184 protein-coding genes, 1 other RNA gene and 14 pseudogenes (2 of these 199 cut by a window edge) are annotated in these 230686 nt (G+C 66.6%); 97 read left to right on the top strand and 102 right to left on the bottom strand.

Translation table 11 applies throughout. The features are described from left to right. Both SY91_RS06135 and cysC read left to right on the top strand, forming a co-directional pair. Positions 1–68 carry the end of a class II glutamine amidotransferase gene (locus tag SY91_RS06135; protein ID WP_011544669.1) on the top strand. The gene continues 766 nt to the left of window position 1, outside the view, so only the last 68 of its 834 coding nucleotides appear in the window; its start codon lies beyond the left edge, outside the window; the stop codon is at positions 66–68. 717 nt (positions 69–785) lie between these two features. Beyond that, positions 786–1349: an adenylyl-sulfate kinase gene (cysC, locus tag SY91_RS06130; RefSeq protein WP_023476306.1), complete on the top strand. Its 564-nt coding sequence runs from the start codon at positions 786–788 to the stop codon at positions 1347–1349. A 104-nt stretch (positions 1350–1453) separates the two neighbouring features. On the opposite strand, the gene SY91_RS06125 is transcribed toward cysC, so the two are convergent. From SY91_RS06125 to SY91_RS06095, 7 genes and pseudogenes are all read right to left on the bottom strand, one after another. Further along, positions 1454–2128: a GNAT family N-acetyltransferase gene (locus SY91_RS06125; RefSeq protein WP_023476307.1), complete on the bottom strand. Its 675-nt coding sequence runs from the start codon at positions 2126–2128 to the stop codon at positions 1454–1456. Continuing rightward, positions 2125–3453, bottom strand: a complete 1329-nt coding sequence (locus SY91_RS06120; RefSeq protein WP_023476308.1) for an aminotransferase class I/II-fold pyridoxal phosphate-dependent enzyme — start codon at positions 3451–3453, stop codon at positions 2125–2127. The genes SY91_RS06125 and SY91_RS06120 overlap by 4 nt, the downstream gene beginning before the upstream one ends. Before the next feature lie 64 nt (positions 3454–3517). Continuing rightward, the gene (locus tag SY91_RS06115; RefSeq protein WP_023476310.1) at positions 3518–4435 is read right to left on the bottom strand and encodes a UDP-3-O-acyl N-acetylglycosamine deacetylase; all 918 of its coding nucleotides are present in this window, start codon (positions 4433–4435) and stop codon (positions 3518–3520) included. Next, positions 4432–12068 (bottom strand): annotated as a pseudogene (locus tag SY91_RS06110) (SDR family NAD(P)-dependent oxidoreductase). The gene SY91_RS06115 and the pseudogene SY91_RS06110 overlap by 4 nt, the downstream one beginning before the upstream one ends. Before the next feature lie 3 nt (positions 12069–12071). Continuing rightward, positions 12072–13603: pseudogene (locus SY91_RS06105) on the bottom strand (LTA synthase family protein). Continuing rightward, the gene (locus SY91_RS06100; protein ID WP_023476313.1) at positions 13600–14391 is read right to left on the bottom strand and encodes an SDR family NAD(P)-dependent oxidoreductase; all 792 of its coding nucleotides are present in this window, start codon (positions 14389–14391) and stop codon (positions 13600–13602) included. Before SY91_RS06100 ends, SY91_RS06105 begins: the two are co-directional and overlap by 4 nt. Continuing rightward, entirely contained in the window at positions 14384–15589 is a 1206-nt protein-coding gene (locus tag SY91_RS06095; protein WP_043887582.1) for a capsule biosynthesis protein, read from the bottom strand. Before SY91_RS06095 ends, SY91_RS06100 begins: the two co-directional genes overlap by 8 nt. Positions 15590–16022: 433 nt before the next feature. Between SY91_RS06095 and SY91_RS06090 the strand changes: the two genes are divergently transcribed. Beyond that, positions 16023–17099: a hypothetical protein gene (locus SY91_RS06090; RefSeq protein WP_249209365.1), complete on the top strand. Its 1077-nt coding sequence runs from the start codon at positions 16023–16025 to the stop codon at positions 17097–17099. Positions 17100–17106: 7 nt separating this feature from the next. After that, a pseudogene (locus SY91_RS06085) lies at positions 17107–17427 on the top strand (capsule polysaccharide export ABC transporter permease); the annotation flags it as partial. A gap of 37 nt (positions 17428–17464) precedes the next feature. Here the strand turns inward: SY91_RS06085 and SY91_RS06080 are convergent. After that, positions 17465–18663 (bottom strand): IS3 family transposase gene (locus SY91_RS06080; protein ID WP_166488176.1). Its coding sequence is split into 2 segments (ribosomal slippage): positions 17465–18348 and positions 18348–18663, totalling 1200 coding nucleotides; the frame shifts between segments, so codons are not numbered across the junction. 87 nt (positions 18664–18750) lie between these two features. Between SY91_RS06080 and SY91_RS06075 the strand changes: the two are divergent. From SY91_RS06075 to SY91_RS06030, 10 genes and pseudogenes are all read left to right on the top strand, one after another. Further along, positions 18751–19236 (top strand): annotated as a pseudogene (locus tag SY91_RS06075) (ABC transporter permease); the annotation flags it as partial. Then, positions 19233–19886 (top strand): ABC transporter ATP-binding protein, encoded by a 654-nt coding sequence (locus tag SY91_RS06070; protein WP_023476318.1) that lies wholly within the window; start codon positions 19233–19235, stop codon positions 19884–19886. The pseudogene SY91_RS06075 and the gene SY91_RS06070, both read left to right, overlap by 4 nt. A gap of 6 nt (positions 19887–19892) precedes the next feature. Continuing rightward, on the top strand, positions 19893–21173 hold the full coding sequence (locus SY91_RS06065) for a glycosyltransferase family 4 protein (protein ID WP_052334988.1): 1281 nt from the start codon (positions 19893–19895) through the stop codon (positions 21171–21173). A gap of 260 nt (positions 21174–21433) precedes the next feature. Continuing rightward, a complete protein-coding gene (locus SY91_RS06060) occupies positions 21434–24478 on the top strand; it encodes an FkbM family methyltransferase (protein WP_124476141.1) in 3045 nt (1014 codons plus the stop codon). Then, on the top strand, positions 24478–27384 hold the full coding sequence (locus SY91_RS06055; protein ID WP_023476321.1) for a glycosyltransferase: 2907 nt from the start codon (positions 24478–24480) through the stop codon (positions 27382–27384). The genes SY91_RS06060 and SY91_RS06055 overlap by 1 nt, the downstream gene beginning before the upstream one ends. A 108-nt stretch (positions 27385–27492) precedes the next feature. Further along, the gene (gene gmd, locus SY91_RS06050) at positions 27493–28527 is read left to right on the top strand and encodes a GDP-mannose 4,6-dehydratase (RefSeq protein WP_043887588.1); all 1035 of its coding nucleotides are present in this window, start codon (positions 27493–27495) and stop codon (positions 28525–28527) included. A 19-nt stretch (positions 28528–28546) separates the two neighbouring features. Further along, positions 28547–30154 (top strand): sulfotransferase family 2 domain-containing protein, encoded by a 1608-nt coding sequence (locus tag SY91_RS06045; RefSeq protein ID WP_023476323.1) that lies wholly within the window; start codon positions 28547–28549, stop codon positions 30152–30154. Between the two features lies 1 nt (position 30155). Further along, positions 30156–31052 (top strand): NAD-dependent epimerase/dehydratase family protein, encoded by an 897-nt coding sequence (locus SY91_RS06040; protein WP_043887589.1) that lies wholly within the window; start codon positions 30156–30158, stop codon positions 31050–31052. A 298-nt stretch (positions 31053–31350) separates the two neighbouring features. Further along, positions 31351–32163 carry a glycosyltransferase family 4 protein gene (locus tag SY91_RS06035; protein WP_023476325.1) on the top strand — a complete coding sequence of 271 codons (813 nt, stop codon included), beginning with the start codon at positions 31351–31353 and terminating at the stop codon, positions 32161–32163. 288 nt (positions 32164–32451) lie between these two features. After that, a complete protein-coding gene (locus tag SY91_RS06030) occupies positions 32452–33057 on the top strand; it encodes a methyltransferase domain-containing protein (RefSeq protein WP_124476139.1) in 606 nt (201 codons plus the stop codon). A gap of 114 nt (positions 33058–33171) precedes the next feature. On the opposite strand, the gene rfaE1 is transcribed toward SY91_RS06030, so the two are convergent. The 3 genes and pseudogenes from rfaE1 to SY91_RS06015 form a co-directional block, all read right to left on the bottom strand. Next, positions 33172–34095, bottom strand: a complete 924-nt coding sequence (gene rfaE1 / locus SY91_RS06025) for a D-glycero-beta-D-manno-heptose-7-phosphate kinase (RefSeq protein WP_023476327.1) — start codon at positions 34093–34095, stop codon at positions 33172–33174. 56 nt (positions 34096–34151) lie between these two features. Further along, positions 34152–35258, bottom strand: a complete 1107-nt coding sequence (locus SY91_RS06020; RefSeq protein ID WP_043887601.1) for an AGE family epimerase/isomerase — start codon at positions 35256–35258, stop codon at positions 34152–34154. Between the two features lie 115 nt (positions 35259–35373). Then, positions 35374–36545, bottom strand: a pseudogene (locus SY91_RS06015) (polysaccharide biosynthesis/export family protein). A gap of 136 nt (positions 36546–36681) precedes the next feature. Between SY91_RS06015 and SY91_RS06010 the strand changes: the two are divergent. The 4 genes from SY91_RS06010 (at position 36682) to SY91_RS05995 (ending at position 42334) form a co-directional block, all read left to right on the top strand. Then, the gene (locus SY91_RS06010; RefSeq protein WP_124476253.1) at positions 36682–37839 is read left to right on the top strand and encodes a glycosyltransferase family 4 protein; all 1158 of its coding nucleotides are present in this window, start codon (positions 36682–36684) and stop codon (positions 37837–37839) included. A 389-nt stretch (positions 37840–38228) separates the two neighbouring features. After that, positions 38229–39884, top strand: a complete 1656-nt coding sequence (locus SY91_RS06005) for a capsular biosynthesis protein (RefSeq protein ID WP_260632420.1) — start codon at positions 38229–38231, stop codon at positions 39882–39884. A 10-nt stretch (positions 39885–39894) separates the two neighbouring features. After that, a complete protein-coding gene (locus SY91_RS06000) occupies positions 39895–41322 on the top strand; it encodes a mannose-1-phosphate guanylyltransferase/mannose-6-phosphate isomerase (RefSeq protein WP_043887592.1) in 1428 nt (475 codons plus the stop codon). A gap of 199 nt (positions 41323–41521) precedes the next feature. Beyond that, a complete protein-coding gene (locus tag SY91_RS05995) occupies positions 41522–42334 on the top strand; it encodes a mechanosensitive ion channel family protein (protein ID WP_023476335.1) in 813 nt (270 codons plus the stop codon). A gap of 83 nt (positions 42335–42417) precedes the next feature. Here SY91_RS05995 and SY91_RS05990 read toward each other — a convergent pair whose 3' ends face one another. After that, the gene (locus tag SY91_RS05990) at positions 42418–43101 is read right to left on the bottom strand and encodes a DedA family protein (RefSeq protein ID WP_023476336.1); all 684 of its coding nucleotides are present in this window, start codon (positions 43099–43101) and stop codon (positions 42418–42420) included. A gap of 183 nt (positions 43102–43284) precedes the next feature. Between SY91_RS05990 and mutL the strand changes: the two genes are divergently transcribed. Then, positions 43285–45294: a DNA mismatch repair endonuclease MutL gene (mutL, locus tag SY91_RS05985; protein ID WP_023476338.1), complete on the top strand. Its 2010-nt coding sequence runs from the start codon at positions 43285–43287 to the stop codon at positions 45292–45294. Continuing rightward, positions 45291–46265 carry a tRNA (adenosine(37)-N6)-dimethylallyltransferase MiaA gene (gene miaA, locus SY91_RS05980; RefSeq protein ID WP_023476339.1) on the top strand — a complete coding sequence of 325 codons (975 nt, stop codon included), beginning with the start codon at positions 45291–45293 and terminating at the stop codon, positions 46263–46265. Before mutL ends, miaA begins: the two co-directional genes overlap by 4 nt. Before the next feature lie 4 nt (positions 46266–46269). Here the strand turns inward: miaA and tetR are convergent, their stop codons facing one another. Next, positions 46270–46902 carry a tetracycline resistance transcriptional repressor TetR gene (gene tetR, locus SY91_RS05975; RefSeq protein WP_023476340.1) on the bottom strand — a complete coding sequence of 211 codons (633 nt, stop codon included), beginning with the start codon at positions 46900–46902 and terminating at the stop codon, positions 46270–46272. A 62-nt stretch (positions 46903–46964) separates the two neighbouring features. Here tetR and tet point away from each other — a divergent pair, with 62 nt between their 5' ends. After that, positions 46965–48158, top strand: coding sequence for a Tet(A)/Tet(B)/Tet(C) family tetracycline efflux MFS transporter (tet, locus tag SY91_RS05970; protein ID WP_404990063.1), 1194 nt, complete (start codon positions 46965–46967; stop codon positions 48156–48158). 99 nt (positions 48159–48257) lie between these two features. On the opposite strand, the gene purM is transcribed toward tet, so the two are convergent. Continuing rightward, a complete protein-coding gene (gene purM / locus SY91_RS05965; protein ID WP_023477674.1) occupies positions 48258–49313 on the bottom strand; it encodes a phosphoribosylformylglycinamidine cyclo-ligase in 1056 nt (351 codons plus the stop codon). A gap of 253 nt (positions 49314–49566) precedes the next feature. On the opposite strand from purM, the gene hda reads away from it, so the two are divergent. From hda to panB, 6 genes and pseudogenes are all read left to right on the top strand, one after another. Further along, positions 49567–50301 (top strand): DnaA regulatory inactivator Hda, encoded by a 735-nt coding sequence (gene hda / locus SY91_RS05960; RefSeq protein ID WP_012327945.1) that lies wholly within the window; start codon positions 49567–49569, stop codon positions 50299–50301. 11 nt (positions 50302–50312) lie between these two features. After that, positions 50313–50990: an HAD family hydrolase gene (locus SY91_RS05955; RefSeq protein WP_043888533.1), complete on the top strand. Its 678-nt coding sequence runs from the start codon at positions 50313–50315 to the stop codon at positions 50988–50990. A gap of 5 nt (positions 50991–50995) precedes the next feature. Further along, complete coding sequence (gene pcnB / locus SY91_RS05950; RefSeq protein ID WP_023477676.1) at positions 50996–52546, top strand: polynucleotide adenylyltransferase PcnB; 1551 nt, start codon at positions 50996–50998, stop codon at positions 52544–52546. A gap of 35 nt (positions 52547–52581) precedes the next feature. Then, positions 52582–53123 (top strand): annotated as a pseudogene (folK, locus tag SY91_RS05945) (2-amino-4-hydroxy-6-hydroxymethyldihydropteridine diphosphokinase). Then, positions 53120–53805, top strand: a pseudogene (locus tag SY91_RS05940) (deoxynucleoside kinase). Before folK ends, SY91_RS05940 begins: the two co-directional pseudogenes overlap by 4 nt. Before the next feature lie 43 nt (positions 53806–53848). Continuing rightward, complete coding sequence (panB, locus tag SY91_RS05935; protein WP_006476834.1) at positions 53849–54664, top strand: 3-methyl-2-oxobutanoate hydroxymethyltransferase; 816 nt, start codon at positions 53849–53851, stop codon at positions 54662–54664. 129 nt (positions 54665–54793) lie between these two features. Here the strand turns inward: panB and SY91_RS05930 are convergent, their stop codons facing one another. The 5 genes and pseudogenes from SY91_RS05930 to grpE form a co-directional block, all read right to left on the bottom strand. Then, a complete protein-coding gene (locus SY91_RS05930) occupies positions 54794–56734 on the bottom strand; it encodes a chorismate-binding protein (protein WP_023477679.1) in 1941 nt (646 codons plus the stop codon). A 4-nt stretch (positions 56735–56738) separates the two neighbouring features. Continuing rightward, the gene (gene dnaJ, locus SY91_RS05925; RefSeq protein WP_006476837.1) at positions 56739–57875 is read right to left on the bottom strand and encodes a molecular chaperone DnaJ; all 1137 of its coding nucleotides are present in this window, start codon (positions 57873–57875) and stop codon (positions 56739–56741) included. Between the two features lie 256 nt (positions 57876–58131). Then, positions 58132–60084 carry a molecular chaperone DnaK gene (gene dnaK, locus SY91_RS05920; RefSeq protein WP_023477680.1) on the bottom strand — a complete coding sequence of 651 codons (1953 nt, stop codon included), beginning with the start codon at positions 60082–60084 and terminating at the stop codon, positions 58132–58134. Positions 60085–60232: 148 nt separating this feature from the next. Next, positions 60233–60690: pseudogene (locus tag SY91_RS05915) on the bottom strand (thioredoxin family protein). 10 nt (positions 60691–60700) lie between these two features. After that, complete coding sequence (gene grpE / locus SY91_RS05910) at positions 60701–61246, bottom strand: nucleotide exchange factor GrpE (RefSeq protein WP_023477682.1); 546 nt, start codon at positions 61244–61246, stop codon at positions 60701–60703. Positions 61247–61598: 352 nt separating this feature from the next. On the opposite strand from grpE, the gene SY91_RS05905 reads away from it, so the two are divergent. Next, complete coding sequence (locus SY91_RS05905) at positions 61599–61760, top strand: hypothetical protein (RefSeq protein WP_006476841.1); 162 nt, start codon at positions 61599–61601, stop codon at positions 61758–61760. On the opposite strand, the gene SY91_RS05900 is transcribed toward SY91_RS05905, so the two are convergent. The 3 genes from SY91_RS05900 to hrcA form a co-directional block, all read right to left on the bottom strand. Then, positions 61732–62139 (bottom strand): RNA-binding S4 domain-containing protein, encoded by a 408-nt coding sequence (locus SY91_RS05900; protein ID WP_023477683.1) that lies wholly within the window; start codon positions 62137–62139, stop codon positions 61732–61734. The genes SY91_RS05905 and SY91_RS05900 overlap by 29 nt on opposite strands. A gap of 84 nt (positions 62140–62223) precedes the next feature. Continuing rightward, positions 62224–63288: a ferrochelatase gene (hemH, locus tag SY91_RS05895; RefSeq protein ID WP_023477684.1), complete on the bottom strand. Its 1065-nt coding sequence runs from the start codon at positions 63286–63288 to the stop codon at positions 62224–62226. Between the two features lie 156 nt (positions 63289–63444). After that, positions 63445–64467 carry a heat-inducible transcriptional repressor HrcA gene (gene hrcA, locus SY91_RS05890; protein ID WP_027783618.1) on the bottom strand — a complete coding sequence of 341 codons (1023 nt, stop codon included), beginning with the start codon at positions 64465–64467 and terminating at the stop codon, positions 63445–63447. Positions 64468–64598: 131 nt separating this feature from the next. On the opposite strand from hrcA, the gene SY91_RS05885 reads away from it, so the two are divergent. Both SY91_RS05885 and recN read left to right on the top strand, forming a co-directional pair. Beyond that, positions 64599–65501, top strand: coding sequence for an NAD kinase (locus SY91_RS05885; RefSeq protein ID WP_011544636.1), 903 nt, complete (start codon positions 64599–64601; stop codon positions 65499–65501). 19 nt (positions 65502–65520) lie between these two features. Beyond that, a complete protein-coding gene (gene recN / locus SY91_RS05880) occupies positions 65521–67170 on the top strand; it encodes a DNA repair protein RecN (RefSeq protein ID WP_023477686.1) in 1650 nt (549 codons plus the stop codon). A 144-nt stretch (positions 67171–67314) separates the two neighbouring features. On the opposite strand, the gene glnE is transcribed toward recN, so the two are convergent. Continuing rightward, positions 67315–70122: a bifunctional [glutamate--ammonia ligase]-adenylyl-L-tyrosine phosphorylase/[glutamate--ammonia-ligase] adenylyltransferase gene (glnE, locus tag SY91_RS05875; protein WP_054927381.1), complete on the bottom strand. Its 2808-nt coding sequence runs from the start codon at positions 70120–70122 to the stop codon at positions 67315–67317. Positions 70123–70355: 233 nt separating this feature from the next. Here glnE and SY91_RS05870 point away from each other — a divergent pair, with 233 nt between their 5' ends. The 6 genes from SY91_RS05870 (at position 70356) to SY91_RS05845 (ending at position 79247) form a co-directional block, all read left to right on the top strand. Then, positions 70356–74555, top strand: a complete 4200-nt coding sequence (locus tag SY91_RS05870; protein ID WP_185921108.1) for a YhdP family protein — start codon at positions 70356–70358, stop codon at positions 74553–74555. 62 nt (positions 74556–74617) lie between these two features. Then, entirely contained in the window at positions 74618–75445 is an 828-nt protein-coding gene (locus SY91_RS05865) for a carbon-nitrogen hydrolase family protein (RefSeq protein WP_124476124.1), read from the top strand. Positions 75446–75529: 84 nt separating this feature from the next. After that, entirely contained in the window at positions 75530–76996 is a 1467-nt protein-coding gene (gene tldD, locus SY91_RS05860) for a metalloprotease TldD (protein WP_059791796.1), read from the top strand. 398 nt (positions 76997–77394) lie between these two features. Further along, a complete protein-coding gene (gene aroG / locus SY91_RS05855) occupies positions 77395–78468 on the top strand; it encodes a 3-deoxy-7-phosphoheptulonate synthase AroG (protein ID WP_006476851.1) in 1074 nt (357 codons plus the stop codon). Between the two features lie 123 nt (positions 78469–78591). Beyond that, positions 78592–78861 carry a type II toxin-antitoxin system Phd/YefM family antitoxin gene (locus SY91_RS05850; RefSeq protein WP_023477004.1) on the top strand — a complete coding sequence of 90 codons (270 nt, stop codon included), beginning with the start codon at positions 78592–78594 and terminating at the stop codon, positions 78859–78861. Continuing rightward, entirely contained in the window at positions 78858–79247 is a 390-nt protein-coding gene (locus SY91_RS05845) for a type II toxin-antitoxin system VapC family toxin (protein ID WP_023477003.1), read from the top strand. Before SY91_RS05850 ends, SY91_RS05845 begins: the two co-directional genes overlap by 4 nt. 92 nt (positions 79248–79339) lie before the next feature. On the opposite strand, the pseudogene hmpA reads toward SY91_RS05845, so the two are convergent. Both hmpA and SY91_RS05835 read right to left on the bottom strand, forming a co-directional pair. Continuing rightward, a pseudogene (gene hmpA, locus SY91_RS05840) lies at positions 79340–80547 on the bottom strand (NO-inducible flavohemoprotein). 94 nt (positions 80548–80641) lie between these two features. Continuing rightward, positions 80642–81193 carry a cob(I)yrinic acid a,c-diamide adenosyltransferase gene (locus SY91_RS05835; protein ID WP_011544630.1) on the bottom strand — a complete coding sequence of 184 codons (552 nt, stop codon included), beginning with the start codon at positions 81191–81193 and terminating at the stop codon, positions 80642–80644. A 136-nt stretch (positions 81194–81329) separates the two neighbouring features. Here SY91_RS05835 and SY91_RS05830 point away from each other — a divergent pair, with 136 nt between their 5' ends. From SY91_RS05830 to proC, 6 genes are all read left to right on the top strand, one after another. After that, on the top strand, positions 81330–82739 hold the full coding sequence (locus SY91_RS05830; RefSeq protein ID WP_011694156.1) for an FAD-binding oxidoreductase: 1410 nt from the start codon (positions 81330–81332) through the stop codon (positions 82737–82739). 38 nt (positions 82740–82777) lie between these two features. Beyond that, positions 82778–84271 (top strand): FAD-linked oxidase C-terminal domain-containing protein, encoded by a 1494-nt coding sequence (locus SY91_RS05825; protein WP_023477001.1) that lies wholly within the window; start codon positions 82778–82780, stop codon positions 84269–84271. A 185-nt stretch (positions 84272–84456) separates the two neighbouring features. Continuing rightward, positions 84457–85545, top strand: a complete 1089-nt coding sequence (gene glcE / locus SY91_RS05820; RefSeq protein ID WP_023477000.1) for a glycolate oxidase subunit GlcE — start codon at positions 84457–84459, stop codon at positions 85543–85545. Between the two features lie 7 nt (positions 85546–85552). Continuing rightward, positions 85553–86779 carry a glycolate oxidase subunit GlcF gene (gene glcF / locus SY91_RS05815; protein ID WP_006476859.1) on the top strand — a complete coding sequence of 409 codons (1227 nt, stop codon included), beginning with the start codon at positions 85553–85555 and terminating at the stop codon, positions 86777–86779. Positions 86780–86906: 127 nt separating this feature from the next. Further along, the gene (locus tag SY91_RS05810) at positions 86907–87605 is read left to right on the top strand and encodes a YggS family pyridoxal phosphate-dependent enzyme (protein ID WP_012327932.1); all 699 of its coding nucleotides are present in this window, start codon (positions 86907–86909) and stop codon (positions 87603–87605) included. A gap of 53 nt (positions 87606–87658) precedes the next feature. After that, the gene (proC, locus tag SY91_RS05805) at positions 87659–88471 is read left to right on the top strand and encodes a pyrroline-5-carboxylate reductase (RefSeq protein ID WP_023476999.1); all 813 of its coding nucleotides are present in this window, start codon (positions 87659–87661) and stop codon (positions 88469–88471) included. A gap of 100 nt (positions 88472–88571) precedes the next feature. Here the strand turns inward: proC and ubiA are convergent, their stop codons facing one another. The 6 genes from ubiA to recG form a co-directional block, all read right to left on the bottom strand. Further along, on the bottom strand, positions 88572–89435 hold the full coding sequence (ubiA, locus tag SY91_RS05800) for a 4-hydroxybenzoate octaprenyltransferase (RefSeq protein ID WP_011544625.1): 864 nt from the start codon (positions 89433–89435) through the stop codon (positions 88572–88574). Positions 89436–89641: 206 nt separating this feature from the next. Then, positions 89642–90130 carry a non-specific DNA-binding protein DpsA gene (dpsA, locus tag SY91_RS05795; protein ID WP_006476862.1) on the bottom strand — a complete coding sequence of 163 codons (489 nt, stop codon included), beginning with the start codon at positions 90128–90130 and terminating at the stop codon, positions 89642–89644. Positions 90131–90249: 119 nt separating this feature from the next. After that, the gene (locus SY91_RS05790) at positions 90250–90396 is read right to left on the bottom strand and encodes a hypothetical protein (RefSeq protein ID WP_023476998.1); all 147 of its coding nucleotides are present in this window, start codon (positions 90394–90396) and stop codon (positions 90250–90252) included. 102 nt (positions 90397–90498) lie between these two features. After that, a complete protein-coding gene (gene katG, locus SY91_RS05785) occupies positions 90499–92685 on the bottom strand; it encodes a catalase/peroxidase HPI (RefSeq protein ID WP_023476997.1) in 2187 nt (728 codons plus the stop codon). Between the two features lie 631 nt (positions 92686–93316). Next, complete coding sequence (locus SY91_RS05780) at positions 93317–94276, bottom strand: LysR substrate-binding domain-containing protein (RefSeq protein ID WP_023476994.1); 960 nt, start codon at positions 94274–94276, stop codon at positions 93317–93319. Between the two features lie 126 nt (positions 94277–94402). After that, on the bottom strand, positions 94403–96724 hold the full coding sequence (gene recG / locus SY91_RS05775; protein ID WP_185921107.1) for an ATP-dependent DNA helicase RecG: 2322 nt from the start codon (positions 96722–96724) through the stop codon (positions 94403–94405). Positions 96725–96891: 167 nt separating this feature from the next. Between recG and queA the strand changes: the two genes are divergently transcribed. The 6 genes from queA to SY91_RS05745 all read left to right on the top strand — a co-directional run bounded on the left by queA (position 96892) and on the right by SY91_RS05745 (position 104709). Next, a complete protein-coding gene (gene queA, locus SY91_RS05770; protein WP_124476117.1) occupies positions 96892–97959 on the top strand; it encodes a tRNA preQ1(34) S-adenosylmethionine ribosyltransferase-isomerase QueA in 1068 nt (355 codons plus the stop codon). Positions 97960–98140: 181 nt separating this feature from the next. Continuing rightward, a complete protein-coding gene (gene tgt / locus SY91_RS05765) occupies positions 98141–99328 on the top strand; it encodes a tRNA guanosine(34) transglycosylase Tgt (RefSeq protein WP_027807172.1) in 1188 nt (395 codons plus the stop codon). A gap of 237 nt (positions 99329–99565) precedes the next feature. Beyond that, positions 99566–99889 (top strand): preprotein translocase subunit YajC, encoded by a 324-nt coding sequence (gene yajC / locus SY91_RS05760; RefSeq protein WP_006476868.1) that lies wholly within the window; start codon positions 99566–99568, stop codon positions 99887–99889. Positions 99890–99995: 106 nt separating this feature from the next. Next, a complete protein-coding gene (gene secD / locus SY91_RS05755; RefSeq protein WP_185921106.1) occupies positions 99996–102005 on the top strand; it encodes a protein translocase subunit SecD in 2010 nt (669 codons plus the stop codon). Positions 102006–102023: 18 nt separating this feature from the next. Continuing rightward, on the top strand, positions 102024–102974 hold the full coding sequence (gene secF / locus SY91_RS05750) for a protein translocase subunit SecF (RefSeq protein ID WP_006476870.1): 951 nt from the start codon (positions 102024–102026) through the stop codon (positions 102972–102974). Between the two features lie 205 nt (positions 102975–103179). After that, a complete protein-coding gene (locus SY91_RS05745) occupies positions 103180–104709 on the top strand; it encodes a S41 family peptidase (protein WP_260632418.1) in 1530 nt (509 codons plus the stop codon). 21 nt (positions 104710–104730) lie between these two features. On the opposite strand, the gene SY91_RS05740 is transcribed toward SY91_RS05745, so the two are convergent. The 4 genes from SY91_RS05740 to SY91_RS05725 form a co-directional block, all read right to left on the bottom strand. Beyond that, complete coding sequence (locus SY91_RS05740; RefSeq protein ID WP_011544618.1) at positions 104731–106008, bottom strand: MFS transporter; 1278 nt, start codon at positions 106006–106008, stop codon at positions 104731–104733. Between the two features lie 191 nt (positions 106009–106199). Beyond that, positions 106200–106781 (bottom strand): YceI family protein, encoded by a 582-nt coding sequence (locus tag SY91_RS05735; protein WP_034187441.1) that lies wholly within the window; start codon positions 106779–106781, stop codon positions 106200–106202. A gap of 65 nt (positions 106782–106846) precedes the next feature. Then, the gene (locus SY91_RS05730) at positions 106847–107407 is read right to left on the bottom strand and encodes a YceI family protein (RefSeq protein ID WP_006476874.1); all 561 of its coding nucleotides are present in this window, start codon (positions 107405–107407) and stop codon (positions 106847–106849) included. 8 nt (positions 107408–107415) lie between these two features. Then, positions 107416–107976 (bottom strand): cytochrome b, encoded by a 561-nt coding sequence (locus SY91_RS05725; protein WP_124476115.1) that lies wholly within the window; start codon positions 107974–107976, stop codon positions 107416–107418. A 259-nt stretch (positions 107977–108235) separates the two neighbouring features. On the opposite strand from SY91_RS05725, the gene SY91_RS05720 reads away from it, so the two are divergent. The 6 genes from SY91_RS05720 (at position 108236) to SY91_RS05695 (ending at position 115902) form a co-directional block, all read left to right on the top strand. After that, the gene (locus SY91_RS05720; protein WP_011544616.1) at positions 108236–108901 is read left to right on the top strand and encodes a paraquat-inducible protein A; all 666 of its coding nucleotides are present in this window, start codon (positions 108236–108238) and stop codon (positions 108899–108901) included. Then, positions 108898–109533 (top strand): paraquat-inducible protein A, encoded by a 636-nt coding sequence (locus SY91_RS05715; RefSeq protein ID WP_006476876.1) that lies wholly within the window; start codon positions 108898–108900, stop codon positions 109531–109533. The genes SY91_RS05720 and SY91_RS05715 overlap by 4 nt, the downstream gene beginning before the upstream one ends. Further along, a complete protein-coding gene (locus tag SY91_RS05710) occupies positions 109526–111145 on the top strand; it encodes an intermembrane transport protein PqiB (RefSeq protein WP_185921105.1) in 1620 nt (539 codons plus the stop codon). Before SY91_RS05715 ends, SY91_RS05710 begins: the two co-directional genes overlap by 8 nt. Continuing rightward, entirely contained in the window at positions 111142–111861 is a 720-nt protein-coding gene (locus SY91_RS05705; protein WP_124476112.1) for a membrane integrity-associated transporter subunit PqiC, read from the top strand. Before SY91_RS05710 ends, SY91_RS05705 begins: the two co-directional genes overlap by 4 nt. Before the next feature lie 465 nt (positions 111862–112326). Further along, positions 112327–114441 (top strand): site-specific recombinase, encoded by a 2115-nt coding sequence (locus SY91_RS05700; protein WP_124476111.1) that lies wholly within the window; start codon positions 112327–112329, stop codon positions 114439–114441. 156 nt (positions 114442–114597) lie between these two features. Further along, complete coding sequence (locus SY91_RS05695; RefSeq protein WP_023477436.1) at positions 114598–115902, top strand: class I SAM-dependent RNA methyltransferase; 1305 nt, start codon at positions 114598–114600, stop codon at positions 115900–115902. Between the two features lie 73 nt (positions 115903–115975). Here the strand turns inward: SY91_RS05695 and SY91_RS05690 are convergent. Then, positions 115976–116170 (bottom strand): annotated as a pseudogene (locus SY91_RS05690) (SRPBCC domain-containing protein); the annotation flags it as partial. A 137-nt stretch (positions 116171–116307) separates the two neighbouring features. On the opposite strand from SY91_RS05690, the gene SY91_RS05685 reads away from it, so the two are divergent. Together SY91_RS05685 and SY91_RS05680 are read left to right on the top strand one after the other, a co-directional pair. Next, positions 116308–116712, top strand: a complete 405-nt coding sequence (locus SY91_RS05685; protein WP_006476880.1) for a VOC family protein — start codon at positions 116308–116310, stop codon at positions 116710–116712. A gap of 73 nt (positions 116713–116785) precedes the next feature. Continuing rightward, positions 116786–117472, top strand: coding sequence for a helix-turn-helix transcriptional regulator (locus SY91_RS05680; protein ID WP_011544611.1), 687 nt, complete (start codon positions 116786–116788; stop codon positions 117470–117472). A gap of 80 nt (positions 117473–117552) precedes the next feature. On the opposite strand, the gene SY91_RS05675 is transcribed toward SY91_RS05680, so the two are convergent. After that, on the bottom strand, positions 117553–118476 hold the full coding sequence (locus tag SY91_RS05675; protein ID WP_043888447.1) for a carbon-nitrogen hydrolase family protein: 924 nt from the start codon (positions 118474–118476) through the stop codon (positions 117553–117555). A gap of 89 nt (positions 118477–118565) precedes the next feature. On the opposite strand from SY91_RS05675, the gene SY91_RS05670 reads away from it, so the two are divergent. Then, positions 118566–119486 (top strand): LysR family transcriptional regulator, encoded by a 921-nt coding sequence (locus SY91_RS05670; protein WP_023477438.1) that lies wholly within the window; start codon positions 118566–118568, stop codon positions 119484–119486. 93 nt (positions 119487–119579) lie between these two features. Here SY91_RS05670 and SY91_RS05665 read toward each other — a convergent pair whose 3' ends face one another. The 3 genes from SY91_RS05665 to SY91_RS05655 are packed head-to-tail and all read right to left on the bottom strand — an operon-like array spanning position 119580 to position 122508. Then, positions 119580–121034 carry an NAD(P)(+) transhydrogenase (Re/Si-specific) subunit beta gene (locus tag SY91_RS05665; protein ID WP_012327915.1) on the bottom strand — a complete coding sequence of 485 codons (1455 nt, stop codon included), beginning with the start codon at positions 121032–121034 and terminating at the stop codon, positions 119580–119582. Continuing rightward, positions 121031–121357 (bottom strand): NAD(P) transhydrogenase subunit alpha, encoded by a 327-nt coding sequence (locus SY91_RS05660; protein WP_023477439.1) that lies wholly within the window; start codon positions 121355–121357, stop codon positions 121031–121033. The genes SY91_RS05665 and SY91_RS05660 overlap by 4 nt, the downstream gene beginning before the upstream one ends. Before the next feature lie 11 nt (positions 121358–121368). Further along, a complete protein-coding gene (locus SY91_RS05655) occupies positions 121369–122508 on the bottom strand; it encodes a Re/Si-specific NAD(P)(+) transhydrogenase subunit alpha (RefSeq protein WP_012327913.1) in 1140 nt (379 codons plus the stop codon). A 278-nt stretch (positions 122509–122786) separates the two neighbouring features. Between SY91_RS05655 and SY91_RS05650 the strand changes: the two genes are divergently transcribed. The 3 genes from SY91_RS05650 (at position 122787) to SY91_RS05640 (ending at position 126184) form a co-directional block, all read left to right on the top strand. Then, positions 122787–123296: an NUDIX hydrolase gene (locus tag SY91_RS05650; RefSeq protein ID WP_043888453.1), complete on the top strand. Its 510-nt coding sequence runs from the start codon at positions 122787–122789 to the stop codon at positions 123294–123296. After that, entirely contained in the window at positions 123293–124447 is a 1155-nt protein-coding gene (gene mnmA / locus SY91_RS05645; RefSeq protein ID WP_023477440.1) for a tRNA 2-thiouridine(34) synthase MnmA, read from the top strand. Before SY91_RS05650 ends, mnmA begins: the two co-directional genes overlap by 4 nt. Positions 124448–124564: 117 nt before the next feature. Then, complete coding sequence (locus SY91_RS05640) at positions 124565–126184, top strand: FMN-binding glutamate synthase family protein (protein WP_023477441.1); 1620 nt, start codon at positions 124565–124567, stop codon at positions 126182–126184. A gap of 110 nt (positions 126185–126294) precedes the next feature. Here SY91_RS05640 and SY91_RS05635 read toward each other — a convergent pair whose 3' ends face one another. Continuing rightward, complete coding sequence (locus tag SY91_RS05635; RefSeq protein WP_023477442.1) at positions 126295–126906, bottom strand: glutathione S-transferase family protein; 612 nt, start codon at positions 126904–126906, stop codon at positions 126295–126297. A 187-nt stretch (positions 126907–127093) separates the two neighbouring features. Here SY91_RS05635 and SY91_RS05630 point away from each other — a divergent pair, with 187 nt between their 5' ends. The 10 genes from SY91_RS05630 (at position 127094) to SY91_RS05585 (ending at position 137664) form a co-directional block, all read left to right on the top strand. After that, positions 127094–128479: an aminopeptidase P N-terminal domain-containing protein gene (locus tag SY91_RS05630; RefSeq protein WP_011544601.1), complete on the top strand. Its 1386-nt coding sequence runs from the start codon at positions 127094–127096 to the stop codon at positions 128477–128479. Positions 128480–128516: 37 nt separating this feature from the next. Further along, positions 128517–129704, top strand: a complete 1188-nt coding sequence (locus tag SY91_RS05625) for a UbiH/UbiF/VisC/COQ6 family ubiquinone biosynthesis hydroxylase (protein WP_023477444.1) — start codon at positions 128517–128519, stop codon at positions 129702–129704. Positions 129705–129841: 137 nt separating this feature from the next. After that, positions 129842–130909, top strand: a complete 1068-nt coding sequence (gene dusB / locus SY91_RS05620) for a tRNA dihydrouridine synthase DusB (protein WP_006476891.1) — start codon at positions 129842–129844, stop codon at positions 130907–130909. Beyond that, positions 130906–131139 carry a Fis family transcriptional regulator gene (locus SY91_RS05615; protein ID WP_006476892.1) on the top strand — a complete coding sequence of 78 codons (234 nt, stop codon included), beginning with the start codon at positions 130906–130908 and terminating at the stop codon, positions 131137–131139. The genes dusB and SY91_RS05615 overlap by 4 nt, the downstream gene beginning before the upstream one ends. A 44-nt stretch (positions 131140–131183) precedes the next feature. Continuing rightward, positions 131184–132749, top strand: coding sequence for a bifunctional phosphoribosylaminoimidazolecarboxamide formyltransferase/IMP cyclohydrolase (gene purH, locus SY91_RS05610; RefSeq protein WP_011694149.1), 1566 nt, complete (start codon positions 131184–131186; stop codon positions 132747–132749). Between the two features lie 154 nt (positions 132750–132903). Next, the gene (gene ruvC, locus SY91_RS05605) at positions 132904–133446 is read left to right on the top strand and encodes a crossover junction endodeoxyribonuclease RuvC (protein WP_006476894.1); all 543 of its coding nucleotides are present in this window, start codon (positions 132904–132906) and stop codon (positions 133444–133446) included. A gap of 197 nt (positions 133447–133643) precedes the next feature. Next, on the top strand, positions 133644–134225 hold the full coding sequence (gene ruvA, locus SY91_RS05600) for a Holliday junction branch migration protein RuvA (RefSeq protein WP_021162490.1): 582 nt from the start codon (positions 133644–133646) through the stop codon (positions 134223–134225). Positions 134226–134333: 108 nt separating this feature from the next. Then, positions 134334–135404, top strand: a complete 1071-nt coding sequence (gene ruvB, locus SY91_RS05595; RefSeq protein WP_006476896.1) for a Holliday junction branch migration DNA helicase RuvB — start codon at positions 134334–134336, stop codon at positions 135402–135404. 24 nt (positions 135405–135428) lie between these two features. Continuing rightward, positions 135429–136382 carry an oxygenase MpaB family protein gene (locus tag SY91_RS05590; RefSeq protein WP_023477446.1) on the top strand — a complete coding sequence of 318 codons (954 nt, stop codon included), beginning with the start codon at positions 135429–135431 and terminating at the stop codon, positions 136380–136382. 154 nt (positions 136383–136536) lie between these two features. Next, complete coding sequence (locus SY91_RS05585; RefSeq protein WP_043888456.1) at positions 136537–137664, top strand: ParB/Srx family N-terminal domain-containing protein; 1128 nt, start codon at positions 136537–136539, stop codon at positions 137662–137664. Between the two features lie 58 nt (positions 137665–137722). Here the strand turns inward: SY91_RS05585 and SY91_RS05580 are convergent, their stop codons facing one another. The 3 genes from SY91_RS05580 to tyrS are packed head-to-tail and all read right to left on the bottom strand — an operon-like array spanning position 137723 to position 140107. Continuing rightward, positions 137723–138388: a histidine phosphatase family protein gene (locus SY91_RS05580; RefSeq protein WP_006476899.1), complete on the bottom strand. Its 666-nt coding sequence runs from the start codon at positions 138386–138388 to the stop codon at positions 137723–137725. A gap of 22 nt (positions 138389–138410) precedes the next feature. Beyond that, entirely contained in the window at positions 138411–138869 is a 459-nt protein-coding gene (gene dtd, locus SY91_RS05575) for a D-aminoacyl-tRNA deacylase (protein WP_011544595.1), read from the bottom strand. Next, complete coding sequence (gene tyrS, locus SY91_RS05570) at positions 138866–140107, bottom strand: tyrosine--tRNA ligase (RefSeq protein WP_023477448.1); 1242 nt, start codon at positions 140105–140107, stop codon at positions 138866–138868. Before tyrS ends, dtd begins: the two co-directional genes overlap by 4 nt. A gap of 142 nt (positions 140108–140249) precedes the next feature. Between tyrS and SY91_RS05565 the strand changes: the two genes are divergently transcribed. After that, positions 140250–141398 carry an anhydro-N-acetylmuramic acid kinase gene (locus SY91_RS05565; RefSeq protein WP_023477449.1) on the top strand — a complete coding sequence of 383 codons (1149 nt, stop codon included), beginning with the start codon at positions 140250–140252 and terminating at the stop codon, positions 141396–141398. Between the two features lie 107 nt (positions 141399–141505). Here the strand turns inward: SY91_RS05565 and erpA are convergent, their stop codons facing one another. From erpA to rplM, 3 genes are all read right to left on the bottom strand, one after another. Then, a complete protein-coding gene (gene erpA, locus SY91_RS05560) occupies positions 141506–141877 on the bottom strand; it encodes an iron-sulfur cluster insertion protein ErpA (protein WP_006476903.1) in 372 nt (123 codons plus the stop codon). A 227-nt stretch (positions 141878–142104) separates the two neighbouring features. Then, entirely contained in the window at positions 142105–142497 is a 393-nt protein-coding gene (gene rpsI / locus SY91_RS05555) for a 30S ribosomal protein S9 (RefSeq protein WP_006476904.1), read from the bottom strand. Positions 142498–142507: 10 nt separating this feature from the next. Beyond that, complete coding sequence (gene rplM, locus SY91_RS05550) at positions 142508–142936, bottom strand: 50S ribosomal protein L13 (protein ID WP_009687896.1); 429 nt, start codon at positions 142934–142936, stop codon at positions 142508–142510. A 311-nt stretch (positions 142937–143247) separates the two neighbouring features. On the opposite strand from rplM, the gene SY91_RS05545 reads away from it, so the two are divergent. Together SY91_RS05545 and SY91_RS05540 are read left to right on the top strand one after the other, a co-directional pair. Further along, the gene (locus SY91_RS05545) at positions 143248–143553 is read left to right on the top strand and encodes a DUF1090 family protein (RefSeq protein ID WP_023477450.1); all 306 of its coding nucleotides are present in this window, start codon (positions 143248–143250) and stop codon (positions 143551–143553) included. A gap of 408 nt (positions 143554–143961) precedes the next feature. Then, complete coding sequence (locus SY91_RS05540) at positions 143962–144426, top strand: OsmC family protein (protein ID WP_074801272.1); 465 nt, start codon at positions 143962–143964, stop codon at positions 144424–144426. Positions 144427–144493: 67 nt separating this feature from the next. Here the strand turns inward: SY91_RS05540 and rnpB are convergent. From rnpB to pyrC, 3 genes are all read right to left on the bottom strand, one after another. Further along, positions 144494–144904, bottom strand: an RNA gene (gene rnpB / locus SY91_RS05535) — RNase P RNA component class A. A gap of 12 nt (positions 144905–144916) precedes the next feature. Beyond that, positions 144917–145807, bottom strand: a complete 891-nt coding sequence (locus tag SY91_RS05530; RefSeq protein ID WP_185921104.1) for a DUF3025 domain-containing protein — start codon at positions 145805–145807, stop codon at positions 144917–144919. Then, positions 145804–146868: a dihydroorotase gene (gene pyrC, locus SY91_RS05525; RefSeq protein WP_012327899.1), complete on the bottom strand. Its 1065-nt coding sequence runs from the start codon at positions 146866–146868 to the stop codon at positions 145804–145806. Before pyrC ends, SY91_RS05530 begins: the two co-directional genes overlap by 4 nt. A gap of 206 nt (positions 146869–147074) precedes the next feature. On the opposite strand from pyrC, the gene SY91_RS05520 reads away from it, so the two are divergent. Further along, the gene (locus SY91_RS05520; protein ID WP_069232188.1) at positions 147075–147989 is read left to right on the top strand and encodes a class II glutamine amidotransferase; all 915 of its coding nucleotides are present in this window, start codon (positions 147075–147077) and stop codon (positions 147987–147989) included. A 586-nt stretch (positions 147990–148575) separates the two neighbouring features. Next, entirely contained in the window at positions 148576–153858 is a 5283-nt protein-coding gene (locus SY91_RS05515) for an autotransporter outer membrane beta-barrel domain-containing protein (protein WP_185921103.1), read from the top strand. 82 nt (positions 153859–153940) lie between these two features. Here SY91_RS05515 and SY91_RS05510 read toward each other — a convergent pair whose 3' ends face one another. From SY91_RS05510 to SY91_RS05485, 6 genes are all read right to left on the bottom strand, one after another. Continuing rightward, positions 153941–154666, bottom strand: coding sequence for an amino acid ABC transporter ATP-binding protein (locus SY91_RS05510; protein WP_011544587.1), 726 nt, complete (start codon positions 154664–154666; stop codon positions 153941–153943). Continuing rightward, complete coding sequence (gene gltK, locus SY91_RS05505; RefSeq protein WP_011544586.1) at positions 154663–155340, bottom strand: glutamate/aspartate ABC transporter permease GltK; 678 nt, start codon at positions 155338–155340, stop codon at positions 154663–154665. The genes SY91_RS05510 and gltK overlap by 4 nt, the downstream gene beginning before the upstream one ends. After that, positions 155340–156080 (bottom strand): amino acid ABC transporter permease, encoded by a 741-nt coding sequence (locus tag SY91_RS05500; protein WP_006476908.1) that lies wholly within the window; start codon positions 156078–156080, stop codon positions 155340–155342. Before SY91_RS05500 ends, gltK begins: the two co-directional genes overlap by 1 nt. Before the next feature lie 84 nt (positions 156081–156164). Further along, positions 156165–157058 carry a glutamate/aspartate ABC transporter substrate-binding protein gene (locus SY91_RS05495; protein WP_011544585.1) on the bottom strand — a complete coding sequence of 298 codons (894 nt, stop codon included), beginning with the start codon at positions 157056–157058 and terminating at the stop codon, positions 156165–156167. Between the two features lie 302 nt (positions 157059–157360). Next, positions 157361–158647 (bottom strand): Glu/Leu/Phe/Val family dehydrogenase, encoded by a 1287-nt coding sequence (locus SY91_RS05490; protein WP_011544584.1) that lies wholly within the window; start codon positions 158645–158647, stop codon positions 157361–157363. Between the two features lie 287 nt (positions 158648–158934). Beyond that, entirely contained in the window at positions 158935–159900 is a 966-nt protein-coding gene (locus tag SY91_RS05485; RefSeq protein WP_175767886.1) for a LysR substrate-binding domain-containing protein, read from the bottom strand. Between the two features lie 266 nt (positions 159901–160166). Between SY91_RS05485 and purB the strand changes: the two genes are divergently transcribed. Continuing rightward, complete coding sequence (purB, locus tag SY91_RS05480; RefSeq protein WP_023477700.1) at positions 160167–161555, top strand: adenylosuccinate lyase; 1389 nt, start codon at positions 160167–160169, stop codon at positions 161553–161555. Between the two features lie 77 nt (positions 161556–161632). On the opposite strand, the pseudogene SY91_RS05475 reads toward purB, so the two are convergent. Further along, positions 161633–163053, bottom strand: a pseudogene (locus tag SY91_RS05475) (NAD(P)/FAD-dependent oxidoreductase). Between the two features lie 284 nt (positions 163054–163337). On the opposite strand from SY91_RS05475, the gene SY91_RS05470 reads away from it, so the two are divergent. Further along, positions 163338–163985: a TetR/AcrR family transcriptional regulator gene (locus tag SY91_RS05470; protein WP_043888540.1), complete on the top strand. Its 648-nt coding sequence runs from the start codon at positions 163338–163340 to the stop codon at positions 163983–163985. A 71-nt stretch (positions 163986–164056) separates the two neighbouring features. On the opposite strand, the gene SY91_RS05465 is transcribed toward SY91_RS05470, so the two are convergent. The 4 genes from SY91_RS05465 to edd all read right to left on the bottom strand — a co-directional run bounded on the left by SY91_RS05465 (position 164057) and on the right by edd (position 168655). Continuing rightward, complete coding sequence (locus tag SY91_RS05465) at positions 164057–164560, bottom strand: gluconokinase (protein ID WP_011544579.1); 504 nt, start codon at positions 164558–164560, stop codon at positions 164057–164059. Between the two features lie 13 nt (positions 164561–164573). After that, positions 164574–165935, bottom strand: a complete 1362-nt coding sequence (locus SY91_RS05460) for a GntP family permease (RefSeq protein WP_011544578.1) — start codon at positions 165933–165935, stop codon at positions 164574–164576. Positions 165936–166152: 217 nt separating this feature from the next. Beyond that, positions 166153–166779: a bifunctional 4-hydroxy-2-oxoglutarate aldolase/2-dehydro-3-deoxy-phosphogluconate aldolase gene (eda, locus tag SY91_RS05455; RefSeq protein ID WP_023477707.1), complete on the bottom strand. Its 627-nt coding sequence runs from the start codon at positions 166777–166779 to the stop codon at positions 166153–166155. Positions 166780–166798: 19 nt separating this feature from the next. Continuing rightward, positions 166799–168655: a phosphogluconate dehydratase gene (gene edd, locus SY91_RS05450; protein ID WP_023477708.1), complete on the bottom strand. Its 1857-nt coding sequence runs from the start codon at positions 168653–168655 to the stop codon at positions 166799–166801. A gap of 294 nt (positions 168656–168949) precedes the next feature. On the opposite strand from edd, the gene SY91_RS05445 reads away from it, so the two are divergent. Further along, positions 168950–169798 carry a MurR/RpiR family transcriptional regulator gene (locus SY91_RS05445; RefSeq protein WP_006476919.1) on the top strand — a complete coding sequence of 283 codons (849 nt, stop codon included), beginning with the start codon at positions 168950–168952 and terminating at the stop codon, positions 169796–169798. Between the two features lie 94 nt (positions 169799–169892). Here the strand turns inward: SY91_RS05445 and SY91_RS05440 are convergent, their stop codons facing one another. The 11 genes and pseudogenes from SY91_RS05440 to SY91_RS05390 all read right to left on the bottom strand — a co-directional run bounded on the left by SY91_RS05440 (position 169893) and on the right by SY91_RS05390 (position 181257). Beyond that, the gene (locus SY91_RS05440) at positions 169893–170315 is read right to left on the bottom strand and encodes a CopD family protein (RefSeq protein ID WP_023477709.1); all 423 of its coding nucleotides are present in this window, start codon (positions 170313–170315) and stop codon (positions 169893–169895) included. A gap of 3 nt (positions 170316–170318) precedes the next feature. After that, complete coding sequence (locus tag SY91_RS05435; protein WP_185921102.1) at positions 170319–170933, bottom strand: hypothetical protein; 615 nt, start codon at positions 170931–170933, stop codon at positions 170319–170321. A gap of 11 nt (positions 170934–170944) precedes the next feature. Further along, positions 170945–172348, bottom strand: coding sequence for an AAA family ATPase (locus SY91_RS05430; protein ID WP_023477710.1), 1404 nt, complete (start codon positions 172346–172348; stop codon positions 170945–170947). A gap of 21 nt (positions 172349–172369) precedes the next feature. Further along, positions 172370–173641, bottom strand: coding sequence for a glutamate-5-semialdehyde dehydrogenase (locus SY91_RS05425; protein WP_023477711.1), 1272 nt, complete (start codon positions 173639–173641; stop codon positions 172370–172372). Between the two features lie 209 nt (positions 173642–173850). Further along, positions 173851–174944: pseudogene (gene holA / locus SY91_RS05420) on the bottom strand (DNA polymerase III subunit delta). Between the two features lie 18 nt (positions 174945–174962). Continuing rightward, entirely contained in the window at positions 174963–175514 is a 552-nt protein-coding gene (lptE, locus tag SY91_RS05415; RefSeq protein WP_006483412.1) for an LPS assembly lipoprotein LptE, read from the bottom strand. A gap of 38 nt (positions 175515–175552) precedes the next feature. After that, positions 175553–178147, bottom strand: coding sequence for a leucine--tRNA ligase (leuS, locus tag SY91_RS05410; protein ID WP_006476924.1), 2595 nt, complete (start codon positions 178145–178147; stop codon positions 175553–175555). A 294-nt stretch (positions 178148–178441) separates the two neighbouring features. Beyond that, positions 178442–178885, bottom strand: coding sequence for an ExbD/TolR family protein (locus SY91_RS05405; RefSeq protein WP_185921101.1), 444 nt, complete (start codon positions 178883–178885; stop codon positions 178442–178444). A gap of 24 nt (positions 178886–178909) precedes the next feature. Then, entirely contained in the window at positions 178910–179578 is a 669-nt protein-coding gene (locus SY91_RS05400; RefSeq protein WP_023478171.1) for a MotA/TolQ/ExbB proton channel family protein, read from the bottom strand. A gap of 18 nt (positions 179579–179596) precedes the next feature. Further along, positions 179597–180394 carry a 4-hydroxy-tetrahydrodipicolinate reductase gene (dapB, locus tag SY91_RS05395; RefSeq protein ID WP_011544568.1) on the bottom strand — a complete coding sequence of 266 codons (798 nt, stop codon included), beginning with the start codon at positions 180392–180394 and terminating at the stop codon, positions 179597–179599. 65 nt (positions 180395–180459) lie between these two features. After that, complete coding sequence (locus SY91_RS05390; RefSeq protein WP_062884119.1) at positions 180460–181257, bottom strand: outer membrane protein assembly factor BamE; 798 nt, start codon at positions 181255–181257, stop codon at positions 180460–180462. A 141-nt stretch (positions 181258–181398) separates the two neighbouring features. Here SY91_RS05390 and fur point away from each other — a divergent pair, with 141 nt between their 5' ends. Then, the gene (gene fur / locus SY91_RS05385; RefSeq protein WP_006400349.1) at positions 181399–181827 is read left to right on the top strand and encodes a ferric iron uptake transcriptional regulator; all 429 of its coding nucleotides are present in this window, start codon (positions 181399–181401) and stop codon (positions 181825–181827) included. A gap of 93 nt (positions 181828–181920) precedes the next feature. Here fur and SY91_RS05380 read toward each other — a convergent pair whose 3' ends face one another. The 3 genes from SY91_RS05380 to SY91_RS05370 all read right to left on the bottom strand — a co-directional run bounded on the left by SY91_RS05380 (position 181921) and on the right by SY91_RS05370 (position 184900). Further along, positions 181921–182454 carry an ureidoglycolate lyase gene (locus tag SY91_RS05380; RefSeq protein ID WP_185921100.1) on the bottom strand — a complete coding sequence of 178 codons (534 nt, stop codon included), beginning with the start codon at positions 182452–182454 and terminating at the stop codon, positions 181921–181923. Positions 182455–182468: 14 nt separating this feature from the next. Continuing rightward, positions 182469–183476 carry an allantoicase gene (alc, locus tag SY91_RS05375; protein ID WP_104012445.1) on the bottom strand — a complete coding sequence of 336 codons (1008 nt, stop codon included), beginning with the start codon at positions 183474–183476 and terminating at the stop codon, positions 182469–182471. Positions 183477–183580: 104 nt separating this feature from the next. Beyond that, on the bottom strand, positions 183581–184900 hold the full coding sequence (locus SY91_RS05370; RefSeq protein ID WP_023475575.1) for a C4-dicarboxylate transporter DctA: 1320 nt from the start codon (positions 184898–184900) through the stop codon (positions 183581–183583). Positions 184901–185110: 210 nt separating this feature from the next. On the opposite strand from SY91_RS05370, the gene SY91_RS05365 reads away from it, so the two are divergent. Further along, a complete protein-coding gene (locus tag SY91_RS05365) occupies positions 185111–185833 on the top strand; it encodes a FadR/GntR family transcriptional regulator (RefSeq protein WP_012327888.1) in 723 nt (240 codons plus the stop codon). A gap of 42 nt (positions 185834–185875) precedes the next feature. Here SY91_RS05365 and cynR read toward each other — a convergent pair whose 3' ends face one another. Further along, positions 185876–186766 (bottom strand): transcriptional regulator CynR, encoded by an 891-nt coding sequence (gene cynR, locus SY91_RS05360; RefSeq protein WP_043887120.1) that lies wholly within the window; start codon positions 186764–186766, stop codon positions 185876–185878. A gap of 291 nt (positions 186767–187057) precedes the next feature. Here cynR and SY91_RS05355 point away from each other — a divergent pair, with 291 nt between their 5' ends. Beyond that, positions 187058–188257 carry an MFS transporter gene (locus tag SY91_RS05355; protein WP_043887109.1) on the top strand — a complete coding sequence of 400 codons (1200 nt, stop codon included), beginning with the start codon at positions 187058–187060 and terminating at the stop codon, positions 188255–188257. A 132-nt stretch (positions 188258–188389) separates the two neighbouring features. Here the strand turns inward: SY91_RS05355 and SY91_RS05350 are convergent, their stop codons facing one another. After that, on the bottom strand, positions 188390–189448 hold the full coding sequence (locus SY91_RS05350; protein ID WP_023475572.1) for an L-idonate 5-dehydrogenase: 1059 nt from the start codon (positions 189446–189448) through the stop codon (positions 188390–188392). A gap of 13 nt (positions 189449–189461) precedes the next feature. Next, entirely contained in the window at positions 189462–190235 is a 774-nt protein-coding gene (locus SY91_RS05345; protein WP_023475571.1) for an SDR family NAD(P)-dependent oxidoreductase, read from the bottom strand. A gap of 149 nt (positions 190236–190384) precedes the next feature. On the opposite strand from SY91_RS05345, the gene SY91_RS05340 reads away from it, so the two are divergent. Further along, complete coding sequence (locus SY91_RS05340; protein ID WP_043887107.1) at positions 190385–191275, top strand: LysR family transcriptional regulator; 891 nt, start codon at positions 190385–190387, stop codon at positions 191273–191275. Positions 191276–191338: 63 nt separating this feature from the next. Here the strand turns inward: SY91_RS05340 and gap are convergent, their stop codons facing one another. Beyond that, positions 191339–192349 (bottom strand): type I glyceraldehyde-3-phosphate dehydrogenase, encoded by a 1011-nt coding sequence (gene gap, locus SY91_RS05335; RefSeq protein WP_006476940.1) that lies wholly within the window; start codon positions 192347–192349, stop codon positions 191339–191341. Between the two features lie 87 nt (positions 192350–192436). Beyond that, complete coding sequence (gene tkt, locus SY91_RS05330) at positions 192437–194464, bottom strand: transketolase (RefSeq protein WP_043887112.1); 2028 nt, start codon at positions 194462–194464, stop codon at positions 192437–192439. A gap of 260 nt (positions 194465–194724) precedes the next feature. Here tkt and speE point away from each other — a divergent pair, with 260 nt between their 5' ends. The 3 genes from speE (at position 194725) to SY91_RS05315 (ending at position 196872) form a co-directional block, all read left to right on the top strand. Next, positions 194725–195582 carry a polyamine aminopropyltransferase gene (gene speE / locus SY91_RS05325; protein ID WP_023475569.1) on the top strand — a complete coding sequence of 286 codons (858 nt, stop codon included), beginning with the start codon at positions 194725–194727 and terminating at the stop codon, positions 195580–195582. A gap of 88 nt (positions 195583–195670) precedes the next feature. Beyond that, positions 195671–196087: a VOC family protein gene (locus SY91_RS05320; protein ID WP_023475568.1), complete on the top strand. Its 417-nt coding sequence runs from the start codon at positions 195671–195673 to the stop codon at positions 196085–196087. 17 nt (positions 196088–196104) lie between these two features. After that, complete coding sequence (locus SY91_RS05315; RefSeq protein ID WP_043887110.1) at positions 196105–196872, top strand: 16S rRNA (uracil(1498)-N(3))-methyltransferase; 768 nt, start codon at positions 196105–196107, stop codon at positions 196870–196872. A 153-nt stretch (positions 196873–197025) separates the two neighbouring features. Here SY91_RS05315 and SY91_RS05310 read toward each other — a convergent pair whose 3' ends face one another. The 3 genes from SY91_RS05310 to SY91_RS05300 all read right to left on the bottom strand — a co-directional run bounded on the left by SY91_RS05310 (position 197026) and on the right by SY91_RS05300 (position 200753). After that, entirely contained in the window at positions 197026–197589 is a 564-nt protein-coding gene (locus SY91_RS05310; protein WP_006476945.1) for a barstar family protein, read from the bottom strand. A gap of 16 nt (positions 197590–197605) precedes the next feature. Further along, a complete protein-coding gene (locus SY91_RS05305; RefSeq protein WP_006476946.1) occupies positions 197606–198037 on the bottom strand; it encodes a ribonuclease domain-containing protein in 432 nt (143 codons plus the stop codon). Positions 198038–198410: 373 nt separating this feature from the next. After that, positions 198411–200753, bottom strand: coding sequence for an NADP-dependent malic enzyme (locus SY91_RS05300; protein ID WP_012327882.1), 2343 nt, complete (start codon positions 200751–200753; stop codon positions 198411–198413). A 134-nt stretch (positions 200754–200887) separates the two neighbouring features. Here SY91_RS05300 and thiL point away from each other — a divergent pair, with 134 nt between their 5' ends. Genes thiL through SY91_RS05285 form a run of 3 tightly spaced genes read left to right on the top strand, consistent with a single transcriptional unit; the run spans position 200888 to position 202953 of the window. Next, on the top strand, positions 200888–201886 hold the full coding sequence (gene thiL, locus SY91_RS05295; RefSeq protein WP_124476079.1) for a thiamine-phosphate kinase: 999 nt from the start codon (positions 200888–200890) through the stop codon (positions 201884–201886). Then, positions 201876–202421 carry a phosphatidylglycerophosphatase A gene (locus SY91_RS05290; protein ID WP_124476078.1) on the top strand — a complete coding sequence of 182 codons (546 nt, stop codon included), beginning with the start codon at positions 201876–201878 and terminating at the stop codon, positions 202419–202421. Before thiL ends, SY91_RS05290 begins: the two co-directional genes overlap by 11 nt. 31 nt (positions 202422–202452) lie before the next feature. Continuing rightward, entirely contained in the window at positions 202453–202953 is a 501-nt protein-coding gene (locus SY91_RS05285; RefSeq protein WP_011544551.1) for a CinA family protein, read from the top strand. Between the two features lie 38 nt (positions 202954–202991). Here SY91_RS05285 and SY91_RS05280 read toward each other — a convergent pair whose 3' ends face one another. The 18 genes and pseudogenes from SY91_RS05280 to mpl form a co-directional block, all read right to left on the bottom strand. After that, complete coding sequence (locus SY91_RS05280; RefSeq protein ID WP_023478176.1) at positions 202992–204050, bottom strand: hypothetical protein; 1059 nt, start codon at positions 204048–204050, stop codon at positions 202992–202994. A gap of 226 nt (positions 204051–204276) precedes the next feature. After that, a complete protein-coding gene (pyrF, locus tag SY91_RS05275; protein ID WP_011544549.1) occupies positions 204277–205104 on the bottom strand; it encodes an orotidine-5'-phosphate decarboxylase in 828 nt (275 codons plus the stop codon). Positions 205105–205143: 39 nt separating this feature from the next. Beyond that, positions 205144–206205 carry an aldose 1-epimerase gene (locus SY91_RS05270; RefSeq protein ID WP_124476076.1) on the bottom strand — a complete coding sequence of 354 codons (1062 nt, stop codon included), beginning with the start codon at positions 206203–206205 and terminating at the stop codon, positions 205144–205146. Between the two features lie 49 nt (positions 206206–206254). Continuing rightward, positions 206255–207070 carry an SDR family NAD(P)-dependent oxidoreductase gene (locus SY91_RS05265; protein WP_006476954.1) on the bottom strand — a complete coding sequence of 272 codons (816 nt, stop codon included), beginning with the start codon at positions 207068–207070 and terminating at the stop codon, positions 206255–206257. A 27-nt stretch (positions 207071–207097) separates the two neighbouring features. Continuing rightward, complete coding sequence (gene araH / locus SY91_RS05260; protein WP_011544547.1) at positions 207098–208114, bottom strand: L-arabinose ABC transporter permease AraH; 1017 nt, start codon at positions 208112–208114, stop codon at positions 207098–207100. 77 nt (positions 208115–208191) lie between these two features. Next, entirely contained in the window at positions 208192–209703 is a 1512-nt protein-coding gene (gene araG, locus SY91_RS05255) for an L-arabinose ABC transporter ATP-binding protein AraG (RefSeq protein ID WP_006476956.1), read from the bottom strand. A gap of 67 nt (positions 209704–209770) precedes the next feature. Next, a complete protein-coding gene (locus SY91_RS05250) occupies positions 209771–210766 on the bottom strand; it encodes an arabinose ABC transporter substrate-binding protein (RefSeq protein WP_006476957.1) in 996 nt (331 codons plus the stop codon). A gap of 111 nt (positions 210767–210877) precedes the next feature. Further along, positions 210878–211657 (bottom strand): SDR family oxidoreductase, encoded by a 780-nt coding sequence (locus SY91_RS05245; RefSeq protein ID WP_185921140.1) that lies wholly within the window; start codon positions 211655–211657, stop codon positions 210878–210880. Further along, positions 211657–212334, bottom strand: a complete 678-nt coding sequence (locus SY91_RS05240) for a 2-dehydro-3-deoxy-6-phosphogalactonate aldolase (RefSeq protein ID WP_023478181.1) — start codon at positions 212332–212334, stop codon at positions 211657–211659. The genes SY91_RS05245 and SY91_RS05240 overlap by 1 nt, the downstream gene beginning before the upstream one ends. 22 nt (positions 212335–212356) lie before the next feature. Then, positions 212357–213382: a 2-dehydro-3-deoxygalactonokinase gene (locus tag SY91_RS05235; RefSeq protein ID WP_185921099.1), complete on the bottom strand. Its 1026-nt coding sequence runs from the start codon at positions 213380–213382 to the stop codon at positions 212357–212359. Next, positions 213379–214278, bottom strand: a complete 900-nt coding sequence (locus SY91_RS05230; protein WP_011694140.1) for an IclR family transcriptional regulator — start codon at positions 214276–214278, stop codon at positions 213379–213381. Before SY91_RS05230 ends, SY91_RS05235 begins: the two co-directional genes overlap by 4 nt. Before the next feature lie 350 nt (positions 214279–214628). Further along, positions 214629–215030 carry an EF-hand domain-containing protein gene (locus SY91_RS05225; RefSeq protein WP_124476073.1) on the bottom strand — a complete coding sequence of 134 codons (402 nt, stop codon included), beginning with the start codon at positions 215028–215030 and terminating at the stop codon, positions 214629–214631. A 79-nt stretch (positions 215031–215109) separates the two neighbouring features. After that, the gene (locus SY91_RS05220) at positions 215110–216720 is read right to left on the bottom strand and encodes a S10 family peptidase (protein WP_043888742.1); all 1611 of its coding nucleotides are present in this window, start codon (positions 216718–216720) and stop codon (positions 215110–215112) included. Positions 216721–217143: 423 nt separating this feature from the next. Continuing rightward, the gene (gene mtgA / locus SY91_RS05215) at positions 217144–217881 is read right to left on the bottom strand and encodes a monofunctional biosynthetic peptidoglycan transglycosylase (RefSeq protein WP_006484660.1); all 738 of its coding nucleotides are present in this window, start codon (positions 217879–217881) and stop codon (positions 217144–217146) included. Positions 217882–217895: 14 nt separating this feature from the next. Further along, positions 217896–218762, bottom strand: coding sequence for a shikimate dehydrogenase (aroE, locus tag SY91_RS05210; protein WP_011544538.1), 867 nt, complete (start codon positions 218760–218762; stop codon positions 217896–217898). Beyond that, a pseudogene (locus SY91_RS05205) lies at positions 218759–220841 on the bottom strand (ribonuclease catalytic domain-containing protein). Before SY91_RS05205 ends, aroE begins: the two are co-directional and overlap by 4 nt. 80 nt (positions 220842–220921) lie before the next feature. Then, positions 220922–221491 carry a YqiA/YcfP family alpha/beta fold hydrolase gene (locus tag SY91_RS05200; RefSeq protein ID WP_006476966.1) on the bottom strand — a complete coding sequence of 190 codons (570 nt, stop codon included), beginning with the start codon at positions 221489–221491 and terminating at the stop codon, positions 220922–220924. Continuing rightward, positions 221488–222966: a UDP-N-acetylmuramate:L-alanyl-gamma-D-glutamyl-meso-diaminopimelate ligase gene (gene mpl / locus SY91_RS05195; RefSeq protein WP_260432828.1), complete on the bottom strand. Its 1479-nt coding sequence runs from the start codon at positions 222964–222966 to the stop codon at positions 221488–221490. Before mpl ends, SY91_RS05200 begins: the two co-directional genes overlap by 4 nt. Positions 222967–223119: 153 nt before the next feature. Between mpl and SY91_RS05190 the strand changes: the two genes are divergently transcribed. Then, a complete protein-coding gene (locus SY91_RS05190) occupies positions 223120–223764 on the top strand; it encodes a hypothetical protein (RefSeq protein ID WP_006476968.1) in 645 nt (214 codons plus the stop codon). Position 223765: 1 nt separating this feature from the next. Here SY91_RS05190 and SY91_RS05185 read toward each other — a convergent pair. Beyond that, a pseudogene (locus tag SY91_RS05185) lies at positions 223766–224368 on the bottom strand (RNA-guided endonuclease InsQ/TnpB family protein); the annotation flags it as partial. 38 nt (positions 224369–224406) lie between these two features. Between SY91_RS05185 and SY91_RS05180 the strand changes: the two are divergent. From SY91_RS05180 to SY91_RS05145, 8 genes are all read left to right on the top strand, one after another. Continuing rightward, complete coding sequence (locus tag SY91_RS05180; RefSeq protein ID WP_185642993.1) at positions 224407–224958, top strand: TlpA family protein disulfide reductase; 552 nt, start codon at positions 224407–224409, stop codon at positions 224956–224958. A gap of 194 nt (positions 224959–225152) precedes the next feature. Beyond that, positions 225153–225605 carry a type II 3-dehydroquinate dehydratase gene (aroQ, locus tag SY91_RS05175; protein ID WP_006476970.1) on the top strand — a complete coding sequence of 151 codons (453 nt, stop codon included), beginning with the start codon at positions 225153–225155 and terminating at the stop codon, positions 225603–225605. Positions 225606–225671: 66 nt separating this feature from the next. Next, entirely contained in the window at positions 225672–226145 is a 474-nt protein-coding gene (gene accB / locus SY91_RS05170) for an acetyl-CoA carboxylase biotin carboxyl carrier protein (protein ID WP_006476971.1), read from the top strand. Between the two features lie 87 nt (positions 226146–226232). Next, positions 226233–227600: an acetyl-CoA carboxylase biotin carboxylase subunit gene (accC, locus tag SY91_RS05165; RefSeq protein WP_011544530.1), complete on the top strand. Its 1368-nt coding sequence runs from the start codon at positions 226233–226235 to the stop codon at positions 227598–227600. A gap of 2 nt (positions 227601–227602) precedes the next feature. Continuing rightward, on the top strand, positions 227603–228505 hold the full coding sequence (prmA, locus tag SY91_RS05160; protein ID WP_012327874.1) for a 50S ribosomal protein L11 methyltransferase: 903 nt from the start codon (positions 227603–227605) through the stop codon (positions 228503–228505). A gap of 45 nt (positions 228506–228550) precedes the next feature. Continuing rightward, positions 228551–229927, top strand: coding sequence for a zinc-ribbon and DUF3426 domain-containing protein (locus tag SY91_RS05155; protein ID WP_023477513.1), 1377 nt, complete (start codon positions 228551–228553; stop codon positions 229925–229927). Positions 229928–229998: 71 nt separating this feature from the next. Next, positions 229999–230502, top strand: coding sequence for a thiol peroxidase (tpx, locus tag SY91_RS05150; protein WP_006476975.1), 504 nt, complete (start codon positions 229999–230001; stop codon positions 230500–230502). An 85-nt stretch (positions 230503–230587) separates the two neighbouring features. After that, positions 230588–230686, top strand: partial view of a carbohydrate kinase family protein gene (locus SY91_RS05145; RefSeq protein WP_006476976.1) — the beginning only. The gene runs 840 nt beyond the window's last position; only the first 99 of its 939 coding nucleotides appear in the window; it begins with the start codon at positions 230588–230590; the stop codon falls past the right edge of the window.

Raw genomic sequence — 230686 nt, 5'->3', positions numbered from 1 at the left:
AGGGCATGGCGATCGTCGCGCATGGCGCCGATGTACAGCAGCGGCCGTTCGGGCCGCGGCACAAGTGACATCCGGCAGTCCTGACGAAAGCGAGCGTGATAAGACGATTGTGACGATCCGGCTTTTAAGGGCCGGCGCGTGGTGCTGCCGAAGCAATCGGAAGGGATGCCAATCGTCACCCGGCAAAGATAATCGACCCACACGCGTCGAATAATCCCCAATTCGATAATGAGCGACAGAATCGCATCACGAAGGCGGACGCCGCGCACACTCCTCTGCGGTTTTCGCCGAATAAAAAATTAATACTCTTGCGATTTCATACCCACCAGGAGCGGGGGCGATAATCGAAACACGGTCGAAGACATATGTGTCGAGGTATTCTGCAACACGTCGACGGGCACCGTCGCCCTGCCTCCGACGATTCCGCCGCAAGCTCTACTCGCTCCCGCCTCCCTCATGGCACCGGGCCGGTCGGGACGTACCGCAAACTCAGTGGGGCAATGAAATGGGGCGGTGATTCTACCTGCCTTTTACCGTACCGGCGACACGTGTTCATTTCCAATTATTACGACGAATCGGCAATCGTTACCGAGCAGAGGGTGCCCGAACAACGTCGTGCCGCACGAAGGCCATCGCTTATTCCTGATTAAAATATTCAAGTTACAAATTTAGAAAAGGCACGTTACAATTCGCCGACGGATGAATCCGCATCATAAAAAAGTACGACGCAGTTCCGGCACATCGACTCCGAGATGACTCAAGATCTCCAAAATTCCCTCCCTGTCATGCTGACGGGTAATCAATCCGTGCTTTCCAGCATGAAGCAGGACCATGCCTTCGTGGTATGGCTCACCGGTGTCTCCGGTGCCGGTAAATCGACGCTGTCGAATCTGCTGAAGGAACACCTCGAGGCACGCGGCCTTCGGACTTTTCTGCTGGACGGCGACCTGCTTCGCGAAGGATTGAATCAGGACCTGGGATTCAGCGACGCAGACCGCCACGAGAATATTCGCCGGACTGCCGAGGTCGCGCGCCTGATGGTGGAGGCCGGGCTCGTCGTCATCGTTGCGCTGATCTCGCCGTTTCAGGAGGCTCGCGCCAAAGCGCGCGCGCGTTTTCCACAGGGCATGTTTTTCGAAGTCTTTGTCGACGTTGCGCTGGATGTGGCGGAAGCGCGCGACCCCAAGGGGCTGTATGCGCTGGCAAGGCAAGGGGCCATTCGGCAGTTCACTGGCATCGAATCCACGTACGAGAAGCCGGTATTTCCCGACGTGCACGTGCGCACGGGCGAAGCCAGTCCGCTGGAATGCGTGCGCGCGATCATGCAGAAATTGCCATTGAACGACTGATACCGGCCCTCTCCCGGCTCGTCCGCGCCTCGACTACCCTCGCGCTATTGTGGCAAGCGACGGTTGAACCGTCTGCCTTGCGCCGCACCGGCCCACTGTCATGGTTAGCCGCGGCCCCCGAACCTCATCCGGATCGAATCAAGCTCACCCGGCAACCTGCGCGAACGCACGCGCCGCCGCGGCAGCGCGACGAACCCCAAGCGTTCGTACAGCGCCCGGGCGCGCACGTTGCGCGTCAGCACGTCGAGCACGACATCGCGGCTGCCATCGGCCGGCAACGCCGCCGTATCCAGCGCATCGCGAAACAGCGCGCTGAAAACGCCGGTGCCGCGCTGACGTTCGTCCGTCGCGCAATGCGCGACGAGGATCTGCGAACGCTTCGGCGCCGGGAGCTCCGTTTCGAGGATCAGTCCGCGCAGCAACTGGCCAACCGTGCGGCGCACGCCAAAAAAGCGCACGAGCGCCCACACGACGTGCACGTCGTCGAACGTCGTCCGCTGTCCGTCGTGAATCGCCATCACCGCGAGCACCGCGCCATCGTCCCCAACTGCGACCCGATGCCGGCGCCACGAGAAGCGTCCGTGGCGCGACCGGAACGCCTGCTGCAGGAAAGCGATGCAGCGCGCGTCGCTTTCGCCGAGAAAGAAGCCGAATTCGGCCACGCCGGACGCAAACACGAGCGGCGCGCATGCTGCCGCATCATCCGCACTGGCCGCGCGAAACCGCACCGGCTCGCCGACGCGTGGAGCCGCTTGCGCGACCGCGGCGGCCTGCGTCACGCGCCGCGCCCCGCGAGGCGCGACAACACGCCCACCGTCCGGCTGATCTGCTCCGGCTCATGCGTAGAACAGATGAAGAAGCGCAGGCGCGCGGCCTTTTCCTCGACGGCCGGATAGAAGATCGGCTGCACGTTGATCCCTTCGTCGAACATCGCATTCGCCCACTGCGCGGCCTTCAGCGAACTGCCCGTGATCACCGGCACGACCGCATACCCGGCGCTCGTGCCCGTATTCAGCCCGGCCGCACGCGCCTCGGTCAGGAACTGTCGCCCGCGCGCCTGCAACTGCGCGACGCGCTCCGGCTCGGCCTGCAGGCGTTCGAGTGCCGCCAGCGACGCTTCGGCGAGCGTCGGCGCGAGCCCGACGCTGTACAGGAAGCCCGGCGCCAGATGGCGCAGCATGTCGACGAGCGGCTGGCAGCCGGCGATGAAACCGCCGCAGCCGGCCAGCGTCTTGCTCATCGTGCCCATCCACATGTCGACCTGGTCGGGCGCGACGCCGGCATGCTCGCGGATGCCCTTGCCGGTCGCGCCGAGCACGCCGAGCGAATGGGCCTCGTCGACCAGCAGGAATGCCCCGTGACGCGTCTTCACGTCGACGAAGCGCTGCAGGTCGGGGAAATCGCCGTCCATGCTGTACAGCCCTTCGATCGCGATCATCACGTGCCGGTATTCGCGGTGCACGCGCGACAGCAGCTCGTCGAGCGCCTGCCAGTCGTTGTGCGGAAAGCTCAGCCGCTTCGCGCCGCTCAACTGCGCGCCCTGGACGATGCTGTTGTGCGCGAGCGCGTCGTGGACCACCAGATCGCCGGGGCCGAACAACGCGCCGATCACGGTCACGTTGGTCGCATGGCCGCTCACGAACGCGACGCAGTCGTCGGTCTCGTAGAACGCGGCCAGCGCGCGCTCGAGCGCGCGCTGCACCGGACGCTCGCCCGCGACCATCCGGCTCGCCGAAGCCGACGTGCCGTAGCGGTCGATCGCGGCTTTCGCGCGCGCGGACACCGCCGGATCGCCGGCCAGACCCAGATAGTTGTAGTTGGCGAAGTTCAGGTATTCGCGGCCGCCGATCTGCGTGGTCGCGCCGGCGACGCCGTCGTGCACGCGGAAAAACGGCGACTCGACCCGCAGCTTCTCGCCCATCTCGCGCATGATGCGGACCTGCTGATACTGCGGCATCGACTCGAAGCGGCTGCGCGCCGACGCGGTCTGCGCAGCCGGCGTGCCGGGCACGCCGGGCGCCGCCGCGGCGTCGGTCGCGCGCTCCAGTTGCCGTTTCAGCGCTTTCGCCGCCAGTTGCTGGCGAAGATGCTCTCCCAGTGCCATTGCTTCCTTCGCTGTATCTCGAAAAGACGCTATGTTACGCCGCGTATTTTTAAAAGGCGTGGTGTCATGCGTCGGAAAAGTCGGCCCACTGCCACGCATCGGGCGTAGCCAGCAACGCATCGACCAGCCGGAAATTCATCTCGTGGCTCGGCCGCAGCGCGCTCACGCGCGCGAGCAGCGGCGCGCCGGCCAGTGCGAGATCGCCGACGAGATCGAGCACGCGGTGCCTGACGAATTCCTCCGGCAACCGCATCCCGCCCAGCACGCGATTGCCGACGATCGACGCGGTGCACGACGGCCGCGCGCCGCGCAGGATCGGCACGCCGCGCAAATAGCCGGCGACGATCGCCGGCACGGCCCACTTCACGCGCCCGTACGAGCGCGACGGCGCGATGTCGGTCGCGAATGCGGCCGGCGTCAGCGCGCCGTCCCAGTGCATGTCGCCGAAGCCGCGCAGGTCGTTGCGCACGCTCAGTTCGTAACGCGGCGCCGGCTCGATCCGCATCTCGCGCCGCTGGTCGCCGTCGCCGTCCGTGACGACGATCGGTCGCAGCACGCGAATGAAGCGTTTCGGCGCATCGAGCGCGACGCGGCCGCATGCGCGGATCGCGTCGACCCACGGCGTGGCGCTGCCGTCGAGGATCGGCACCTCTTCCGCGTCGAGCTCGACGATCGCGTGATCGATCTCGCACGCGAGCAGCGACGCGAGCAGGTGCTCGATCGTGCGCACGCCGATGCCGTCGGCATTGCGCAGCATCGTGCAGAGCGGCTGCGCGCGGCGCAGCGCTGGGTCGACGGGCAGCGTCGCGAGCGTGCGCCCGTGCTCGACCCGACGGAACACGATGCCCGTCACGCCGTCCTTCGGACACGCGGGCAGAATCCGGACGCCGACCCGGCGCCCCGTATGCAAGCCATGCCCGTCGATCGTCAGCGGACGCGCCAGCGTGCCCTGTCGCGTCGCCCAGCCGGTCGGCGCGTTCACCGCGCCACCTCCAGCGACGGCGATACCTGCTCGGCAACCGGCGCCGGCTGCGCATCGAGCATCGCGCGCGCTTCGCCGTCGATCGCATGCTTCGCGGCGAGTGCCGCGACGGCCTCCTGCGCGGCATCGGCCGCCGACGCGGCATCGCAGCCGGCATCCGCCGACGCGCCGATCGAATCGACGATGCGACCGGCCAGCGTCGTCACCGACGCGCCTTCCGCGATCGCCATCACCGACAGCTTGACCTCGAACGCTTCCTCGACCGCAAGGCCGAGCTCCATCCCCATCAGCGAATCCATGCCCATGTCGAGCACCGACTTGTCGAGCGCGATGCGATCGGGCGTCATGTGCAGAATCCGCGCGATCTGCGCCTGCAGCGTCCGCGCCACCAGCGCGATGGCTTCGTCGCGCGGCAGGGCCAGCACTTCTTCACGCAGTTGCGTACCGCCGTCGCGCGCATCGCCACCCTTCGCCTGCGATTGCAGCAGCGCATACCGGCGCGCCTTCGCGGCCGGCATCCCGCGTGCCACCGCATGCCAGTCGAGCCGCACCACCGCTTCGCCGGCCGCACCCGCCACCAGCACGCGCTCGAGCGCGGCCATCGCTTCGTCGGACGTGATCGACGCACCGCCGATCCGCGACTGCAACGCTTCGCGCGTATCGGCGTTGCGTGCGAGGAAGCCGACATCCTCGAGCGGCCCCCAGGCCATGAACGTGCCGGGCAAGCCTGCCGCGCGGCGATGTTCGACCAGTGCCTCGAGGAAGGCGTTGGCCGCGACGTAGTTCGATTGCCCCGGATTGCCGAGATAGGTGGTCGCCGACGAATAGACGACGAACAGGTCGAGCGGCAGCCCGCGCGTCGCGCGATGCAGGTTCCATGCGCCAGCGACCTTCGGCGCGAGCACCGCGGTCATCCGCGCATCGTCGAGATTGCGCACGAGACCGTCGTCGATCGACATCGCGGAATGCAGCACGCCCTTCAGCGGATGGGCACGCCGGACGATCGCGGCAACCATCGCATCGACTGCCACCGCATCGGTCACATCGCACGACACGACGTCGACGATGACGCCGAGCGTGTCGCGCCAGCGCACCACTTCCTCGCGCGCCGCGGCGGCGAGTTCGCCGGAACGGCTCGCCAGCGTCAGCCGACGTGCGCCGTGCTCGACCATCCAGCGCGCGCTCGCGAAGCCCAGGCCGCCCGTGCCGCCGACCACCAGGTAAGCGCCGTGCGGATCGAGCCCGAGCGACGCCGCGCGCGCGACGCCGCGCGTCGGCGCGGGCGTGCCGGACGGATAGGTCACGAGCACCTTGCCGATCTGGCGCGCCTGCTGCATGTAGCGGAACGCATCCTCGGCCCGCTCGGCCGGGAACGCGCGGTACGGCAGCGGATGCAGCACGCCTGCCGCGAACAGCGCCATCACGTCGCCGAACAGCCGTGCGGTCAGTTCCGGCAGCGCACCCATCAACTGGTCGGCGTCGATGCCGAAATAACTGATGTTGTTGCGGAACGGCCGCAGCCCGATGTGACTGTTTTCGTAGAAATCGCGCTTGCCGAGTTCGAGGAAACGGCCGAACGGACGCAGTGTATCGATGCTGCGCACCATCGCCTCGCCTGCGAGCGAATTCAGCACGATGTCGATGCCCTCGCCGCCCGTCATCGCGCGAATCTCGTCCGCGAACGCCAGACTGCGCGAGTCGAGCACGTGATCGGCGCCGAGCAAGCGCACGAACTCGCGCTTCTCGTCGCTGCCGGCGGTCGCGAACACTTCCGCGCCGAAGTGGCGCGCGAGCTGGATCGCGGCGATCCCGACCCCGCCCGCGCCGCCATGCACCAGCACGCGCTCGCCGCGGCGCAGCCGCGCGAGTTCGACGAGCGCGTAGTACGCGGTGAAGAACGTGGTCGGCACGGTCGCCGCTTCCTCGAACGACAGGCGCTGGGGTTTCTGCGCGATGGCCTGCGCGCGTGTCCTGACACGCGTCGCGAACGACGCCGGCGCGAAACCGAGCACCGCATCGCCCGGTGCGAATGCCGTCACCGCGCGGCCTACGCGGACGACGCGGCCGGACAGCTCCATGCCGATCGTCGCGCCCGCGAAGCCGGTCTCCACCGCTTCATCGGACAGGAGCCCCATCGCGTACATCACGTCGCGGAAATTCAGGCCGGTGGCAACCGGCTCGATTTCCACCTCGTCGTCGCCCAGCGCGCTTTCCGGCAGCGCGAACCATTCGAGATTGCGCAACGAGCCCGGTGCGTCGAACGCCAGCACCGACGCGCGTGCAAGCGCGCCGTCGCTGCGCGCCGCGGCCTGTGCGGCCGTCAGCATGCGCGGCACCAGCCGCCCGTGCGCGCTCAACACGACTTCTTCCTCGACCGCCGCGCCGGTCAGCTCGCGAATCAGCGCATCGGGAATCCCGTCCGCCGTGCGATCGACGTCGATCAAACGGCATGCGAGTTCGGGATGCTCGTTCGCCAGCACGCGACCGAGGCCCCACAGCGTCGCCTGTTCCGGATGCGCATGCGCGGCTCCGGCGAACGGCGCGCCGCCGCGCGTGACGACGGTCAGCCGCGTGCGTGCGTTCGGTTGCGCGCCGAGCGCGCGCACGAGCGCCGCCAGCGCGATCACGCCGTGACGCAGCGCGGCCATCAGGTCGTCTCCCGTCGTCGTGTCGGCAAGCGGCGTTTCCGGCGCGCAGAACACGACATGCGCCGGCTGCCCCGCCGGCAACGACGCAATGGCATCGCCCGCATGCGCGAGGTCGACGATATCGGCCGGGTAGCCCGCGTGCGCGAGCGCGTCGGCCAGTTGCCCGCCGAAACCGCCGGCCGCGTCTGGTGCGTGCATCACGAGCCATTGTTCGCTGCGGGCGAGCGTATCGAGATCGCTCGCGTCGCTGCCGCGTTGCGCGGCCGCGGCGCTTGCCGGGTTGCGTGCGATGACGAACGTCGGCGTGCCGTCCAGATCGAGCGACTGCTCGACATGCCGCACGACGTCGACGTAGCCCGCGCGCGCCAGCGTCGCCTCGAGATCCGCCGGCGCCAGCGGCGCGGGCAGGTCGACGCCCGTCGACGCAGGCTGCGCGCCGAACACGATGTCGGAGAAGCGGCCGCGACGCGGCTCGGCCAGCAGCAGCAAGCCGCCCGGCGCCAACCACGAGCGCATCGCGTTCAGTGCATCGGCCGCATCGGGACGGCCGCTCAGCGCGCGGTTCGCGACGATCAGGTCGTACGGCCCGGCTTCGTCGGCGGACAGCGACAACCGTTCGCCCGGCTGCAATGCCACCGTGCGCACTGCGGCTTCCGCATCCGTATCGAACCCGGCCAGCTGGCCGGCCGTCGCGGCGATCGTGTGATCGCAGCGCGCGGCGGCGAGATGCATGCCGAGCGTTTGCAGCACGTCACCGTCCGTCGCGCCCAGTTCGAGCACGCGCAGCCGGCGCGCCGGCTGCCACGCATCGACCGCCTGCTCGACGCCGGCCGCCAGCAGCGCATGCACGTGCTGCCAGGTCGGCGATGCGGCAAGCAACTGCTCGACCAGGCTGTGCCCGGTCGGCGACAGCCAGCGTGCGCCGTCCTTCGCGCCGCTCAGCACGTCGGGCAGCGCCGCGCCGCAATGCGCGAGCAGCGTCAGTTCGGCCACGTGCCCCGGCGATTCGGCCAGCAGCCCGCGCCACAGATCGTCGAGCGGCGGCAGCGCCGCGCACGCCGCGTCGTCGCGGACGAGACGCGCGCCGTCACGCGCGGCCAGCCCGTCCTCGACGAGCATGTCGGCCAGGCGTGTAGCGAGCGCCGCGCGCTCCGGTGCGGGCTGCCACGTGCCGGCGAATACGCCGAGCGCATCGAACGCGCGCAGCACGTACAGGCTGGCCAGCACGTCGAGCAGCGGCAGGATCTCGGTCAAATGCTGCGTCCGACGGCCGTCGAGCTCCGCGGCGTCGACGCGCGCGACCGCTTGCGCGAGCAGCGCGTCGGGTGCCGGCAACGCGGCCGCGTCGACGTCGTTCGGCAACGGCATCTCTTCGAGGCGGTAGACGAAACGCGAAGGCAGATTCTGCCGGCGGCCGACGAGGTCCACGCGCCGGAACCGGCAGCCGCCGAGCCGCGCGACGATCGCGCCCTGCGCGTCGAGGAATTCGAACTGCGCGACGATCGAATGCGGGCTGCGCCGGTCGACCCGGGCGAGCACGCGGGCGACCGCGTCGCCGCGCAAATAGTCGACCCGGCCGATCTGCACCGGCACGTAGGCCGGATGCTCGCCATCACGCGCCTGCGCCGCCAGCAGCGCGAACAGCGGATGAAACCCGCTGTCCATCAACGCCGGATGCAGCAGATACGCGGATAGCGCCCGCGCATCGCCGCACGCGGCCGGCGCGGCGACGTCGGCCAGCGCGGCGTCCTCGGCCGCGGCGACCCGCACGGTGCGAACCCAGCGGAACGCCGGCCCGTAGTGGAGGCCGATGGCTGCCGTGTTCGCATACAGCGTGTCGCCGTCGGCGGCCGGCAGCGCGAGCAGGCGTTCAAGCGTCGCGGCCGGCACGATGCTCGCGGCGCCGAGCGCGTTGCCGCTTTCGAGCATCCGTCCCGTCACGTTCAGCGTCCATGCGCCGTCAGACATCCGGTCGCGCGTCTCGATCGTAAACGTCGCGGTGCGCGGCTCGATCACGAGCCGGAACAGCTTCGCCTGCTGCGGCTGGAACACGACCGGCGTGCGGATCTCGACGTTTTCGAGCGCCGCATCCGGCGTATCGAAGAAGGTGCGCGCCGCGGCGAGCGCCATTTCCACGTAGCCGGCCCCGGGAACGCCACGCCGCCGTCGACGACGTGATCGGCCAGCATCGGCAGCTTCGCCGGATCGAGCTGGTTTTCCCAGCCGAATGCATGTTCGTGCAGCCGATAGCCGAGCAGCGGATGCTCGCGGCGCCGATTGACGAGACCGTAGCCTTCGACGGTCGGCGTGAGCCAGAAACGGTCGCGCTGCCACGGATACGACGGCAATGCCGCACGCGATTCGCCCGGCGCAAAGCGGTCGGGATCGACGCTCGCGCCGTGCGCGATCGCCGCGAGAATCGCTTGCCGCAGCGTCGCCGCGCTGCCGTGATCGCGCTTGAGCGTCGGCAGCACCGCGCCGGTCACGCCGGCGGCCGTCAACGCCTGCTTCACGTACGTGCGCAGGATCGAATGCGGCGAGACTTCGATGAACAGCCTGACGCCCTGCTCGATCAGATACGCGATGCCGTCGCCGAAGCGCACCGGTTCGCGGATATTGCGCCACCAGTAGCGCGCATCGAGTGCGTTGCCCGCGAGCGCGCCGCCGGTCACCGTCGACACGAACCTGCCGTTGCCCGGCTGGGGCCGCAGGCTGGCCAGCTCGGCCAGCACGACCGGCTCGATGCGGTCCATGTGGCTGCTGTGGAACGCATAGTCGAGATCGAGCATCTGGAAGAACTTGCCGCTGCCGCGCAGCGCTGCCTCCAGCGCCTGCAAGCCCTGCAGCTCGCCGGCGAGCGTCACCGCATCGGGACTGTTGATGCCGGCCACCTCGACCCGGCGCGCAAGCCCATGGCGCGCGATCAGCTCGCGCGCGGCTGCCTCGCCGATGCCGACGGCCGCCATCCGGCCGCTGCCGCGCGTCATCGCCTGCGCGCGGCTGCGGATCTTGATCACGCGCACCGCGTCGGCGAGCGACAGCGCGCCCGTCACCCACGCCGCGGCGATTTCACCGACGCTGTGGCCGATCGCCGCGTCGTAACGCATGCCTCGCGCGTCGATCACGCGAATCATGCCGACCTGGATCGCGAACAGCAGCGGCTGCGCGTTCTCGGTCGCGGCGAGCCATTCGGCACCCGCGCCGGCCAGCCATGTCGTGCCCGGGCCGCCGCGCATCACGTCGACGAGCGGCGGGCTGCCGTCCGCGCGCCATAGTGCGTCGACTTCGTCGAGCGCCGCCCGGAAAACCGCGTTCTCCGCATAGAGTTCGTTGCCCATTCCGACCCACTGGCAACCGTTGCCCGAGAACACGAGCGCGGTACGCAATGCGTCGGCGGGCGCCTGGCCGGCCGCCACGCAGGCCGGCAGCCCGTCCTGTGCCGGCTGGGCCAGTGCCGCAAGCGCCGCACGGCCTTCGGCCACGTCGGCCGGCGCGACGATCGCGCGATGCTCGAGCCACTGGCGCCGACGCGCGGCGGCCGCGGCAAGCGCCTGCCAGTCGCCGCCGTCGTCGAGCATGGCCAGATAGCGGCCCGCGAGTGCCGCGAGCGCATTCGCACTGCGCGCGGTCAGCGCGAGCGGGGACGGTTGCGCTCGAGTCGGCTCGGGCGCTGCTGGCGACACGTCGTTTGCGACCGGCGCCTCGGTCAGCACGACGTGGGCGTTCGTTCCGCCGAAGCCGAACGAGTTGACGCCGACCGTCAGCGGCGCGTCGCCCGCGTCGAGCGGCATGTAGCGATCGACGACGCGCAAACGCCCGCCGTCGAAATCGATCCCGGGATTGGGCGTGACGAAGTGCAGCGAGCGCGGCACCGCGCGATGCTTGAGGCACAGCACGGCCTTCAGCAGGCCGGCCATGCCGGATGCCGTTTCGAGGTGGCCGATGTTGGTCTTCACCGAACCGATCAGCAGCGGACGATCGGCCGGGCGCTCGCCCGACACGACGTCGATCAGCGCACGCGCCTCGATCGGATCGCCGACCGCCGTGCCGGTGCCGTGCGCCTCGAGATAGGCGAGCGACCGCGGATCGATGCCGGCGCGCGCGTACACGCTGCGCAGCAGCGAAGCCTGCGCGGCCGCGCCCGGCACGCTGATCCCGCCCGGCGAGTGGCCGACCGAGTTCACGCCGGAACCGGCGATCACCGCATGGATCGTATCGCCGTCGGCCAGCGCGCGATCGAGCGGCTTGAGCAGCACGAACGCGCCGCCTTCCGAGCGCACGTAGCCGTCGCCGGTCGCGTCGAATGCGCGGCAACGACCGCGCGGCGACAGCATCGACGCCTTCGAGAAGCTGACGAAGCCGAACGGGTGCAGCAGCAGGTTGACGCCGCCCGCGAGCGCCACGTCGGCCTCGCCGGACTGCAGTGCCTTGACGGCCTGATGGAGAGCGACGAGCGACGACGAACAGGCGGTATCGACCGTCATGCTCGGGCCGTGCAGGTCGAACAGGTAGGACACGCGGTTCGACGCGATGCTCAGCGTATTGCCGGTCGCCGAATACGGATCGATCACGTTCAGATCGTCCATGTTGCGGTTGCCGTAATCCATGCTGGCCGCGCCGACGAAGACGCCGCAGTTGCTGCCGCGCATGTCGGCCGGGCGCACGCCGGCGTCTTCGAATGCTTCCCACGCGAGCTCGAGCAGCAGGCGCTGCTGAGGGTCCATCTGGGCCGCTTCGCGCGGCGAAATGCCGAAGAACGCGGCGTCGAAGCCGGCGACGTTGTCGAGCACGCCGGCCGCGAACGTATAGCTCTTGCCCGGTTCGCGTTTGGACGGGTGCTGGTAGAAATCGGTACCGAAGCGGTCAGCGGGGATTTCGGTCACTGCGTCGCGTTCGTCGCGCAGCAGTTGCCAGAAGTCGCCAAGATTGTTCGCGCTCCCGGGAAACCGACAAGCCACCCCAATTATTGCAATCTTACTATTCATCTTTTATGTCGCTTTCTCGGATGCGTGCGGTTGTTCCGCGCGATGTCCGTCATCTTGTACCACATGCAAAAGTACCGAACCGAGCTCTTCGGCCGCCAGATTCCGGCATTCGGGCGTGTCCGTGCCGTAATTTCGCCAAATGAAGTAGTCGCTGGTTTGCGGAGAAACGCCCAGCTTATCGAATACGTGAGGCAGAGCGGGAACGTGATCGCCGTAAAAACAAACGACTGTTTCACGATCGCTGGTGCGCAAATGGTCGAGCAGGCGCCCAATCATTGCGTCTGCATTTTCAATGTGTCGCAGGTAGGCTGTCAGGTCGCGCCAGGACGGGTCTTCGCCAAGAGTATGCCGCGAAGACGATTCTCCAGGCAAAACCTGTTCGAGGTGCAGCGGGCCGTGGTTTTCCATTGTCATCGCGAAAATGAAGCGCGGATGGTCGTCGCCCGCCGCTTCGAGTTCGGCGATGATCGATTCGGATACCGCGGCGTCCGCCACGTACGGGCCGGCACGGGACGCCGATGCAAAATCGCGGATATCAAGAAAGCGCGTAAAACCCAGCAGCGGAAATACCCGGTCCCGCCCGAAGAAATCGGCGTAATACGGATGAATCGCGACTGTATCGTAGCCGCAACGGTTAAACCAAGAGGCAAGCGACGCGATTTTATTTCTTACAAATACGTAAGGATAAAAGCGCGCATATCCAAGCGAAAAAGATTCCATGCCGGTCAGCACCGCGAATTCCGTTCGCATGGTGTTGGCGCCCCATGCCGGCACCGTCATCTCGCCATGCCAGATGGCCTCGCGGCGCGCTTCGTCGAAGCGCGCGAAAAGCCTCGGCTCGACCGCGCGACCGAGCCGGCGCGCATCGAAAAACGATTCGCTCTGGATCAGGATCACGTCCGGGCGCCGATGCGACTTGCCGGTTGCGAACGGCCCCGCCGCCACGACCTCGCGAAATTTCCGGAACGTCGCGGGGCGCAGCCCGTTGAGCAGATAAGCCACGAACACGGCAAAAAAGCCGTGGCGACGCTGGTCGGCATCGGGATCGAGCGTCAACGGCAAACGCGCCGCGATGGGCACCGCGAGCACGAGCGGCAACGCTACCGCGAACCACGCGATCACGACGCCCCCCGATGCACCGGTCGCTCGACGACGAAACCCGCGATCACGAGCAGAATGCCGACGCCGATCGCGACGACCTTGCCGACGCTGAGGAATGGCAAATAAAGACGGGGATGCGAAAACAACTGGCTGAACAGGCTCAGATCGGTAAATACGAACGGCTCGCGCAACGACTCGTACTTCGCGTTGCTGACTGCGGCGACGAGACCGACGAGCGCAAGCGACGCGCAGGCCGAAAACAGCGGCCGGCAGGTGGCGGCGAACACGAGGTCGAATACGAAGAGTACGGCAACAATATGAAGCACTGACGACAGCAGCGGGCGCCGCAGCGGCGCGCGCGGGACGGCGATCGCATCGACCGCAAACGACACCGCAATGGTGGCCGTCAGCGTCACGGCAAGACGCGCGCTCAATTGACCCGGTCCTTCGACGGAAGATAGGACAGGCGGTCGAGGATCGCGTCGGCCAGCGTCGCGGGCAGCAGCGGCAGGAGGCGCATGCCGAATGCGAGCAACCCGGGGAACGCGATCTCGCTTCGGCCTGCGTCGAGCCGCCGGCGGATGTACTCGGCCGAACGCTCGGCACTCCAGAGGAACGGCTTGTCGCCGGGGAACACGTCGCTCATCGCCGTCTTCACGAAGCCGGGCAGGATGATCGTGACGCCCACGCCGTCGCGCGCCAGCAACGGGCGCACGGAATCGCCGTAGGCCTTGATCGCGGCCTTGCTCGCGCAATAGGCTGGCGAGATCGCCATGCCGCGCAGTGCGGCGATCGAACTGACCATCGCGATACGGCCGCGCCTGCGCTCCCGCATCCGGCCGATAACCGGCAAGACCGTATGCAATGCGCCGTAGAGATTCGTGTCGATGACGCGAGCCGTGCGTTCCAGGTCTTCCCAGTCGCTCGCATCGGCGATCGTACTGGCCACACCGGCGTTCGCGATCAGCAGGTCGATCGGGTGGAGGGTGTCGAAGTCGGTTAGCCAGGCGGCAGTCGACGCGGCATCGCGCACGTCTATGACACCCGTTTCGACCATGGCGCCGTGCGCGCGGCAAGTCGCCGCCGTTTTCTCGACCTCCGAGAAATTGCGGCCGACGATCCCCAGCGTCGTGCCGGGCTGTGCATAGGCAAGCGCAAGCGCGCGGCCGAGACCGGCACTCGCGCCGGTGATAACGATGTTTCGCGGCAGTTGATCAGGCATCCGCGCGGTCCAGGCGCTCGACCGCCCCCGCGACCGCCATCTCGATGCCGGTTCGGGTGTAGAAATCGCCGTTGATTTGCGTGTGATGCATCACGTAGTCCAGGAAGGCGTGATAGAGATACATGTCCGGCAGTTCGCCGCCATACCAGAAATCGTCGAGTTTCCCCTGCCAAGTCAAGCCCGGCATATTATAAATAGCGGTCCCGAGCGCCACTAGCGGGCGCTCGTGGTGCAAAGCCGAAAGCCCGACCGTGCTGTTCACCACGACCACGCCGCGCGCATGCTCGAGCAGTGTCGGCAAGTGACCCGAGTTGATGAAACGGACCCGATCTCCGATACCAGCCTCGCGCGCAATCGACATCGCGAAGCGGTGATATTCGATCATGCCAGTGTCGAGCGGGTGATTCTTGATCAGCAGGGTCGCGTCGTGCGGCGCGTGCCGAGCGAACGAGCGCAGGACGTAGTCAATCGCATCGCGTACCCCTTCGAATGGCGAATGCACGACGATCTGCGCATCGGAGTTCAGCTGAAGCGGGAACAGGTAATACGGCCGGCCGGAGTCGAGCAATTCGCGCACGATGGCTTCGGCCTGGCGGCGATGCTTGCCTTGCAGCAGCGCCCGAACCGCGAGCCCCGTGTACTCGAACACGCCGTTCTTTGGCCGATGGCTGCGATAAAGCGGAAACCGCCACATTAGCAACGCATTGGCGACCCGATACGTGATGTCATGAAACACCCGCTCATACAGGTTGTAGCCGGTCGGCACGCCGGGTTCCGCCGCTGGGATGACATCGCGCAGCCTCGTGTATTCCCTCGGATCCACCGGCATTCGCGAGCGACCGTTCACGCCGTGGCTTTCAAGCGTGATCCAGTGCGGGCGCACGTAGCCCTCTTCAAAGACGTGCACGCGCAGACCGAATTGCTCGGCGACAGGGTGCATGTGCCGATGAACCTCGCGGCAATCACCGAACATCAGGACATCAGTGATGCCTTCCCGGCGAATGACGTCGGAATACCACGTGGAAAGCCCAGAAACCCACCCGGCATAGTTGAGCGTGTTGCGAGTCCGACCGTAGAACCAATCACCGCCACAGAAATTAACGCGATGTGTCGCATGACCCCGCTCGACCAACACATCCGCGAGCCGACTAAAAAATAGCGAAGCCGTGCCTTGCAGCACAAGAAATGAGCGAGGCATGGAAAAGTCAACCGGCGATGTAGCGTGGCCCTCACCGGCCCAATTGTTCTAAATACCGGCGAGATCTGGTATCCCGTCCTCGCCGTTCCCGGGAAGTGCCGAATATAGCACTGCGACTGTGACAAATATAGCCAATTCCAAAAACACTGACCGCGTTGTTGTAGAGATGACATACGATGTCCGAAGATGGCGGGGTCAGCGCCCAGTCGTTATAATCTCGGGCCCCGATGCAAGTTGCGGCCCGAGCCGCTCGTCGCTTCGATAACGGCAGCAGGAGGTCGTGCTCATCGATGCCCCTCTGTCGATCTGCCTCGTACTGCAGATCTACCACACGACAATCAGTCTGGATGGAAATAAGTTGGAAAACGCAACTGGCATCACGACATCATCGTCGGCACGCGTGAAGAAAAGCCTGCTCGAGCGACTACGCGGAATGAATAGGCTCTTCGCGCTCACCGTGGTATTGCCCACCGCCATCGCCACTCTCTATTACGGACTCGTTGCGTCCGATATATACGTATCGGAGTCCCGATTCGTGGTACGCAGCCCGCAACGACAAAGCCAAACTAGTCTTGTCGGCATGCTGCTCCAGGGCACCGGTTTTTCCAAGGCACAGGACGACACCTACCCTGTCATCGACTACATTCAGTCTCGCGATGCGTTGGTCGAGCTAAACCAAGGCAACTACATCGCTGACGCGTATGGCAATCGCGGTGATTTTGTCAGTCGCTTCCACCGGCTTTTCGACGACAGCTTTGAAGCCCTCTGGAAATATTATGGAAGGCACGTTGTCAGCGTTGAATTCGACCCTGCATCGTCAATCACGACGCTCCAGGTACGCGCATACACGGCCAAGGATGCCGCCCAGATCAACGAGAGCTTGCTGGCGCTGAGCGAGCGCCTGATCAACCGCATGAACCAGCGGGCAGCGAACGATACTGTAAGCTTTGCCCAGCAGCAAGTCGACATCGCAGCGGCCAAATCGAAGGACACGGCAGCTTCGCTCGCAGCGTACCGCAACAGCTACGCTGTCTTCGATCCCGAAAGACAATCCGCACTGCAACTTCAGCAGGTCGCCGGGCTGCAAAGCCAGTTGTACGCGGCACAAGCACAATTGCTGCAACTGGAAGCCATTGCACCCAAAAATCCGCAGATTCCGGTTCTCCGTACGAACATCGCAGCCCTGCAGAAGCAGATCGAAGGCACAACAGGCGGCGTGGTGGGAAGCAAAAACTCGCTTTCGGACAAAGCGGCACGCTACGCACGACTTCAGCTCGATGCTCAATTTGCGGAGAAGCAACTTGCATCCGCGCTCACCAATCTCGAGAATGCAAAGGCCGAGGCCGAGAAAAAGCAACTTTACCTGGAACGCCTGGTGCAGCCGAATACGCCAGACGTAGCTATCGAACCCAAGCGCCTGAAGTCGATTTTCGAAATATTTGCACTCGGGATGATTACTTGGGGCGTGTTAAGCCTGTTGCTCGCGGGCGTGCGCGAGCATCACGACTAAGCCGCAGATCGTGCATCACGACACTCCTCTCATCCGATCGTTCCAGATTCAGTTGCGCGTCGTAGGCGCGCTGCTGATGCGTGAAATTCTTACTCGCTACGGACGACACAATATCGGCTTCCTGTGGGTTTTCTTCGAGCCGATGATGTTCACGCTGGGCGTTCTCGGTCTCTGGACGGCAATGAAGGCCACGCACGGCTCCACCTTGCCGATCACGTCATTCGCGATTACCGGATACTCGTCCGTGCTGATCTGGCGCAATTGCGCCAATCGCTGCGCGCTTGCGATCCTGCCCAATCAGGCGCTGCTCTATCATCGCAACGTCCGGTGGAGTTGCCCCTGTAACTCAGGACACGCGGACACCGTTAGGTTGATGACACCGCATTACGCCTGAACTCGCGAGGCGAGCGGTATTTCAGGGCTTTGTGCGGGTGGCGCTCATTGTAGTGTTCAAACGCGATAGCCAGACGCGAGAGCGCTGTTGGTGCGTCAGACTTGTCCATATAGGCGACGTAATTGTCCTTCATGGTCTTCACGAACGATTCCGCCATGCCATTGCTCTGCGGCGAACGGACCGGTGTGGTCAGCGGCTCAAGACCCAGTTCGCGAGCGAAGCTGCGCGTGCGGTGGTCGATGTAGGCCGAGCCGTTGTCCGTCAGCCATTCAATGGGCTGCGCGGCCTGCGTGGTGCCGAAGCGCTGTTCGACGGCGGCCAGCATCACGTCGCGCACCACATCACCGCTATGCCCGCCGGTCGTTGCTGCCCAGCTAATCGCCTCGCGGTCGCAGCAGTCCAGCGCAAACGTCACGCGCAGCGGCGTACCATCGTCGCACCGAAACTCGAAGCCATCGGAGCACCAGCGGGTGTTGCTGCGGTCCACCGCAACGCGACCGTCATGTCGCCGCTTATCTCGCCGCACGCCAGGGCGGCGCAGCAGCAACTGATGCTCCCGCATGACCCGATACACGCGCTTGACGTTGATGCACGGCGCACCGCTCTGCTCCCGACTGCGGCGCAGCAGCGCCCAGACACGGCGGTAGCCGTAGGTGGGAAGGTGCGCCACATGGGCCTGAATCTCCTCGACCAGCCCGGCATCGTTGGTCACGCGGGCACGGCGACCATCGCGCCAGTCGGACGAGCGAGCTCGCTTCACCGCCACGGCAGAGCGCGCCACGCCGAGAACTTCGCAGACCGTCTTCATCGGTCGTCCCCCGGCAGCAAGGGCGAGCGCGCAATCAGGTTTTTTGAACGGCCCCATTCCACGGCTTCTTTCAGGATTTCGACCTCCAGCGTCTTCTTCCCAAGTAGCCGTTGCAGTTCCTTGATTTCCTTGATGGCGGCGGCCAGCTCAGATGCCGGCACAACGGTTTCGCCTGCCTTCACCGCCGCCAGACTGCCTTCCTGGTATTGCTTGCGCCAGCCGAACACTTGGTTGGCGTTGACGCCGTGCCGACGTGCAACGGCCGACACCGACGCTCCCGGCTCCAATGTTTCCTGCACGATGGCGATTTTTTCTTGCGCCGTGCGCCGACGACGGCGCTCCGGCTCGGTCAGAATTTCGATGCTTTCCACGTAATGACTAGGCTTACTGATAGGCACAAGACTATCCCTTATTTTAAGAGAGTCCTCGTGTCCTCAGATACGTGGGGCCGCTCCATCCGGGTAATCGACCTGTTTTTTGCGCGCATCCTTCTTGAAATCGCCGGAGCGACGATGTCGTTTGTCTTTCTCACGACACTCTTCATCATTATCGGTCTAATGCAACCCCCGCAAGATATCTTGCTCGTGCTCGGTGGCTGGATCCATCTCGCACTGTTCGGTGCGGGTCTCGGGTTGGTCGTCGGAGCGCTCAGCGAACGAAGCGAGACCATCGAACGAGTCTGGCACACAATCGCGTACTTGCTGTTCCCGTTGTCTGGAGCCGTATTCATGGTCGATTGGCTGCCGTCCCAGTTCCAAAAGATCGTCCTGCTTTTGCCCACCGTGCACGGAACCGAAATGCTTCGTGGCGGCTATTTCGGTTCACTTGTCAAACCCCACTACGACATCAGCTATATGGTCTGGTTTGATATGAGCCTGCTTCTGGTCGGACTGCTTCTCGTTCGAGATGCCGGTACACGCGTGGAGCCGGAATGATTGATCTCAAAGACATCTGCAAGGACTACCACACCCGGCAAGGCAGACGTCGCGTGCTTGACAAGATTAATCTGCGCGTCCATGCCGGAGAAAAGATTGGCATCCTCGGCAGGAATGGTGCGGGTAAATCCACAATGATCCGCCTGATCAGTGGTGCGGAACTACCCACCGAAGGAAAGATCCGCCGCAACATGAGCGTTTCGTGGCCACTCGCTTTCGGCGGTGCGTTCCAGGGCAGCCTGACCGGCATGGACAATCTGCGCTTCATTTGCCGCGTATATGGTGCCGACGCAAAAGCCGCCGAACCGTTCGTGCAGGAATTCTCGGAACTCGGCTACTACCTGCGTGAACCTGTCAAAAGCTACTCCGCGGGGATGCGGGCCAGGCTTGCATTCGCCATCTCGATGGCAATCGAATTCGAATGCTTTCTGATCGACGAGATCATCGCCGTAGGTGACAGCCGCTTCCATGCGAAATGCCATCATGAGTTGTTCGAACGCCGCCGCGATCGAGCACTCATTATCGTCAGCCACGATGCCGGGTACATCCGGGAACACTGTGACCGGGCTGCCGTGCTGGCACAGGGCAAGTTGCACTCGTTCGACCAGATCGACGATGCGTATGCGTTCTACCAGAACAGTGCAAACTGAACCTCGATGGTAGATCGCGGCCCCGCTCACGCCAGGTACCATACGTTCAGCGCATCAGTCTGGCAGGCCGTCGCGATCTTCGGCATACCTCGCTGGACATTGGCGGCACGTCGCGCCGTCGCTGCAGTTAGACCGACGCACTCCGAAACGGTGAAGCGGCGTCGCCTGCTGGTCGATGTATCGATTCTCGCGAACCACGACGCGGGGACTGGCATACAGCGCGTCGTCCGGTCGCTACTACGGGAACTTGCTATCTCGCCACCGTCCGACCTCGAAGTCGTCCCGGTCAAGGCAACCCGTAAGGACGTCTATCGATATGCAATCGAATGCGCCGCGCGATTCGGCATCGAGCTTCCTCATGCGGCAGAGGCAGAAGTAACGGTTGATGAAGGCGACATGTTCCTGGGCCTCGACCTCTGCAGCAGAATCGCCCCACGTCGACGCAGTCAGTATCTCGACTGGCAAGCTCGCGGCGTCCAGTTTGCGTTCATCGTATACGACCTTCTACCCGCCCTTCATCCAGACTGGTTCACACCGAAGGGACGCAAGTCGTTTCGGCATTGGCTCACGACGATTGCCATACATGCAGACATGCTCGTGTGCATTTCGCAAGCCGTCGCCAGCGATCTCGAGCGCTGGCTGACAGACAAACTGGCGTTAGCCGACGCGGGTCCCACGATCCGCTGGTTCCATCTCGGCGCCGATCTTGCCCCCGAAGAGCACTCCGTCGGCTCCTCCGTGCCAATTAGTATCGCTTGCAGCCGTCCGCCCGATCGCTGGGCACTCATGGTCGGCACAGTAGAGCCTCGCAAAGGGTACGGGGCCGTGCTGGATGCATATGAGATGCTCTGGGCCCAAGATTGCAGCTTTGGATTAGTGGTCGTCGGGCAACAGGGTTGGCATGTCGATGCGCTTGCTGAGCGCTTACGTACCCATCCTGAAGCCGGCAAGCGGCTCTTATGGTTGCCGAACCTCGACGACGCACAGCTGGCGAGCTTGTATCGCACACTCGATGGACTGATCATGGCCTCTGAAGGCGAGGGGTTTGGGCTCCCACTGATCGAGGCGGCGCGCAACCAAATGCCGATCCTCGCTCGCGACTTACCGGTATTCCGTGAGGTCGCCGGCGAACGCGCCACCTACTTCTCGGCGAAAAATCGTCTCGAACTCGCGAACGTGCTCACGCACTGGTTCGAAAGAATGCAAACCGGAGCATTACCTGCCCCTGCGACACCTCTGACCTGGCAAGAAAGCGCCAACCTTCTGAAGAATATAGTCGCGAAGTAGGTCGGATCGGCAAACTGCTCGCCAGATCGCCACGGCAAAATCATTCGCGCCAGGAATGAATGACGGTCCAATGAAAATCAATGGATCAGATTCCAAGCCGGCCGTCGATACCAGAGCAATCGCCAGGAATTAAGAAACATAATAGGATAGCGGCTTGCGACAGAGTTATCCACCACGCGCCTTCTAGGCTGACTCAGAAACTGATACTGATTTCGCATCACGATGAAGAATGTTTGCCTCACTACAGCGGCAGTTGCAGCATGAGCATTACGTCATACGCCCAGAATTTCGAGGACGTCATGCTCTGGCGAGCGCTGGGCTTCGTCGAGAACGGCTTTTATATCGATGTCGGTGCTCAGCATCCGACCATCGATTCGGTAAGCAACGCGTTCTATGAGCACGGATGGAGAGGCGTCCACATCGAGCCTACCGTCGCATACGCAACGCTACTACGACGAGAGCGCCGCGACGAAACGATCCTGCAGGCTGCACTCGCCGCCAAGGCCGGCGTACTGACGCTTTATGAAATTCCGGAAACCGGTCTGTCCACTGCAGACACGGCAATCGCAGAGCGTCATCGCAGCCAGGGCTTCACGGTCGAGCAGATCGACGTCCCATGCCTCACGTTGTCCGATCTTTTCGACCAAATTGGCCAACGCGATATTCACTGGATGAAGATCGACGTTGAAGGGTTCGAACGCCAGGTTCTCGAAGGGTGGACAAATCATCCGGCCCGCCCCTGGATTGTGCTGCTTGAAAGCACGCTCCCACTAACGACCGACGAAGCCCACGGCAGTTGGGAACCCTTAATGCTCCAGCGGGGCTATGAGCCCGTTTACTTCGATGGACTCAACCGCTACTACGTCAGTGCAGCACATCCCGAATTGCGGCAGGCGTTTCGTGCACCTCCTAACGTGTTCGACTCGTTCAATCTTGCGGAAGACACGCCGTTTTGCCGAGCAAGCGGACATCGGCGTGCGATGGAGCACCAGCAAACAATCGCGCGGCTCAAGGACACCGAAGCTCGAAGAGCCTCCGAACTTGCAAGCGCTGCGAGAGAGATCGCAGATCAAGGCATTCGCGCCGCAGAACGTGAAGGGGCGCTATCGCAAGCACTCGACGCAGCCAATGCATCACTCGGAGAACTCAAGACGGCCGAGCGGCATATTCGCGCCGAACTGGAAGACTTGTCACAAACCAAAGAGAGCCAGGCAGCCGTCTTCGCGGCACGTGAACAGGAATTCAATCGTGCACTGAACGATGCACATACTTCGCTTGAGCGACTTCGCCTTGAACGTGATGCCATTGAAGCGCACGCGAAAGCGAATCTGCAGAGGCAAGCTGAAGCTGCGGCCGACCGCGAAACGCGATTCGCCGAGCGCGAGCGCATCCTCGGTCAAACGCTAATTGAACTTCAGCAAACCATCCGGGATCTTGTCGCCGATCAATCGACGTTCAGGCAAAACGCCGCAGACGAACTCCGGCAGGCTATCCAGCACGCCCGCAAGGAACATAATGCGCAACATGAGCAGATTGTTGCTGCCCATGCGACCGAAGTAAAGATGCTCTCTGAAGCGGTCGAGAGAATGACTGCCGATCGCGACGTCCTTACGATGCGCGAACAGGCGCTCCAGGCGCGGTTGACAGCCGCCCAGCAGTCGCTGGATCAGCTCACGGTAGAAATCGACAATACACGGCTCGCCGCGAGAAATGAGCTTGAGCAGTCTTCGCGCGCGGCACGGATCAAAGAACGCGTAGCATCCCGGCGAGAACATGCGCTGCTGCAACGGATTGAGCAATTGCAAACCGAGATCGCGGCACTTGAGGAGCGTCGAATCGCCGATGCCGAAACCAGGAGAGCAGTCGATCTGACCGTTCAGAAAATGAGCGGCGAACTGCTATCCCAACAGCGGCTTGCCGACGAGCTTCGCAAGCAGGCCGCGGTGCTACGCGACGACACGCTGGCGCTTCTCACTCAGTCGAATCAGCGTGAGCGCGAATTCGCTCAGACGCTCAAGGAGGCGCGGCAACACTCGGACGCGCGCATGGCTGCGCTCGTCCAGCGACACGACACAGCTCTCGCCAATATGTCTCACGAATCGCGCTTGCGCAGTGAGCAAACCGAAGGCTTCATCAAACAACTGCTCGACAATCTCCGCCTTGCAGCCGAACGGGAACAACGTCTCCACGACAAACTGACCGAACAGGCAAGCGAGCACAAGGAGATGGAGCATCGCTTGGCCGAGCTCGCCCAGCATTTCGAACGTGAACGCGCTCTCCGAGCGACATTGCATTCGCATCTTCAGATGCAGGTTTCCCAAGCTGGCATCATCGCTGCCGAGATCAACCGTATGCAGCGCAGTCTGATCTGGCGACTCTCAACGCCACTGCGCATCTTGCTGGGGTGGCGCGATCAGTGGTCCCCTTCATCGTACGTGCCGCCGCCCCCTGACCTGGATATCCGGCAGCCTGACGACACAGTGCCTTCTGTCGCCCCCACGGCTACACTGAAGCAACCGGCAAATTCTTTCGGCATGTCGGATTCAAATTCAAATCGAGGGCAAGACCAGCCCGCCCAATTTCGCACAACAACGGCTATGGACACAATCGAGCACGTGGATCAGCTCCTTGACATGCACGATGGCGCTTTTGTACAAGCGGCCTATCGCGCCCTGTTAGGCCGGGAGCCCGACATCGAGGGCTTGCGCTACTACCTCGGAAGACTTCGGCAAGGGTACGAGAAGAGCGATCTGATCGCACAAATTGCGACATCGCCCGAAGCCCGATCCAATGGAAAGCCCGAGTTGCCCGGTGTATCTCTGATACTGGCACGCAAACGCAGCGCCAATCGATGGTACAAGCGCCTTTTTACTGGCGATCGTCGTGCTGCACGTCAAATCAATCGTCTTGAATCAGAACTCGACCGACTCGGACGACAGATCACGCGCCTCGAATCTGAATGCCATTTGCGATTCGATCGCCTTGACCGTGTCAGTGAAACCTTGCAGGCCACGCTTAACGAATACGGTCGCCAGTCAATGCACGCCTTTGACGCTATTCGGCAAATCACTCAAGTGCACGTTTCGGATCGGCACACGTCGTCATCGTCGGCCGCAGTCGCGAGTTCGGACCTTCGACACGTACTCGACGCATCAATCGTCAGTGACCGACAGACATCCGGCGCGCCGATGCCCGAACATCCGGACGACTCCCGGCAGTTGGCGAATATGAGCCTCCCGGCCAAACGAATCTACGCAAATCTCGCACGCGCGATTGATCAATCAAAACAAGACGGGGCAAACTAATGCGCATCGTTATCGATATGCAGGGCGCGCAGACCGGAAGCCGCTTCCGCGGCATCGGTCGCTACACGCTTGCACTCGCAAAGGCCATGGTTCGAAACAAGGGCGAGCATGAAATCGTGCTTGCCCTGAGTGCTTTGTTTCCGGAAACCATCGAACCGATCCGGCACGAATTCTCCGGCTTGCTGCCCGATAGCAACATCAGGGTCTGGAATTCCGCCGGCCCTGTTCGCGAACTCGAATCGGAGAATCGCCTGCGTCGCGAAATTGCAGAACGAGTCCGCGAGGCGTTTCTCGCAGATCTGAAACCTGACGTCGTGTTGATCACCAGTTTGTTCGAAGGGCTCGGCGATGACGCAGTCGGCAGCGTGGGGGTGCTCAACGACAGCATCCCGACGGCGGTTATCCTCTACGACCTCATTCCGCTGACCAATCCTGATGAGCATTTCCGTAACAGCAAGTTGCACCAGACATGGTACAACCGCAAGATTGCTTCGCTGAATCGCAGTCGAAAACTGCTCGCCATTTCCGAAAGTGCGCGTCGCGAAGCACTCGACGCACTCGATTTCGCCGAGCGCGACGTCGTCAACATTTCGGGAGCGTGCGACGAATCATTCCGCATCCTGCCGTTGTCGGACGCCGAACGACGGGAATTCCTTACCTCCATGGGAATTCGCAACTCGTTCGTCATGTACACCGGTGGAGCGGACGAACGGAAAAATCTGCATCGCCTCATTACGGCATATGCAAAGCTCCCGGGACGTATCCGCCAGACACATCAGCTCGTATTCGCGGGCAAGATGCCTGAAGGCAACGTGCAAGAGTACAGACGCACGGCACTCAGCAATGGGCTGAGCGAGAATGAACTGCTGTTCACTGGCTATATAGCGGACGACGATTTGCTGAAGCTGTACAACATGTGCTCGCTATTCGTGTTCCCGTCTCTGCACGAAGGCTTCGGCCTACCTCCTCTTGAGGCAATGGCGTGCGGCGCGCCCGCTATCGCGGCAAATGCCACAAGCCTGCCAGAAGTGATCGGCATGAAGGACGCCTTATTCGATCCGGAATCGGTCGATTCGATCAGCGCCAAGATCAAGCTTGCCTTGAGCGACAAGAAATTCAGGAATCGCCTGATCACCCACGGTAAGGCCCAGTATCGCAAGTTTTCATGGGACGACAGTGCTCGCCGGGCCCTATCCGCCTTGCGGGACTTCTCCCGGAACCATGATGTATCGATTTCGCCGAACCTCAGCGTCGAGAAGACCTCGATCTTCGAAAATCGTCAGCTCAAAATCCTTGCTATCAAGCTTGACCATCTCGGTGATTTCATTCTCGCCATTCCGGCATTTGCCAAGTTGCGTGCGCGATACCCGAACGCGCACATCGAGGTCATTACCGGCGGGTGGAATGCTCCCATTGCGGCCCAGACCGGCCTGTTCGACAAGATTCACACGTATGACTATTTTAAGCGGAAATCGTCGGAGCTTCCGTCCATCACGGAAGAGAAGCTCGATACCCTGCTAAAGTCCCTGCCACGCTATGACATCGCGATCGACCTGCGCCGCCAACGCGACGCCCGCTTCCTACTGGCACGGGTAAAGGCCGGCGTCAAGGTGGGGTATGAAACGACCGATACGGATATTGACGGGAGACTCGATGTCGCCATTCGCACGTTCCCGGACATTCCTTCGCGGGCATCGGTACTGAACAAGACATCGATCTCAAAGCAGATGATCACCGTTGTGGACTCAATCCCCGACGATATCAACGACTACATTTCGCTCCCCGATCTGCGTCGGGGCATTCGTCCCAATTCAGGCCATATCGCCATTTTCCCGAAGGCCGGCAACGACGCGCGTGAATGGGGTGCCCCGAACTATGAATCGCTCGTTCGGCAACTTCTCACGCATTCGCTGCTCAAGCGCATCAACCTGTACTTTGCCAATGCTGCCGAAGCAGATGAATTCGTCTTTCCTGCCGATGACCGGGTCGCAATCCATCTTGGGTTGAATTTCGACGATCTCACTACCTCTCTGTCAGCAAATGCAGTATGCATTGCCAATAATTCCGGTGGGGCGCACCTCGCATCCTACCTCGGCCTTATCGTAATCGGTATCTATTCCGGGCATGAGTTAAGCGCCGAATGGGCACCACAATTTCATCAAAGCTTCGTGATACATCGCGAGGCCCAATGCGCGCCCTGCCACGGTGCCAAACGATCCGACTGCGAATATTCGCTGTTCTGCCTTAACGACATTCAGGTCAGCGACGTCAGCAATCAGGTTGCCGAAGCACTTGAAAATTTCGACACATTCACCGCCGCGCCCAACGAATTGTGCATCTCGCCAGTCGCGATTCAGCGCAGCAGTGTGGCAATCGTCGATGAATTGGTCGCATCTCTTGCTACGCTCATTCCTCCAGGCCAGGACATCGATCTCGCGAATATCGCTACATACATCGCGCACAACCATCCCGACTATGCGCCACCGCCAAGCATCGATTTCATCTATCCGAACAAGCCGGTCGATCACCATTCGATTCTAGTGGATTGGCATGGATTCAGCGACGCGGAGGCGCTGTTCCGCTGGACCAACGGGAGACACTCCGACCTGACCTTCGAATGTGCCGAAACGATGCCGGAATCCGGCGTTCTCACGCTCCTGTTCGATACGCTCGGGGCACAGCGCGTCAAGCTTGCCTTGAACGGCGTATCGGTATTCGAAGGGGTTCAGGAAGGGGTGCATCTCGAGCTACGCCTGCCGGTCAGCAATCTGCGCGTCGGAAAAAATCAGCTTTCAATCGCACTTCCGGACGCCAAGCAACCCGGGAACGGCGACGAACGCTACCTGGCTCTGGCCGTCCGTGGCCTTTGCATCGAAACGACGCATGACGTGATGGCAGCAGCGTAAATTCCGTGCGCCGCCAACTGCTGCTGGCGCCCGCGGCATGATATCGACGTGCGCCCGTAGGTCGACGACCCGGCAAGTCATCAAACGAAATCTCAAATGAAAACAACCATGAAAAGCGCAATCATCACAGGAATTACCGGGCAAGACGGAGCATATCTTGCCGAGTTCCTGCTCGAACAGGGGTATCAGGTTTATGGCACCTATCGGCGTACGAGCTCGGTCAATTTCTGGCGAATCGACGAGTTGGGCATCACGAACCATCCCAATCTGCACCTGGTCGAATACGATCTTACCGATTTGAGCGCGTCGATCCGCCTGCTCCAGTCTTCGCAGGCAACCGAGGTGTACAACCTCGCCGCTCAAAGCTTCGTCGGCGTGTCGTTCGATCAGCCCGTCACAACTGCAGAGATTACGGGTATCGGGCCACTAAATTTGCTGGAAGCAATTCGTATCGTGAACCCCGCGATTCGTTTCTATCAGGCGAGTACCTCCGAAATGTTCGGCAAGGTACAGGCCATTCCACAAGTGGAGTCGACACCGTTCTATCCACGCAGCCCGTACGGCGTAGCCAAGCTTTACGCGCATTGGATCACGGTAAACTACCGCGAAAGCTACGGCATCTTCGGTTGCAGCGGCATTCTCTTCAATCACGAGTCACCGTTACGCGGTCGTGAATTCGTCACGCGAAAGATCACCGATACAATCGCGAAGATCAGGCTCGACAAGCAAGACGTGCTCGAACTCGGCAACCTCGATGCGAAACGTGACTGGGGATACGCAAAGGAATACGTGCGTGGCATGTGGAAGATGCTGCAGGTCGACGAACCCGACACCTATGTATTGGCCACGAATCGTACCGAAACCGTTCGCGACTTCGTCACGATGGCCGGTAAAGCTGCCGGTTTCGACCTCGAATGGGAAGGTGCCGATGAAAGGGAAATCGGCATTGATCGGGCGAGCGGCGCAACCGTCGTGCGGATCAACCCCAAGTTCTACCGGCCGGCCGAAGTCGACCTGCTGATCGGTGATCCGCAAAAGGCAAATGATCTGCTCGGTTGGAAACCGGAGACTTCGCTGGAGCAGCTGTGCCAGATGATGGTCGAGGCCGACATTCGTCGTAACGAGTCCGGGTTTTCGTTCTGACACGATGACGGAGCGCACGTTGCAAGAGACCAAAGCATTCCCGGGGCGAGTCATTTTCGACCATCTGCCCAAAACCGCAGGCCAGGCGATCAACAACTGGCTCGCCAAATCGCTCGGCAGTGGGTGCGTGACGACCAATCTCGTCGGCGAGCATGCTGCCCTCGTCCGACAATACGGCGGTCGATATTCCATCATCTCTGCGCACGTGATTTTCCGTCACGGAGAGCAACTCGATCCGCGCTACCAGTACATCACGCTGCTTCGTGAACCACTTGATCGTGCGATCTCGTGGATCTATTTTCTGATCAACAACGTTCCTGAAGACTCCGAGACGCGCCCGCTTATCGAAGGTGCGCGCAAGTTCCTCGAATCAGAAGGCGAAGAAGCGACGCCGGAATTCTTCGATTCCGTACGCTCTCCGTACGTAGAACATTTCTCCAGGGTGGCCGGCCACCCATCGGATAACGACCAGACCAAACTTGCCTGTGCGCTCGCCGCCATCAGCCGCTACGAAGTGGTTGGCATGTATGAGCACATGTCGGAATTCATGCGCGATGTCGCACGTCTGGTAGGTATCGAGCCGCTTGAGCGACTTGGAAAAGTCAACGTCACGAGCAGGCGCCCCAAGGCAACCGAAATCAGCCAAACGCTACGCGAGCGTCTGGTCGAACTCAATCGACTGGATCTGGAGTTCTACGACCACCTCTCCGAATTTCGTCAACAGCGGTCGGTGCATGAACCGGCCACGCCTGCGCAGCCGCTTCCAGGATGGCGAAAGTTCGACGAACCCATGCCTCGAGTGCTCAATACCCCAGACGTCAGCGTAGCGTTCATTTCACTACAAAACGGAACTCGGGTTCGTCATGGCGTAGCGATGACCTTCGATATCGAGTTCCTGCTTACGCGCCCGATCGAGGATCTGGAGATTACCCTCTCGCTGATGGACGAGCATGACAGCTGCGCGTTCAGCATCAACAGCACGCAGATCGGTACACCTCTGCTAAACGCCGAAACTGGCTCATATCGATTGAGCTTCAAAGTCGCCGCCATTTTGCCGGAAGGAAACTATTTCGCAGGGTTCTCGTTTACCGAACGATTGCCTGGACACTTGAACGAACTGTTCTGGCAAGACCATGCGTGCGAATTTAGGGTCTATCGGGACGTACCGATTCCGCACATGGGCTACATGTACCTGCCCTCCGAGCTGTCTATCAGCCGGGTCGGGTCTGTTCAGGACGATATTGTCGTCCAGCATCCTCAGGGCTCGATCAGTACCGATATCGCAACGCTCGAAATCGCCAGCGGAAAGCGTACATGTGTTCCCGTGCACATCTGGAATGAAAGCGACTCGGTATGGATCGGCGACAAATTCCGTCCAGTCAAGATTGCATATCACTGGCGGCGCGATAGCGGCGAGATAGCCGTCTTCGACGGCTCGCGTTCCTCACTGCCCGATGGCGGCATTCCTCCTCGAACCCAGATATCAGCGGACGCCTGGATCGAAGCTCCGGAATTGCCTGGCCGATACATTCTGGAACTCACGATGCTCCAAGAAGGTATTTACTGGTTCGAAGAGCGGGGGTTCCGAACCGGATATGTCGAAGTCACGGTCACTTCTGCGGAATAACATGACACGCAAAGCACTCGTCACCGGTATCGCCGGCTTTACTGGCCGATATGTGGCAGCCGAGCTGGAGAAGGCCGGTTATATCGTATGTGGCACGGCTCACGGGGCTCAAGAAGCAAGCTCATGGCCAACGTTTGCTTGCGATCTGCTGGACCGCAAACAAACAATTGACGTGATCGCGCGCGAACGCCCGGATATCGTCATCCATCTCGCCGCGATCGCATTCGTTGCGCACGGCGACGTCGATGGTATGTATCGAACCAACGTCATTGGCACGCGCAATCTTCTTGACGCATTGGCCAGATCTTCGCACAAGCCTGCGTCCGTCCTTCTCGCGAGCAGCGCGAACATCTACGGTAACGCAGCACGCGAGCCGGTGGATGAAACGGTTCCGCCGAGCCCCGCCAACGACTATGCTGTGAGCAAGCTGGCGATGGAGTACATGGCCGCGCTCTGGATGGACAAACTTCCTATCACGATTGTGCGTCCATTCAACTACACTGGTGTCGGTCAGTCCGTGGCATTCCTGCTTCCCAAGATCGTCGATCATTTCAGGCGGCGCGCGCCGGTCCTTGAGTTGGGCAACATCAACGTTGTGAGAGACTTTTCCGACGTACGCATGGTCGCCGGCGCTTACCGAAGGCTCGTGGAACACGAGATATGCGGTCAGGTCGTCAACGTGTGCTCTGGAACCGGACATTCTCTTGAAGATATCCTCGATACTATGCGGACGCTTACCGGATATGCCCCGGAGATTCGGATTAATCCGGCGTTTGTTCGATCCAACGAAGTTCGTCGTCTGGTCGGCAGCAAGGCGCGCCTTGAGACACTCGTCGGTTCATTGAATACGATTCCGCTGAAAGATACACTGAACTGGATGCTGGAGCACGGCGAATGAACGTCGTCCTGGCAGTCGACGCCATCCGTCCGCCGCTGACGGGGATTGGCCGCTATGCATGGGAGTTGGCGACCCACTATCACCGCTCCCCGAGTTGGAAAGCGTCCGCTTTCTGTATGGCGATCGCTGGGTTGCAAATCCCACGAACCTTCTTGCAGGAACGGCCGGGGAGCCGCGTCGCAGAGGCCTCTTCAGGCCTCTGACTAAGGCATGGCAAACGTGGTCTGTCAAGCAACGCACATCACGCAGCCTATTTCATTCTCCAAACTATTTTCTACCGTCATTTATCGAGCAAGGCGTGGTGACCGTGCATGACCTGTCCGTTTTCAAGTATCCGGAAACTCACCCGGCCGCACGCATCCGGCAATTCGAATCGCAATTCTCCTCGACGCTCGCTCGAGCGCACCACTTGATCTCGGATTCTTGGGCAACCAGAAATGAGATCGTTGAATATTTCGGATGGCCGGAACAGTCGATCTCGACTGTCGAGCTTGGCGTAGCGCCTGAATTTCATCCACGTACCACTGAAGAACTTCTCATTGCGCTGCAACCACTGAACTTGGGTCCAGGCACTTATACGCTTTGCGTCTCGACACTGGAACCGCGCAAGCGGATCGATCGCCTGCTGAGCGCTTATCGCGATATTCCCGCCGATCTTCGCACCCGATATCCGCTGGTACTCGCAGGCAGCGACGGGTGGCTCAACGAATCACTGAAAGCGGCAATCGCCACGGGAGAACAAGAAGGATGGTTGCGCTACCTAGGATTCGTGCCCGAAGCGATACTACCGGTGTTATACGCCGGCGCACGCGCATTTGTCTTTCCATCGATATATGAAGGCTACGGCCTGCCGTTGCTGGAAGCGCTTGCCAGCGGCATCCCTTCCCTTTGCTCGAATCGGTCATCCCTTCCTGAGGTCGCCGACGGCGCAGCCCATCTTGTCGAACCGGATCATCACGAAGCCCTGCGCGACGGGATCGAGCATATCCTGACTGACGACACGTGGCGCACCAACGCTCGGACACGGGGCTTGGAGATTTCATCTCGACGCAGTTGGTCCCAATGCGCGAAGCACACTATCGACGTCTATCGTCGTGTCGCGTCTTGCTGAATGACCACACTGGAAGACTTCCAGCAAATGCCTGAGTGTTCGTTCAAGCCGACCGTTTCTGAATTTCCGATGCCTTTGCTGCATAGCGACTGAACGGTGGCCGGCGATGAAATACGTGCGTTGCCACCGCATGTTAAATTTCCGATCATCAGACTGGTGCCTTACTCCACTCAACATTCTTGTTAATTCAGTCGTTGCCGGCTGCGAGCGTGACAGCTCCCCAGTAACGTAGCCGTTCAATGGAAAAGTTTGACGAGCCCCTTAATACAACGATGGATACTCGGACAAATGGACAACTTTGCACGTCGCATCAAGCTAGTGAAATCGAGCCGATTGCAGGGCGAACCAACTAGACTGTTCGATCAACGAATGGCCGAAGGTTTCTGGGAGCGATTCGTTCGCCCCGGCATCGTGGTCGACGTCGGCTACAAAGGGGCCGCCGACTCAACACCGATCTTCGAGGAAGCGCATGGACTCGATATAGACACGCCAGGTTACGACGGTCGAAATCTTCCGTACGAGAATGACTCGCTGGGCACAATTCATGCCTCACATCTGCTAGAGCATATCGCGGACTATGGTTATTTTCTTCGCGAATGCATGAGAGCGCTCGAATACGACGGCACGCTTATTCTGTTTGTTCCACTGATGGACACGTATGAGCGTCGGCGTACGCCGCCCTCAGCGTTCAACGGAGATCATCGCCGCTTCTATACAGCAGCGCGCCTGCTCCACGAAATCGAGTCCTCCATTCCGCGCAGTACGTACCGAATCGCCCACTTGCGCGAGCGGTTCCGGACCGCGGACTTTCATCTACCGTCGGAGCAGCACGCGGAAGGGCCTTACGAGATCGAATGCGTAGTCGAAAAAATCAGACCGGACGGCGTTTACTGATCCGGCCTCGTCACATCACGAAGCTCACTCCATGCGCTCAGTGCCTTGTGCATTGTTCGGATGGCACACGTGACAAGCACCTGATACATCCGAATCCGAGCATCTCTACGATCATCAGGCACGAATCAGTTCGTCGAGTGTGATAGGCGCGGTGCCGACCTTGCCTACAACAACGCCTGCGGCCCGATTTGCAAGACGCGCAGCATCCTCGAGCGTATACCCGTTCGCAAGTGCTACCGCCAGCGTGGCGATCACCGTGTCGCCTGCACCTGACACGTCGTACACCTCGCGTGCCTGCGCGCTGATCCTTGTGTGATGCCCGTTGACGAAGAGACTCATTCCTTCTTCTGAACGGGTAACGAGCAGCGCGCGCAAGTCGAGGTTTGCGCACAGCGCAAATGCCTTCTGCTCGAAATCCGCCTCGGAAGACCAACTGCCGGCCACCTGTGCAAATTCATCCCGATTAGGCGTCAGAAGCGTCGCTCCGTGATAGGCGGAATAATCCGTCCCCTTGGGATCAACGAGAATGATCTTGTCGCGCTCGCGTGCAATTCGCATCATGTCGAGCAAATGAGACAGTCCGCCTTTGCCGTAATCCGAAAACACCACCGCTTGATGCGCGTCAAGTTGTGTATCAAAGAGATCAACGATCGGAAGCAGCAGCTCGTGATCCGGTTTCTGTTCGAAATCAGCCCGTACGACCTGCTGGCCACGTGCCAGCACACGCAGTTTGACCGTGGTCTGAAAGTTCGCGTCGCGCAGGAACTCGCACCGGACCCGGGTTGCCTGAAGAACCTCAAGCAAATCCTGCCCCGCCGTATCGGTGCCGATCACCGAGATCAGGCTGCTCGTCGCACCCAGATTCGCAATATTGACCGCGACATTCGCAGCACCGCCAGCGGTAGTGTGAACCTTCGACACATGTACCACCGGCACCGGCGCTTCAGGAGAAATGCGCGTGGTATCACCGAACCAGTAGCGGTCGAGCATCACGTCGCCAGCAACGAGGACTGCCGCATTCGAAAGATTCAGGCTCATATTTTTGTTTGCAATACGTTCGGGAACACAGTCAACCACGGGCGACCCGGGCTGCGTTACGGGAGTGCAGTGAAAGCCGTTGCCAGATGATATGGCGTTGTTGACGGCATTTCCGCTCGCACGACCACGCCTTGCGGCGATAGACACTCGTGCCAGCCTTGCAAATGCAGGAAGCGGCTGCGAAAGCGTGCTATCTCGTGCTGCAACAACGCCTCGCCGCCGATCGACTCGTGAGTCGCAAGCGCGCGCAAGTACTCGGTTTGTGCCCAGATACGTTGGGTCGCATCGAGTATCCCGCCCTGCTCATCGACCGCGGCGGCAACGCCGCCGGTCTCGGGATCAACACCATACCGGCACGCAAACTCGAACGCGGATGAGAGCGACGCACGTAATCCGGACGCGACGAACGCCGGATGTGCACTGCCGAACGCCAAGAAATACCACTCGAACTGATGCCCCGGTTCGAACCGGTTACCCGTACTACCGATCGGCAACTCTGCAATGCAGCCGGTCGTCGGCTCGACGAAAGCGTGTGCAATTGCAGTGGCGAGTGTGTGCAAGCGCCTATCAAACATGTCGGAACCGGTTGCCGAGCCTGCGGCAAGCCACGCTTCCGTCAAATGCATCAGCGGGTTCTGCAATGGTGCGCTGACCACGACCGAGAAATCCTCGGACATTGCGGCATTTAGCAAGCCGGGGGCGTGCTCACCTACCGCAAAGCGCGTGTCGACCAGATCGACAGTCCGCTCCAGTACGGCAAGGGCCTCTGGCGATCCTGATCGACGCACATATTCAGCGGTAGCGAAGATCACGAACGCGTGCGTATACAAATCCTTTTCGCACTCCTTCGGCTTGCCGTTGACGCCTACGCTATAAAACCAGCCACCGTGTCGCCGGTCCTCGAAATAGCGTCGCAGCGAATTGAACAGTTGCTCCGCATGCGCCAAGTCGCCGGCCTGCGAAAAAACAAAAAGCTGCCTCGCACATGCCATCGCCCGATAACGGGTGGGCGGCAGTGGGCCGTGATCACGTGGAGAGACGGCTTCGAACGGTAGCTGCAATTCCGGGTTAAAACCCGGTCCGCGCCAAATCGGCAGGACTCGCTCGGAATAGTGAGCCCTAAGTGATGCGCCCGCGTCGCGCAACGCGGCGCTCGACTCCAGATCGTGCATTCGGCCTAGTCAGTTTGAGTAATGAAAACACACGAGGGCCGAGAGCGTGTGGTACCGGCCCCAAAACCGTGCACGCGCCCTTCCAAACTACCGGCCAGCATCGTGCTTACTTGAACGATTGCACCCCGTTGACGATCGGGTAAGCCACCGAGAACACGACATTCAGAAACTTCTGCAACTCGGCAACCGGCGCATTCGACACATAGAGCAAATCCTTGTTGTCGATCATGAAACTCTGCGCAACGAAGAACGAGTTAGGATCTCGTAGATTGACCCGATACACGACCGGCACCTTACCGCCAATCGTCGTACGAACGGGCTGATCAGGCCACGGCAGTGCATTCGCATCCTCAAGCCGGAAAATGAAAACGCCCTGCGCATCCGAGCGCGTGTCCTGCAGACCGCCAGCACGCGCCAAAGCCTGAGCAAGCGTGATGCCTTGGGCCTCGAAATTGACCTCTTCATTCTTGCCGGTGGCACCCAGTGCGGTAAAGCTGAATGGTTGATACAACGCCGTTACCACATCGCCAGCTCGTAGCGAAACGTTCTGACGCGGGTCCTTGATGATCGTTTCCAGTGGCTGCGACGCAACCTTGTCGCCTCGCGTAATCTGGATCGTGATCTTGTCGACCGGTTGCCGGACCCCGCCAGCAGATGCCAATGCATCGAGTACCCGCTCGCCGCGCGCACTGAGCTGCATGCGATTACTGCTCGCGACATCCCCGACAACCGTCACATACGAAGTTACGTTACGCGACAGTCTGACGAGCACCTGCGGGTCATGCGCGATGTTCTTCAACCTGGTTGCAATGTCACGCTGGAGCTGCGCGGGTGTGCGCCCGACCGCCCTCATCTGCCCCGCGAAAGGGATGTTGATCGTGCCATCGCCATCGATTACCTGCTCAGGCAATACCGTTACCCGTGCATTCGTCGCAGCCGTTACGGTGCCCCCCCTTGCTGGGCGGCCCCGAAAAGCGTTGCCGGTGGCGCCTCCCAGATCGAGACTTCAATCGTGTCGCCGACACCCAATTGCTCGCTGAACCGCGCACCTCCACCGAGCACATTGGCAAAATCCGCCGTTCGTCGCTCACTGAACAGCTGACGCGCAACGGCATCCGTCACATCTACGATCTGGATACCGTTTGGATTCGCTGACTGCGGCACCTGCTGAATCTGGGAGCGGCTGGGCCCGGATGTCGGGATGCTGGAGCAACCCGTAAGGAATGCCGCCGTCAACATGAAAGCGGACAGAGTGAAGCCGAGATACGGACGGGACATTTATTACGCTGATGGTCTGAAAAAATCAGCGCAGATTGTCGCATGTTGTCGAGTAAAATGGCACACATCCAATAAAGATCCGGCCGAACTTACCTGTTCAGGCTGTTGTTTTCTTCTTCTATTTGTCACTACTTCAGTGCCGACGATTCTCCTGGACGTCACGCGCCTCGTCGACCGGCTTTACTCCGGTCTCGTCCCCACCGGGATCGACCGGGTTGGTCTCGCCTATATCGAACGATACGGAGCAAGCGCTCGAGCCGTTCTGAGCGAGCGAGGATTCGTCACCATCCTAAATGAAAGGGATTCGCAACGCGTATTTTCGTGGCTGATGATTACGAATCGCAATCGGAGTGCTATCCGCAAGCTGATCGCTCGCGCAGTGCTACAACGCCCATGGGAAAAGCCTGTGACCGATGGCGTCCTGTTGCACACCAGCCACAGCGGCCTAGAATACCGGCGTTATTACGAATCGATGAAAAGACGTCAAATTCGTACGGTGTTTATGGTGCACGATCTCATTCCGCTTACGCACCCCGAATACTGCCGGCCAGGTGTCGATGCCATTCATCGGCGACGCATGCACACTGCCTTCGCCCATGCTGACGGACTCATCGCCAACTCCCAGGCCACATTGACGTCTATGGCCATCGAAGCGGATCATACGGGAATCCTTCTTCCTGCCAGTGTCGTTGCACCTCTCGCGACGGGATTCGCGCGCAGCACCACGCCGACCGCACCGCCTCTGGGCAGCCCGTATTTCGTCATGCTCGGCACCATCGAGCCGCGCAAGAACCATTGGTTCATGCTGCATCTGTGGCGCCAACTTACGGAAAAATTCGGAACCGCCACACCAAAGCTCGTTGTGATCGGACGGAGGGGCTGGGAATGCGAAAACGTAGTCGACATGCTTGATCGTTGCAATTCGCTTCGTCACACAGTCGTGGAAGAAAATAACTGTTCCGACGAGAAACTCGATCAATGGCTGCAACACGCACGGGCACTCCTATTCCCGTCGTTCGTCGAAGGGTACGGAATGCCGTTGGCTGAAGCGCTGGCTGCGCGCGTGCCGGTCATCGCCAGCGATCTTCCGGTATTTCGTGAAATCGCCGAGGATATCCCGGACTATCTCGACCCGCTCGACGGCCCCGGGTGGATCTCTCGCATCGAATCATATAGCCGCGACGACAGCGCCGACCGGAACGCCCAGCTCGATCGAATCCAGCGATTCCGTGAACCGACTTGGGCCGACCATTTCTGCAGCGTCGACAGCTTGATCAAGGCACTGCGTCAATGACCCCCCTCTCGCAGCCAGGCAGGTCGCCTGACAGCAACAGTCTCGACAGGAACACGGTCCGGTCAGCAGGAGACGTGCTGCCCCGAACGAATTGCGAGCCGGAAGCAAGCATCCGAAGCGAAGTACAACATGTCGATGGACGCGTGAACGTCACGTGGCCAGGACCATTCCAATCGCAATTGAGCCGCGGAACTCCACGACTGTCCTGGTTCAGTGCTCAGTTCCGGAAGTCCGGTCGACACCTGTTCGCCGACGCCCTGAACGAAACGCTGCAGGTCCCCTACGAGTACAGCACCAGTTCAGACTCACTGCTAGCACGTGTCGCCGCACTCTGTACGTGCCCCCTTCCGTCGCTGCCAAATGCAGCAACATCTCAATCATCGGGGCGAGTGCTGATCATCGACGAGCGCATTGTTTCGGCGCAAGGTGAGAAATCGCCACGTCGAAACGATCCGGCGGTTTTCAGGCGCATGGTCGCGACGGCTCGCGCGAATCATCGTGATGCAGACATCCGCTTTCTTCGGTCCAAGGACCTCGCGCACGGTGACTGGTTGTCGGCAATAACCGATGCCACGCTTCCGGTCATGGGCGCGAGTACGCTGCCCTTCCCCATGCTTCCCAAGGTCGATCACATTTATACATTGGGGGCGATCGAAGGCTTGTTTGGCTTGCTGACAGGCGCGTCTGTGCATGTTTACGGCGAGCCGTTCTACGCAGGATGGGGACTGACGCAAGACGAAAGCACCTTTCCCGGGCATCGTGCACGACCCACACTCGTCGAATTTTTCGATGCCGTCTTTCTCCGTCATTGCAGCTACCTCGATCCTGTGACACATGAGCAGGGACGTTTCGACCAGTTGCTGACGCATCTGGAGCTACAGCGCGCTGTTCGCTCGCGCTTCGCGGATCTCACGTGTCTCGCAGGTTTCCGATTTCAATGGTGGAAACGCCCATTTGCGACACCGTTCCTTGTCGCGGGTGGTGGCGTGTTGCGGTGGACGGCCAGACCAGACATCCACGATGCGACGGAATACGCAGTTCTATGGGGGGCGAGAAATGCCAAGGAACTTTCACCCAAGACACGCCACGTCAGAATCGAGGACGGCTTCATACATTCCGACGGCCTCGGTTCGGACATGTCACCTCCGGCAAGCCAGGTGATTGACAAACGCGGCATCTACTTCGACGCGAGCCAGCCCAGTGACCTCAGCGAGTTGCTGAACACAGCCGAATTCTCAGCGGCGGAGTTGGTGCGAGCGAAAAGCTTGCGCGCAAGCATCGTCTCCGCCGGTATCAGTAAATACAATCTCGGACGACGACTGCCGTCGTGGCGTCCCCCTCCCGGCACAACCGTCGTGCTCGTGCCCGGACAGGTAGCAGATGACGCCTCAATCAAACTAGGTACCGTCCATATACGCGATGTCGAAACGCTGCTTCAAGCAGTACGCCACGCTCGGCCATCAGCGTTCATCGTCTACAAACCGCACCCTGATGTCCTATCCGGCAACAGAAAGGGACTCGTTCACGCAGCGCAGCTTGCTGACATCGTCGACACTGACTCTGACCTGCTGTCGCTCATCGATATCGCTGACGAAGTGCATACGATGTCGTCGCTGGCGGGTTTTGACGCGCTCCTGCGGGATAAAAGTGTTTTTACCTATGGAATGCCGTTTTACGCGGGTTGGGGACTGACTCAAGACCATCTGCCAATTCCGTGGCGCCGCCGGACACTCACGCTCGACATGCTGGTTGCCGGAACGTTCATCCGCTATCCGATCTACTGGGACTGGAAACTTCGCCTATATACTACGCCGGAAGCTGCGATTCATCGGCTGGCGGCGCCAGCGGCCCGCCCCCTGACCGATATCGGGCGCAATCGATCGCGTCCGATACGCAAGATTTTCCGCTGGATCCGCAATGCGTCCAGCCATTTTGCCTGGCGTCTCCGAATGAATCGACACCCCGATTTCCGACATTCGATCGACGCCGCACTGTCTGTTGCGACCATCGACTCCATCGGACAGCATGAACAACGACATTCGTGACTGAGAAAAAATGACAATCTACCCGGTAATTCTTTGCGGCGGCAGCGGCACCCGCCTTTGGCCCATGTCGCGCGGCGGCTATCCGAAGCAATACTTGAAACTGACAGGCGACCAGACCCTCGTCCAGCAGACGGCTGTCCGCCTTCAGCACATCCCGAGCGCCGCAGCCCCCATCATCGTCACCAACAACGATCAGCGCTTCCTGGTCGCGGAACAACTCCGCCAAGTCAACATCACGCCGTCATCGATCGTGCTCGAGCCGGTAGGCCGCAACACCGCGCCCGCGATCGCGATCGCCGCGCTGCTCGCCCTGCACGAATCGCCTGACGCACTGCTGCTGGTGCTGCCGTCGGATCACGTCATCCTCAACGAGCCCGCATTCATCGCCGCAGCCACAGAGGCAGCGGCGATCGCAGCAGACCAGCACCTCGTCACGTTCGGCATCACGCCAACGGAAGCGCACACCGGCTTCGGCTATATTCGCCGTGGCCCGGCCATCGCAGACGGCAAGCAGGTCTACAAGGTCGACGCATTCGTCGAAAAGCCCGACGCGCCGACGGCCGAACGCTTCCTCAGCGACGGCAACTACTACTGGAACAGCGGCATGTTCATGCTGAAGGCGTCCACGTACATGGAAGAGCTGCATCGCCATGCACCGGAAATCGCCCGTCAGGCAGAACTCGCGTTCGAATCCGCCAAGCGCGACAACGACTTTCTCCGTCTCGACACCGAAGCATTCGCAGCGTGCCCGAACGTCTCGATCGACTACGCGGTGATGGAAAAGACCGAGCGCGCAGCCGTCGTCGCGGCGGCCGATCTCGGCTGGAACGACATCGGGTCGTGGAGCGCGCTTGCGGACATCGCGGCCGCCGACGAACAGGGCAACGCACTCATCGGCGACATCTTCACCGACGCGGTGAAGAACTCGTATATCCGCGCGGAACACCGGATGGTTGCCGCGATCGGCCTCGACAACATCGTGATCGTGGAAACCGCCGACGCCGTGCTGGTCGCGCATCGCGACAAGGCCCAGGACGTCAAGAAAATCGTCGAATGGCTGAACGCGTCCGGCCGCCACGAATCGGTCACGCACCGCCGTGTCATCCGCCCGTGGGGTTCGTACGAAGGCATCGACCAGGGCGACCGCTTCCAGGTCAAGCGCATCATCGTGAACCCGGGCGCACAGTTGAGCCTGCAGATGCACCACCACCGCGCCGAGCACTGGATCGTCGTGAAAGGCACGGCACTGGTCACGAACGGCGACAAGGAAATCATGCTGACCGAGAACCAGTCGACCTACATCCCGCTCGGCGCGACCCATCGGCTGACGAACCCCGGCAAGATCCCGCTCGAACTGATCGAAGTCCAGTCGGGCGCGTATCTCGGCGAAGACGACATCGTCCGCTTCGAAGACACCTACGGACGCGCAGCGAAGTAAACACGACAACGCCCGGGTCGCACGCCGCAACCGGCGTCGATCCGATGCACCAGACGGGTAGCACACACACGCGTCCTGCCCGTTTTTCACTACGTCAACCAATGTCAGCCCGGTTGCCCGCCCCTCCCAGGTCAGGTTATAAAAGCGCCTCCCATTCCGGTGCATGCGCCGCCCTTTTACCCTTGACCTCGGAGAACGCATGATCGATCTCGCCACCGCCCAGCAATTCCTGATGACCCGCGGCCTCGACTTCGGCCTCAACCTCCTCGCCGCGATCGTCTTGTGGTTCGTCGGCCGCTGGGCGATCCGCATCGGTACCCGCCTGCTCGGCAAGGTCGTTCGCCGCAGCGGCAAGGTCGACCCGACGCTCACCGACTACCTGACTTCCGTCGTCGGCGTGCTGCTGACGATCCTGCTGATCCTCGCGATCCTGCAGATCTTCGGCGTGCAGACCACCTCGTTCGCCGCGTTGCTCGCCGGCCTCGGCCTAGCGATCGGCACGGCCTGGGGCGGCCTGCTCGCGCATTTCGCCGCCGGCGTGTTCATGCAGGTGCTGCGCCCGTTCAAGATCGGCGACGTGATCAGCGCGGGCGGCGTCACGGGCACGGTGAAGGAGCTCGGCCTGTTCGGCACGACGATCATCACCGCCGACAACATCGTGACGATCGTCGGCAACAACAAGATCTTCTCGGACAACATCGCGAACTACAGCGCGACGCCGCATCGCCGCGTCGACCTGACCGCGAAGATCGCGCACAGCGTCGACGCGGCCGATGCGATCAACCGCCTGAAGACGCAGATCCAGCAGATCCCGAACGTACTGACCACCCCGGCACCGGACGTCGGCGTGCTGCAGTTCACGCCGGAAGGCCCGCTGCTGTTCGTGCGCCCGTCCACGGCGCCCGAGCACTACTGGCAGGTGTACTGCGACACCAACCGCGTGATCCTCGAGACGTTCCGCGACGCGCAATACCCGACGCCCGAAACTCCGGTCTCGCATCGCACTGCGTAACAGCATCGACGAACGAAAAAAAGCGTGGCAGTTCAGAACTGCCACGCTTTTTTACTGCCGCGAAGAAACGGAACCGCGCGTGCTCAGCGCCCACCCGCCTTCGGCACATTATCCGACTGCTTCCGGCGCACCAGCTTCCACACCGCGCCGAGCGCGACCGGCACGATCGCCGCGCCGATCCCGACCAGCACGATGACATTCAGGTACTGGCGAATGAACGGAATGTTGCCGAAGAAATAGCCGAGCAGCACGAGCAGCAGCACCCACACCAGCGCGCCAATCACGTTGAACAACTGGAAGCGCGCGACGCTCATCGACGACGCGCCCGCGACGAACGGCGCGAACGTGCGCACGACCGGGATGAAGCGCGCGAGCACGATCGTCTTGCCGCCGTGCTTGTCGTAGAACGAGTGGGTCTTCTGCAATGCGGCGCGATCGAGGAACCGCTCGAGCACCGGGATATGCGTATTGAACACCTTCGGGCCGACCCAGCGGCCGATCAGGTAGTTCACGGTGTTGCCGGAAATCGCCGCGACGAGCAGCAGCACGATCAGCAGGCCGACGTTCATTTCGCCCGTGGCCGCGAACGCGCCGCCGATGAACAGCAGCGAATCGCCGGGCAGGAACGGGAACACGACGAGCCCCGTCTCGCAGAACACGATCAGGAACAGGACGAGATAGACCCACGCGCCGTACTGCCGGATGAAATCGCCGAGGAAAGCGTCGATATGCAGGACAAGGTTGACGAAATGAAGCAGCGTATCCAAATGCGATTCCTCGAAGGCGATGGGGCCGGAACGGCCGGGACAGGCCAGACATGGCCGAGGCGCCCGCCAGCCAAGGCGGCGCGTGCAACGGGGTGATGATACCGAAACTACCTTAAGGCTCCGTGAAAAAACGTAACGGCCCGCCACCCGGGCACGCGTTCGTCGCCTCGCTATAATTCGGCCATGTCCGATATCACCGAAACGGCCGCGGGCGCCGCGCCCGCCCCCGCCGCGCGCCCGCTGCGCGCGATTCAGCCCCTGCCCGACCAGCTGATCAGCCAGATCGCCGCCGGCGAGGTCGTCGAACGCCCGGCGTCGGTCGTCAAGGAGCTGCTCGAGAACGCGATGGACGCCGGCGCGACGACGCTGCGCATCGTGCTGGAAGAAGGCGGCGTCAAGCGCATCTCGATCACCGACGACGGCTGCGGGATTCCGCCCGACGAACTGGCGCTCGCGCTGATGCGCCACGCGACCAGCAAGATCCGCTCGCTCGAGGAGCTGGAGGCGGTCGCGACGCTGGGTTTTCGCGGTGAAGCGCTCGCGTCGATCGCGTCGGTCGCCGAGATGTCGATCACGAGCCGGACGGCCGATGCCGCGCATGCGATGAAGATCGATGCGCAGACGGGCGTGCTGTCGCCCGCTGCCGGCTCGATCGGCACGACGATCGAGGTGCGCGAGCTGTACTTCAACACGCCCGCGCGGCGCAAGTTCCTGAAGAGCGAGCAGACCGAATTCGGCCACTGCCTGGAAATGATCCGTCGCGCGGCGCTCGCACGGCCGGACGTCGCGATCTCGGTGCTGCACAACGGCAAGGCCGTCGAGCACTGGAATGCGACCGAGCCCGCGCAGCGCGTCGCGAAGATCCTCGGCGACAGCTTCGCGACCGCGCACCTGCCGCTCGACGAGCAGGCCGGCCCACTCGCCGTCTACGGCTGCGCCGGCCTGCCGACCGCGAGCCGCGGGCGCGCCGACCAGCAGTATTTCTTCGTGAACGGGCGCTTCGTGCGCGACAAGCTGCTGACGCACGCTGTGCGCGCGGCCTATGAGGACGTGCTGCACGGCGACCGTTACCCGTCATACGTGCTGTTCCTCGACCTGCCGCCCGAAGCCGTCGACGTGAACGTGCATCCGTCGAAGATCGAAGTGCGGTTCCGCGATTCGCGCTCGATCCACCAGTACGTGTTCCACGCGGTCCAGCGCGCGCTCGCGCGCCACGCGGGCGCGTCGCCGGAAACCACCGCGGGCGGCCATGCCGCGCATCTCGAACCGGCCCCGCGCGGGCCGGCGTCGTTCCTCGACACGCCGCTCGGTCAGAGTCCGGGCGGCGCCGGCGGCATTGGCGGTAGCGGCGGCAGCGGCTTCTCGTCGCCATCGTCTTCATCGTCGGCGGGCAACACGTGGATGCGCCAGGCGCGGATGACGCAGGGCACGCTGCCCGTCGCGCAGCCGCTCGCGCTCTACGACGCGCTGTTCGGCCGCAAGGACAGCGGCGCGGGCACGCCGGACGGCACGACGCTCATCGCGCGCGATGCGGCCGATTCCACCGACGCCCCGGTCGCGCCGCTGCCGGGCTTCGCCGCGACGCCGCTCGCCGCCGGCGCGCACGACGAGCAGCCGCTCGGCTTCGCGCTCGGCCAGATCCACGGCATCTACGTGCTCGCGCAGAATGCGTACGGGCTCGTGATCGTCGACATGCACGCGGCCCACGAGCGAATCCTGTACGAGCAGTTCAAGAACGCGCTCGCCGACCGCACGGTCGCCGTGCAGTCGCTGCTGCTGCCGATCTCGATGACGGCCACGCCGGTCGAGATCGGCACGGTCGAGGAAGAGCGCGACACGCTCGAATCGCTCGGCTTCGACCTCGCGGTGCTGTCGCCGACGACGCTCGCGATCCGCGCGGTGCCGGCGCTGCTGAAGGATGCCGACCTGCAGTCGCTCGCGCGCGCGGTGCTCGCCGACCTGCACGCGTTCGGCGGCTCGCGGGTGCTCACCGAGCGCCAGCACGAACTGCTCGGCACGCTCGCGTGCCATCACGCGGTGCGCGCGAACCGGCGCCTGACGCTCGACGAGATGAACGCGCTGCTGCGCCAGATGGAGGCAACCGAGCGCGCGGACCAGTGCAATCACGGCCGGCCGACCTGGTATCAGCTCACGCTGAACGATCTCGACCGTCTCTTCATGCGCGGGCAATGAGCGCTTCCTCGCAGTCCCGCCCGACGACGATCGCCTGCCTGCTCGGCCCCACCGCTTCCGGCAAGACCGCGGCGGCGCTGGCGCTCGCCGCGCGCCGCCCGATCGAGATCGTCAGCGTCGATTCGGCGCTCGTCTACCGCGACATGGATATCGGCACCGCGAAACCGTCGCGCGAGGAACGCGCGAGCGTGCCGCATCACCTGATCGACATCATCGACCCGGCGGACGCGTATTCGGCCGCGGAATTCCGCGCCGACACGCTCCGGCTGATCGGCGAGATCGTCGCGCGCGGCTGCACGCCGTTGCTCGCGGGCGGCACGATGCTGTACTACAAGGCGCTGACGCAAGGGCTCAACGACTTGCCGGGCGCCGACCCGGAGGTCCGCGCGGCACTCGACGCCGACGCCGCGCGCGACGGCTGGCCCGCGCTGCACGCGCGGCTCGCGCAGGTCGATCCCGACACGGCCGCGCGGCTCGCGCCGAACGATTCGCAGCGAATCCAGCGTGCACTGGAAATCTTCATGCTGAGCGGACAACCGATGTCGGCGCTGCTCGCCGCGCCGCGCCGCACCGACGATGCGGCCGCAGCGTATCGCTTCGTGCCGGTCGCGCTCGAGCCGTCGGACCGCGCGGTACTGCACGCGCGGATCGCGCAGCGCTTCGACGCGATGCTCGACGCGGGCTTCATCGACGAAGTCGAACGGCTGCGGCGCCGCGACGATCTCCATCCCGACCTGCCGTCGATGCGTTGCGTCGGCTACCGCCAGGCATGGGAATTCCTCGACGGCGATAGCGACTACCGGACGATGCGCGACAAGGGCATCTTCGCGACACGCCAGCTGTGCAAGCGCCAGATCACGTGGCTGCGGGCGATGCCGGAGCGGATCGTGGTCGACTGCATCGCGCCGGATTCGACGGCCCGCGCGCTCGACGCGCTCGAACGCGTGCTCGACGGCCGCACGCCGGACTAACCGCTCAGCCCGCCCGACGCGCCGCCAGGCGCGCGCGCGCGCCGTCGACGATCCATGCGATACCGCGCTCGAACGCTTCGTCGCCGCTGCGCTCGCGCAGCGCGGCCCAGCCTTGCGCGAACAACGGGTATTCGGCCGCATCCGGCAGCAGCGCATCGGTGTCGCCGTCCGGCCGCGCCTGCTCTTCCAGCACCCATCCGACCACGAAGCGCCCGATCGCGACCATCACGTCGACCGCCTCGTCCGGCTTGAAACCCGCTTCACCGAGCAGCGCGACCTTGCGTTCGATCGAACTGAAATGCAGCGCGCGCGGTCGCGTGCCGGCGTGCAGGCGCGCGCCGTCGCGATAGGCGAGCAGCGCGCGGCGAAAACTGCGCGCGTTCTCGGCGAGCCACACATCCCACACGTCGCCCGGTCGGGGCAGCGACTCACCGTGGCGCTCCAGCATGATCGCCTCGGCCATCGCGTCGAGCAGCTCGGCCTTGTTCCTGAAATGCCAGTACAGCGTCGGCGACTGCACGCCGAGCCGCTCGGCGAGCCGCCGCGTGGACAGCCCGTCGATCCCCACCTCGTCCAGCAATTCGAGCGCCGCGCGCAATACCGTGTCGCGCGTCAGTCGCGCGCCTGTGTCTTTCATCTCTATCACCGATAGGGAAACTGTGGAATACTGTGCACTCTATCATCGATAGAGTGATGCTCTTGAATCCGTCCCTGATTGCCATCCTGGCCACGGTCCTGCTCGACGCGATCGGCGTCGGGATCGTGATGCCGATCCTGCCCGGGCTGCTGCGCTCGCTCGCCGCCGCGGGCAGCACCGACACCCACTACGGCGTCCTGCTCGCGCTGTACGCGTTCGCGCAGTTCCTGTGTGCGCCGCTGCTCGGCGCGTTGAGCGACCGTTTCGGCCGCCGCCCGGTGCTGCTCGCGTCGCTGGCCGGCGCCGCGCTCGACTATCTGCTGATGGCGCTCGCGCCGACACTCGCGTGGCTTTACGTCGGCCGGCTGATCGCGGGCATCACCGGCGCGAACGTCGCGGTCGCGACCGCGTACGTGACCGACGTGACGGCCGAACCCGACCGCGCACGGCGCTTCGGCCAGCTCGGCGCGATGATGGGCATCGGCTTCATCGCCGGCCCGTTGATCGGCGGGCTGCTCGGCGTGCTGCATCTGCGTGCGCCGTTCGTCGCGGCCGCGTTGCTCAACGCGCTGAATCTCCTGCTCGTATGGCGCGTGCTGCCGGAATCGCGGCCGCGTTCGGCCCGCGAAGGCCGGGCGGTCGGCGCGCTCAACCCGTTCGCGAGCCTGCGCCGGCTGAGCGGCGCGCCCGCGCTCGCGCCGCTGGTCGGCATCTACGTGATCGTGGCGCTCGTGTCGCAGGCGCCCGCGACGCTGTGGATTCTCTACGGCCAGGAACATTTCGGCTGGTCGACGCCGGTCGCGGGGCTGTCGCTCGCCGGCTACGGCGCGTGCCACGCGCTCGCGCAGGCGTTCGCGATCGGGCCGCTGATCGCGCGGCTCGGCGAGCGGCGCGCGCTCGCGCTGGGCCTCGCGGGCGATGCGCTCGGGCTGGCGATCATCGCGTTCGCGACCGCCGCTTGGGTGCCGTTCGCGCTGCTGCCGCTGTTCGCGGCCGGCGGCATGACGCTGCCGGCATTGCAGGCGATGCTCGCGCGGCAGGTCGACGATGCGCGCCAGGGCGAACTGCAAGGCACGCTGGCGAGCGTGGCGAGCCTGATCGGCGTCGCGGGGCCGCTCGTCGTCACCGCGACCTACGCGGCGACGCGCGCGACGTGGCCGGGGCTCGTGTGGGCCGCCGCCGCACTGCTGTACCTGCTCGTGCCGCCGTTGCTGGCCGGCGCGCGCCCAGCGAACGCGCCGCGAGCGTCCGCATAAGCGTCGGCGTGCGCCGTCGCGCTGAGCCCGCGACCGTCCGAAAAAAAGCCGCCCGGATCGCTCCGGGCGGCTTTTCCTGCTGCATCTGCTTGCCCTGCGTCAGACCACGACCGTCTGCGCCTCGCCTTCGCGGGTCGCACGCACGGTGCCGATCTTCCACACCTGTTCGCCGGCGGCGGTCAGGTCGGCGATCGCCGCGTCGGCATCGGCCGCCGACACGATCACGGCCATGCCGATCCCGCAGTTGAACACGCGGTGCATTTCCGCGTCGGCGACGCCGCCGTGCTCCTGCAGCCACTTGAACAGCGGCGGCAGCGGCCATGCTTTCTGGTCGAGCTCGGCGGTGAGACCTTCGCGCAGCACGCGCGGGATGTTCTCGACGAGGCCGCCGCCCGTGATGTGCGCCATGCCCTTCACCGACAGCTTCTGCATCAGCGCGAGCAGCGGCTTCACGTAGATGCGCGTCGGCGCCATCAGCGCGTCGGCCAGCGAGCGGCCATGGAAATCGGCGGACAGATCCGGGTTCGCGCGCTCGATGATCTTGCGCACGAGCGAGAAGCCGTTCGAATGGATACCGCTCGACGCGAGGCCCAGCACCACGTCGCCTTCGGCGATCGTGCTGCCGTCGATGATCTTGCTCTTCTCGACCGCGCCGACCGCGAAACCGGCCAGGTCGTATTCGCCGTCCGGGTACATGCCCGGCATTTCGGCCGTTTCACCGCCGATCAGCGCGCAGCCCGACAGTTCGCAGCCCTGCGCGATGCCCTTGACGACCGTTACGGCCGTGTCGACGTCGAGCTTGCCGCACGCGAAGTAGTCGAGGAAGAACAGCGGCTCGGCGCCCTGCACGAGGATGTCGTTCACGCTCATCGCGACCAGATCCTGGCCGACCGTGTCGTGTTTGTTCAGATGAAACGCGAGCTTGAGCTTGGTGCCGACGCCGTCGGTGCCCGACACGAGCACGGGCTCCTTGTACTTCTTCGGCACTTCGAACAGCGCGCCGAACCCGCCGATGCCGCCGAGCACGCCGTCGCGCAGGGTTTTCTTCGCAAAAGGCTTGATCTTGTCGATGAGCGCGTCGCCTGCGTCGATGTCGACACCTGCGTCGCGATAGGACAGACCCTGAGCGTCGGGAGCGGATTTCGGAGGATTCATGGGGGAATGCGAGAAGGTCGGTAAAATGCGATTTTACCCGAAGCCGGCCCGTTGGCCGGAATTCCCAGCACCGAATCGTCAGGGATTGCATCTTGGTCAACACGTCCCCGTTTTCATCGCCGGGCGAAGCGCGCCGAAACCCGCGCCGCGCCGCCGTGCGTACGGTCGCGCGTGAAGCCAGCCGAGGCGCCTTCCCCCGCGCGTGCCCGGCGTACGGCGCGCGTTTTTTCAACCGATCCGCATTGTGACTGCTGTGTCCCGTCAACTGACGCTCGATCTCGGCACGCCGCCGCCCGCCACGTTCGACAACTTCATCATGAGCGACGAGAACGACGAGCTCGTCACGCGCCTGCAGAAGCTCGATCTCGCGCTCGCGGCCGGCCCCGTGCCGGACCGGTCGTTCTACATCTGGGGCGAGCCGGGCAGCGGCCGCACCCACCTGCTGCAGGCGCTCGTGAGCGACGCGTCGTACGGCTATGCGCGCTACCTGACGCCGCAGAGCCCGCTCGGCGCGTTCACGTTCGACCCGCGCATCGGCATCTACGCGATCGACGACTGCGACCGGATGAGCGACACGCAGCAGGTCGCGCTGTTCAACCTGTTCAACGAAGTGCGCGCGCACCCGTCGAGCGCGTTCGTCGCGGCGGGCCCGGCGGCGCCGCTCGCGCTCGACGTGCGCGAGGATCTGCGCACGCGCCTCGGCTGGGGGCTCGTGTTCCACCTGTCGCCGCCGTCCGACGCCGGCAAGATCGCCGTGCTCAAGCTCGCGGCGAAGGAGCGCGGGATCGCGCTCACCGACGACATCGCCGCGTACCTGCTGACCCATTTCCGCCGCGACATGCCGAGCCTGATGGCCCTGCTCGACGCGCTCGACCGCTTCTCGCTCGAGCAAAAGCGAGCGGTCACGCTGCCGCTGCTGCGCCGGATGCTCGCGCGTCCCGGCGACGACATCACACCACCGGGCACGGGCCCGAACCGCTTCGAGTAAAATGCGCTTCCATGACTAATCTGGCACTCTTTGACCTCGATCACACGCTGATCCCGACCGATAGCGACCACGAATGGGGTCGCTTCATGGTGAAGCTCGGCATCGTCGACGCGGAAAGCTTCTCGCGTCAGAACGACCAGTTCTTCGCCGACTACAAGGCCGGCCGGCTCGACATCCACGCGTACCTCACGGCGATGCTCACGCCGCTCGCGAAGTATTCGCGCGCGCAGCTGGCCGAATGGCACGAGCAGTACATGCACGAGGTGATCCGGCCGGCGATGACGCCCGCCGCGCTCGAACTGGTACGCAAGCACCTCGATGCGGGCGACCTGTGCTGCGTCGTGACGGCGACCAACGAATTCATCACGCGCCCGATCGCGACCGCGTTCGGCGTCGACACGCTGATCGCGTGCGAGGTCGAAACGACCGACGGGCATCCCGATTCGCCGTACACGGGCCGGCCGACCGGCACGCCGAGCTATCGCGAAGGCAAGATCGTGCGCACCGAAGCGTGGCTCGCATCGCTCGGCAAGCATTGGGACGACTTCGAACACAGCTATTTCTACAGCGACTCGCACAACGACATCCCGCTGCTCGAGAAAGTCACCGACCCGATCGCGACCAACCCTGACGACACGCTGCGCGCGCATGCAAGCAACCGCGGCTGGCGTATCCTCGATCTCTTCTGAACGTCGTGATCAAAAAATTCATTCGCAAGCTCCTCGGCCAGGACGAAACCGAGCAAACGCATCCCGCAGCGGCCCCGGCCGACAAAGCGGCCCCTGCTGCCCCGCGCACCCCGAAGGGCGCCCGCGGCGGCGGCGCGAAGAAACCGCGCAGCAACCATGAGCCAACCGTCGTGCCGGCCAGCGTGCACGGCATCAACCCGGCGCTGATCTCGAAGAACGCGGTGCGCGTGACCGACACGCTGCAGCAGGCGGGTTTCCGCGCGTTCATCGTCGGCGGCGCCGTGCGCGACCTGCTGCTCGGCATCGCGCCGAAGGATTTCGACGTCGCGACCGACGCGACGCCGACCGAGGTGCAGCGCCTGTTCCGCCGCGCGCGCCTGATCGGCCGCCGCTTCCAGATCGTCCACGTGCAGTTCGGACAGGACCTGATCGAAGTGTCGACGTTCCGCGCGCTGGTCGACGCGCCGCCCGAGGCGGCCACAGCCGAGCCGCCGCGGCGCCTGAAGCGCGACGAACTCGATCGCCGCACGCATGCGGTCGACGCGAGCGGCCGCGTGCTGCGCGACAACGTGTGGGGCGAGCAGCACGAGGACGCCGCACGCCGCGACTTCACGATCAACGCGATGTACTACGACCCGTCGACGCAGACGGTGCTCGACTACCACGACGGGATGGCCGACGTCCGCGCCCGCCTGTTGCGGATGATCGGCGATCCGGCCACGCGCTTTCGCGAGGATCCGGTGCGGATGCTGCGCGTTGTGCGCTTCGCGGCGAAGCTCGGCTTCGAGATCGAACCGCATACGCGCGAGCCGATCCACGCGCTCGCCGACCTGATCAACAACGTGCCCGCCGCACGCCTGTTCGACGAAATGCTGAAGCTGCTGCTGTCGGGCCACGCGCTCGCCTGCCTGCAGCGGCTGCGCAAGGAAGGCCTGCATCACGGGCTGCTGCCGCTCCTCGACGTCGTGCTCGAACAGCCGCAGGGCGAGAAATTCATCACGCTTGCGCTGAACAACACCGACGCGCGCGTGCGCGCCGGCAAGCCGGTGTCGCCGGGCTTCCTGTTCGCGACGCTGCTGTGGCACGACATGCGCCAGCGCTTCGAGCAATACACGGCCGCGGGCGAAATCCCGGTGCCGGCGCTCCATCGCGCGATGGACGACGTGCTCGACATGCAGACCGAGAAACTCGCGATCCACAAGCGTTATTCGGCCGACATGCGCGAGATCTGGGGCCTGCAGCTGCGCCTCGAGAAGCGCTCGGGCCGCAGCGCGATGCGGCTGCTGGAACACCAAAGGTTTAGAGCGGGGTATGATTTCCTCCTGTTACGCTGCGAATCCGGCGAGCTCGATGCGGAAGTCGGACAGTGGTGGACGGATTTCATCGAAGGCGACGCGGCCGCTCGCGAGGCATTGCTCACGCAGGGCGGCTCGAAGGAAAAATCGCCCCGCAAGCGGCGCCGCCGCGGCGGTGCACGAAACCGCAAGCCGGGTGAAGGTGCCGCCGAGCAGGCACCGGATGCCGCGGGCGATACCGCGAGCGGTTCCGACGACTGACGCGCGCGCCGGCGAACGACGTAGGAAGTGATGCCATGACGGTTGCATATATCGGACTGGGGGCGAATCTCGGCGATGCGCGCCAGACCCTGAAGGACGCGGTGGTGTGCCTCGCGCAGCAGCGCACCATCTCGATCCTCGGCAAGTCGAGCCTGTATCGCACGGCGCCTTTCGAAGCGGGCGGCGACGACTACTACAACTGCGTCGTCAAGCTCGACACGACGCTGTCGGCCCGCGAGCTGCTCGCGCTCTGCCAGAAGATCGAACATCACTTCGGCCGCGAGCGCCCGTATCGCAATGCGCCGCGCACGCTCGACCTCGACATCCTGCTGTACGGCGCCGATTCGATCGACGAACCCGACCTGATCGTCCCGCACCCGCGCCTCACCGACCGCGCATTCGCGCTCGTGCCGCTCGTCGAGATCGAGCCGGCGCTCGACATCCCGCGCGCGGCCGTGCCGACGCCTTTCTCGCCGCCGTCGCGGATCAGCGCGTCGAAAAGGTGCAAACCTGCCAGTGCCTGATGCAGAAGGCGCTCGCTGCCGGCGAAGACGCCGACAAGACCCGCTGCCGATGAACTCGACTCCGCTGACCGTCACCGCGCCCGACCTTCGCGCCCCGCACCGCTATCTCGTGATCGAAGGGCCGATCGGCGTCGGCAAGACGTCGCTCGCGCGCCTGCTCGGCGAGCGCTGGTCGATGCAGACGCTGCTCGAGCGCCCGCAGGACAATCCGTTCCTCGAACGCTTCTACCGCGACACCGCGCGCTACGCGCTGCCGGTCCAGCTGTCGTTCGCGCTGCAGCGGGCGCAGCAGGCGCGCGAGCTGATCGGCGCGCTCGAAACCGGCCGCCCCGTCATCGCCGATTTCATGCCGCAGAAGAACGACATCTTCGCGCGGCTGAACCTGCCGGAAGACGAGTGGCAGCTGTATCGCTCGATCGCCACGCACGTCGACGTGCCGCAGGCGCCGTCGCCCGATCTCGTCGTCTATCTGCAGGCCAGCCCCGAAGTGCTGTTCTCGCGCATCCAGAAGCGCGGGCTGCCGATGGAACTGCAGATCAGCGACGCGTACCTGCGCTCGCTGGTCGACGCGTACAACGAATTCTTCTACCACTACGACCGCACGCCGGTGCTGACGGTCGCAGCCGAACACCTGAACCCGCTGGATTCCCCGAAGATCTCGCCCTGCTGGTCGAGCGCATCGAGACGATGCGCGGCCGCAAGGAATTCTTCGTCAAGGGCGAGACGACGCGCTGACGCGTCCCGCCTGTCGTTCTACCCCCATCGACCCGGATTTCCCATGACCTATCTCCAGGAATCGAGCCGGCCTGCCGTGACGGTACCCAAGCTGCAGGCAATGCGCGACGCCGGCGAGAAGATCGCGATGCTCACGTGCTACGACGCGAGCTTTTCCGCGCTGCTCGATCGCGCCGGCACCGACGTGCTGCTGATCGGCGATTCGCTCGGCAACGTGCTGCAGGGCCACACGACCACGCTGCCCGTGTCGATCGACGACATCGCGTACCACACCGCCTGTGTCGCACGGGCGCAGCCGCGCGCGCTCGTCGTCGCCGATCTGCCGTTCGGCACGTACGGCACGCCGGTCGACGCGTTCGCGAACGCGGTCAAGCTGATGCGCGCGGGCGCGCAGATGGTCAAGCTCGAAGGCGGCGAATGGCTCGCCGACACGATCCGCTTCCTCGTCGAACGCTCGGTGCCCGTCTGTGCGCACCTCGGCCTCACGCCGCAGTCGGTGCATGCGTTCGGCGGCTTCAAGGTTCAGGGCAAGACCGAAGCCGGCGCCGCGCAACTGCTGCGCGATGCGCGCGCGATCGAGGATGCCGGCGCGCAGCTCGTCGTGCTCGAAGCCGTGCCGACGCTCGTCGCGGCCGAAGTCACGCACATGCTGAAGATCCCGACGATCGGCATCGGCGCCGGCGTCGACTGCTCGGGGCAGGTACTCGTGCTGCACGACATGCTCGGCGTATTCCCCGGCAAGCGGCCGCGTTTCGTGAAGGATTTCATGCAGGGGCAGCCGAACATTCAGGCGGCCGTCGAAGCCTACGTGAGCGCGGTGAAGGATCGGTCGTTCCCCGGCCCCGAACACTCGTTCTGACGTGGAAGACCGGATGTAAAAAAGCGCGGCGCCCTTTGCGGGGCGCCGCGCTTTTTCGTTTGTGCGCCGCGTGGATGAACGGGTTCGTCGCGCCGGAGCAAGCATACGGTGCCCCGCTCCGTCACCTCGTCACTTCAGCACCGCGTCGAGCGCACCGCGCAGCGCATTGGTCAGCAGCAGCCCTTGCGCGCGTGCGAGATCGTCGCGCGTCACCACGCGCTCCGCCGCTCCGAATGCGCGATCGTCGAGCAGCACCCCGCGCATCACGCCCGGCAGCACGCCGGACACCAGCGGCGGCGTCACCCACTGGCCGTCGAGCTTCACGAACAGGTTCGAGCGCCCACCTTCCGTCACCTCGCCGCGCTCGTTGACGAACAGCATGTCGAACCCGCCGAGCGCCTCCGCCACCTGCCACGCGCGGTCGTATTCGGCCCGGCGCGTGGTCTTGTGCAGCAGCAGTGCATCGCTCGCGCGGGTCGGCGCGAAGCCGTGCGCGGCTGCCAGCAGCACGCCGACCGGCCCTGCCGGCAGCGGTTTGAGCGGCGCCGCAACGATCTCGATCGTGCCGTCCTTCGCCAGCGTGAGCTTCATCCGGTACGCGCCGTCGCCGCCGAGCGCCGCGCAGCGTGCATCGATCTCGCGACGCAGCGCGTCGGCGTCGAAGCGGAAGCCGAATGCATCGGCGCTGCGCTGCAGCCGCGCGAGATGGCGATCGAGATGGCGGATGCCGTCCGCCCGCGTGGCGGCCGTCGTTTCGAACAACTGGAAGCCGGGGTCGGCGTCCGTCAGGAATCGCGCTTTCAATTCGCACTCCGCATATTCGTCGGCCGCGACGCTGTCGAGCACGATGCCCGCGCCAACGCCCATCGTGCCGCGCCGCCGGCCGACGGTGGCGGTGCCCGTGCCGTCCGCGCCGTCCGCGCCGTCCGCGCCGTCCGTGTCGTTGTTGTCGACGTCGACCGCATCGAGCGTCAGCGTCCGGATCGCCACCGACAGGCAGAAATCGCCGCAACCGGCCACGCCGCCGGACGCTGCAGCGCCTGCCTGCCCTGCCTCGTCCTTCGGCGCATCGAGCCAGCCGATTGCACCCGTATAGAGTCCGCGCGGCGTCGACTCGATCGCGTCGATCAGTTCCATCGTCTTGTACTTCGGCGCACCGGTGATCGATCCGCACGGAAACAGCGCGCGCAACATCTGCGCGAACGTCGTGCCGTCGCGCCAGCCGGCTTCGACCGTCGACGTCATCTGCCACACCGACGCATACGGCTCGACGGAGAAGAGCGCCGGCACCTTGACGGTGCCCGTGCGCGCGATCCGCGACACGTCGTTGCGCAGCAGATCGACGATCATCACGTTCTCCGCGCGATTCTTCGGATCGCTCGCGAGGAACGCGGCGGCCGCCGCGTCTTCGCGCGGATCGGCCGAACGCGACGCGGTGCCCTTCATCGGCCGCGCGCGCAGCACGTCGCCCTGCTTCTCGACGAACAGCTCGGGCGAGCACGATACGACCCACGCGCCGCCGGGCAGCGCGATCAGCGCGCCGTACCGGACGGGCTGGCGCGCGCGCAGCCGCCGGTACAGCGCGAGCGGCGTGCCGAACACGTCGAAATTCAGCCGGTACGTGTAGTTGACCTGATACGAATCGCCCGCGCGCAGCGCGTCGTGCACCGCGCCGATCGCCGCATCGAACGCATCGCGCGACACGCTCTTCGCGACATGCGCGACACCCGCGATCGACGGCGTGCCGCCGCCGTCCTGCTGCGCGAGCCACGCGTCGACTTCGTCGCGCGACAGCCGCTCGCAGCACGCATACAGCAAAAAGCGCAGCGGGGCATGGCCCGGCTGCGCCCGTTGCAGGTTGCGTCCGAATGCGTAATCGCCGACGACGACCGCATGCAGCCCGTCGCGCAAATCCTGCGCGAGCGCCGCATCGATGGCGTCGAGCTGCGCCGGGTCCGTGCACACGCGTTCGCGCACGAAGCCCGAATACAAACGACTCGACCGCGCGGACGCGGTCGAGTCGCAATCGTCCAAGAGCGCGAACGACGCGCTCTCGTTGCCTTCAGTCATGCCGTTACTCGAAGAAGCTCTTCACACGGTCGAACCAGCTCTTGCTCTGCGGGCTGTGACGCGCACCGCCTTCGGCCAGCGACTTCTCGAACTGCTTGAGCAGGTCGCGCTGCTGGTCGGTCAGCTTCACGGGCGTCTCGACCTGCACGTGCACGTACAGATCGCCCGCGATGCTCGAGCGCAACCCCTTGATGCCCTTGCCGCGCAGGCGGAACGTCTTGCCCGACTGCGTGCCTTCCGGCACCGGGAACGACGCACGGCCGGCCAGCGTCGGCACCTCGATCTCGCCGCCGAGTGCGGCGGTCGTGAACGGGATCGGCATCTGGCAGTGGAGATCGTCGCCGTCGCGCTCGAACACCGAGTGCGGCTTGATGTGGATCTCGACGTACAGGTCGCCCGGCGGCCCGCCGTTGATGCCAGGCTCGCCGTTGCCGGCCGAGCGGATCCGCATCCCGTCGTCGATCCCGGCCGGGATCTTCACTTCGAGCGTCTTGGTTTCCTTCACCTTGCCCGACCCGTGGCAATGCGCGCACGGCTCGGGGATATAGGTGCCCGTGCCGTGACACTTCGGGCAGGTCTGCTGGATGCTGAAGAAGCCCTGCGACATGCGCACCGTGCCCTGGCCATGACAGGTCGGGCAGGTTTCCGGCTTCGTGCCGGGCTTCGCGCCCGACCCGTGGCAAACCTCGCACGACACCCAGCTCGGCACGCGGATCTGCGTGTCGTAGCCATGCGCGGCCTGCTCGAGCGTGATTTCCATGCTGTAGCGCAGGTCGGCGCCGCGGTACACCTGCGGGCCACCGCGGCCGCCGCGCGCGGCGCCGCCCGCAGCCTGGCCGAAGATGTCGCCGAAGATGTCGCCGAATGCATCCGCGAAGCCGCCGAAACCCTGTGCGCCCGCACCACCCATGTTCGGATCGACGCCCGCGTGGCCGTACTGGTCGTACGCGGCCCGCTTCTGACCATCCGAGAGCATTTCATAGGCTTCCTTCGCCTCCTTGAAATGCTCTTCCGCATCCTTGCTGTCCGGATTGCGGTCAGGGTGATACTTCATCGCAAGCTTGCGATATGCCTTCTTGATTTCGTCGTCGCTCGCATTCTTCGCGACGCCCAGAACCTCGTAGTAATCCCGTTTCGCCATATCGATTCACTGTGCCGCCACGCATCGCGCACGCGGCGGCTCCTTTCGCCCGCAGTAAAGTCTCTCGACTCGTCTGGCGCTGCACCGTCCGCGAACGGCTCGCGCAGCACCCGCCAAAAAACAAATGTGCCCGGAGGGCCGCAAGGCCCGCCAGGCGTGGAGTCGATCCGGCCATCCGGAAGGAAAGACAGACCGCTTGTCAGCCGCGCCGCGCGCGTTTTCGCGCGCGCGGCGTACGGTGTCATTGCAACCCGGCTTAGTCCTTCTTCACTTCCTTGAACTCGGCGTCGACGACGTCGTCGGCAGCCTGTTGCGCACCGCCCGCGTGGGCCGCACCTTCCGCCGCACCGGCCGCGCCGGCCGCACCCGCCTGCTGGGCCTGCATGTCGGCGTACATCTTCTCGCCGAGCTTCTGCGAAACCTTGCCGAGTTCCTCGACCTTCGCGTCGATCGCCGCCTTGTCGGCCGACGTGTCCTTCAGCACTTCTTCAAGCGACTTCAGCGACGCTTCGATGGCTTCCTTCTCGCCCGCATCCAGCTTGTCGCCGTACTCGGTCAGCGCCTTCTTCGTGCTGTGCACCAGCGCGTCGCCCTGGTTGCGGGAATCGGCCAGCTCGCGCAGCTTGTGGTCTTCCGCTGCGTTCGCTTCCGCGTCCTTGATCATCTGGTCGATTTCTGCCTCGGACAGCCCCGAGTTCGCCTTGATCGTGATCTTGTTTTCCTTGCCGGTCGCCTTGTCCTTCGCGCCGACGTGCAGGATGCCGTTCGCGTCGATATCGAAGGTCACTTCGATCTGCGGCACGCCGCGCGGTGCCGGCGGGATGCCTTCGAGGTTGAACTCGCCGAGCAGCTTGTTGCCCGCTGCCATTTCGCGTTCGCCCTGGAACACCTTGATCGTCACGGCGCTCTGGTTGTCGTCGGCCGTCGAGTACACCTGGGCGTGCTTCGTCGGGATCGTCGTGTTCTTGTTGATCATCTTCGTCATCACGCCGCCGAGCGTCTCGATACCGAGCGACAGCGGGGTCACGTCGAGCAGCAGCACGTCCTTGCGGTCGCCCGACAGCACCTGGCCCTGGATCGCCGCGCCGACCGCGACGGCTTCGTCCGGGTTCACGTCACGGCGCGGATCCTTGCCGAAGAACTCCTTCACCTTCTCCATGACCTTCGGCATGCGGGTCTGGCCGCCGACCAGGATCACGTCGTCGATGTCCGACACCTTGACGCCTGCGTCCTTGATCGCGATGCGGCACGGTTCGATCGTGCGCTCGACGAGGTCTTCCACCAGCGCTTCCAGCTTCGCGCGGGTGATCTTCAGGTTCAAGTGCTTCGGGCCCGACGCGTCCGCCGTGATGTACGGCAGGTTGATTTCGGTCTGCTGGCCCGACGACAGCTCGATCTTCGCCTTTTCAGCGGCTTCCTTCAGGCGCTGCAGCGCGAGCACGTCCTTCGACAGGTCGACGCCCTGCTCCTTCTTGAACTCGCCGATGATGTAATCGATGATGCGCTGGTCGAAGTCTTCGCCGCCGAGGAACGTGTCGCCGTTGGTCGACAGCACTTCGAACTGCATTTCGCCGTCGACGTCCGCGATCTCGATGATCGACACGTCGAACGTACCGCCGCCGAGGTCATACACGGCGATCTTGCGGTCGCCCTTCTCGGCCTTGTCGAGGCCGAACGCGAGCGCGGCCGCGGTCGGCTCGTTGATGATCCGCTTGACTTCGAGGCCCGCGATGCGGCCGGCGTCCTTGGTCGCCTGGCGCTGACTGTCGTTGAAGTACGCCGGCACCGTGATCACAGCTTCCGTGACCGGCTCGCCGAGGTAGTCTTCGGCCGTCTTCTTCATCTTGCGCAGCACTTCAGCCGAGACCTGCGGCGGCGCGAGCTTTTCGCCGTGCGCTTCGACCCATGCGTCGCCGTTGTCGGCCTTGATGATCGAGTACGGCATCAGGCCGATGTCCTTCTGGACTTCCTTCTCTTCGAAGCGGCGGCCGATCAGGCGCTTCACCGCGAACAGCGTGTTCTTCGGGTTGGTCACCGACTGGCGCTTGGCCGGCGCGCCGACGAGCACTTCGTTGTCGTCCATGTACGCGATGATCGACGGCGTGGTGCGCGCACCTTCCGAGTTCTCGATGACCTTGACCTGGTTGCCTTCCATGATGGCGACGCACGAGTTCGTGGTGCCGAGGTCAATACCGATGATCTTTCCCATTTTTTCCTAATCTCCAGAAATGCTTGTTTGCTGCACGAAACGCCGCGTTTTTGGGCGGTTTCGCACGCCAGAATTCAACTCTGTTCCCGAAATGCGTCCGTCCGATCCGTTTTCAAGACCGGACGAGCGATGCGGATATTAAATTTTTTCAATCGCCGCCGGCTAGCGGATCGTGCGGGCCGGCGGCGCGCTCGCCGGCCGGTGCAGCGGCCGCCGCGGCATCGGCCGCCGTGGCGATCTTCCCCGTGCCGCCGCGACGGCTGCCTGGAACTGCGCGAGGCCATGCCAGCCCGTCGCGCGGCCGAGCCGCTTGCCGCGGTGGAAGAAGAACCACGTCGGCACGCCGTGCAGCCCGAAGCGGCGCCCCAGTTCATGGTGTTCGTACACGTTGCAATGGAACCACTTCAGGCCGAGCGCACGGATCGCGTCGGGCTGGGCGAGCATCGCCTTCTTCGCGATCTCGCAGTTGAAGCAGTCGACGCCCCAGAAGAACACCACGGCCAGCGCATCGCCCGCGCCGCCGACGGCCGCGTCGAAGGTGCCGGCGTCGAGCGCCTGCATGTCGAACGCGTCGAACGCGGCCGGATCGATGCCGGCGGGCACCATTTCCGCTGCCTTACTTCGACTGCGCGACGGTGACGAGCGCCGGGCGCAGCACGCGGTCGGCAATCATGTAACCCTTTTGCAGCACGGTGACGACGGTGTTCGGCTCCTGCTCGGCCGGCACCATCGAAATGGCCTGGTGCTGGTGCGGATCGAACTTCTCGCCGACCGGGTTGATCGCGACGACGCGGCCCTTCTCGAGCGCGCTCGTCAACTGGCGCAGCGTCAGCTCGACGCCTTCGCGCACCTTCGCGATGTCGCCGGAGGTATCGTTGACGGCCGCTTCCAGGCTGTCCAGCACGGGCAGCAGGTGCTCCGCGAAGCTCTCGATCGCGAACTTGTGCGCCTTCGACACGTCGTCCTGCGCGCGGCGGCGCACGTTCTCGGTCTCGGCCTTCGCCCGCAGGAAGCTTTCCTGGAGCTCGGCGACCTTGGCTTGAGCCTCCGCGAGCGCCGCGTCGGCAGCTTCGGCAGCGGGTGCGGCGCCTTGCGCCGCCTGCTTCTCGCTGCCGATGTCTTCGGCCGATGGGGTAGTCGGGTTCTCTTGCGTGTTTTCCATGTCGCTGAAAGTCGATTAGAGGTTGAAGCCAAATCGGCAACCGTCGGACGTATACCCGGCGGCACCGCACATTACTGGTGCAAATAAGGGCGAAAACTGCGATTTCAAGAGGGTCTTTCGCCGGCATTCGCCAATGCCGCGAAACAACCGCGCACTTTCCGGTGCAGGCGTCGCATAGTCCGCCGGATCGGGCGAAACGGCCTGTAACAACGCTTACCGGGCAAGGACTAGCTCCGCACAGGCCCGCTGCACTACACTCCATTCAAGCGTCGGAAAGCGTGTTTACCCTGAGCTGACCGTCGCCTGACATCCACCTGGCGCCGTTTTCACCCTTGTTGTCGAGGGGAGTACCGTGAAACTGACCTTTGCGATATCGGTGGTCGCGCTGGTACTCATTGCCGGCACCACCACCATCTGCCTGTCGGGAGCCGTCACCGACCGCACGACCGAATACGGAAGCGCGCGGGCGACGTTCGACCAGATGTTCAGCTCCCACCAGAAAATCTGTCGATGATGCGCCGGTCGCGCTTCGTCGGCCGGCCGTGCAGTTCGGCCGCCGGCTCGCGATACGTGCGGCGCCGCTCCAGTTCGGCGAGCCGCGCGGCCCGCCCCGCTTCCGTTTCCTCGTAAAGCGTCTGCGCGACGCTCGCGGGCCCGCGCACGTCGCACACGCCCAGCACGGCAATGTGCCAGACGATGCCGTCGATCGCAATCTCCACGTCGTCGCCGACCCGCACGTCCTTCGACGGCTTGACCGCCGCGCCGCCGATCTTCACGTGCCCCTTGTCGACCGCATCGGTCGCGAGCGAGCGCGTCTTGAAGAACCGGGCCGCCCACAGCCATTTGTCGATCCGCAGCTTCGCGCCCGGCTCCGTGGAAATCTTGTAGTTCATGTCAGTCTCCGCCGGGCCGCCCTGCAAAGGCCGGCCGCGCCTTCGGGCGGCAGCGGGTGCAGTGGACGCGGCAGTCGTTTCATCTCAGTTAACCGGTTCGGGCTGCGCAGCCTTGACGGGCCAGCCCTGCAGATTCTCCGCGACGATCTCGCCGAGCGCGCCGATCCACGCGGACGCGCCGTTCAGGCACGGAATCCGGTGGAAAGTCTTGCCGCCGCCGGCGAGGAACTCGTCGCGCACCTCCATGCCGATTTCCTCGATCGTCTCCAGGCAATCGGCCGTGAAGCCGGGACAGAACACGTCGGCGCGCCGCACGCCGGCCTCGCCGAATTCGCGCAGCGTCGGCGCGGTGTACGGCTGCAGCCATTCGGCCTTGCCGAAGCGCGACTGGAACGTGACGCGGCATTCGGTGGTCGACAACCCCAGCGCGGCCATCAGCAAGGCGCCCGTCTGCTGACACTGGTCGTGATACGGGTCGCCGAGATCGAGCGTGCGCTTGGGCACGCCATGGAAACTCAGCACCAGCTTGTCGCCGCCCGCGAAATCGGGCCGGCCGTGCTGCAACCAGTACTGGCGCACCTGCTCGGCCAGCGCATGGATATAGGCCGGATGGTCGGCGTAGTGCCGCACCGAGCGCACTTCCGGCTGATTGCGCATGCGCGCCAGCGCGTCGAACGCGGCATCGAAGGCGGTGGCCGTGGTCGACGCCGAGTATTGCGGATACATCGGCATCAGCAGCACGCGCTCGACGCCGGCGCGCTTGAACTGCGTGAGCGCATGCGAAATGCTCGGGCTGCCGTAGCGCATCGCGTAGTCCACCATCACGTGATAGCCGTTCGACGTGAGCAGATGCCGCACGCTGTCGGTCTGGCGCTCGGTGTATACGCGCAGCGGCGAACCCTCGGGCATCCAGACGGCCGCGTATTTCTTCGCGGACGAGCGGCCGCGCAGCGGCAGGATCAGCGTGCGCAGCAGCACCTGCCAGACGGCCTGCGGGATTTCGACGACCCGCGGGTCCGACAGGAATTCGGCCAGGTAGCGCCGTACGGCGCGCGGCGTGGGCGCGTCGGGTGTGCCGAGATTGATCAGCAGCACACCGATGCGATGGGCGGCCGCGACGCTCGAAGGCGGCTCAAGATCGAAACGCATGGGCAAGAACGTGCTCGAGGCACGGGACCGGACGGTCCTCGATTATAGCGGGCCGCCCCGTGCCGTTCGGCCGACTGTCGCCGCGAGCGACGGCGCGGCACGATAGCGGGGCGGGATCTGGCCGGCGATTGCCCGCCACCGCCGGCGGGTCACCGGTTATTGCTGGCTCAGCGTGAGCGACAGCAGGCGCGCGGTGATGTCGACGATCGGGATCACGCGGTTGTACGCCATGCGGGTCGGGCCGATCACGCCGAGCGTGCCGACGATCTGCCCGTTCACCTCGTACGGCGCGGTGACGACGCTCATTTCCTCGATCGGCACGAGCGTCGATTCGCCGCCGATGAAGATCTGCACGCCCTGGGCGTGGCTCGACACGTCGAGCAGTTGCAGGAGGCCCGTCTTTTGGTCGAATACGTCGAACAGCTTGCGCAGCCGCGCCATGTCGGAAGAAAGATCCGCCACCTCGAGCAGGTTGCGCTCGCCGGAAATCAGCACGGTGTCCTCGGTGTCGGGCACCTCGGTGCTGGCCGTCACGGCCGCGTGCATCAGCGTCGTCATGTCGCCGCGCAACTGGTCGATCTCGTCGCGCAGGCGGCGGCGCACCTCGTCGAACGACAGGCCGGCGAAATGCGCATTGATGTAGTTGGACGCCTCGGTCAGCTGCGACGGCGAATAGTCGCGCGGCGTCGCGAGCATGCGGTTCTGCACGTCGCCCTCGGGCGTGACGATGATCAGCAGGATGCGCTTGTCGGACAGGCGCATGAACTCGATCTGCTTGAACACGTGGCTGCGGCGCGGCGTCAGCACGACGCCCGCGAACTGCGACAGGTTCGACAGCACGCTCGCGGCAGCCGCGACCACCCGCTGCTGCGGCTCGCCGGCCTGCAGCGTGTTCTGCACCTGGCGCGCGACGGCCTCGGCGTCGATCGGCGCCTCGACCGTCAGCATCGTATCGACGAACAGCCGGTACCCGCGCGGCGTCGGAATGCGGCCGGCCGACGTGTGCGGGCTCGACACGAGGCCGAGTTCCTCCAGGTCGGACATCACGTTGCGGATCGTCGCCGGGCTCAGCTCGAGCCCGGAGTAACGGGACAACGTGCGCGAGCCGACCGGCTGACCGTCGGCGATATACCGTTCGATCAGGGTTTTCAGGAGGGTTCGTGCGCGAGGATCTAGCATGGTGGAAAATTTTAGCGCAACCGCGCGACTGCGGCGAGTACCGTCGGCCACCGTTGCGCGGGGCGGCCCGATCCGGCCCCGTCGGCGCACAGCCGGTTCTTTTCGTCAACGAGCTATGGTGTAATGCCGGCATGAAAACCGGTAATCAGTTCAAGACTGTCGCGCTCGTCGGCCGGAGCAACACGCCCGGCATCGCCGAACCGCTCGCCACGCTGGCGGACAGCATCGCCACGCTCGGCTTCGAGGTCGTCTTCGAAGGCGATACCGCGCGGGAAATCGGCATCGCCGGCTATCCGGCGCTCACCCCGGCCGAAATCGGGGCACGAGCGGACGTGGCGATCGTGCTCGGCGGCGACGGTACGATGCTCGGCATCGGCCGCCAGCTCGCGCCGTACCGGACCCCGCTGATCGGCATCAACCACGGGCGGCTCGGCTTCATCACCGACATCGCGGCATCCGACATGCAGGCGCTCGTGCCCGTGATGCTGGCCGGCAAGTTCGAGCGCGAGGAGCGTTCGCTGCTCGAGGCGCGGATCGTGCGCGACGGCGAACCGATCTACCACGCGCTCGCGTTCAACGACGTCGTCGTGAACCGCAGCGGCTTCTCCGGGATGGTCGAGCTGCGCGCGTCGGTCGACGGCCGCTACATGTACAACCAGCGCTCGGACGGCCTGATCGTCGCGACGCCCACCGGCTCGACCGCGTACGCGCTGTCGTCGGCCGGCCCGATCCTCCATCCGCAGCTGGCGGGCGTCGTGCTCGTGCCGATCGCGCCGCACGCGCTGTCGAACCGGCCGATCGTGCTGCCCGACGATTCGAAGATCGCGATCCAGATCGTCGGCGGCCGCGACGTCAACGTGAACTTCGACATGCAGTCGTTCACGTCGCTCGAACTGAACGATACGATCGAGGTGCGCCGCTCGAAGCACACGGTGCCGTTCCTGCACCCGATCGGTTACAGCTACTACACGACGCTGCGCAAGAAGCTGCACTGGAACGAACACGCATCGAACGAAGACGACAAGGCGTCCTGACGCCGCTGCTCCCGACACCATGCTCCGCCACCTCTCGATCCGCGACTTCGTCATCGTCGCCGCGCTCGATCTCGAATTCGACAGCGGCTTTTCCGTCTTTTCCGGCGAAACCGGCGCCGGTAAATCGATCCTGATCGACGCCCTGGCCCTCGCGCTCGGCGAACGCGCCGACGCGAGCGTCGTGCGCACCGGCTGCGGTCGCGCCGACATCACGGCCGAATTCACGCCGCACGACCGCGTCGCGCGCTGGCTCGACGAACACGCGTTCGACGCCGAGGACAGCGTGATGCTGCGCCGCGTGATCGACGCGAACGGCCGTTCGCGCGCATTCATCAACGGCACCAGCGCGACGCTCGCGCAACTGCGCGAACTCGGCGAGATGCTCGTCGACATCCACGGCCAGCACGCGCACCAGCTGCTGATGCGGCCCGACGCGCAGCGCGAGCTGTTCGACACGCATGCGGGGCTCGTCGCCGATGCCGCGAACGTCGCGCGCGCGTGGCGCGTATGGCGCGACGCGACGCAGGCGATCGACGCCGCGAAGGCGCACGAGCGCGAACTGCAGCTCGAGCGCGAAAAGCTCGCGTGGCAGCTCGCCGAACTCGACAAGCTCGCGCCGCAAGCCGGCGAATGGGACGAAGTCAGCAACGAACACAAGCGCCTGTCGCATTCGGCGAACCTGATCGAAGGCGTGCGCGGCGCGCTCAACGCGCTGTCCGAGTCCGACGACGCGATGCTCGCGCAGCTCGGCGCGATCGTGTCGAAGCTGCGCAGCCTGGCCGACTACGACACCGCGCTCGGCGATGCGCTCGCGTCGCTGGAGCCGGCCGAGATCCAGTTGCAGGAAGCCGTCTATTCGCTGTCGCATTACGCGCAGCGCGTCGATCTCGACCCGGAGCGGCTCGCGCAGGTCGAAACGCGTCTCGACGCGCTGCACTCGACCGCCCGCAAGTTCCGGCTGCCGCCCGACACGCTGCACGAAGAGCATGCGGCGCGCCGCGCGCAACTCGCCGCGCTCGACGCGGCCGCCGATCTCGGCGCGCTCGAGGCGGCGCAGGCCAAGGCGCGGGAAGCCTATCTCGCCGACGCCAAACGCCTGTCGAAGGCGCGCGCGCAGGCGGCCAAGGCGCTCGGCACGGCCGTCACGGCCGGCATGCAGGAATTGTCGATGGCGGGCGGGAGCTTCGAAGTCGCGCTCGTGCCGCTCGTCGACGGCGGCCCGCACGGGCTCGAACAGGTGGAGTTCCGCGTGGCCGGGCACCCGGGCGTGCCGCTGCGGCCGCTCGCGAAGGTCGCGTCGGGCGGCGAGCTCGCACGGATCAGCCTCGCGCTCGCGGTGATCGCCAGCGCGGCGAGCCCGACGCCGACGCTGATCTTCGACGAAGTCGACACGGGGATCGGCGGCGGCGTCGCCGAAGTGGTCGGCCGCCTGCTGCACCAGCTCGGCCGCGACCGCCAGGTGCTGTGCGTGACGCACCTGCCGCAGGTCGCCGCGCGCGGCGACCATCATTTCCAGGTCGCGAAAGGCGCCGACGAGCGCGGCGGCACGGTGTCGTCGGTCGTCGCGCTCGACAAGGCGAGCCGCGTCGAGGAAGTCGCGCGGATGCTCGGCGGGCTCGAAATCACGGCCACCACACGCAAGCACGCGAAGGAAATGCTGGCGGCCTGACGCTGGCACCGCGTTGGCCGAATGCAGGAAGACCGGCGTGTGCGCCGGTCTTTTTTCACGGACGGACGATCGGCCGCTCGATCGCATCCGCCTTGCGCCGCGGAATCGTCCGTGGAATTCGAACGCGCGCCTCAAACGCCCGTTTCAGCCGCCCTGAACATCAACGGCCCCGAACACGCGCTCCCACAGCGCCGTCACGGCCGCCCGCTCGTCGGCCACCACTGCCGGATCGACGCGTGCCTTCTCCATCCCGTCGAGCCGCAGCTTGTGCTGGAGCTTCCGGTACTTGCGGTACGCCGCGCCGACACGCTCGGCCTCGTCCTCGCCCATCAGCCCGAAACGCGCGACCTCGCGCAGCAGCGCGATGTTGCCGGTATTGCGGATCAGCTCCGCGTCGCTCGACGCATGCAGCAGCACCCAGTACTGGACGATGAACTCGATGTCGACCATCCCGCCGCGATCGTGCTTCAGGTCGAACAGCTCGGTGTGGTTCGGATGGCCGGCGAACACCTTGCCGCGCATATCGACGATCTCCTTCGCGAGCACGCCGCCGTCGCGCGGCGTCGTCAGCACCTGCTGGCGGATCGCCTCGAAAGCCGCGCCGATCTGCGCGTCGCCCGCGCTGTAGCGGGCGCGCGTCAGCGCCTGGTGCTCCCACACCCACGCGGTGTTCGCCGCATCGCCCTCGCGCAACTGGTAGCGGCGGAACGCGTCGAGATCGGTGACGAGCAGCCCGGCCTCGCCGTTCGGCCGCAGCCGCAGGTCGATGTCGAACAGCGCGCCCGCGCCGGTCGCGGTCGTGAGCCACGTGATCAGGCGCCGCGTGAAGGTCGTGTAGACGTCCGCCGAGCGCTCGTCCGGGTCGTCGTACAGGAAGATCAGGTCGAGATCCGACGCGTAGCCGAGCTCCTTGCCGCCCAGCTTGCCGTACGCGATCACCGCGAACTTCGGCACGTCGCGGTGGCGCTTCGCGAGCTGCGACCAGACGACTTCGATCGTCACGTCGAGCACCGCGTCGGCCAGCTCGGACAGCCGGTCGCTCACATGCTCGACCGACAGTTGCCCGGCCAGGTCGATCAGCAGGATCCGGAACACCTCCGCGTGCTGCGCGTGGCGCAGCAGGTCCATCTGCTGCTCGGGGCCGTCGGCCGCCGCGAGCCGCGCGCGCAGCGCATCCTTGAACGCGGGCCAGTCGAACGGGCTCGCGATCGCCTCGTCATCGAGCAATTCGTCGAGCAGCTGCGGGTGGCGGATCAGGTAGCCGCCGCCCCAGCGCGTCGCGCCGAGCACCGACAGCACACGGTCGAGCGCCGCCGGATATTCGGTCAGCAGCGCGAGATAGACGCCGCGCCGGCTCACCGTCTCGAGCAGATCGAACAGGCGCACGATCGTGTCGTCGCGGCGCGCGGCGTCGATCGTCGGCGCGGCGTCGAGCGCGCGCTGCGCGACGCTGTCGAAGCGCTGCCGGCTCTTTTCCGGCAGCCCGGTATAGCGCGACGACTGCCAGATCGCGCGCAGCCGCGCGAGCACGGCGGCCGGATCGGCGAACCCGAGGCCGTCGAGGCGCGCGACCAGCGCGTCGTCCTCGCCGTCGTCGGCCAGCGCGCCGCTCCAGATCCACGCGGCTGCCGTGTCGTCACCCGCCGTGCAAGGGCCGCCGCCCTTCACCTTGTCCGCGAAGATCTGGTCGAACTGCGCCTCGACGAAGTTCCGGTGTTCGTCCAGCACCGTCATCAGCGCCGCATAGTCGGCAAAACCGAGCGACGCGGCCAGCGCCGCGCGCTCGTCGGGCTCGACCGGCATCGCGTGCGTCTGCGCATCGTTGCGGTACTGCAGCCGGTGCTCGAGCGTACGCAGGAAATTGTAGGCATCGGTCAGGCGCGCGCACACGTCGTCGCCGATCAGCCCGCGCGCCTGCGCATGCCGCAGCACCGCGAGCGTCGGCCGCACGCGGAATTCCGCATCCTGGCCGCCGCGGATCAGCTGGAATACCTGCGCGCTGAACTCGATCTCGCGGATCCCGCCGCGCCCGAGCTTGATGTCGTCGGCCTTGTCGGGCCGCATCGACGCGCGCCGCGCGGCTTCGTGCCGGATCTGCTGGTGCAGCGAACGGATCGCACCGATCACGCCGAAATCGAGATAGCGACGGTAGACGAACGGCTTGACGATCGATTCCAGCTGCGCCGCCAGCCGCTGCGCGGCGTCGCTGTCGCCTTCCGACACGAGCCGCCCCTTGATCCACGCATAGCGCTCCCACTCGCGCCCCTGCACGTAGAAATATTCCTCGAGCATGCCGATGCTGCAGACGAGCGGCCCCGAATCGCCGTTCGGGCGCAGCCGCATGTCGACGCGAAACACGTAGCCGTCGGCCGTGACCTCGGACAGCACGCCGATCAGGCGCCGGCCGAGCCGCGTGAAGTATTCCTGCGTGGACAGCGGCGACCGCGTGCCGCCGGTGGTTTCGCCGTCGTCCTCGTAGACGAAGATCAGGTCGATGTCCGACGACACGTTCAACTCGCGGCCGCCGAGCTTGCCCATCCCGACCACGCCGAGCACGACGCGCTGGCCGTCGGCGCCGCGCGGCTCGCCGTACAGCGCCTCGAGTTCGGCCGACAGCAGCGCGAGCGAGCGCTGCACGGCCACTTCGGCGAGATCGGTCATCGCGCCGGTGACCTCGGCGACGTCCGCCAGCCCGCGCAGGTCGCGTTCCGCGACCGCGCCGAACGCCTCGGCGCGCAACTGCCGCAGCGCGCGCTTCAGTTGCTCCTCGCCCGGCGCGGCCGTGCCGGCGGGCGTCGCGAGCAGTTCGGTCAGGCGCGCGTCGAGCTGCGCGCGGCCGAGCGGCGCGGCCGCCCACGCGGCAATCTGTTCGGCCAGCGCGGGCCGCGCGGCAGCCGCGCGGGCAAGGTATCGGGAATAGGACGTGCTGATCAGGGCGGATGCGTCGGTCATCGAGAAGCGGGCCTGGCGGAAAAGGCCGGCCGGCAGCGAACCGGCGTGTGCGCGCCCCGCTGCCGGCCAGCCTCATGGACTCGGCGCGGCCCCGCCGGACGCGCACGCGCCCGTCGCGACACCGCGCGCCGGAAAGCCCGTGCCGTGCTGCCCCCAACGGCCGCCGGCACGAACCCCTGTGATACATTTCAACGTCAATCTGCAAAACTACCATATCGCCGCCCGTCCGCCGCATGTCCGACCGTCAGGAATCCGCCGTAGCTGCGCCCGAAGCGGGACCTCCGAAGCACGATCATCCGGTCCTGCGTCGCGTGTTCAGGGTGACGCTGGCAGTCGGGATCGGCACCTACTTCATCGCGTCCGGCGCCTTCCTCGGGCTGCGCTACGTGGTGCTGCCCCGCATCGACGAATTCCGCCCGCGCATCGAGCGCGCCGTGTCCGACAAGCTCCACGCCCAACTTTCGATCGGCAAGCTTTCCCCGAACTGGTCCGGCATGCAGCCGGGCGTCGAACTCACGAACCTGACGATTCGCGGCCGTGACGGCAAGGTCGCGCTGTCGGTGCCGCACGCGACGGCCGCGCTGTCGTGGATGTCGCTGCTGCGGCTGTCGCCCGCGCTGTCGAGCCTGATCGTCGACCAGCCCGATCTCGTGGTCGCGCGGGCGGCCGACGGCTCGCTGAGCGTCGCGGGCGTCGGCGTCGCCACCACCCACGGCGGCAACGACACGTTCGGCACCTGGCTGCTGAAACAGGAGGCGATCGTGCTGCGCGGCGGCACGCTGCGCTGGCGCGATGCGCAGCACGCCGCGCCGGAGCTCGTGCTGTCCGGCATCCGGATCGCGGTGCTCAACGACGGCCGCGTGCACAAGGCCGCGCTGCAGGCGCCCGCGAACGGCACGCTGCTGCTCGGCCCGCTCGATTTCCGCGCGCGCTTCAAGCACAAACCGCTCGCGCCGATCGGCAAGCCGGCGAACTGGACCGGCGACGCCTACCTGTCGACCGGCCCCGTCGACCTGCAGACGCTCACGCGCTATCTCGACGTGCCGCTCACGATCCATGCGGGCCGGATCGACAACGCGATCTGGGCGACCTTCGGCGACGGCCACCTGCGCTCGGCGGGCGGCGACCTGCAAGGCGCCGACGTCGCGCTGCGCGTGCGCCCGACGCAGCCGCGGCTCGACGTGCCGACGGTCGGCTTCGGCTGGGACATGGTGCTCGATGCGGGGCACGACTACACGCTGCACCTGACCCGCTTCAATGCGGAGCTCGGCCAGCCGCCGCTGCCGGACGGCACGCCGCTCGCTCGCTCGCTCGCGCTGTCGACGCTGACGGCACGCTACCGCGTGCCGACCGCGAACCAGGGGCAACTGCTCAGCGTGGTCGGCGACCGCGTCGATCTCGGCATCCTCAGCGAATTCATCCGCGGGCTGCCGCTGCCGGCGCGCCTGCGCAACGAGCTGATCAAGATCGACCCGCGCGGGATGGTGTCGAACTATCACATCGAGGTCGAGCGCGCGAAACCCGCGCATGCCGATCTCGCCGACGAGGAGCGGCGCATGGGCGCCGCGCCGATCGTCCGCTACCGCTTCCTCGGCGATCTGCAAGGCATCAGCTTCGCCGCGCAGGAGCCGCCGCCCGGGCTCTCGCCGCGCGGTCACCCGCGCGCCGGCTGGCCGGGCGTCGAGAACCTGTGGGGCCGCGTCGATGCAAACGAGACGGGCGGCTCCGCGCATATCGACACCGTCAAAGCGGCGGTCACCGTGCCCGGCGAATTCGACGAGCCGCGCCTGACGTTCGACCGGTTGCGCGGCAATGCCAAATGGACGATCACGCCCGCGCCCGGCGACAAGCATGCGCGCGTCGACGTGTCGCTGCCCGACCTGCTCGTGTCGAATCCCGATGCCGAAATCGCGGTGTCGGGCTCGTACACGAACCCCGGCCACGGCCGCGGCACGCTCGACCTGCGCGCCGATTTCGCCCGCGCGTCGGTCGCGCGCATTCCGCGCTACCTGCCGACCGGGATGTCCGAGCACCTGCGCGACTATCTCGGCCACGCATTGCAAGACGGCACCGTGAGCAAGGGCGCGTCGATCGTCGCGCGCGGCCCGCTCGAGAAATTCCCGTTCGAACACGAGCCGGACGCCGGCGTGTTCCATATCGTCGCGCCGTTCACCGGCGGCCGCTTCGAGCCGACGCCGTACCCGCCGCGCAAGCTCGCGAACGGCACGCCGAGCGTCTGGCCGGCGCTCGACGGGATCGACGGCGTGTTCGAACTCGCGCAGAACAAGCTGCGTTTCGACATCGAGCGCGCGCACTACAAGCGCGTCGCGCTGACGAAGGTCGCGGGCCGCATCGACGACCTCGGCAATCCGTCGCACTCGCCGCTGATCATCGACGGCCATGCGCAGGGCCCGCTCACCGACCTGATCGACTACGCGGACAACAGCTCGCTCGGCACGATGAGCAACCATATCGGCCAGCGGATCGACGCGCAGGGCCCCGCGTCGCTCGCGCTGAAGATCACGATTCCGCAACACGTCCCTCATCCGCACACGCACGTCGAAGGCGCGCTCGCGTTCGGCGGCAACACGCTGTCGACGAGCGGCGTGCCGCCGCTGTCGGCCCTGCGCGGCAGCGTGCGCTTCACCGAGGCCGGCGCGTCGCTGCACGCGCTGTCGGGGCGCTTCCTCGGCGGCCCGGTGCGCGCGAACGGCACCTTCCGGTCGCACGGCCCGTACGCGGTGGACGTCGACGGCCGGCTCGCGCTCGACGCCGCGCGCGGCCTGAACCTGCACGGCGCGGCCGCCGCGCTGCTCGAGCACGTGGTCGGCGACGCACCGTACAAGGTCGCGGTGCGCGGCGCGCCGGGCCGCCTGCCCGACGTCAGCGCGCAATCCGACCTGACGGGCGTCGCGCTGAACTTCCCGGCGCCGTTCGCGAAACCGGCCGGCACGCCGATGCCGTTCCGCTTCACGCTGCAGCCGGCGCCGCAGGTGGACGGCAAACGCCTCGAACATGCCGACCTGACGCTCGGCCCGGTGACCGCGACCTACCTGCTCGACGCGACGCGCGGCCAGCCGCTGCGCGCGGTGCGCGGCGCGATGGGCATCCACCGGATGCCCGACATGCCGCAGGACGGCGTGAGCGCGGCCGTCGACGTCGCCGAACTGGACGCCGACGCGTGGCTCGCCCTCGCCCACACGCTGCAGCCCGACACGCCGCGCGCACCGGAACCGCAGGCCGCGCCGCGCGTCGATTTCGCGAGCTTCGCGCCGAAGCGCTTCGCGTTCCATTTCGGCACGCTGAAGCTGCTCAAGCGCAACTGGGAGAACGTGATCGTCGGCGCGTCGCACGTCGACGACCTCTGGCAGGCGAACATCGCGTCGAACCAGGTCTCGGGCTACCTGTCGTGGGCGCCGGGCGGCGGTCACAACGGCGCGGGCGTGCTGAACGCGCGGCTCGCGAAGCTGGTCGTGCCGCAGAGTTCGCAGCACGACCTCGTCGGCCGCGCGATGAACCTGCCGACGCCGACCGACCGCCCGATGCCGTCGATCGACCTGATCGTCGACCAGGTCGTCGCGCGCGATCACGACATCGGCCGGCTCGTCGTCAACGCGCGCAACATCGACGAAGACGGCACGCCCGTTTGGCAACTCGACAAGCTGGAACTGGCGAACCCGGCCGCAAAACTCACGGCGACCGGCAACTGGCGCACCTCGCGCCGCGCGCTGGCCCGCGGCGCCGACGAAAACGACGCGCCGCGCCGCACCGTGTTCGACTTCAAGCTCGACATCGACAACGCGGGCGCGCTGCTCGACCGGGTCGGCCTGCCGCGCACGCTCGCGGACGGTCACGGCTCGGTCACGGGCAAGGTCGGCTGGCGCGGCGGCCCGACCGCGGTCGACTTCCCGTCGCTCGGCGGCCAGGTCGCGCTCGACCTCGAACACGGGAAGATCCTGAAGGTCGACCCCGGCGCGGCGAAACTGCTCGGCGTGCTGAGCCTGCAGAGCCTCGCGCGCTTCCTGACGCTGAATTTCCGCGACGTGGTCGGCAAGGGGCTGCCGTTCGACAAGATCACCGGTACCGGCCGGATTTCGAACGGGATCGCGCGCACCGACGACTTCTCGATGATGACGGGCCCCGCGAACGTCACCGTGCGCGGCGCGGTCGATCTCGGCACCGAAACGCAGGACCTGCATGCGCACGTCGCGCCGAAGATCAGCGCGGGCGCCGCCGCGATCGGGGCGGCCATCATCAACCCGCTGCTCGGCGTCGGCGTGCTGGCCGCGAACTACGCGCTGTCCCAGACGCTGTCGCGCGCGTTCGCGCTCGACTACGCGATCACCGGCTCGTGGGCGCACCCGCACATCGAGCGGGTGGGAAGCGATCAGGGTAAGATGAATCACGGTCCGGCCGATGCCTCGAGCCATTGAGCGCGCATCGACCCGCGCAGCGCGCCGGGCCGCACCCCATTTATGACGCAACCGATTCCGCGATGACCGACCCCGCCCGTTCCGCCACGCCCTTCCAGGTCGCCGCGCTGCAGATGGTGAGCACGCCGGACGTCACCCGCAATCTCGCCGAAGCGCGCCGCCTGATCGCGGAAGCCGCCGGTGAAGGCGCGCAACTCGTGCTGCTGCCCGAGTACTTCTGCTTCATGGGCCACCGCGACACCGACAAGCTCGCGCTCGCCGAACCGTACCGGGATGGCCCGATCCAGCAGTTCCTCGCCGACGCCGCGCGCCGCCACGGCATCTGGGTGATCGGCGGCACGCTGCCGCTGAAGGCGCCGGAACCCGATCGCGTGCTGAACACGACGCTCGTGTTCGATCCGTCCGGCACCGAGGCCGCACGCTACGACAAGATTCACCTGTTCAACTTCGAGAAAGGCGACGAATCGTTCGACGAGGCGCGCACGATCCGCGCGGGCGACACGGTCGTCGCGTTCGATGCGCCGTTCGGGCAGGTCGGCCTGTCGGTCTGTTACGATCTCCGCTTTCCGGAGCTGTATCGCCGCATGGGCGACTGCGCGCTGATGGTCGTGCCGTCGGCGTTTACGTATACGACGGGCCGCGCGCACTGGGAAATGCTGCTGCGCGCGCGGGCCGTCGAGAACCAGTGCTACGTGCTCGCGGCCGCGCAGGGCGGCAAGCACGAGAACGGCCGGCGCACGTGGGGCCACAGCATGCTGATCGACCCGTGGGGCGAGATCGTCGCGGTGCGCGACGAGGGCGCCAGCGTCGTGCTCGGCACGCTCGATCCGCAACGCATCGCCGACGTACGCCAGAGCCTGCCCGCGTGGCGGCACCGCGTGCTGACCTGAATCCGCCGCACCGTTTGAAACGCCGCGCGGCCCACCCATCTGCCCGGCAGCACCCGACAACTTTTTGAGAATCCCGATATCCGCATGAACATCATCGAACCCGGCATCCGCAACCTCGCGCTGGCGAAGGACATCCTGCTCACGCCGTACGGCCTCGACGAAAGCCTGCTCACGCGCACGATCGCCGACATCTTCACGCATCGCGTCGACTACGCGGACCTGTATTTCCAGGCGACCCGCAGCGAAGCGTGGAGCCTCGAGGAAGGCATCGTCAAATCGGGCAGCTTCAGCATCGACCAGGGCGTCGGCGTGCGCGCGGTCGCGGGCGACCGCACCGCGTTCGCGTACTCGGACGACCTGTCGCCCGAGGCCATCGCGCAAGCCGCCGCCGCCACCAAGGCGATCGCGGCGGCCGGCGGCGGCCGCCAGAAGATCAAGGCCGCCACGTCGCTGACGGGCATCTCGGGCCGCGACCTGTACCTGCCGTCCGACCCGCTCGCGTCGCTCGACGCGACGGCCAAGGTCAAGCTGCTCGAACGCATCGAGCAGATGGCGCGCGGGCGCGACCCGCGCATCACGCAGGTGATGGCCGGCCTCGCCGGCGAATACGACGTCGTGCTGGTCGCGCGCAGCGACGGCGCGCTCGCGGCCGACATCCGGCCGCTGGTGCGCGTGTCGGTGACGGTGATCGCCGAACAGAACGGCCGTCGCGAGATCGGCTCGGGCGGCGGCGGCGGCCGCTTCGACTACGGCTACTTCACCGACGAAGTCCTGTCGCGCTACGTCGACGACGCCGTGCACGCGGCGCTCGTCAACCTCGACGCCCGCCCCGCGCCGGCCGGCGCGATGACGGTCGTGCTCGGACCGGGCTGGCCGGGCGTGCTGCTGCACGAGGCGATCGGCCACGGCCTCGAAGGCGACTTCAACCGCAAGGGCTCGTCCGCGTTCGCCGGCCGGATTGGCGAGCAGGTCGCCGCGAAGGGCGTGACGGTGGTCGACGACGGTACGCTGCCGAACCGCCGCGGCTCGCTGAACATCGACGACGAGGGCAACCCGACGCAGTGCACGACGCTGATCGAGGACGGCATCCTGAAGGGCTACATCCAGGACACGCTGAACGCGCGCCTGATGAAGATGCCGGTCACCGGCAACGCGCGGCGCGAGTCGTACGCGGCGCTGCCGATGCCGCGCATGACGAACACGTACATGCTGAACGGCGACAAGGACCCGCAGGAAATCATCGCGTCGGTGAAGAACGGCCTGTACGCGGTGAACTTCGGCGGCGGCCAGGTCGACATCACGAACGGCAAGTTCGTGTTCTCGGCGTCCGAGGCGTACATGATCGAGAACGGCAAGATCACCTACCCGGTGAAGGGCGCGACGCTGATCGGCAGCGGCCCGGAATCGCTGAAGTACGTGAGCATGATCGGCAACGACATGTCGCTCGACACGGGCGTCGGCGTATGCGGCAAGGAAGGCCAGAGCGTGCCGGTCGGCGTCGGCCAGCCGACCCTGCGGATCGACAAGATGACGGTCGGCGGTACGGCATAACCGCATCGCGGCGCAGACAATCCGCGCATTTTGACGAAAACGCGCGGATTGTCCGCATTTTTGAACGTCCCCGGTTGCCAGCCGCGCGGGGACCGGGTATAAATTCCGAATCAACTTTTTTGACGAGCCGAATTTCCGTCATGTCCGCCAAGTTTTACTTTTACTTTTTTTGGTATCTCAGACCGCTGGCGGATCGAGAGGGTTGATGGCGCGTAAAGCGCAACCGAAATTCCCGAAAAAACCGCCGGCGAACCCGGCGGTTTTTTTTCGCCCTTCGCCAGTCGGTCGCCGCCGCAGCCGTTCAGCAGCCCCGACCGACACCACTGAATCGCCCGAATTGATGAATCTGCCGCACGCGCACTGACCGAACGGCGCCCCGGAAAATTAGGAGAAACAGCATGCCCCCGCACAACACCGACGACGTCCGCATCCGCGAACTCAAGGAACTGACGCCGCCCGCCCACCTGATCCGCGAATTCGCGTGCTCCGAAGCCGCGTCCGAGCTGATCTACCACTCGCGCCAGTCGATGCACCGCATCCTGCACGGGATGGACGACCGGCTGATCGTGGTGATCGGGCCGTGCTCGATCCACGATACGAAGGCCGCGATCGAATACGCGGGCCGGCTCGTGAAGGAACGCGAGCGCTTCAAGGGCGAACTGGAAATCGTGATGCGCGTCTATTTCGAGAAGCCGCGCACGACGGTCGGCTGGAAGGGACTCATCAACGATCCGCACCTCGACAACAGCTTCAAGATCAACGAAGGGCTGCGCACCGCGCGCGAGCTGCTGCTGCAGATCAACGAAATGGGGCTGCCGGCCGCGACCGAATACCTCGACATGATCAGCCCGCAGTACATCGCCGACCTGATCTCGTGGGGCGCGATCGGCGCGCGCACGACCGAGTCGCAGGTGCACCGCGAGCTCGCGTCGGGGCTGTCGTGCCCGGTCGGCTTCAAGAACGGCACCGACGGCAACGTGAAGATCGCGGTCGACGCGATCAAGGCCGCGTCGCAGCCGCACCATTTCCTGTCGGTGACGAAGGGCGGCCATTCGGCGATCGTGTCGACGGCCGGCAACGAGGACTGCCACGTGATCCTGCGCGGCGGCAAGGCGCCGAACTACGACGCGGACAGCGTGAACGCCGCGTGCGCGGACATCGGCAAGGCCGGCCTCGCCGCACGCCTGATGATCGACGCGAGCCACGCGAACAGCTCGAAGAAGCACGAGAACCAGATCCCCGTGTGCGCCGACATCGGCCGCCAGATCGCGGCCGGCGACGAACGCATCGTCGGCGTGATGATCGAGTCGCACCTCGTCGAGGGCCGCCAGGACCTGAAGGAAGGCTGCGCGCTGACCTACGGCCAGAGCATCACCGACGCGTGCATCGCGTGGGACGACAGCGTGAAGGTGCTCGAAGGCCTCGCGGAATCGGTGAAGGCACGGCGCGTCGCGCGCGGCAGCGGGAACTGAAGAAAGCCGACAGGCTGATCGCATGGCCTCGCCTGGCGGCGAATTGGCCACGCGGCCAGCCTGCGCCCGGCGTGTCGCTCTGCTAGACTAGCTAACATCACCTAGCTAACTAGAGGATCGACCATGCCGACCGTCAACATGCACGATGCCAAGTCGCGGCTTTCCAGCCTCGTCGAAGCGCTTGAATCGGGGCGCGAAGCCGAAGTCGTGATCGCCCGCAATGGTCATCCGGTCGCGCGGATCGTTCCTTACGCCGCGCCAAAGCGGATCGGCGCGGCCCGTCAGTTGCTTGCCGGATTGAACATCCCGGCAAGCGTCGAGGCATTCAATGCCGGCGATGAATCGATCGCCGCGGACTTCGATGCCAGCTCGGACCAAGGGCTCACGCCGTGAAGCTGCTGCTTGATACGCACATCGCGCTCTGGGCGGCTGAAGGCGCGCCGCAACTTTCGCCGACTGCCGTCGCGTTGATCGAGGATCCCCAGAACACGCTGTACGTCAGTGCCGCATCCATCTGGGAAATCGCAATCAAGTATCGCAAGGGCAACCTCCCCGTTCATCCGCGGGATGCCCGCTCAGCGTTCCGGCTCGCCGGTTTCGCGGAGTTGCCGATCAGCAGCGATCACGTCGAAGGCGTCGCCGCACTGCCCGATTTCCCCGATCATGCCGATCCATTCGACCGCATGATGGTCGCGCAGGCACTGCATGAAGGCATGCCGCTCGTCAGTGCCGATCCGAAGGTGTGGCGCTACCACGCAACGCTGATGTTGCGCGCCTGAAGTCGCCCGCACGGTGCCACATGTAAAAAGCCCGGCTCGCGCCGGGCTTTTTCATTGCATTGTTGCGTTGGCCGAGACCGGCCGCCGGTACCTCACTCGAGCGCACCCGACCCGAAGATTTCGGTGTTCACGCGTTCCGGCGCGACGCCGAGCGCGACGAGCGCGTCGCGCTGCGCCTTCATGAACGCGACCGGCCCGCAGATGTAGTAATCGGCATCCGGTACCAGCGCGTAGTGCTTCACGCGCTCCGGCGTGAGGCGCCCTTCGAGGTCATGGTCGATGCCGACGCGATCGTTCGGGCCCACCAGCTCGTACAGCACCGTGCGCTTGACGTTCGCGTGCTCGCCGACGGTGTCGTTCAGCCAGTCGCGGAATGCGTGCACGGCACCCGAACGGCAGGCGTGAATGAACCGCACGTCGCGCTGGCTGCCTTCGGCGATCAGCGTCGACGCCATCGACATCATCGGCGTGATGCCGACGCCGCCCGAGATCAGCACGACCGGCGTATCCACGTCGCGCTTCAGCGAGAAGTCGCCCATCGGCGCGGTCACTTCGACGATCGCGCCCGCTTCGACGCCGTCATGCATCAGCGTCGACACCTTGCCGGCCGGAATCGCTTCCGGCTTGCCGGCCTCACGCTTCACCGAGATGCGCAGCCACTTGCCGTGCGGCGCATCCGAGAGACTGTACTGGCGCGGCTGGTCGACGCCGAGATCGCCGACGAAACGCTTCACCGTGATGTACTGGCCCGGCTCGAACGTCGGCGCCGCGCCGCCGTCGGCCGGCGTCAGGTAGAACGACGTGATCTCGTCGCTTTCACGCACCTTGCGCGCGACCCTGAACGGGCGGAAGCCGCTCCACGCGGCGTTCGCGTACAGATCGGCCTCGGCGCCGATCAGGATCTGCGCGAGCTGGCCGTACGCGACGCGCCATGCCTCGAGCGTGTCGGCATCGACCGCGTCGCCGAGCACTTCGACGATCGATGCGAGCAGGTTCTCGCCGACGATCGGGTAATGCTCGGGCGGATGTTCAGGCTGGCGTGCTTGTGCGAGATGCGCGACACCGCGCCGCCCAGCGCACCGAGGTTGTCGATGTTCGCCGCATACGCATAAACGGCCTTCGCGAGCGTCTCGGGCTGGCTGCCGGTCTTCTGGTGCGTCTGGTTGAACAGGTTTTTCAGTTCCGGATGACGCGCGAACATGCGCTGATAGAAATGCTTCGTGATCGTCGCGCCGTGCTCGGCGAGGACGGGGGCGGTGGCCTTCACACGGGCCATCTGGTCAGCGGTGATGCGGGTCATGTTCGTTCTCCTTTAAACATGCACAAAGAATACATGTTTAAAGGAGAGCGCTCGCCGGGCAAATTGTCGCAGTGCGCAAAAATGTGACGGCAGGCTAACGGACGCGCCCGCGCTCCCATAACACGTCGGTTCCGCCGTCGGCGCGGTTCAGCACGCGCGCCAGCACGAACAGCAGGTCGGACAGCCGGTTCACGTACCGCCGCGGTGCATCATTGAGCGTATCGCCGCGCCCGAGCGCGACGATCGAGCGCTCCGCGCGGCGGCACACGGTTCGGCAGACGTGCGCGAGCGACGCCGCGCGCGAGCCGGCCGGCAGGATGAACTCCTTCAGCGGCGGCAGCGTCGCGTTGTAGTCGGCAAGCCACCGGTCGAGGCGGGCGAGATGCGTGTCGTCGAGCACTGCGTGGCCAGGAATGCACAGCTCGCCGCCGAGATCGAACAGGTCGTGCTGAATCGTGACGAGCGCCGTGCGCACGTCGTCCGGCAAGGTCTCGGCCAGCAGCACGCCGAGATTCGAGTTCAGTTCGTCGACGTCGCCGATCGCGGCGATCCGCGCGTCGTCCTTGCCGATGCGCCGTCCGTCGCCAAGGCCGGTGGTGCCGTCGTCGCCCGTGCGCGTCGCGATCTTGCTCAAGCGGTTGCCCATGCGAATGTCCTCTCGTGCGCGGCCGCCATGCGGCCCGGTTGGCTGGAACGCGATTATCGCAGCCCGCGGCGGGAGGCGCAGCGGACGTTACAGCGTAGAATGGGCCGACAGTTCGACAAGCAGTCAGGAGACATTCGTGAATCACCCTGCCCCGCCGGCCGCCACGCGCCGCCCGCTGCCTCCCGCCATGCTCGATGCGCTGCGCGCCGCCTTCGGCGAGCGCGTGTCGACCGCCGACGCGGTCCGCGCCCATCACGGCCGCGACGAATCCCCGTTCGATCCGCAACTGCCCGACGCCGTCGTGTTCGCGCGCAGCACCGACGACGTGCGCGAAGTCGTGTCGCTGTGCTCGCTCTACAGCGTGCCGCTGATCCCGTACGGCGCCGGCTCGTCGCTCGAAGGCCACCTGCTCGCGGTGCGCGGCGGCGTGTCGCTCGATTTGTCGGAAATGAACCGCGTGCTGTCGATCAATGCCGAGGACCTGACCGTGACGGTCGAGCCCGGCATCACGCGCAAGGCGCTCAACGAGGCGCTGCGCGATACCGGCCTGTTCTTCCCGATCGATCCGGGCGCCGACGCCAGCATCGGCGGGATGACCGCGACCCGTGCATCGGGCACCAACGCCGTCCGCTACGGCACGATGCGCGAGAACGTGCTCGGCCTGACCGCGGTGCTCGCGGACGGCCGCGTGGTCAAAACCGGTTCCCGCGCGCGCAAGTCGTCGGCCGGTTACGACCTCACGCGCCTGTTCGTCGGGTCCGAAGGCACGCTCGGCGTGATCACCGAAATCACGCTGCGCCTGCACCCGCTGCCCGAAGCCGTGTCGGCCGCGATCTGCACGTTCCCGACGATGGGCGACGCGGTGCGCACGGTGATCGAGACGATCCAGATCGGCGTGCCGATCGCGCGCGTCGAATTCGTCGATGCGCTCGCGGTGCGCTCGATCAACCGCCACTCGAACCTGACGCTGACCGAAGCGCCGACGCTGTTCTTCGAATTCCACGGCACCGAGGCCGGCGTGAAGGAACAGGCCGAACTCGTGCAGGCGCTCGCCGGCCAGAACGCCGGCCAGGGCTTCGAATGGGCGACCCGCCCCGAGGATCGCACGCGGCTCTGGTCCGCGCGCCACAACGCGTACTTCGCGATGCTGCAGCTGAAGCCCGGCTGCCGCGCGGTGACGACCGACGTGTGCGTGCCGATCTCGCAGCTCGCCGCGTGCGTCGAGGAAACCGAGGTCGACCTGCGCGCGTCGTCGCTGCCCTGCCCGATCGTCGGCCACGTCGGCGACGGCAATTTCCACGTCGCGATCCTGATCGATCCCGACAAGCCCGAGGAACTCGCCGAAGCCGAGCACATCAACGACCGGATCGTCGAGCGCGCGCTGCGGCTGGGCGGCACCTGCACGGGCGAGCACGGCATCGGGCTGCACAAGATGCGCTTCCTGCCGAAGGAGCACGGCGACAACGCGATCGACACGATGCGCGCGATCAAGCTCGCGCTCGATCCGCGCAACCTGATGAATCCAGGCAAGATTTTCACGTGCTGACCCGGCGGCGCGAGCTCGCGCCGCACGCAGGAGACCTCATGAACGCTCCCGTCGAACTGTCGAGCGCCGCACGCGCGCAGCGTCAGCGCGAAGTCGTGCAGGCGCTGATGGCCGTGCTGCCGACGCACTGCCTGCTGTACCGCGACGAGGACACCGCGCCGTACGAATGCGACGGCCTGTCCGCGTACCGCCGGCTCCCGCTCGCGGTCGCGCTGCCCGAAACGGAGTCGCAGGTGCAGCGGATCGTGCAGATCTGCCGCCGCATGGAAGTGCCGATCGTGCCGCGCGGTGCCGGCACGAGCCTGTCGGGCGGCGCGCTGCCGATCGCGCTCGGCGTCGTGCTGTCGCTCGCGCGCTTCACGCGCATCGTCGAAGTCGATCCGTACGCGCGCACCGCGACCGTGCAGCCCGGCGTGCGCAACCTCGCGATCTCGGAGGCGGCCGCGCCGTACGGCCTGTATTACGCACCCGATCCGTCGTCGCAGATCGCCTGCACGATCGGCGGCAACGTCGCGGAAAATTCCGGCGGCGTCCACTGCCTGAAATACGGTCTGACCGTGCACAACGTGATGCGCGTGCGCGCGGTGACAATCGACGGCGAGGTCGTCGAATTCGGCTCGCTCGCGCTCGACATGCCGGGCCTCGACCTGCTCGCCGTGATGATCGGCAGCGAAGGGATGTTCGCGATCGTCACCGAGGTCACGGTACGGCTGATTCCGAAGCCGCAGACCGCGCAGCTCGTGATGGCGAGCTTCGACGACGTCGTCAAGGGCGGCGAGGCGGTGGCGGCGATCATCGCGTCGGGCATCATCCCGGCCGGGCTCGAGATGATGGACAAGCCCGCCACGCAAGCGGTCGAGGCGTTCACGCACGCGGGCTACGACCTCGACGCGAAGGCGATCCTGCTGTGCGAATCGGACGGCACGCCGGAAGAAGTCGCCGAGGAAATCGTCCGGATGACGGCCGTGCTGCGCGAACACGGCGCGACGCGCATCCAGGTGTCGCGCAACGAACACGAGCGGCTGCGCTTCTGGTCCGGCCGCAAGAACGCGTTTCCGGCCGCCGGGCGCATTTCCGCCGATTACTACTGCATGGACGGCACCGTGCCGCGCCGCGCGATCGGCCCGCTACTCGCGCGCATCGAGCAGCTCGAAACCTGCTACGGGCTGCGCTGCATCAACGTGTTCCATGCGGGCGACGGCAACATGCATCCGCTGATCCTGTACAACGCGAACGACCCGGACGAGCTGCACCGCGCCGAGCAGTTCGGCGCGGAAATCCTCGAATGCTGCGTGGAATTCGGCGGCAGCGTGACCGGCGAGCACGGTGTCGGCATCGAAAAACTCAATTCGATGTGCGTGCAGTTCTCGCCGCAGGAGCGCGACGCGTTCTTCGCGGTCAAGCGCGCATTCGATCCGGCCGGGCTGCTGAATCCGGACAAGGGCATCCCGACCCGCGCGCGCTGCGCCGAATACGGTCGCCAGCACGTGCGCGGCGGGCTGTTGCCGCACCCCGACCTGCCGCGCTTCTGAGCGGCACGCGCGGGTCGCGCCCCGCACCGGCGGCCGTGGTGCGGGGGTCTGCCGCGCCCTCGCGGCGCGTTCGGGCGCCGCCGCCGGCAGGCCGCATCCGATACGGGGCTTAGGGATAGTCGCGATGTGGAATCGCGCCACCCCGGTACAATCGACCGAACAACGAGACGAGAAAGCAACAGGACATGGAAGAGGACGACATCGTCGCCGGATGGGCCGAGCGCATCCGCGCCGCCAGTGCCGACGGCCGGCCGCTGCGGATTCGCGGCGGCGGCACCAAGGACTGGTACGGCCAGGCGCTCGAGGGCGAAATACTCGACACGCGTGCGTTTCAGGGCATCGTGTCGTACGACCCGGCCGAACTCGTCGTCACGGTCCGCGCGGGCACGCCGCTCGCGCAACTGGAAACCGTCCTCGCCGAGTGCGGCCAGATGCTGCCGTTCGAGCCGCCGCACTTCGGCCGCACGGCCACCGTCGGCGGCTGCGTCGCGGCCGGCCTCGCGGGCCCGCGCCGCGCCACCTGCGGCGCCCCGCGCGATTTCGTGCTCGGCACCACGCTGATGAACGGCCGCGGCGAAATGCTGCGCTTCGGCGGGCAGGTCGTGAAGAACGTCGCCGGCTACGACGTGTCGCGCCTGATGGCCGGCGCGCTCGGCACGCTCGGGCTGATGCTCGACCTGTCGATCAAGGTGCTGCCGATGCCCGTCGCCGAGGTCACGCTGAAGTTCGAGATGACCGCGACCGACGCGGTGCGCAAGCTCAACGAATGGGGCGGCCATCCGCTGCCGGTCAGCGCGAGCGCGTGGCGCAACGGCACGCTCGTGCTGCGCCTGTCGGGCGCGGAAGCCGCCGTGAAATCCGCGAAGACGCTGCTCGGCGGCGAAGTCGTCGACGCGGTCGAGGCCGAACGCTTCTGGTCCGGCCTGCGCGAGCATACCGACCCGTTCTTCAACGGCATCCCGCCCGGCTATGCGCTGTGGCGCCTGTCGCTACCGTCGATCACCGAACCGATGCACCTGCCCGGCACCCAGTTGATGGAATGGGGCGGCGCGCAGCGCTGGTGGATCACCGACGCCGACGCGCAAACCGTGCGCATGAGCGCGAAACAGGCCGGCGGCCATGCGACGCTGTTCCGCGCGGGCGACACCTACGACCGCAGCGCGGGCGTGTTCACGCCGCTGCCCGCGCCGATGATGAAAATCCACCGCGGGCTGAAGAGCGCGTTCGATCCCGCGCGCATCTTCAATCGCGGCCGGCTTTACCCTGAGCTCTGAGGGCTGGATGCAAACGAATCTCGCCGATTTCATCCGCAATACGCCCGACGGCGACGAGGCCGACGCGATCCTGCGCAAGTGCGTGCACTGCGGGTTCTGCACCGCGACCTGCCCGACCTATCAACTGCTCGGCGACGAACTCGACGGCCCGCGCGGCCGCATCTACCTGATCAAGCAGATGGTCGAAGGCGCCCCCGTCACGCGCAGCACGCAACAGCATCTCGACCGCTGCCTCACGTGCCGCAGTTGCGAGACGACCTGCCCGTCCGGCGTCCAGTACGGCCGGCTCGTCGAGATCGGGCGCAAGCACGTCGAGGCGCAGGTGGAGCGCCCCGCCCAGCAGCGGCTGATGCGCCGCGTGCTCGCGAGCGTCGTGCCGAACGCGGCGCTGTTCTCGCCGATGATGCGGCTCGGCCAGCACGTGCGGCCGCTGCTGCCGAAGCGGCTGCGCGACAAGGTGCCGCCGCGCACCCGGCTGCTCGAATGGCCGCACCGCACGCATCCGCGCAAGATGCTGATGCTCGGCGGTTGCGTGCAGCCGTCGATGCTGCCGAACATCAACATCGCGACCGCGCGCGTGCTCGACGCGCTCGGCATCGAGACGGTCGTCGCGCCCGACGCGGGCTGCTGCGGCGCGATCCGCCTGCACCTGAACTATCACGACGAAGCGCTCGACGACGCGCGCCGCAACATCGACGCGTGGTGGCCCCACGTCGAACAGGGCGTCGAGGCGATCGTGATGAACGCGTCGGGCTGCGGCGCGACGGTGCTCGAATACGCGCACCTGCTGCGCGACGATCCGGCCTACGCGGAGAAGGCGCAGCGCATCGTGTCGCTGACGCGCGACGTCTCCGACGTGCTGCTCGCGTTCGAGGCCGAACTCGCGACGATCGCGCGGCGCCGCGCGATCCATACGGTCGCCTATCACCCGCCGTGCACGCTGCAGCACGGCCAGCAGTCGCGCGGCAAGGTCGAGCGCCTGCTGGAGACGCTCGGCATCGACGTGCGGCTGCCGGCCGACAGCCACCTGTGCTGCGGCTCGGCCGGCACCTACTCGCTGACGCAGCCGTCGCTGTCGTACCGGTTGCGCAAGCAGAAGCTGCTGAAGCTGCAGGCGCTCGAGCCGCAGATGATCGTGTCCGGCAACATCGGCTGCATCGCGCACCTGCAGAGCGGCACGCAGGTGCCGGTCGCCCACTGGGTCCAGCTCGTCGAGCATTTGCTGTACGGCTAGGCGCGTTCCCGCGTAACGGCCGGGAGCGCGGCGTCCGTATAATGAGCGGATCGATGCGCCGCGTGTCGCGGCGCATCGGCTTCATGCCCGCTTCCGTGCTGCTTCCGTGCCTGCTCTCGTGCCCGTCATGTCCGATCTCGCCGCCCGCCTCGCCTCCGTTCACCGCCGCATCGCCGACGCCGCCCGCGCGGCCGGCCGCGATCCCGCCACCGTCTCGCTGCTCGCCGTGTCGAAGACGTTCCCGGCCGACGACGTGCGCGCTGCGCATGCGGCCGGGCAGCATGCGTTCGGCGAGAACTACGTGCAGGAGTCGATCGACAAGATCGACGCGCTCGCCGACCTGCGCGCGAGCCTCGAATGGCATTTCATCGGGCCGCTGCAATCGAACAAGACGCGCCCCGTCGCCGAACGCTTCGACTGGGTCCATTCGGTCGACCGGCTGAAGATCGCGCAGCGCCTGTCGGAACAGCGCCCCGCGCACCTGCCGCCGCTCAACGTGTGCGTGCAGGTGAACATCAGCGGCGAGGCGTCGAAGAGCGGCGTCGCGCCGGCCGACGTGGCCGAGGTCGCGCGGGCGGTCGCCGCGCTGCCGTCGCTGCGGCTGCGCGGCCTGATGGCGATTCCCGAACCGGCCGACGACACCGACGCGCAACGCGCGCCACATCGCGCACTGCGCGCGTTGTTCGACACGTTGCGCGCCGACGGCCTGCCGCTCGACACGCTGTCGATGGGCATGTCCGCCGATCTCGACGCGGCCGTCCTCGAAGGCGCGACGATCGTGCGCGTCGGCACCGCGATCTTCGGCGCGCGCGATTACGCGCACTGAACGCCGCGCCCTTTTCCGCCTTTTCGTTCACTCACTCGCTCATTCCCGACATCATGAAAATCGCATTCATCGGCGGCGGCAACATGGCCGCGGCCCTGATCGGCGGCCTGATCAAGCGCGGCGTCGCCGCGGACGGCCTGTATGCCATCGACGTCAACGAAGACGTCCGCGCGCGCGCCGCGCAGCAGTTCGGCATCCGCACCGGCGCGGCCGTCGACGCGACGCTCGCCGACTACGACGCGATCGTGCTCGCGGTGAAGCCGCAGGTGCTGCACGACGTCGCGCAGGCGCTCGCGCCGCACCTGAAGTCGCAACTCGTGATCAGCATCGCGGCCGGCATCCGCGGCACGGATCTGGCCCGCTGGCTCGGCGGCTACGCGCGCGTCGTGCGCACGATGCCGAACACGCCCGCGCTGGTCGGCATGGGCGTGACGGGCCTGGCCGCGCTGCCGGGCGTCGATGCGGCGGGCCGCGAACTCGCGTCGAGTGTGCTCGGCGCGGTCGGCGAGATCGTGTGGTTCGACGACGAAGCGCAACTCGACGCGGTCACCGCGATTTCGGGCAGCGGCCCCGCGTACGTGTTCTATTTCATCGAAGCGCTGCAGGAAGCCGCGCGCCGCCTCGGCATGAACGACGAGCAGGGCCGCGCGCTCGCGGTCGCGACGTTCACCGGCGCCGCGCAACTCGCCGCGCAGTCGGGCGAACCGGCGAGCGTGCTGCGCGAACGCGTGACGTCCAAGGGCGGCACGACGGCCGCCGCGCTCGCGGCGTTCGACGCGCAGGGCGTGAAGGAAGCGATCGTGCGCGGCGCCCTCGCGGCCGAAGCGCGCGCGAAGGAAATGGGCGACGAACTCGGCCGCGCGTAAGCGCGACGGCGGCGCCGGTCGTGCCGGCGCGAGACGTAAAAAAGCGACCGTCAGGTCGCTTTTTCGTTGGCGCCGCGCGCAAGCATGCGCGGTGTGCCGTTCAGTTGCCCGCCAGCAGGTAATGCGCGGCGATGCCCGCGAACAGCACGCCGCCCAGCCAGTTGTTGTGGCGAAACGCCGCGAAGCACGGCATCCGTTCGCGATCCTTGATCAGCGTGTAGTGATAGAGCGCGCAGCCGACCGCCGCCGCCCAGCCCACCCAGTACGCGAGGCCGAAGCCGAGCGTCACGCCGATCCACACGTAGATGCCGAGCGTCGCCGCGTAGCACGCCATCACGGCCGCGACGTCGAAACGGCCGAACGTCAGCGCGGACGTGCGGATGCCGATCTTGATGTCGTCGTCGCGATCGACCATCGCATATTCGGTGTCGTACGCGACCGACCAGAAGATGTTCGCGACCAGCATCACCCACGCCAGCATCGGCACCGTGTCCTGCACGGCCGCGAACGCCATCGGGATGCCGAAGCCGAACGCGATGCCCAGATACGCCTGCGGAATCGCGAAGAAGCGCTTCATGAACGGGTAGGAGCCGGCGACGAACAGCGCGACGACGGACAATTCCTTGGTCAGCGTATTGAGCGGCAGGATCAGCAGGAACGCGATGAACGACAGCCCCACCGCGATCGCGACGGCTTCCCATGCGCGGATCTTGCCCGACGTCAGCGGCCGGTCGGCCGTGCGCTTCACGTGGCGGTCGAAATCGCGGTCGGCGTAGTCGTTCATCGCGCAGCCGGCCGAGCGCATCAGCAGCGTGCCGAGCGTGAAAATCACGAGCAGCGGCCAGCGCGGGCGGCCGTCCGACGCGATCCACAGCGCGTTGAGCGTCGGCCACAGCAGCAGCAGGCTGCCGATCGGCTTGTCCATCCGGACGAGCCGCAGATACAGGGGAAAGCGGGCAAGCATGGCGAAGCACCGGGAAGAGAATCCCGGCATTTTAGAGCCGAGCGGTGCTTCGCGTCATGTCGGCGCGACCCTCAGCCGGCGGCCGCGGCGGGCCGGCGGGCCGCCGCAGCCCGCTGCGCACGGCCGGCAGCGGCGTGCATCAATCAGGGGCCAGATTCAAAGCCCACCCGGAGCGGTCCGCCTTCCGGTCCCCGGCCGCACCGGGCTTACGCGAGCAGCGACCGCAGCATCCATGCGGTCTTTTCATGCGTCTGCAGCCGCTGCGTGAGCAGGTCGGCGGTCGGCTCGTCGCTCGCCGCGTCGGCGATCGGGAAGATTTCGCGCGCGGTGCGCACCACGGTCTCGTGCCCTTCGACGAGCTGGCGGATCATCTCCTCGGCGGCCGGCACGCCCTTCGCTTCCGGCACCGACGACAGTTTCGCGAACTCGCCGAACGTGCCGGGCGCGACGACGCCCAGCGTGCGAATGCGCTCGGCGACGGAATCGACCGCGAGCCACAGTTCGTTGTACTGCTCCTCGAACATCAGGTGCAGCGTGTTGAACATCGGTCCGGTCACGTTCCAGTGGAAATTGTGGGTCTTCAGGTACAGCGAAAAGGTATCGGCGAGCAGGCGCGACAGGCCGTCCGCGATGTTCTTGCGGTCCTTGTCGCTGATGCCGATGTTGATCTGCGTGGCGTTGCCTTTCTTGGCCATCTTCGGGACTCCTCATTCGAAATGTTGAACCGGCGAAAATGCGTCGAGCAATCCGCATGCCGCGTCGCGCGGCATCCGTTCGCGACTCGCCAGTCTAGCGTCGCGAACCCATCGTCGCACTACGCGAGCGCGTGCAGCGTCTGCGAGACCAGCTCCACCGCCCCGCCGACGACGATCGCGAAGCCGACGACGTAGCGCGCCAGCTCGCCCGGCGATCGCAGAATGGGCGACGCTGCGGCACGCATGTCGAGCATCATTTGCGTCATGGTCGTCACTCCTTTGACAAGACATCGTTCAGAGAAGAAACGGCCGGTCGCTGGACCGGCCGTTTCACGTTACTGCATCACCGCATCAGGATGCGGCCAGGTTCATGCGAGGTCGAAGCGGTCGAGGTTCATCACCTTGCTCCAGGCGGCGACGAAGTCGCGCACGAACTTCTCCTGCGCATCCGCGCTGCCGTACACCTCGGCCAGCGCGCGCAGTTGCGAGTGCGAGCCGAAGATCAGGTCGACGCGCGTGCCGGTCCACTTGATTGCGCCCGTCGCGCGATCACGCCCTTCGAACACGTCGCTCGCGGCCGACACCGGCTTCCACTCCGTACCCATGTCGAGCAGGTTCGCGAAGAAGTCGTTCGACAGCGTGCCCGGACGATCGGTGAACACCCCGTGCTTCGAGTCGCCGACGTTCGCGCCGAGCACGCGCAAGCCGCCGACCAGCACGGTCATCTCCGGCGCCGTCAACGTCAGCAGTTGGGCCTTGTCGACCAGCAGCGCCTCGGCCGGCGTCTTGTAAGCGCTCTTCAGGTAGTTGCGGAACCCGTCGGCCACCGGCTCGAGCACGGCCATCGCGTCGACGTCGGTTTCTTCCTGCGACGCATCCATCCGGCCCGGCGCGAACGGCACCGAGATCGAGATGCCCGCGTTCTTCGCCGCCTGCTCGACGCCGGCCGCACCGGCCAGCACGATCAGGTCGGCCAGCGACACCTTCTTGCCGTCCGTCTGCGCATCGTTGAACGCCTTCTGCACGCCTTCGAGCGTTTCGAGCACCGCCGCCAGCGCCGCCGGCTGGTTCACTTCCCAGTCCTTCTGCGGCGCGAGGCGGATGCGCGCACCGTTCGCGCCGCCGCGCTTGTCCGAGCCGCGGAACGTGGCCGCCGACGCCCATGCGGTCGACACGAGCTGCGACACCGACAGGCCCGTGGCCAGCACCTTCGCCTTCAGCGCGGCGACGTCGGCGGCGTCGATCAGCGGGTGATCGACGGCCGGAATCGGGTCCTGCCACAGCAGGTGTTCCGCCGGCACTTCCGGGCCGAGATAGCGGGCGCGGGGGCCCATGTCGCGGTGCGTGAGCTTGAACCACGCGCGAGCGAACGCGTCGGCGAATTCGGCCGGATTCTCGTAGAAGCGGCGCGAGATCTTTTCGTAGGCCGGGTCGAAGCGCAGCGACAGGTCGGTCGTCAGCATCGTCGGACGATGCTTCTTCGACGCGTCGTACGCATCGGGAATCACTTCGCCGGCGTCCTTCGCGACCCACTGGTGCGCGCCGGCCGGGCTCTTCGTGAGCTCCCACTCGTAGCTGAACAGGTGCTTGAAGAAGTCGTTGCTCCACTTCGTCGGCGTCGAGGTCCACGTGACTTCGAGGCCGCTCGTGATCGTGTCCTTGCCCTTGCCCGTGCCGAACGTGCTCTTCCAGCCGAGCCCCTGCTCCTCGAGGCCCGCGGCTTCCGGCTCGGGGCCGACGTTCGAGGCCGGGCCGGCGCCGTGCGTCTTGCCGAACGTGTGGCCGCCCGCGATCAGCGCGACCGTTTCCTCGTCGTTCATCGCCATCCGCGCGAACGTCTCGCGGATGTCGTGCGCGGCAGCGACCGGGTCGGGGTTGCCGTCCGGGCCTTCCGGGTTCACGTAGATCAGGCCCATCTGCACCGCGGCGAGCGGGCTTTCGAGCTCGCGCTTGCCCGTGTAGCGGCTGTTCGGGCCGCCGCTCAGTTCCAGCCAGATCTTTTCCGAGCCCCAGTAGACGTCGTCCGGTTCCCACGTGTCGGCGCGGCCGCCGGCATAGCCGAACGTCTTGAAGCCCATCGATTCGAGCGCGACGTTGCCGGTCAGGATCAGCAGGTCGGCCCACGAGATGTTGCGGCCGTACTTCTGCTTGATCGGCCACAGCAGGCGACGCGCCTTGTCGAGGCTGACGTTGTCCGGCCAGCTGTTGAGCGGCGCGAAGCGCTGCTGCCCGCCGCCCGCGCCGCCGCGGCCGTCGGCCGTGCGGTACGTGCCGGCGCTATGCCATGCCATGCGCACGAACAGGCCGCCGTAGTGGCCGAAGTCGGCCGGCCACCAGTCCTGCGACGTCGTCATCAGCGCGTGCAGGTCCTGCTTCACCGCGGCGAGATCCAGCTTCTTGAACGCCTCGGCGTAGTCGAAATCCGGGTCCATCGGATCGGACAGCGCCGAATGCCGATGCAGGACGTTGAGGTTCAGCTGATTCGGCCACCAGTCCTTGTTCGTCGTGCCGCTGCCTGCGGTGTGGTTGAACGGGCACTTCGTTTCGTTCGACATGCTTTTTCTCCTTGTCTTGCTCGTAGGCCCCCACGTGCCGGGCGCGGTTCGTGGAGCATTGCGGGGGGATGAAACGGAACAGGCGGTTCCTCCGGTCGTACTACGGAACGTCGTGCGCGGCCTGCGACCCGCGTTCCCGCTGCGACGCGCCGCAGGGGCACTCGGGGAAGCGGCTGCCGGCGGTCGTCGTGCCGGCGAGGCGGGTGGTTCTGCGTGCATCGGACATGCAATGCTCCCTCATGGCTCGACGACAGTTAATCGGGGGAACACACGACCGGTGCGACGGCACTCATCCGCCATACACACGGTCCGCCAGGTACGCGAACGCAATCGGACGCAGGCTGCGAACCGCCGCCCTGGCGCGATGTACGACCATGTCACGCGACGGGACGTTCCGCTGCGCGTGCTGCAATACCGACCGCATCATGACATCCTCCTTTGACGCTTGCATTCATCGTGCATCCCGCACCGACCGCACGTCGACTTGACGCCGATCCATGTAGAGGATTCTATCAATATCTATCAATTATTTGAATTTGATAAATTTCATCTATGCGATAGGAAAAAATAAACGGGGTCACAAGACCCCGTTCATCACGCTTCCACATGTACATGCGCAGCTGCGTCAGTGTCAGTTCATCGTGGCCGGCATGTCGAGCTTCGCGACGCCCGGCAGCTCGCACGCGGCAATCGCGTCGCTGATCGCGTCGATCGCGGGCATCCGCGTGAAGCTCTTGCGCCATACGAGCACCACGCGACGATCGGGCACCGGATCGTTGAACGGCACGTACGACAGCAGCTCGGCATCCGGGCCGTTCGCGCGCGGACCGACCTCGGCGACCGACATCCGCGGCAGCACGGTGATGCCGACGCCGCTCGCGACCATGTGGCGAATGGTTTCGAGCGACGAGCCCTCGAAGGTCTTCTGGATGCCGTCGGCCGTCTGCGAGAAGCGCATCAGTTCCGGACACACGCCCAGCACGTGATCGCGGAAGCAGTGGCCGTTGCCGAGCAGCAGCATGGTTTCCTGCTTCAGGTCCTCGGCGTCGATTTCGTCGCGCTTCTCCCACGGATGGCCGGCCGGCAGCGCGACGACGAACGGCTCGTCGTACAACGGCCGCACCATCAGGCCGGTTTCGGGGAACGGCAGCGCCATGATCGCGGCGTCGATCTCGCCCTGCTTCAGCAGTTCGAGCAGCTTCAGCGTGTAGTTCTCCTGCAGCATCAGCGGCATCTGCGGAACACGCTGGATCATCTGCTTGACGAGCGTCGGCAGCAGGTACGGCCCGATCGTGTAGATCACGCCGAGGCGGAACGGGCCGACGAGCGGGTCCTTGCCCTGCTTCGCGATCTCCTTGATCGCGAAGGTCTGCTCGAGTACGCGCTGCGCCTGGGTCACGATCTGGTCGCCGATCGGCGTCACGCTCACTTCGCTCGCGCCGCGCTCGAAAATCTGCACGTTGAGCTCGTCTTCGAGCTTCTTGATCGCCACCGACAGCGTCGGCTGGCTCACGAAGCATGCTTCGGCCGCGCGGCCGAAATGCCGCTCGCGCGCAACCGCGACGATGTATTTCAATTCAGTCAGCGTCATTGTGGGTCAATCAGAGATATACAGGCGATAGGTTTAATTTATACACCTGTTGGCCCCGGTTCGCCAAGTTTCTCTGCATCGCGATGCGTCGACTGGCGGCTTTCGATCCGGCCCCGAGCCGGTCGATCAGGCCTTTAGATACTGTTCGCGCGCACCGAGCCAGCGCGCGAGATGCTGCGTGACGACCTCGGGGTACGCGGCAATCAGCCGCGCCGCAGCCTCGCGGGCCGGGTCGATTAGCCAGCCGTCGGTCTCGAGGTTCGCAAAGCGCAGCATCGCCGCGCCCGACTGGCGCGCGCCGAGGAATTCGCCGGGCCCCCGGATTTCGAGGTCGCGCCGCGCGATCTCGAAGCCGTCGGTCGTCTCGCGCATCGTCTTCAGCCGCTCGCGGCCGGTGAGCGACAGCGGCCCGGTGTACAGCAGGACGCACACCGACGCCGCGGTGCCGCGCCCGACCCGGCCGCGCAACTGGTGCAGCTGCGCGAGGCCGAAGCGCTCCGCGTGCTCGATCACCATCAGCGACGCGTTCGGCACGTCGACGCCGACCTCGATCACCGTCGTCGCGACCAGCAGCTGCACTTCGTTGCGCGTGAACGCCTCCATCACGGCCGCCTTGTCGGCCGGCGACAGCCGGCCATGCACGAGCCCGACCTTCAGTTCGGGCAGCGCCGCGGCGAGCGTCTCGTAGGTTTCGACGGCCGTCTGCAGCTGCAGCGTCTCGCTCTCCTCGATCAGCGGGCACACCCAGTACACCTGGCGCCCGGTCAGCGCGGCTTCGCGCACGCGGGCGATCACCTCTTCGCGCCGCGCGTCGCCCACCAGCCGCGTCAGCACCGGCGTGCGGCCCGGCGGCAACTCGTCGATCGTCGACACCTCGAGATCGGCGTAATACGTCATCGCGAGCGTGCGCGGGATCGGCGTGGCCGACATCATCAGCTGGTGCGGCTGAAAGTCGCGTGCGCCGTTGGCGGCGTTCGCGGCCTTCGCGCGCAGCGCGAGACGCTGCTCGACGCCGAAGCGGTGCTGCTCGTCGACGATCACGAGGCCGAGCCGCGCGAATTCGACCGTGTCCTGGATGATCGCGTGCGTGCCGATCACGAGCTGCGCGGTGCCGAGCGCGGCCGCCTCGATCGCCGCGCGTTTCTCCTTCGCCTTCAGGCTGCCCGCGAGCCACGCGACCGTGACGCCGAGCGGCTCGAGCCACGCGCGCAGCTTGCGCGCGTGCTGTTCCGCGAGGATTTCGGTGGGCGCCATCAGCGCGGCCTGGTAGCCGGCGTCGATCGCCTGCGTGGCGGCCAGCGCCGCGACGACCGTCTTGCCGCTGCCGACGTCGCCCTGCAGCAGCCGCTGCATCGGGTGCGCGAGCGTGAGGTCGTGCGCGATCTCGTCGACGACGCGCGCCTGCGCGCCCGTCAGCGTGAACGGCAGCGCCGCGTACAGGCGCGTGGTCAGCGCGTCGGCATCGCTCGCGGTGCGGCGCGGCATCGCGGGCGCGGCGCGCGTGCGGCGCTCTTCGTGCGCGCGCTTCAGCGACAACTGCTGCGCGAGCAGTTCCTCGAACTTGATGCGCGTCCACGCCGGATGCGAGCCGTCCATCAGCGCGGCTTCGTCGGAATCGACGCGCGGGTGATGCAGGATACGCACCGCCTGCTCGAGCGTCGGCACGTTGAGCGGCTTCAGGTAATCGCGCTGGATCTCGGGCGGCAGCAGTTCGGGCAGCGGCGTGCGCTCGACCGCGTTCTCGATCGCCTTGCGCAGATACGCCTGCGACACGCCGGCCGTGCTCGGGTAGACAGGCGTGAGCACCTGCGGCAGCGGCGCATCGGCTTCGACGACGCGCACGGCCGGATGCACCATCTCCATCCCGAAAAAGCCGCCGCGCACGTCGCCGCGCACGCGCAGCCGCTGGCCGACGGCCATCTGCTTGACCTGCGACCCGTAGAAGTTCAGGAAGCGCAGCACGAGCTGCTCGCCGTCGTCGTCCCGGATCTTCACGACGAGCTGGCGACGCGGCCGGTACGCGACCTCGTTGTCGAACACGACGCCTTCGGTCTGCGCGATGCCGCCCGGCAGCAACTCGCCGATCGGCGTGAGCGTGGTCTCGTCCTCGTAGCGCATCGGCAGATGCAGCACGAGATCGATCGAACGCGTGAGGCCGAGCTTCGCGAGCTTGTCGGCGGTTTTCACGGGCTTGTCGGCGGCCGGCTTCTTCTTGCGCTTCGTGCCGGATGCGCCGGCCGCATCCGCTTCGTCGCCGCCCGCGCCCGGTTCGGCGTCGGGCGCGGCCGCCGTGGGCTGCGCGAGCCGGCCGTCGGCGCCGCGCTTCGGGGCGGCGCGACGGGCGCCGGGGCCCGATGCGGACGGCGCGGGCGACGCGGCATCGTCCGCGTCGAACGGATCGGCGGAATCGGCAACGGCAGCGGGGGAACGGCGTGGTGACACAGGCATCGGATCGTCTGGGTGCTTCGCAAGGCAAGTACAATAGCGGCTTTCACGTCGTCCGAACGAACGACGCCGGCCAGGCCGCGCATCCCGTCATCATAGCGGCTCGCGCGCGCCGACTACGCGTTTCCGCCCTGCCGGCGACGCCCGCCGGCCGCTTCGAACCAGCCCGCATGTTCACGCTTTCAGATTTCGATTTCAATCTGCCGCCCGAGCTGATTGCCCAAACCGCGCTGCCCGATCGCACCGCGAGCCGTCTGCTCGAGGTCGACGGCAGCGTCGCGCCCGCGCGCCTCGTCGACCGCCATTTCGCCGAGCTGCCGTCGTGCATCGCGCCGGGCGACCTGCTCGTGTTCAACGATACCAAGGTGCTGAAGGCGCGTTTCTTCGGCCAGAAGGCCAGCGGCGGCAAGGTCGAGGTGCTGATCGAGCGCGTGACCGGCACGCACACGGCGCTCGCGCAGATCCGCGCGAGCAAGTCGCCGGGCGCCGGCACGACGCTGCGCCTCGCCGACGCGTTCGACGTGACGGTCGGCGAGCGCGTCGAGCCGTTCTTCACGCTGCACTTCCCCGCGCCGTGCCTCGACCTGATCGAGCAGCATGGCCGGCTGCCGCTGCCGCCGTATATCGAGCACGACGCCGATGCGACCGACGAGACGCGCTACCAGACCGTCTATGCGAGCAACCCGGGCGCGGTCGCCGCGCCCACGGCCGGGCTTCATTTCGACCAGCCGCTGCTGGAGAAGCTCGACGCGATGGGCGTCGAGCGCGCGACGCTCACGCTGCACGTCGGCGCCGGCACGTTCCAGCCGGTGCGCGTCGAGAACATCGCCGAGCACAAGATGCACAGCGAGTGGTACGACCTGCCGCAGTCGCTGGTCGACAAGATCGCCGCGACCCGCGCGCGCGGCGGCAACGTGATCGCGGTCGGCACGACGTCGATGCGCGCGCTCGAAGCCGCGGCGCGCAGCGCCGACGAGGCCGGGCGCCCGCTCGCGGCGACGCAGGCCGAGACCGACATCTTCATCACGCCCGGCTACCGTTTCCGCGTGGTCGACCGGCTCGTGACGAACTTCCACCTGCCGAAGTCGACGCTGCTGATGCTGGTGTCCGCGTTCGCGGGCGTCGAGACGATCCGCGCCGCGTACCGGCACGCGATCGAAGAACGCTACCGCTTCTTCAGCTACGGCGACGCGATGCTGCTCACGCGGCGCGACACGCCGGAGGCGTCGGGCGCGTAAGCGCAGTCGACGGCATCGGCTCGATGCGCACGATGGCCGGCGCGTCGCACTGCCGCCGTGCCGTTTTTTTTACGTTGTGCGCGCTACGCTGGCGCGCACCCGCTTTTCCCCGCCGCCGATTTCCCGAGCGGCGTTTCCAACATGCGCCGGACTGTTTTCCGGTAGCAAGGAGCACGACACGATGACCGAAGGTTCATCCCACGATACGCACGCCCCCGTGCAGGACCGCCCGGCCAACGGGCTCGAATTCGAATTGCTGACGACCGACGGCCACGCGCGCCGCGGCCGCGTGAAGCTCAATCACGGCACGGTCGAGACGCCGATCTTCATGCCGGTCGGCACGTACGGCACCGTGAAGGCGATCCAGCCGCGCGAGCTGCACGAGATCAAGGCCCAGATCATCCTCGGCAACACGTTTCACCTGTGGCTGCGCCCGGGCCTCGACACGATCGACGCGCACGGCGGCCTGCACGGCTTCATGGGCTGGAACAAGCCGATCCTGACCGACTCGGGCGGCTTCCAGGTGTTCTCGCTCGGCGACCTGCGCAAGATCACCGAGGACGGCGTCACGTTCGCGTCGCCGATCAACGGCGACAAGCTGTTCCTGTCGCCGGAAGTGTCGATGCAGATCCAGAAGGTGCTGAACTCCGACGTCGTGATGCAGTTCGACGAGTGCACGCCGTACGCGACCAACGGCGTACCGACGACGCACCAGGAAGCGGCCGACTCGATGCGCATGTCGCTGCGCTGGGCGAAGCGCTCGCTCGACGAATTCAACCGGCTCGGCAACCCGAATGCGCTGTTCGGGATCGTCCAGGGCGGGATGTTCGAGGACCTGCGCGACGAATCGCTCGCGGGCCTCGCGGAACTCGGCTTCCACGGCCTCGCGATCGGCGGGCTGTCGGTGGGCGAGCCGAAGGAAGACATGATGCGCGTGCTGCAGCACGTGGGCCCGAAGCTGCCGGCCAACAAGCCGCACTATCTGATGGGCGTGGGCACGCCGGAGGATCTGGTCGAGGGCGTCGCGAACGGCATCGACATGTTCGACTGCGTGATGCCGACCCGCAACGCGCGCAACGGGTGGCTCTTCACGCGCTTCGGCGACGTGAAGATCCGCAACGCGACGCACAAGAACTCGTTGAAGCCGCTCGATTCGACCTGCACCTGCTACACGTGCCAGAACTTCTCGCGCGGCTATCTGCATCACCTGCACCGGGTCGGCGAAATCCTCGGCGCGCAGCTGAACACGATCCACAACCTGCACTACTACCTGCAGCTGATGAGCGAGATCCGCGACGCGATCGAAACGCATACGTTCGATGCATTCCGGCAGCGCTTCGCGGAGGATCGCGCGAGAGGGGTCGACTGACGGGCCGGCCGGCGGCCCGCACCGCGGCCAGTCACATAGGACGAGTACTAATTGGCGTACTCAAATCGCCAGTCGCGACCGCCAAACATTACAATTACCTTTCCAAACAAGTCGCAACGGTATCGGTTCGTGCTTTAACAGCTTGATCCGAAAGCGCATTTGCCGATCCGTTCGCGCATGGGGCCGGTGGTAGAATAACCGGCTTATTTTTCGATCTTCCCCTACGGAGAGACCAACGTGCCGTTCATTTCCAATGCCTTCGCGCAAGGCGCCGGTGGCGCCGAATCGAGCCTGATGAGCTTCCTGCCGCTCATCCTGATGTTCGCGGTGCTGTACTTCATCATGATCCGTCCGCAGATGAAGCGTCAGAAGGAACACCGCAACATGCTCGCGGCCATGGCGAAGGGCGACGAAGTCGTCACGAGCGGCGGCCTCGTCGGCAAGGTGACGAAGGTCACCGAAGGCTACATCGGCGTCGAAATCGCCGAAGGCACCGAAATCACCGTGCAGAAGGCTGCCGTCACGACCATTCTGCCGAAGGGCACGATCAAGTCGCTGTAAGGCTTTCACCGAGCGTCCGGCTCCCCGCGCCGTGCCCGCCTGAGAGAGTGGGCCGCCGCGGCGCCGGACGCGACGCTTTCACGCCAACCACCCGTTCGGCCCCCTCATGAATCGTTATCCACTCTGGAAATATGTCGTGATGGTCGTGGCGCTCGCCATCGGCCTTCTGTACACATTGCCCAACTTCTTCGGCGAAGCGCCGGCGGTGCAGGTGTCGAGCGGCAAGGCCACGGTCAAGCTCGACTCGACCACGCTGACCCAGGTCGAATCGGCACTCGCGTCCGCGCAGATCAAGCCGGACGACGTCACCTTCGAGAACACGGCGACCAGCGCGAACATCCGCGTGCGCCTGAAGGACACCGATACGCAGCTGCGCGTCAAGGACCTGCTGCAGAAGTCGCTGAATGCCGACCCGAACGATCCGCAGTACGTCGTCGCACTGAACCTGCAGAGCGCGTCGCCGCGCTGGCTGACCGCCCTGCACGCGCTGCCGATGTATCTCGGCCTCGACCTGCGCGGCGGCGTGCACTTCCTGCTCCAGGTCGACATGACGGGCGCGCTCACGAAGAAGCTCGACTCCGACGCGTCCGACGCGCGCTCGCTGCTGCGCGACAAGAACATCCGCGACGGCGGCGTGAGCCGCGTCGAGCAATCCGTGGTCGTCAACTTCAGCGATGCGCAGACGGCGGAAGACGCCCGCAAGGTGCTCGCCGCGTCGATCACCGAGCTGCAATGGGCGACCCAGCCCGGCGGCGGCGGCACGCAAGTCGTCGGCACCTTCACGCCGGCCGTGCAGAAGTCGGTCGAGGACGCCGCGCTCAAGCAGAACCTGACGACGCTCCACAACCGCGTGAACGAGCTCGGCGTGTCCGAGCCGATCCTGCAGCAGCAAGGCAGCGACCGCATCGTCGTCGAACTGCCGGGCGTGCAGGACACCGCGAAGGCGAAGGACATCATCGGCCGCACCGCGACGCTCGAGGCGCGCCTGGCCGACCCGATCAACACGCACCCGAACCCGAACGACCCCGTGCCGCCGGGCGAGGAGCTGTTCACGCAGGGCAACCAGGCGCCCGTGCTGCTGAAGAAGGACGTGATCTTCACCGGCGACCGCATCATCGACGCATCGGCCGGCTTCGACGAACACCAGCGTCCGTCGGTCAACATCCGCCTCGATTCGGCGGGCGGCCGCGCGGTGCGCACGGTGTCGCGCGACAACATCGGCAAGCCGATGGCGATGGTGCTGTTCGAGAAGGGCAAGGGCGAAGTGCTGACGGTCGCGACGATCCAGTCGGAACTCGGCGACCGCTTCCAGATCACGGGCCAGCCGACGCCGCAGGCCGCGGCCGATCTCGCGCTGCTGCTGCGCGCCGGCTCGCTCGCCGCACCGATGGACATCATCGAGGAACGCACGATCGGCCCGAGCCTCGGCGCCGACAACATCAAGATGGGCGTCCACTCGGTGATCTGGGGCTTCTGCGCGATCGCCGTGTTCATGATCGCGTACTACATGCTGTTCGGCGTGGTGTCGGTGATCGGCCTGTCGGTGAACCTGCTGCTGCTCGTCGCCGTGCTGTCGCTGATGCAGGCGACGCTGACGCTGCCCGGTATCGCGGCCATCGCGCTCGCGCTCGGTATGGCGATCGACTCGAACGTGCTGATCAACGAGCGCGTGCGTGAAGAACTGCGCGCCGGCCAGCCGCCGCAACTCGCGATCCAGGCCGGCTACGCGCATGCGTGGGCGACGATTCTCGACTCGAACGTCACGACGCTGATCGCCGGTCTCGCGCTGCTCGCGTTCGGCTCGGGCCCGGTTCGCGCGTTCGCGATCGTGCACTGCCTCGGCATCCTGACGTCGATGTTCTCCGCGGTGTTCTTCTCGCGCGGGCTCGTCAACCTCTGGTACGGCGGCCGCAAGAAGCTGAAGTCGCTCGCGATCGGCCAGGTGTGGAAGCCGGAAGGCGCCGCTGCCGCCGCGTCGTTCACCGACGAGGACGAATCGACCGACACCGCGCGCGCCGCCCCCGCGAAGGGCAACGCGCCGCGCGCCGGCAAGCCGCAGCTGCGCAACCGCGCGCAGCAAGGCGTGTCGCCGAAGAAACCGGGCTCGACCCAATAAGGCCCCGGAGACGAAGCCATGGAATTTTTCCGCATCCGTAAAGACATTCCGTTCATGCGGCACGCGCTGGTGTTCAACGTGATCTCGCTGGTCACGTTCCTCGCCGCCGTGTTCTTCCTGTTCCACCGCGGGCTGCACCTGTCCGTCGAATTCACCGGCGGGACGGTGATCGAGGTGCAGTACCAGCAGGCCGCGGAGCTCGAACCCGTGCGCGCGACGCTCGGCAAGCTCGGCTATGCCGACGCGCAGGTGCAGAACTTCGGCACGTCGCGCAACGTGCTGATCCGCCTGCAGCTGAAGGAAGGCCTCACGTCCGCGCAGCAGAGCGACCAGGTGATGGGCGCGCTGAAGGCGCAGAGCCCGGACGTCACGCTGCAGCGTGTAGAGTTCGTCGGCCCGCAGGTCGGCCGCGAGCTCGCGACCGACGGTCTGCTCGCGCTCGCGTGCGTCGTGATCGGCATCGTGATCTACCTGTCGTTCCGCTTCGAATGGAAGTACGCGGTGGCGGGTATCATCGCCAACCTGCACGACGTCGTGATCATTCTCGGCTTCTTCGCGTTCTTCCAGTGGGAGTTCTCGCTGGCGGTGCTCGCGGCGATCCTCGCGGTGCTCGGCTACTCGGTCAACGAGTCGGTCGTCATCTTCGACCGGATCCGCGAGACGTTCCGCCGCGAACGCAAGATGAGCGTGCAGGAAGTGATCAACCACGCGATCACGACCACGATGTCGCGCACGATCATCACGCACACGTCGACGGAAATGATGGTGCTGTCGATGTTCTTCTTCGGCGGCCCGACGCTGCACTACTTCGCGCTCGCGCTGACGGTCGGCATCATGTTCGGCATCTACTCGTCGGTGTTCGTCGCGGGCTCGCTCGCGATGTGGCTCGGCATCAAGCGCGAAGATCTGGTCAAGGAAAAGAAGACCGCGCACGATCCGGACGATCCGAACGCGGGCGCGCAGGTTTAAGCGCCACGCCGTTTCGGCATCGAAGCAAAGCCGGCCCGTCTGGGTCGGCTTTTTTTATGCGCGGCTCACCGTGGTACGGCACGCGGATGACTCAGTCGAGTCGCCGCGGGTGTCGGCTACAATCGTCACCGCCCTGCCCCGTCGCATGCCGGCCGGGCAAACCCCTCGCCATCCGTCCGAGCGTGCGGTCCCGATGATGCTTCCCATGCGTGTCGTTCGTCGCCTCGCCGCCTGCGCAGCCGTCGCAGCCGCGTTCCCGTATGCGTCGCTCGTCGGTGCGCAACCGGCATCCGCGCCGCCTGCCGTTGCACCTGCCCCTGCTTCGGTGCCCGCCGCCCAACTGCCGTCACCCTGTCCGCCCGACTGGGAACCGCAGCTCTGCGAACTCAAAGCGGCCGTCGAAGTGCTGAAGCGGCAACACCTGACCGACGTCGACATCGGCGCGCTGCTCGACGCCGCGACCCACGAAGGCATCAAGACGCTGCCGTACGCGCGCTTCTTCAACGCGAAGGAAGAGCAGGAACGGCGCGGCGACGAGCGGCGCGCACGCGACGGCACGCCGGGCATCGGCATCGTGTTCGAGACGCGGCCCGACGGGCTGCACATCATCGACGTGATTCCCGATGCGCCGGCCGAAAAGGCCGGTGTGCGGCCCGACGATCTCGTCGTCGCGATGAACGACAGGAGCGTCGTCGGCATCGACGGCGGCGAGTTGATGAAGCTCGCGAAGGGCGACGCGGGTGTGCCGCTGAAGCTCACGGTGCAGCGCGGCCCGCAGCATGCGGTGCTGACCTTCGCGCCGGTGCGCGCGATCGTCAAGCCGCATCCGGCGACCGCGAAGCGGCTCGACGGCGACATCCTGTACACGCGGCTGTCGAGCTTTCCGGAGTCGGCGGTCGGCGACTATATCGATGCGGTGCAGGCCGCGCGCCGCGCGGGGCCGCCGGTGAAGCAGATGATCCTCGACCTGCGCATCAACGGCGGCGGCGCGCTGAATGCGGCGATCGGCATCACCGCGCTGTTCGCGGGACGCGACCGCACCGCGATGGTGACGGTCGAGCGCGACGGCACGCACCGCCGCCGCTACACGACCAACTGGCCCGACTACGAATTGCCCGTCATGCACGGCCAGGATCCGCTCGCGCCGCTGCAGGCCGACGACTGGTGGCGCACCGTACCGCTCGTGGTGCTCGTCGACGGCCAGAGCGCGTCGGCCGCCGAAGCGACCGCGGCGGCGCTGAAGGATCTCGGCCGCGCGACACTGCTCGGCATGCCGACCTACGGGAAAGGGCTCGCGCAGACGGGCGTCGACCTGATCGACGGCACGCGCCTGAATTTCACGTTCGCTCGCAATCTGCGGCCGAACGGCTGCCCGATGGACGGCTACGGCGTCGTGCCGAACTGGCTCGTGCCGCCGCGCCGCGATGCGGACGTCGACGGCGTGCTGCTGTGGTACCGGGAAGTCGATCTCGCCCGCGCGCCCTATGCGGACCGACAGGCGCCCGACCCGTTCGCGCAGGTGCGCAAGGCCCGGCAGAAGCTGCGCGAAGCGCGCGTGCGCGCGAAGGTCGATACGGCGCGGAGCGCGGCGCTGCCGCAGCGCGCATTCGGCACGACGGCCGACTGGCAGCTCCGTCAGGCGCTCGATGCCCTCGCCGGCCGCCCGGTGCAGACCATCGCCGCGCCCGCGCAACTGATGCCGGCGCAACCGGTCTGCGAGCGCGGCGGCAACTGACGCACCGCCGCGCGCCCCCGTTCACCGAAACCCGAACCGCCGCCGCAGCACGACCAGCGCCGCGAGGCTCAGCACGGCCGCGAACATCAGATAGAAGCTCGGCGCGGTCTTCATCCCGGTCTCGCGGATCAGCCACGCGATGATGAACGGCCCGAAGCCGCCGAAGATCGTCACCGCGACGTTATAGGCGAGCGACATCCCGGTCGTGCGCGTCTGCACCGGAAACACCTCGGACAACAGCCCCGGCAGCGCCGCGAAGTAACCGGTCATCAGGAACGCGAGCAGCACCTGCAGCGCGATCAGCGTGCCGAAGCCCGGATGCGCGACGAGATACGCGAACGCCGGATAGATCAGCACGAGGATGCCGACGGCCGGCGCGATCATCACGCGCACGCGGCCGTAGCGATCCGACCAGTGGCCGACGAGCGGCGCGAACGCCATCTGGATCACGCCGACCACGAGAATCGCGGCAAACGCGGCCGACGGCGCGAGGCCGAGCTGCTTCACGCCGTAGGTCGGCATGAACAGCACGAGATAGGTCGCGACGGTGCCGAGCACGACCACGCCCATCGCCGCGACGAGGCGCGCCTTGTGCGACGCGAACGTATCGCGCAGCGGGTTCGCGGTGCCTTCGGCCGCGAGGAATTCGGGCGTCTCGTCGACCTTGGTGCGGATGTAGTACGCGACGGGCCCGAGCAGCAACCCGAAGAAGAACGGCACGCGCCAGCCCCACGACGCCATCTGGTCGGCCGTGAGCTGCGCGTTCAGCACGGTGCCGAAGCCCGCGGCGAGCAGCGTCGTGAGCCCCTGGCTCGCGACCTGCCAGCTCGCGAAGAAGCCGCGCCGGCCCGGCACGTGCTCGGCGAGGAACGCGGTCGCGCTGCCGAACTCGCCGCCGGCGGAGAAGCCCTGCATCAGCCGCGCGGCGACGAGGATCACCGGCGCGGCGACGCCGATCGTCCCGTAGGTCGGCAGCACCGCGATGATCAGCGTGCCGGCCATCATCAGCAGGATCGACAGCGTGAGCGCGGCCTTGCGACCCGCGCGGTCGGCATACGCGCCGAGCACGATCGCGCCGAGCGGGCGCATGAAGAACGACACGCCGAACGTGCCGAGCGTGAGCAGCAGCGACACGGTGTCGTTGCCGGCCGGGAAAAACAGCTTCGAGATCGTCACCGCGAAAAAGCCGTAGACGACGAGATCGAACCACTCGAGCGCGTTGCCGATCGACGCGGCGACCACCGCGCGCCACACGCGCGGCGACGAGGCAATGGAGCTGGACTGCGTGACGGCATGCATCGGCGATCTCCTTGTCGTTGTACGTTCTGTTCGAGGCGGCCGCCGTCGCGCCGTCGGCCTGCCCGGCGCCGCATGGCCACATGCGGCGCTCGGGCGATTATAGGCGCGCAAAAAAACCGCCGCGCCCCGGTAACGGGAGCGCGGCGGTTTGCCCGCGGGGCCGGCGCGACGGCCGGCCCTGCCGGGGAGTCTTACTGCTGCTTGACCGCTTCGGCCGTGATCAGCAGCTTCGTCTTCATCTTGAAGCCGTACTGCTTGCCGTAGTCGAGGCCGAAATCGTCGCGGCTGAATTCGCCGACCGCGTCGACGCCGCACACTTCACGCTTGAGCATCGGGTGCGGCATGCACTTGAACGAATCGATCTTCAGCGTGAGCGGCTTCGTGACGCCATGCAGCGTCAGGTTGCCGACCACCGACACCGGCTTGTCGCCGTCGAACTTGATCGTGCCCTTGTAGTTCGCCTGCGGGAACTTGGCCACGTCGAAGAACTCGGCCGTCTGCAGGTGCTCGTCGAGCTTTGCGCTACCCGTGTGGATCGACGCGATGTCGGTCGTCACGTCGACCGTGCCGGTCTTCGCCGCGCGGTCGAGCGTCACGGTGCCGCTCGACTTGTCGAACTTGCCGCGCCAGACCGACAGGCCGCCGAAGTGGTCGGCCTCGAAGCTCGGGTACGTGTGGCTCGGATCGAACTGGTAGGTCGCGCTTTCGGCGAAGGCCGAGAACGACAGGGAAGCGGCCAGCGCGCCGGCAGCGATGATCAGATGCTTTTTCAAACTTTTTCTCCTGGAAACGGCGCCGCGCCCTCGCGCGGCATTCAGTTGAGGCGGCAACCTGCCGCTTACTTCGTGGCGACGAGATGGAACTTGATCTGCACTTCGTCCGCGACGATCGACGTGTCCTTCCACTCGCCGGTGCCGACGTTGAAGGTCGAACGCTTGATCGGCAGCACGCCGTCGAACGTCTGCGTCGCGCCGTTTTGCGCGACCGTGACGGGCACCGTGACGGTCTCGGCCTTGCCCTTGATCGTCAGCTTGCCGGTCACGTTGTACTTGTTGCCGCCGGCCGGCGCGATCGCCGACGACACGAAGGTCGCCTGCGGATAGGTCTTCGCGTCGAACCAGTCCTTGCCGGCGACCTGGTCGTTGTACATCTTGTCGCCGAGGTCGAAGCTCGCGACGTCGATCGTCATTTGCGCGCTGCCCTGCGCGGCTTTCGCCGGGTCGAACTTCACCTGCGCGGAAAACTTCTTGAACGCGCCTTCGGTCGGCACGTTCATCTGCTTCGACACGGCGGACACCTTGCTCTTCGCGAGATCGACGTCGGCATGCGCCGCGCCCGACGCGACAAGCGCCGCCGCAGCGAACGCGGTCAGCATGGAGCGGGAGAAAGACACTTTCATGGGATCCTTCATTTGGCAAAGGGAAGCATGCGCGACAGCAGGCCGTCGCGGTCCAACAACTGGTGCTTGAGCGCCGCGAGCACGTGCATCGCAACGAGCGCAAGCAGAATGTAATTCAAAGACACATGCAGCGTCTTGAAGGTTTCCTTGAGCGCCGGATCGGGGTCGATCAGGCGCGGCAGCGGCACGATGCCGAGATAGACGACCGGAATGTTAGACGCCGAGCTGTACAGGTAGCCCGTCACCGGGATCACGATCATCAGCACGTACAGCAGCATGTGCACGCCGTGCGACGCCGCGCGCTGCCACGCCGGCGTGTCGCCCGGCAGCGGCGGCGGCACGTGGGTCGCACGCCAGAGCACGCGCACGACGGCCAGCGCGAACACCGTCACGCCGATCCACTTGTGCCACGAGAAGTACTTCAGCTTGGTCGGCGTGAAGCCGGGGATGTCCGTCATCACCCAGCCGAGCGCGAAGCCGCAGATGATCAGCAGCGCGATCAGCCAGTGCAAGGCGATCGCGGTGTGCGCGTAGCGTGCCGGCGCGACCGGCGGCGATTTCGATGCCATCTTGGATTCCTCAGTTCAGCGAACGGCCGCGCCGGTAAATTCGTCCGACGCATGTCAAGGGCGCCATGCTACCGCAACCTTTTGACGTGCGCGGACTCTGAGGACAGGCGCGCCAGCCGGCTGACGGTTTCCCGCCATGTTACCGACCGGTCACGAAACTCACGATCCTTGACGCATCGAAAAAGCCCTTTTGGTAAGATTGGCGCGGGTTCCGGCCCCGTCGACGTGTTTCCCCCAGCGTCGCAACACCGCCTTTTCCATGCAACGATACGACCTGATTGCCTGCCACGAATGCGACGCACTGTTGCATAAACCGCGCCTGAGCGGCCGCCAGATCGCGCGCTGTCCGCGCTGCGACGCGCTGCTCTATCGCAACAGCACCACGCAGATCGAGCGCATCACCGCGCTCGCGGTCGCCGCGCTCGTCACGTTCATCATCGCGCAGACGTTCCCGATCCTCGAAATGGACCTGAACGGCACGCGCGTGCAGACGACCCTGATCGGCGCGATCGACACGCTGTGGCATCAGGACATGGAGATCGTCGGCGTGATGGTGTTCTGCTCGACCGTGCTGTTCCCGCTCGTCGAGATGGCCGCGCTGCTTTACGTCCTGCTGCCGATCCGCCGCGGCGTCGTGCCGCCCGGCCTCAACCTCGTGCTGCGCACGATCCAGCTCGTGCGGCCGTGGGGGATGATCGAGGTGTTCATGCTCGGCATCCTGGTCACGATCGTGAAGATGGTGAGCCTCGCGCGCGTCGTGCCCGACGCGGCGCTGTTCGCGTTCGGCGCGCTCACGCTGATGACCGCCGTCGTGCTGATGTTCGACCCGCGCACCGTGTGGGACATCGCCGACGACCTGCGCGCCGGCCGCGCGCCGGCGCGGCCCGACCCCGCCGCGCCGCTGCCGGACGCGCCCCGCCGATGACGAGCCCCACGCCGACCGCCGCCCGCGAGGGCTATGCCAGCTGCCACGCGTGCGGGCTCGTGCAGACGATCGACCAGCCGCACGCGCATTGCGCGCGCTGCGGCAGCGCGCTGCACGTGCGCACCCCGAACAGCATCATGCGCACGTGGGCGCTGCTGCTCGCGGCCGCGATCCTCTACATTCCGGCGAACCTGCTGCCGATCATGCGCACGTCGTCGATCGTCGGCTCGCAGCAGGACACGATCATGAGCGGCGTCATCTATTTCTGGACGTCCGGCGACTGGCCGCTCGCCGTGGTCGTGTTCGTCGCCAGCATTCTCGTGCCGATGCTCAAGCTCGGCGTGCTGACGATCCTCGTCACCAGCGCGCAGCGCCGCGCCGCCTGGCGGCCGCTGCAGCGCACGCGCCTCTACCGGATCGTCGAGCGTATCGGCCGCTGGTCGATGCTCGACATCTTCGTCGTGACGCTGACCGTCGCGCTCGTCCATTTCCGTTCGCTCGCCGTCATCACGGCCGGCCCCGGCGCACTCGCGTTCGGCTCGGTCGTGATCCTGACGATGCTCGCGTCGATGCAGTTCGATCCCCGCCTGATCTGGGATCCAGTCGAAACCTCAGGGAATCACCATGAATAGTCCACAAGGCCCGCAGCACGACGCGCCCCGGCCGCCCGATCCGGCGATCTCGACGAAAAGCGGCTGGCTGCCGTCGCTCGTCTGGCTCGTGCCGTTGATCGCCGCGCTGATCGGCATCGGCCTCGTGATCAAGTCCGTGCGCGAGCGCGGCCCGGAAATCACGATCAGCTTCCACAGCGCCGAAGGGCTCGAGCCGGGCAAGACCCAGGTCAAGTACAAGGACGTCGAGATCGGCACGGTCAAGACGATCAAGCTGTCGAAAGACCTGTCGCGCGTGCTGGTCCAGGTGCAGCTCAAGAAGGAAGCCGAGGATTTCGCGGTCAAGGGCTCGCGCTTCTGGATCGTGCGGCCGCGCGTCGGCGCGACCGGCGTGTCGGGGCTCGGCACGCTGCTGTCCGGCGCGTACATCGGCGTCGACGCCGGTCACGGCCAGGACACGCTGACCGACTTCACGGGCCTCGAGACGCCGCCCGCCGTCACGGGCGACCAGAAAGGCACGCAGTACGTGCTGCGCGGCGATTCGCTCGGCTCGGTCGATATCGGCTCGCCGGTCTACTACCGCCGCGTCCAGGTCGGCCAGGTGGTCGGCTTCTCGCTCGACAAGGACGGCACGGGCGTCACGTTCAACGTGTTCGTCAATGCGCCGTACGACCAGTACGTTGGCATGAATACGCGCTGGTGGCAAGCGAGCGGCGTCGATCTGCGGCTCGACTCGAGCGGCCTGAAGCTGAACACGCAGTCGCTCGCGACCGTGATCCTCGGCGGCATCGCGTTCCAGACGCCGCCGAACCAGGGCAGCGGCACGACCGCGCCGAACAACACGACGTTCCGCCTCGGCTCCGACGAGGGCGACGCGATGCGCGACCCGGACGGCCAGCCGCTGCAGGTCGTGATGAACTTCAACCAGTCGCTGCGCGGGCTCGCCGTCGGCGCGCCGGTCGACTTCCGCGGCATCGTGCTCGGCGAAGTGACGAACATCGGCATCGATTTCGATCCGAAGACGAAGAACTTCCTGATGCCGGTGACGATCAACGTGTATCCGGAACGCCTCGGCCGCCGCTTCCGCGAGACGATCGAAAGCAAGGGCGAACCGGCGCGCCGCGAGATCGTCGAGCGGCTCGTCCAGCACGGGCTGCGCGGCCAGCTGCGCACCGGCAACCTGCTGACGAGCCAGCTGTACGTCGCGCTCGACTTCTTCCCGAAGGCGCCGCCCGTGAAGATCGACACCGCCCACCTGCCGTTCGAGCTGCCGACCGTGCCGAACACGCTCGACGAGTTGCAGCTGCAGGTCGCCGACATCGCGAAGAAGCTCGACAAGGTGCCGTTCGACCAGATCGGCGCGAACCTGAACAGCGCGCTCGCGAACGCCGACAAGCTGTTCAAGCAGCTCGACACGCAGGTCGCGCCGCAAGCGCGCGACACGCTGTCGGCCGCGAAGCAGACCTTCTCGACCGCCGAGGCGACGCTGCAGCAGGATTCGCCGCTGCAGTCCGACGTGCGCGGCGCGCTGAAGGAGCTCACGCGCACGCTGCAATCGCTGAACGCGCTCGCCGACTATCTGGAGCGCCACCCCGAATCGCTGCTCAAGGGCAAGCCAGGAGATAAACAATGACGACACGCGTGAACGGTTTCGCGAGCGGCGCGGCGGCGGCGCTCGCCGCACTGGCGCTCGCCGCGTGCAGCTCGCCGCCCGCACGGTTCTACACGCTCAGCCCGGCCGACGCCGCGGCGCCGCTGCGCACCGCGCCGGCCAACCCGGCGTTCCTGATCGAGGTGCCGTCGGTCGGCGTGCCCGAGCAGGTCGCGAAGAGCCAGCTGGTCGTGCAGAAGAACGCCGCGCAGGTCGACGTGCTCGAGCAGGAACGCTGGGCGTCGCCGCCCGCCGACGAGATCCGCCGCGCGCTGTCGGACGATCTGGCCGCGCAGCTCGGCACGATCGACGTCGCGAATTCCGCGTATCCGGCCGGCGTGCCCGTGTACCGCATCAGCGTGAACGTCCAGCGCTTCGAATCGTGGCCGGGCAAGCGCGCGGCGGTCGACGCCGTCTGGAGCGTGCGCTCGCTCGCCACGCAGGCCGTGATGACCTGCCGCACGAGCGTCGCGGAACCGGTCGCCGACGGCTACGACGCGCTCGTCGCCGGCCACCGGCGCGCGCTCGACGTGATTGCCACGCAGGCCGCGGCCGGCGTGCGCGCGATGGCCGCCCGCCGCGGCGCGCCGGCCGCGCCCGGTGCCGGCGGCAAGACGGCCGCCGCGCCGGTCGTGCCGTGCCCGGCCAACCCGACGTCCGGCGGCGACGCCGGCGCGACGGGCAAGTCCGGCGCATAAGCGAACGCGCACGGCGCGCGGGCGAACGTTCGCCTGCGCGGTATGGAATGGTGCGGTGCAGCCGGCAGCACGCGCGCCCGTCGTCGGCTGCACGCCGCTGCCACCGGCCCCGCGCACTGCCTTCACTGGCCGAACGGCCATGACATTCTTTGTCAAAGCCGCCGGAACCCGCGTCATGCAATGCGGTCGGCTTGCGTTTTCCGGCCCGATTGACGATCCTACGCACTTTCAGGCTCGCGCCGTTCGTCGTGCGCGCGAGCCGGCGGCGCCGGGCCGCGCTCGGCCCGACCGCCGTGCCTCCCGGCGCCCGCACGCGAATCGCGTGCACCGCGGCGGGGCAGCCGCATCGCGGGTCGCCGTGCCCCGTCCGGCACCGGCCCCGTCTCACCCGTTCTCACCGGCGCCGCGCCGTTTCCCCGGCCGGCATCCCGAACCCGCCCGTCCCGGGCTTTCGCTATTCCGTTTATGTTTCGTTCCCTGACGACCCTGATCAAGAAGTGGCGCGCGTCGCGCAATGCCGGTCACCAGCTCGATGCGCTGCTCGCGCATGCCGACGCCGACGCGTCGTACGCCGAGCGCAGCGAATGGCTGATCGAGCTCGCGCACTGGCTGCGCCGCAACGGCACGGTGCAGGACGCGCCGGCCGAGCGCGACGCCGACACGCGCACGTATCCGGCCCATGCGCGGCTGCGCTACCTGTTCCACGTGCTCGACCGCAACCCCGCGTGGAAAGCGCACGCGGCGCGCATCCTGCGCGGCATCCTGCGCGAGTGCGACGGCATCTCGCTGCTGTGCGACGCCGGCATGCCGGTGCATTCGGGCTTCTTCGGCGCGCTGTTCGAGCGGATCGATTCGTCGCTGATCCCGCCCGCACCGAACCGCCGCGAGCTGTCGGCGCTGTTCACGCTGATGTTCCCCGCGCCCGAGGACGCGAAATGGATCGACGCGCTGCCCGACGACCTGCTCGCGCGCCTCGCCGGCCTGATTTCGTTCGACGTCACCGAGGAAGAGCGCCACGAGCCCGGCTCGTTCTCGCGCGACCTGCTGGCCGCGCTGCACAACCTGACCTGCCAGATCAGCTCGACCGGCCTGTCGCAGACGGTGCGCAGCCGGCTGTCCGACGACGATGCGCGCAAGCCGCTCGAATCGCAGCCGTTCTACCGCCTCACCCGCGCGATGCTCGCGGTCGAGACCGCGCATGCGGCCGTCGAGGACGGCGGCGACCCGAGCAAGCTGCTGCACGAGGTGAACTACCTGCGCGTGCTGCTCGACGAATGCCGGATCGCCGTCGACGACGTGTTCGCGCACCTGTACCGCAACGGCGTGTCGGTCGACATCGTGTTCCAGGTCGAGCGGATGCGCATGCGCATCCTGCGCGCGGAAACGCTGCTGAACGCGTGGATGGCGCGCGACGACCTGCACGGGATGGCGCATCTGACCGCCGAGCTGGTCGACGCGAACCAGAACAGCCAGAGCGTCGCGCACCTCGTGCGCAGCAACTTCTCGCTGTTCGCGCGCAAGCTCGTCGAGACCAACGCGGACACCGGCGAGCACTACATCTCGCGCGGCCGCACCGAGTACCTGAAGATGCTGCGGATGGCCGCGGGCGGCGGCCTCGTCACCGTCGTGACCGTGTGCGTGAAGTTCGCGATCACGGGCGCGCACCTGCAGTCGATGCTCGAAGGGCTGCTCGCGGGCATCAACTACGCGGCCAGCTTCATGCTGATGCACTTCCTGCACTTCACGCTCGCGACCAAGCAGCCCGCGATGACCGCGCCGACGCTCGCACGCGAGCTCGACGACACCGGCCACGAGGAAGGCGTGAAGACGTTCGTCGCGTCGGTGATCGCGCTGATCCGCACGCAGGCGGCCGCGATTTCCGGCAACGTGCTCGTCGTGCTGCCCGTGTGCCTGCTCGTGCAGCTGTTCGCGAGCAACGTGCTGCACGCGAACCTGATCTCGCCGGAGAAGGCGCACGCGACGCTGCATTCGTTCTCGCTGCTCGGCCCGACGCCGTTCTACGCGGCGCTCACCGGCGTGCTGCTGTGGGCGTCGAGCCTGCTCGCGGGCTGGGCCGACAACTGGTTCGTGCTGCACCGGGTCGGCGACGCGCTCACGTACAACCGCCGGCTGCGCCTGACGCTCGGCGCGACCGGCGCCGCGAAGCTCGCGCACTTCTGCCGCTCGAACGTCGCCGGCGTGGTCGCGAACGTCGGCCTCGGCCTGATGCTCGGCCTCGTGCCGGCGATCGTCACCGTGTTCATGTTCCCGTTCGAGGTGCGGCACGTGACGCTGTCCGCCGGCTCGATCGGGATCGCGCTCGGCGTGCTGGGCAAGGGTGCGCTCGGCACGCCCGAGCTGTGGTGGGCCGCCGCCGGCGTGCTCAGCATGGCGATCCTCAACGTGCTCGTGAGCTTCGCGCTCGCGTTCACGATGGCCGTGCGCTCGCGCAGCCTGCGCCCGACCAAGGTGCGCGCGCTCGTCGCGGCGATCGTCCGCACGGTGCTGTCGAACCCGCTCGCGCTGTTCTGGCCGGCGGGCAACCCCGCCGCGCGCGCCGGCCAGCCGGGCACGCACTGACACTTGCGGCGCGGTGGCGGCGCCCGGCCGGGCGCCCCTCGCCGCACTCCCGGCACGCGCGAGCGGCCGTCGCCCCGACGCCGCCGCGCCGAAACGCCGGCCCCGGTCGCCCGCGCCGCGTACAATAGTGGACTTTTGCACGTCCTCACCCGCCTTATGTCCTCGCCCACCCTGTTCGAATTCTTCGCCCCCTGCCCGCGCGGCCTTGAAGCGGCGCTTGCCGCCGAGCTGGCCGAAATCGCCGGCCGCCACCTGAACGGCGCGCCGTTCACCGCGGGCGCGCAGGTACCGGGCGGCGTCCATTTCAGCGGCGGCTGGGCCGCCGGCATGGCCGCGAACCTCCATTCGCGCATCGCGAGCCGGATTCTGCTGAAGATCGCGCACGGCCCGTACCGCAACGAACAGGACGTCTACGCGCTCGCGCTCGAGCAGCCGTGGGAACGCTGGTTCGCGTCGACGCAGACGCTGCGCATCGACATCACCGCGATCAAGTCGCCGCTGAAGAGCCTCGAATTCACGACGCTGCGCGTGAAGGATGCGATCTGCGACCGGATGCGCGAGAAAACCGGCTCGCGCCCGAGCATCGACACCGGTGCGCCGGACGTACGCGTGTTCGCGTTCCTGACCGTCAACGAGTGCACGCTGTACCTCGACACGTCGGGCGAGCCGCTGTTCAAGCGCGGCTGGCGTCTCGACAAGGGGGCGGCGCCGCTGCGCGAGAACCTCGCGGCCGGCATCCTGCGCCTGACGGGCTGGACGCCCGGCACCGCGCTGTACGACCCGATGTGCGGCAGCGGCACGTTCCTCGCGGAAGCCGCGCAGATCGCGCTCGGCGTGGCGCCCGGCGTCGAGCGCCGGTTCGGCTTCGAAAAGCTCAAGCAGTACGACATCACCGCGTGGCAGGGGCTGAAGGTCCCGGCGCTCGACGCGAAGCGCGCGGCGCGCGGCAAGCGCGGCGAAGCGCTCGGCGTGTACGGCAGCGACATCTCCGGCGACATGCTCGAGAAGGCGCGCGCGAACCTCGAACGCGCGGGCGTGTCGTCGGTGTGGCTCAAGCAGGTTGACGCGCGCGGGATGACGCCGCCGTGCGACGGGCCGGGCATCCTCCTCGCGAACCCGCCGTACGGCGAGCGGATCGAAGTGCGCGGCCGCAGCGCGCGCGGCGAGGTGCGCGAAACCGGCCGCAACCGCGGCAACGACGACGCATTCCGCCGCACGCACACCGACGCGCCGGACAGCGAGTTCTTCAACGCGCTCGGCGATGCGCTGAAGCAGCGCTTCACCGGCTGGCAGGCGTTCCTGCTGACGTCCGACCGTTCGCTGCCGGGCCAGTTGCGCCTGCGCGAATCGGCCAAGACGCCGCTGTTCAACGGCGCGCTCGAATGCCGGCTGTTCCGCTTCGACCTGATCGCCGGCAGCGTGAAGGCACGCCCGGCGGCGGCGGAAGGCGACGACGCGTAAGCCAGCCGTTCGCTTCCACACGCAACGACTTCCAGGGGCCGCCATCGCGGCCCCTGTGCTTTTGCGCAGCCGGTCAGGGCTTCGACTGCGACCGGCGCGCCATCGTGAACGGCAGCGCATGCCCCGTCTCGAGCAGCGACTTCAGGCTCGACAGCACGACCGGCCAGCCGCCGCGAATCCCGCGATCCCTCTCCGAACCGGGCGCGAGCCCGTCGTGCGTGACGGTCAGCTTCACGACGCCCTCATGCGGCTCGACCAGACAGATGACAACTCTACTGACAATACGGTGTCAGCAGCCCGCGCTCACACTGCAATCCCGGCGCAATGCAGGCTGGTTTCCACACCGAATCCGCATAACAACGCAAACAACGCAAACAACGCAAACAACGCAACAAGGAGCTCGTCATGACGTCAGCAACCGCCACTGCCACCCCGGAACGCGCGATCGCCTGGTTCGACATTCCGTCCCTCGATTTCGACCGCGCGATCCGCTTCTACGAAACCGTGCTGCAAACCACGTTGCAGCGCGCGGTCATCGGCGGCGTGCCGATGGCGACGTTCGATCGCGACGCGTCGAGCACGGGCGGCAGCATCGTGTTCGATCCGCAGCAGATCAAGCCGAGCGCGAACGGCGTGCTCGTCTACCTGAACGCCGGCGAATCGGTCGTCGCGGCGCTCGAACGCGCGAAGCGCGCGGGCGGCGTCGTGCAGGGCTCGGTCGTCGAGTTGCCGAACAACTACGGCTACGTCGGCTACCTGATCGACACGGAAGGCAACCGCGTCGGCCTGCACGCGCCGAAATGCCACTGAGCGCAGCGGTCAGCGGGCCGGCGCGGCGCTATCATCGCGAAGTCCCCGTCGCCAGAGGAATCGAGGTGCTGTCATGACCCGCCGTGCCGACCGCCTGTTCCAGATCGCCGAGCTGTTGCGCGGGCGTCGTCTCACGACCGCGCAGCAGCTGGCCGACTGGCTGTCGGTGTCGCCGCGCACGGTCTATCGCGACGTGCGCGACCTGCAACTGTCAGGGGTGCCGATCGAAGGCGAAGCCGGCATCGGCTACCGGCTGAACCGCAACGCGAGCCTGCCGCCGCTCACGTTCACGGCCGAGGAGCTGGCGGCGCTCGCCACCGGCGCACGCATGCTCGAGACCTGGGGCGGCGCGCGCTTCGCGAGCGGTGCGCGCTCGGCGCTCGCGAAGATCGCGTCGGCGATGCCGGCCGACAAGCGCACGGCGCTCGACCGGCTGCCCGTGTTCGCGCCGTCGTTCCACATCGACGAGACGTTTTGCGCGAAGGTCGACGCGATCCACCAGGCGATCGACACGCGCCACATCGTCAGCTTCGACTACCGCGACCGGCTCGGCGCGCATTCGCAGCGCCGCGTCTGGCCGCTCGGGCTCGTCTACTGGGGCGGACGCTGGACGATCGGCGCGTGGTGCGAGCTGCGCGGCGATTTCCGTACCTTCGACATCGCGCGGATGGGCGACATCACCGTGCACGAGCAGTTTCCGGACATGGAAGGCCGGCGGATCGCCGACTACATGCGGATCGCGGAAGCGCCGATGCGCTGACGCGCTGACGTGGCAAGGCGGCGGACACGCGCCGCCGCCCTTCATTTTCCGGGCGCCATGTGGCGCCCGGCCCCACTTCGTTACCCGCCGAATACCACCGGCCGCTTCGGCCGCTCGTCGACGTGCAGCGAAAACACGTCCGCACGCGCGTAGTGGCCGACGACGTCGAAGTCATAGCGCGCCTTCACGAGTTCGTCGGTGTCGATACGGGCAGTGACGAGCCCGGCCTCGCCGATCAGCGGCTCCGTCAGCAGGTCGCCGAGCGGCCCGACGATCACGCTGCCGCCGCGGATCAGCGGCCGCTCGGGGTCCCAGCCCGGCACGTCGATGCCGAGCGCACGCGGCGACGGCTGCACCTGGCACGCACTCACGACGAAGCAGCGCCCTTCGTGCGCGATGTGCCGCATCGAGCTCTGCCACACGTCGCGCTCGTCGACGGTCGGCGCACACCAGATCTGCACACCTTTCGCGTACATCGCGCAACGCAGCAGCGGCATGTGGTTCTCCCAGCAGATCGCGGCGCCCGCCCGGCCCGCGGCCGTGTCGACGACGGGCAGCGTCGAGCCGTCGCCCTGCCCCCAGATCAGCCGCTCGGTGCCGGTCGGCATCAGCTTGCGGTGCTTCGCGACGAGCCCGTCGCGCGGATCGAAGAACAGCGCCGTGCAGTACAGCGTGCTGCCGCCGCGCTCGATCACGCCGACCACGAGGCTCGCGCCGGTGCGCTGCGACAGCGCGGCCAGCTCGTCGGTTTCCGGCCCCGGCACGTCGATCGCCTGCGCGGCGTAGCGCGCATACGCATCGCGCCCCTCGGGCAGCCGGTAGCCAAGCCGCGTGCCGAAGATCTCGCCTTTCGGATAGCCGCCTAGCACGGCCTCGGGCAGCACGACCAGCGACGCGCCGCTGTCGCGGATCGCGGTTTCGTAGCCGAGGATCGTGTCGAGCGTGGCGCGCGTGCCGGCGGGCGATGCGCCGATCTGCAGCGCGGCGATGACTGAGGTGGACATGAAGGCGTCTCCGGTGAATGCGGTGAATGGGATGACGCCATCTTTGTCGATATCATTTCATCGATCAAATCGATATAACGATAACTGACATGAATGTGGATGATATCGCCGGCCTCGACCTGAACCTGCTGAAGGTGTTCGAGGCGCTGTACGAGGAAGGCGGCGCGAGCCGCGCGGCGCTGCGGCTCGACCTCACGCAGTCGGCGGTCAGCGCGGCGCTCGGGCGGCTGCGCGTGATCTATGCCGATCCGCTGTTCGTGCGCACCGGCCGCGGGCTCGCGCCGACGCCGCGCGCGGACGAACTGAAGCCGATCCTGTCCGATGCGCTCGACCGCTGCCGCGAAAGCCTCGCGATCGCGGCCGATGGCGGCGACCGCGTCGGCCGCACGATTTCGATCGGGATGTCCGACGATTTCGAGATCGCGCTCGGCCGCGCGCTGATCGATGCGGTCGCGCACGAAGCCGCCGGCATCCGGCTGATCTTCCGGCAGACCCACAGCGGCATCGCCGGCGACGCGCTGCTGCGGCACGGCATCGACCTCGCGATCGCGTCGGGCGGATTCTCGGCGAACGGGCTCAGCCGGCGCGCGGTCGCGACCGGCGGCTATGCGTGCCTGATCGATCCGGCCGGCCGCGCGCGGGCGCCGCGCACGCTGACGCTCGCCGAGTTCCTGCGGCGCGACCATCTGCTCGTGTCGTCGGGCGGCGTGATCGGGATCGTCGACGAGGCGCTGGCCGCGCTTGGCCACAAGCGGCGCGTCGCGGCATCGACCACGCATTTCGCCGCGCTGCCGTACCTGCTCGCCGGCTCCGACGCGGTCGCGACGATTCCCGCTCATGCGGCGCATGCGATCGCGCAAGCAACCTCGCTGCGTGCCCTCGCGTGCCCGATCGACCTGCCGCGCTATCCGGTCGAAATCGGCTGGCGCACGAGCACGCAGCGCGACCCGGCGATCGTGCGCGTACGCGACGCGATCGCCGCCTGCGTCGCACGCCTCGTCACCCCATGAAAAAGGCCCGGCCGGCTTCTTGTACCGGTCGGGCCTGTCCGGAGGCGCGGCGCCCGCGCATCGAAGCGGGCGCCGCGTAGCCGAGGGCCTGCGTTACTCGACGGCCTTCACCATGTCCTCGATGACCTTCTTCGCATCGCCGAACACCATCATCGTCTTGTCCATGTAGAACAGGTCGTTGTCGAGGCCCGCGTAGCCGGCCGCCATCGAGCGCTTGTTGACGATCACCGTGCGCGCCTTGTACGCCTCGATGATCGGCATCCCCGCGATCGGCGATTTCGGATCGTTCTTCGCGGCCGGGTTCACGACATCGTTCGCGCCGAGCACGAGCACCACGTCCACCTGGCCGAATTCGCCGTTGATGTCCTCCATCTCGTGCACGATCTCGTACGGCACTTCCGCTTCCGCGAGCAGCACGTTCATGTGGCCCGGCATCCGCCCCGCGACCGGGTGGATCGCGTACTTCACGTCGATGCCCTTCTCGACCAGCTTGTCGGTCAGCTCCTTCAGCGCGTGCTGCGCGCGGGCGACGGCAAGGCCGTAACCCGGCACGATCACGACCGATTCCGCGTTGCCGAGCATGAACGCCGCGTCGTCGGCCGAGCCCGACTTCACCGGCCGCTGCTCCTGCGCGCCCGCCGCGCCGCCGGCCGCGGCTTCCCCGCCGAACCCGCCGAGGATCACGTTGAAGAACGAGCGGTTCATCGCGTGGCACATGATGTACGACAGGATCGCACCCGACGAGCCGACCAGCGAGCCGGCGATGATCAGCATCGCGTTGTTCAGCGAGAAGCCGATGCCGGCCGCGGCCCACCCCGAGTACGAGTTCAGCATCGACACGACCACCGGCATGTCCGCGCCGCCGATCGGGATGATGATCAGCACGCCGAGCACGAACGCGATCGCCGTCATGATGATGAACGGCAGCCACGCCTGCGTGATGAAGAACAGGATGCCGAAGCCGAGCATCGCGATCGCGAGCATCAGGTTGATCAGGTGCTGGCCCGCGTACACGACCGGCGCGCCCTGGAACAGCCGGAACTTGTACTTGCCCGACAGCTTGCCGAACGCGATCACCGACCCGGAGAACGTGATCGCGCCGACGAACGTGCCGATGAACAGCTCGACGCGGTTGCCGTACGGGATGAAGCTCGACGACACCGCGTCCTGCGGCACGAGCCCGAACGCTTCCGGCTCCGACACGACCGCATACGCGATGCACACGGCCGCGAGACCGATCAGCGAGTGCATCGCCGCGACGAGTTCCGGCATCTTCGTCATCTCGACGCGCGCGGCGACGAATGCCCCGACACCCCCGCCGACGATCAGCGCGCCGAGCACGAGCGCGAGGCCGAGCGGCAGGTTCGCGCCGAGCCACGCGGCCTGCTTGACGATCAGCGCGAGGGTCGTGAGGATCGCGATGGCCATCCCGACCATCCCGAACAGGTTGCCGCGCCGCGCGCTCTTCGGGTTCGACAGCCCCTTCAGCGCCTGGATGAAGCACACCGACGCGACGAGGTACAGCAGCGTAACGACGTTCATGCTCATCGCGCGCCCTCCTTGCCGCCCTCGACACGCTTGGGCTCCTTCTTGCGGAACATCTCGAGCATGCGCCTCGTCACGAGAAAGCCGCCGAACACGTTGACGGCCGCGAGCGCGACCGCGAGCGTGCCGAAGAACTTGCCGGTCGCGCCGACGGTAAGCGCGGCCGCGAGCATCGCGCCGATGATCACGATCGCCGAGATCGCGTTGGTCACGGCCATCAGCGGCGTATGCAGCGCCGGCGTGACGTTCCAGACGACATGGTAGCCGACGTACACCGCCAGCACGAAGATGATCACGTTGATCACCGTGTGATTGATGACTTCCATGGTCTCCTCCGTTATTTGCGCGTGAGCTCGCCGTCGCGACACAGCAGCGTCGCGGCGACGATGTCGTCGGTCAGGTCGATGTTCAGCGTGCCTTCCTTCGTGACGATCAGCTTCAGGAAGTCGAGCAGGTTGCGTGCATACAGCGCCGACGCGTCCGACGCGACCATCGACGCGAGGTTCGTGTAGCCGGCGATCGTCACGCCGTTGTGCACGATCACCTGGTCGGCGACGGTCAGCGGGCAGTTGCCGCCCTTGCGGCCGTCGACTTCCGGGCCGCGGCCGGCCGCGAGATCGACGAGCACCGAGCCGGGCTTCATCGACTGCGCTGTGTCGACCGAGATCAGCGTCGGCGCCGGGCGGCCGGGAATCAGCGCGGTGGTGATCACGATGTCGGCCTGCTTCGCGCGTTCGTGCACGAGCGCGGCCTGGCGGCCGAGCCACGACGGCGGCATCGGGCGCGCATAGCCGCCGACGCCCTGCGCAGCTTCGCGCTCTTCGTCGGTTTCGAACGGGACGTCGAGGAATTTCGCGCCGAGCGACTCGATCTGCTCCTTCACGGCCGGCCGCACGTCGGACGCCTCGATCACCGCGCCCAGCCGCTTCGCGGTCGCGATCGCCTGCAGGCCCGCGACGCCCGCGCCGAGAATCAGCACGCGCGCCGCCTTCACGGTGCCCGCGGCCGTCATCAGCATCGGCATGAAGCGCGGATACAGCGACGCGGCCACCAGCACGGCCTTGTAGCCGGCGATGTTCGCCTGCGACGACAGCACGTCGAGACTCTGTGCACGCGTGGTGCGCGGCGCGGCCTCGAGCGCGAAACCGGTCACGCCGGCCGCGGCAAGTTGCGCCGCCTGCTCGCCGTTGAACGGCTCGAGCATGCCGACCAGCACGGCGCCGCGCTTGAGCAACGGCAGTTCGGCATCGGTGGGCGCCTGGACCTTCAGCACGAGGTCGGCGGCAAAAGCGGCCGACTGGTCGGTCAATTCGGCGCCGGCGGCCACATAGGCTTCATCGGGATAGCTGGCTGCACTGCCGGCCCCTTTCGCGATACTGACCCGATGGCCGGCCGCCGCGTATTTCTTCACGGTTTCCGGCGTCGCAGCCACGCGCGCCTCGTTGGCCCGCGTTTCAGCAGGCACTCCAATATGCATCGTCAGTTCCTCCAGTCATTGTCAGTATTTCTTTTCTTGCGTTCTTTACTGCGCAACGAGCCGGACAGGCTGACTTACCGGCTCACGAGCAACGGCTTTCACGCTGCACTTTAACCGAAAGCGATGCCCCCGCCAGCACTTTCCGCACGACCGTGCTCGAATGCGACATCCGTTTGGTCCGTGCCGTCGCGCCGCGCCCGGACGGATGAACTCCGAGGGTCGGATTCGTCTAACCAGACGGCCGGCAGCGTTCGGGCGCAACCGGTAAAATGCCGACCATGAAACCCGAACTCTGGACCCCGCATGTGACGGTCGCCGCGCTCGTCGAGCGCGCCGGCCGCTTTCTCGTGATCGAGGAAGAAACCTCGACGGGCCTGCGCATCAACCAGCCGGCCGGTCATCTGGAAGCCGGCGAAACGCTGGCCGACGCCGTGATCCGCGAAACGCTCGAGGAAACCGCGCACCCGTTCACGCCCGACGCACTCGTCGGCGTCTATCTCGCGCACTACGAGCGCCCCGGCAGCGCCGGCGCGACCTACCTGCGCTTCACGTTCTGCGGCACGGCCGGCGAACCGATCGCGGGCCACGTGCTCGACGACGGCATCGTGCGCACGCTGTGGATGACGGCCGACGAGCTGCGCGCCTGCAGCGAGCGCCATCGTTCGCCCGCGGTGATGCGCTGCGTCGACGACTATCTCGCCGGGCGGCGCGTTCCGCTCGATTTCGTGCACACGCATTCGGTCGCCCCGCGCCCCGAGGCATTCGAACGTCAGGCGGTCAGCAAATGAGCAAGCGCCGTGTAGTGGTGGGCATGTCGGGCGGCGTCGATTCGTCGGTGACCGCGTGGCTGCTGAAGGAACAGGGCTACGACGTGGTCGGCCTGTTCATGAAGAACTGGGAAGACGACGACGACGGCGAGTACTGCTCGACGCGCCAGGACTGGATCGACGTCGTGTCGGTGGCCGACCTGATCGGCATCGACGTGGAAGCCGTCAACTTCGCCGCGGAATACAAGGACCGCGTGTTCGCCGAGTTCCTGCGCGAATACTCGGCCGGCCGCACGCCGAACCCGGACGTGCTGTGCAACGCCGAGATCAAGTTCAAGGCGTTCCTCGACCACGCGATGTCGCTCGACGCGGAAATGATCGCGACCGGCCACTATGCGCGCGTGCGCGAACGCGACGGGCGTTTCGAACTGCTGAAAGCTTTCGATCACACGAAAGACCAGTCGTACTTCCTGCACCGGCTGAACCAGGCGCAACTGTCGAAGACGATGTTCCCGCTCGGCGAGATCCCGAAGACGAAGGTGCGCGAGATCGCCGCGCAGATCGGGCTGCCGAACGCGAAGAAGAAGGATTCGACCGGCATCTGCTTCATCGGCGAACGGCCGTTCCGCGATTTCCTGAACCGCTATCTTCCGACCAAACCCGGCCCGATGAAGACGCCCGACGGCAAGGTGGTCGGCGAGCACATCGGCCTCGCGTTCTACACGTTCGGCCAGCGCAAGGGTATCGGCCTCGGCGGCAGCAAGAGCGGCAGCGGCGAGCCGTGGTTCGTCGCCGCGAAGGACATCGCGTCGAACACGCTGTACGTCGTGCAGGGCCACGATCATCCATGGCTGTTGTCGCGCGAGCTCGTCGCCGGCAACGTGAGCTGGGTCGCCGGCGAACCGCCGGCGGACGGCTTCGCGTGCGGCGCGAAGACACGCTACCGGCAGGCCGATGCGGCGTGCGTGTTCGGCGCGGCGGCTGCCGGCCCGGCAGGCGAAGCGCGCTTCTCGCTCGCGTTCGACGACGCGCAGTGGGCCGTCACGCCCGGCCAGTCGGCCGTGCTGTACGACGGCGAGATCTGCCTCGGCGGCGGCATCATCGAATCCGCGGCCACTGGCCAGCCCGGTCAGGCTGCGGCCCACGCGCCGGCGCTCGCCGAAGCACGCTGACATCCATTCGGTTTAGACTTGCGGCACCCGCGCCCGGCAGAGCACGATTCCGCCGGGCGCGGGTGCCGTCTTCGCAGCGTACGCATGGCGGCATTTCAGAATTCTTACGGAGTCCCCATGCTTTCAAGACGCTACCTCGCGATGTGGTGTGCTGTCCTGCTGCTCGTCGCCGCGGCCGCACTCGCGTCGATCCACGTGCTTTCGTGGCTGTGGATCATCCTCCCCATCGCCCTCGTCGCGCTCGGCCTGTACGACCTGAACCAGGATCGCCACGCGATCCTGCGGAACTACCCGCTCTGGGGCCACTTCCGCTTCCTGTTCGAATTCATCCGACCTGAAATCCGCCAGTACTTCGTCGAGGACGACACCGACGAGAAGCCGTTCTCGCGTGCGCAGCGCAGCCTCGTCTACCAGCGCGCGAAGAACGTCGCCGACAACCGCCCGTACGGCACCGAGCTGAACGTGAAGGCCGTCGCGCACGAATGGATCAGCCATTCGCTCGCGCCGACGAAGCTGCCGAACCACGATTTCCGCATCCGCGTCGGCGCGAATCGCGCGCAACCGTACGACATTTCGATCTTCAACATCTCGGCGATGAGCTTCGGCTCGCTGTCCGCGAACGCGATCCGCTCGCTGAACCTCGGCGCGAAGAAAGGCGGCTTCGCGCACGACACCGGCGAAGGCTCGCTGTCGAAGTACCACCGCGAGAACGGCGGCGACATCATCTGGGAAATCGCGTCCGGCTACTTCGGCTGCCGCAACGACGACGGCACGTTCAACCCCGACAAGTTCGCGAAGCAGGCCGCCGATCCGCAGGTCAAGATGATCGAGGTGAAGCTGTCGCAAGGCGCGAAGCCCGGCCACGGCGGCGTGCTGCCGGCCGCGAAGATCACGCCGGAAATCGCCGAGACGCGCGGCGTGCCGATGGGCAAGGACTGCATCTCGCCCGCGACGCACTCGGAATTCTCGACGCCGCGCGGGCTGCTCGAATTCGTCGAGCGGCTGCGCACGCTGTCCGGCGGCAAGCCGACCGGCTTCAAGCTGTGCATCGGCCATCCGTGGGAATTCTTCGGGATCGCGAAAGCGATGCTCGAGACGGGCATCGTGCCCGACTTCATCGTCGTCGACGGCGCGGAAGGCGGCACCGGCGCGGCACCGCTCGAATTCACCGACCACGTCGGCGTCCCGCTGCAGGAAGGGCTGCTGCTCGTGCACAACACGCTCGTCGGCATCGGCGTGCGCGATCGCGTGAAGCTCGGCGCGAGCGGCAAGATCATCACCGCGTTCGACATCGCGCGCACGCTCGCGATCGGCGCGGACTGGGTGAACTCGGCGCGCGGCTTCATGTTCGCGGTCGGCTGCATCCAGGCGCAGCACTGCCACACCGACCGCTGCCCGACCGGCGTCGCGACGCAGGACCCGGTGCGCCAGCGTGCGCTCGTCGTGCCCGACAAGGCCGAGCGCGTATACAACTTCCACCGCAATACGCTGCATGCGCTGCAGGAACTCGTGCAGGCGGCCGGCCTCGCCCATCCGTCCGAGCTGCGCGCGCATCACATCGTGCAGCGGGTCGCGCCGCACGAGGTGCGGCTGATGTCGCAACTGCTGAAATACCTGAAACCCGGTGCGCTGCTCGACGGCCAGACCTGCGGCTTCTCGCTGTACGACAAGTGGTGGCCGATCGCGCGCAGCGACTCGTTCACACTCGGCGAGGCCGTGTACGCGTCGATCGACTGATGCAGGCGGCCGGCCCGCTCCGGCGGCGGGCGGCCTGCGCCGCAAAAAGAAAAGCGCCCCGCGGGGCGCTTTTCTTTCGTCTGCCGAATGCGTGATGACCGGGCCGCGGCTCAGCTCTGCGGCAGCGTATCGGCGAACGATTGCCGCTGCAGCAGCTTCACGAAGTGCTTGTCGAGATTCGGGTGGCGATCGCGCCAGTTGAGCTCGGGCATCCGGAAATCGAGGTAGCCGAGCGCGCAGCCGAGTGCGATGTCGGCGAGCGTGTAATGATTGCCGACGCACCACGCCTTGCCGCCGAGACCCTGCGACATCGCGACGAGCGCGTCGTCGATCTTGCGTTGCTGGCGCGCGATCCAGCTCGCGCTGCGCTGCGCCTCGTCGCGCATCGTGTGTTCGAGACGGATCGCGACGGCTGCGTCGAGCACGCCGTCGCCCAGGGCTTCCCAGCAGCGCACTTCGACGCGCTCGCGGCCTGACGGCGGAATCAGCTTGCCGACCGGCGACAGCGTATCGACGTATTCGCAGATCACGCGGGAATCGAACACCGCGGCACCATCCTCCATCACGAGGCACGGGACCTTGCCGAGCGGATTCGATGCATGAATATCCGTCTCCGGCGCCCACACGTCCTCGAGCTCCAGCTTGTAGTCGATCTTCTTTTCAGCAAGCACGATCCGCGCCTTTCGGACGTACGGGCTGCTGAGCGAACCGATTAATTTCATCATCTGCCTTTTCAAGGGAACTGCCGGGAGTATACGTTGTCGTCGATCATAACCGGCCGGTGCAGCCGGGTAGAAAATCGCCCGTCCGGCCTGTGGATGGTTTGCAACAGCCGCCGCGCGGGCCTTGGCCGGTGCGGCTTCGGGCCCTGCTCTCACGCACCGCGTCGCGCGGCGCTACAATCGCACGATGAATGCGCCCCTCGATACCGCCATCGCCGTCGACGTCTACCGCCAGCGCCGTGAACGCGTGCTTGCCGCACTGCGTGCCGCGGGCGGCGGCGTCGCCATCGTCCCCACCGCGCCGGAAATGCTGCGCAACCGCGATACGGCCTACCCGTACCGGTTCGACAGCTACTTCCATTACCTGACGGGCTTCACCGAGCCGGATGCCGTGCTCGTGCTGAACGCGGCCGCGCCGCACGGCGCGCCGGAATCGATCCTGTTCTGCCGCGCCAGGAACGTCGACCGCGAGATCTGGGAAGGCTTTCACTACGGCCCCGACGCCGCGCGCGACGCGTTCGGCTTCGACGCGGCCTTCGCGACCGACGTGATCGACACCGAGATGCCGCGCCTGCTCGCCGATGCGGGCACCGTGCACTACCGGTTCGGCGCATCGGCCGACTTCGAGCGCCAGCTCGCCGGCTGGATCGACGCGGTGCGCGCGCAGGCACGCGCGGGCGTCGCCGCACCGGACGCGCTGCTCGACCTCACGCCGCTGCTCGACGACATGCGGCTCGTGAAGGACGAACACGAACTCGCGATCATGATGCGCGCCGCGCACATCTCCGCGCTCGCGCACCGCCGCGCGATGCAGGTGTGCCGCCCGGGCATCCGCGAATACGAGCTCGAGGCCGAGCTGCTGTACCTGTTCCGCAAGCACGGCGCGCAGGCGCCCGCGTACGGCTCGATCGTCGCGGCCGGCGCGAATGCGTGCGTGCTGCACTACCCGGCCGGTAACGCGGCCGCGCGGGACGGCGACCTGATCCTGATCGACGCCGCGTGCGAACTCGACGGCTATGCGTCGGACATCACGCGCACGTTCCCGGCCAACGGCCGCTTCTCGCCCGCCCAGCGTACGCTGTACGACATCGTGCTCGCCGCGCAGCAGGCCGCGATCGACGCGACGCGCGCGGGCGTGCCGTTCGAGGCGCCGCACGACGCGGCCGTACGCGTGCTCGCCCAGGGGCTGCTCGACACCGGCATCATCCCGAAAACGCGCTTCTCGAACGTCGACGACGTGATCGCCGAGCGCGCGTACACGCGCTTCTACATGCACCGCACCGGCCACTGGCTCGGGATGGACGTGCACGACTGCGGCGACTACCGCGAGCGACTCGCCGCGCGCGACGCCAACGGCGCGCTACCGTGGCGCACGCTGAAGCCCGGCATGACGCTCACCGTCGAGCCCGGCCTGTACGTGCGCGCGGCCGACGACGTGCCGCCCGAGTACTGGAACATCGGCATCCGCATCGAGGACGACGCGATCGTGCGCGAGCACGGCTGCGAGCTGATCACGCGCGGCGTGCCGGTCGCGGCCGACGAGATCGAGGCGCTGATGCGCGCGGACGCATGACCGGCCGCCGACCGTTACCTCCGTTTCACGAATCAAGATGACGACCGCTTCCTCCCCGGCCACGCCGGATTACGATCTCGCCATCGTCGGCGCCGGCCCCGTCGGGCTCGCGCTCGCCGGCTGGCTCGCGCGCCGCAGCGCGACGCGGCACGCATCGATCGCGCTGATCGATGCGCGCGAACCGGCCGCGAGCGCGAACGACCCGCGCGCGATCGCCGTATCGCACGGCAGCCGCGTGCTGCTCGACACGCTCGCGTGGCCTGCCGACGCCACGCCGATCGAACATATCCACGTATCGCAGCGCGGCCATTTCGGCCGCACGCTGATCGACCGCGACGAACACGCGCTCGCGGCGCTCGGCTACGTCGTGCGCTACGGCTCGATCGTGCAGGCGCTCGCGGGCGCCGTGCGCGGCACGCGGGTCGACTGGCTCACGTCGACCACCGCGCACACACCGCAGCAGGATGCCGACGGCGTCACGCTGACGCTCGACGGCCCGCAAGGCGGGCGCACGCTGCGCGCGCGCATCGTCATCAATGCCGAAGGCGGGCTGTTCCATGAACAGCAGGCCGACGCGGGCAAGCATCGCCGCGATTACGGTCAGACCGCGCTCGTCGGCACGGTCACGGTATCGGCGCCGCGCCCCAACGTCGCGTGGGAACGCTTCACGCACGAAGGCCCGCTCGCGCTGCTGCCGCTCGGCGGGCCGCGCCAGGCCGACTACTCGCTCGTCTGGTGCTGTACGCCCGACGAAGCGGCGCGACGGGCCGCGCTGCCCGACGATGCATTCCTGCGCGAGCTCGGCAGCGTGTTCGGCGAGCGCATGGGCGAATTCGTCACGATCGCCGGGCGCGCGTCGTTCCCGCTCGGCCTGAACGCGGCGCAGACGCTCGTCAGCGGCCGCATCGCGATCGTCGGCAATGCCGCGCAGACGCTGCACCCGGTTGCCGGCCAGGGGCTCAACCTCGGGCTGCGGGACGCGCACACGCTCGTCGACACGCTGTCCGCGCAAGGCTTCGAAGCGACCGCGCTCGCGACCTTCAACGCGCGCCGCGCGCTCGACCGGCGCCTCACGATCGGCGCGACCGACACGCTCGCGCGCCTGTTTACGATCGACGGGGGCCCGCTTCCGCTGCTGCGCGGCGCGGCGCTCACCGCGCTCGAATTCGTGCCGCCGCTTAAAAAGGTGATCGCGCGCCAGATGATGTTCGGTCAGCGCAACTGACACGCGGCGCACCGCACGGCCTCTTCGGGCAAACCAGGCAAAGCGGGTCAAATCGGCGGGGCGTGGGAATACGGTAAAATGCCCGTTTTCCGTCTTCCCTTCCCCTGCCCGCGCTTGTCGTGGGCGGCGCCATTGCGATGCCCGTTATCGGCCCTCACGTATTGCGTAACAACCTGTTCGTCGCCCCGATGGCCGGGGTGACGGATCGTCCGTTCCGCCAGCTGTGCAAGCGGCTCGGGGCCGGTTACGCCGTGTCCGAGATGGTCGCGTCCAACGCGCAGCTGTGGAAAAGCGCGAAGACGATGCGGCGCGCGAACCACGAAGGCGAAGTCGAGCCGATCGCGGTGCAGATCGCCGGCGCCGATCCGGCGATGATGGCCGAAGCGGCCCGCTACAACGTCGACAACGGCGCGCAGATCATCGACATCAACATGGGCTGCCCGGCGAAGAAGGTCTGCAACGTCGCGGCCGGCTCCGCGCTGCTGCAGAACGAGCCGCTCGTGCAGCGGATCGTCGAGGCGGTCGTCGCGGCGGTCGGCACGGGGCCCGATGCGGTGCCCGTCACGCTGAAGATCCGCACCGGCTGGGACCGCGAGCACAAGAACGCGATCACGGTCGCGCGCCTGGCCGAAGCGGCCGGCATCTCGATGCTCACCGTGCATGGCCGCACGCGCGCCGACCTCTACCGCGGCGACGCCGAGTACGACACCATCGCGGCCGTGAAGGCGGCCGTGCGGATCCCGGTCGTCGCGAACGGCGACATCACGTCGCCCGCCAAGGCGAAGGCCGTGCTCGATGCAACCGGCGCCGACGCGCTGATGATCGGTCGTGCCGCGCAAGGCCGGCCGTGGCTGTTCCGCGAAATCGATCATTTCCTGCAAACCGGCGAGCTGCTGCCCCCGCCGCGGATCGACGAGATCCAGCACGTGATGAACGAACACCTGGAAGACCACTACGCTTTCTATGGCGAATTCACCGGCGTGCGTACTGCGCGCAAGCACATCGGCTGGTACACTCGCGGCCTTTCCGGTGCCAACGGGTTCCGGCACCGAATGAACACGCTCGATTCCACCCGCGAGCAGCTCGCCGCCGTCAATGCATTCTTCGAGGCGCAAAAGGCGCTGTCGGACCACCTCGTCTACGTCGATGACGAAGCGGAAAACAGCCAGGGCGAGTCGGACGACCATAACCAGTTAGCAGCATGAGCAAGCACAACATCGAACAATGTGTCCGCGAGAGCCTGGACGTGTATTTCCGGGATCTAGACGGCTCCAATCCGCACGACGTCTATGAAATGGTGATGTCCTGCGTCGAAAAGCCGATGCTCGAGGTCGTGCTCGTACAGGCCGGCGGCAACCAGTCGCTCGCCGCCGAGTACCTCGGCATCAATCGCAATACGCTGCGCAAGAAGCTGCAGCAGCACGGCCTGCTGTAGGCGGCCGTCCCGTCCCCGTTTCCCTGGCTATTGGTGGTTCCATCATGATCAAGCAAGCGCTCATTTCCGTTTCCGACAAGACCGGCATCGTCGACTTCGCGAAGTCGCTGTCCGACCTCGGCGTCAAGCTGCTGTCGACGGGCGGTACCGCGAAACTCCTCGCCGACGCCGGCCTGCCCGTGACCGAAGTGGCCGATTACACGGGCTTCCCGGAAATGCTCGATGGGCGCGTGAAGACGCTCCACCCGAAGGTGCACGGCGGCATCCTCGCCCGCCGCGACCTGCCCGAGCACATGCAGGCGCTCGAACAGCACGGCATCCCGACGATCGACCTGCTCGTCGTGAACCTGTATCCGTTCGTCGCGACGATCGCGAAGGACGATTGCACGCTCGCCGATGCGATCGAGAACATCGACATCGGCGGCCCGACGATGCTGCGCTCGGCCGCGAAGAACCACCGCGACGTGACGGTCGTCGTCGATCCGGCCGACTACGCGGTCGTGCTCGACGAAATGAAGGCGAACGGCAACACGGTCGGCTACCCGACCAACTTCCGCCTCGCGACGAAGGTGTTCGCGCACACCGCGCAATACGACGGCGCGATCACGAACTACCTGACGAGCCTGACCGACGAGCTGAAGCACGCATCGCGCAGCACGTACCCGGCCACGCTGAACCTGGCGTTCGACAAGGTGCAGGACCTGCGCTACGGCGAGAACCCGCACCAGAGCGCGGCGTTCTACCGCGACCTCGCGACGCCGGCCGGCGCGCTCGCGAACTACCGCCAGCTGCAGGGCAAGGAACTGTCGTACAACAACATCGCGGATTCGGACGCGGCGTGGGAGTGCGTGAAGACGTTCGACGCGCCGGCCTGCGTGATCATCAAGCATGCGAATCCGTGTGGCGTCGCGGTGGGCAACGACTCGGCCGACGCATATGCGAAGGCGTTCCAGACCGACCCGACCTCGGCATTCGGCGGCATCATCGCGTTCAATCGCGAAGTCGACGAAGCGGCCGCTCAGGCGGTGGCGAAGCAGTTCGTCGAAGTGCTGATCGCCCCGTCGTTCTCCGACGCCGCGAAGCAGGTGTTCGCCGCGAAGCAGAACGTGCGCCTGCTCGAGATTGCACTGGGTGACGGCCACAACGCATTCGACCTGAAGCGCGTCGGCGGCGGCCTGCTCGTGCAATCGCTCGATTCGCGCAACGTGCAGCCGAGCGAACTGCGCGTCGTCACGAAGCGCCAGCCGACCGCGAAGGAAATGGACGACCTGCTGTTCGCGTGGCGCGTCGCGAAATACGTGAAGTCGAACGCGATCGTGTTCTGCGGCAACGGCATGACGCTCGGCGTCGGCGCCGGCCAGATGAGCCGCGTCGATTCCGCGCGCATCGCGAGCATCAAGGCGCAGAACGCGGGGCTGACGCTGGCCGGCTCGGCCGTCGCGTCGGATGCGTTCTTCCCGTTCCGCGACGGCCTCGATGTCGTCGTGGCGGCCGGCGCGACCTGCGTGATCCAGCCGGGCGGCTCGATGCGCGACGACGAAGTGATCGCGGCAGCCGACGAGCACGGTATCGCGATGGTCCTGACGGGCGTGCGTCACTTCCGTCACTGATCGCGGCATGCGGCCCGCGCGGCCGCTGCACGGGAACCCGGCGGCATCACCCCCGCCGGGTTTTTTATTGCGCGGCGCCTTCGCGCACGACCGGGCGACCGGCTTGCCGCACCATTCGTTGTAGTATCGCTGCATCACGCCATTCTCCTCACTCATGCGAATTCTCGGCATCGACCCTGGCCTGCGCGTCACCGGCTTCGGCGTCATCGACGTCAGCGGCCACCGGCTCGCCTATGTCACGAGCGGCGTGATCCGCACACCGACGGCCGATCTGGCCACCCGGCTCGGCACGATCTTCCAGGGCGTCTCGACGATCGTGCGCGAACACGCGCCCGATCAGGCCGCGATCGAAAAGGTGTTCGTCAACGTGAACCCGCAGTCGACGCTGCTGCTCGGCCAGGCGCGCGGCGCCGCGATCTGCGGGCTCGTCGCGGGCGGACTGCCGGTCGCTGAATACACGGCGCTGCAGCTCAAGCAGGCCGTGGTCGGCTACGGCCGTGCGACCAAGACGCAGATGCAGGAAATGGTCACGCGGCTGCTCAACCTGTCCGGCCAGCCGGGCTCGGACGCCGCCGACGCGCTCGGCATGGCGATCTGCCACGCGCACGGCGGCAACACGCTCAGCACGCTGGGCGGCCTGGCGCCGGCGCTCGCGCAGAAAGGGCTGCGCGTGCGGCGCGGCAGGTTGGTCGGCTGACGCTGCCGCGCATCGCGGCCCGTGGCCCGACGCGTCGGGCCACGGCGTGGGCCGCCTGGACCGGGTTGGCCGCTTGCCCGCTTTATCCTCACCCGACATACCCGCGACACGCGCCGCTTCGGCCTGACGGCCGCGCCCATCGGCATTGCGCCGCGCGTGCGCTACACTCGCGCTTTCTTCCTCGCATCCCGTCCTCCATGATCGGTCGCATCGCCGGCATCCTGCTCGAAAAGAACCCGCCTCATCTGCTCGTCGACTGCAACGGCGTCGGCTACGAAATCGACGTGCCGATGAGCACCTTCTACAACCTGCCGCAAACGGGCGAACGCGTCGTGCTGCTCACGCAGCAGATCGTCCGCGAGGACGCGCACCTGCTGTACGGCTTCCTGACGCCGCAGGAGCGCACGACCTTCCGCGAGCTGCTGAAGATCACCGGCATCGGCGCACGCATGGCGCTCGCCGTGCTGTCCGGCATGAGCGTGCAGGAGCTCGCGCAGGCCGTGACGATGCAGGACGCCGCCCGCCTCACGCGCCTGCCCGGCATCGGCAAGAAGACGGCCGAGCGTCTGCTGCTCGAGCTGAAGGGCAAGCTCGGCGCCGACCTCGGCGCGCTCGCCGGCGCCGCGTCGCCGTCCGACCATGCGACCGACATCCTCAACGCGCTGCTCGCGCTCGGCTACTCCGAAAAGGAAGGCCTCGCCGCGATCAAGAACGTGCCGGCCGGCACTGGCGTGTCCGAAGGCATCAAGCTCGCGCTGAAGGCACTGTCGAAGGCGTAACGCACATTCGATCCGGCCGTCGAAGCCAGTGTCGCGCCGCCGCGCGGCGCTCGCCAGTCGGCCGTTCGGCCAGGTGGTCCGGGCTTCGCCGCGCGGTACAATGGCCGCATGATTGAAACCGACAAACTCGCCACCGAGCAGCGGATCATCGCCGCCACGCCCGCCTCGTCGCACGAGGAGGTGTTCGAACGTGCGTTGCGGCCGCGCCAGCTCGACGACTACGTCGGCCAGGAAAAGGTGCGCGGCCAGCTCGAGATCTTCATCGAAGCCGCGAAGCGCCGCTCCGAGCCGCTCGATCACGTGCTGCTGTTCGGGCCGCCGGGGCTCGGCAAGACGACGCTCGCACACATCATCGCGCGCGAGATGGGCGTGAACCTGCGTCAGACGTCGGGCCCCGTGCTCGAGCGCGCGGGCGATCTCGCCGCGCTGCTGACGAACCTCGAAGCGAACGACGTGCTGTTCATCGACGAGATCCACCGGCTGTCGCCGGTCGTCGAGGAAATCCTGTATCCGGCGCTCGAGGATTACCAGATCGACATCATGATCGGCGAAGGCCCGGCCGCGCGCAGCGTGAAGCTCGACCTGCAGCCGTTCACGCTGGTCGGCGCGACCACCCGCGCGGGGATGCTGACCAACCCGCTGCGCGATCGTTTCGGGATCGTCGCGCGCCTCGAGTTCTACGACGCCGAACAACTGTCGCGCATCGTGCGCCGCTCGGCGTCGCTGCTGAATGCGCAGATCGATCCGAACGGCGCGCTGGAAATCGCGAAGCGTGCGCGCGGCACGCCGCGGATCGCGAACCGGCTGCTGCGCCGCGTGCGCGACTTCGCGGAAGTGAAGGCCGACGGCCAGATCACCGCGGCCGTTGCCGACGCCGCGCTCGCGATGCTCGACGTCGATCCGGTCGGCTTCGACCTGATGGACCGCAAGCTGCTCGAAGCGATCCTGTACAAGTTCGACGGCGGCCCGGTCGGCATCGACAACCTCGCGGCGGCGATCGGCGAGGAGCGCGACACGATCGAGGACGTGCTCGAACCGTACCTGATCCAGCAGGGCTTCCTGCAGCGCACGCCGCGCGGGCGCGTCGCGACGCTGCTCACGTATCGCCACTTCGGGCTGTCGGTGCCCGATGCGCGCCGCACCGAACGCGACGAGTGGGATACCCCCGACGGCAAGTAATCCGCCGCCCAAGCCGCCCCCGCCATGACGACGCCGCCCAGCCGCCACCCCACCGCACCCGCGCCGGGCCCGCGCTGGGCCGAGCCGATCCGCAAGCGGCTCGTGGCCGGCATCACGCACCTGACGGCCGGCGGCGGCGGCCCGTCGATCGATCTCTCCTCTCCGCCTGGCGACCCAGGGCTGTTCGGCCCCGACGCCGTCTGCTGGCGCGTGCATGCCGATTTCACGTCGATGATGACGGGCGGCATCGCCGCGCTGCTGCTGCAGGCGCTCCACCCGCTCGCGCTCGCGGGCGTCTGGGATCATTCGTCGTTCCGCACCGACATCTTCGGCCGCTTGCGGCGCACCGCCACGTTCATCACGGGGACGACGTTCGGCAGCCGCGCGGACGCGCTCGCACTGATCGAGCGCGTGAAAGCGATCCATGCGCACGTCTCGGGCAGCGCGCCGGACGGGCGGCCGTACCGCGCCGACGATCCCGCGTTGCTCACCTGGGTGCATGTCGCGGAAGTGTCGAGCTTCCTTGCCGCGCATCTGCGTTACGTGAATCCGGCGCTGTCCGGCGAGTTGCAGGACCGCTATTACGCGGAAACGGCACTGATCGCCGAGCTGCTCGGCGCGCACGAGGTGCCGCGTTCGCGCGCCGAGGTAGCGGCCTATCTCGCGCGCATGCTGCCCGAGCTCGAAGCCGGGCCGCGTACCTTCGACGTGATGTCCATTCTGCTGAACGTGCCGGTCGCGAGGCCCGCGCTGCGGCCTGCCGCGTCGCTGGTGATGCATGCCGGGATCGACCTGCTGCCGCCATGGGCGCAGCGCATGCTCGGCGTGTCGACGTTCGCGCCGTTGCGGCGCGCGGTGGTCCGGCCGGGCATCCGCGCCGTCGCCCCCGTGCTGCGCTGGGCGCTCGTCAACGGCGCGTCGAAGCGTGCGCGCCGCCGCGCGACGGCCACGCCGTCCGACGGCACTCCGCCTGCCTGACGATCCGTTTCTTCGGATTATTTCAATTTACTGTCAAATACCTGTGACAAGCTGACGGGCTCGCACCCGCGCACGATCGCACGCCTTGCCCGTCACGCACGCCCGGGGCCCGCGCGGAGTCCCGCCCACACGCTACCGACACCCGATGCCCGCGATGCCACGCCTGCCGATCCGTTTCGCCCTTGCCGCCAGCCTGTCCACCGTCGTCGCCCTCGCCGCGTGCGGAGGCGACGATGTCACCGCCGTCGCACGCACGGACGCGCAACCGCCGTCCGGCGGCACGACGACGACGCCGGCCCCGACGCCGCCCGCCACCACCCCGCCGCAACCGGGCAAGTGGAAAGCCGCGCGCGCCGGCGACCTGATCGACGTGACGCTCGGCGATCTCCATCCGACGCAGGGTGCGATCGGCTACGACCAGATCTACTACAAGCTCGGACGCTACGAACTGCAGCCCGACAAGAAGTTCGACGACTTCTGCGCGGACGAAGGCCTCGGCGGCGTCGCATCGAGCGGCTACACGGCCCGATCGTCGCTGCGCGAACCGGCCAGCTACACGTGCGCGACGACCGACGCGAACGCCCGCGACCGCTCGGTGCTGAACCCCGTCGTGATCGGCCCGAACGGCGATGCGCTGTACCTGACCGACGGCCACCACGGCCTGTCGACCTATTACGAGACGCCCGACGGCGGCCCGTCGCTGCACGTGCACGTCGTCGTCAAGGACAACCTCAGCGACTACTCGGGCGACGCGTTCTGGCAGCAGATGCAAAGCCGCGGCTATCTGCGCCTGAAGAACGGCGAAGGCCAGCCGATCACGACCGCGCAACTGCCGAGCGGCCTCGGTCTGAAACTCGGGATGACGAACGACCGCTACCGCTCGCTCGTCTATTTCACGCGCGACATCGGCTACAGCAAGCCCGCACAAGCGACCGACTACCTCGAGTTCTACTGGGCCGACTGGCTGCGCGCGCAGCCCGGCACGTTCGCGCTGGCGAACTATGACCTCACGCGCGGCGGCACGACCGATCCCGACCCGGCGAAGGCCGACACGGGCTACCTGAATGCGGTCTGGAATGCGTCGACGCGGATGGTCGCGGCCACCGACCCCGTGATCGACGGCAAGACGGGCGCCGACCTCGGGCGCGCCGATGCGATCAACGGCGGGAAGAAATACAGCAAGGGGGAATTCGACAAGCTGCGCCAGCCGATCACGGCCGACAAGCCCGGCAAGATCGCGTACGCGCTCGACTACAAGACGCGCCACGCGCTGCCGCAGTAAGCGTCACGCAGCAGGAAGGCGAACCCCGGGCCGGCCATGCCGCACGGAGCTGGCGTGTTCAGAGCACCTTGCGGTACCCGTCGTCATCGTCGCTCGCGGCTTCGAGATGCGACACGTCGGCCCACCGCACGACTTGCGCGCGGCCATCCACGTAATCGACGACGTTGATGCTGGTGTTGAGCAGTTGATAGGTACGCGGCGCCGACAGCTCGATCCCGTTCGCGAAGCGATACACGCAATCGAGCACGCCGCCGTGCGCGACGCACGCGATCCGGCCGCCCGGATGCGCGGCGACGATCGGTTCGAGCGCATGCAGCACGCGGTGATAGAACTCACGCTGCGACTCGCCACCCTCCGGCGCGAAGCCCGGGTCGCGCGTCTGCCACGCCGCATACGCGTCCGGAAACAGCGCCTCGATCTCGGTGCTGTCGTGCCCCTGGAACGCACCGTACGAGCGTTCGCGCAACCCTTCGCGCAGCAGCAGCGGCAGCCCGAGCGCATCGGCGAACGGTTGGGCGGTCTGTTGTGCGCGCATCAGGTCGCTCGAATACACCGCGTCGATCCGCGCGCCGTCACGCGCCTCGCGCCCGAGCCGCGCCGCCAGCCGCTGCGCCTGCGCGAGCCCCGTATCGGCCAATGGGATGTCGATATGCCCCTGGATGCGCTTGATGCGGTTCCAGGCCGTCTCGCCATGGCGGATGAAAAGAATCTGCGTGGTGGCCATCGCGGCGCGCCTCCGGAAAGAATCAGGGCCGCACTTGCAGCCAGAACGTCACGGGGCCGTCGTTGACGAGCGACACCTGCATGTCTGCGCCGAACTCGCCCGTCTCGACGATCGGGTGCCGCGCCCGCGCGGCCGCGACGAAATAGTCGAACAACCGCGCGCCTTCGTCGGGCGGCGCGGCCGGCGTGAAGCTCGGACGCAGCCCGCTGTTGGTATCGGCCGCCAGCGTGAACTGCGACACGAGCAGCAGGCCGCCCGCGCGGCCCTCGCCGTCGATGTTCGACACCGGCAGGTTCATCTTGCCGGCTGCGTCGCTGAACACGCGGTAGCCGAGCAGCTTCGCGAGCAGCTTGTCGGCCGCGGCCTCGGTATCGCCGCGCTCCGCGCAAACCAGCGCGAGCAGGCCCGCGCCGATCTCGCCCGTCGTGCGGCCGCCGACGCGCACGTCGGCACGCGTCACGCGCTGGATCAGCGCGATCATGCGGTCAGCGTGACGCGCGCGAAGCGGCGCTTGCCGACCTGCACGACGAACTCGCCGGCCTCGACCTTCAGGCCCTTGTCCGACACGGTCGCGCCGTCGATCTTCACGCCGCCCTGATCGATGTTGCGCAGCGCTTCGCTGGTCGACGGCACGAGGCCGGCCTGCTTCAGCAACTGACCGATCGCGAGCGGCGCACCGGCCAGCGTGACCGACGGAATGTCGTCCGGCACGCCGCCCTTCGCGCGGTGGTTGAAGTCCTCCAGCGCGCGCTCGGCGTCGGCCTGCGAATGGAATCGCGCGACGATTTCCTGCGCGAGCAGCACCTTGAAATCGCGCGGATTGCGGCCGCCTTCGGCCTCGCGCTTGAAGCCGGCGATCTCGTCGAGGCTGCGGAACGACAGCAGCTCGAAGTAACGCCACATCAGCGTGTCCGAGATGCTCATCAGCTTGCCGAACATGTCGGTCGGCTTCTCGCTGATGCCGACGTAGTTGCCCTTCGACTTCGACATCTTCTCGACGCCGTCGAGGCCTTCGAGCAGCGGCATCGTCAGGATGCACTGCTGTTCCTGGCCGTACTGCTTCTGCAGTTCGCGGCCGACCAGCAGGTTGAATTTCTGGTCGGTGCCGCCGAGTTCGAGATCGGCGTTCAGCGCGACCGAATCGTAGCCCTGCATCAGCGGGTACAGGAATTCGTGGATCGAGATCGGCACGCCGCCCTGGAAGCGCTTCGTGAAATCCTCGCGCTCGAGAATCCGCGCGACCGTGTAGCGCGACGCGAGCTTGATCATCCCGTCCGCGCCGAGCGGCATCGACCATTCGCTGTTGTAGCGGATCTCGGTTTTTTCGCGATCGAGCACGAGCGCGGCCTGCTCGAAGTAGGTCTTCGCGTTCGATTCGATCTGCTCGCGCGTGAGCGGCGGACGCGTCGCGTTGCGGCCCGACGGATCGCCGATCAGCGACGTGAAATCGCCGATCAGGAAGATCACCGTATGGCCGAGATCCTGCAACTGGCGCATCTTGTTCAGCACGACCGTATGGCCGATGTGGATGTCCGGTGCGGTCGGATCGAGGCCGAGCTTGATGCGCAGCGGCGTGCCGGTGGCTGCGCTGCGCGCGAGCTTCTGCGCGAACTCTTCCTCGATCAGCAGCTCGTCGACGCCGCGCTTCGTGACGGCGAGCGCATGCCGGACTTCGTCGGTGATCGGGGAAACGGGCTTGGAACTGGGTTCGGTGCTCATCGGTGCCAGGAAGAATGTCGCAAAAACAGGGATTTTCCCATAACTTGCGCGCGCATCGCTTAACGACGCGTCAGGTTGCGCGGATAATCGGGCGCAAGGCGCGCGGCACCGGCCCGCGCCGCACGATCCAGGAGAACCCAACGTGCCGCAACGACAGCCGCAGCCTGCCCATCCGGCAGACGGCATCTATTTCGGGCTGATGTCGGGAACCAGCATGGACGGCGTCGACGGCGTCGCCGTGCGTTTCGAGGCCGGCCGCGCGCCGGTCGTGCTCGCGGAAGCGTTCGTCGGCTTCGCGCAATCGCTGCGCGACGCGTTGTTCGCGCTGCAGCAGCCCGGCGACGACGAGATCGACCGCGAATCGCTCGCCGCGAATGCGCTCGTCGCGCGCTATGCGGTGTGCTGCCATGAATTGCAGCGCACGGCCGGGCTGTCGCGCGACGAGATCCGCGCGATCGGCGTGCACGGCCAGACGGTGCGCCATCGCCCCGAGCGCGGCTATACGCGCCAGCTCAACAATCCGGCGCTGCTCGCGGAGCTGACGCAGGTCGACGTGATCGCCGATTTCCGCAGCCGCGACGTGGCCGCCGGCGGTCACGGCGCGCCGCTCGCGCCCGCGTTCCATGCGACGGTGTTCGGCGCACCGGGCGAAACGCGGGTCGTCTGCAATCTCGGCGGGATCAGCAACATCACGATCCTGCCCGGCGCGGACGGCGACGTGCGCGGCTTCGACTGCGGCCCCGCGAACGCGCTGATCGATGCCTGGGCGACCCGCCATCTGGGCAAGCCGTACGACGACGGCGGGAAGTTCGCCGCACGCGGCGCCGTACAGGCATCGCTGCTCGACGCCCTGCTCGACGAACCGTATTTCACCGCGCCGCCGCCAAAGAGCACCGGACGCGATCTGTTCAATCCCGCATGGCTCGACGCCAGGCTCGCCGCGTTCCCGCAAGTTGCACCGGAGGACGTCCAGGCCACGCTCACCGCGCTCACCGCCGTGTCGGTGGCGCGCGAAATCGCGCAGCACACGCCGGCCTGCAAGGCCGTGTTCGTATGCGGCGGCGGCGCACGCAATCCGGTGCTGCTCGATGCGCTTCGGCACGCACTGCGCGAGGCCGGTGTGCCGGCCACCGTCGATACGACGGCCGCGCTCGGTGTGCCGCCGCAGCAGGTCGAAGCGCTCGCGTTCGCGTGGCTCGCGTACCGCTTCACCACGCGCCAGCCCGGCAATCTCGCGACGGTCACCGGCGCAGCCGGCAACCGCGTGCTCGGCGCGCTCTATCCGCGCTGACGCGATATCCGCCGCGCGGCGAGCGCCGCAGGGCGAGCGCGCATAAAAAAACGGGGCACGAAGCCCCGTTTTTCATTCCGGCGAACCGGCGCGGATCTACCGTGCGCTCAGACCGAGAACGACGAACCGCACCCGCAGGTGGTGGTCGCGTTCGGGTTCTTGATCACGAACTGGGCGCCGTTGAGGTCGTCCTTGTAGTCGATTTCCGCGCCGACGAGGTACTGGTAGCTCATCGAGTCGATCAGGAGCTGGACGCCGTTCTTGTTCATCACGGTGTCGTCCTCGTTGACTTCCTCGTCGAACGTGAAGCCATACTGGAAGCCCGAGCAGCCGCCACCCTGCACGAACACGCGCAGCTTCAGGTCGGGATTGCCCTCTTCGTCGATCAGTTGCTTGACCTTGTCGGCCGCGGCGTCGGTGAAGACGAACGGCAGCGGCATATCGGTCGTCGTTGCTGCGGTTTCGGTAACAGCGTTCATTCGAACTCTCCAAAAAGCTTTAGCCGCTATTGTAGGGCCGATCAGAAGATCGTGCTGATGTCCATGAAATCAATAGGTTCTTGTCGATTTCATCAAACGCGCCCGCGCGGGCGGCGGCCGCAGCGGCCCGTGCGCGGGTAGTCAGCGGGCATAAAAAAACCGCCAGCATGAAAGCTGGCGGTTTTCCGGCGGACGCCGCTCGAGAGCGGCGAGGCCATGAAGCGGAATTAACGCTTCGAGAACTGCTTTGCGCGGCGTGCCTTGCGCAGACCGACCTTCTTACGCTCGACTTCACGCGCATCGCGCGTGACGAAGCCTGCGCTCGACAGCGACGGCTTCAGCGTCGCATCGTAGTCGATCAGTGCACGGGTGATGCCGTGGCGCACTGCGCCTGCCTGACCCGTTTCGCCGCCGCCGTTGACGTTCACCTTGATGTCGAACGTCTGGCCGTGGTTCGTGAGTTCCAGCGGTTGACGCACGATCATCAGCGACGTTTCGCGCGAGAAGTAGTCAGCGATGGGCTTGCCGTTGACGATGATGTCGCCCTTGCCAGCCTTGATGAAGACACGTGCGACTGCGCTCTTGCGGCGGCCCGTACCGTAGTTCCAGTTACCGATCATGTGGGTCCCCTTAGATCTCGAGCGCCTTCGGCTGTTGAGCCGAGTGCGGATGCGTCGCTTCTGCGTAGACCTTCAGCTTCTTGATCATCGCGTAGCCGAGCGGGCCCTTCGGCAGCATGCCCTTGACCGCCTTCTCGAGCGCGCGGCCCGGGAAGCGCTCTTGCATCTTGCCGAACGTCGTTTCATAGATACCGCCCGGGTAGCCCGAGTGACGGTAGTACTTCTTGTCCAGCGTCTTGTTGCCCGTGACCTTCAACTTGCTCGCGTTGATGATGATGATGAAATCACCAGTGTCGACGTGCGGGGTGAACTCAGGCTTGTGCTTGCCGCGCAGACGGCGTGCCACTTCGCTGGCAACACGGCCGAGAACCTTATCCGTCGCGTCAATCACGTACCATTCGCGCGTCACCTCATGGGCTTTTGCGGAAAACGTCTTCATGATCGATCCAAAAAAATTGCTTTGCCCGATGTGTTCTTCCTGCTTGTCTGTGTGCGCTTCGAGGCGCGGTGCAGGCTCTCCCTGTTCTTTTTCCGTGGGCATGAATGCGGAAAAGCCCTGAATTATAAAGGAAATACGGCTACGTGGTCAAAGAGAATCCACGTCCCGTGTTCGCGGCGGCCGAAATGAGCCAAAATCCGGTCGTGCCCCACCAAGCCAGGCGAACCGAGCGTCTGGGGAGGCACCCATCGACGCGCGGCACATGACCTTGCCGCGCCAGACCGGTCGAACCCGAAAAACAACAAACCAGCATGATGAAACAACGACTTACGCCCTTTCTGGCGGCCGCGCTGCTGGCCGTCGCGGCGCCCGCCGTCGCCGCCCGCTCCGGCTGCGAAGCCAAGCTCGACGCACTCGATGCACGCATCGCCGAAGCCCGGACCGCACATGCCGAAGACCGCATCGCACGCCTGCGCGCGGTGCGCGAACGCGTCCGCCACTTCTGTGCACGCGGCCACGGCCACGCGTCGGCCACCCGTGCGCCGGCGCCCGATGCCGACTCGCGCGGCACGCCGCCCGACGCGACTTCGCAGCCGGTTGCGCGACAGCCCGCGTGACGGTGCCGACGCGCGCAAGCCGCGCGGATGTTTGCATGGGACGAAAAAAAGCCCGAACGGCTGGTTCGGGCTTAATCCACCTTAGGAGGAGGGTGGAGGAGACATGCGGAGGTTGCCGCAGCGCGACAACCAATGAGGATCATTATACGAATGCCCCGCCGACTTCACAAGAAAATTTGCATTGCGAAATCAAATACCACGATATGAGATTTTGTCCGGGAAGCTCGCTCGAACGCATTTTCTTTTAAAATCAATCACCTAAATGCCTCGGACATGACCTAGATCTGCCCTCGCCTAGAGCAAAACCCCTAAATCCAGCAGGGAAATCGTCGCCCGCCGCCCCGCCCGCCCGACCCCGGCGTTGCGCGTCGTGCAGCGCATCAGCCGACCGTTGCGCCGCGGGCTACAATGCCGGATCGAATCCGAATCAGGCAACGCTGGAGTGCAAGCATGGAATGCAAAGTAAGCTGGATGGGCCAGGACGGCATGGCGTTTTCCGCCGAGACCGGCAGCGGGCACCTCGTCACGATGGACGGCGCGCCCGAAGGCGGCGGCCACAACCTCGCGCCGCGTCCGATGGAAATGGTGCTGCTCGGCACCGGCGGCTGCACCGCCTATGACGTCGTGCTGATCCTGAAGAAGAGCCGCCAGGAAGTGAGCGGTTGCTCGGTCACGCTGAAGGCCGAGCGTGCGAGCGAAGATCCGAAGGTGTTCACGAAGGTGCACTTCCACTTCACGGTCACCGGCCGCAACCTGAACCCGGCCACGGTCGAGCGCGCGATCAACCTGTCGCACGACAAGTACTGCTCCGCGTCGATCATGATCGCGAAGACGGCCGAACTCACGCATTCGTTCGACATCGTCGCCGCCTGAGCCCACGGCGCGCGCATGAAAAAAGGGCCGGCGCTCCGCAGGGAGCGCCGGCCCTTTCGCATTCGAACGGCAAAGCAGGCCGATAAGCCGGATTCTGTGCACGCTGCACGCCGAAGCGCGCAACGCGTGGCAGTCATTCCTCTAGGCGCGCCATTGCTGACGCGCTCAAGCTTCCTACCCGCAGACGAGACGGGGGCCCCGTCCTGCATCCGAAAATGCGCGCCTGCCTACTTGGAATTGCTCCGGGTGGAGGTTACCGTGCCGGCGAACGTCGCCGTCGCCGCGGTGCGCTCTTACCGCACCGTTTCACCCTTACCTGATCCCGGCTTGCGCCGGGCCATCGGCGGTTTGCTTTCTGTTGCCCTGTTCCGCGTGTCGCCACGGATGGCCGTTAGCCATCACCCTGCCCTGTGGAGTCCGGACTTTCCTCGCCCCGCGCGCCCGAAGGCGCCGAGGCCGCGACTGCCTGGCCTGCTTTGCGACGCGCATTCTAGCACTGCGCGCCGCCGTCGGCAGCGCGCGAGCGGCGGCCGCGGCGAAACACGGCCGGATCGTCGTAGAACGCGGGGTCGGCGTTCGCCGCGCACCAGCCCGGCACGCCGAGCACCGGCAGCGGCGCGAAATCGCGGCTCGTCAGCGCGCGCGTCGCGAGTTCAGCGGCGATTCGGGCGTCGACATGCGCGCTCCGTTCCGCGTCGGGCCATGAAAAATAGTCGGCGCTCACTTCGACGATCCATGCGTGCGCGGTGCAGGACTTGTAGGGTGCGACGAGCTGTTCGAGCAGCGCATGGCCGACGACTCGCGCTTCGCAGCGCGTGCCCCACGCATCGCGCGTGGCCACCAGCAGCCGCGGCCAGTCGAAGCCGCGCAGCGCGTCGGCGAGCGCGCGGTCGGCGGTGACGAACAGCGCGGCGTTCTCGTCGAACAACGTGAGCGCGTCGCGCAACGTCCCGCGCACGGGGCCGACGCCGCCCGCCGCGTCGATCGCGGCGGCTTGGCGCGCGTTCAGCGCGGCCTTGATGCGCGGGTACGCGAGCCAGACGAGCGCATTGAAGAAGTCGTGAAGATGATGGCGGGTCGGCACGTGGCCGGTGCCGGCGATATGGGTCTCGTACGCGACGCCGGGCGGCAACTCGGCCTGCGGCACGAAGCGCAGCGGCCTGCCGCGGCCGGTGACGCGATCGCCGCCTCGTGACACGCCGCCCAACGCGCCGTTCAACGCATCGAGCAGCGTGGCCTCGCCCGCGCGGGCGGCCGCCTGCCACGCGCGGCCCGGCTCCGCGTAAGGCGCGAGCCACGGCGCGGACCAGTCGATCCGCGCGAAATCCGCCGCTGCGCGACCGGCCCCGGAGCCCGATTCGCGCGGCGGCGCGCCGGTCACGCCAGCTTCCAGCCGATCGTCTCGCCGCCGCGCAGCGGCACGACCGGCGTATCGCCCGCGAAGATCTCGCGCGGCAGTTCCCACGGCTCGCGGCGCAGCGTGACCGTCTCGGCGCTGCGCGGCAGCCCGTAGAAATCGGCGCCGAAGAAGCTCGCGAACCCTTCCAGCTTGTCCAGCGCGCCGGCCGTGTCGAACGCTTCCGCGTACAGTTCGAGCGCATGCAGCGCCGTGTAGCAGCCCGCGCAGCCGCACGCGGTTTCCTTCGCGTCGCGCGCATGCGGCGCGCTGTCGGTGCCGAGGAAGAAGCGCGGGTTGCCCGACGTCGCGGCCTCGACCAGCGCCACGCGATGCGTCTCGCGCTTGAGCACCGGCAGGCAGTAGTAATGCGGGCGAATCCCGCCGACGAACAGCGCGTTGCGGTTGTACAGCAGGTGATGCGCGGTGATCGTCGCGCCGAGCAGGCCGGGCGCCGCGTCGGCATCGCGCACGTAGTCGGCCGCGTCCTTCGTCGTGATGTGCTCGAACACGACCTTCAGGCCCGGGAAATCGCGGCGCAGCGGCGTCATCACGCGGTCGATGAACACCTTCTCGCGGTCGAACAGGTCGATCGACGCATCGGTCACCTCGCCGTGCACGAGCAGCGGCATGCCGGTGTCCTGCATCGCCTCGAGCGTCTTCGCGCATTTCGCGAGATCGGTGACGCCATGGTCGGAATTCGTCGTCGCGCCTGCCGGATACAGCTTCACGCCGTGCACGAAGCCGCTTTCGCGCGCGCGGCGGATTTCGTCGGGCGGCGTGTTGTCGGTCAGGTACAGCGTCATCAGCGGTTCGAACGTCATCCCGGCCGGCAGCGCGGCGAGGATGCGCTCGCGATAGGCCTGCGCCTGCGCGGTGGTCGTGACCGGCGGCTTCAGGTTCGGCATGACGATGGCGCGGCCGAACTGGCGGGCGGTGTGCGGCAGCACGGCGGCGAGCATGTCGCCGTCGCGCAGGTGCAGGTGCCAGTCGTCGGGACGGGCGAGCGAAAGCGTCGCCGGGGAAGAAGCGTTCGAGGCAGTCATAGGAGGCGTCGTGAGGAACGGGCTTGCCATCGGCGGGGCCGGAACGCGCGTGCCGCGGGCCGACTGACGGCAAACCGCAACACGGGGCCTTTGGCCAGCGGAATCCGCTTTTTACCGCTCAGGGCTCGGTGATATGCTAGAAGCCGCATTGTACCGGGGTTCGCCCGGTTCGTTACCCCCCGCTTCAGCCTGCCGCCCCACGTAAAATGTGCCAACTCCTTGGAATGAACTGCGCCGCGCCGACGGACGTCACATTCTCCTTCACAGGTTTCGCGGCCCGGGGCGGGCTCACCGATCACCATGCCGACGGCTGGGGCATCGCGTTCTTCGAAGACAAGGCCTGCCGTCTCTTCATCGATCACCAGGCATCGGCCACGTCGCCGATCGCCGAAATGGTGAAGCGCTACCCGATCAAGTCCAAGAACACGATCGCCCACATCCGCAAGGCGACGCAAGGGCACATCCTGCTCGAGAACAGCCATCCGTTCATGCGCGAGCTGTGGGGCCGGCACTGGATCTTCGCGCATAACGGCGACCTGCAGGACTACGCGCCGGACATGGACGGCAGTGTCTACCACCCGGTCGGCACGACCGACAGCGAACAGGCGTTCTGCGTGCTGATGCAGGGTCTGCGCGAGGCCTTTCCCGGCGCGCAGCCGCCGCTGCCCGAGCTGTTCGAGCGGGTCGGCGAACTGACGCGCGGCATCACCGATCACGGCGTGTTCAACTTCCTGATGTCCAATGGCCAGGCGCTCTTCGCGCACTGCTCGACGCGGCTGCACTACCTCGTGCGGCGCTGGCCGTTCTCGACCGCGCATCTCGTCGACGAAGACCTGTCGATCGACTTCGCGAAATACACGACCCCCGAGGATCGGGTCGCGGTGATCGCAACGCAGCCGCTCACCGACAACGAAGTCTGGACCGCGTTCGAGCCGGGCGAGCTGATCATGTTCCAGTGCGGAGACGTCGCCGCGCGGATGCAGATTCCGGTGCCCGAGCGTGTGCTCGAGAAGCTGCGCAACCCGTCGCTCGATGCGTCGGCGTCCGCGCCGCGCACGGTGGTTCGCGAAGCGCTCGCCACCGCGGCCGACGGCGATGCCGACGACGCGATCGATTTCTGAAGCCCGGCGCGGCATCGGCTGCGCTCGCTTTCCGAACTGCTGCGCGCACTTCATGCGTCATCGGCGCAAATCGCCTCGCTCCGGTCAATACGGTTTCGTTTTAACCGCCACCCGGCGCAATCGATTGACATCACCCGATATCCGCTTGATTTTATTAATTTACAAGCGAAAGCAAATAAAAGACGGAATCAGAAAAATAACCATCAATTAAAACAAGAACCCCTGATCCGGATTTTAACGTACCGCATCCGCCGGAACCGTTCGCTATCCCACCTACTCCGGCAGCCGTTCCAGATCTCCGCAAACCCCCTCCCAGCCCGCCCCCGCCACAGCCTTCGGTTCGATTAACCACACAAATCAAAAATACCACGCATTACGGTTCGCATCATTACAGTTTCCAGTTTCTCGATAATCGACGGCCATCTGAATCAGTAGACTCCGCCCATCCTCGGTGTAACGAAACACGATTGGCGCGACACGCTGCCATAGCCGCCGCACGCCCCTTCGGATCATTTCCCCACCGCGGAATGCGAATTCGCCGAACAACGGCGAATGCCACGTCAAAAAGAAGAAAGAGGGGTATGTCGTGAATCACTCATTTCGATCGATATGGAGCGAGGCCGCCGGCTGCTGGGTCGCGGTCGCGGAAACGACCCGGGCGCGCGGCAAGCGCTCGGGCGGTGCATCGGGGTCAAGTCAGCGCACCGCCCGCAAGGCAACGCATCATGCAACGCGCCGGTCGCCGCTTCGTGTCGCGGCGCTCGGCGCCGCACTGGCGGCACTGTCGGCCGGCACCGTGCACGCATCGACCTGCGGCAACGGCGCGGCCGTCGCGAACGGCGCCACCTGCGCGCTCGGCAGTTTCAGCCCGACCGTCAACAACGATCTCGTCGGCGCCACGACCGTGTCGGGCGGCGACCGGGTCGGCCTGACCGGCGCCTGGACGGGCGCGACCGGCGACATGGGCTACACGTTGACGCCGCTCGGCAGCGCCTCCGTGGTATCGGGCAACCCCAACCAGCCGCTGCTGTCGATCGGCGGCAAGACGCAAAGCGTCAGCACGCCCGACTCGATCACTGGCAGCCATGCGTCGGTCGCGACCTACGATTCGGGCGCGTTCGCCGCATCGAGCGCCGGCTCGACCAACGTGCCGGTCTATCACGACGTGAACGGCAACCAGTACGTGAACACGCGGATCGGCACCGTCGAGCGCTCCGGCGGCACGCTCGACGTGTCGATCGGCGATCCGGCCGGCGCGCCGACGGCGGCCGGCAACGCGATCACGATGGCCCCGAAGCAGACCGACCTGTTCGTCGCGGACGGCACGGGCACGGCGCAAAGCGTCATCAACTGGAACTCGCGCAACCAGATCTGGCTCGGCACCGGCGACTATCTCGCGAGCGGCGGCCCCGTCAGCCACGTGCTGCTCGACGTGCCGGCGTATACCGGCACCTTCACGGCCTTCGACGGCAGCACGTGGACGGTCACCGACGCCGCGTCGCTCGCCGCGTACAACACCTTTCTCGTGCGCTCGGTTCAGAGCGGCGCGCTCGGCTCGCAGGCCGCCTACGACCACGCGTTCAGCCAGGCCGTCACGTTCTCCACGCAATCGTTCGAGTATGCGAACAACGTGTCGCCAGGCGACAAGAACACGCTGCAAATGGACTACCTGACGGTCATGCACGGCACTGGCGCAAACGCAACGCTGCATATCGGCAAGGACGGCCAGATCGACTTCCGCGGCACCAACACGATCGACTCGAGCTCGGCGGTCCTCGCGGAAAACGGCGCGCACTTCGTCAACGACGGGCGGCTGTTGGGCGACTTCACGCTCGTGCGCCTGCTGACCGGCGCGAGCGGCGTGAATAACGGCGTGATCTCGTCGGGCTACGCAGCCGGCGACAACTTCAATACGGGCGGCGCCGCGTTGCCCTACAACTTCAGTCTCAACGCGTACACCGAGGGCAGCGGCATCTATGCGAACGGCGCGGGCACGACCTTCGTCAACAACGGCGTGATGAACGTCGGCGCCTGGACCTTCAACAGCACGCGCCCCGACCTGCAGAACTACGCGGTAGCCGCGACGGACGGCGCGCGCGCGTCGAACGCCGGCACGATCAACGTCGGCGTCAACGCGACGACGCTCGACAGCCAGGTGATCGGCGGCCTCGTCGCCGGCGGCAGCTTCACGAACGAAGCCGGCGGCACGATCTATCTCGGCCGCGCCGCGCAGTACGACCCCACCTCCCCCGAAGCCGCGAACGACGTCGCGCTGTCCGCGCACGGGTACGGCATCCTGCTCGGCGCGTCGGGCACCGCGAGCAACCTCGGCACGATCGTGATCGGCACGCAGACGCAGAACGGCGCCGCACTGGCGAGCATCGGGTCGACTTCCGGCACGCTGACCAACGCGGGCGCGATCGTCGTCAACGGCGCCGCGCCGGGCACGCCGCTCGCCAACGTCGGCATGCTCGCGGCCGATACCGCCGCGACCGTGACCAATACGGGCACGATCACGCTGAATGGCGTGAACGGCATCGGCATCATGGTCGTCGGCACCGGCACGAACGCGACGGCCGCGACGTCGACCGGCACGATCGACGTGGCCGGCGGGCTCGATCCCGCGTCGGGCACGCGCAACTACGGCGTCTGGGCCGAAGGGCCGCTCGCGAAAGCCACGCTCGACGGTGCGCTGAACCTGACGGGCACCGGCGCGATCGGCGTGCACGCGCGTTCGGGCGCGACAATCGACGTCGGCGCGAACGCCGTGCCGGCCTTCATGTCCGGCACCCACCAGATCGGCTTCTATGCATACGGCGCAGGCTCGCAAATCAACGTCGCCGCGCAGCACCTGAGTGTCGACACCGACGATTCGACGCTGTTCCGCGTCGCGGGCGGCGCGGCCTACACGGGCGCGTCGGCGGCCGGCGCGCTGATCACCGACGTCAACGGCCAGCGCTCGCGCGGCGTCCTCGCAACCGACGCCGGCACCACGCTGTCGACCGGCAATGCGATCTACGACGTCAACGGCGCGAACGGCATCGCGATCGCGGTCGAAGGCGGCGCGACAGGCACGATCGACCCGGGCACGACGATCAACCTGAACGCGGCCGGCGCGACCGCGGGCATCGTCGACGGCCAGGCGCACGACCTCGCCGGCGCGGCGGCCGGCGCACCGGTCGCGACGACGCTGACCAATCACGCCGCCGTCACGTCGTCGACCGCCGGCGTGACCGGCTTCATCGCGCAGAACCTCGGCACGCTCGAGAACCGCAGCACGGTATTGCTCACCGGCGCCGGCTCGACGGGCGTCGTGGCCGGCGCGCTCGGCACGGTGAACAACGCGTCGACGATCCGCGTCTCCAACGGCACCGGCGCGCTCGTGCAGGGTGCGTCGGCCACGCTCGCCAATACGGGTGCGATCGAAGCCGACGATGGGATCGCGGGCGTGCGCCTCACGGGGGCCGGCGCATCGGTCGCGCTGTCGGGCACGGGCACCGTCGTCGCGAACGGCAGCGCCGACGGCGTGCTGATCGACTCGACCGTCACGGGCGGTGGCATCACGGCCGGGCCGACGTCGATCGCGGTCGGCGGCTCGGGCAGCGGCATCCGCAACCTCGGTGCGAATGCAACGATCGCACTGTCCGGCACGCAGGTCGCCACGACCGGCAACAGCGCCGCCGGCCTCGCGTCGACCGGTGCGGGTGCGCATATCGCGACCGATGCGGCCACGGTCGTCCGCACGGCAGGGGCCGATGCGCTCGGCCTGTCCGTGTCGGGTGCCGATTCCACGCTCACGGCCAACGGAACGACCGTCGCGACGACCGGCGCGAACGCGCATGCGATCGTCATGGACGGCGGCGCGACAGCCCTGCTGTCGGGCGCGAAGATTTCCGCATCGGGTGCCGCGGCCGATGGCATCGTCGCGCAAAACGGCGGCCGCATCGCCGATACGGGTTCGTCGCTCGCCAGCGCGGCCGGCAACGGCGCCACCGCGAACAGCGGCGGCGTGCTCGCGTTGACCGGCACGGCGCTCACGGGCGCGACGGCCGGCGTGCTGACGTCGGACACGCTCGCGAACGGCGCGACCAGCTCGGTGCTCGTCGACGGCGGCAGCGTGACGTCCGCCACCGGGCCGGCGTTCGCCGCGCGCGGCGGCGCGGCCGACATCGCGGTACGCAACGGCACGGTCGTGACGGCCGGCAACGGCACGCTGCTGAACCTCGCGAACGGCAGCAACGTGACGTTCAGCGCATCGGCGGTCACCCTCGCAGGCGACATCGTGTCGGACGCGTCGAGCACCGGCAACGTGGTCCTCGCGAACGGCACGACGCTGACCGGGAAGATCGACCCGGTCGCGTTGAGCGTCGACGGCACGAGCACGTGGCGCATGACCGGCAGTTCGGTCCTGAGCAGCCTGAACAACGCGGGCCTCGTCGCGTTCGCCGCGCCGACCGGCTCGCCGACGCTGACCGGCAGCTACAAGACGCTGACGACCGGCGGCTACGTCGGCAACGGCGGCACGATCGCGCTGAACACGTATCTCGGCGCCGATACGTCACCGACCGACCGGCTGATCGTGAACGGCGGCACGGCGAGCGGCACGACCGGCCTGAAGATCGCCAACACGGCCGGCACCGGCGCGCAGACGACCGGCGACGGCATTCCCGTGGTCGTCACGGCCAACGGCGGCACGACCGCCGCGTCGGCATTCCATCTCGCCGGCCCGGTACAGGCCGGCGCGTACGAATACCGGCTCTATCGCGGCGGGCAAGGCGATGCGAACGGCTGGTACCTGCGCTCGCAACTCGACCAGACCGACCCCGGCGACCCGATCCACCCGTCCGGCGGCGGCAACAATGGGAATGGCAACGCAAACGGCAACGGCGGCACGCTCGCGTATCGTCCGGGCGTGTCCGGTTACGCGATGACGCCGCTGCTGAACGCCGACTACGGCTTCTCGACGCTCGGCAGGCTGCACGAGCGCGTCGGCGACATCTACAACGTCGAGAAACAGCAGCACGGCAATCGCGACGGCGTGTGGGGGCGCATCGGCGGCCAGAGTCTCGATGCGAACGCGGGCCGTTTCTCGGCCGACGAACGCACGTTCTTCGCGCAGTTCGGCAAGGACTGGACCCTCGACCAGGCGCCGGACGGTGCCGGCAGCACGCATGCGGGCGTGACGGCCAGCATCGGCGTGTCGAACGCGAGCTTCAGCGACATGGCGCGCGCAGGCTCGCCCGACCTGTCGACGTCGACCGGCTCGGTCGAGATGCACGCGCAGAGCGTCGGCGGCTACTGGACGCGCTATCTGCCCGACGGCACCTACTTCGACAGCGTCGGGCAGGTCACGCACTACGGCAACCGCTATCGCGACAGCTACGGCAACGAGGCGTCGCAGAACGGCTTCGGCGTCGCGCTGTCGCAGGAAGTCGGCAAGCCGTTCGCGATCGGCGCGTTGCCGGTCGCGGTCGAGCCGCAGGCGCAGCTGATGTATCAGTACCTGAAACTGAACGGGTTCAACGACAACGTGTCGGCCGTGTCGGGCACGACGACGAATGCGCTGCGCGGCCGCGTCGGCGTGCGCATCTTCCGGCCGAACCTCCAGTCGGACGCGGGCGGCGGCGCCGCGACGCCGTACTTCACGGCCGACGTGCTGCACGACTTCCTGTCGCCGGGGCAGACCGTGGTCGGCGGCACACCGTTCGCGACGCATCTCGGGCGCACCTGGTACGAGCTCGGCGTCGGCGTGACCGCCGGCTTCGGCAAGTCCGGCGAGCTGTACGCGAATGCGAAGATCGCACGCAACATCGGCGGCGATTACCGGCGCGGGATCGTCGGGCAGGTCGGCTACCGGTACAGCTGGTAACGCCCGGCGACGGACGAAAAAAAACCGCCCGGCGGCATGCCGGGCGGTTTTCGCATGGGTACGCGCGAAAACGCGCGAACGCTCAGTGCAGGATCTTCGCGAGGAAGTCCTTCGCGCGATCCGATTTCGGATTCGAGAAGAAATCGTCCTTGCGGTCGTCCTCGACGATCGCGCCCTTGTCCATGAAGATCACGCGATGCGCGACCTTCTTCGCGAAGCCCATCTCGTGCGTGACGACCATCATCGTCATCCCTTCCTGCGCGAGTTCGACCATCACGTCGAGCACTTCGTTGATCATCTCGGGATCGAGCGCGGACGTCGGCTCGTCGAACAGCATCGCGATCGGGTCCATCGACAGCGCGCGCGCGATCGCGACCCGCTGCTGCTGGCCGCCCGACAACTGGCCCGGAAACTTGTGCGCATGCGCCTTCAGGCCGACGCGATCGAGCAGCTTCATGCCCTTCTCGTTCGCCTCGTCCTTGCCGCGGCCGAGCACCTTGACCTGCGCGAGCGTCAGGTTCTCGGTGATCGACAGGTGCGGGAACAGTTCGAAATGCTGGAACACCATCCCGACCTTCGAGCGCAGCTTCGACAGGTTCGTCTTCTTGTCGCCGACCGACTGGCCGTTCACGAGGATCTCGCCCTGCTGGAACGGCTCCAGGCCGTTCACGGTCTTGATCAGCGTCGACTTGCCGGAGCCCGACGGGCCGCACACGACGACCACTTCGCCTTTCTTGACCTCGGTCGTGCATTCGGTGAGGACCTGAAACTGGCCGTACCACTTCGAAACGTTCTTGATGGAAATCATCTTGTGACCTTTTTCTGGAGACCCTTGACGAGAGCAGACGCCAACGAGCAAATCACGAAATAGCATGCGCCGGCGAACAGGACCATCTCGACGGTCGTGCCGTCGCGATCGCCGACGTTGGCGGCCGTGCGGAAGAAGTCCGCGAGACTGATCACGTACACGAGCGACGTATCCTGGAACAGGACGATCGCCTGCGTGAGCAGCAGCGGCACCATCGCGCGGAACGCCTGCGGCAGGATCACGAGGCGCATCGCCTGCGCGTAGTTCATGCCGAGCGCGAACGCGGCATTCACCTGCCCACGCGGCACCGCCTGGATGCCGGCGCGGATGATCTCGGAATAATACGCGGCTTCGAACAACGAGAACGCGACCATGGCCGACGCGAGGCGGATGTCGATCGTCGGCGACAGCCCGAGCACGCCCTGCAGCAACTGCGGCACGATCAGGAAGAACCACAGCAGCACCATCACGAGCGGGATCGAGCGGAACACCGTCACGTACGCTTTCGCGAACCATGCGAGCGGCTTCACGCCGGACAGCCGCAGCAGCGCCAGCAGCGTGCCCCAGACGATCCCGATCACGATCGCGATCAGCGTGATCTTGAACGTGACGACCGCCCCCGACCACAGCGTCGGCAGCGCGCCGGGAATACTACTCCAGTCGAACTGATGCATCACTTGCCTCCGATATAGCCGGGCAGCCGCGTGCGGCCTTCGATCCAGCGCATGAACGCCATCACGACGAGGTTGATCAGCACGTAGGCGAGCGTGACCGCGATGAACGACTCGTAGGTCTGCGCGGTGTAGTCGACGAGCTGGCGCGCCTGCGCGGACAGGTCGAGCAGGCCGATCGTCGACGCGACGGCGGAGTTCTTGAAGATGTTCAGGAATTCCGACGTGAGCGGCGGCACGATGATCCGGTACGCGACGGGCAGCAGCACGTAGCGATACGTCTGCCATTGCGTGAAGCCCATCGCGAGGCCGGCCGCGCGCTGGCCCTTCGGCAGCGCGTTGATCCCCGAGCGCACCTGTTCGCACACGCGCGCGCCCGTGAACAGGCCGAGACAGACGATCGACGCGGTAAAGAACTGCGTGCCGGGCGGCAACTGCTTGATCCAGGTGCCGATCGACGCGGGCAGCAACTCGGGTATCACGAGATACCAGACGAAGAACTGCACGATCAGCGGGATGTTCCGGAAGATCGACACGTACACGGTGCCGATCGCGGCGAGCCACTTGTTCGGCACGGTGCGCAGCACGCCGAACAGCGACCCGACGATCAGCGCGATGACCCAGGCGACGAGCGACACTTCGATCGTCACCCAGAAGCCGGACATCAGCCATCCGAAATAAGTCGTCGGCTCGCCGGTCGACACGGGGCTCAGAAAGATGCCCCAGTTCCAGTGGTAAGACATGGGCAAGACTCCAGCAAAAAGAAACGGAAGAAGCAGCGCCTCTTCCGTTTCAGTAGCGTCATTTCTGCATCAACGGCCGTGTGGTCAGTCGAGCGCCTTGTCGTTCGGGTTCGCGTACAGCTTCTTCATCGAATCGGACAGCGGGAAGTTCAGGTTCAGCCCCTTCGGCGGAATCGGGTTCTCGAACCACTTCGCGTAGATCTTCGCGGCTTCGCCCGACTTCTCGACTTGCGAGATCGCGTCGTCGACGACCTTCTTGAAGTCGGCGTCGCCCTTGCGCATCATGCAGCCGTAAGCCTCTTCCGATTGCGGCGTGCCGACGATCACCCATTCGCCCGGCTGCTTCGCCTTCGCGCGCTCGCCCGCGAGCAGCGCGTCATCCATCATGAATGCGACCGCGCGGCCCGATTCCAGCGTGTTGAACGAATCGCCGTGATCCTTCGCGCTGATGATGTTCATGCCGAGCTGCTTGTCGTTGTTCATCTTGCGCAGCAGGCGCTCCGACGTCGTGCCGGCGGTCGTCACGACCGTCTTGCCCTTCAGGTCGGCGAAATCCTTGACACCCGAATCCTTCTTCGTCATCAGGCGCGTGCCGATCACGAAGATCGTGTCGGAGAACGCGGCTTGCTGCTGACGCTCGAGGTTGTTGGTCGTCGAACCGCACTCGATGTCGACCGTGCCGTTCTGCACCAGCGGAATGCGGTTCTGCGACGTGACGGGGATGTTCTTCACCTGCAGGTTCGGCAGGTTCAGCTTCTTCTTCACCGCGTCCACGATCTTCAGCTGGAACTCGCGCGAATAGCCGACCACCTGCTGGTTCTGGTCGTAGTAGGAGAACGGAATCGACGATTCGCGGTGGCCCAGCGCGATCACGCCCGTGTCCTTGATCTTCTTCAGCGTGCCAGTCTCCTGAGCGTACGCGCCGCTTGCGAACGCGCACAGCGCCGCGGCCATCAGGACTGCCTTGTGGTATTTCATTTTGGTCATCTCCTTGGCTAAAACCCGCGCCAGTGTATCAAAGTAATATTTTTGAAAGTACTGGTTGTTTACCGCACTACGAATCACCCTGTGCGAAGCCTTCCTCCCGGCTCCGGGCGCTCCAGATGCACGCGCGGGCGGTGCCGGATTCGGCACCGCCCGCGCGGGTTCATATCCACAATCGGGTGGATTGCGTCATGAATCGATCATGGTCGTCGATCGGGGACGCCCGGTCAGGGACGCCCGGTCAGGGACGCCCGGTTAGGGACGCCCGGTTAGGGACGCCCGGTCGGGACGTCCGATCAGGGGTAGAGGCCGCGCATTTCGCGCGCCATCAGGATGCGCTTGCACGCGACGATGAACGCCGCCGTACGCACCGTCACCTTGTGCTCTTCCGCGACCGCCCACACGCCGGCGAACGCTTCGCGCATCACGCGCTCGAGACGATGGTTGATCTCGTCTTCCGTCCAGAAGAAGCTCGAGAAATCCTGCACCCACTCGAAGTACGACACGGTCACGCCACCCGCGTTCGCGATCACGTCGGGGATCACGAGCACGCCGTTCGCGCTCAGGATGTCGTCCGCCGCCGTCGTCGTCGGGCCGTTCGCGCCTTCGACGACGATCTTCGTGCGGATCTTCGCCGCGTTCTTCTCGGTGATCTGGTTTTCCAGCGCCGCCGGGATCAGGATGTCGGTCTCGACCGTCCAGAACTCGTCGTTCGGCATCGGCTCGGCGCCTTCGAAGCCCGCGACGCCGCCGGTGCGGGCGACGTGGTCGAGCAGCTTGTTCGAATCGAGGCCGGCCGGCTGGTAGATCGTGCCCGTGTGATCCTGCACCGCGATCACCTTCGCGCCCGCTTCCTGGAACAGCTTCGCCGCGATACCGCCGACGTTGCCGAAACCTTGCACCGCGATGCGTGCGCCTTCGATTTCCAGGCCCTTCTTCTTCGCCGCTTCGGAGCCGACGACGAACACGCCGCGGCCCGTTGCTTCCTTGCGGCCGAGCGAACCGCCGAGCGCGATCGGCTTGCCGGTCACGACGCCGGTCGACGTCTGGCCCTGGTTCATCGAGTACGTGTCCATCATCCACGCCATCACCTGTTCGTTGGTGTTGACGTCCGGCGCCGGGATGTCCGTGTTCGGCCCGATGATGATGCCGATTTCGCTGGTGTAGCGGCGCGTCACGCGCTCGAGCTCACCACGCGACAGCTTGCGCGGGTCGACGCGGATACCGCCCTTCGCGCCGCCGTACGGCACGTTCACGGCCGCGTTCTTCACCGACATCCATGCCGACAGCGCCATCACTTCCGACAGCGTCACGTCCTGGTGGTAGCGCACGCCGCCCTTGCCCGGACCGCGCGACACGTTGTGCTGCACGCGATAGCCTTCGAAGTGCGCGACGGTGCCGTTGTCGAGCTCGATCGGGCAGTCGACGATCAGGATGCGCTTCGGACGCTTCAGCGTTTCGAGCCAGCGCGACAGCGAACCGAGGTACGGCGCGACGCGATCGACCTGCTGAAGGTAGTTGCCCCACGGGCCGAGATCGTCGGCGTGCAGGTAGGACGGGATGGACTGCTGTTGCGAAGACATGGAAGCTCCAACGTTCAACGGATTGCGCACATTGTCGAAAAAGCCGTTTTTTTTATCCAATGCCGTTTGTTTATTCGATTATGCGTTTCTTGCATGATCGCGATTTTTCGCAAATCCGCGGTCGATTTGCGCAAGAACGCCCGCGATCAGCCGTGCATCGCGTTCGTGAAAAACCGGATTGGACTGACGCGGGCCAGCCGCGGGACAGCCGTCCGATAGACGCTGCAGGAGCGCCGTCAGCCGGCCGGGTCGATCGGCCGGATTGACCGTCGGCGGTTAACCGGCGATCAAGCGGTGGTGTCGCCGGTCGTGTCGCGCAGTTCGTCGCGCACGACGTCCCACAGCGCCCGCACGAGCTTCTGCCGCGGATCGTCGCCCTGCAGCGCGAGCTTGTCGCAGTACAGGCGGATCTCCATCGTCAGCGTGAACGGATGCGCACCGCCGCGCGCCGACCGGTCGAGCCGGATCAGCCGGCCGCCCGCGACCGCATCGTCGACCGCGCTGTGCGGCAGGAACGCGACGCCGTGGCCCGCGAGCGCCATCGCCTTCAGCCCCTCGGCCATGTCGGTTTCGTAGACGCGATCGAGAAACAGCCGCGTCGGCGCGTTCGCGATGATGACTTCGGTCATCCGGCCGAGATACGCGTTCGGCGTATACGACAGGTACGGCACGCGCGCGTCGGCCGCGCCCGGCAGCGTATGGCGCGGCCGGCCCGCGCGGCCGGGCGCCGAGAACGGGCTGATCGGCTCGCTGCCGAGAATCAGCATGTCGTAGCGGGCCGGGTCGAGCGCGACCGGGTGGCTCGGGTGGTGATAGCCCATCACGAGGTCGCAGCCGCCCTCGACCAGCGACAGCACCGCGTCGTGCACGTTCAGCGCGCGCAGCCGCGTATGGACCTGGCCCATCTTCGCCTCGATCCGCTCGAGCCAGCGCGGAAAATACGTGAGCGACAACGTGTGCGGCACCGCGAATTCGATCGTCGGCACCGGCGCGCCGACGTGGCCGCGCAGCAGCGTGCGCGCCTCGTGCGCCTGCGACAGCATCGTCAGCGCCTGCTCGTAGAAGATCTGCCCGGCCTGCGTGAGCCGCGTCGGATAGACCGACCGATCGATCAACTCGGTCGCGAGCCACGCCTCGAGCGCCTGGATGCGCCGCGAAAACGCCGGCTGCGACACGTGCCGCAGCTCGGCGGACCGGCTAAAGCTGCGCGTCTCCGCGAGCGAGACGAAGTCTTCGAGCCATTTCAGTTCCATGCAGGCGGGCGCGGCGGGCGGCGGTCGGGAAGAAGCCTGCATTCTACCGGCGGGCGGCCCCGGCCGGCGGCGTCGAACGCGGCCCGGCAAGCCGGCGCGGGCACCCGCCGGCACGCCATTCGCGCGCCGCCCCGGTGCCGCCCGAACCGCGCGTGCCCGCGGCAGCCACGGCCGGACCGGTTCGGTCGGGATCGACGCGCGCCGATGGTAAAATGCCGGATTCTCCTCCCCTCGTTCGCCCCGGCCCCAAAAGGCCCTGCCCGATCATGTCCGACACTCGTCCCGATACGCTTTTCGCCCTCACCGCGCTCTCGCCCATCGACGGCCGCTACGCCAGCAAGACCGAAGCGCTGCGCGACTGGCTCTCCGAAGCCGCCTTCATGCGCCACCGCGTCACCGTGGAGGTGCACTGGCTGATCGCGCTGTCGCGCGCCGGCTTCGCGGAAGTCCCGCGCTTCTCGGAAGCCTCCGAGCAGTTCCTGCTGCAGCTCGCCGAGCGCTTCACCGCGCACGACGCCGCGCGCATCAAGGAAATCGAGCGCGTGACGAACCACGACGTGAAGGCCGTCGAATACTGGCTGAAGGAATCGGTGAAGGGCCAGGCCGAACTCGAGAAGGCGAGCGAATTCATCCACTTCGCGTGCACGTCCGAGGACATCAACAACACGTCGCACGGAATGATGCTCGCCGGTGCGCGCGAACACGTGATCCTGCCGGCACTGCGCACGGTCTACCAGCGCCTCGTCGCGCTCGCGCACGCGCACGCCGAGCAGCCGATGCTGTCGCGCACGCACGGCCAGCCGGCCAGCCCGACGACGCTCGGCAAGGAACTCGCGAACGTCGCCGCGCGCCTCGCCCGCGCGATCACGCGCATCGAGAAGGTCGAGATCCTCGGCAAGATGAACGGCGCGGTCGGCAACTTCAACGCGCATCTCTCGGCGTATCCGGAATTCGACTGGGAAGCGTTCTCGCGCGACGTGATCGAAAACCGCCTGAAGCTCACGTTCAACCCGTATACGATCCAGATCGAGCCGCACGACTACATGGCCGAACTGTTCGACGCCGTGGCGCGCGCGAACACGATCCTGCTCGACCTCGACCGCGACGTGTGGGGCTACATCTCGGTCGGCTACTTCAAGCAGAAGACGAAGGCCGGCGAAATCGGCTCGTCGACGATGCCGCACAAGGTCAACCCGATCGACTTCGAGAACTCGGAAGGCAATCTCGGCCTCGCGAACGCGACGCTGCGCCACCTCGCCGACAAGCTGCCGGTGTCGCGCTGGCAGCGCGACCTGACCGACTCGACGGTGCTGCGCAACATGGGCGTCGCGCTCGGCTACTCGCTGCTCGCGTACGACTCGCTGATCCGCGGCCTCGACAAGCTCGAAGTGAACCCGCAGCGCCTGAACGAAGATCTCGACAACTGCTGGGAAGTGCTCGCGGAGCCGGTGCAGACGGTGATGCGCCGCTACGGCATCGAGAACCCGTACGAGCAGCTGAAGGAACTGACGCGCGGCAAGGGCATCACGCGCGAAGCGCTGCAGGAATTCGTCGGCACGCTGGCGATCCCGCAGGATGCGAAGGACCGCCTGCTCGCGATGACGCCGGCGTCGTACATCGGCAAGGCCGTCGAACTCGCGAAGCGGATCGCGTAAGCGCCGCCGTCGCCCCGACGAAAAAAGCCCGATGCGAAGCGATTCGCATCGGGCTTTTTGTTGCCTGCCGCAGCCGATCAGAACGAGATCATCCGCCCCGGGTTCAGCGCGCTCATCACGCTCATCGCCGCCTTCGCGGCCGGAATCGCGATCGGCGACAGCTGCCGGCCGAGCGGAATCGCGCGATGGTCGATGCCCGTGAGCATCGAGAAATCGTCGTTGCGGCCGACGAAATCGTCGCAGATCGCCTTGCCGATCCGCACCGTCTGCGCGACGCCATGCCCGCTCCAGCCCTGCACCATGTACATCGGCACGCGGCCGTCGGTCTTGCGGCTGTCGGTCGCGCCGTTCAGCGTGAAATCGCTGACGCCGCTCCAGCAGTAATCGAGCGCGAAGCGGCCGTCGTACTGCGGAAACACCGTGTTCAGCCGCGTCAGCAGATACGCGTTGACGTCGGGCTGCGCCCAGCAGCTGCCGGTGCCCTGCCCGCCGAACAGCAGGCGGTTGCCGCGCACCGGCCGGTAGTAGTCGATCTGGAACTGCGTGTCGTACACCGGCATGCCGGCCGGCATCAGCGTCGCGACGTCGACGTCGAGCGGCGCCGTCACGCTCACGTACGTGAAGAACGGCACGGTGGTCGCCGCGCCGTCGTCGAGCAGCCGGAACGTCGTGTTGTGCAGCGCGAGCACCACACCCTTGCGCGCGGTGATGGTGCCGCCCGGCGTCGTCGCGACGACGCCGGCGGGCGTCTCGTCGAGCTCGAGCACTTCGGTGCCTTCGAACAGCGCGCCGCCGTTCAGCCGGAAGCCGTGCACGAGGCCGCGCACCAGTGCGAGCGGGTGAATCTGGCCGCCGATCGCGTCGATCGCCGCGCCGTGATACAGCCCGAGCGTACGTATTCGTCGTGCAGCTGATGGCGGCCGACGAGCGTCACGCCCGCGTCGCCAAGGTGACGGCGCGCATCCGCGCCGTCGAGCAGCGCGCTCATGTGGCCGGGGTGAACCGCCGCCGTCACGTGGCCGCGCTTGCGGTCGAGATCGAGCGCGTAACGCGCGCCGATCCCGTCGATCAGGTCCATCGACTCGGCCGACGCGAAGCGCCACAACCGCTTCGCATCGTCGTGCGACAGGTTCTCGATCATGTCGGCCGCTTCCCAGCGCGCGAGGCCGGGCGTGAGTTGCCCGCCGTTGCGACCGGACGCGGCCGAGCCGACGTGATGCTTGTCGACGAGGATCGTGTCGACGCCCGCTTCCGCCAGATGCAGCGCGGCCGAGGCGCCGAGCAGGCCCGCGCCGATCACGAGCACGTCGCACACGGCATCTTGTGCGAGCGGCGCGCTGTTTTCATGGCGCGACAGCGACGCCTCGTACCAGTTCGCCGGGCGCTCGCCGTCATAGCGGACCGGATCGCACCAGTTCCAGTTGTCTTTTTCGATATTCAGCTGCGTTTGCGCGAAACGCGCTTCGCCCTGGATCACGGGCTTGTTATGGGACGTCATGATTGCACTTGCATGGTCTTGGCCGCCTGTCGAAGGGCCTCGTTGCTTCGAGGCTTCGCGGGTGGGGGCAGCCGGTTCCACATGGGAGTCAACGAGAAAGGGGGCGCGATGGCCCGTGTTGACGGCGGGCACGCTCGTGCCGCCTGGATCCCGGACTGTGCGAAAGCACGTATTGAAAGGTGCCGGGACACCCAATTTCTACACCGCAGAAATAATTCTACAGTGTAGAATAAACTTTCGTCAAGTTTACAACCGGCGTCATGCCGGCCTGCCAGCCCGCCTCGATGAAAGACAAACCCGCCCAAGGGCCGCGCGGCCTCGACAAGGACGCGATCGTCGCGGCCGCGCTCGCGCTGCTCGAAGACGTCGGCGAAGCCGCGTTCAGCGTGCGCAAGCTCGCGCAATCGGTCGGCTGCGACCCGATGAGCGTGCTGTATCACTTCAAGTCGAAGGAAGGCCTGAGCCGCGCGATCGCGAATGCGCTGTCGCGCTCGCTCGTGCCGGTCGAGCCTTCACTGCCGTGGCGTGAACGGCTGCGTGACCTCGCGCGCCAGTACCGCGCGCTCGCGCTGCGCTACCCCGCCGCGTTCGCGCTGCTGCAGCGGCACATGAGCACGGGGCTGGCCGATCTCGCGCACATCGAGGCCGTGCATCGCGCGCTGACCGATGCCGGCATCCCGCGCGCGGCGCTGCCGTCGGTATGCGTCGGCTGGTACGCGAGCGTGATCGGGCTCGCCGCCGCCGAAGCGGGCGGCCTCACGCGCGCCGCGAACGACGTCGAGCTCGCGGAAATGCACGCGCTGTCCGACGCCGCGCATCCGCTCGTCAAGTCGGCCGCCCCGCTCTACGCGCAGCTCGATCCGGCCGTCGTGCACGACACGATGCTCGACGTGCTGCTCGACGGCATCGCGCAACGCGCACGCATGGCCTGACCGGCTCGCGCATCGCCAACGAAAAAGGCGCCCGAAGGCGCCTTTTTCATGACGATGACCGCGAACCGCGCTCAGTGCTGCTGCGCGAGGCCGATCTTCAGCATGACCTGATCGACGATCTGCTCGGGCGTCAGCTCGATGCTGACCTCGATCGCCTCGTCCGGGCCCGGCTCCTCGAGCGTGTCCAGCTGGCTCTTCAGCAGCGACGGATCGAAGAAATGGCCGGTGCGGCTTTTCAGACGCTCCTGCAACACCTCGAACGAACCCTTCAGATACACGAACCGCACGTCGGTGTCGGTGCCGCGCAGCACGTCGCGGTACGACCGCTTCAGCGACGAGCACGTGAACACGGCGGTTTCGCCGGCGCGCTGCTTTTCCTCGATGGCCGCACGAATCGTGCGCAGCCACGGCCAGCGGTCTTCATCGGTCAGCGGAATACCGTGGTGCATCTTTTCCTTGTTCGCCGCGCTGTGAAACGCGTCGCCATCGGTATAGCTGCACGACAGGCGTTCCGCCAGCATTTCGCCGATCAGCGACTTGCCCGCGCCCGACACGCCCATTGCGATCAGAATCATTGACTACCCCTTGTTACAGAACCACGCTCAGCAACAGCGTAAAACTCAGACCGAGCACCGAGATGATGGTTTCAAGCAGCGACCAGGTCTTGAACGTCTGGCCCACCGTCATCCCGAAATATTCCTTGATCAGCCAGAAGCCGCCGTCGTTCACGTGCGAGAAGATCAGCGAGCCCGAGCCCGTCGCGAGCACCAGCAGTTCCGGCCGGACCGACGCGCCCGACGCCGCCGCGATCGGCGCGACGATACCGCAGGCCGTCGTCATCGCGACCGTCGCCGAACCCGTCGCGAGACGCATCAGTGCCGCGACGAACCAGCCGAGCAGCAGCGGCGACAGGTGCGCGTGCTTCGCGGTCTCGACGATCTGCTGCGAAATCCCGCTGTCGCGCAGGACGCCGCCGAAGCCGCCGCCCGCGCCGACGATCAGCGTGATCCCGGCGATCGGCGCCAGGCACTCGCCGCAGAACTTCTGGATCTGGTCGCGGTTGAAGCCCTGCTTCGCGCCGAAGGTCCAGAAGCTCACGAGCACGGCGATCAGCAGCGCGACGTCCGAGTTGCCCGCAAAGCGCAGCAGGTTGTTCGGCAGCGACTTCGGCGTGAACACCAGGTCGGCCCAGCTGCCGACGAGCATCAGCACGACGGGCAGCAGGATCGTGAACAGCGTGATGCCGAAGCTCGGCAGCTCGCGCTTGCCGCCGTCCGTGCGCGAATCGACGAATTGCGACGCGAGCGGGTTGTTTTCCGGCAGCTTCACGAACTTCGAGATCATCAGCGCGAACAGCGGGCCCGCGATGATCGCGGTCGGCACGCCGACGACCAGGCCGAAGGCGATCGTCTTGCCGATATCGGCGCCGTATTGCTGGACGGCCAGCAGCGCGGCCGGGTGCGGCGGGATCAGCCCGTGCACGACCGACAGGCCGGCCACCATCGGCAGGCCGACGACGAGCAGCGACTTGCCGGTGCGCTTCGCGACGTTGAACGCGATCGGGATCAGCAGCACGAAGCCGACTTCGAAGAACACCGGCAGGCCGACGATGATCGCGACGAACATCATCGCCCAGTGGATGTTCTTTTCACCGAACCAGTCGATCAGCGTGGTCGCGATCCGTTCGGCACCGCCCGATTCGGCCATCATCTTGCCGAGCATCGTGCCGAGGCCGACGACGATCGCGATGTGGCCGAGCGTGCCGCCGGTGCCCGTTTCGAACGACTTGACGATCTTGTCCATCGGCATGCCGACGACGAGACCGAGGCCGAGCGAGACGATGATCAGCACCAGGAACGGGTAGATCTTGTAGCGCGCGATCATCAGGATCAGCGCGGCAATCGCGATCAGCGTGAATACGAGCAGCATGCTGCCTTGGACGGCCCCCATGTGGCACTCCTCCTAGAATTGTTCGAACCGGGCGAGTCGTTGCGAGTATGCCCGGCTATGCGGGTCTCCGAAACACGGGGGTACCCCCCCGTCAGGACGCTGAATTTTACTTATCTTTGCGATCCGCGGATAGAACCGGTTCCATCAGCAAAAACCCTCGGTAAAACAAGCACTAACGCTTGCTTTCCGAGGGCTGAACCGTCATCTGGTACAAGTCTTAACGGGGCAGCTGGCTCGCTGCTTGCGCGAGGCGCGTGACTTCGGCCCAATCCTGCGCGGCGAGCGCGGCCTTCGGCGTGAGCCACGAGCCGCCGACGCACACGACGTTCGGCAGTTTCAGGAAGTTCGGCGCGGTATCGACCGTGATGCCGCCGGTCGGGCAGAACTTCAGCGCCGGGAACGGGCCATGGAACGCCTGCAGCATCGGCACGCCGCCCGCCTGCTGCGCGGGGAAGAACTTCACGATCTCGTAACCGAATTCGAGCGCCTGGATGATGTCGCTCGGCGTCATCACGCCCGGCAGCAGCGGCAGGCCGGCGTCGAGCGACGCGAGGTGCAGCTCCTTCGTCAGGCCCGGCGACACCCCGAACTTCGCGCCCGCACGCTTGGCCTGCGCGCAGTGCTCGGGCTTCGTGATCGTGCCGACGCCGACGACGATGTCGTCCGCGAGCTGGCTCGCGCGCTGGATCGCGTCCAGCCCGGCCGGCGTGCGCAGCGTGATCTCGAGCACCTTCACGCCGCCCGCGTGCAATGCACGCGACACGTTTTCGCCCTGCTCGACCGAGTCGAAGGCGAGCACCGGAATGACCGGGCCCAGCTTCACGATTTCAGCAATCGTCTTCATTGAATTGGCTCCTTGAAATTCATGCGGCGACGTGGGCGGCCGTTTCGCCGACCAGCGTCCCGAAAACCGATGCGCCCTGCTCGGCCGGCGCCGCGGCCGCGCGGAACACGCCGAACAGTTCGCGCCCGAAACCGACTTCGTTCTCGGCCTGGTGCCGCGGCTGCGCGACCGGGCGCGCGTGCCACTCGGCGTCGTCGACCTCGATGTCGAGCACGCCGGCTTCAGCGTCGATCACGAGCATGTCGCCCGTCTTCACCTTGCCGATCGGGCCGGCCAGCAGCGCCTCCGGCGACACGTGGATCACGGCCGGCACCTTGCCCGATGCGCCCGACATGCGGCCGTCGGTCACCAGCGCGACGTGGAAGCCCTGATCCTGCAGCACGCCGAGCAGCGGCGTCAAACGGTGCAGCTCGGGCATGCCGTTGGCGCGCGCGCCCTGGAAGCGCACCACCGCGACGAAATCGCGCTTCAGCTCGCCGCGATCGAACGCTTCCTGCACGGCTTCCTGCGAGTCGAACACGATCGCGGGCGCCGTCACCTTGCGGTGCTCGGGCGCGACCGCCGAGATCTTGATCACGCCGCGGCCGAGCCGGCCCTGCATCAGGCGCAGGCCGCCGTCCGGCTGGAACGGCTCGCGAATGCCGCGCAGCACCTTCGTGTCGTGGCTCTCGGCCGCGCCGTCGACCCACGTCAGCTTGCCGTCGATCAGCTTCGGCTCCTTCGTGTAGTGCGCAAGCCCCTTGCCTGCGACCGTCGTCACGTCCTCGTGCAGCAGCCCGCCTTCGAGCAGGTTGCGTACCAGGAACGCGACACCGCCCGCCGCGTGGAAATGGTTCACGTCGGCCTTGCCGTTCGGGTAGATCTTCGCGAGCAGCGGCACGACGGCAGACAGCTCGTCGAAGTCGTTCCAGTCGATCAGGATGCCGGCCGCGCGCGCGATCGCGACCAAGTGCAGCGTGTGGTTGGTCGAGCCGCCCGTCGCGAGCAGCGCGACGATGCCGTTGACGATCGCCTTTTCGTCGATCACATGGCCGATCGGCGTGTAGTGGCCGCGCTCGACGGTCAGGTCGAGCACGCGGCGCGCGGCTTCGGCCGTCAGCGCGGTGCGCAGCGGCGTGTGCGGGTGAACGAAAGCCGAACCCGGCAGGTGCAACCCCATCAGCTCCATCAGCATCTGGTTGCTGTTCGCGGTGCCGTAGAACGTGCAGGTGCCGTGGCCGTGATATGCAGCCGATTCGGCTTCGAGCAGCGCGTCGCGGCCGACCTGGCCGGTCGCGAACTGCTGGCGGATCTTCGCCTTGTCGTCGTTCGACAGGCCGCTCGTCATCGGGCCGGCCGGCACGAAGATCGTCGGCAGGTGGCCGAACTGCAGCGCGCCGATCAAGAGGCCCGGCACGATCTTGTCGCAGATGCCGAGGCAGAGCGCCGCGTCGAACATGTTGTGCGTGAGCGCGATCGCCGTGCCCATCGCGATCGCTTCGCGCGAGAACAGCGACAGCTCCATCCCCGGGTTGCCCTGCGTGACGCCGTCGCACATCGCCGGCACGCCGCCCGCGAACTGCGCGACCCCGCCGTTTTCACGCGCGGCCGCCTTGATGATCTCGGGGAAATCCTTGTACGGCGCGTGCGCGGACAGCATCTCGTTGTACGAGGACACGATGCCGATGTTCGGCTCGCGAATCGCCTTGATCGCGAACTTGTCGTTGCCCTCGAGGCCCGCGAAGCCGTGCGCGAGGTTCGCGCACGACAGCGCGCCGCGTGCCGGGAACTTGCCTTGCGCGCCGTCGATGCGCTGCAGATAGGCGGAACGGGTCGATTGGCTGCGGGCGATCACGCGTTCGGTGACCTTCGCCAAAGTGGGGTGCAGCGACGTCATGCTGGGCGCTCCTGTATGCCGGCCGACACCGGCGGTTGGAATCGTGGGGACGGTCGAGCTTCGTCGATCGAACGAAGGCAGTCTAGTAGAAAAACTACAAGCACGCAATGCTGATTAGCGCGCCCGCAACCGCCATTCCCGCTACCAGCAAGGCTTTAATCAGTGAAAACCCTAATTAGCGTCGCTAACCTCGCATCGAAACCATTGCAATTGCGCTAGTATTTTCATGTAGATTTTCTACAATTCGATTGCGATACACTCGCTCATCCGAACCCGATTTCCACGTGCCGTCCCATGCTGCCTCGCATTGAAGCGATCCGCGCCGAGTTGCGCCCGTCCGAGCGCAAGCTCGCCGACTACATCCTCGCCGCGCCGCGCGAGGTGCTCGACCTCGCGATGACCGAGCTGTCGATGCGCGCCGGCGTCAGCCAGCCGACCATCGCGCGCTTCTGCCAGGCGCTCGGCTGCAGCGGCTTTCGCGAATTCAAGATCCGGCTCGCGCAGAGCGTCGCGCCGGGCGTGTCGTCGGTGTATCGCGACGTCGAGCCGAACGAACCGGCGCCCGGCATCATCGGCAAGGTGTTCGACCGCACGATCGGCGCGCTGATCGAGGTGCGCAACAGCCTGTCCGCCGGCAGCGTCGCCGACGCGATCGCGCTGCTGTCGAACGCGTCGCGCATCGAGTTCTACGGCGCCGGCGGCTCGGGCATCGCCGCGCAGGACATCCAGCACAAGTTCTTCCGGCTCGGCGTGCCGAGCGTCGCGTATTCGGACCCGCACACGTTCTCGATGTCGTCGGCGCTGCTCGGGCCGCACGACGTCGTCGTCGCGATCTCGAACACCGGCCGCACGCGCGACATCGTCGACGCCGCGCGCTCCGCGCTCGCGTGCGGCGCGAAAGTCGTCGCGATCACGCAGAGCCATTCGCCGCTCGCGAAGCTCGCGACGGTCAGCCTCGCGTCGAACGTCGCCGAGGAAACGGATGTGTTCTCGCCGATGACCTCGCGGATGTCGCATCTCGCGATCGGCGACATCCTCGCGGTCGGCGTCGCGCTGTCGCGCGGGCCGGCGCTGATGGAACGCGTCGGCCGCGCGAAGGAAGCGATCACGCGCAGGCGGATCGACGATCCGACGAAGGAGTAGCGGTTCGCGAAACGCCGCGCGTAAACGAACGACGGCGCCCCGAGGGGCGCCGTTGCGCATGATTCGACGGCGACGGTTTCGCCGGCCGCGCCGCTCAGAACGGCTTGATCACCACCAGCGCGACCGCCGCGAGCATGCCGAGCACCGGCAACTCGTTGAACACGCGATACCACTTGTCGGTGCGGCGGTTCTCGCCGCGCTCGAACACCTTCAGCAGGTGCCCGCAATACGCGTGATAGATGATCAGCAGCAGCACCACCGTCACCTTCGCGTGAATCCAGCCCTGCCCCTGGCCGATGCCGATCACGAGCCACAGCCACAGCCCGCACGCGAGCGCGGGCACCGCGATCATCGTCATGAAACGGAACAGCTTGCGCGCCATCAGCAGCAGGCGCCGCACCGCGGCCGGATCGGTCTCCATGGCCAGGTTCACGTAGATGCGCGGCAGGTAGAACAGCCCCGCGAACCACGCGGCGATCAGAACGACATGGAACGTCTTGACCCAGAGCATTGCCATCTACTACTCCTCAAACTCGCGAAACGTCGCAATAACATCCGCCTCAAATGCGCTAAAAGAGGGCAGCGGCCGCAAATGCGTAAAGTCCGGCGTCAACTCCGCGACTCTACTGCGACATAGCCCTTCGTTGATTGCACGGCGGGATGGGCGGTTCGACGCCTTACGCAATATTCGAAACAGCTCTTCTTTCGGATCCGGAAGCGACTCCCAACGATTTCGAGGCGGGATGTCCAGCGAAACGTTGCCGTTCGGATTCTCTGCAGCCCGCCGCAGAGCGGCTTCGTTCCCGAGCAGCCACGCCTCAGTCATCCGAACAGGAATGATCGGAATCCAGTAATCGACAAGATCGGCCAATTCCTCAGCCAATTGTTGGCGCCTTGTGTCGTAACCATCTCGCTCTGCATCGCGATGCACGAATAGCACATCGTATTCGTAAAGTACTCTCGCCTTAGCTATACGAGTTTGCAGTCCGGCTGCCGCTGGCGGCAAACCACTTCGAGCGAATTCGCCAATCGTCATCAAATCAGGAAAATGTTGATCGATAACCCAACGAATAATTGGTAGGAGCACGGCGTCCGAGCTCCCGTCTCCGAGAAGCGTGTAACGAATGAAATTCACGCGCCACCCGCTTACGAAAAGAGTTGCAACTGTTCACGCAACAACGCGCCAACTGTAGACCCTTGCTCCCCAGCGCCACCCTCGTCGGTATTGAGATAAGCCAGCAGCGTACTCAGCGAAGTTGTCTTCTGATCGGGCATCTTTTCTGCTCGCCATGTCTTAGCCAAAAAACCGAATGTACTAAACGTGGCGCCTTTTCGCCGATATTGCTGGCAAACAACAAGATCGTCAGCCTTCAATTCCTGCACCACCAACGGTGAATGTGTATTGATGATCACTTGGCGCAAAGGATTTTCTTCGCCCACTGGCCGATGGGGGTTAACCGCCATATCGCGCAATAATTGCGTCATAGCGCGAACCCTGGACGGATGAATCCCATTCTCCGGCTCCTCCAAGCAGATCACTCCACCCGCTAATGGATCTGCGTGGATAATCGCCAATGCGAGGAACCGTAGCGTGCCGTCGGAAAGCGCCTTCGCCGGATACCTTATTCCATCCTGATTCGTTAGGTAGAGCGTTTTCAGCTCCCGCCTGTCGTCGACTTCGACGGAAAGCTCCGCAACACCCGGAATAAGCTCAGACAACCGGTTGGCGACTTCAGAATCCTTGTTCAACGACTTGAGTGTGGCCGGCATGTGAGCGCCCGATGGAGCCACATGAATATCTGACGGCGTTGAAAAATCATCAGGTTGCCGGAGTGCGGACGGTTCAAGTTGCAACAACGCCCACGATTGCATCTCCCTTCGTGCAGCCAACGCTGTAGGCCTATCAATCGTATTGATGCCGCTTAAGGCGGTTCGCTCCATACCGAATGCTGGGATGCTCTCCGGTCGTCCTCTACTCGTGCCCGAATCCTGGTGAATCTTTACGGTTGCCTGACCGTCAGGAGATTTTTCTGTCGATATAAAATTCGACGTCTTCGTTCCACCCTTTACCGATTCCCAAAAATTATCGCCATGTGGAAACAGGTTTCGGCGAAAACCGCGTTTGGGAACATACTCAAGTACCTCATCGAGCAACTGAATCCGCTCACTCCCTGATTTCTCGTCCAAGGTGTAGCCAAGCGCAATCCGGTATCTCAGAAGCGTGACGTTGGGTGCTCCGTGGCGGCCAAAGTCATCGACAACGGCGCCGGGCGCCAAGAACTCAGCCTCGATTTCTAGCGCGTCAGCACTTCCGTCTCTGTATCTTGTAAAAATTGCCCCGACGGATCCGAAACGCTTACCGTCTCGATCTCTAACTCGGTTCGCCGCCGCGATGATCGGCATATCCGCCAAATCACATAAAAACACGATCGCATCAAAGAGATTGGATTTCCCCGCTCCGTTTGCTCCAGCAATGCAAGTAAATGGCCCGAAGTCGACAGTAACATCGTCGAGGCTTTTGAACCCCTTGACGCGAAGCCTTGTGAGCATGCAAACCTCTCCCGCTTAACGTTATTGACGGCCTTCGCCGTGCCCGAGCACCACGTACTTCAGCGACGTGAGCCCTTCCAGGCCGACCGGACCGCGTGCGTGCAGCTTGTCGTTCGAGATGCCGATTTCCGCGCCGAGACCGAATTCGAAGCCATCCGCGAAACGCGTCGACGCATTGACCATCACGCTCGCCGAATCGACTTCGCGCAGGAACCGCATCGCGCGGTCGTGATCCTCGGTGACGATCGCATCCGTGTGATGCGAGCCGTAATGGTTGATGTGCTCGATCGCGACGTCGAGGCCGTCGACGACCTTGATCGCGAGCACCGGTGCCAGATATTCGGTATGCCAGTCTTCTTCCGTCGCGTCGACGAGCGGGCCGACGCCCGCATCGGCGAGCACCGCGCGCGCGGCCGCGTCGACGCGCAGCTCGACCTGCTTGTCGCGATACAGCTTGCTGAGCGGCGGCAGCAGCTTCGCGGCGATGCCGCTCGCGACGAGCAGCGTCTCCATCGTGTTGCAGGTGCCGTAGCGGTGCGTCTTCGCGTTGTCGCAGACGGTCAGCGCCTTGTCGAGATCGGCGCGATCGTCGACGTACACGTGGCAGATGCCGTCGAGGTGCTTGATCATCGGCACGCGCGCCTCGTTGATCAGCCGTTCGATCAGGCTCTTGCCGCCGCGCGGCACGATCACGTCGACGTATTCGGTCATCGTGATCAGCTTGCCGACCGCCGCGCGATCGGCCGTCGCGACGACCTGCACCGCGTCCTGCGGCAGGCCGGCCGCCTCGAGCCCTTCGCCGATCAGCTTCGCGAGCGCCGCGTTCGATTCGAGCGCCTCGGAGCCGCCGCGCAGGATCGTCGCGTTGCCCGATTTCAGGCACAGCGCGGCCGCGTCGATCGTCACGTTCGGGCGCGACTCGTAGATGATGCCGATCACGCCGAGCGGCACGCGCATCTGGCCGACCTGGATTCCGCTCGGGCGGAACTTGAGGTTGCCGATCTCGCCGATCGGATCGGCCAGCGACGCGACCTGGCGCAGCCCCTCGACCATCGTGTTCAGCGCCTTGTCCGACAGCGTCAGGCGGTCGACGAACGCCGCATCGAGCCCCTTTTCACGGGCACGGGCGACGTCGCGCGCATTCGCGTCCTTCAGCGCCTGCGCATCGCGTTCGATCGCGCGGGCCACGGCGTCGAGCGCCGCGTTCTTCGCGGCCGTGCTGGCGCGCGCCATCGCGCGGGAAGCGTGCCGGGCGCGACGGCCCAGGTCGGTCATGTACTGATCGATATCCATCGTGTGACTCGAGAAGCGAGCCGCGCGGGGCGGCATGAATTCGTGGGGAAGCGGGGGACGGCCACCCGGGACGGCCACCCGGGACGGCCATCCCGGGGTGACGATCTGCGGGGACAGCCGTCCGTGCAGGGCAGCGGCCGATATGCCGCGCCAGCTATCGAAGCATTGTAAGCGGGTTGCGCAGCGCGCGCTGAAGGCCCGAACGGGACTTAGCGTCGCACGCGACCCGCGGTCGGCGGTCGTTCGCCGCGGGCGCCCGCGACCGTCATCGCGAGCTGGAACAGCCCGTCCCACGGGTCGGGCGGAGGTTCGTCCTGCGTGCGGCGGCCCGGCGTGATGGCCGTGAGCCCCTTCACCTGCCGGTCGAGCTTCGCGGCGAATGCGAGCGCCTTTTCGAGCACCGCTTCCGACACGCGGTTCAGCGCGGGCGCGATCAGCCGCTCGCGCGGCCCCACACGCGGTTCTCGCGCAGCAGCGTCGCGAGCGGCTTGCCGGCCGTCGTGCCGCGCTTGATCCGCAGCAGCGTGCGCAATTCCTCGACGACGGCCCACATCACGAGCACGATCGCCTCGCCCTCGCCCTTCAGCCCGTCGATCATCCGCGCGAGCCGCGCGGCGTCGCCGGCGAGCATCGCTTCGTTCAGCTTGAACACGTCGTAGCGCGCGACGTTCAGCACCGCGTCGTGCACCTGCTCGAACGACAGCGCGCCCTGCGGATACAGCAGCCCGAGCTTCTGGATTTCCTGGTGCGCGGCGAGCAGGTTGCCCTCGACACGCTCCGCGATGAACTGCAGCGCGCGGCGCCCGTCGTCGCCGGGTGCGACGCGCTGGCCCTGCATCGACAGGCGCTGGCCGATCCAGTTCGGCAGTTGCGCGCGATCGACCGGATCGATCTTCAGCGCGACGCCGCCGTTCTGCAGCGCGGTGAACCACGCGGATTTCTGCGTGGCCGCGTCGAGGCGCGGCAACGTGACGAGCATCAGCGCGTCGGGATTGGGTGTGGCCGCAAGCGTCTTCAACGCGTCGGCGCCTTCCTTGCCGGGCTTGCCCGACGGAATGCGCAGCTCGATCAGCTGACGTTCGCCGAACAGCGACATCGCCTGGGTCGCGCCGAGCAGCACGCTCCAATCGAAGCCGCGCTCGACCGTATGCACCGAACGCTCGGTAAAGCCGGCCGCGCGCGCGGCCGCACGAATGCGGTCGCACGCTTCCTGCGCGAGCAGCGGCTCGTCGCCGTACACGGTATAGAGCCCGGCCAACCCCTTCGCGAGGTGCGGCTCCAGCACATCAAGTCGCAATTGCATCGCTGCGTGCGCCCGCGATCAGAGCGGCGGCGGCGGCAGCGGCGCGCGCGGCGCCACGCCCGGCACCACGTCCTCCGGCGCCGGCGTCAGCGAGTGGACGATCGCGAGACGCCGCATCAGCTGGTCGACCGCGTCGTTCTGCATGTCGCCGTACAGGATGTCGGCTTCCTGCGCCTTCGCGTTCGTGTACTGGTCGCTGTACGTCATCGCGCGGTTCAGCGCGATCGCGCTCGGCGGGATCAGCACGGTGCCGTCCTTGCTCGTCAGCGTGTAGTTCAGCGTGTAGAACAGCGCGTACTCCTGCGCGGAGCCGTACTTGTTGAGCGTCAGCGTGTTCTGGCCACGCGACTCCCACATGCGCAGCACGGCGTCGGCGTCGTCCGCCGACTTGACGATCTTCGTGTCACTGCCGGCCTGGACGAGGCGCGTGAGCCGCGCCTCGACGGGCGCCGGCGCACCGGCCACGAACAGGTGCTTGAACGCGTAGTCCTGCTGGCCGCGCAACTGGAAGCCGCATGCCGACAGCGCGACCGCGCTGCCGACGAGCATCAAAAACGATCTGCGGATCACCTTCGCTCCTTCTGGGTACGTCCGACGGCCGGCGGCCGTCAGACGACGATGTTCACGAGGCGGCCCGGCACGACGACGATCTTCTTCGCCGGCTTGCCGTCGCTGAATTTCGCGAATGCCTCGTCGGCCACCGCCGCCGCTTCGATCGCGTCGCGGCTCGCGTCCTTCGCGACCTTCAGCGCGCCGCGCACCTTGCCGTTCACCTGCAGCACGAGTTCGATCTCGGCCTGCTCGAGCGCGGCCTCGTCGACCTTCGGCCACGGCGCATCGAGCAGCGGGCCGAATTCGTCCGCGTAGCCGAGCGTCTTCCACAGCTCGAACGTGACGTGCGGCACGACCGGGTACAGCACGCGCAGCAGCACGCCGTACGTCTCGCGCAGCACGGCGGGCGTCGCGCCCTTCGCGCCGTCGATCGCGTTCAGCATCTTCATCGCGGCCGACACGACCGTGTTGTACTGCAGGCGCTGGTAGTCGAAATCGGCCTGCTTCAGCACGCTGTAGATCTCGCGGCGCAACGCCTTGTCGGCATCGCCGAGCGTCGCGGCGTCGAAACCGGCGCGCGCGGCGAGCGCTTCGCGGTTGCCGTAGCCGAAGCTCCACACGCGGCGCAGGAAGCGGCTCGCGCCCTCGACGCCCGCGCCCGACCACTCGAGCTGCTGCTCGGGCGGTGCGGCGAACATCGTGAACAGACGCGCGGTATCGGCGCCGTACTGGTCGATCAGCAGTTGCGGATCGACGCCGTTGTTCTTCGACTTCGACATCTTCTCGATGCCGCCGAGCACGACCGGCTGTCCGTCCGCGTTCAGCGTCGCGCCGACCGGGCGGCCCTTGTCGTCGTGCGTGACCGTCACGTCGAGCGGGTTGTACCAGGTCTTCTTGCCCGCCGCGTCCTCGCGGTAGTACGTCTCGTTCAGCACCATCCCCTGCGTGAGCAGGTTCTTCGCCGGCTCGCCGAACTTCACGAGGCCGAGGTCGCGCATCACCTTGGTCCAGAAGCGCGAATACAGCAGGTGCAGGATCGCGTGCTCGATGCCGCCGATGTACTGATCCATCGGCATCCAGTAGTCGGTGCGCGCATCGACCATCGTCTCGGCGTCCGGCGCCGTGTAGCGCGAGAAGTACCACGACGAATCGACGAAGGTGTCCATCGTGTCGGTTTCGCGCTTCGCGGCCGCGCCACACTTCGGGCACGTACAGTTCAGGAACGCTTCCGACTTCGCGAGCGGGTTGCCCGAGCCGTCCGGCACGAGGTCTTCCGGCAGCACGACCGGCAGATCCTGCTCCGGCACCGGCACGTCGCCGCACGACGGGCAGTGAATGATCGGGATCGGCGTGCCCCAGTAGCGCTGGCGCGACACGCCCCAGTCGCGCAGGCGCCACGTGACCTGCTTGTCGCCGAAGCCGCCGGCCTTCAGGTCGGCCGCGACCGCGTCGACCGCTTCCGCGTAGCGCAGGCCGTCGTACTTGCCGCTGTTCACGCAGACCGCGGTTTCCTTGTCGCCGTACCACTCCTGCCATGCGTCGAGCGAGTACGTCTGCCCTTCGCTCGCGATCACCTGCCTGATCGGCAGGTCGTATTTCTTCGCGAACGCGAAATCGCGCTCGTCGTGGCCCGGCACGCCCATCACCGCGCCTTCGCCATAGCTCATCAGCACGTAGTTGCCGATCCACACCTCGACCGGCTCGCCGGTCAGCGGGTGCTTGACCGAGAAGCCGGTCGCGACGCCCTTCTTCTCCATCGTCGCGACGTCGGCTTCGGCAACGCCGCCGCGCTTGCATTCCTCGATGAACGCGAGCAGTTCCGGCTTGTCCTGCGCGAGGCGCGTGGCGAGCGGGTGCTCGGCCGCGATCGCGCAGAACGTGACGCCCATGATCGTGTCGGCGCGCGTCGTGAACACGCGCAGCAGCTTCTGCTCGCCGTCGAGTTCGTACGGGAAGCCGAAGTTCACGCCGAAGCTCTTGCCGATCCAGTTCTGCTGCATGATCTTCACGCGCTCGGGCCAGCCGAGGCCGTCGAGATCGTTCAGCAGCTCATCCGCGTACTGCGTGATGCGCAGGTAGTACATCGGGATCTCGCGCTTCTCGACGAGCGCGCCCGAGCGCCAGCCGCGGCCGTCGATCACCTGCTCGTTCGCGAGCACGGTCTGGTCGACCGGGTCCCAGTTCACGGTGCCCGTCTTCTTGTACGCGATGCCCTTCTCGAGCATCTTCAGGAACAGCCACTGGTTCCACTTGTAGTAGTCGGGCTTGCACGTCGCGATTTCGCGCGACCAGTCGATCGCGAGGCCCATCGACTGCATCTGGCCCTTCATGTAGTCGATGTTGTCGTAGGTCCACTTCGCGGGCGGCACGCCGTTCGCCATCGCGGCGTTCTCGGCCGGCATCCCGAACGCATCCCAGCCCATCGGCATCAGCGTGTTGTAGCCGTTCATCCGCAGATAGCGGTACATCACGTCGTTGATCGTGTAGTTGCGCACGTGACCCATGTGCAGCTTGCCGGACGGGTACGGCAGCATCGATACGCAGTAGAACTTCGGCTTCTGCGAATCTTCCTTCGTCTTGTAGGCATCGGCTGCGCGCCAGTCGCCCTGGGCGGCGGCTTCGACGTCGGCGGGTACGTATCTCTCGTGCATGGTGTGGTTCGGGCTAGGCTTTAAGCGGCGCGACGGCTCGCGCGCAGGATTGGATCGAAAATCGTGCTGGCCCGGCGGCGCTGCAGGTTCGCTGTGGCGGGACCTGTTCGGGGTGTCCGGATATTTTCCGGGTTGCCTGGAAAATGCCGGGTTACCTGGAAAGAAACCTGCCAGCCGGGAAAAACAATGATTATACCGTCAGCGCCGGTGCATCCGGCCGGTCTTGCGGCGTGCGGCCCGACCCGGCGACAGCGAGAATTTGCCTGATGACCGGCGCGGCGGCCCGGCGGCGCGTCAGGGTTTCGCGCCGGCTGGGGCACCCGCCGGCGGCACGTCGGTCACGAAGCCGATCCGCGTGAGGCCTGCGGCCTGCGCGGCGCCCATCACCTGCGCGATCACGTCGTAGCGCGTCGCGCGCGACGCACGCAGCCGCAGCTCGGGCGGCGCGGCGCCCGCGGCGGCGGCCTTGAACCGCGCGGGCAGCGCGTCGAGCGCCACCGGTGCGTCGTCCCAGTAGAGCTTGCCCGCGTCGTCGATCGACAGGGTGACGGATTGCGGCGTGTCGCGAACGACACTCGCCGCGACCTTTGGCAGGTCGAGCCGGATCGCGTGCGTCATCAGCGGCGCGGTGATGATGAAGATGACGAGCAGCACGAGCATCACGTCGATCAGCGGCGTCATGTTGATCTCCGCCATCGGCGCGGACGTCTTGTGGTGCTCGAGCCCGCCGAATGCCATGGTCGTTCCTCCGGAGCCGGCGCGTCAGGCGCCCTGCGCGCACACGAAGACGTGCAGATCGCGTGCGAAGCCGTCGAGTTCCTCGGCGAGTTGCCGGACGAGCCGGCCGAGGATGTTGTACGCGAGCACCGCGGGAATCGCGACGACCAGCCCGAACGCGGTCATGATCAGCGCCTCGCCGACCGGCCCCGCGACGTTCTCGATCTGCGCCTGCCCGCTCGCGGCGATGCTGCCGAGTGCGTGATAGATGCCCCACACGGTGCCGAGCAGCCCGACGAACGGCGCGGTGCTGCCGATCGACGCAAGCAGCACCTGGCCGAATTCGAGGCGCCGCTGCGAGCGCAGCATCGCGTGACGCAACGCGCGCAGCACGCGTTCGCTACGCTCGACGCGCGCGGCCAGCGCGGTGGGGTCGTGGTCGTCGGCCGCATCGCGCGCGGCTTCGGCGAGCGGCACGAACACGCGCTCGCGATCGGCGCCGGCCAGCGCGGCGATACCCGCGTCGAGCGACGGCGCGCGCCAGAACGCGGCAAGCGCGCGCGGCCCCTGCCGCTTCGCGCGGACCAGCAGCCAGGCTTTCATGAAGAGGAAGCACCAGCTGGCGACCGACATCGCCAGCAGCACATAGGAGACGGCGTGCGTGATCGCATCGCCGCTTTCGAGGTAGTGGACAACGCCGGTGGGAATCGCCATCGGAGTTTCCTCGCGGTGTCAGCGCAGGCCGAGCACGTCCTGCATGTCGAACAGGCCGGCGCCGCGCGCCGACAGGAAGCGCACCGCCCGCAACGCGCCCTGCGCGTACGACACGCGGCTCGACGACTTGTGCGTGATCTCGATGCGCTCGCCGATCCCGGCGAACAGCACGGTGTGGTCGCCGACGATGTCGCCGCCGCGCACCGCGGCAAAGCCGATCGACGACGGGTCGCGCTCGCCCGTCACGCCGTGGCGGCCGTACACCGCGCAGTCGTCGAGCGAGCGGCCGAGCGCGCCGGCGACGGCTTCGCCCATCATCAGCGCGGTGCCCGACGGCGCATCGACCTTGTGGCGGTGATGCGCTTCGATGATCTCGATGTCGTAGCCGTGCGAGAAATGCTGCGCCGCGAATTCGAGCAGCTTCAGCGTGACGTTCACGCCGACGCTCATGTTCGCCGCGAACACGATGCCGATCCTGGCCGCCGCGGCCTGCAGGTCGGCCTTCTGCTCGGCGGTGAAGCCGGTCGTGCCGATCACGAGCTTCACGTCGTGGCGCAGCGCGGCCTCGATATGGGCCATCGTGCCTTCCGGACGCGTGAAATCGATCAGGTACTCGGCTTGCGCGAACACGGCGTCGAGGTCGTCGGTCAGCTTGACGCCGGTGTCCTTGCCGAGGAACGCGCCGGCGTCCTGCCCGAGGAACGGCGAACCGGCGCGGTCGAGCGCGCCGACGAGCTGCGCGTCGGCATCGTTGAGAACGGCTTCGATCAGCATCCGGCCCATTCGGCCCGATGCGCCGGCAATCGCAATCTTCATGGCTTTCTACACGACAAGTCTAAAGGCGGGCGGCGCATGCCGCCCCGTTTCCGCACGCCGGCCGCTTACTGCGCCGGTGCGGTGAGCGGCTGGTTCTGCAGGTTGTCCGAGCCTTGCGGGCCGACCGGCGGCGACGCTTCGTTCGACACGTTCGGCTGCGGCGGACGATGGAACTGGAACTGCGGCTGGATCGCCGGCGCGGCGCCCGGCGGCTGCCCGCCCGGCACCGGCGCGCCGCCCGAAGCCTGCGCGGCCGGCGTGAACCGGCGCGAACCCGAACCCTGCCCCGACACCTGGTTGGTCGCGCGGTTCGCCGCGCGCGCCGCCTGGGCGTTCGCATCCTGGTCGACCACCGCGCCGGACGCCGGCACCGTGGCCGGGCTCGCGGCAGCGGCAGCCTGCGCGGCGCTCGCGGCCGCAGCGGCTTCGGAAGCCTTCTTCGCCGCGGCAGCGGCCTTCGCCTTCTTGCCGCCGCGATCGCCGTCGATGTCGGCCAGCAGGTCGAGTTCGGACGGCAGGTTGTCGGCGCCGGTCCAGCTCGCGACGCGATCGCCGGAGAAGTTGACCACGAGGTCACGCTGCTGGACGATCGACGTCGAGCCGCGCTTGAAGTAGAAGAGGTAATCCCAGCGATCCGCGTGGAACATGTCCGCCAGCAGCGGCGTGCCGAGCAGCGCGCGGACCTGCTCGCGCGTCATGCCGGCCTGCAACTGTGCGGCTTTCTCCTGCGACACGAAGTTGCCCTGCACGACGGTGATCCGATACGGCGTGATGCTCTGCGCAATGCGCTGCGTCACGCTGTCGTACGACGAACAACCCGCCAGCGCGACAACGGCGGCGGCAGCGATGATGGCACTCCGCATGCGACTCCTCTGAAAGTGCGAAAGCGATTCTGGGATCATTTCCTTCACCGTGCTGGCCCGCGTGCAGGCCGCGCGTATATCTGGAACGGCGAAAAGCCGGTAACATTGAAGCCCTGCATTGTACTCTAGGGATGCCTAGCCATGACCAATCCGACGGATCTCAAGAATATCGGGCTAAAGGCCACCCTACCGCGCCTCAAGATTCTCGAGATCTTCCAGCAGAGCCCCGTGCGCCACCTGACGGCCGAAGACGTCTACCGCAACCTGCTCAACGAGCAGCTCGACATCGGGCTCGCCACCGTCTACCGCGTGCTGACGCAGTTCGAGCAGGCCGGTCTGCTGTCGCGCAGCAACTTCGAATCCGGCAAGGCGGTGTTCGAGCTGAACGAAGGTTCGCACCACGACCACCTCGTGTGCCTCGATTGCGGCCGCGTCGAGGAATTCTTCGACGCCGAGATCGAGAGCCGCCAGCAGGCGATCGCGAAGGAGCGCGGCTTCCGGCTCCAGGAGCATTCGCTCGCGATGTACGGTTCGTGCACGACCGAGAACTGTCCGCACCGCAAGCACTGAAGCGCGCCACCCGTACACGCAGCACGGCCCGGCCGGCATCTCGCCGCCCGGGCCGTGTGCTTTTTCGGCGCGCCTGCCGCGCGCCCGGCATGCTTACGAAAGCCCTTCGGCGCCCGCGCAGGCCGGCTCGAAATCGAGCGCCCACGCGCGTTCCAGCGGGATCTCGTCGCAGTTCGGCTGCGGGCCGCCGCGATCGACGATCACGAAATCGCTGACCGTGTCGAGCGCGAGCAGCGGATGGTGCCAGACGCCCTTCGCATAATTGACGCCCTGCCAGCCCTCGGCCAGGAACGCGCGCATCGCGTCGGGCCGGAATTCGCCGGCCGGCGCGACGACGATCGCGTAGCGCGACACGGCGGCCAGCGGGATGAACGCCTGGCTGCCGTGCGGATGACGCTCCATCAGCGTGACCGCGACCGGCAACGCGCGCGGCTGCGCGCGAAACACGCTGACGAGCGGCCGGCCGCCGTCCGCGCAGACGTCGATCGTCGCGAGATCGTGAAAGCGCTCGGTCGTGCCGCCGTTGATCGGGAAATGCCGCGCGCCTTCGAGCGCGATCACGTCGCCGAACGGCGCGAACGCTTCGCGGGTCAGGCGCTCGACGCGCAGGATCGGAGTTCCGCTCATGCCGCTGCCCTCCTTCAAGCCGGCTCGCCCCACAGACGCAGGCGCGACACGCCGCCGTCCGGGAAGATGTTGAAGCGCACGTGCGTGACGGGGCCGAGCGCCGCGAGCGCGTCGAACGTGTGGACGTGGTCCATCTGCAGCTTCTGCTCGCCGAGCAGTTCGGCCCAGAACATCGCCTGCGTGACGAGCGAATCGTCGGTGCCGCCCGTGACGTGCGCGGCCTGCAGCGAGCAGCGGTCGGGGAAATTGCCCTTGAAGAACGCCGTGTCGACCTCGACGCGCCGGATGATGCCCGGCCGCGCGAGCGCGACGATCGCCCAGTCGTTGCCGGGCTCGCGGCGGCGCCGCGTTTCCCAGCCGTCGCCCATGTTCACGCCGCGCCCCGGCATCAGCATCTGCGACGCCGGGCCGAAGTGCTGGTTGTTCGCGGCCACCAGATAACCGCCGTTCTCGATCGCCGCGAGATCGACGAGCTCGCCGGCCGGCACGTGGCGCCAGTCGCGCTGCGGCTGGCCGTACACGCGCAGCCGCGCGAGCCCGCCGTCCGGGTACAGGTTCACGCGCAGGTGCGTGACCGGCCGCGCGTCGTCGACGCTCACGTAGTGATGCGAATTGCCCTGCAGCGTCGTCGCGGGAACGATCGTGCGCCATTCGGCATCGTCCGGCGGCGTGTCGCCGTCCACCGCGCAGGCCTCGATCGACGCGGCCGGCGGGAAGTTGCCGGTGAAGTGGCTCGTATCGAGATCGACGCCGTAAATCACGCCCGGCCGCGCCAGACGCACCACGCAGAAGTCGTGGCCGGTCGTGCGCTTGCGGCGCGTTTCCCAGCCGTCCATCCACTTGCCGTGGTCGTCGTACTTGCCGGGAATGAACACGGCCGGCTCGGGATTGAGCATGCGCTCCTTCGGCGCGAAGAATTCGTCGCTGGCGAAGAGCGCCTGCGCGCCCAGGCGCGGATCGGCGAGGTTCATGTAGCGCCGCGTGAAAGCCGGCGCGTTCGGATCGAGGATGGGGGCTGCCATGTCGTCTCCATTATTTTGAGAAGCGCCGGCGCGTCATCACGCCGGTCGCAGGAAATTCGGTCGCGCGAGGCGGCCGGGGAAGCCGCGCCGCGCGCGTGTCGGGTTCAGAGCGCGTGGGCCTGATCGCCCGCGACCGGGGCGCCGCCGCCCGGCACATCGGCCACGTAGCGCAGCTCGCGGTTCAGCACGCGCTTCGCGCGGGCACGGTCGATGTCGTTCTCCCACACCGCGACCACTACCGTCGCGACACAGTTGCCGATCAGGTTGGTCAGCGCGCGGGCGATGCCGACGAACCAGTCGACCGGCAGGATCAGCACGAGGCCGAGCACCGGAATCGCGGGGATCGCCGACAGCGTCGCCGCGAGAATCACGATCGCCGAGCCGGGGATGCCGTGCGCGCCCTTCGACGTGACGAGCGACACGAGCAGCACGACGATCAGGTCGTGCGTGGACAGCGGCGTGTTGGTGGCCTGCGCGATGAACAGCACGGCGAGCGTCAGGTAGATCGAGAAGCCGTCGAGGTTGAACGAATAGCCGGTCGGGATCACGAGGCCGACCGTCGAATCCTTGATCCCCATGTATTCGAGCTTGCTCATCACCTGCGGCAGCACCGCGTCCGACGACGCCGTGCCGAGCACGATCGACAGTTCCTCGCGCAGGTAGCGGATCAGCTTGAACACCGAGAAGCCCGCGAGCCGCATCACCGCGCCGAGCACGACCGTGACGAACACGAAGCAGCTCAGGTAGAACACCGCGACCAGGTAGCCGAGCTGCTTGAGCGACGCGACGCCGTACTTGCCGGTCGTGAACGCGATCGCGCCGAGCACGCCGAGCGGCGCGAGCTTGATGATGAAGCCGATGATCTTGAAGAACACGTGCGACAGCTCCTCGATCAGGCTGTTCACGCGCTGCGCCTTGTCGCCGAGCAGCGACAGCGCGGAGCCGAACAGCACCGCGAACACGAGGATCTGCAGGATGTCGCCCTTCGCGAACGCGTCGATCGCGGTCTCGGGGATGATCTTCATCAGGTAGCCGGCCGTGTCCTTCAGGCTTTCGGCGTTCTTCGCGTACGTCGACAGCGATGCCGCGTCGAGCGAGCGCAGGTCGATGTTCATCCCGACGCCCGGGCGCGTGACCCACGCGAGCACGAGCCCGATGCCGAGCGCGAGCGTCGTCATCACCTCGAAGTAGACGACGGCCTTCAGGCCGACCCGGCCGACCTTCTTCAGATCGCCCGCATTGGCCATTCCGCTGACCACGACGCAGAACACGATCGGGCCGATCACCATCTTGATCAGCTTCAGGAAGCCGTCGCCGAGCGGTCGTAGCGACTCGGCGAAGTGCGGGAAGAACGCGCCGAGCGCGACCCCCAGTATCAATGCGACGACTACCCGGCCAAACAGCGAATTGAGGAATTTCGACACGGTGCTCTCCCGATCCAACGGTTGCAGTTTCGTCTGTTCATACTGGTAAGACCAGTGATGTTATGGTGGATAGTAGGAAGCCGATATAGTGGCGTCAAGGACGGACAAAATAGGGATTTCCCGCCCCTGCGCCCCGTTTGCGCGCCCCGCAAAGGGGCGGATCGTGGCTTTCCCGTAGGGTGGTCATGCACCGCCCGCGTGCGGATTACAATGCCGGTCAGACCGGCCATCGTTCACATCATGAAAAATGTTCCGCATACCGTGACCGACGCCGCCATCGCGACGATCCGCGACCGGATCGAGGCAGGCGTCTATCCGGTCGGCAGCCTGCTGCCGGCCCAGCGCCAGCTCTCCGAGGAGCTGGAGATCAGCCGCGCGTCGCTGCGCGAGGCGCTGTCGACGCTCGAGGCGCTCGGGATGCTGCGCATCCGCGCGGGCAAGGGCGTGTACGTCGAAAGCGCGCAGGCGTCCGCCGCGCATCCGTGGCAATTCGCCGAGCAGTCGTCCCCGCCCGATACGTACCAGATGCGCTATGCGCTCGAGGGCTTCGCCGCGCGGATGGCCGCGCACGTCGTCAGCGACGAAGACATCGCGTGGTTCGAGGACAATCTCGCCGACCTGCACGTCGCGCTGACCGAAAGCGCGCTCGACGAGGCATCGCGGCTCGATTTCGACTTCCACATGCGGATCATCCATCTGGCCGGCAACGCGGCGATCGAATCGATCCTGCGCAGCAGCGCGGACATCATGAAGGAAAGCCAGCGCATGCCGTTCTACCGGCGCGAACTGCTGCTGTCGACGTGGCACGAGCACCGCGCGATCGTCGACGCGCTGATCGCGCGCGATGCGGCCGCGGCCGGCACCGCGATCGAAACGCACATCGCGAACGCGGCGCAGCGCGCGGGCGTCTTCTTTCCGACGCCCGGCGCGTAATCCTCCCGCGCCGCCGCCCGGCCTTTCGCCCGGCCGGTCCGGTCACCGTTCCGACGGATCGCGATACGCGAGCACGCGCTCGATGAATGCGCGCGCCGCGACGCTGCGGTACGCGCCCTTGCGCGTGAGCAGCGCGGCCGTGCGCGTCGGCAACGGCGGATCGATCTCCAGCGCGCACAGGTCGCCGCTCTCGCGCGCGACCGCGTCGGGCAGCACCGTCGCGAGCCGGCCGCGCCGCACGAGTTCCAGCACCGAAGTAACCGTATTCGTCTCGATCGCGACCAACGGCCGCGCGCCGTGCTCGACGAAATACCGGTCGATGCGCTCGCGCGTCGCGAACGCGCGGCTCAGCAGCACCAGCGGCTCGCCGCCGAGCTCGGCCGGCGTGAGCGCACGGCGACGGCGCGCGAGACGATGCGTGCGGCCCGTCACCAGCGCGAGCGGCTCGTCCCACAGCGGCAGCGCTTCGATGTCCGGCGCACGCGGTGGCATGAACGCGAAGCCGGCGTCGAGCCGGTCGTCGGCGAGCAACGCCTCGATGCGCTCCTGCGGCATCGCGTCGATCGTCAGCGCGATGTTCGGATGGTCGGCATGGAATGCGTCGATCAGCGAGCCGCTCAGGTAGGCCGCGAAAGTCGGCATCATCGCGAGCCGCAACGAGCCGCTGCCAAGCTCGGCGACGTCGTGCAGCGCGCGCTGCCCGGTATCGAGCGCGTGCAGGGCGGCGCGCGCATGGCGTGCATAGACCTCGCCGAATTCGGTGAGCTGCACCGTGCGGCCCGAGCGGTCGAACAGCTGCACACCGAGCGTGTCCTCGAGCTGACGGATCTGCTGCGACAGCGTCGGCTGCGACACGTGCAGCGCGTCGGCCGCGCGCGTGAAGCTGCGCTGTTCGGCGACGGCAAGGAAATAGCGGATGTGGCGGAGAAGCATCGCGGCCAACGTATTGGTTTTGCCAATGGAGAGCATAACGATCCAGTCTTGGACGCTATGAGTCGATGCCCGCATCATACGCACATCCGCTTCCGTGCAACGCCGCTGCCGGCGCACCGGAGCGGCACGCCCGGGCCTGCCCTGCCTCCGCCCGCCCGAACCGGGTTCGGCCGCGATCCGCCCGGCGCGCATCGGCTCACCGCCGATCCGTCGACGCCGGCCCCGATTTCCGTCACCCCGCGCAGCCGACGGCCCCGTGCCGCCGGCCTGCGCCGCCGTTTTTTCGCGACCATGGAACCGCATCACGACAATCACCCTCCCCTTACCCGCGGCATGACGCTGCTGTTCGCGTGCGCGTGCGGCATCGTCATCGGCAACATCTACTACGCGCAGCCGCTGCTCGCCGCGATCGCGCACAGCTTCGGCCGCGCGCCGACCGAACTCGGCTATCTCGTCACGCTGACGCAGCTCGGCTATGCGGCCAGCCTGCTGCTGATCGTCCCCCTCGGCGACGCGGTCAACCGCCATACGCTGATCGTGCGGCTGCTGATGCTCAACGTCGTCGCGCTGGTCGCGGTCACGTTCAGCACGAACTTCACGATGTTCGTCGTCGCGAACGTCGCGGTCGGCTTCGTCACCTGTTCGACGCAGCTGCTCGTGCCGTTCGCGGCGTCGCTCGCCGATGCCCGCTCGCGCGGCCGCGCGATCGGCACCGTGATGAGCGGACTCCTGCTCGGCATCCTGCTCGCGCGCGTCGCGGCCGGCGCGATCGCCGACGGGTTCGGCTGGCGGGCGGTGTACGGCATCGCCGCGGCGATGGTGCTCGCGCTGACCGTCGTGCTCGCCGTGAAGCTGCCGAAGGATCGCCGCGACGCGCGCGTCGACTATCCGGCGCTGATGAAGTCGCTCGTCGCGCTGGTGCGCGCGCAGCCGCTGATCGCGCTGCGCTCGACCTACGGCGCGCTCGTGTTCGCGTGCTTCAGCCTGTTGTGGACCGGCCTCACGTTCCTGCTGAGCCAGCCGCCGTACAGCTACTCCGAAGGACAGATCGGCCTGTTCGGCATCGTCGGCGCGGTCGGTGCGCTCGCGGCGACGTCGGCCGGCCGGCTCGTCGATCGCGGCCACGGCAATGCGGCGACCGGCCTGTTCGCGGCGGCCGTGCTCGGCTCGTTCGCGCTGATCGCGACCGGCGCGCATTCGCTCGCGGCGCTGATCGCCGGCATCCTGCTGCTCGACGTCGGCGTGCAGGGCATGCACATCTCGAACCAGAGCGTGATCTATGCGCTCGCCGGCCAGGCGCGCAGCCGCGTGACGACGATCTACCTGACGAGCTACTTCATCGGCGGCGCGCTCGGCTCGTTCGCGGCAAGCGTCGCGTACGGCCTCGACGGCTGGCGCGGCGTGTGTATCGCGGGTGCGGCGCTATCGGGCGTGCTGATCGCGCTGTGGCTCGCGTCGCAGCGCGTCGGCTCGCGGCAGGTCACGCAGTGAGGCGGTAGACCGGCGGTCCGGCAATCCGGCGATCCGTTTGCGCCGCACGACGAAAAAGGCACGCACCGCGCATCGCGGGCGTGCCTTTTTGCCGGGGCGTCGCTGCCGTCGCGACGCGCTAGCGCCGCACCGTCACACGGCCTCGCTCACGAAATCGATCAGCACCTTCATCGCACGCTGGCGGTCGCCCGCCAGTTCGAATGCGAGGTTCGCGTCGCGCATCGGGAACACGCGCGTGACGGCCGGCCGCAGGTCGACGCGCCCCGCGTTGATCAACTGCACCGCGAGCGCGAATTCCGCGTGGAACCGGAACGAGCCGCAGATCGACAGTTCCTTCGCGACCACCACGTTCTGCGGCAGGCTCACGTCGCCGCCCAGCCCGAGCTGCACGACGACGCCGCGCGGACGCATCACGTCCAGCCCGTCGCGCAGCGCGCGCGCATTGCCCGAACACTCGATCATCACGTCGAACGTGCCCTTGTCGGCGCCGTAGCGCTCGACCCAGCCGGCATCGGCCGCCGCATTGATCGTGCGGTCCGCGCCGAGCGCTCTCGCCACGGCCAGCGGCGCGTCGACGACGTCGGTCGCGACGATCTCCGCCGCGCCGTGCACGCGCGCCGCCGCGACCGCCAGCACGCCGATCGGCCCGCACCCCGACACGAGCACCCGCTTGCCGATCAGCGGGCCCGCGCGCGACACCGCATGCAGCCCGACCGCGAACGGCTCGGCGAGCGCCGCGAGCGACAGCGGCACGTGATCGGCGACCTTCACGCACTGCACCGCGTTGCACACGAGCGCGTTGCGGAACGCGCCCTGCACGTGCGGCATCCGCATCGCGCTGCCGTAGAAGCGCATGTCGAGACACTGGTTCGGCAGCCCTTCGAGACAGTAGCGGCACGCGCCGCACGGCCGGCTCGGATTGACCGCGACGCGATCGCCGACCTTCACCGACGTCACGTCCGGCGCCACTTCCGCGACCGTGCCGGCGACCTCGTGGCCGAGCACCATCGGCTGCTGCAGGCGGATCGCGCCGAAGCCGCCATGCCGGAAGTAATGCAGGTCGGAGCCGCAGATGCCGCCCATCGCGACGTCGACGCGCACCTGGCCCGGGCCGATCTCGTCCGCGTCCTGCTCCTCGACCCGCAGGTCGTTCGGCCCGTGGATCACCACACACATGCAACGCAACCGCATGACGCGCTCCTGGTTAGACGGCACTGGTCAGCCCGCCGTCGACGAACAGCGTCTGGCCGTTCACGAAATCGGACGCGGCCGACGCGAGGAAGATCGCCGCGCCGCAAAGCTCGTCGACCTGCCCCCAACGACCGGCCGGCGTGCGCTTGCACAGCCAGTCCGAAAACGCCGCGTCGTCGACCAGCGCGCGATTCAGTTCGGTTTCGAAATAGCCGGGCGCGAGGCCGTTCGCCTGGATGCCGTGGCGCGCCCAGTCGGCGCACATCCCTTTGGTCAGCATCCGCACCGCGCCCTTGGTCGCCGCATACGGCGCGATCGTCGGCCGCGCGAGTTCGCTCTGCACCGAGCAGATGTTGATGATCTTGCCGTGGCCGCGCGCGATCATGTGCCGCGCGACGGCCTGCGCGACGTTGAACACGCCGTCGAGATTCACGCGCATCAGTGCATGCCAGTCGTGCGGGTCGAAAGCGTCGAGCGGCGCGCGGCGCTGGATGCCCGCGTTGTTCACGAGGATGTCGATCGCGCCGACGCGCGCCTCGAAGTCGTCGATCGCCACACGTACCTGCGCGTGCTCGGCCACGTCGAACACCGCATGGTCGGCCGCGAACCCTTCGTCGCGGAACTGGCGCGCGAGCGTCGCGGCCTTCTCTTCATTGCGATCGTTGATGACGATCGCCGCGCCCGCTTCCGCGAGCCCGCGGGCGAGCGTCAGCCCGATCCCGCGGCCGGAACCGGTAATCAGCGCGCGGCTGCCGTCGAGGCGGAATCGGTCAAGCGCATGGGTCATGGAGGTCTCCTCGTGCCAGTCGAGCCGGCTGCCTTGTCGCGGCCGGTCTCGCGTTCACGCTATCTTCGGCCGTCGGCCCGGCCCGCGCCAATGGTCTTTTTTGATCCGGTTATCATGAAAATTGATTACCGCTCTCTGCCCGCCGCCACATGGAACTCAAGCAATTGCGCGCCTTCGTCACGCTCGCGGAAGAACTGCATTTCGGGCGCGCCGCGCAGCGCCTGTGCATCGTGCAGCCTGCGCTGAGCATGCAGATCAAGGCGCTCGAGGTGGAATTCGGCGCGCGCCTGTTCGAGCGCGACCGGCACAAGGTCGAACTGAGCGACACCGGGCGCGTGCTCCTGCCGGAAGCGCGCGCGACGCTGCAGCAGGCCGCGCGCGCGGAGCAGATGGCGCGGCTGTCGAGCCGCGGCGAAATCGGCACGCTGCGGATCGCGTTCGTATCGTCGGTGTTGCCCACGCTGCTGCCGGCCGTGCTGCGCACGATGCGAGAGCGCTATCCGCTGATCGTGCTCGAACTGAAGGACATGCCGACGCCCGACCAGATCGCCGCGCTGCGCGACCGGCGGATCGATTTCGGGATGATCCGGCTGCCGGCCGCGTATGCGGGCATCGACACGCGGGTGGTGCTCGAGGAAGGCTTCGTCGTCGCACTGCCGCTGGATCATCCGCTCGCCGCGTACGACACGATCGCGCCGGCCGCGTTGCGCGACCACCCCGCGTTCGTGCTCGCGCGCCGCTACGCGCCCGGCTTTCACGACGACATGCTGCTCGCGCTGAGCCGCGCGGGCACGACGCTCGAGATCGCTCAGGAATTCGGCGAATTCACGACGATGCTCGCGCTCGTCGCGGCGGGGATGGGGATCGGGCTGATTCCGGCGCAGGCGGCCAACGCGCTGCCGCCGAACGTGCTCGCGCGACCGCTCGACCTGGCCGGTCACCGTAGCGGCATCGGGCTCGCGTGGACCGATCTCGACAGCCCGCTGAAGCGCGCGTTCGTCGATGCGGTCGAGCACGCGACGGCGCACGCCGGGCAATAAAAAACCCGGCCGGGAAACCCCGGGCCGGGTTCGTTCGCCACGCCGGCCGCGCGACGGGCGGGATTACTTCGCGTTCGCGAATGCGATTGCCGTATCCAGCATGCGGTTCGAGAAACCCCACTCGTTGTCGTACCAGCTCGACACCTTCACGAGGCGGCCCGACACCTTGGTCAGCGTCGCGTCGAACGTCGACGAAGCCGGGTTGTGGTTGAAGTCGATCGACACCAGCGGTGCGTCGTTGTAGCCGAGGATGCCCTTCAGCGCGCCTTCCGATGCTTCCTTCATGATCGCGTTGACTTCCTCGACCGTCGTGTCGCGCTTCGCGATGAACGACAGGTCGACGATCGACACGTTGATCGTCGGGACGCGGATCGCGTAGCCGTCGAGCTTGCCGTTCAGTTCCGGCAGCACGAGGCCGACGGCCGATGCGGCACCCGTCTTCGTCGGGATCTGGCTGTGGGTGGCCGAACGCGCGCGGCGCAGGTCTTCGTGATAGACGTCCGTCAGCACCTGGTCGTTCGTGTACGCGTGGATCGTCGTCATCAGGCCGGTTTCGAGGCCGATCTTGTCGTTCAGCGGCTTGACGAGCGGCGCGAGGCAGTTCGTCGTGCACGATGCGTTCGAGATGACCGTGTGCTCGGCCTTCAGCACGTCGTGGTTCACGCCGTAGACGATCGTCGCGTCGACGTCCTTGCCGCCCGGCGCCGAGATGATCACCTTCTTCGCGCCGCCCTTCAGGTGCGCGCTCGCCTTTTCCTTCGTCGTGAAGAAGCCCGTGCATTCCATCACGACGTCGACGCCCAGCTCGCCCCACGGCAGTTCGGCCGGGTTGCGGTTCGCCAGCACGCGGATCTTGTCGCCGTTCACGACGAGGTAGTCGCCGTCGACCGACACTTCGCCCGGGAACTTGCCGTGCGCGGTGTCGTACTGGGTCAGGTGCGCGTTGGTCTTCGCATCGCCCAGGTCGTTGATCGCGACGATCTCGAGATCGTGCTTCTTGCCGTTTTCATAGAACGCGCGCAGCGTGTTGCGGCCGATACGGCCGTAGCCGTTGATTGCGACGCGAATCGTCATGGTCTATCTCCTGATGGCTGAAAAAATTCGTTTCGTGCAGCTTCACGGTGCGACGCGCGCAACGGGTGGCGCGCGCCGCGTATGCTTTTAGGCCAGCACGGCCTTGGCCGTCTCGACGACGTGCTCGACGGTGAAGCCGAAGTACTTGAACAGCACACCGGCCGGCGCCGATTCGCCGAACGTGTCGATCCCGACGACGCCGCCTTCGAGGCCGACGTACTTGTGCCAGAAGCTCGTCACGCCCGCTTCGATCGCGACGCGGCGCACGCCGTGCGGCAGCACGCGTTCGCGGTATTCGGCGTCCTGGCGGTCGAACACGTTGGTCGACGGCATCGACACGACGCGCGCCGCGATGCCTTGCTGCGCGAGCGGCTCGACGGCCTTCATCGCGAGTTCGACTTCCGAGCCCGTCGCGATCAGGATGATCTTGCGCGCGACGATTTCCTCGTCCCAGTCCTTCAGCACGTAGCCGCCCTTCTCGATGTTGGCGATCTGCGCATCGGTACGCGGGTTGAACGCGAGGTTCTGGCGGCTGAAGATCAGGCTCGACGGACGATCGGCGGCGACCGCGTGGGTCCACGCGACGGCCGTCTCGACCGTGTCGGCCGGGCGCCAGACGTCGTGGTTCGGGATCAGGCGCAGGCTCGACACGTGCTCGATCGACTGGTGCGTCGGGCCGTCTTCGCCGAGGCCGATCGAATCGTGCGTGAACACGAAGATCGACGGCACCTTCATCAGCGCGGCCACGCGCAGCGCGTTGCGGCTGTAGTCGGAGAACGTCAGGAACGTGCCGCCGAACGGCTTGTGGCCGCCGTGCAGCGCGAGACCGTTGATCGCGGCGCTCATGCCGAATTCGCGCACGCCGTAGTTGATGTGGTTGCCGAGCAGCACGCCCGCGCCTTCCGGATTCGCGCGCACCGCCTTCGACGCCTTCCAGTTGGTCAGGTTCGAGCCGGTCAGGTCGGCCGAGCCGCCGAGCAGCTCCGGCAGCGCGGCGGCGAGGCCCTCGATCGCCTGCTGCGACGCCTTGCGGGTCGCGACCGTCTCGGCGCGCTCGTTCGCGCCGGCGATGATCGCCGCAGCCTTCTCGGCCCAGTCGGCCGGCAGCTTGTTGGCCATCCGGCGCTCGAATTCGGCGGCTTCCGCCGGGAACTTCGCGCGATACGCGGCGAACGTCGCGTCCCACTCCGACTCGGCGCGCTTGCCGGCTTCCTTCGCGTCCCATGCCGCGTAGACTTCCTGCGGAATCACGAACGGCTCCCACTTCCAGCCGAGCGCTTCGCGCGTCTTCGCGATTTCTTCCGCGCCGAGCGCCGCGCCGTGCACGTCGTGGCCGCCGGCCTTGGTGGCCGCGCCCTTGCCGATCACCGTCTTGCAGCAGATCAGCGTCGGCTTGTCCGACAGCTTCGCCTTCGCGATGGCCGCGTCGACCGCGTCGACGTCGTGGCCGTTCACGTTCGGGATCACGTTCCAGCCGTACGCTTCGAAGCGCTTCGGCGTGTCGTCGTGGAACCAGTTCACGACATCGCCGTCGATCGAGATGCCGTTGTCGTCGTACAGCGCGATCAGCTTGTTCAGCTTCAGCGTGCCCGCGAGCGAGCAGGCTTCGTGCGAGATGCCTTCCATCAGGCAGCCGTCGCCGAGGAACACGTACGTGTGGTGATCGACGATCTTCGCGCCGTCACGGTTGAACTCGTCGGCCATCAGCGCTTCGCCGAGCGCCATGCCGACCGCGTTCGCGAGACCCTGGCCGAGCGGGCCGGTGGTCGTCTCGACGCCCGGCGTGATCCCGTATTCCGGGTGGCCCGGGGTCTTCGAGTGCAGCTGGCGGAAATTCTTCAGCTCTTCGATCGGCAGGTCGTAGCCGGTCAGGTGCAGCAGCGAGTACAGCAGCATCGAGCCATGGCCGTTCGACAGCACGAAACGGTCGCGATCGGCCCAGTGCGGATTCGTCGGGTTGTGCTTCAGATGGCGCGACCAGAGTGCGACGCCGATTTCGGCCATGCCCATCGGCATGCCGGGGTGGCCGGAGTTCGCTTGCTGGACGGCGTCCATCGCGAGCGCACGGATCGCGTTGGCCATCAGGGTGGTGGAGGCGGGAGACGAAGTCGTCATGTCGAGTCCGGAGAACGAGTCGAGGAAACGGGGCACGGCGGCATCCGGAAGCTCGAGCGTCAATCGTTCCCGGCGCGCGGTGCGGCGCCTGACGGACGCGAAGCGGACGGAGCCAACGGACGGGGCTGCAAAGCTCGTCATTTTAACAGATGGGCTGACATTTCCCTTGTCGGCGCGTAGTGTTCCGGCACGGTTTTCCGCCAAACCGCCTGCCTCCTATAATTCAGGCGTCGGAACTGCCTGCCCCAGCGGCCCCGCCCGTGAGCACCACCCTTCTCTTTCACCCGACGCCCGACGCCACCTACGGCTTCCCGAACGCGCGGCGGCTCGCGCACGTCGCGTCCTCGCACCAGCAGATCGAAGTCTGGGAAACCCCGCAGCTCGGCCGGCTGTTCACGCTGGACGGCCGACCGATGACGTCGGTCGGCGACGAATTCGTCTATCACGAGTGCATGACGCACCCGGCCGCGCTCGCGCATCCGGCGCCGAGGAAGGCGCTCGTGCTCGGCGGCGGCGACGGCGGCGCGGCGCGCCAGCTGCTCAAGCACGCGTGCATCGAACGGATCGTGATCGCCGAACTCGACGACGAGGTAGTCGGGATGGCGCGCCGCTATCTCGACGACGTGCACCAGGGCGCGCTCGACGACCCGCGCGTCGAGGTCGTGATCGGCGACGCCGCGCACTTCGTCGATTCGACGGTCGAACATTTCGATCTCGTCGTGTTCGACCTCACGCCGCCCGATTCGCCGGCGGCCGGCCTCTATACGCGCGGGTTCTACGCGCGGCTCAAGCGGATCCTCACGCGCTGCGGCGCGATCTCGATGCATCTGGGCTCGCCGGTGTTCCATGCCGCACGCATCGCCGCGCTGCTCGACGACCTGCGCGCGAGCTTCGCGGTCGTCGATCCGCTGTCCGCGCACGTGCCGCTGTACGGCTCGCAGTGGCTGATGGCGATCGCGAGCGACACGCTCGATGCGGCCGCGCTGTTCGCGCACGACGTCGACGATCGGCTCGCGGCCCGCCGCGTCGACGGCCTGCGCTACTACGATGCGCGGCTGCATGCGTCCCTCTTTGCCCTGCCGCGCGCGCTGCGCGATACACTGGGCGTTCGCCGCTGAACAGCCGGACGGCCCTGACGTTCCGCTGTTCCAGCATGAGACCGGCGCAGGCGCGAGAAGCGCCGACACTGTGCAACAGGAGATTTTCATGACCGATCCACGTCCGGCCAACGTGCCTTGGTTGACGCCCTACCTGGCCGTACGCAGCGCGCGCGCGGCCATCGACTTCTTCCAGGCCGCATTCGGCTTCACGCTACGCGACGTGCACGACGAGGACGGCGTGATCATGCACGTCGAGATGGCCTATCGCGGCCAGTTGATCGTGATGTTCGCGCCCGAAGGCGCGTTCGGCTCGCCCGCGCTCACGCCGAAGCGCGCGAACGCCACCGCGCCGCAATCGTTCTATCTGTATGTCGACGACGTCGACGCCACCTGGCAGCGCGCGCTCGACGCGGGCGCGAAATCGCTGAGCGCGCCGCAGGACCAGTTCTGGGGCGACCGGTTCGCGCAGATCGAGGATCTCGACGGCTACCGCTGGGCGCTCGGGTGCCGTCTCGACGCATGACCGAAACCGCCACACGCATGAACGAAGCCACCACCACCGCGGCCGTGCCGCGCTTTTTCGTCGACGCCGCGCTGCGCGTCGACGCCACGCTCGCGTTGCCGGCCGACGTCGCGCGCCACGTGCAGGTGCTGCGCCTGCAGCCCGGCGACGTGCTCGCGCTGTTCGACGGCACGGGCGGCCAGTACCGCGCACGGCTCGTCGAAGTCGACAAGCGCAGCGCGCTCGTGCAGGTCGATACGTTCGAGCCCGCCGAGGCCGAGCCGCCCTATCGCGTGACGCTCGCGCAGGGGATCGCCGGCGGCGACAAGATGGACTGGGTGATCGAGAAGGCCGTCGAGCTCGGCGTCGCGGCGGTCGTGCCGCTGTCAACCGCGCGCGGCGTCGTGAAGCTGTCCGGCGAACGGGCGGACAAGCGCGTCGCGCACTGGCGCGGCGTCGTGCGCGCGTCGTGCGAGCAATGCGGACGCAACCGCGTGCCCGACGTCGCGCCGGTCGCCGGCTTCAACGCGTGGCTCGACGCGCTGCCGGCCGCGCCGGCCGACGGCGAGCTGCGGCTGCTGCTGTCGCCGCGCGCGAGCAGCCCGTTCGCGTCGCTGCCCGACGCGCCGCCCGCGGCGGCCGTCACGCTGCTGATCGGACCCGAAGGCGGGCTGTCGCCCGACGAGGAACATGCGGCCCGCGCACGCGGGTTCACCGCGCTGTCGCTCGGGCCGCGCGTGCTGCGCACCGAAACCGCCGGTGCGGCCGTGCTTGCGGCGCTGGCGGCGCGCTGGGGCGGGTGGTAAAGCGCGTCGGCGCGCCGCGTTGAACGGTTCGACCCCGCACCTGCTTCGCGCACCACGCCATGCAGTCGAGCGCGAATCGCAGACGCAAAAAAGCCCGCTCGAAGCGGGCTTTTGACGGGTCGTTCGGCGAATCGGCCACGCGGGCCGATGCGCTTACGCGAACGAGTAGAACACCCGGAACGCGACCTTGCGCTCGGCCCAGAATTCGGCCGCCTCGCGGAACACGTCGAGCAGCGTTTCGCGCCCTTCCTTGTCGAATTTCTGCGCGATCGGCAGCCCTTCGAGGACGATCACGAAACCGGGCTGCGCGCCCGCCTTCGCGACGAGGTCGGTGAGGCAGTCGTACAGTGCGTCGTAGTTTTTCCCGAAATGCTTCGGAAACAGGAACGAGGTCGCGATCGTTTCCATCACTTCCTGCTTCGACTGCGCGGCGCCGCAATACGCATACAGGAAATGCTGGCCGAGCCGACCGGCTTCGTCGGCGAGATCCTGCACGCGGAACGCGCGGATCGACTGCACGAGATTGGGTCGCACGGTCGTGAAAAGGCTCATAGGCTCCTCGTTCGATGAAAGCCCGGGCTCGGCTTCCTGTTGCTCCGGCGTGCCGCCGGCCTGCGCCGCCGCGTGCAGCTGAATCACACGCTGAAACAGATTGCCGTCGCCGGCCGCGAACAGTTCCGCCGCCGCCGTATCGTGCGCGTAGATGGAGTCGCTCATGCCATTCGTCCCGAAGTCATTCAACAATACGTTTAAAACTGTTGTAGTGGTCGCCCGTGTAATAACAGTTGTCGATCCGGCGCAACGGCCCGCCACAGACGATCCGGCGCGCGCCGCGATTGCGCGCACGCGGCGTCGGCACCGTGTACTCATGGTAGTAGCCGCGCTTCGCTTTCGGCAGGATTCGCTCGCGATTGCCGAATACGACGCCGTCTTTCTCGTACGGATAGGGGCCACCGGCGCCGATCAGGCCCAGCGTGGTCACGGCCTCGCGCGGAAGACTGGCAGTCGGGATCGTATCGAGCCCGCTGGCAGCCACGTCGGCCGGAACGGCCTCCCGTGCGTAAGCGGCGGAAACCAGACTGCCCGTCGGCGTGCCGACGATACCCATCGCGAACATCGCGAAGACGGACGCGAGCGCGCCGTTGCGGAGCCACTTGCGTGCCATGAACCAGGGTTCCCGCTGTTAAATCAAGTAGTTGACGACCAACAAAGGCGTTAGCGTAGCGTTATTGGCCGCGCGAATCAATGTCCGTTTGGGAATCGAAAGCCTCGTGATGCGCCGGACACCGTATTTCTTACCGAAATTACACTACATTTATCTTACATAAGATAAAATGCGTGCGGCACCTCTCGGTTGGCAAGAACTGCCTCCTTGCCGCGCTCGCTGCCTGGAGTGGAGAGATGCTGCTGTTGCTTTGCGGGAAGCGCGTGTGCGCCCTGCCCGGCGGCGTGCCCATTGCGGGCACGCCTCTTTTTGCTTTTGTTTACAATTTTCCCGCGCGCCGAGCCGCTCGACCGGTTGGCGCGTTCGTTTTGGCTCAGCGCGCGGCGTTCACGTCGGCCACCAGCAGCGCCGCCATGTTGACGATGCGACGAACGGTCGCCGATTCGGTCAGCACGTGCACCGGCTCCGCGGCGCCCAACAGGATCGGCCCGATCGCGATGTTGTTGCCGGCGGCCGTCTTCAGCAGGTTGTACGCGATGTTGGCGGCGTCGATGTTCGGCAGAATCAGCAGGTTCGCGTCGCCTTCCAGCGTCGATTCCGGCAGGATTTCCTTGCGCAGCGCCGCGTCGAGCGCGACGTCGCCGTGCATTTCGCCGTCGACCTTCAGTTCCGGCGCGGTTTCCTGCAGGATCGCGAGCGTATCGCGCATCTTCTTCGCCGAAGGTGCATTGCTCGTGCCGAAATTCGAGTGCGACAGCAGCGCGACCTTCGGCTCGATGCCGAACCGGCGCACTTCTTCCGCGGCCATGATCGTGATCTCGGCCAGCTCTTCCGGCGTCGGATCGACGTTCACGTGCGTATCCACGAGGAAAATCTGGCGGCCCGGCAGCACGAGGCCGTTCATCGCCGCGTACACGCTGCAGCCGGGACGCTTGCCGATCACCTGGTCGATGAAGTGCAGGTGGCGGTGCGTGGTGCTGATCGTGCCGCAGATCATCCCGTCCGCTTCGCCCTTCTTCACCAGCATCGAGCCGATCAGCGTCGTGCGGCGACGCATTTCGACGCGCGCGAGCTGCTCGCTGATGCCCTTGCGCGCCATCATCTTGTGGTACGTCTGCCAGAAGTCGCGGTAACGCTCGTCGTGCTCGGTGTTGACGACCGTGAAATCGGTGCCCGGCGTGAGGCGCAGGCCGTAGCGCTGGATACGGTGCTCGATCACCGACGGGCGGCCGATCAGGATCGGCTTCGCGAGCTTTTCGTCGACGATGATCTGAACGGCACGCAACACGCGCTCTTCTTCGCCTTCCGCGAACACGACGCGCTTCTTCTCTTCCGGCGCGGCGCGCGCGATCTGGAAGATCGGCTTCATCGTCGTGCCGCTGTGATACACGAATTGCTGCAGGTGGACGCGGTACGCCTCCATGTCCTCGATCGGGCGCGTCGCGACGCCGCCGTCCATCGCGGCCTGCGCGACGGCCGGTGCGATCTTCACGATCAGGCGCGGATCGAACGGCTTCGGAATCAGGTATTCGGGCCCGAACGACAGATCCTGGATGCCGTACGCGGTCGCGACGATGTCGCTCTGCTCGTGCTGCGCGAGCTCGGCGATCGCATTGACGGCCGCGATCTCCATTTCACGCGTGATCGTCGTCGCGCCGACGTCGAGCGCGCCGCGGAAGATGAACGGGAAGCACAGGACGTTGTTGACCTGGTTCGGGTAATCGGTGCGGCCGGTGGCGAGCACGGCGTCCGGGCGCACTTCGAGCGCGAGCTCCGGCAGGATTTCCGGCGTCGGATTCGCGAGCGCGAGGATCAGCGGGCGCTCGGCCATGCCCTTCACCATCTCCTGCTTCAGCACGCCGGCGGCCGACAGGCCGAGGAAGATATCCGCGCCGTCGATCACTTCGGCCAGCGTGCGGGCGTCGGTTTCGCGCGCGAAACGCTCCTTGTCCGGGTCCATCAGCTCGGTGCGGCCCTTGTAGACCACGCCGGCCAGGTCGGTCACCGTGATGTTCTCGAGCGGCAGGCCAATGTCGACCAGCAGGTCGAGACACGCGAGCGCGGCCGCGCCGGCGCCCGACGCGACGAGCTTGACCTTCTTGATGTCCTTGTTGACGACCTTCAGGCCGTTCGTGACGGCCGCGGCCACGACGATCGCGGTGCCGTGCTGGTCGTCGTGGAACACCGGGATCTTCATCCGCTTGCGGGCTTCGCGCTCGACGATGAAGCAGTCCGGCGCCTTGATGTCTTCGAGGTTGATCCCGCCGAAGGTGGGCTCCAGCGCGGCGATCACGTCGACGAGCTTGTGCGGGTCCGATTCGTTCAGTTCGATGTCGAACACGTCGATGCCCGCGAACTTCTTGAACAGCACGGCCTTGCCTTCCATCACCGGCTTCGACGCGAGCGGGCCGATGTTGCCGAGACCGAGCACCGCCGTGCCGTTCGTCACGACGCCGACCAGGTTGCTGCGCGCGGTGAAGCGCGCGGCGTTCAGCGGGTTCTCGACGATCTCCTCGCACGCGTACGCCACACCCGGCGAATACGCGAGCGCGAGATCGCGCTGGTTGATCATCTGCTTGGTCGGGGCGATCGCGATTTTGCCGGGGGTCGGAAATTCGTGATAGTCGAGCGCGGCTTCGCGGAGCTTGGCTTTGGAGGAGGCTTGGGTGGACATGTGTCTCGAGACGGGCGGATTAGAATAACTGTTCGACGGCATTGTAGCGCCAATCATCGGCCGCCAGACCGGCGATTCGGGTGCAACAGTCGCGACAAAAATGAACTGGACAGTACAGGAGCGCCGTCGCCCGCCTCGTACAATGCCGTTCCTTCAACCGTTTCGGATCGCCCGCCGTGCCAGCCGCCCTCTCCGAGTTTTCGCTGATCGAACGCTTCTTCACGCGCCGCGCCGCGCAGGGCGCCCGCGCGTCGACGCTCGGCATCGGCGACGATTGCGCACTGATTGCGCCCCGATCCGGGAAATTGCTGGCCATTTCGACGGACATGCTGGTGGAAGGCCGCCACTTCTTCCCCGATGTCGCGCCCGACGCGCTCGGCCACAAGACGCTCGCGGTCAACCTGTCGGACCTCGCGGCGATGGGCGCCGAGCCGCGCGCGTTCACGCTCGCGTGCGCGCTGCCGCGCGCCGACGCCGCATGGCTCGAGGCGTTCAGCAACGGGCTGTTCGCGCTGGCCGAGCGATACGGCTGCGAACTGATCGGCGGCGACACGACGAGCGGGCCGCTGAACCTGTGCGTGACCGTGTTCGGCGAAGTCGCGCCCGACGCGGCGCTGCGGCGCGATGCCGCGCGCGACGGCGACGACGTATGGGTATCCGGCACGCTCGGCGATGCGCGCGCGGGCCTCGGCGTCGCCCGCGGCGAATGGACGGCCGGTGCGGATGAAGCTGCCGCGTTCCGGCGCGCGCTCGAGCGGCCCGAACCGCGCGTCGCGCTCGGCCTGGCGCTCGCGGGCGTCGCGCACGCGGCGCTCGACCTGTCGGACGGCTTGGCCGGCGACCTCCAGCACATCCTGACGCGCTCGAACGTGCGCGCCGAGATCGACGCCGACGCGGTGCCGCGCTCGGCCGCGCTCGCGACGCTGCCGGCCGACGTGCAGCGCCGCTGCACGCTGGCGGGCGGCGACGACTACGAACTGTGCTTCACCGCGCCGGCGGCGGCCCGCGCGGCGGTCGAAGCGGCCGGCGCCGCGGCCGGCGTGCCGGTCACGCGAATCGGTACAATACACGCGTTGTCCGCGCCGTCGGCGCACCCCGCCATCGCGTGGCGCGACGCCGCCGGCGCGCCCCTCGCTCTCACGTTGCACGGCTTCGACCACTTCCATGCAGACTGATCCGACGCCCGCGCACGCCGCGGCCGAGCCCGGCGCCGCGCCGCCCGCGCCGACCCGCGTGACGGCCCGCTTCATGCTGTCGCACCCCGCGCATCTCGTGTCGCTCGGCTTCGGCAGCGGGCTCGCGCCGCTCATGCCCGGCACGTTCGGCTCGCTGTTCGGCTGGCTCACGTTCGTCGTGCTCAACCGCTACCTGACGGTGCCCGAATGGTGGGCGCTGATCGCCGTCGGCTTCGCGGCCGGCACGTGGGTCACCGGTTTCACCGCGAAGAAGGCCGGCGTGGCCGACCCGGGCGCCGTCGTCTGGGACGAGATCGTCGCGATCTGGCTCGTGATGCTGTTCGTCACGCCCGCGACCTTCGTCGGCCAGTTGTGGGCGTTCGTCGCGTTCCGCTTCTTCGACATGCTCAAGCCGCCGCCGATCCGCTACTTCGACCGCCGCCTGAAAGGCGGGCTCGGCATCATGGTCGACGATCTGGTCGCCGCGTTCATGACGCTGCTCGTGATCGCGCTGTGGCGCTCCGTGGTCGGCTGACCGATTTCCCGACTCCCGTTTCCCGACGCGCATGCCAACCGATTCCGTCGTCCACCAGCTTGCGATCCGCGCAGGCAACAAGCTGCGTGACGAGCATCTCACGCTCGCCACCGCCGAATCCTGCACCGGCGGGATGATCGCCACCGCGATCACCGACATTTCCGGCAGCAGCCAGTGGTTCGAGCGCGGCTTCGTCACGTACTCGAACCAGGCCAAGATCGAGATGATCGGCGTGCCGGCCGACCTGATCGACAAGCACGGCGCCGTCAGCGAGCCCGTCGCGCGCGCGATGGCCGAGGGCGCGCTGCGCAACAGCCGCGCGCAGGTCGCGCTGTCCGTCACCGGCATCGCGGGCCCGGGCGGCGGCAGCGAGAAGAAGCCGGTCGGCACCGTGTCGTTCGCCTGGAGCAACCGGCTGCATACCGATGTCGAGACGCGGGTGTTCAAGGGCGACCGCGAACAGATCCGCACGCAGGCAGCCGCGCATGCGCTGCGCGGGCTGCTGAAGCTGCTCGACGAGCGCGAAGGCTGATCGGGCCGGGCGCACGTACCGCGCCCGCCCTCGCTTCCTTACTGGATCGCGTCGGGCTTCACGACGATCCAGTTCTTGTCCGCCGTCACCGGCAGGCGGAGCGCCTTCTGCTTCGCGGCCGATTCGTCCGACCACGCGCGGATCTGCGCCATCTGCTTGTCCTTCTTGTTGACCCACACGCGCACGCCGCCGCGCGCGACATCGGTCGCGTTCAGCAGCATGTAGCCGTCGGACGTCGGCGTGTCGCCCGCGACGAGCACCGGCTTCTTCCACTGGTCGATCCAGCCGACGATCGAACCGAGCTTGCCTTCGTACCACGTCATCGGGTTCATCAGGAACGGCGTGATCACGAGGTCGCGGTTCGCGGCCTCGTCGTACTTGCCGGCCTTGATCTGCAGCCGCGACGTGGTCAGCGCGCCGGTCGCCGGGTTGCGCAGCAGCGTCGTCACGCCGATCACGTTCTGCGGCTTCACGTTGTAGCCGTACTTCGGATCGGCCAGCACGAGGCGCGCCAGCTCCTCGTGCGCGGCCGTCATCACGTAGACCTCGATGCCGTTCTCGCGCAGCGCGTTGTACAGCTCCTGCATCCCGCGAAAGAAGCGCGGCGGGTTCACCGTGCCGTCGACGACCTTGTCGCCCTGCCAGTAGCGGATCGGGATCGGCTTGCCGTCGGCGAGCATCGCGTCGATGTGGCGCTTCAGGTCGGCGAGCGACTGGCCGGCGAACGCCTGCGCGATCCACGGATAGCAGACCAGATCGTCGATCTCGCACAGCCGGTAGTAATAGCTCGTCAGCGATTCCTTGTAGTCGGCGGAATCCTTGAACGGGATCAGCTTCAGCGACGGGTCGAGCGAGTCGCGCGTCAGCACGCCGTGGTTCTCGAGGTACGGCAGCAGCGATTCCTCGAGGTCGTAGCGGTAGGTCGTGTTGTCGGCGTCGAACACCGCGTAGTCGCCACGGTTCGCGTGCGCGGCGATCATCGCGTTCAGCGCCTTCGCGCTGTCGGCGGGCCAGTGCGACAGATCCGCCGCATGGGCGAACGTCATGCACAGCGATGCGGCGAACGCGCTCAGAAGACGGCGGGACAGCTTGGGCATGGCGTCGCTCCTTTTCTTGACATTTTTGTGACGGATCGGTGACAAGCGGCAGCATCGCGCGAATAAATTGCGCCCATGCGATACGGAAGCGACGGAAAGTTGTTCGCGTGCGCCAGGGAGGATCGAGGAAAGCGAAGGGGGAATGCGAGGAGGCGGCGCCGGCCCACGGGGGCGGGGCCGGCGCCAACCGCCCAGCGGGCCCGCCGGGCGGTGTCGTGCGATTCGATCAGCGATGCGCGTTGATCGTGTCGCGCGTCTTCTGCGCGGCGAGCGCCGCGGCTTCGGCGAAATCCTCGCCCTTGCTCGCGTACAGGATCGCGCGCGACGAGTTGATCATCATCCCGGTGCCGTCGGCCGTGCGGCCTGCGTTGACGGTCGCCTGCACGTCGCCGCCCTGCGCGCCGATGCCGGGAATCAAGAGCGGCATGTCGCCGACGATCCCGCGCACGATCTCGATTTCCTTCGGGAACGTCGCGCCGACCACGAGGCCGAGCTGGCCGTTCCGCGCGTTCCACTTGTTCGCCGCGAGGTCGGCGACGACCTGGTACAGCGGCCGGCCATTGGTGTCGAGGAACTGCAGGTCCGAGCCGCCCGGGTTCGACGTGCGGCACAGCACGATCACGCCCTTGCCTTCGTGCTCGAAGTACGGCTCGACCGAGTCGTAGCCCATGTACGGGTTCACCGTGACGGCGTCCGCGCGATAACGCTCGAACGCTTCGCGCGCGTACTGCTCGGCCGTGCTGCCGATGTCGCCGCGCTTCGCGTCGAGGATCACCGGCAGGCCCGGATGCTGCAGATGGATGTGCGCGATCAGCCGCTCGAGCTGGTCTTCCGCGCGATGCGCGGCGAAGTACGCGATCTGCGGCTTGAACGCGCTCGCGTACGGCGCGGTCGCGTCGACGATCTGCCGGCAGAATTCGAAGATCGCGTCGGGCTGACCGTCGAACTGCACGGGAAAGCGCGACGGCTCGGGGTCGAGGCCGACGCACAGCAGCGAATTCGTGCGCTGCCACGCGGCGCGCAGCGATTCAATGAAAGTAAGCGGGGAAGACATGGCGGGTACTCGCGGCAAACCGTTGGTAGACCGCGTATTTTACCCGCGTCGCCGGGCTCCCTCGCGGGTCGTGGCATTGCTACGCGCATCGGCACGCTCGACGGTGAACGCGAAACGCCGCGTGAGCCGCTCGCCGGGCGCGAGCAGCGTCATCCCGTGCGCGGCCGCACCGCCCGGCAGGTTCACCGCGTTGATCGGATGATCGACCGGCTCGAAGCAGAAGAAATCCTCGCCCGGCGGCGTATAGAGCACGTACGCGTCGGCGTCGGCCGCGACGGTCAGTAACAGCCGGCGGCGCGGCCAGCTCACCGTCGCGTGGCCGCCCCAGCCGGTGAACGCATGATTGACGAGCGTGGCCGGCAGCGGATACGCGACGCCGAACTGCCAGGCCGGCGGCACGCTCACGTGCCGCACCGGCAGGAAATCGGCGCCCGACAGCCACAATCCGCCCGCCGCCGCGGCCAGCTCGGTCACCGCATCGCGCACGAGAAACGGATGCACGCCAAGCCCGAACGGCAGCCGCGTGCGCCCCGCGTTCTCGATCGTCAACGCGATCGACAGCGTCGCGTCGTCGAGTTCGAACGACTGGATCGCGCGGAACGCATACGGCGCGCCGGCGGCACGGTCGAGCGACAGTTGCAGCGACGTGTCGGTCGCATCGTCCACCTGCCACCGCGCGAGCCAGCCGTCGCCGTGGATCGGCAGCGGCTCGTCGCGGCGGTTGCGCGGCACCGCGACCTTGCGCCCGTCGCATTGGAAGCGCCCGTCGCCGATCCGGTTCGAGTACGGCAGCAGCGGATAGCACGCGAGCTCGTTCGGGTCCGTCGCCGTCTCCGGGTGCTCGCAACGGCGGAACACCGGCACCAGCGCGCCGTTCTCGCCGCGCCAGTCGAAGCGCGCGATGCCGCCGCCGAGATGCGGCAGCACGTCGAGCCGCAGCGACGCGTTCGACAGCGTGACGGCCGCCGCATGCGCGGCGCCGACGCCCTGCGCGAACACGGCTGTCTGCGGGCCCGGGCTGACCGGCTGGGCGGCGGCGGCCAGGCGCGCGCGGCGCGACTGGCTGGTGGACGACGATGCGCGCGAGGACGTGGCGGTCATGGTGAGCTCCTTTCCTTCGTCGAAGAACGATGCAGGTCGGTGCGAACGGTCAGGCCCAGCCGCCGTCGACGATCACGTCCTGCGCGGTGATCATCCGGCTGTCGTCGGCCGCGAGAAACAGCGCCATCCGGGCGAGGTCGGCCGGCAGCAGTTCGGCGTCGAGGCACTGGCCGGCCTTGATCGCCGCGCGGCCCGCGTCGTCGAGCCACAGCCGGCGCTGCTTGTCGGTCATCACCCAGCCGGGCACCAGCGAATTCACGCGGATGCCGAACGGGCCGAGATCGCGCGCGAGGCCGCGCGTCAGGCCCTGCACGGCCGCCTTAGCCATCACGTAGACCGGATAGCCGCCGTTCTTCAGCATCCAGCTGATCGAGCCAAGATTGATGATCGCGCCGCCGCCCTGCCGCTTCATGTCGTCGATCACCGCCTGTGCGGCGAAGAACTGGTGACGCAGGTTCACCGCGATGCCCGCGTCGAACGACGCGGGCGTCACGTCGCCGATCGCGTGGCGCGCGTCGTTCGCCGCGTTGTTCACGAGCACCGCGATCGCGCCGATGCGCGCGCGGATCGCATCGATCGCATGGCGCAGCGCATCGATGTCGGTCAGGTCGCACGACAGGAACAGCGGCGCATGGCGCACGTGCGCGAGGCGTTCGGCGAGCGCGGCGCCGGCCGCCGCGTCGAGGTCGACGAACGCGACGCGCGCGCCCTGTTCCGCGAAGTGCTCGACGAACGACGCGCCGATGCCGGTCGCGCCGCCCGTGATCAGCACCGCGCGATCCTCGAGGCTCGGGTAGCGCGCGAAACGCGCGTCGCTCGCGGCGTGCGTAGCCTGCGAGTCGGGCGCGGAAGTATCGATGGTCATGCGGGTCGTCTCCGTGGAAACAGTCGGTTAGTCGCGTACGCCGCGGTTCTTCAGCTGGTCGAGCAGCACGGCCGCGAGCAGGATCGCGCCACGCACCAGGTACTGGTAGAACGCATCGATGTTCAGCAGGTTCATCACGTTCTCGACGGTGCCCATGATCAGCACGCCGATCACGACGCCCGAGATCGTCGCGCGGCCGCCCATCAGCGACACGCCGCCGAGCACGCATGCGGAGATCACGTTCAGCTCGAAGCCCTGCGCGGCGTTCGGCTGGCCCGACGTGATGCGCGACGCGAGGATCACGCCCGCGAGGGCCGTGACCGCACCCTGGATCAGGAAGATGTACACGCGCGTGCGTTCGACGTTGATCCCCGCGAGCCGCGACGCTTCCGGATTGCCGCCGATCGCGAGCGTGTTGCGGCCGTACACGGTCTGGTTCAGCAGCACGCCGAAGCCGATGAAGCACAGCAGCGTGACCCAGATCGGCAGCGATACGCCGAACATCGACAGCCCGCCGAGCGCGATGAAGGTATCCGACGACACGCCGACCGCCTGCCCCTTCGACACGATGAAGCCGAGCCCGCGCACGATCTCCATCGTCGCGAGCGTCGTGATCAGCGCGTTGATGCGCAGGTACGCGATCACCGCGCCGTTCACGAAGCCGATCGCGGCGCCGGCCGCGACCGCCGCGACGATCGCGACGAACGTGTTGTCGGTCGCGTTCAGCACCATCGCGCACAGCACGCCCGAGAACGCGACGGTCGAGCCGATCGACAGGTCGAAGTCGCGCGACGCCAGGCAGAACATCATCGTGCACGCGACCATGCCGATCTGCGAGATCGACAGCGCGAGGCCGAGCATGTTGTCGATCGAGAAGAAGTGATCGACGGTCAGCGACATCGTGATGAACATCACCGCGAAGATCGCGATCAGGCTGTATTCGGTCAGATGCTGCCACCACTTCTGGCGGTCGCTCTGCTGCGGAACCAGCGCGTCGGCCGACGGCTTCCCGGCGGCGCTGGCAAGGTTTTCGTTGACTTGCATGGTGTGTCTCCTGCTCCTGCATCGCGCGGCCCGCGCCGCGCGTGTTCGATTCGAATGTTCCGGTGTATCCGGGCGCGTCAGGCCGCCTCGACCGCGCTCGTCTGCGGCAGCGCGAGGTTCAGCACCGCATGCTCGTTCGCGTCGGCGCGCGGCAGCTCGCCGGCGATCCGGCCTTCGCGCATCACGACGATGCGGTCGGACACGCCGAGCACTTCCGGCAGTTCCGACGACACCATCACGATCGCGCAGCCGCGCTCCGCGAGCCGGTAGATCACGTCGTAGATCTCGTGCTTAGCGCCGACGTCGATCCCGCGCGTCGGCTCGTCGAGGATCACGACCTTCAGGTCGGGCTCCGCGAGCCAGCGCGACAGGATCGCCTTCTGCTGGTTGCCGCCCGACAGGAAGCGGATCTTCTGGCGCCGGTTCGGCGTCTTGATCTTCAACCGCTGGATGAAGCGGTCGGCCGTTTCGCTTTCGGTCTTGCCGTTGATGAACAACCCCGCGCGCAGCGAATGGCGGCGGCAGCTGATGTTGATGTTCTCGGCGACCGACGCGATCGCGATGATCCCTTCTTCCTTGCGGTCCTCGGGGCACAGCACGATGCCGTGGCGGATCGCGTCGCCGGTGCGCTTCACGTCGATGCGCTTGCCGTCGAGCGTCAGCGTGCCCGCGCGCCGGCGGTCCGCGCCGTACACGAGCCGCATCAGCTCGCTGCGCCCGGCGCCGACGAGCCCGAAGAAGCCGACGATCTCGCCCGCGCGCACCGAGAAGCTCGCCGGTTCGCGCAGCGCCGGGCCGTCGACGCCTTCGGCGGAAAACCGCACATCGCCGAGCGTGCGCGGCGCGTAATGGTAGATGTCCGCGATCTCGCGCCCGACCATCTCGGCGACGAGCCGCTCGCGCGGCACGTCGGCCAGCGCGTCGTGCGACGCGATCTTGCGCCCGTCGCGGAAGATCGTGCACGCGTCGCACAGCCGGTAGATCTCGTCCATCCGGTGCGAGATGTAAATCAGCGCGCGGCCCTGCGCGCGCAGATCGTCGACCAGCTTGAACAGCACTTCCGTCTCGCGATGCGACAGCGAACTCGTCGGTTCGTCGAGCGCGATCACGCGGGCGTTGCGCATCAGCGCCTTGCAGATCTCGACCATCTGCCGCTGCGCGATCGACAACCGCCCGAGCCGCGCGTCGGGATCGAGATCGACGCCCATCTCGGCGAGCCGCTCGCGCACGTAACGCTTCGCCTCGCGCTTTTTCACCCAGCCGAACGCGTTCGGCAGGCGGCCGAGCAGCAGGTTCTCCGCGACCGTGAGGTCGGGCACGTACTGCAATTCCTGGTGAATCACCGCGATGCCGGCCGCGATCGACGCGGCCGCATTCGCGAACTGCACGGGCCGGCCGTCGACCAGCACGCTGCCCGCATCGGGCTGGTATTCGCCGCCGAGAATCTTCAGCAGCGTCGACTTGCCCGCGCCGTTCTCGCCCATCAGGCCATGCACCTCGCCCGCATGCACGTCGAACGAAATGCCGTCGAGTGCGCGCACGCCGGGAAATACCTTGCCGATATTGTCAAAACGCAGTGCCGCTGACACGTCGTCTCCCCACTTCCAGATCGATCGACCGCCGGCCGCCGCATCGCCGCGGCAGCCGGCGGGCCGCTTACTTCGACGCAAGCCCCATCTCCTCGCGCACCTTCGCCACGTTGTCGCGCGTCGCGAGCATGCCGGTCGTCAGCGTCAGCGGCGGCGGCGCCTTGCCCTGCGTGATCCACGTGTACATCAGGTCCGAGGTTTCCTCGCCGTGGCGCTTCGGGCTGATGATCACGGTGCCGTAGAAGCCCGTCGGCTGCGGCTTCTTGAACTCGTTCAACGCCGAATCGGAACCGCCGATGCCGATGCCGATCATGTTGTCGGCCTTGAAGCCACGCCCTTCGGCCGCGCGCACCGCGCCGAGCACGGCCTCGTCGTTCAGGCCGTACGCGACCCAGTGCTTGAACTGCGGGTTCTTCGTGAGCGCGATGTTCGCCGCGTTGAACGCGTTCTCCGTATCGGTCTTCGCCTGCGGCGCCGCGATCACGTTCGCCTTCGGGAAGCCGGCGGCGACCAGCGCGTCGGTCGCGCCGCTCGTGCGGTCGTGCGCGGTCGGCAACTGCTCGTAGGTGATGTCGATCGCGCCGACGTCCTTCATGTCCCAGCCGCGCTTCTTGATCTCGGCCGCGATGCCGTCGCCGACCTGCTTGCCGATGTTGTACGCGGAAATCCCCATGTGCGGCACCGACTCGATCGGCTTGCCCGCGCCGTCGACGAGGCGGTCGTCGACCGTCATCATCTTCAGGTTGTGCGACTTCGCCTTCGCGACGATGCCCGGCCCGAGTTTCACGTCGGGCGTGCAGATGACGAAGCCCTGCGCCTTCTGCGCGGACAGGTTGTCGATCGCGCTCATCACCTTCTCGCCGGACGGCGCGCCGATCTTCACGAGCGTGAAGCCCTTCTGCTTCGCGGCGATCTCGGCGAATTTCCACTCGTCCTGGAACCACGGTTCTTCAGGCTGCTTCACCAGGAAGCCGATCTTGACCGGATCGGCCGCGTGCGCGACCGGGCTGCCCATCACCACCGCCGCCGCGGCGGCCAGCGTTACGAACGTTCTGCGTTTCATCTCCAGTGTCTCCTTGTTTTCATCGAACAGGATGCAGCCGCTTGTTGGTTTCGACGCAGCGTACGCGCGGCCGTCGCACGTGCGGTCTTTCGAATCGTTACGTCAATCGTGTCAGTCGTGATACAGCGCCGCGCGCCCGCCATCGACGGTGATGCACGCGGCATTGATGAACGGCGCCTCGTCGGACGCCAGGAACACGGCCGTCATCGCGACCTCCTCCGGGCGGCCGATCCGCTTCATCGGCTGCAGCGCGAGCGTCTGCGCGCGCGCGGCGGCCGGATCGGGCTGCGCGTCCCACCAGTCGCGCGTCAGCTGCGTCTCGATGTAGCCCGGCGCGATCGCGTTCACGCGCACGTTGCGCGCCGCGTATTCGATGCCGAGCGCGCGTGTGAGGCCGAGCACGCCGTGCTTCGCGACCGGGTACGGAAAGCAGCCCGGGATGATCCTGAACGCATGCGTCGACGCGATGTTCACGATGCTGCCGCGGCCGCGCTCGACCATGCCCTCCAGCGCCGCGCGACAGCCATGCCACACGCCGTCGAGATCGACCGCGAAGCAGCGCCGCCAGTCGTCGTCGGTCATCGTCAGCGGATCGGCGAACACGTTGATGCCCGCGTTGTTCACGAGCACGTCGAGCGGGCCGAACGTCGCTTCCGTCCGCGCGAGCGCCTCGCGCACCGCCTGCTGCCGCGCGACATCGGCCTGCAGCGGCAGCACGCGCGCGCCGTCGCATTCGTGTGCGATCGCGGCGGCCGTGTGCTGCGCCTGCGGGAAGTCGAGGTCGACGAGCGCGACGGCCGCGCCTTCGCGCACGAACGCACGCGCGATCGCGGCACCGATGCCGCGGCCCGCGCCCGTCACCATCGCGACCTTGCCCGCGAGGCGGCCCATCATGCGGCTCCGCTGCGCGCGACGCGCAAGCCGGCCTGGAACGCGCGCGCATGCGCCGCGGTCGTGTCCGCCGACTGGCCGGGACGGTACAGCGCCGAGCCGAGCCCGAAGCCGTTCGCGCCGGCGTCGAGGAACGGCTGCATGTTGTCCGGCGAAATGCCGCCGACCGGGATCAACGGCACCGCGCGGTCGACCACCGCGCGCCACGCCTTCACGACCGTCACGCCGAGCTGCTCGGCCGGGAACATCTTCAGCACGTCGGCGCCGTTCGTCAGCGCCGCGAACGCTTCGGTCGGCGTCGCGACGCCCGGCGCGCTCGCCAGCCCGCGCTCGCGGGCGCGGCGGATCACGGCCGCGTCGCTGTGCGGCATCACGATCAGCGCGCCGCCCGCGTCCTGCACGCGATCGACGTACTCGGCGCGCAGCACCGTGCCCGCGCCGACGATCATGTCGTCGGGCAATGCCCGGCGCAGCGCCGCGATGCTGTCGAACGGATCGGGCGAGTTGAGCGGCACCTCGACGATCCGGAAGCCGGCTTCGTACAGCGCGCGGCCATGGTCGGCCGCTTCGGCGGGCGTGATGCCGCGCATGATCGCGATCAGCGGACACGCGTCGAATGCGCGCATCAGGGCGGCGTGGGGCGTGTACGGCGCGGGCAATGTCAGGTCGGACGGCATCGAGAATTCCTCTTCAGGCAGTTCATTGGTCGGCGCAGACGGGCTCGCCGTCCGCGCGCACGAGCCCGGCGCGCGACGCGATCCGCCACAGGCCTAACTCGGTCGCATGCGCGGCGACACGCGCATGCGCATGGCCGAATACCCGGAGCGCATCGACGTAGCGCGAACACAAGCCGTCGTCGCCGATCAGCAGCAGCGGCTGGTCCGCGAGCGCGATGCCGCGCTCCGCGAGCATCGCGTCGAGCGCATTGAGTTCGTGGCCGATCAGCAGGCCGGACAAGTAATCGCCCTGCGCATCGGGCGCGAGCCGGTCGGTCAGCCCCAGCGTGCGCGTGCTGAAAATCGTCGCGAGCAGCCCCGTGTGCCGCGCGCCGCGTGCGACCGATACACCGCGCACGAACGCGTCACGATCGGGCGACGCACCCGTGCGCATCGTGCGGCCGAGGATCGTGTGATCGCGCAGCACCGCGAATAGCTCGCCCGTCATGAAGGTCTGGAAGCGCTCGATCAGTCCGTCCTTCACCCACGCCCATTTCGCATGCGTGCCCGGCAGGCCGATCAGTACCCCTGAACGATCGGCGCCAAGCGTGGGATCGCTCGCGAGCGCGCCGACGATCTGCGTTTCTTCGCCGCGCATCACGTCGGGCAATTCGCCCGTCGCGATCACGCCCGGCACGATCGAGACCGTCGCGCCGCGCGCCGTCGTCACGGTGATGAGGCCCGCGACGAGCGCGTCGGCGCCGGCCGGCACCGCGACGTACGGCGCCTCGCGCCAGCCCTGCGCGCTGCCGACCATCCCGGCGGCGAGCACCGGCAGGCCCGGCGTACGGTCGAGCCAGTCGCCGCACGCTTCCTCGAACACCGCGTCGAACGCGCGCGCGCCGCCGCCCGGCACGTGCATCACGCCGGCGGCCCGGCTGCGCGTGTCGAGCGGCACGCCGTGCGCGTCGTACAGATACGCGCGCAGCGACGTGGTGCCCCAGTCGAGCGCGATCAGCGACGGGGAGGCGGAACTGGCATCCGGAGCGGGCCGGGTCGAAGTCGTCATCGTTTGATCCTGCGGGTACCCTGCGGCGGGCTCCAGCCCAGTTCCGCGGAAATGGCTCGCGCTTCGCGCTGCACGAGCGGAATCAGTTCGTCCATGCGGTCGTGCGGCATGTACGGAATCGTGCTCGCGACCGACACCGCCGCGACGATCGCGCCCGACGCATCGCGGATCGGCGCGGCCACGCAGCGGATCGACGCCTCGTTTTCCTCGAGATCGAACGTGTAGCCGCCGGCCGCGTAGTGGGCCATGCGCTGCAGGAACGCGCTCGTCTCGGGCCGGTTGTCGGGCTTGAAGTTGACGCCGGCCAGCGCGCGCCGCGCGGCTTCGAACAGCGAGCGCCACAGGTCCGGATCGAGGTCGAGCATCATCGCCTTGCCGATGCCGGTCGACGCGAGCGGCATCCGGTGGCCGACGCGCGAGCGCATCTCGAGGCCGCGCGTACCGGGAATCTTGTCGATGTACAGCACGTCGTCGCCGTCGCGCACGCCGAGATGGATCGTGTCGAGCGTCGCTTCCGCGAGCGCCTCGAGATGCGGACGCGCCACCGCGGTGAGCGGCATCTGCTCGAGCGCGATCGTGCCGAGCTCGATCAGCTTCGGGCCGAGCAGGTAGCCGCCCTGCACCTGGCGCAGATAGCGCGCCTGCACGAGGCTGCTGACGAGCCGGTGCGTCGTGCTGCGCGTCGTGCCGAGCGCGGCGCCGATCGCACGCATGTCGCGCGCGCCGTTGGCGATCGCCTCGAGGATCGCGAGGCCGCGCAGCAATGTCTGCGTGCCGGCCTGCTGCGCGGCGAGGTCGAGCGGCGTGCTGGTCGCGCCGATGCTGTCGGTCAGCGACGTATCGGCCGGCATCGCGCGCCGGGCGTCGAGGGCAAGGGAGTCTGGCATCTTGGTCATGGGACGGGGCTTCTTCAACGGAATCGGTGAAGCCGCTCGCGCGGCGCCGGAACTGCGTCCGATGCGGCGGCGTGGCGGCGGTCGATGCACCGAGTAAAGCGCCCGGCGAACTTCATGGAAGGTGTCTCCGTGTGCGACGGGCGCCGCGCGATGCGTGGGTCCGAAGCTGTCGATGTGCTTCGGATTGTAGGAGCGCACGCACTCGTCTCCAATATTTGAATGCGTTGTCCAGATAATGAGAATACCGGCGCGATTGGCCGCGGGTTCGACACGTCGGCCGCGCCATGCGCACGGGGGCGGAACCCGCCCTGTCTCAGGTTCCGCCCCCGTTTGCTCACCGCGTGCGGCGCTTACTGCCGGCTCGTGCTGCTGCGCGCCTGCATGTAGCGCTGTACGTCGGCGAACGACACACGGCCGTTGCCGCTCGCGTCGATCTGCCGGAAGTGGTTCGCGACATAGCCGAGGCCGGCCGCGCGCGCCTGCGACTCGGTGATCGACCCCGTGTTCTGCGTGTCGGCCGCGCTGAACTGCCGCGCGAGCTTGCGCACCACCTGCGCATGCAGCGCGGCGCCGGTCGTCTGCGTGCCGGCGGTCGCGTGGCGCGCGGCCGGCGGCACGTACGGGTCGCCGAGCTGCGCCTGGCGCGCACGCGCCGGCGCGGCGGCGTCGCTGGCCTGCGCGAACGCGGAGAGGGATGCTGCGACGCCGACGCATGCGAGCGCCGCGGCAACGACGATGAAACGATTCTTCATGTCAGGCTCCAGTCTGGAATGAGGTCGTCGACGGCCGGCGAGCGGCGCCGCCGAGGGCGCCCGTCGACGGCCGGGCGCATCAATGCGCGGCCGCGCTGTAGAAAGTCACGAGGTCGGCTTTCTCCTGCGGACGCGACGTATCGTCGAGATAGACCATGTGCCCGCCCTGATAGTCCTTGATCGTCAGGTTCGGTTGCGTGCCGAGCCGCGCGAGGTCGAGCTCGGTCTGGTAGAACGGCGTCGCGATGTCGTGATACCCGTTCAGCGACAGCACCTTCAGCTGCGGATTCAGCGTCAGCGCCGCGGCCAGGTCGGGAATCGTGTCGGGCATCGCGAGGCCGTCGTGCGTCCAGTCCCACGTGTTGATCGCATTGCTGCTCACCGAGTAGGCCGACTGCGCGGTGTACTTCAGCTCGTTCGGCAGGTAGCTGCCGATCGTGTCGGTGAACGGCTTCGTGATGAACGAGCTGGACGGATCGCCGTCGGCCGCGAGCGGGCTCGACACCGGCACGTTCACGCGTGCGTCGTAGCGGCCGATCAGCGTGCCCGGCACCAACGACAGCTGGAAGCTGTTGTCGAAGAAGGTCGGGACCACGTTGAAGTCGGCATTCCACAACGCCTGCTTCACGCCGGTCGAATTCGCCATCGTCGTGACGAGATTCGGCGGCGGCGGCGTGTGGCTCGCGAGGTACGCGTTCACGGCCGGCGCGTAGCTGCCGGCCGTCAGCAGGCGCATCTGGTCCGCATACTGCGGCAGGTCCGACGGGTTCGGGTTGTCGAGCTGGTAATACGCGCCGACCGTGCCGTACGACGGCACGAAGCCCGCGCAGCTCACCGGGCTCGCGCCGTTGTTCGAGTTGCCGACATAGTCGCTCGCCATGTCGCAGTTCGTGTTGTAGTTCAGGATCGACGACTGCAGCACGATGCCGTCGAGCTTCACGCCGGCCGTCTCGAGCAGGTTCGCGAGCACGTCGGTGCGCGGCGTGCCGTACGACTCGCCGAACAGGTATTTCGGCGAAGCGCTGCGCTGGTTCACGCTCAGGTAGCGCGTCACGAAATCGCGGAACGCGCCGGCGTCCTGGTCGACGCCCCAGAACGTCTGGTTCGTGTTCGGCGCGACCGCTTCGGAGAAGCCGGTGCCGATCGCATCGACGAACACGAGGTCAGTCGTGTCGAGCAGGGTTTCCTGGTTGTCGACGAACGGGAACGTCGACGTGTTCGCGTTCGGGTCGCCGGTCTGGATCCGGCGCGGGCCGAACGAGCCGAGGTGCAGCCACACCGACGCCGAGCCGGGGCCGCCGTTGTACAGGAACGTGACGGGCCGCTTCGCCGCGGGCTGGTTGTCGGCCGTGTAGGCGACGTAGAAGAACGAGGCTTCGGGCGCGCCCGTCTGCGGATTGCGGGCGACGAGGTGGCCGGCGGTGGCCGTGTACCGGATCGTCTTGCCGTTCAGCGTGATCTGATGGTGCGTGACGGCGGCCTTTTCGACCGCGGCGGATGCGTCGAGCGACGCGTTCGCACTCGACGAATAACTGTTCGGATCGTTGTACGCACGGTCGACCTGACCGGCAGGATCGGCTGAATTCGCGGCGCTCGCTGCAGACGACGACGTCACGTCGCCGTTGCAGGCCGTCAGAATCAGCGAAGAACACACCACTCCCAACAACAGCTTCGCTTTGCTCGCTGGCATCGTTGCGTTCCTTCTTCTCGGATGTTTTTTGTGTCGAGCAGCCGGATAAGCCACCCCCCGCCTCGATTGCGGCCGATGAGCCGAGGCGCTGGCCAATATACGCGAGCCCGTCAGCTTTGAAAAATTTGGAAATATTTCGCACGCAAGCGGTGCAGCGCACACCTTTCAGGAATGCTTCGATTCGTGAAACGTTGCATTTCACGTCGCTTTCATCGACTTTCCGCGTTTACCCGCAGCGCCTAAAAATGCACGGATTTCGTGCGATGCCGGTCAACAAAATCGCGCGGTGGCTCGTATTGCTCAGCAAAGCGAAATAGACGGATTCGTCTAACAGATGTGACCCGAAATGGTCGCGACACGCATGCGCTGCAGCGCACCAATCGCGCCTCGACGGCGGAATGGACAATGCAGCAGCGCTGCCGCTCACTCCGATTGCGGCAACTCGGCCGCGCCCATGCGGCGCGCGATGACCGCCGCGCGCTGGGCCTGGTAGGCCGAGCCGCGATGCGCATCGAACCAGCGCGGCTTCGGCAGCATCACCGCGAGCCGCGCCGACTGCCACGCGCCGAGCCGGCTCGCGGGAATCTTGTAGTAATAGCGTGCGGCCGCTTCGGCGCCGTACACGCCGCGCCCCCATTCGACCGAGTTCAGGTAGATCTCGAAGATGCGCTCCTTGTCGAGCACCGTTTCGAGCATCCACGTGATGATCAGCTCCTGCCCCTTGCGGATGTAGCTCTTCTCGCGCGACAGGAACAGGTTGCGGGCGAGCTGCTGCGTGATCGTCGAGCCGCCCGCGACGATCCTGCCGCGCGCCTTGTTCTTCTCCCACGCCTGCAGGATCGCGTCGACGTCGTAGCCGTTGTTGGTCGCGAAGGTCGAATCCTCGGACGCGATCAGCGCGCGCTTCAGGTTGCGCGAGATCTGGTCGTACGGCACCCACTGGTGCCGGATCTGCGCGGGCGGCGTGTCGCGCGACAGCCACCACGCGTCGGTGCGCATGAACGCGGTCGAGCCCGGATTCACGAACGACCACAGCGCGATCTGCGCGAGATAGAACAGTTGCGTCGCGAGCCATGCACCCGCGAACACCGACCCCGCGTAGACGGCCCAGCGAGCGAGGCTCACCGTCCGCGTGCGCTGCGTGCCGCTCACCGCCACCACGTGCCGCGCTCCGTTCAGCTCGCCGCGAGCGCCTGGCGCAGCGCGGCCAGCACCGGTGCGCCGTCCGGCCGCACGCCGCGCCAGATGAAGAACGATTCGGCCGCCTGCTCGACGAGCATCCCGAGGCCGTCGGCCGTGCGCGCGCCGAGCGACGCCGCGTGCTGCATGAACACGGTCGGCTGCGCGCCGTACATCATGTCGTACGCGAGCGTGCCGGCGCCGAACGCGGCCGCGTCGCATTCCGGCAGCGCGGCATCGAGGCTGCCGGCCGTCGCATTGATCACCACGTCGTAGGGCTCCGCCCGCACGACGCCGGGGCCGCCGCCCGCGAGCGTGCAACCCGCATCGTGCGCGGCCTGCATGAACTGGCCGACGAGCGCTTCGGCCTTGCTCGCGGTGCGGTTGACGATTGCGATCGACAGCGGTGCGCGGTCGAGCAGCGGCAGCACGACGCCGCGCGCGGCGCCGCCCGCGCCGAGCAGGAGGATGCGCGCGCCGGCGAGCGACACGCCGAGATTCGCTTCGATGTCGCGCACGAGGCCGACGCCGTCGGTGTTGTCGCCGTGGATGCGGCCGTCGGCGTCGATGCGCAGCGTGTTCACCGCGCCTGCGGCCGCCGCGCGCGGCGACAGCGTGTCGGCGAGCGCATGCGCGTCGAGCTTGAACGGCACCGTCACGTTCGCGCCGCGACCGCCTTCGGCGACGAACGCGCGCACGGCCGCCTCGAAACCATCGACCGGCGCGAGCCGGTGCGTGTATTCGATCGGCTCGCCGGTCTGCGCGGCGAACTGCGCGTGGATGAACGGCGACTTGCTGTGCGCCACCGGGTTGCCGAACACGACATAGCGGTCGGCGCCGCTCGTCGACGCAACTGCGTTCATGATGCGCGCCCCGTTTCGCCGTCGTTGCCGCTCGCGGCTTCGCCGCCCTCCGCCGTCGCGTCGCCCGATTCGGCCAGCGCTTCGGCCTCGGCTTGCGCCGATGTGTCTTCCGCGTCGACCAGCGTGTCGTCGCCGCCTTCGGCGTCATCCTCTTCGTCGGTCGCGTCGCCGCTCGTCACGGTCGGCGCGTCGAGCACGTTCAACAGGCGCACCGACGCCTCGATCGTCAGCTCGTCGAGCGACATCACGTCGAGCAGCACGCGCGTGCCGCGCGCATGCACGCCGAGACCCGGCACGTGCAGCAGCAGCGGGATTTCCTCCAGGCGCACGAGATCGCCCTTCACGACGCTCGCGACGACCTGTTTCTTCTGCTCCTGCTTGAGCCAGCGCAGGCACCAGAAGTACTCCATCCGGCGCTGGTAGTCGGCGTAGGCCGTGTACGTATCGTCGAAGCCCTGCACGACCGCGTAGAGATCGGCGTCCTTCGGCTTGAACGGCGCGGCGAGCTTCGCGGTGACGCCGTGCTGCACGCACGCGAGCAGTTGCCACTGGTTCACGAGGTCGACGTAGCGGCGCAGCGGCGACGTGCTCCATGCGTACTGCGCGACGCCGAGGCCTTCGTGCGGCGCGGCCGTCGTCTGCATCCGCGTGCGCTTCGGGCCCGGCGCGCCGAAGCCGCGCTGCGAGCGGTAGATGCCCGGCACCGTGTGGTCGTGCAGGAACGCGCCCCAGGTCGAGTTCGCGAGAATGGCGAGTTCCGACACGATCAGGTCGAGCGGCGAGCCGCGGCGGCGCGGCGTGATCGTCACGTGCTCGCCTTCGACGTAGAAGTTGTAGTCGGTGTTGCGCTGCACCTCGCGCTTCAGGCCGTAGCCCGCGCGCGCGACCTGGCGCTTCTCGAACAGCGCCTGCGCGAGCGGCCACAGCACGGCGATGTCGTCCTTGTGCGGGTAGTCGCCGGTGCCGGCCGCGAGCGTCTCTTCGGTGACCAGCTCGTCGAGCGTGTTGTGGCGCAGGTTGTTCTTCACGAACACGAGCTCGGCACGCGTCTCGTTCGCGACGATGTCCTGCGTCTCGCGGTTGACGATGATGTACAGCGACAGCGCCGGGCGGTAATCGCCCTCTTTCAGCGTGAACACGTCGACGACGTCGTCCGGCAGCATCGTGATCTTGTCACCCGGCATGTAGACCGTCGACAGGCGCGCGCGCGCGATCGCGTCGACCGGATCGCCGCGCACGATACCGAGCGCCGGCGCCGCGATGTGCACGCCGATCCGCACCCGGCCGTCGGACAGGTGTTCGACCGAGAACGCGTCGTCGATTTCGGTGGTCGTGACGTCGTCGATCGAGAACGCCTCGACGTTCGCGGGGCAGGTCGTCCGGCAGCGGGCCGACCGTGACGGGCGGAAAGCCCGTGCCGTGCGGAAAGAATTCCGCGAGGAAGCGCGCTTCGTGCAGCGCGCGCGGCGACTCGATGCCGCCGCAGTCGAGCATCAGCCGCGCCGGCGACACGCCGCGCGCGCCGGCCGCCGCTTCCATCGCCTTGTATTCGATCGAATTCTTGTCCGGCCGCGTCAGCAGCCCGAGCACCTTGCCCGCGAACGCTTCCGGCAGCTTGCCGGCCTTCAGTTCCTCTTCATACTGCGCCTGCACCAGCGCCTGCTGGCGCTTGCGCTCGAGCGACGCGAGCGCCATCTTGAGCTGCTCTTCCGGTGCGCGCTGGTACTGGCCGCGCCCCTTGCGACGGAAGTAGACGGGCGAGCCGTGCAGCCGCAGCACCAGCGCCGCGCGCTCGACCGGGCCGTACGTCGCGCCGAAGTACTCGGCGGCCAGCGCCGTATAGGCGAACTCGTCGGCCGGCGCGCATTCCCACAGGAAGTCCAGATCGATCTGCTGCGCGGCCGTGTCAGCCTCCTGCATCAGTTCGCCCGCGGCCGGCTTGTCGAATTCGATCAGCACGTCTTTCGCGCGCACCTTCGCCCGCCGCCCGCCAGGCAACTCGACCTGAAATGCGTCGCCCTGGCGCGACAGCACGCTGCCCGCCTTGAAACTGCCCGATTCCTCGAAGAAAACGTTCACTCAGTACTCTCGTTCAGACTGCCGGGCGCCGCGTCAGCGGCGCCGCATGATGATGGGAATTCGATCGGCACGCGGCCGGTTTAAGACGTCTTTCCGTCGCAAAACGCGAGAACGTCGTCGACATAGTCGGCAAATTCGCTGATCCCGTGATCGCTGCCGTCGATCACGCGGGTTTTCGCGCCCGGGTAGTGGGCGAGCATTTCGCGATAATCGAGCACTTCGTCGCCGGTCGCCGCGAACAGATAGTAGCGGTCGGCGCGCGTGATCGCCGGCACGCGCAGCGCGTCGAGTTCGTGCAGGTGACGGCGCTCGACGACAATCGTGCCGCCGCCGTGCCACAGCGACTGTTCGCCCAGATACTGTTCGAGATCGCGCTGCGGCACGATGGCCGGATTCAGCAGCACGGCCTTCCAGCCATGCTTTTCGGCGAGCCATGTCGCGTAATAACCGCCGAGCGAGCTGCCGATCACGGTGACGTCGCGTGCGCCCGCGACCTCGGCTTCCGCGACGGCGATCGCCTCGAGCGGCGACACCGACAGCGACGGGCATCGCCACTCGCCGGTGCGGCCGAGTTCGGCCATGCGCGCGGCGAGCAGGCGCGACTTCTGCGATTCCGGCGATGACCGGAAGCCGTGCAGATACAGGATCACGGCCGGCTCCCGAGCGCATCGAGCAGCTTCTGGTGCACGCCGCCGAAGCCGCCGTTGCTCATCACGAGCACGTGGTCGCCCGGACGCGCGGCCTCGACCACCGCCTTCACCAGCAGATGCAGATCGTCGAATGCACGCGCACGCTCGCCGAGCGGCGCAAGCGCTTCGGCGAGATTCCAGCCGAGCGCATCGCGCCCGGTCGGCGCGCCGTAGCCGAACACGAGATCGGCATCGGCGAGGCTCGCCGGCAACTGCGACTTCATCACGCCGAGCTTCATCGTGTTCGAGCGCGGCTCGAGCACGGCGAGGATGCGGGCGTTCCGGCGGCCGATACGCGCACGAAGGCCGGCGATCGTGGTGTCGATCGCGGTCGGATGGTGCGCGAAGTCGTCATAGACGGTCACGCCGTCCACGCTGCCGCGCACTTCCATGCGGCGCTTCACGTTGCGGAACGAGGCGAGCGATTCGGCCGCCTGTGCCGGCGGCACGCCGACGTGGCGCGCGGCGGCGATCGCCGCGAGCGCGTTCATCCGGTTGTGGTCGCCCTGCACCTGCCATGCGACTTCGCCGACGCGCCCGGCGTGCGAATACACCGCGAAGCGTTCGTCGACCGGCACGCCGTCCTCGGCCGGCAGCGCCTGCCAGCCGCCGTCGACACCGAAGCGTTCGACCTCGCTCCAGCAGCCGCGCGCCAGCACGCGCTCGAGCGCGTCCGAGCGGCCGTTCGTGACGATCCGCCCGACGCCGGGCACGGTGCGCACCAGATGATGGAATTGCGTTTCGATCGCGGCGAGATCGGGGAAGATATCGGCGTGATCGAATTCGAGATTGTTCAGCACCGCGGTGCGCGGCCGGTAGTGCACGAACTTCGAGCGCTTGTCGAAGAATGCCGTGTCGTACTCGTCGGCCTCGATCACGAAGAAGCTCGAATCGGTGAGCCGCGCGGACACGCCGAAGTTCAGCGGCACGCCGCCGATCAGGAAGCCCGGGTTCAGGCCCGCGTCTTCGAGCAGCCACGCGAGCATCGACGACGTGGTCGTCTTGCCGTGCGTGCCCGCGACCGCGAGCACCCATTTGCCGACCAGCACGTGCTCGCCGAGCCACTGCGGGCCCGACACGTAAGGCAGGCCGCGGTCGAGAATCGCCTCCATCAGCGGATTGCCGCGCGTGACGACGTTGCCGATCACGAACAGGTCCGGCTTCAGGTCGACCTGCTCGGCGCCGTAGCCCTCGATCAGCGTGATGCCCTGCGCCTCGAGCTGGGTGCTCATCGGCGGATAGACGCCCGCGTCGCAACCCGTCACCGTGTGGCCCGCCTCGCGTGCGAGTACGGCGAGACCGCCCATGAAGGTGCCGCAGATGCCAAGAATGTGGATGTGCATAGAGGAATGCTTTCGCGCCGCCGGGCGCCGTCGATTCGGAAAGGATGCGTGTGTGTCGCGCCGGACGGGCCGTGCGGCCGGCGCCCGGCCCACGACTTTGCCGCGACACAAAGAACACTATTGTAACTGACGGCCTGCGATGCCCGGCGGCCCGAACGATGCGCGCGAACGGGGTCGGCACCGTCGGGCGGCGGGCCGCCGCGCCCGTGCTCGGGCGCCGCGACGATCGAGTATGATTGCCGGATCATGTCTCGCAAACCTCTTGTCGACCCGCGGCGCGTCCGCGAGGAAATTGCCCAGTCCGCCGCCCGCCTGATCGCGGAGGACGGCCTGGACTATGCCGGCGCGAAACGCAAGGCCGCGCGCCAGTTGCTGGGCGATTCGCGCGTTGCCGGCGAATGGCTGCCGGATAACGACCAGATCGAGGAAGAACTGCGCGAGTATCTGTCGCTGTTCCAGAGCGACACGCAGCCGGACGAACTGCGCCGCCTGCGCGAGATCGCGCTCGACTGGATGCGCCGGCTCGCCGAGTTCCATCCCTATGTGACGGGCGCCGTGCTGAACGGTACCGCGAACGCGCATTCGGATATCCACTTGCAGGCATTCACCGACAACCCGAAGGACGTCGCGATCTACCTGCTGAACCAGAACGTCCAGTACGACGTATCCGAGACGCGGCATTTCGCGGGCCGCGGCGATGTAGAAACGCTCAGTTTCCTGTGGCGCCCGCGGCGCGACGTGGACGCGATCGGCATCCATCTCGCGCTGTATGCGAGCGACGACCTGCGCGGCGCGGTGAAGGCCGATGCACGCGGCCGCGTCGCCCGCGCGGACGCCGCCGCGCTGCGCGCGCTCGTCGAGGCAAGCCAGGCCCCTTCCGAACCGGAATGATTCAACGTTGACGTCCTCCTCCGCCCAAAAGGCAGAGGATTCCCACACCTGGCGATGCACGTCCGCATCGGAGAATGTTCAGCGCAGCGTTGGTATCTCGATCATGCTCGACACCACAGTCACTGCAGACCCACTCCCTTATTCTCAGTCCCGCGATACCTTTCGGCCGCGTCGTGCTGTCTTTCGACCCGCACGCCGAGCAGAACTGGGTCGAACCGCTTTCGTCGACTTCCTCGAACACGGCCCCGTGCGCGATCGCTTTGTAGCGGAGCTTGTTTCGGAAGGACGACCAGGATGCGTCGTAGACGCTCTTCGCCATCCTGGTTCTGGCGAGTTTGACGGCAGATACGTTGCCAACCGCGATGTAATCGAAACGCCGCACCAGATCGAGCGCGAGCTTATGCTGGAAATCGACACGGGCATTTGCCATCTTGGCGTGCAACTTCGCGCTATGCCGCTTGTGCTTGTGCGCACGCTGCGCCTTCGCCAGCTTTTCCGCCGCTCGTCGACCGAACGGGTCATTGGGCAGCTTCTCGCCGGTCGAAAGTGTGGCGAAGGTGATCCTAACCCGTGGAAGAAGCTGCCTGTCAACCCCACTCCTTTCCTTCCCGCCATCAATGGCGGGGTTTCTCGGAGCAAATTCTGATGATGAAACGCATGTTGGCGCTCGCGGTGGTCGCGGCCGCCGCCGTTGCCGGCGGGATCGCCGCCGGCCACTGGTTCCGCGGCACCACCGACGACGGCGTCGCCGTCGCCGCGCCGGCCGCCCACGGCAACCCGGTCGACCAGCTGTGGGCGTCGTCGCTCACCGGCATCGACGGCAAGCCGGCCACGCTCGCCGCCTTCAAGGGCCAGAAAGTCGTCGTCAATTTCTGGGCGTCGTGGTGCGGCCCGTGCGTCGAGGAGATGCCCGAGTTCGTCGCGCTGTCGCACCAGTACAAGCAGAAAGGCATCCGTTTCGTCGGGATCGGCGTCGATTCCGAGCAGAACGTGAAGAACTTCCTGCAGAAGGTGAAGGTCGACTATCCGGTCTTCATCAGCGGCTACGCAGGCGCCGATCTGGCCCGCAATTTCGGAAATACCGCCGGCGCGCTGCCGTTTACCGTCGTCATCGACGAAACCGGCAAGATTCGCGAGACAAAATTAGGACAAATCCAACCGGCCGAGCTGAAAAAGACGCTCGACGCGCTGTAATCTGTCCGAACGGCAGTCCGCGCGTTGGCGGCGATTTGCAGGTCGATCGCCGCAATTTCGCGTGAATTCGCCGATACTTTGCGCCTGCGCCGGTAATTCTTGCAGGTCCGCCGCGCTTGGCCGTTCGGCAAAACTAGACAAATTTCTCTAAATAGCGCTAAAGTTCGCGCAATTCCGCAGAAATAGAAGCGACCATGACACGATTGCTGGTGCTGCACGGCCCCAACCTGAACCTTCTCGGCACCCGGGAACCGGAGGTGTACGGCCGCGTCACGCTCGCGCAGATCGATCAGGCGCTTGCCGCGCGCGCCCGGGAAGCCGGCGCCGACCTGTCGTCGTTCCAGAGCAACCATGAAGGCGCGCTGGTCGACCGCATCCAGGCCGCGCGGGAGGAACAGACCGATTTCATCCTGATCAATCCGGCCGCGTATACGCATACGAGCGTTGCGATCCGGGACGCGATCGCCGGCGTTGGCATCCCGTTCGTCGAGGTTCACCTGTCGAACGTGCATCGCCGCGAAGCGTTCAGGCACCACTCCTACTTTTCCGACCAGGCCGAAGGCGTGATCTGCGGGCTCGGCTGGAAAGGTTATCTGTACGCGCTCGAGTACGCGCTGGACAAGCTGCAAGGCGCGTCGCGCGGCTGATTTCGCGATCTAGATTCAGCGCCGGCCCCTAACCGGCGCTTTCACGTATTGAAAGGGGAATTCCCGATGGATCTTCGTAAGCTGAAAACTCTGATCGACCTCGTTTCCGAATCCGGCATCTCCGAGCTGGAAGTGACGGAAGGCGAAGGCAAGGTGCGCATCGTCAAGAACGCGCCGCCGGTCTACGTGCAGCCGACGGCTGGGTATGCCCCGCAAGTCAGCGCGCCGGCGCCGTCGGCCGCGCTGCCGACCGACGGCGCCGCGGCACCGGCCGCCGGCGCCGCAGCCGCGCCGGCCGCTCCGCAGGGCCACGTCGTGACGTCGCCGATGGTCGGCACGTTCTACCGCGCGCCGTCGCCGGGCGCCGACCCGTTCGTGCAGGCCGGCGACACGGTCAAGGAAGGCCAGACGATCTGCATCATCGAAGCGATGAAGCTGCTCAACGAGATCGAGTCGGACAAGGCCGGCGTGATCAAGGAAATCCTCGTCGAGAACGGCCAGGCCGTCGAATACGGCCAGCCGCTTTTCGTGATCGGCTAAGCCCGCCGCGCGGCCCTGCCGGCCGCGCGCCGCCGAGATGCTCGCCAGGCGCCGTTCGCGCGCCCCTCGAAGAGACGAATACTCGCTATGTTTGAAAAAATCCTCATTGCCAACCGCGGTGAAATCGCGCTGCGCATCCAGCGCGCGTGCCGCGAACTCGGCGTCAAGACGGTGGTCGTCTACTCGGAAGCCGACAAGGAAGCCAAGTACGTGCGCCTCGCGGACGAAGCCGTCTGTATCGGCCCGGCCCCGTCGAACCTGAGCTACCTGAACATGCCGGCGCTGATCAGCGCCGCGGAAGTCACCGATGCCGAGGCGATCCACCCCGGCTACGGCTTCCTGTCCGAGAACGCCGATTTCGCGGAGCGCGTCGAGCAATCGGGCTTCACGTTCATCGGCCCGCGCCCGGAAACGATCCGCATGATGGGTGACAAGGTCACCGCGAAGCAGACGATGATCAAGACCGGCGTGCCGTGCGTGCCGGGCTCGGAAGGCGCGTTGCCGGACGATCCGAAGGAGATCGTCAAGATTGCGCGCACGATCGGCTATCCGGTCATCATCAAGGCGGCAGGTGGCGGCGGCGGGCGCGGGATGCGCGTCGTGCACACCGAGGCCGCGCTCGTCAACGCGGTCAACATGACCCGCGAGGAAGCCGGCCGTGCGTTCGGCAACCCGCAGGTGTACATGGAGAAGTTCCTCGAGAACCCGCGCCACATCGAAATCCAGGTGCTGTCGGACGCGTACAAGAACGCGATCTGGCTCGGCGAGCGCGACTGCTCGATGCAGCGCCGTCACCAGAAGGTGATCGAGGAAGCGCCGGCGCCCGGCATTCCGCGTCGCCTGATCGACCGCATCGGCGACCGCTGCGCGGACGCATGCAAGAAGATGGGCTACCTCGGCGCGGGCACGTTCGAATTCCTGTACGAAAACGGCGAGTTCTACTTCATCGAGATGAACACGCGCGTGCAGGTCGAGCACCCGGTATCGGAGCTGATCACGGGCGTCGACATCGTGCAGGAACAGATCCGCATCGCGGCCGGCGAAAAGCTCACGCTGCGCCAGCGCGACATCCAGTTCCGCGGACATGCGATCGAATGCCGGATCAACGCCGAAGATCCGTTCAAGTTCACGCCGTCGCCGGGCCGGATCACGTCGTGGCATACGCCGGGCGGCCCCGGCGTGCGCGTCGATTCGCATGCCTACAATGGTTATTTCGTGCCGCCGAACTATGATTCGATGATCGGCAAGCTGATCACCTACGGCGCGACGCGCGAGCAGGCGATCAGCCGGATGCGCATCGCGCTGTCGGAAATGGTCGTCGAAGGCATCCAGACCAACATCCCGCTGCACCGCGAGCTGATGATCGACGCGAAATTCGTCGAAGGCGGCACCAGCATCCACTACCTCGAAAACCGGCTCGCGCAGAAGCAGCAGGTCGCACCGGAAGAAGCGTAAGCATGAGTTATCGCGAACTCGTCGTCGAACTGGCCCGCGAGCATGCGGAGGCCCTGTCCGACGCGCTGCTCGATCTCGGCGCGCTGTCGGTGTCCGTCGAGGATGCCGACGCCGACACGCCCGACGAACAGCCGCTCTTCGGCGAGCCGGGCCTCGTGCCCGATCGCACCGCGTGGCAGCACTCGCGCGTGGTCGCGCTGCTGTCGGCCGACCATGAGCCCGCCGTGCTGCTCGCGGCGGCCGCGAACGAGATCGGCCTCGCCGAGACGCCGAAGTTCGTCGTGCGTGAAGTCGAGGAGCAGGACTGGGTGCGGCTCACGCAGTCGCAGTTCGAGCCGATCCCGATCGGCGAGCGGATCTGGGTCGTGCCGTCGTGGCACGATGCGCCCGATCCCGATGCGCTCGTCCTCGAGCTCGACCCCGGCCTCGCGTTCGGCACCGGCAGCCACCCCACGACCCGTCTGTGCATGGAATGGCTCGAGCAGTCGGTGAAGCCCGGCCAGTCGGTGCTCGACTACGGCTGCGGCTCGGGCATTCTCGCAATCCTCGCGAAGAAATGCGGGGCGAACCCCGTGATCGGCATCGACATCGATCCTCAGGCGGTCGAATCGGCGCGCCAGAACAGCGAACGCAACCGGGCGGAAGTCACGTACGGGCTGCCCGATGCGTGCCCGGAAGGCGAATTCGACATCGTCGTCGCGAACATCCTGTCGAATCCGCTGAAGCTGATGGCATCGATGCTCGCGTCGAAGGTCAAGCCGGGCGGGCGCATCGCGCTGTCGGGCGTGCTCGCTCGTCAGGCGGACGAAGTGGCGGCCGTTTATGCGCGCTACGTCGACATCTCGGTCTGGCGCGAACACGAAGGTTGGGTATGCCTTGCCGGAACCCGCCGCGAAAGCCATTAGAATAGCGCTGTCCTTCACTCTGGCCAGCAGGCCGCCCGGCTCGACATGCTTCTTGCGACGCGCTGCCCTCATTGCGAAACCGTCTTCCGGCTGCAGCAGGAACAGCTCTCGCTGCATCAGGGGCTCGTGCGCTGCGGGCATTGCCACGAAGTCTTCAACGCCGCCGAATCGCTCGTTCCCGAGTACGCGCAGCAGCCCGAACCGGCATTGACCGAACCGGCTGCCGCGCCGCACGTCGGCGACATGCGCCAGCAGGCCGCGCCGGCCCGGTTGTTCGCCACCGACACGCCGCCCGAATTGCCGACCGGCACCGATTACAAGCCGGAAGGCTGGGACATGTGGGCGCCGTGGCTCGACGCCGGCGTCGATCCGTCGCTGCAGCACAGCGTCGAGACCGTGCGCACCGAGCCGCTGATACCGCTCGCGCTCCCGTCCACGGAAGCCGGCGTCGTTCATCTGTCGGGTACGCCCGCGCCGTTCGCGACCTCTCCGGCCGAACTCGATTCATCGACGGCCGTCGAGCAACCGGCGGAACCGCATTCGCCGCAGGCGCAACACGCACCGCACGAAACCGAAGAAGCCGCGCCCTCGCCCGCGCCGGTCGAGCGCGACCCGCGCGAGCCTCGCTTCGTCGCCCACCTTCCGTCGGAAACCGAAACCGCCGCCGAACCGGCCGAACCCGTCGTCCCCGCGCACTTCGCCGCGCCGGACGACGAACGCGCGCCGCGCGAACCGCGCTTTGCGTTCACGCCCGCGCCGGCCGTCACCGAAGCCGAAACCGCATCGGAACCCGGCACCTTCGCCCGACACGACACGGCCCCGCCCGCAGTGGCAGCCCATGAACCGGTCGCCCAACCGGCCGTCCCATTCCCCGCCGCACTGTCCGACGACGATCGTCCGCACTTCGCCGTCACGCGCGAAACGCGCGCGCCGCAGCGACGCGGGATGCTCGGCGGCTTTTTCGGCGGTCTCGTCGCGGCCGCGCTGGTCGGATTGCTCGCCGCGCAACTGGCGTGGTGGCAGCGCGAAACGCTGATGATCTACTGGCCCGTCACGCAAGGCTGGTTCCGGCAGGCCTGCGCGCCGCTCGGCTGCACGGTCACGCCGCCGCGCGCGATCGACGGGCTGCGGCTCGACGCGACCGACCTGCGCCAGCTCGACGGCCCGCGCGAGCTCGAACTGAAGGTGCCGCTGACGAACCGCTACCGCGTCGCGCTCGCGTATCCGTCGGTCGAACTCACGCTGCTCGACGACACCAATCACGTCACCGTGCGCCGCGTGCTCGCGCCGCGCGATTACGTACGCCCGGGCACGCCGATCGACGCCGGGCTGCCGCCCGGCACGACGCAGACGATGGTGGTCCGCCTCGAAACGAACGGCACGCCCGCCTCGAATTTCCGCGTCCAGATCTTCTATCCGTGACGCGCCGCGGCGCGCATGCGCGCCCGTCTCAACCCGCGCGCCCGAGCGGCGCGCTATTTCGGAGCACGAACATGAGCAAAGTTACGCTGGGTGGCAACCCGATCGATCTCGCCGGCACGTTCCCGGCCGTCGGCGCGCAAGCCGCCGATTTCAAGCTGGTCGGCAAGGACCTCGCCGACCTGTCGCTCGCCAGCTTCGCCGGCAAGCGCAAGGTGCTGAACATCGTGCCGAGCCTCGACACGCCGACCTGCGCGACGTCGACCCGCAAGTTCAACGAAGCGGCGTCGTCGCTCGACAACACGGTGGTGATCGTCGTGTCCGCCGACCTGCCGTTCGCCGCCACGCGCTTCTGCACGACCGAAGGCCTCGCGAACGTCGTGACGGCATCGACGTTCCGCACCGGCCGCGCGTTCGCGAACGCGTACGGCGTCGACGTGACGAGCGGCCCGCTGAACGGCCTGACCGCACGCGCGGTGGTCGTGCTCGACGCGCAGGACAAGGTGATCCACGCGGAACTCGTCGGCGAAATCAAGGACGAGCCGAACTACGATGCAGCGCTCGCCGCGCTGAAGTAAGCTTTCTTCCGCTTTCCCCTGCCGCGCCGCGCCCTTCGCGCGGCGTTGTCGCGCAGGGCCCCTCATTTCTACAGGAACGCACACCTTGGCTACGCTGATTTGCGGCTCGATCGCCTACGACTCCATCATGACCTTCGAAGGGCGGTTCCGCGAGCACATCCTGCCCGACCAGGTGCACCTCATC

It is taken from the genome of Burkholderia cenocepacia (assembly GCF_014211915.1).
GTDB classification, from domain to species: domain Bacteria; phylum Pseudomonadota; class Gammaproteobacteria; order Burkholderiales; family Burkholderiaceae; genus Burkholderia; species Burkholderia orbicola.
This window is presented reverse-complemented; position numbering and strand designations above follow the sequence as displayed.

Bases quoted from the DNA above. Each gene is read 5' to 3' on its own strand.
- cysC (WP_023476306.1), top strand. From the start codon at position 786: ATGCTGACGGGTAATCAATCCGTGCTTTCCAGCATGAAGCAGGACCAT.
- SY91_RS06120 (WP_023476308.1), bottom strand. From the start codon at position 3,453: ATGGCACTGGGAGAGCATCTTCGCCAGCAACTGGCGGCGAAAGCGCTG.
- SY91_RS06100 (WP_023476313.1), bottom strand. From the start codon at position 14,391: ATGCCTGATCAACTGCCGCGAAACATCGTTATCACCGGCGCGAGTGCC.
- SY91_RS06095 (WP_043887582.1), bottom strand. From the start codon at position 15,589: ATGCCTCGCTCATTTCTTGTGCTGCAAGGCACGGCTTCGCTATTTTTT.
- SY91_RS06090 (WP_249209365.1), top strand. From the start codon at position 16,023: ATGAATAGGCTCTTCGCGCTCACCGTGGTATTGCCCACCGCCATCGCC.
- SY91_RS06070 (WP_023476318.1), top strand. From the start codon at position 19,233: ATGATTGATCTCAAAGACATCTGCAAGGACTACCACACCCGGCAAGGC.
- SY91_RS06065 (WP_052334988.1), top strand. From the start codon at position 19,893: ATGGTAGATCGCGGCCCCGCTCACGCCAGGTACCATACGTTCAGCGCA.
- SY91_RS06060 (WP_124476141.1), top strand. From the start codon at position 21,434: ATGAGCATTACGTCATACGCCCAGAATTTCGAGGACGTCATGCTCTGG.
- SY91_RS06055 (WP_023476321.1), top strand. From the start codon at position 24,478: ATGCGCATCGTTATCGATATGCAGGGCGCGCAGACCGGAAGCCGCTTC.
- gmd (WP_043887588.1), top strand. From the start codon at position 27,493: ATGAAAAGCGCAATCATCACAGGAATTACCGGGCAAGACGGAGCATAT.
- SY91_RS06040 (WP_043887589.1), top strand. From the start codon at position 30,156: ATGACACGCAAAGCACTCGTCACCGGTATCGCCGGCTTTACTGGCCGA.
- SY91_RS06030 (WP_124476139.1), top strand. From the start codon at position 32,452: ATGGACAACTTTGCACGTCGCATCAAGCTAGTGAAATCGAGCCGATTG.
- rfaE1 (WP_023476327.1), bottom strand. From the start codon at position 34,095: ATGAGCCTGAATCTTTCGAATGCGGCAGTCCTCGTTGCTGGCGACGTG.
- SY91_RS06000 (WP_043887592.1), top strand. From the start codon at position 39,895: ATGACAATCTACCCGGTAATTCTTTGCGGCGGCAGCGGCACCCGCCTT.
- SY91_RS05995 (WP_023476335.1), top strand. From the start codon at position 41,522: ATGATCGATCTCGCCACCGCCCAGCAATTCCTGATGACCCGCGGCCTC.
- mutL (WP_023476338.1), top strand. From the start codon at position 43,285: ATGTCCGATATCACCGAAACGGCCGCGGGCGCCGCGCCCGCCCCCGCC.
- miaA (WP_023476339.1), top strand. From the start codon at position 45,291: ATGAGCGCTTCCTCGCAGTCCCGCCCGACGACGATCGCCTGCCTGCTC.
- tetR (WP_023476340.1), bottom strand. From the start codon at position 46,902: ATGAAAGACACAGGCGCGCGACTGACGCGCGACACGGTATTGCGCGCG.
- purM (WP_023477674.1), bottom strand. From the start codon at position 49,313: ATGAATCCTCCGAAATCCGCTCCCGACGCTCAGGGTCTGTCCTATCGC.
- SY91_RS05955 (WP_043888533.1), top strand. From the start codon at position 50,313: ATGACTAATCTGGCACTCTTTGACCTCGATCACACGCTGATCCCGACC.
- panB (WP_006476834.1), top strand. From the start codon at position 53,849: ATGACCTATCTCCAGGAATCGAGCCGGCCTGCCGTGACGGTACCCAAG.
- SY91_RS05930 (WP_023477679.1), bottom strand. From the start codon at position 56,734: ATGACTGAAGGCAACGAGAGCGCGTCGTTCGCGCTCTTGGACGATTGC.
- dnaJ (WP_006476837.1), bottom strand. From the start codon at position 57,875: ATGGCGAAACGGGATTACTACGAGGTTCTGGGCGTCGCGAAGAATGCG.
- dnaK (WP_023477680.1), bottom strand. From the start codon at position 60,084: ATGGGAAAGATCATCGGTATTGACCTCGGCACCACGAACTCGTGCGTC.
- grpE (WP_023477682.1), bottom strand. From the start codon at position 61,246: ATGGAAAACACGCAAGAGAACCCGACTACCCCATCGGCCGAAGACATC.
- SY91_RS05900 (WP_023477683.1), bottom strand. From the start codon at position 62,139: ATGAACTACAAGATTTCCACGGAGCCGGGCGCGAAGCTGCGGATCGAC.
- hemH (WP_023477684.1), bottom strand. From the start codon at position 63,288: ATGCGTTTCGATCTTGAGCCGCCTTCGAGCGTCGCGGCCGCCCATCGC.
- hrcA (WP_027783618.1), bottom strand. From the start codon at position 64,467: ATGCTAGATCCTCGCGCACGAACCCTCCTGAAAACCCTGATCGAACGG.
- SY91_RS05885 (WP_011544636.1), top strand. From the start codon at position 64,599: ATGAAAACCGGTAATCAGTTCAAGACTGTCGCGCTCGTCGGCCGGAGC.
- recN (WP_023477686.1), top strand. From the start codon at position 65,521: ATGCTCCGCCACCTCTCGATCCGCGACTTCGTCATCGTCGCCGCGCTC.
- glnE (WP_054927381.1), bottom strand. From the start codon at position 70,122: ATGACCGACGCATCCGCCCTGATCAGCACGTCCTATTCCCGATACCTT.
- SY91_RS05870 (WP_185921108.1), top strand. From the start codon at position 70,356: ATGTCCGACCGTCAGGAATCCGCCGTAGCTGCGCCCGAAGCGGGACCT.
- SY91_RS05865 (WP_124476124.1), top strand. From the start codon at position 74,618: ATGACCGACCCCGCCCGTTCCGCCACGCCCTTCCAGGTCGCCGCGCTG.
- tldD (WP_059791796.1), top strand. From the start codon at position 75,530: ATGAACATCATCGAACCCGGCATCCGCAACCTCGCGCTGGCGAAGGAC.
- aroG (WP_006476851.1), top strand. From the start codon at position 77,395: ATGCCCCCGCACAACACCGACGACGTCCGCATCCGCGAACTCAAGGAA.
- SY91_RS05850 (WP_023477004.1), top strand. From the start codon at position 78,592: ATGCCGACCGTCAACATGCACGATGCCAAGTCGCGGCTTTCCAGCCTC.
- SY91_RS05835 (WP_011544630.1), bottom strand. From the start codon at position 81,193: ATGGGCAACCGCTTGAGCAAGATCGCGACGCGCACGGGCGACGACGGC.
- SY91_RS05825 (WP_023477001.1), top strand. From the start codon at position 82,778: ATGAACGCTCCCGTCGAACTGTCGAGCGCCGCACGCGCGCAGCGTCAG.
- glcE (WP_023477000.1), top strand. From the start codon at position 84,457: ATGGAAGAGGACGACATCGTCGCCGGATGGGCCGAGCGCATCCGCGCC.
- glcF (WP_006476859.1), top strand. From the start codon at position 85,553: ATGCAAACGAATCTCGCCGATTTCATCCGCAATACGCCCGACGGCGAC.
- SY91_RS05810 (WP_012327932.1), top strand. From the start codon at position 86,907: ATGTCCGATCTCGCCGCCCGCCTCGCCTCCGTTCACCGCCGCATCGCC.
- proC (WP_023476999.1), top strand. From the start codon at position 87,659: ATGAAAATCGCATTCATCGGCGGCGGCAACATGGCCGCGGCCCTGATC.
- ubiA (WP_011544625.1), bottom strand. From the start codon at position 89,435: ATGCTTGCCCGCTTTCCCCTGTATCTGCGGCTCGTCCGGATGGACAAG.
- dpsA (WP_006476862.1), bottom strand. From the start codon at position 90,130: ATGGCCAAGAAAGGCAACGCCACGCAGATCAACATCGGCATCAGCGAC.
- SY91_RS05790 (WP_023476998.1), bottom strand. From the start codon at position 90,396: ATGACGCAAATGATGCTCGACATGCGTGCCGCAGCGTCGCCCATTCTG.
- katG (WP_023476997.1), bottom strand. From the start codon at position 92,685: ATGTCGAACGAAACGAAGTGCCCGTTCAACCACACCGCAGGCAGCGGC.
- SY91_RS05780 (WP_023476994.1), bottom strand. From the start codon at position 94,276: ATGACGCTGACTGAATTGAAATACATCGTCGCGGTTGCGCGCGAGCGG.
- recG (WP_185921107.1), bottom strand. From the start codon at position 96,724: ATGCCTGTGTCACCACGCCGTTCCCCCGCTGCCGTTGCCGATTCCGCC.
- queA (WP_124476117.1), top strand. From the start codon at position 96,892: ATGTTCACGCTTTCAGATTTCGATTTCAATCTGCCGCCCGAGCTGATT.
- tgt (WP_027807172.1), top strand. From the start codon at position 98,141: ATGACCGAAGGTTCATCCCACGATACGCACGCCCCCGTGCAGGACCGC.
- secD (WP_185921106.1), top strand. From the start codon at position 99,996: ATGAATCGTTATCCACTCTGGAAATATGTCGTGATGGTCGTGGCGCTC.
- secF (WP_006476870.1), top strand. From the start codon at position 102,024: ATGGAATTTTTCCGCATCCGTAAAGACATTCCGTTCATGCGGCACGCG.
- SY91_RS05745 (WP_260632418.1), top strand. From the start codon at position 103,180: ATGCGTGTCGTTCGTCGCCTCGCCGCCTGCGCAGCCGTCGCAGCCGCG.
- SY91_RS05740 (WP_011544618.1), bottom strand. From the start codon at position 106,008: ATGCATGCCGTCACGCAGTCCAGCTCCATTGCCTCGTCGCCGCGCGTG.
- SY91_RS05730 (WP_006476874.1), bottom strand. From the start codon at position 107,407: ATGAAAGTGTCTTTCTCCCGCTCCATGCTGACCGCGTTCGCTGCGGCG.
- SY91_RS05725 (WP_124476115.1), bottom strand. From the start codon at position 107,976: ATGGCATCGAAATCGCCGCCGGTCGCGCCGGCACGCTACGCGCACACC.
- SY91_RS05720 (WP_011544616.1), top strand. From the start codon at position 108,236: ATGCAACGATACGACCTGATTGCCTGCCACGAATGCGACGCACTGTTG.
- SY91_RS05715 (WP_006476876.1), top strand. From the start codon at position 108,898: ATGACGAGCCCCACGCCGACCGCCGCCCGCGAGGGCTATGCCAGCTGC.
- SY91_RS05710 (WP_185921105.1), top strand. From the start codon at position 109,526: ATGAATAGTCCACAAGGCCCGCAGCACGACGCGCCCCGGCCGCCCGAT.
- SY91_RS05705 (WP_124476112.1), top strand. From the start codon at position 111,142: ATGACGACACGCGTGAACGGTTTCGCGAGCGGCGCGGCGGCGGCGCTC.
- SY91_RS05700 (WP_124476111.1), top strand. From the start codon at position 112,327: ATGTTTCGTTCCCTGACGACCCTGATCAAGAAGTGGCGCGCGTCGCGC.
- SY91_RS05695 (WP_023477436.1), top strand. From the start codon at position 114,598: ATGTCCTCGCCCACCCTGTTCGAATTCTTCGCCCCCTGCCCGCGCGGC.
- SY91_RS05685 (WP_006476880.1), top strand. From the start codon at position 116,308: ATGACGTCAGCAACCGCCACTGCCACCCCGGAACGCGCGATCGCCTGG.
- SY91_RS05680 (WP_011544611.1), top strand. From the start codon at position 116,786: ATGACCCGCCGTGCCGACCGCCTGTTCCAGATCGCCGAGCTGTTGCGC.
- SY91_RS05675 (WP_043888447.1), bottom strand. From the start codon at position 118,476: ATGTCCACCTCAGTCATCGCCGCGCTGCAGATCGGCGCATCGCCCGCC.
- SY91_RS05670 (WP_023477438.1), top strand. From the start codon at position 118,566: ATGAATGTGGATGATATCGCCGGCCTCGACCTGAACCTGCTGAAGGTG.
- SY91_RS05665 (WP_012327915.1), bottom strand. From the start codon at position 121,034: ATGAGCATGAACGTCGTTACGCTGCTGTACCTCGTCGCGTCGGTGTGC.
- SY91_RS05660 (WP_023477439.1), bottom strand. From the start codon at position 121,357: ATGGAAGTCATCAATCACACGGTGATCAACGTGATCATCTTCGTGCTG.
- SY91_RS05655 (WP_012327913.1), bottom strand. From the start codon at position 122,508: ATGCATATTGGAGTGCCTGCTGAAACGCGGGCCAACGAGGCGCGCGTG.
- SY91_RS05650 (WP_043888453.1), top strand. From the start codon at position 122,787: ATGAAACCCGAACTCTGGACCCCGCATGTGACGGTCGCCGCGCTCGTC.
- mnmA (WP_023477440.1), top strand. From the start codon at position 123,293: ATGAGCAAGCGCCGTGTAGTGGTGGGCATGTCGGGCGGCGTCGATTCG.
- SY91_RS05640 (WP_023477441.1), top strand. From the start codon at position 124,565: ATGCTTTCAAGACGCTACCTCGCGATGTGGTGTGCTGTCCTGCTGCTC.
- SY91_RS05635 (WP_023477442.1), bottom strand. From the start codon at position 126,906: ATGAAATTAATCGGTTCGCTCAGCAGCCCGTACGTCCGAAAGGCGCGG.
- SY91_RS05630 (WP_011544601.1), top strand. From the start codon at position 127,094: ATGAATGCGCCCCTCGATACCGCCATCGCCGTCGACGTCTACCGCCAG.
- SY91_RS05625 (WP_023477444.1), top strand. From the start codon at position 128,517: ATGACGACCGCTTCCTCCCCGGCCACGCCGGATTACGATCTCGCCATC.
- dusB (WP_006476891.1), top strand. From the start codon at position 129,842: ATGCCCGTTATCGGCCCTCACGTATTGCGTAACAACCTGTTCGTCGCC.
- SY91_RS05615 (WP_006476892.1), top strand. From the start codon at position 130,906: ATGAGCAAGCACAACATCGAACAATGTGTCCGCGAGAGCCTGGACGTG.
- purH (WP_011694149.1), top strand. From the start codon at position 131,184: ATGATCAAGCAAGCGCTCATTTCCGTTTCCGACAAGACCGGCATCGTC.
- ruvC (WP_006476894.1), top strand. From the start codon at position 132,904: ATGCGAATTCTCGGCATCGACCCTGGCCTGCGCGTCACCGGCTTCGGC.
- ruvA (WP_021162490.1), top strand. From the start codon at position 133,644: ATGATCGGTCGCATCGCCGGCATCCTGCTCGAAAAGAACCCGCCTCAT.
- ruvB (WP_006476896.1), top strand. From the start codon at position 134,334: ATGATTGAAACCGACAAACTCGCCACCGAGCAGCGGATCATCGCCGCC.
- SY91_RS05590 (WP_023477446.1), top strand. From the start codon at position 135,429: ATGACGACGCCGCCCAGCCGCCACCCCACCGCACCCGCGCCGGGCCCG.
- SY91_RS05585 (WP_043888456.1), top strand. From the start codon at position 136,537: ATGCCACGCCTGCCGATCCGTTTCGCCCTTGCCGCCAGCCTGTCCACC.
- SY91_RS05580 (WP_006476899.1), bottom strand. From the start codon at position 138,388: ATGGCCACCACGCAGATTCTTTTCATCCGCCATGGCGAGACGGCCTGG.
- dtd (WP_011544595.1), bottom strand. From the start codon at position 138,869: ATGATCGCGCTGATCCAGCGCGTGACGCGTGCCGACGTGCGCGTCGGC.
- tyrS (WP_023477448.1), bottom strand. From the start codon at position 140,107: ATGAGCACCGAACCCAGTTCCAAGCCCGTTTCCCCGATCACCGACGAA.
- erpA (WP_006476903.1), bottom strand. From the start codon at position 141,877: ATGAACGCTGTTACCGAAACCGCAGCAACGACGACCGATATGCCGCTG.
- rpsI (WP_006476904.1), bottom strand. From the start codon at position 142,497: ATGATCGGTAACTGGAACTACGGTACGGGCCGCCGCAAGAGCGCAGTC.
- rplM (WP_009687896.1), bottom strand. From the start codon at position 142,936: ATGAAGACGTTTTCCGCAAAAGCCCATGAGGTGACGCGCGAATGGTAC.
- SY91_RS05545 (WP_023477450.1), top strand. From the start codon at position 143,248: ATGATGAAACAACGACTTACGCCCTTTCTGGCGGCCGCGCTGCTGGCC.
- SY91_RS05540 (WP_074801272.1), top strand. From the start codon at position 143,962: ATGCCGGATCGAATCCGAATCAGGCAACGCTGGAGTGCAAGCATGGAA.
- pyrC (WP_012327899.1), bottom strand. From the start codon at position 146,868: ATGACTGCCTCGAACGCTTCTTCCCCGGCGACGCTTTCGCTCGCCCGT.
- SY91_RS05520 (WP_069232188.1), top strand. From the start codon at position 147,075: ATGTGCCAACTCCTTGGAATGAACTGCGCCGCGCCGACGGACGTCACA.
- SY91_RS05510 (WP_011544587.1), bottom strand. From the start codon at position 154,666: ATGATTTCCATCAAGAACGTTTCGAAGTGGTACGGCCAGTTTCAGGTC.
- gltK (WP_011544586.1), bottom strand. From the start codon at position 155,340: ATGCATCAGTTCGACTGGAGTAGTATTCCCGGCGCGCTGCCGACGCTG.
- SY91_RS05500 (WP_006476908.1), bottom strand. From the start codon at position 156,080: ATGTCTTACCACTGGAACTGGGGCATCTTTCTGAGCCCCGTGTCGACC.
- SY91_RS05495 (WP_011544585.1), bottom strand. From the start codon at position 157,058: ATGAAATACCACAAGGCAGTCCTGATGGCCGCGGCGCTGTGCGCGTTC.
- SY91_RS05490 (WP_011544584.1), bottom strand. From the start codon at position 158,647: ATGTCTTCGCAACAGCAGTCCATCCCGTCCTACCTGCACGCCGACGAT.
- SY91_RS05485 (WP_175767886.1), bottom strand. From the start codon at position 159,900: ATGGAACTGAAATGGCTCGAAGACTTCGTCTCGCTCGCGGAGACGCGC.
- purB (WP_023477700.1), top strand. From the start codon at position 160,167: ATGTCCGACACTCGTCCCGATACGCTTTTCGCCCTCACCGCGCTCTCG.
- SY91_RS05470 (WP_043888540.1), top strand. From the start codon at position 163,338: ATGAAAGACAAACCCGCCCAAGGGCCGCGCGGCCTCGACAAGGACGCG.
- SY91_RS05465 (WP_011544579.1), bottom strand. From the start codon at position 164,560: ATGATTCTGATCGCAATGGGCGTGTCGGGCGCGGGCAAGTCGCTGATC.
- SY91_RS05460 (WP_011544578.1), bottom strand. From the start codon at position 165,935: ATGGGGGCCGTCCAAGGCAGCATGCTGCTCGTATTCACGCTGATCGCG.
- eda (WP_023477707.1), bottom strand. From the start codon at position 166,779: ATGAAGACGATTGCTGAAATCGTGAAGCTGGGCCCGGTCATTCCGGTG.
- edd (WP_023477708.1), bottom strand. From the start codon at position 168,655: ATGACGTCGCTGCACCCCACTTTGGCGAAGGTCACCGAACGCGTGATC.
- SY91_RS05445 (WP_006476919.1), top strand. From the start codon at position 168,950: ATGCTGCCTCGCATTGAAGCGATCCGCGCCGAGTTGCGCCCGTCCGAG.
- SY91_RS05440 (WP_023477709.1), bottom strand. From the start codon at position 170,315: ATGGCAATGCTCTGGGTCAAGACGTTCCATGTCGTTCTGATCGCCGCG.
- SY91_RS05430 (WP_023477710.1), bottom strand. From the start codon at position 172,348: ATGCTCACAAGGCTTCGCGTCAAGGGGTTCAAAAGCCTCGACGATGTT.
- SY91_RS05425 (WP_023477711.1), bottom strand. From the start codon at position 173,641: ATGGATATCGATCAGTACATGACCGACCTGGGCCGTCGCGCCCGGCAC.
- leuS (WP_006476924.1), bottom strand. From the start codon at position 178,147: ATGCACGAGAGATACGTACCCGCCGACGTCGAAGCCGCCGCCCAGGGC.
- SY91_RS05405 (WP_185921101.1), bottom strand. From the start codon at position 178,885: ATGGCATTCGGCGGGCTCGAGCACCACAAGACGTCCGCGCCGATGGCG.
- SY91_RS05400 (WP_023478171.1), bottom strand. From the start codon at position 179,578: ATGGCGATTCCCACCGGCGTTGTCCACTACCTCGAAAGCGGCGATGCG.
- dapB (WP_011544568.1), bottom strand. From the start codon at position 180,394: ATGAAGATTGCGATTGCCGGCGCATCGGGCCGAATGGGCCGGATGCTG.
- SY91_RS05390 (WP_062884119.1), bottom strand. From the start codon at position 181,257: ATGCGGAGTGCCATCATCGCTGCCGCCGCCGTTGTCGCGCTGGCGGGT.
- fur (WP_006400349.1), top strand. From the start codon at position 181,399: ATGACCAATCCGACGGATCTCAAGAATATCGGGCTAAAGGCCACCCTA.
- SY91_RS05380 (WP_185921100.1), bottom strand. From the start codon at position 182,454: ATGAGCGGAACTCCGATCCTGCGCGTCGAGCGCCTGACCCGCGAAGCG.
- alc (WP_104012445.1), bottom strand. From the start codon at position 183,476: ATGGCAGCCCCCATCCTCGATCCGAACGCGCCGGCTTTCACGCGGCGC.
- SY91_RS05365 (WP_012327888.1), top strand. From the start codon at position 185,111: ATGCCGGTCAGACCGGCCATCGTTCACATCATGAAAAATGTTCCGCAT.
- cynR (WP_043887120.1), bottom strand. From the start codon at position 186,766: ATGCTTCTCCGCCACATCCGCTATTTCCTTGCCGTCGCCGAACAGCGC.
- SY91_RS05355 (WP_043887109.1), top strand. From the start codon at position 187,058: ATGGAACCGCATCACGACAATCACCCTCCCCTTACCCGCGGCATGACG.
- SY91_RS05350 (WP_023475572.1), bottom strand. From the start codon at position 189,448: ATGCGGTTGCGTTGCATGTGTGTGGTGATCCACGGGCCGAACGACCTG.
- SY91_RS05345 (WP_023475571.1), bottom strand. From the start codon at position 190,235: ATGACCCATGCGCTTGACCGATTCCGCCTCGACGGCAGCCGCGCGCTG.
- SY91_RS05340 (WP_043887107.1), top strand. From the start codon at position 190,385: ATGGAACTCAAGCAATTGCGCGCCTTCGTCACGCTCGCGGAAGAACTG.
- gap (WP_006476940.1), bottom strand. From the start codon at position 192,349: ATGACGATTCGCGTCGCAATCAACGGCTACGGCCGTATCGGCCGCAAC.
- tkt (WP_043887112.1), bottom strand. From the start codon at position 194,464: ATGACGACTTCGTCTCCCGCCTCCACCACCCTGATGGCCAACGCGATC.
- SY91_RS05320 (WP_023475568.1), top strand. From the start codon at position 195,671: ATGACCGATCCACGTCCGGCCAACGTGCCTTGGTTGACGCCCTACCTG.
- SY91_RS05315 (WP_043887110.1), top strand. From the start codon at position 196,105: ATGAACGAAGCCACCACCACCGCGGCCGTGCCGCGCTTTTTCGTCGAC.
- SY91_RS05310 (WP_006476945.1), bottom strand. From the start codon at position 197,589: ATGAGCGACTCCATCTACGCGCACGATACGGCGGCGGCGGAACTGTTC.
- SY91_RS05305 (WP_006476946.1), bottom strand. From the start codon at position 198,037: ATGGCACGCAAGTGGCTCCGCAACGGCGCGCTCGCGTCCGTCTTCGCG.
- SY91_RS05300 (WP_012327882.1), bottom strand. From the start codon at position 200,753: ATGCCGTCGAACAGTTATTCTAATCCGCCCGTCTCGAGACACATGTCC.
- SY91_RS05290 (WP_124476078.1), top strand. From the start codon at position 201,876: ATGCAGACTGATCCGACGCCCGCGCACGCCGCGGCCGAGCCCGGCGCC.
- SY91_RS05285 (WP_011544551.1), top strand. From the start codon at position 202,453: ATGCCAACCGATTCCGTCGTCCACCAGCTTGCGATCCGCGCAGGCAAC.
- SY91_RS05280 (WP_023478176.1), bottom strand. From the start codon at position 204,050: ATGCCCAAGCTGTCCCGCCGTCTTCTGAGCGCGTTCGCCGCATCGCTG.
- pyrF (WP_011544549.1), bottom strand. From the start codon at position 205,104: ATGTCTTCCCCGCTTACTTTCATTGAATCGCTGCGCGCCGCGTGGCAG.
- SY91_RS05270 (WP_124476076.1), bottom strand. From the start codon at position 206,205: ATGACCGCCACGTCCTCGCGCGCATCGTCGTCCACCAGCCAGTCGCGC.
- SY91_RS05265 (WP_006476954.1), bottom strand. From the start codon at position 207,070: ATGACCATCGATACTTCCGCGCCCGACTCGCAGGCTACGCACGCCGCG.
- araH (WP_011544547.1), bottom strand. From the start codon at position 208,114: ATGCAAGTCAACGAAAACCTTGCCAGCGCCGCCGGGAAGCCGTCGGCC.
- SY91_RS05250 (WP_006476957.1), bottom strand. From the start codon at position 210,766: ATGAAACGCAGAACGTTCGTAACGCTGGCCGCCGCGGCGGCGGTGGTG.
- SY91_RS05245 (WP_185921140.1), bottom strand. From the start codon at position 211,657: ATGGGCCGCCTCGCGGGCAAGGTCGCGATGGTGACGGGCGCGGGCCGC.
- SY91_RS05240 (WP_023478181.1), bottom strand. From the start codon at position 212,334: ATGCCGTCCGACCTGACATTGCCCGCGCCGTACACGCCCCACGCCGCC.
- SY91_RS05235 (WP_185921099.1), bottom strand. From the start codon at position 213,382: ATGACGACTTCGACCCGGCCCGCTCCGGATGCCAGTTCCGCCTCCCCG.
- SY91_RS05230 (WP_011694140.1), bottom strand. From the start codon at position 214,278: ATGACCAAGATGCCAGACTCCCTTGCCCTCGACGCCCGGCGCGCGATG.
- SY91_RS05225 (WP_124476073.1), bottom strand. From the start codon at position 215,030: ATGAAGAATCGTTTCATCGTCGTTGCCGCGGCGCTCGCATGCGTCGGC.
- SY91_RS05220 (WP_043888742.1), bottom strand. From the start codon at position 216,720: ATGCCAGCGAGCAAAGCGAAGCTGTTGTTGGGAGTGGTGTGTTCTTCG.
- aroE (WP_011544538.1), bottom strand. From the start codon at position 218,762: ATGAACGCAGTTGCGTCGACGAGCGGCGCCGACCGCTATGTCGTGTTC.
- SY91_RS05190 (WP_006476968.1), top strand. From the start codon at position 223,120: ATGTCTCGCAAACCTCTTGTCGACCCGCGGCGCGTCCGCGAGGAAATT.
- aroQ (WP_006476970.1), top strand. From the start codon at position 225,153: ATGACACGATTGCTGGTGCTGCACGGCCCCAACCTGAACCTTCTCGGC.
- accB (WP_006476971.1), top strand. From the start codon at position 225,672: ATGGATCTTCGTAAGCTGAAAACTCTGATCGACCTCGTTTCCGAATCC.
- accC (WP_011544530.1), top strand. From the start codon at position 226,233: ATGTTTGAAAAAATCCTCATTGCCAACCGCGGTGAAATCGCGCTGCGC.
- prmA (WP_012327874.1), top strand. From the start codon at position 227,603: ATGAGTTATCGCGAACTCGTCGTCGAACTGGCCCGCGAGCATGCGGAG.
- SY91_RS05155 (WP_023477513.1), top strand. From the start codon at position 228,551: ATGCTTCTTGCGACGCGCTGCCCTCATTGCGAAACCGTCTTCCGGCTG.
- tpx (WP_006476975.1), top strand. From the start codon at position 229,999: ATGAGCAAAGTTACGCTGGGTGGCAACCCGATCGATCTCGCCGGCACG.